General features: G+C 70.1%; 175 protein-coding genes and 3 pseudogenes (2 of these 178 cut by a window edge). 73 read left to right on the top strand and 105 right to left on the bottom strand.

Annotation, left to right across the window (positions count from 1 at the left end):
• Both SLUN_RS31315 and SLUN_RS31310 read right to left on the bottom strand, forming a co-directional pair.
• Positions 1–992: the 5' portion of an urease accessory protein UreH domain-containing protein gene (locus tag SLUN_RS31315; RefSeq protein WP_257153824.1), read on the bottom strand. 295 nt of this gene lie to the left of the window's left edge; 992 of the gene's 1,287 nt are visible here — the first part of the coding sequence; it begins with the start codon at positions 990–992; its stop codon lies beyond the left edge, outside the window.
• Positions 993–1,065: 73 nt separating this feature from the next.
• On the bottom strand, positions 1,066–4,455 hold the full coding sequence (locus tag SLUN_RS31310) for an outer membrane protein assembly factor BamB family protein (RefSeq protein WP_257153823.1): 3,390 nt from the start codon (positions 4,453–4,455) through the stop codon (positions 1,066–1,068).
• 203 nt (positions 4,456–4,658) lie between these two features.
• Between SLUN_RS31310 and SLUN_RS31305 the strand changes: the two genes are divergently transcribed.
• Together SLUN_RS31305 and SLUN_RS31300 are read left to right on the top strand one after the other, a co-directional pair.
• Entirely contained in the window at positions 4,659–5,723 is a 1,065-nt protein-coding gene (locus tag SLUN_RS31305) for a right-handed parallel beta-helix repeat-containing protein (protein ID WP_108153314.1), read from the top strand.
• Between the two features lie 35 nt (positions 5,724–5,758).
• A complete protein-coding gene (locus tag SLUN_RS31300; RefSeq protein WP_108153313.1) occupies positions 5,759–6,817 on the top strand; it encodes a methyltransferase in 1,059 nt (352 codons plus the stop codon).
• 81 nt (positions 6,818–6,898) lie between these two features.
• Here the strand turns inward: SLUN_RS31300 and SLUN_RS31295 are convergent, their stop codons facing one another.
• The 7 genes from SLUN_RS31295 to SLUN_RS31265 all read right to left on the bottom strand — a co-directional run bounded on the left by SLUN_RS31295 (position 6,899) and on the right by SLUN_RS31265 (position 12,159).
• Positions 6,899–7,231: a TcmI family type II polyketide cyclase gene (locus SLUN_RS31295; protein WP_108153312.1), complete on the bottom strand. Its 333-nt coding sequence runs from the start codon at positions 7,229–7,231 to the stop codon at positions 6,899–6,901.
• Between the two features lie 27 nt (positions 7,232–7,258).
• Positions 7,259–7,738, bottom strand: a complete 480-nt coding sequence (locus tag SLUN_RS31290; protein WP_108153311.1) for an SRPBCC family protein — start codon at positions 7,736–7,738, stop codon at positions 7,259–7,261.
• 1 nt (position 7,739) lies between these two features.
• Positions 7,740–7,994, bottom strand: coding sequence for an acyl carrier protein (locus SLUN_RS31285; protein WP_108153310.1), 255 nt, complete (start codon positions 7,992–7,994; stop codon positions 7,740–7,742).
• A 16-nt stretch (positions 7,995–8,010) separates the two neighbouring features.
• Positions 8,011–9,261, bottom strand: a complete 1,251-nt coding sequence (locus tag SLUN_RS31280) for a ketosynthase chain-length factor (protein WP_108153309.1) — start codon at positions 9,259–9,261, stop codon at positions 8,011–8,013.
• Positions 9,261–10,526: a beta-ketoacyl-[acyl-carrier-protein] synthase family protein gene (locus SLUN_RS31275; RefSeq protein ID WP_108153308.1), complete on the bottom strand. Its 1,266-nt coding sequence runs from the start codon at positions 10,524–10,526 to the stop codon at positions 9,261–9,263. Before SLUN_RS31275 ends, SLUN_RS31280 begins: the two co-directional genes overlap by 1 nt.
• The gene (locus SLUN_RS31270; protein WP_108153307.1) at positions 10,523–10,975 is read right to left on the bottom strand and encodes a cupin domain-containing protein; all 453 of its coding nucleotides are present in this window, start codon (positions 10,973–10,975) and stop codon (positions 10,523–10,525) included. Before SLUN_RS31270 ends, SLUN_RS31275 begins: the two co-directional genes overlap by 4 nt.
• Positions 10,976–11,043: 68 nt before the next feature.
• A complete protein-coding gene (locus SLUN_RS31265; RefSeq protein WP_108153306.1) occupies positions 11,044–12,159 on the bottom strand; it encodes a SchA/CurD-like domain-containing protein in 1,116 nt (371 codons plus the stop codon).
• A gap of 260 nt (positions 12,160–12,419) precedes the next feature.
• Between SLUN_RS31265 and SLUN_RS31260 the strand changes: the two genes are divergently transcribed.
• Both SLUN_RS31260 and SLUN_RS31255 read left to right on the top strand, forming a co-directional pair.
• On the top strand, positions 12,420–14,051 hold the full coding sequence (locus SLUN_RS31260; protein WP_108153305.1) for an FAD-dependent oxidoreductase: 1,632 nt from the start codon (positions 12,420–12,422) through the stop codon (positions 14,049–14,051).
• Between the two features lie 119 nt (positions 14,052–14,170).
• Positions 14,171–16,864, top strand: coding sequence for a SpoIIE family protein phosphatase (locus SLUN_RS31255; protein WP_108153304.1), 2,694 nt, complete (start codon positions 14,171–14,173; stop codon positions 16,862–16,864).
• Between the two features lie 48 nt (positions 16,865–16,912).
• On the opposite strand, the gene SLUN_RS31250 is transcribed toward SLUN_RS31255, so the two are convergent.
• The gene (locus tag SLUN_RS31250; protein WP_108153303.1) at positions 16,913–17,518 is read right to left on the bottom strand and encodes a histidine phosphatase family protein; all 606 of its coding nucleotides are present in this window, start codon (positions 17,516–17,518) and stop codon (positions 16,913–16,915) included.
• A 260-nt stretch (positions 17,519–17,778) separates the two neighbouring features.
• Between SLUN_RS31250 and SLUN_RS31245 the strand changes: the two genes are divergently transcribed.
• Positions 17,779–17,994, top strand: a complete 216-nt coding sequence (locus SLUN_RS31245) for a CbtB domain-containing protein (protein ID WP_108153302.1) — start codon at positions 17,779–17,781, stop codon at positions 17,992–17,994.
• Positions 17,995–18,016: 22 nt separating this feature from the next.
• Positions 18,017–18,793 carry a CbtA family protein gene (locus tag SLUN_RS31240; protein ID WP_108153301.1) on the top strand — a complete coding sequence of 259 codons (777 nt, stop codon included), beginning with the start codon at positions 18,017–18,019 and terminating at the stop codon, positions 18,791–18,793.
• Positions 18,794–18,917: 124 nt separating this feature from the next.
• On the opposite strand, the gene SLUN_RS31235 is transcribed toward SLUN_RS31240, so the two are convergent.
• The 3 genes from SLUN_RS31235 to SLUN_RS31225 form a co-directional block, all read right to left on the bottom strand.
• Positions 18,918–20,042 (bottom strand): sensor histidine kinase, encoded by a 1,125-nt coding sequence (locus SLUN_RS31235; protein WP_108153300.1) that lies wholly within the window; start codon positions 20,040–20,042, stop codon positions 18,918–18,920.
• Positions 20,043–20,047: 5 nt separating this feature from the next.
• A complete protein-coding gene (locus tag SLUN_RS31230; protein WP_108153299.1) occupies positions 20,048–20,824 on the bottom strand; it encodes a response regulator transcription factor in 777 nt (258 codons plus the stop codon).
• 301 nt (positions 20,825–21,125) lie between these two features.
• Entirely contained in the window at positions 21,126–22,274 is a 1,149-nt protein-coding gene (locus SLUN_RS31225; protein ID WP_108153298.1) for a YihY/virulence factor BrkB family protein, read from the bottom strand.
• A 17-nt stretch (positions 22,275–22,291) separates the two neighbouring features.
• Here SLUN_RS31225 and SLUN_RS31220 point away from each other — a divergent pair, with 17 nt between their 5' ends.
• From SLUN_RS31220 to SLUN_RS31160, 14 genes are all read left to right on the top strand, one after another.
• Positions 22,292–23,926 carry an acyl-CoA dehydrogenase family protein gene (locus SLUN_RS31220; RefSeq protein WP_108153297.1) on the top strand — a complete coding sequence of 545 codons (1,635 nt, stop codon included), beginning with the start codon at positions 22,292–22,294 and terminating at the stop codon, positions 23,924–23,926.
• Positions 23,927–24,164: 238 nt separating this feature from the next.
• On the top strand, positions 24,165–25,430 hold the full coding sequence (locus SLUN_RS31215) for a GAF domain-containing protein (protein ID WP_217501761.1): 1,266 nt from the start codon (positions 24,165–24,167) through the stop codon (positions 25,428–25,430).
• Positions 25,431–25,492: 62 nt separating this feature from the next.
• Positions 25,493–26,065 carry a GNAT family N-acetyltransferase gene (locus SLUN_RS31210; protein WP_108153295.1) on the top strand — a complete coding sequence of 191 codons (573 nt, stop codon included), beginning with the start codon at positions 25,493–25,495 and terminating at the stop codon, positions 26,063–26,065.
• Between the two features lie 110 nt (positions 26,066–26,175).
• Positions 26,176–26,259 (top strand): putative leader peptide, encoded by an 84-nt coding sequence (locus SLUN_RS42445; protein WP_353590813.1) that lies wholly within the window; start codon positions 26,176–26,178, stop codon positions 26,257–26,259.
• A gap of 116 nt (positions 26,260–26,375) precedes the next feature.
• Positions 26,376–28,073, top strand: a complete 1,698-nt coding sequence (locus SLUN_RS31205) for a nitrite/sulfite reductase (RefSeq protein ID WP_108153294.1) — start codon at positions 26,376–26,378, stop codon at positions 28,071–28,073.
• Positions 28,074–28,103: 30 nt separating this feature from the next.
• Positions 28,104–28,283: a hypothetical protein gene (locus tag SLUN_RS31200; protein ID WP_108153293.1), complete on the top strand. Its 180-nt coding sequence runs from the start codon at positions 28,104–28,106 to the stop codon at positions 28,281–28,283.
• On the top strand, positions 28,280–28,981 hold the full coding sequence (locus SLUN_RS31195) for a phosphoadenylyl-sulfate reductase (RefSeq protein WP_108153292.1): 702 nt from the start codon (positions 28,280–28,282) through the stop codon (positions 28,979–28,981). Before SLUN_RS31200 ends, SLUN_RS31195 begins: the two co-directional genes overlap by 4 nt.
• Positions 28,963–29,547 (top strand): adenylyl-sulfate kinase, encoded by a 585-nt coding sequence (gene cysC, locus SLUN_RS31190; RefSeq protein ID WP_175254798.1) that lies wholly within the window; start codon positions 28,963–28,965, stop codon positions 29,545–29,547. The genes SLUN_RS31195 and cysC overlap by 19 nt, the downstream gene beginning before the upstream one ends.
• Entirely contained in the window at positions 29,544–30,494 is a 951-nt protein-coding gene (gene cysD, locus SLUN_RS31185) for a sulfate adenylyltransferase subunit CysD (protein ID WP_108153291.1), read from the top strand. Before cysC ends, cysD begins: the two co-directional genes overlap by 4 nt.
• A gap of 2 nt (positions 30,495–30,496) precedes the next feature.
• Positions 30,497–31,840, top strand: coding sequence for a sulfate adenylyltransferase subunit 1 (locus SLUN_RS31180; protein WP_108153290.1), 1,344 nt, complete (start codon positions 30,497–30,499; stop codon positions 31,838–31,840).
• A 221-nt stretch (positions 31,841–32,061) separates the two neighbouring features.
• Complete coding sequence (locus SLUN_RS31175; protein WP_108153289.1) at positions 32,062–33,174, top strand: aliphatic sulfonate ABC transporter substrate-binding protein; 1,113 nt, start codon at positions 32,062–32,064, stop codon at positions 33,172–33,174.
• A gap of 36 nt (positions 33,175–33,210) precedes the next feature.
• Positions 33,211–33,999 carry an ABC transporter ATP-binding protein gene (locus SLUN_RS31170; protein WP_108155038.1) on the top strand — a complete coding sequence of 263 codons (789 nt, stop codon included), beginning with the start codon at positions 33,211–33,213 and terminating at the stop codon, positions 33,997–33,999.
• Positions 33,986–34,876, top strand: a complete 891-nt coding sequence (locus SLUN_RS31165) for an ABC transporter permease (RefSeq protein WP_108153288.1) — start codon at positions 33,986–33,988, stop codon at positions 34,874–34,876. Before SLUN_RS31170 ends, SLUN_RS31165 begins: the two co-directional genes overlap by 14 nt.
• Positions 34,877–34,883: 7 nt before the next feature.
• Positions 34,884–35,621: a sirohydrochlorin chelatase gene (locus SLUN_RS31160; protein WP_108153287.1), complete on the top strand. Its 738-nt coding sequence runs from the start codon at positions 34,884–34,886 to the stop codon at positions 35,619–35,621.
• Positions 35,622–35,632: 11 nt separating this feature from the next.
• Here the strand turns inward: SLUN_RS31160 and SLUN_RS31155 are convergent, their stop codons facing one another.
• From SLUN_RS31155 to SLUN_RS31140, 4 genes are all read right to left on the bottom strand, one after another.
• The gene (locus tag SLUN_RS31155) at positions 35,633–36,208 is read right to left on the bottom strand and encodes a TIGR03086 family metal-binding protein (RefSeq protein WP_108153286.1); all 576 of its coding nucleotides are present in this window, start codon (positions 36,206–36,208) and stop codon (positions 35,633–35,635) included.
• Positions 36,209–36,286: 78 nt separating this feature from the next.
• On the bottom strand, positions 36,287–36,673 hold the full coding sequence (locus SLUN_RS31150) for a nuclear transport factor 2 family protein (protein ID WP_108153285.1): 387 nt from the start codon (positions 36,671–36,673) through the stop codon (positions 36,287–36,289).
• On the bottom strand, positions 36,666–37,214 hold the full coding sequence (locus SLUN_RS31145; protein WP_108153284.1) for a DUF1697 domain-containing protein: 549 nt from the start codon (positions 37,212–37,214) through the stop codon (positions 36,666–36,668). Before SLUN_RS31145 ends, SLUN_RS31150 begins: the two co-directional genes overlap by 8 nt.
• 76 nt (positions 37,215–37,290) lie before the next feature.
• Positions 37,291–38,490 (bottom strand): S8 family peptidase, encoded by a 1,200-nt coding sequence (locus tag SLUN_RS31140; protein ID WP_108153283.1) that lies wholly within the window; start codon positions 38,488–38,490, stop codon positions 37,291–37,293.
• Between the two features lie 366 nt (positions 38,491–38,856).
• Between SLUN_RS31140 and SLUN_RS31135 the strand changes: the two genes are divergently transcribed.
• On the top strand, positions 38,857–41,133 hold the full coding sequence (locus SLUN_RS31135) for an MMPL family transporter (protein ID WP_108153282.1): 2,277 nt from the start codon (positions 38,857–38,859) through the stop codon (positions 41,131–41,133).
• Between the two features lie 108 nt (positions 41,134–41,241).
• On the opposite strand, the gene SLUN_RS31130 is transcribed toward SLUN_RS31135, so the two are convergent.
• From SLUN_RS31130 to SLUN_RS31120, 3 genes are read right to left on the bottom strand one after another with little or no spacing between them, the layout of a single operon-like run.
• The gene (locus SLUN_RS31130; RefSeq protein WP_108153281.1) at positions 41,242–42,534 is read right to left on the bottom strand and encodes an ABC transporter substrate-binding protein; all 1,293 of its coding nucleotides are present in this window, start codon (positions 42,532–42,534) and stop codon (positions 41,242–41,244) included.
• Positions 42,534–43,376, bottom strand: coding sequence for a carbohydrate ABC transporter permease (locus SLUN_RS31125; RefSeq protein ID WP_108153280.1), 843 nt, complete (start codon positions 43,374–43,376; stop codon positions 42,534–42,536). The genes SLUN_RS31130 and SLUN_RS31125 overlap by 1 nt, the downstream gene beginning before the upstream one ends.
• Positions 43,373–44,308, bottom strand: coding sequence for a carbohydrate ABC transporter permease (locus SLUN_RS31120; protein WP_108153279.1), 936 nt, complete (start codon positions 44,306–44,308; stop codon positions 43,373–43,375). The genes SLUN_RS31125 and SLUN_RS31120 overlap by 4 nt, the downstream gene beginning before the upstream one ends.
• 117 nt (positions 44,309–44,425) lie before the next feature.
• On the opposite strand from SLUN_RS31120, the gene SLUN_RS31115 reads away from it, so the two are divergent.
• The 3 genes from SLUN_RS31115 to SLUN_RS31105 all read left to right on the top strand — a co-directional run bounded on the left by SLUN_RS31115 (position 44,426) and on the right by SLUN_RS31105 (position 46,366).
• Positions 44,426–45,277 carry a phosphotransferase enzyme family protein gene (locus SLUN_RS31115; RefSeq protein WP_108153278.1) on the top strand — a complete coding sequence of 284 codons (852 nt, stop codon included), beginning with the start codon at positions 44,426–44,428 and terminating at the stop codon, positions 45,275–45,277.
• A gap of 131 nt (positions 45,278–45,408) precedes the next feature.
• Positions 45,409–45,921, top strand: coding sequence for a hypothetical protein (locus SLUN_RS31110; RefSeq protein WP_108153277.1), 513 nt, complete (start codon positions 45,409–45,411; stop codon positions 45,919–45,921).
• Between the two features lie 91 nt (positions 45,922–46,012).
• A complete protein-coding gene (locus SLUN_RS31105) occupies positions 46,013–46,366 on the top strand; it encodes a DUF4333 domain-containing protein (RefSeq protein ID WP_108153276.1) in 354 nt (117 codons plus the stop codon).
• Positions 46,367–46,390: 24 nt separating this feature from the next.
• Here the strand turns inward: SLUN_RS31105 and SLUN_RS31100 are convergent, their stop codons facing one another.
• Both SLUN_RS31100 and SLUN_RS31095 read right to left on the bottom strand, forming a co-directional pair.
• A complete protein-coding gene (locus tag SLUN_RS31100; protein WP_108153275.1) occupies positions 46,391–47,125 on the bottom strand; it encodes a 3'-5' exonuclease in 735 nt (244 codons plus the stop codon).
• Positions 47,126–47,203: 78 nt separating this feature from the next.
• Positions 47,204–48,436, bottom strand: a complete 1,233-nt coding sequence (locus SLUN_RS31095; protein ID WP_108155037.1) for a DUF5919 domain-containing protein — start codon at positions 48,434–48,436, stop codon at positions 47,204–47,206.
• A 299-nt stretch (positions 48,437–48,735) separates the two neighbouring features.
• Here SLUN_RS31095 and glgX point away from each other — a divergent pair, with 299 nt between their 5' ends.
• Both glgX and treY read left to right on the top strand, forming a co-directional pair.
• On the top strand, positions 48,736–50,856 hold the full coding sequence (gene glgX / locus SLUN_RS31090) for a glycogen debranching protein GlgX (protein WP_108153274.1): 2,121 nt from the start codon (positions 48,736–48,738) through the stop codon (positions 50,854–50,856).
• 150 nt (positions 50,857–51,006) lie between these two features.
• Positions 51,007–53,361, top strand: a complete 2,355-nt coding sequence (gene treY, locus SLUN_RS31085) for a malto-oligosyltrehalose synthase (RefSeq protein ID WP_108153273.1) — start codon at positions 51,007–51,009, stop codon at positions 53,359–53,361.
• Between the two features lie 46 nt (positions 53,362–53,407).
• Here treY and SLUN_RS31080 read toward each other — a convergent pair whose 3' ends face one another.
• Positions 53,408–53,956, bottom strand: a complete 549-nt coding sequence (locus SLUN_RS31080) for a DUF1707 and FHA domain-containing protein (RefSeq protein ID WP_108153272.1) — start codon at positions 53,954–53,956, stop codon at positions 53,408–53,410.
• Between the two features lie 313 nt (positions 53,957–54,269).
• Here SLUN_RS31080 and SLUN_RS31075 point away from each other — a divergent pair, with 313 nt between their 5' ends.
• On the top strand, positions 54,270–55,160 hold the full coding sequence (locus SLUN_RS31075; RefSeq protein ID WP_108153271.1) for a GNAT family N-acetyltransferase: 891 nt from the start codon (positions 54,270–54,272) through the stop codon (positions 55,158–55,160).
• A 64-nt stretch (positions 55,161–55,224) separates the two neighbouring features.
• Positions 55,225–56,451 carry an MFS transporter gene (locus SLUN_RS31070; RefSeq protein ID WP_108153270.1) on the top strand — a complete coding sequence of 409 codons (1,227 nt, stop codon included), beginning with the start codon at positions 55,225–55,227 and terminating at the stop codon, positions 56,449–56,451.
• Positions 56,452–56,465: 14 nt separating this feature from the next.
• On the opposite strand, the gene SLUN_RS31065 is transcribed toward SLUN_RS31070, so the two are convergent.
• The gene (locus SLUN_RS31065; protein ID WP_108153269.1) at positions 56,466–57,827 is read right to left on the bottom strand and encodes a GH1 family beta-glucosidase; all 1,362 of its coding nucleotides are present in this window, start codon (positions 57,825–57,827) and stop codon (positions 56,466–56,468) included.
• A gap of 101 nt (positions 57,828–57,928) precedes the next feature.
• Here SLUN_RS31065 and treZ point away from each other — a divergent pair, with 101 nt between their 5' ends.
• Positions 57,929–59,674, top strand: a complete 1,746-nt coding sequence (gene treZ, locus SLUN_RS31060; protein WP_257153822.1) for a malto-oligosyltrehalose trehalohydrolase — start codon at positions 57,929–57,931, stop codon at positions 59,672–59,674.
• A 22-nt stretch (positions 59,675–59,696) separates the two neighbouring features.
• Here treZ and SLUN_RS31055 read toward each other — a convergent pair whose 3' ends face one another.
• The 3 genes from SLUN_RS31055 to SLUN_RS31045 form a co-directional block, all read right to left on the bottom strand.
• Positions 59,697–60,818 carry an aminopeptidase P family protein gene (locus SLUN_RS31055; RefSeq protein WP_108153267.1) on the bottom strand — a complete coding sequence of 374 codons (1,122 nt, stop codon included), beginning with the start codon at positions 60,816–60,818 and terminating at the stop codon, positions 59,697–59,699.
• A gap of 39 nt (positions 60,819–60,857) precedes the next feature.
• On the bottom strand, positions 60,858–61,829 hold the full coding sequence (locus tag SLUN_RS31050) for a DUF1444 domain-containing protein (RefSeq protein ID WP_108155036.1): 972 nt from the start codon (positions 61,827–61,829) through the stop codon (positions 60,858–60,860).
• A 96-nt stretch (positions 61,830–61,925) separates the two neighbouring features.
• Positions 61,926–62,576, bottom strand: coding sequence for a nucleoside/nucleotide kinase family protein (locus tag SLUN_RS31045; RefSeq protein WP_108155035.1), 651 nt, complete (start codon positions 62,574–62,576; stop codon positions 61,926–61,928).
• A gap of 58 nt (positions 62,577–62,634) precedes the next feature.
• Here SLUN_RS31045 and SLUN_RS31040 point away from each other — a divergent pair, with 58 nt between their 5' ends.
• Both SLUN_RS31040 and SLUN_RS31035 read left to right on the top strand, forming a co-directional pair.
• Positions 62,635–63,024, top strand: coding sequence for a VOC family protein (locus SLUN_RS31040; RefSeq protein WP_108153266.1), 390 nt, complete (start codon positions 62,635–62,637; stop codon positions 63,022–63,024).
• 176 nt (positions 63,025–63,200) lie between these two features.
• Positions 63,201–64,460, top strand: a complete 1,260-nt coding sequence (locus tag SLUN_RS31035; RefSeq protein WP_108153265.1) for an ABC transporter substrate-binding protein — start codon at positions 63,201–63,203, stop codon at positions 64,458–64,460.
• Between the two features lie 16 nt (positions 64,461–64,476).
• On the opposite strand, the gene SLUN_RS31030 is transcribed toward SLUN_RS31035, so the two are convergent.
• The 5 genes from SLUN_RS31030 to SLUN_RS31010 all read right to left on the bottom strand — a co-directional run bounded on the left by SLUN_RS31030 (position 64,477) and on the right by SLUN_RS31010 (position 68,648).
• Entirely contained in the window at positions 64,477–65,229 is a 753-nt protein-coding gene (locus SLUN_RS31030; RefSeq protein WP_108153264.1) for an ABC transporter ATP-binding protein, read from the bottom strand.
• A 4-nt stretch (positions 65,230–65,233) separates the two neighbouring features.
• Positions 65,234–66,124 (bottom strand): ABC transporter ATP-binding protein, encoded by an 891-nt coding sequence (locus SLUN_RS31025; protein WP_217501754.1) that lies wholly within the window; start codon positions 66,122–66,124, stop codon positions 65,234–65,236.
• Positions 66,114–67,106 carry a branched-chain amino acid ABC transporter permease gene (locus SLUN_RS31020; protein ID WP_108153263.1) on the bottom strand — a complete coding sequence of 331 codons (993 nt, stop codon included), beginning with the start codon at positions 67,104–67,106 and terminating at the stop codon, positions 66,114–66,116. Before SLUN_RS31020 ends, SLUN_RS31025 begins: the two co-directional genes overlap by 11 nt.
• Positions 67,107–67,119: 13 nt before the next feature.
• Positions 67,120–68,100, bottom strand: coding sequence for a branched-chain amino acid ABC transporter permease (locus SLUN_RS31015; protein WP_217501755.1), 981 nt, complete (start codon positions 68,098–68,100; stop codon positions 67,120–67,122).
• A gap of 107 nt (positions 68,101–68,207) precedes the next feature.
• Positions 68,208–68,648 (bottom strand): ATP-binding protein, encoded by a 441-nt coding sequence (locus tag SLUN_RS31010; protein WP_108153261.1) that lies wholly within the window; start codon positions 68,646–68,648, stop codon positions 68,208–68,210.
• Between the two features lie 158 nt (positions 68,649–68,806).
• Here SLUN_RS31010 and SLUN_RS31005 point away from each other — a divergent pair, with 158 nt between their 5' ends.
• From SLUN_RS31005 to SLUN_RS30995, 3 genes are all read left to right on the top strand, one after another.
• Positions 68,807–69,661, top strand: a complete 855-nt coding sequence (locus tag SLUN_RS31005) for a helix-turn-helix domain-containing protein (RefSeq protein WP_108153260.1) — start codon at positions 68,807–68,809, stop codon at positions 69,659–69,661.
• Positions 69,658–69,909 carry a DUF397 domain-containing protein gene (locus tag SLUN_RS31000; protein ID WP_108153259.1) on the top strand — a complete coding sequence of 84 codons (252 nt, stop codon included), beginning with the start codon at positions 69,658–69,660 and terminating at the stop codon, positions 69,907–69,909. Before SLUN_RS31005 ends, SLUN_RS31000 begins: the two co-directional genes overlap by 4 nt.
• Before the next feature lie 95 nt (positions 69,910–70,004).
• A complete protein-coding gene (locus SLUN_RS30995; RefSeq protein ID WP_108153258.1) occupies positions 70,005–71,210 on the top strand; it encodes an SUKH-4 family immunity protein in 1,206 nt (401 codons plus the stop codon).
• A 9-nt stretch (positions 71,211–71,219) separates the two neighbouring features.
• On the opposite strand, the gene SLUN_RS30990 is transcribed toward SLUN_RS30995, so the two are convergent.
• Both SLUN_RS30990 and SLUN_RS30985 read right to left on the bottom strand, forming a co-directional pair.
• Complete coding sequence (locus SLUN_RS30990; RefSeq protein ID WP_108153257.1) at positions 71,220–73,025, bottom strand: vWA domain-containing protein; 1,806 nt, start codon at positions 73,023–73,025, stop codon at positions 71,220–71,222.
• A gap of 37 nt (positions 73,026–73,062) precedes the next feature.
• Complete coding sequence (locus tag SLUN_RS30985) at positions 73,063–74,124, bottom strand: ATP-binding protein (protein WP_108153256.1); 1,062 nt, start codon at positions 74,122–74,124, stop codon at positions 73,063–73,065.
• A 357-nt stretch (positions 74,125–74,481) separates the two neighbouring features.
• On the opposite strand from SLUN_RS30985, the gene SLUN_RS30980 reads away from it, so the two are divergent.
• From SLUN_RS30980 to SLUN_RS30940, 9 genes are all read left to right on the top strand, one after another.
• Entirely contained in the window at positions 74,482–74,883 is a 402-nt protein-coding gene (locus tag SLUN_RS30980) for a hypothetical protein (RefSeq protein ID WP_108153255.1), read from the top strand.
• A gap of 77 nt (positions 74,884–74,960) precedes the next feature.
• Positions 74,961–77,315 (top strand): hypothetical protein, encoded by a 2,355-nt coding sequence (locus tag SLUN_RS30975; RefSeq protein ID WP_108153254.1) that lies wholly within the window; start codon positions 74,961–74,963, stop codon positions 77,313–77,315.
• A 109-nt stretch (positions 77,316–77,424) separates the two neighbouring features.
• Entirely contained in the window at positions 77,425–78,738 is a 1,314-nt protein-coding gene (locus SLUN_RS30970; protein ID WP_108153253.1) for a hypothetical protein, read from the top strand.
• Between the two features lie 296 nt (positions 78,739–79,034).
• Positions 79,035–80,042, top strand: a complete 1,008-nt coding sequence (locus SLUN_RS30965; RefSeq protein WP_217502925.1) for a serine/threonine protein phosphatase — start codon at positions 79,035–79,037, stop codon at positions 80,040–80,042.
• Positions 80,039–81,238, top strand: a complete 1,200-nt coding sequence (locus tag SLUN_RS30960; protein ID WP_108153252.1) for a protein kinase domain-containing protein — start codon at positions 80,039–80,041, stop codon at positions 81,236–81,238. Before SLUN_RS30965 ends, SLUN_RS30960 begins: the two co-directional genes overlap by 4 nt.
• Positions 81,239–81,296: 58 nt before the next feature.
• A complete protein-coding gene (locus SLUN_RS30955; protein ID WP_108153251.1) occupies positions 81,297–82,007 on the top strand; it encodes a vWA domain-containing protein in 711 nt (236 codons plus the stop codon).
• Positions 82,004–82,426, top strand: coding sequence for a hypothetical protein (locus tag SLUN_RS30950; protein ID WP_108153250.1), 423 nt, complete (start codon positions 82,004–82,006; stop codon positions 82,424–82,426). Before SLUN_RS30955 ends, SLUN_RS30950 begins: the two co-directional genes overlap by 4 nt.
• A 22-nt stretch (positions 82,427–82,448) precedes the next feature.
• On the top strand, positions 82,449–83,582 hold the full coding sequence (locus SLUN_RS30945) for a zinc finger protein (protein WP_108153249.1): 1,134 nt from the start codon (positions 82,449–82,451) through the stop codon (positions 83,580–83,582).
• Between the two features lie 262 nt (positions 83,583–83,844).
• The gene (locus tag SLUN_RS30940; RefSeq protein WP_108153248.1) at positions 83,845–84,612 is read left to right on the top strand and encodes an NPP1 family protein; all 768 of its coding nucleotides are present in this window, start codon (positions 83,845–83,847) and stop codon (positions 84,610–84,612) included.
• 91 nt (positions 84,613–84,703) lie between these two features.
• On the opposite strand, the gene msrB is transcribed toward SLUN_RS30940, so the two are convergent.
• The 4 genes from msrB to SLUN_RS30920 form a co-directional block, all read right to left on the bottom strand.
• The gene (msrB, locus tag SLUN_RS30935) at positions 84,704–85,111 is read right to left on the bottom strand and encodes a peptide-methionine (R)-S-oxide reductase MsrB (protein WP_108153247.1); all 408 of its coding nucleotides are present in this window, start codon (positions 85,109–85,111) and stop codon (positions 84,704–84,706) included.
• A 13-nt stretch (positions 85,112–85,124) separates the two neighbouring features.
• Positions 85,125–86,519 (bottom strand): UDP-N-acetylmuramate--L-alanine ligase, encoded by a 1,395-nt coding sequence (gene murC / locus SLUN_RS30930; protein WP_108153246.1) that lies wholly within the window; start codon positions 86,517–86,519, stop codon positions 85,125–85,127.
• 62 nt (positions 86,520–86,581) lie between these two features.
• Positions 86,582–87,052 (bottom strand): indole-3-glycerol phosphate synthase, encoded by a 471-nt coding sequence (locus tag SLUN_RS30925; RefSeq protein ID WP_108153245.1) that lies wholly within the window; start codon positions 87,050–87,052, stop codon positions 86,582–86,584.
• 105 nt (positions 87,053–87,157) lie between these two features.
• A complete protein-coding gene (locus tag SLUN_RS30920) occupies positions 87,158–87,919 on the bottom strand; it encodes a pyrimidine reductase family protein (protein ID WP_108153244.1) in 762 nt (253 codons plus the stop codon).
• A gap of 37 nt (positions 87,920–87,956) precedes the next feature.
• On the opposite strand from SLUN_RS30920, the gene zapE reads away from it, so the two are divergent.
• Together zapE and SLUN_RS30910 are read left to right on the top strand one after the other, a co-directional pair.
• A complete protein-coding gene (gene zapE / locus SLUN_RS30915; protein ID WP_175313812.1) occupies positions 87,957–89,027 on the top strand; it encodes a cell division protein ZapE in 1,071 nt (356 codons plus the stop codon).
• A gap of 52 nt (positions 89,028–89,079) precedes the next feature.
• Positions 89,080–89,505, top strand: a complete 426-nt coding sequence (locus SLUN_RS30910) for an OsmC family protein (RefSeq protein ID WP_108153243.1) — start codon at positions 89,080–89,082, stop codon at positions 89,503–89,505.
• A gap of 121 nt (positions 89,506–89,626) precedes the next feature.
• On the opposite strand, the gene SLUN_RS30905 is transcribed toward SLUN_RS30910, so the two are convergent.
• Positions 89,627–90,040, bottom strand: coding sequence for an organic hydroperoxide resistance protein (locus SLUN_RS30905; protein WP_108153242.1), 414 nt, complete (start codon positions 90,038–90,040; stop codon positions 89,627–89,629).
• 97 nt (positions 90,041–90,137) lie between these two features.
• Between SLUN_RS30905 and SLUN_RS30900 the strand changes: the two genes are divergently transcribed.
• A complete protein-coding gene (locus SLUN_RS30900; RefSeq protein WP_108153241.1) occupies positions 90,138–90,641 on the top strand; it encodes a MarR family winged helix-turn-helix transcriptional regulator in 504 nt (167 codons plus the stop codon).
• Between the two features lie 69 nt (positions 90,642–90,710).
• Here the strand turns inward: SLUN_RS30900 and SLUN_RS30895 are convergent, their stop codons facing one another.
• Positions 90,711–91,940, bottom strand: coding sequence for a S1 family peptidase (locus SLUN_RS30895; RefSeq protein ID WP_108153240.1), 1,230 nt, complete (start codon positions 91,938–91,940; stop codon positions 90,711–90,713).
• A gap of 194 nt (positions 91,941–92,134) precedes the next feature.
• Between SLUN_RS30895 and SLUN_RS30890 the strand changes: the two genes are divergently transcribed.
• Positions 92,135–93,010 (top strand): polysaccharide deacetylase family protein, encoded by an 876-nt coding sequence (locus SLUN_RS30890; RefSeq protein WP_108153239.1) that lies wholly within the window; start codon positions 92,135–92,137, stop codon positions 93,008–93,010.
• Here SLUN_RS30890 and SLUN_RS40145 read toward each other — a convergent pair.
• Both SLUN_RS40145 and SLUN_RS30885 read right to left on the bottom strand, forming a co-directional pair.
• On the bottom strand, positions 93,007–93,183 hold the full coding sequence (locus SLUN_RS40145) for a hypothetical protein (RefSeq protein ID WP_170146625.1): 177 nt from the start codon (positions 93,181–93,183) through the stop codon (positions 93,007–93,009). The two genes, SLUN_RS30890 and SLUN_RS40145, sit on opposite strands and share 4 nt — an antisense overlap.
• A gap of 69 nt (positions 93,184–93,252) precedes the next feature.
• A complete protein-coding gene (locus SLUN_RS30885) occupies positions 93,253–93,930 on the bottom strand; it encodes an AIM24 family protein (protein WP_108153238.1) in 678 nt (225 codons plus the stop codon).
• Positions 93,931–94,002: 72 nt separating this feature from the next.
• On the opposite strand from SLUN_RS30885, the gene SLUN_RS30880 reads away from it, so the two are divergent.
• The gene (locus SLUN_RS30880) at positions 94,003–94,752 is read left to right on the top strand and encodes an aminoacyl-tRNA hydrolase (RefSeq protein WP_108153237.1); all 750 of its coding nucleotides are present in this window, start codon (positions 94,003–94,005) and stop codon (positions 94,750–94,752) included.
• A gap of 574 nt (positions 94,753–95,326) precedes the next feature.
• Here the strand turns inward: SLUN_RS30880 and SLUN_RS30870 are convergent.
• Genes SLUN_RS30870 through SLUN_RS42440 form a run of 4 tightly spaced genes read right to left on the bottom strand, consistent with a single transcriptional unit; the run spans position 95,327 to position 99,134 of the window.
• A complete protein-coding gene (locus tag SLUN_RS30870; RefSeq protein WP_108153235.1) occupies positions 95,327–96,115 on the bottom strand; it encodes an ABC transporter ATP-binding protein in 789 nt (262 codons plus the stop codon).
• Entirely contained in the window at positions 96,112–97,008 is an 897-nt protein-coding gene (ntrB, locus tag SLUN_RS30865) for a nitrate ABC transporter permease (protein ID WP_217502214.1), read from the bottom strand. The genes SLUN_RS30870 and ntrB overlap by 4 nt, the downstream gene beginning before the upstream one ends.
• Positions 97,005–98,237, bottom strand: coding sequence for a CmpA/NrtA family ABC transporter substrate-binding protein (locus SLUN_RS30860; RefSeq protein WP_108153234.1), 1,233 nt, complete (start codon positions 98,235–98,237; stop codon positions 97,005–97,007). Before SLUN_RS30860 ends, ntrB begins: the two co-directional genes overlap by 4 nt.
• 45 nt (positions 98,238–98,282) lie before the next feature.
• A complete protein-coding gene (locus SLUN_RS42440) occupies positions 98,283–99,134 on the bottom strand; it encodes a transposase (RefSeq protein WP_371413878.1) in 852 nt (283 codons plus the stop codon).
• On the opposite strand from SLUN_RS42440, the gene SLUN_RS30850 reads away from it, so the two are divergent.
• Positions 99,098–99,340, top strand: a complete 243-nt coding sequence (locus tag SLUN_RS30850; RefSeq protein ID WP_306610758.1) for an IS3 family transposase — start codon at positions 99,098–99,100, stop codon at positions 99,338–99,340. The genes SLUN_RS42440 and SLUN_RS30850 overlap by 37 nt on opposite strands.
• A gap of 29 nt (positions 99,341–99,369) precedes the next feature.
• Positions 99,370–99,678: pseudogene (locus tag SLUN_RS30845) on the top strand (sulfurtransferase); the annotation flags it as partial.
• Positions 99,679–99,690: 12 nt separating this feature from the next.
• On the opposite strand, the gene SLUN_RS30840 reads toward SLUN_RS30845, so the two are convergent.
• From SLUN_RS30840 to SLUN_RS30785, 12 genes are all read right to left on the bottom strand, one after another.
• Entirely contained in the window at positions 99,691–100,455 is a 765-nt protein-coding gene (locus tag SLUN_RS30840; RefSeq protein ID WP_257153947.1) for a phosphate ABC transporter ATP-binding protein, read from the bottom strand.
• A 149-nt stretch (positions 100,456–100,604) separates the two neighbouring features.
• Entirely contained in the window at positions 100,605–101,576 is a 972-nt protein-coding gene (locus SLUN_RS30835; RefSeq protein WP_108153230.1) for a sortase, read from the bottom strand.
• Positions 101,573–102,871: an Ig-like domain-containing protein gene (locus SLUN_RS30830; protein WP_108153229.1), complete on the bottom strand. Its 1,299-nt coding sequence runs from the start codon at positions 102,869–102,871 to the stop codon at positions 101,573–101,575. Before SLUN_RS30830 ends, SLUN_RS30835 begins: the two co-directional genes overlap by 4 nt.
• 15 nt (positions 102,872–102,886) lie before the next feature.
• Positions 102,887–103,783, bottom strand: a complete 897-nt coding sequence (locus SLUN_RS30825; protein ID WP_108153228.1) for a hypothetical protein — start codon at positions 103,781–103,783, stop codon at positions 102,887–102,889.
• A gap of 52 nt (positions 103,784–103,835) precedes the next feature.
• Complete coding sequence (locus tag SLUN_RS30820; protein ID WP_108153227.1) at positions 103,836–105,695, bottom strand: WxL protein peptidoglycan domain-containing protein; 1,860 nt, start codon at positions 105,693–105,695, stop codon at positions 103,836–103,838.
• Between the two features lie 141 nt (positions 105,696–105,836).
• Positions 105,837–107,411 (bottom strand): Ig-like domain-containing protein, encoded by a 1,575-nt coding sequence (locus SLUN_RS30815; protein WP_217506107.1) that lies wholly within the window; start codon positions 107,409–107,411, stop codon positions 105,837–105,839.
• A gap of 93 nt (positions 107,412–107,504) precedes the next feature.
• Positions 107,505–108,503, bottom strand: a complete 999-nt coding sequence (locus SLUN_RS30810; RefSeq protein ID WP_217506108.1) for a substrate-binding domain-containing protein — start codon at positions 108,501–108,503, stop codon at positions 107,505–107,507.
• A 98-nt stretch (positions 108,504–108,601) separates the two neighbouring features.
• Entirely contained in the window at positions 108,602–111,130 is a 2,529-nt protein-coding gene (locus tag SLUN_RS30805; protein WP_108153224.1) for a type 2 periplasmic-binding domain-containing protein, read from the bottom strand.
• The gene (gene pstS, locus SLUN_RS30800) at positions 111,127–112,806 is read right to left on the bottom strand and encodes a phosphate ABC transporter substrate-binding protein PstS (protein WP_257153821.1); all 1,680 of its coding nucleotides are present in this window, start codon (positions 112,804–112,806) and stop codon (positions 111,127–111,129) included. Before pstS ends, SLUN_RS30805 begins: the two co-directional genes overlap by 4 nt.
• Positions 112,807–112,939: 133 nt before the next feature.
• The gene (pstA, locus tag SLUN_RS30795) at positions 112,940–114,304 is read right to left on the bottom strand and encodes a phosphate ABC transporter permease PstA (protein ID WP_217505558.1); all 1,365 of its coding nucleotides are present in this window, start codon (positions 114,302–114,304) and stop codon (positions 112,940–112,942) included.
• Position 114,305: 1 nt separating this feature from the next.
• Entirely contained in the window at positions 114,306–115,283 is a 978-nt protein-coding gene (gene pstC / locus SLUN_RS30790) for a phosphate ABC transporter permease subunit PstC (protein ID WP_257153820.1), read from the bottom strand.
• Positions 115,284–115,333: 50 nt separating this feature from the next.
• Positions 115,334–115,798, bottom strand: coding sequence for a hypothetical protein (locus SLUN_RS30785; RefSeq protein WP_159100351.1), 465 nt, complete (start codon positions 115,796–115,798; stop codon positions 115,334–115,336).
• 634 nt (positions 115,799–116,432) lie between these two features.
• Here SLUN_RS30785 and SLUN_RS30780 point away from each other — a divergent pair.
• Complete coding sequence (locus SLUN_RS30780; protein WP_108155029.1) at positions 116,433–117,191, top strand: PIG-L deacetylase family protein; 759 nt, start codon at positions 116,433–116,435, stop codon at positions 117,189–117,191.
• Between the two features lie 326 nt (positions 117,192–117,517).
• On the opposite strand, the gene SLUN_RS30775 is transcribed toward SLUN_RS30780, so the two are convergent.
• Positions 117,518–118,660, bottom strand: a complete 1,143-nt coding sequence (locus SLUN_RS30775) for an FAD-dependent oxidoreductase (protein WP_108153221.1) — start codon at positions 118,658–118,660, stop codon at positions 117,518–117,520.
• Between the two features lie 242 nt (positions 118,661–118,902).
• Here SLUN_RS30775 and SLUN_RS30770 point away from each other — a divergent pair, with 242 nt between their 5' ends.
• The 6 genes from SLUN_RS30770 (at position 118,903) to SLUN_RS30745 (ending at position 125,634) form a co-directional block, all read left to right on the top strand.
• Positions 118,903–119,505: a TetR/AcrR family transcriptional regulator gene (locus SLUN_RS30770; RefSeq protein WP_108153220.1), complete on the top strand. Its 603-nt coding sequence runs from the start codon at positions 118,903–118,905 to the stop codon at positions 119,503–119,505.
• A 259-nt stretch (positions 119,506–119,764) separates the two neighbouring features.
• A complete protein-coding gene (locus SLUN_RS30765) occupies positions 119,765–120,529 on the top strand; it encodes a DUF4142 domain-containing protein (protein WP_175313704.1) in 765 nt (254 codons plus the stop codon).
• A gap of 161 nt (positions 120,530–120,690) precedes the next feature.
• Complete coding sequence (locus SLUN_RS30760; RefSeq protein WP_108153218.1) at positions 120,691–122,007, top strand: MbnB/TglH/ChrH family RiPP precursor modification enzyme; 1,317 nt, start codon at positions 120,691–120,693, stop codon at positions 122,005–122,007.
• Positions 122,008–122,012: 5 nt separating this feature from the next.
• Positions 122,013–122,999, top strand: a complete 987-nt coding sequence (locus tag SLUN_RS30755; protein WP_108153217.1) for a TIGR04222 domain-containing membrane protein — start codon at positions 122,013–122,015, stop codon at positions 122,997–122,999.
• Positions 123,000–123,135: 136 nt separating this feature from the next.
• A complete protein-coding gene (locus SLUN_RS30750) occupies positions 123,136–123,912 on the top strand; it encodes a TIGR04222 domain-containing membrane protein (RefSeq protein WP_108153216.1) in 777 nt (258 codons plus the stop codon).
• A gap of 99 nt (positions 123,913–124,011) precedes the next feature.
• On the top strand, positions 124,012–125,634 hold the full coding sequence (locus SLUN_RS30745) for an alpha/beta hydrolase (protein WP_108155028.1): 1,623 nt from the start codon (positions 124,012–124,014) through the stop codon (positions 125,632–125,634).
• A 56-nt stretch (positions 125,635–125,690) separates the two neighbouring features.
• Here the strand turns inward: SLUN_RS30745 and hemQ are convergent, their stop codons facing one another.
• Together hemQ and hemG are read right to left on the bottom strand one after the other, a co-directional pair.
• Positions 125,691–126,404: a hydrogen peroxide-dependent heme synthase gene (gene hemQ, locus SLUN_RS30740; protein ID WP_108153215.1), complete on the bottom strand. Its 714-nt coding sequence runs from the start codon at positions 126,402–126,404 to the stop codon at positions 125,691–125,693.
• A gap of 4 nt (positions 126,405–126,408) precedes the next feature.
• Positions 126,409–127,866, bottom strand: a complete 1,458-nt coding sequence (gene hemG, locus SLUN_RS30735) for a protoporphyrinogen oxidase (protein WP_108153214.1) — start codon at positions 127,864–127,866, stop codon at positions 126,409–126,411.
• 129 nt (positions 127,867–127,995) lie between these two features.
• Here hemG and SLUN_RS30730 point away from each other — a divergent pair, with 129 nt between their 5' ends.
• Both SLUN_RS30730 and SLUN_RS30725 read left to right on the top strand, forming a co-directional pair.
• Positions 127,996–128,931 carry a DUF4349 domain-containing protein gene (locus SLUN_RS30730; protein ID WP_108153213.1) on the top strand — a complete coding sequence of 312 codons (936 nt, stop codon included), beginning with the start codon at positions 127,996–127,998 and terminating at the stop codon, positions 128,929–128,931.
• Positions 128,932–128,959: 28 nt separating this feature from the next.
• Positions 128,960–130,336 carry an FAD-dependent oxidoreductase gene (locus tag SLUN_RS30725; RefSeq protein ID WP_108153212.1) on the top strand — a complete coding sequence of 459 codons (1,377 nt, stop codon included), beginning with the start codon at positions 128,960–128,962 and terminating at the stop codon, positions 130,334–130,336.
• Between the two features lie 80 nt (positions 130,337–130,416).
• Here SLUN_RS30725 and hemE read toward each other — a convergent pair whose 3' ends face one another.
• Positions 130,417–131,481: a uroporphyrinogen decarboxylase gene (hemE, locus tag SLUN_RS30720; RefSeq protein ID WP_108153211.1), complete on the bottom strand. Its 1,065-nt coding sequence runs from the start codon at positions 131,479–131,481 to the stop codon at positions 130,417–130,419.
• 92 nt (positions 131,482–131,573) lie between these two features.
• Between hemE and SLUN_RS30715 the strand changes: the two genes are divergently transcribed.
• The 6 genes from SLUN_RS30715 to SLUN_RS30690 all read left to right on the top strand — a co-directional run bounded on the left by SLUN_RS30715 (position 131,574) and on the right by SLUN_RS30690 (position 138,584).
• Positions 131,574–132,245: a DUF3000 domain-containing protein gene (locus SLUN_RS30715; protein ID WP_108153210.1), complete on the top strand. Its 672-nt coding sequence runs from the start codon at positions 131,574–131,576 to the stop codon at positions 132,243–132,245.
• 262 nt (positions 132,246–132,507) lie between these two features.
• Entirely contained in the window at positions 132,508–133,170 is a 663-nt protein-coding gene (locus SLUN_RS30710) for a helix-turn-helix transcriptional regulator (protein WP_108153209.1), read from the top strand.
• A gap of 78 nt (positions 133,171–133,248) precedes the next feature.
• The gene (locus tag SLUN_RS30705; protein WP_108153208.1) at positions 133,249–134,523 is read left to right on the top strand and encodes an HRDC domain-containing protein; all 1,275 of its coding nucleotides are present in this window, start codon (positions 133,249–133,251) and stop codon (positions 134,521–134,523) included.
• Positions 134,524–134,762: 239 nt separating this feature from the next.
• Positions 134,763–135,983: a thiolase family protein gene (locus SLUN_RS30700; protein ID WP_108153207.1), complete on the top strand. Its 1,221-nt coding sequence runs from the start codon at positions 134,763–134,765 to the stop codon at positions 135,981–135,983.
• Entirely contained in the window at positions 135,980–138,106 is a 2,127-nt protein-coding gene (locus SLUN_RS30695; RefSeq protein ID WP_108153206.1) for a 3-hydroxyacyl-CoA dehydrogenase NAD-binding domain-containing protein, read from the top strand. Before SLUN_RS30700 ends, SLUN_RS30695 begins: the two co-directional genes overlap by 4 nt.
• Before the next feature lie 91 nt (positions 138,107–138,197).
• The gene (locus SLUN_RS30690; protein ID WP_108153205.1) at positions 138,198–138,584 is read left to right on the top strand and encodes an NYN domain-containing protein; all 387 of its coding nucleotides are present in this window, start codon (positions 138,198–138,200) and stop codon (positions 138,582–138,584) included.
• Positions 138,585–138,780: 196 nt separating this feature from the next.
• Here the strand turns inward: SLUN_RS30690 and SLUN_RS30685 are convergent, their stop codons facing one another.
• From SLUN_RS30685 to ngcE, 9 genes are all read right to left on the bottom strand, one after another.
• Positions 138,781–140,298, bottom strand: a complete 1,518-nt coding sequence (locus tag SLUN_RS30685) for an amino acid permease (RefSeq protein ID WP_108153204.1) — start codon at positions 140,296–140,298, stop codon at positions 138,781–138,783.
• 144 nt (positions 140,299–140,442) lie between these two features.
• Positions 140,443–142,356, bottom strand: a complete 1,914-nt coding sequence (gene dxs / locus SLUN_RS30680; protein ID WP_108153203.1) for a 1-deoxy-D-xylulose-5-phosphate synthase — start codon at positions 142,354–142,356, stop codon at positions 140,443–140,445.
• A gap of 165 nt (positions 142,357–142,521) precedes the next feature.
• Positions 142,522–143,811, bottom strand: coding sequence for a sugar ABC transporter permease (locus SLUN_RS30675; RefSeq protein WP_108153202.1), 1,290 nt, complete (start codon positions 143,809–143,811; stop codon positions 142,522–142,524).
• Positions 143,808–144,596 (bottom strand): ATP-binding cassette domain-containing protein, encoded by a 789-nt coding sequence (locus SLUN_RS30670; protein WP_108153201.1) that lies wholly within the window; start codon positions 144,594–144,596, stop codon positions 143,808–143,810. Before SLUN_RS30670 ends, SLUN_RS30675 begins: the two co-directional genes overlap by 4 nt.
• Positions 144,597–144,778: 182 nt before the next feature.
• Positions 144,779–145,888: a substrate-binding domain-containing protein gene (locus tag SLUN_RS30665; protein WP_170146624.1), complete on the bottom strand. Its 1,110-nt coding sequence runs from the start codon at positions 145,886–145,888 to the stop codon at positions 144,779–144,781.
• Between the two features lie 121 nt (positions 145,889–146,009).
• Positions 146,010–147,209, bottom strand: a complete 1,200-nt coding sequence (locus tag SLUN_RS30660; RefSeq protein WP_108153200.1) for an ROK family transcriptional regulator — start codon at positions 147,207–147,209, stop codon at positions 146,010–146,012.
• A 279-nt stretch (positions 147,210–147,488) separates the two neighbouring features.
• The gene (locus SLUN_RS30655; protein WP_108153199.1) at positions 147,489–148,433 is read right to left on the bottom strand and encodes a carbohydrate ABC transporter permease; all 945 of its coding nucleotides are present in this window, start codon (positions 148,431–148,433) and stop codon (positions 147,489–147,491) included.
• Positions 148,434–148,448: 15 nt separating this feature from the next.
• Positions 148,449–149,381: a carbohydrate ABC transporter permease gene (locus SLUN_RS30650; RefSeq protein WP_108153198.1), complete on the bottom strand. Its 933-nt coding sequence runs from the start codon at positions 149,379–149,381 to the stop codon at positions 148,449–148,451.
• A 31-nt stretch (positions 149,382–149,412) separates the two neighbouring features.
• Positions 149,413–150,852: an N-acetylglucosamine/diacetylchitobiose ABC transporter substrate-binding protein gene (gene ngcE / locus SLUN_RS30645; RefSeq protein ID WP_108153197.1), complete on the bottom strand. Its 1,440-nt coding sequence runs from the start codon at positions 150,850–150,852 to the stop codon at positions 149,413–149,415.
• Between the two features lie 417 nt (positions 150,853–151,269).
• On the opposite strand from ngcE, the gene SLUN_RS30640 reads away from it, so the two are divergent.
• Complete coding sequence (locus SLUN_RS30640; RefSeq protein ID WP_108153196.1) at positions 151,270–155,100, top strand: GH92 family glycosyl hydrolase; 3,831 nt, start codon at positions 151,270–151,272, stop codon at positions 155,098–155,100.
• A gap of 203 nt (positions 155,101–155,303) precedes the next feature.
• Complete coding sequence (locus tag SLUN_RS30635; RefSeq protein WP_108155026.1) at positions 155,304–156,230, top strand: FG-GAP repeat domain-containing protein; 927 nt, start codon at positions 155,304–155,306, stop codon at positions 156,228–156,230.
• An 86-nt stretch (positions 156,231–156,316) separates the two neighbouring features.
• Here SLUN_RS30635 and acnA read toward each other — a convergent pair whose 3' ends face one another.
• The 15 genes and pseudogenes from acnA to SLUN_RS30560 all read right to left on the bottom strand — a co-directional run bounded on the left by acnA (position 156,317) and on the right by SLUN_RS30560 (position 173,272).
• Positions 156,317–159,046, bottom strand: coding sequence for an aconitate hydratase AcnA (gene acnA, locus SLUN_RS30630; RefSeq protein WP_108153195.1), 2,730 nt, complete (start codon positions 159,044–159,046; stop codon positions 156,317–156,319).
• Positions 159,047–159,408: 362 nt separating this feature from the next.
• Positions 159,409–160,038: an ABC transporter permease gene (locus SLUN_RS30625; RefSeq protein WP_108153194.1), complete on the bottom strand. Its 630-nt coding sequence runs from the start codon at positions 160,036–160,038 to the stop codon at positions 159,409–159,411.
• 209 nt (positions 160,039–160,247) lie between these two features.
• Positions 160,248–161,609 (bottom strand): carotenoid oxygenase family protein, encoded by a 1,362-nt coding sequence (locus SLUN_RS30620; RefSeq protein WP_108153193.1) that lies wholly within the window; start codon positions 161,607–161,609, stop codon positions 160,248–160,250.
• A 64-nt stretch (positions 161,610–161,673) separates the two neighbouring features.
• Positions 161,674–162,114, bottom strand: coding sequence for an SRPBCC family protein (locus SLUN_RS30615; RefSeq protein WP_108153192.1), 441 nt, complete (start codon positions 162,112–162,114; stop codon positions 161,674–161,676).
• Positions 162,115–162,168: 54 nt separating this feature from the next.
• A complete protein-coding gene (locus SLUN_RS30610) occupies positions 162,169–163,671 on the bottom strand; it encodes an MFS transporter (protein ID WP_108153191.1) in 1,503 nt (500 codons plus the stop codon).
• Positions 163,672–163,861: 190 nt separating this feature from the next.
• On the bottom strand, positions 163,862–165,901 hold the full coding sequence (locus SLUN_RS30605; protein WP_217505291.1) for an ATP-binding protein: 2,040 nt from the start codon (positions 165,899–165,901) through the stop codon (positions 163,862–163,864).
• A gap of 368 nt (positions 165,902–166,269) precedes the next feature.
• Complete coding sequence (locus tag SLUN_RS30600) at positions 166,270–166,662, bottom strand: nuclear transport factor 2 family protein (protein WP_108153189.1); 393 nt, start codon at positions 166,660–166,662, stop codon at positions 166,270–166,272.
• 111 nt (positions 166,663–166,773) lie between these two features.
• Positions 166,774–168,015 (bottom strand): cytochrome P450, cyclodipeptide synthase-associated, encoded by a 1,242-nt coding sequence (locus SLUN_RS30595; RefSeq protein WP_108153188.1) that lies wholly within the window; start codon positions 168,013–168,015, stop codon positions 166,774–166,776.
• 444 nt (positions 168,016–168,459) lie between these two features.
• Positions 168,460–169,467 (bottom strand): hypothetical protein, encoded by a 1,008-nt coding sequence (locus SLUN_RS30590; protein WP_108153187.1) that lies wholly within the window; start codon positions 169,465–169,467, stop codon positions 168,460–168,462.
• Positions 169,464–169,805 (bottom strand): PadR family transcriptional regulator, encoded by a 342-nt coding sequence (locus tag SLUN_RS30585; protein WP_108153186.1) that lies wholly within the window; start codon positions 169,803–169,805, stop codon positions 169,464–169,466. Before SLUN_RS30585 ends, SLUN_RS30590 begins: the two co-directional genes overlap by 4 nt.
• A 191-nt stretch (positions 169,806–169,996) precedes the next feature.
• Positions 169,997–170,182: pseudogene (locus tag SLUN_RS42125) on the bottom strand (hypothetical protein); the annotation flags it as partial.
• A gap of 322 nt (positions 170,183–170,504) precedes the next feature.
• On the bottom strand, positions 170,505–171,605 hold the full coding sequence (locus tag SLUN_RS30575; protein ID WP_108153185.1) for a winged helix DNA-binding domain-containing protein: 1,101 nt from the start codon (positions 171,603–171,605) through the stop codon (positions 170,505–170,507).
• A gap of 68 nt (positions 171,606–171,673) precedes the next feature.
• A pseudogene (locus SLUN_RS30570) lies at positions 171,674–171,820 on the bottom strand (aldo/keto reductase); the annotation flags it as partial.
• A 296-nt stretch (positions 171,821–172,116) separates the two neighbouring features.
• Positions 172,117–172,530, bottom strand: coding sequence for a DUF1761 domain-containing protein (locus SLUN_RS30565; protein WP_108153184.1), 414 nt, complete (start codon positions 172,528–172,530; stop codon positions 172,117–172,119).
• A gap of 163 nt (positions 172,531–172,693) precedes the next feature.
• Complete coding sequence (locus tag SLUN_RS30560; RefSeq protein ID WP_108155025.1) at positions 172,694–173,272, bottom strand: DinB family protein; 579 nt, start codon at positions 173,270–173,272, stop codon at positions 172,694–172,696.
• A gap of 101 nt (positions 173,273–173,373) precedes the next feature.
• On the opposite strand from SLUN_RS30560, the gene SLUN_RS30555 reads away from it, so the two are divergent.
• The 3 genes from SLUN_RS30555 to SLUN_RS30545 all read left to right on the top strand — a co-directional run bounded on the left by SLUN_RS30555 (position 173,374) and on the right by SLUN_RS30545 (position 176,512).
• A complete protein-coding gene (locus tag SLUN_RS30555) occupies positions 173,374–174,390 on the top strand; it encodes a helix-turn-helix transcriptional regulator (protein ID WP_108153183.1) in 1,017 nt (338 codons plus the stop codon).
• 186 nt (positions 174,391–174,576) lie between these two features.
• Positions 174,577–174,933: a VOC family protein gene (locus tag SLUN_RS30550; RefSeq protein WP_108153182.1), complete on the top strand. Its 357-nt coding sequence runs from the start codon at positions 174,577–174,579 to the stop codon at positions 174,931–174,933.
• A 49-nt stretch (positions 174,934–174,982) separates the two neighbouring features.
• A complete protein-coding gene (locus SLUN_RS30545) occupies positions 174,983–176,512 on the top strand; it encodes a helix-turn-helix domain-containing protein (RefSeq protein WP_108153181.1) in 1,530 nt (509 codons plus the stop codon).
• Between the two features lie 196 nt (positions 176,513–176,708).
• Here the strand turns inward: SLUN_RS30545 and SLUN_RS30540 are convergent, their stop codons facing one another.
• The 9 genes from SLUN_RS30540 to eccD all read right to left on the bottom strand — a co-directional run bounded on the left by SLUN_RS30540 (position 176,709) and on the right by eccD (position 210,037).
• Entirely contained in the window at positions 176,709–200,078 is a 23,370-nt protein-coding gene (locus SLUN_RS30540) for a hypothetical protein (RefSeq protein ID WP_108153180.1), read from the bottom strand.
• Positions 200,079–200,159: 81 nt separating this feature from the next.
• Positions 200,160–200,531, bottom strand: a complete 372-nt coding sequence (locus tag SLUN_RS30535) for a hypothetical protein (protein ID WP_108153179.1) — start codon at positions 200,529–200,531, stop codon at positions 200,160–200,162.
• Positions 200,532–200,533: 2 nt separating this feature from the next.
• Complete coding sequence (locus SLUN_RS30530) at positions 200,534–200,989, bottom strand: YbaB/EbfC family nucleoid-associated protein (protein WP_108153178.1); 456 nt, start codon at positions 200,987–200,989, stop codon at positions 200,534–200,536.
• 142 nt (positions 200,990–201,131) lie between these two features.
• A complete protein-coding gene (locus tag SLUN_RS30525; RefSeq protein ID WP_108153177.1) occupies positions 201,132–204,818 on the bottom strand; it encodes an AAWKG family protein in 3,687 nt (1,228 codons plus the stop codon).
• 128 nt (positions 204,819–204,946) lie between these two features.
• Positions 204,947–205,414 (bottom strand): type VII secretion system-associated protein, encoded by a 468-nt coding sequence (locus SLUN_RS30520; RefSeq protein ID WP_108153176.1) that lies wholly within the window; start codon positions 205,412–205,414, stop codon positions 204,947–204,949.
• 339 nt (positions 205,415–205,753) lie between these two features.
• Positions 205,754–206,062 (bottom strand): WXG100 family type VII secretion target, encoded by a 309-nt coding sequence (locus SLUN_RS30515; RefSeq protein ID WP_108153175.1) that lies wholly within the window; start codon positions 206,060–206,062, stop codon positions 205,754–205,756.
• A gap of 85 nt (positions 206,063–206,147) precedes the next feature.
• Positions 206,148–206,483, bottom strand: a complete 336-nt coding sequence (locus SLUN_RS30510; protein WP_108153174.1) for a hypothetical protein — start codon at positions 206,481–206,483, stop codon at positions 206,148–206,150.
• 512 nt (positions 206,484–206,995) lie between these two features.
• On the bottom strand, positions 206,996–208,585 hold the full coding sequence (eccB, locus tag SLUN_RS30505) for a type VII secretion protein EccB (RefSeq protein WP_108153173.1): 1,590 nt from the start codon (positions 208,583–208,585) through the stop codon (positions 206,996–206,998).
• Between the two features lie 45 nt (positions 208,586–208,630).
• Positions 208,631–210,037, bottom strand: coding sequence for a type VII secretion integral membrane protein EccD (eccD, locus tag SLUN_RS30500; protein ID WP_108153172.1), 1,407 nt, complete (start codon positions 210,035–210,037; stop codon positions 208,631–208,633).
• A 454-nt stretch (positions 210,038–210,491) separates the two neighbouring features.
• On the opposite strand from eccD, the gene eccCa reads away from it, so the two are divergent.
• Complete coding sequence (gene eccCa / locus SLUN_RS30495; protein WP_108153171.1) at positions 210,492–214,529, top strand: type VII secretion protein EccCa; 4,038 nt, start codon at positions 210,492–210,494, stop codon at positions 214,527–214,529.
• A gap of 256 nt (positions 214,530–214,785) precedes the next feature.
• Here the strand turns inward: eccCa and SLUN_RS30490 are convergent, their stop codons facing one another.
• The 4 genes from SLUN_RS30490 to SLUN_RS30475 form a co-directional block, all read right to left on the bottom strand.
• Positions 214,786–216,030, bottom strand: a complete 1,245-nt coding sequence (locus SLUN_RS30490) for a S8 family serine peptidase (RefSeq protein WP_108153170.1) — start codon at positions 216,028–216,030, stop codon at positions 214,786–214,788.
• Entirely contained in the window at positions 216,027–219,338 is a 3,312-nt protein-coding gene (locus SLUN_RS30485) for a right-handed parallel beta-helix repeat-containing protein (protein ID WP_108153169.1), read from the bottom strand. The genes SLUN_RS30490 and SLUN_RS30485 overlap by 4 nt, the downstream gene beginning before the upstream one ends.
• A gap of 144 nt (positions 219,339–219,482) precedes the next feature.
• On the bottom strand, positions 219,483–220,691 hold the full coding sequence (locus tag SLUN_RS30480; protein ID WP_175313798.1) for a ricin-type beta-trefoil lectin domain protein: 1,209 nt from the start codon (positions 220,689–220,691) through the stop codon (positions 219,483–219,485).
• Complete coding sequence (locus tag SLUN_RS30475; RefSeq protein WP_108153168.1) at positions 220,688–221,512, bottom strand: type VII secretion system-associated protein; 825 nt, start codon at positions 221,510–221,512, stop codon at positions 220,688–220,690. Before SLUN_RS30475 ends, SLUN_RS30480 begins: the two co-directional genes overlap by 4 nt.
• 571 nt (positions 221,513–222,083) lie before the next feature.
• Between SLUN_RS30475 and SLUN_RS30470 the strand changes: the two genes are divergently transcribed.
• Positions 222,084–223,037 carry a mannose-binding protein gene (locus tag SLUN_RS30470; RefSeq protein ID WP_108155023.1) on the top strand — a complete coding sequence of 318 codons (954 nt, stop codon included), beginning with the start codon at positions 222,084–222,086 and terminating at the stop codon, positions 223,035–223,037.
• A gap of 544 nt (positions 223,038–223,581) precedes the next feature.
• Positions 223,582–225,519 (top strand): collagenase, encoded by a 1,938-nt coding sequence (locus tag SLUN_RS30465; protein WP_108153167.1) that lies wholly within the window; start codon positions 223,582–223,584, stop codon positions 225,517–225,519.
• Positions 225,520–225,674: 155 nt separating this feature from the next.
• On the opposite strand, the gene SLUN_RS30460 is transcribed toward SLUN_RS30465, so the two are convergent.
• From SLUN_RS30460 to SLUN_RS30435, 6 genes are all read right to left on the bottom strand, one after another.
• A complete protein-coding gene (locus tag SLUN_RS30460; protein WP_108153166.1) occupies positions 225,675–226,904 on the bottom strand; it encodes a cytochrome P450 in 1,230 nt (409 codons plus the stop codon).
• Between the two features lie 142 nt (positions 226,905–227,046).
• Positions 227,047–228,438 (bottom strand): NAD(P)/FAD-dependent oxidoreductase, encoded by a 1,392-nt coding sequence (locus SLUN_RS30455; RefSeq protein WP_108153165.1) that lies wholly within the window; start codon positions 228,436–228,438, stop codon positions 227,047–227,049.
• On the bottom strand, positions 228,428–228,673 hold the full coding sequence (locus SLUN_RS30450; RefSeq protein ID WP_108153164.1) for a ferredoxin: 246 nt from the start codon (positions 228,671–228,673) through the stop codon (positions 228,428–228,430). The genes SLUN_RS30455 and SLUN_RS30450 overlap by 11 nt, the downstream gene beginning before the upstream one ends.
• 112 nt (positions 228,674–228,785) lie before the next feature.
• Positions 228,786–229,454, bottom strand: coding sequence for a hypothetical protein (locus tag SLUN_RS30445; protein WP_108153163.1), 669 nt, complete (start codon positions 229,452–229,454; stop codon positions 228,786–228,788).
• Between the two features lie 290 nt (positions 229,455–229,744).
• Entirely contained in the window at positions 229,745–230,431 is a 687-nt protein-coding gene (locus SLUN_RS30440) for a GntR family transcriptional regulator (RefSeq protein WP_108153162.1), read from the bottom strand.
• A gap of 47 nt (positions 230,432–230,478) precedes the next feature.
• A protein-coding gene (locus tag SLUN_RS30435) for an aldehyde dehydrogenase family protein (RefSeq protein ID WP_108153161.1) crosses the window boundary here: on the bottom strand, positions 230,479–230,686 show its 3' portion. The gene runs 1,175 nt beyond the window's last position; only the last 208 of its 1,383 coding nucleotides appear in the window; the start codon falls outside the window, past its right edge — the gene reads right to left on this strand; the stop codon is at positions 230,479–230,481.

Raw genomic sequence — 230,686 nt, 5'->3', positions numbered from 1 at the left:
GATGTGCCGAGGAGCACGATGCCGCGCCAGGTGAGCAGGGACGTGGTCGTCGGGATGTGGTGGCTGTGCCCGTGGTGACCGTCGTGGTCATGGTCGTTGTGGTGATGATGACCGTGGCTGCGGTTGCGCAGATGGCGCCGTAGCAGGCCCACCCCCACCGCCACCACGACCATCGCCGCGATCAGCTGCAGCCAGCCCGTCAGCGCGGCGATGTCCGGCGCGCTCTCCGCGGCGAGCCACCAGCCCACCGCGAGCGTCGCCACCGAGAACGTGTGCATCACGGCGACGACGGCGCCGAGCCACACCGCGTCCCGTGCCCGGCCCTCGCCGCCGACGAGGTATCCGGCCGCGAGCGACTTCCCGTGGCCGGGCGCCAGCGCGTGGAAGGCGCCGACGGCCGCGCAGACCAGCAGAGCCAGGGGCAGTACGACACGGTGCTCCAGCAGCGCCGCGAGGTCCGAGGTCCACACGCTGTCCGGCGCCGTGGAGGCGCTCGCGGCGGGGCTGCCGCCCGCGGCGAGGGCGAGGGTGCGCGTCGGCTCGGCCGCCGTGTGCAGGCCGCCTGCGCCCGACTCCGTGACCGAGATCGTCCGGTAGGCCCGGTCGACGTCGGTCAGCGCGGTGACGGTCAGGGCGATGTCGTCCACCGGCTCGGGGCACAGGTAGCGCAACACCGCGCCTTTGCGGGCGAGTTGGCTGGTGTCGGCGCCGTCCAGGCGGCACGCGTGCCCGCTCTGGCCCACACTGATGTGCGAACCGAGGTACGCCGCCTCGTCCCCGGCGGCCTGCTTGCCCAGGACAGCGATGTCGTCCTTCTGGGCGGACCAGGTGACGTCGACCTCCCGGCCCTCGGACGTGACCTTGGCCACCGGTGGCGTGCCGAACGGATGCGCCTGAGCGGCGGCGGCCGTACCGAGCAGCGTCAGCACGGCGATCAGGCCGACGAGGATCAGACGTGCCGCCCTGGAGCGTGCCGAGTTGAGCGATCGCACAGTGGTGCTTCCTGTCAGGAGTGGAAAGGCGGGCTGCCGCCCCCCGTGGGAGGAAGGCAGCCCGCCGGGTGGCTCAGCCGCCGTGACCGCGCAGACGGCGCGCGGCCAGCGCGTGGACCGAGCCGTCGTCGGTGAGGGCGAACACCCGGTCACCGCTGACGGACAGCGCCGAGGTCACGCCGCCGCCGAGGTTGTACTCGCTCAGCCGTGCGCCGGTGGCACGGTCCAGGACGACCAGGCGCCCGTCCCATGTCCCCGCGTAGAGAAGCGACTTGGTGGCCAGCGCGTGCATCGCGGGAGATCCGGCCCCTTCGGCGCAGCCCATCGCCACGCGCCACGTGTCGTCCAGCGGGCTCTCGCCCGGCAGATAGCCGACCTTGGTCTCCCAGAGCGGCTTGGACGGCTCTGCCGCCCCGGTGTCGTAGGCGCGTACGACACCGTCACGGCCGGCGATGTAGGCGATGCCGCCCCACACCGCGGGACTGGTCAGCGGAGCCCGGCCGGGCTCGCAGGTGCTGTTGCCGCCCGTCGCGGACTGCCACTGCACGGCACCCGTCGCGGGGTCGTGCACGCGAGCTCCGCTCGCCGTCATCGTCACCAGCTTCTGCGCGCCCGCGTCGGGGTCGGTGAGCGCCGGGGAGGAGTGGCTGTCGATGCCGCCGGAAGTACTCTGCACCCACAACTGGCTGCAGCGCGCGAGATCCATCGCGACCAGTGTGCTGCTCGAATCGGTGTGCAGATAGGCGGTGTTGGAGCCGGTCCCGCGCACCGTCGTGCTGTGGAACTGGCCCCAGTTGGTCGCTCCGCCGAAGCCGCCCAGCAGGTCGCCGGTTCCGGCGTCCCGGCACTCGATCCTGTTCCAGTTCTGGTAGACGGCCACCGTGCGCTGCTCGCCCGCGATGTCGAAGACGCTGACCGGGCCGCCTGCCCGGCCGTAGCGGCGAACGGTGCTGCCGTGCCGCTGCTCGTTCTCCACGGCCTGCCAGGCGATGTGTCCGTCCTTGGCGTCGAGCGCGTAGATGCGGCCGACAGCCGTGGTCAGGTAGACGTTCCCGCCATGGAAGGTGGGCGCCGACTCGGCGTCACCGTCCAGGTAGGTGCGCCAGATCTCGCGGCCGGACCGGATGTCGTAGGCGAGCATCATGCTGTACGGGGAGTCGAAGGCCCGGGACGAGACGATCACCTTGTCGCCGGCGACCACCGAGCCGTTGAGGTTGAACTGCTCACCGGTGTTGCGCGCCCACTTCAGGTCGAGCGCGGCGCCGGGGTTGTCGCCGCTCGCGGAGCGTCCTGCCTCGTCGCCGCCCTGGCGCAGCCAGTCCTGACCGGTCCGCGGGGTTGTCAGTTCGCGGTCGGGCACCACCGTGAAGGTGTTCTTGATGGCGGGCCACTTCGTGCCCCTGGTGTCGTACGCGGTCATCTCGGCCGTGTAGCTGCCGGGCCGCAGGCCGTGCAGCCGGTCGCTGACCCGGGTCCAGGAGATCCGGGCGTCCGGGCAGGGCTCCGGTTTGCCGCCCGGCGGCGTGTAGCAGTTCTCGATGCCGGGCCCGGACACCTCCGTACCGAATCTCAGGTGACTCTCGCGCCGGACGGTGCGGCCGCGGGCGTCGCGGACGGTCAGCGAGGCCGTGGCCGGCGTGCGGCCGTCGTCCTCGGCGTACAGCTCCACCGGGACGCCGGCTCCGGCGCCGTGCACGCTGCCCGCCGCGGGACTCACCAGCGCGGCGTCGTCGTCGACGTCGAACTGCCGGTGGGTGCCCTTGACGTAGCCGCTGTCCTCGTTGCGCGAGGTACGGGGGTTGTCGGTGATCTCCTTGAAGTCGAGGATCTTGTAGTCCGGGTGGGCGCCGTCGATGCCGTAGGTGCCCTGGTTGTTGACCTCCACCGAACGGTCGAAGGCGCCGCGGCGGAACTCGGCCTGCTGGTTGTGGCCGGCCGCGAACATCCGTACGTCGTACTTGGACAGCTCGTCGACGGTCGGCTGCATGCCCGTGCCGGGGCCCCACTGGGTGAACAGGGAGCGATGGGCGAAGACGAGCACCTGCTTGCCGGCGGCGTGGCGCTCGAGGTCCTCGCGCAACCACTCCAGCTGCGGCTTCAGCCCGGCGGCGTCGTAGTTGTCCTCCAGGACGACGATGTGCCGGCCGTTGCGGTCGAAGCTGTACCACTCGGGGCCGAGGTTGCGGCGGTAGTACTCCAGGCTGCCGCCGTACCCCTTCGAGGTGGCGGTGCCTCCCATGTCGTGGTTGCCGACCACCGGGTAGAAGGGGTGGCCCAGCTTCCCGTCGGTCAGGCCCTTGCTGAAGAGGTCGTACGCCCCCTGCCGGCGGGGCTCCTCCGCGTAGTCGGTGACTGTCAGGTCGCCGGTCGCGATCTGCATGGTCGCGCCGTCGGCCTCGGACATCGCCTGAACCTGGCCGGTCCACTGAGGCAGGACGGAGCGGGCCTCGGCGTCCGTGCGGTTTCCGACCTCGGGGTCGGAATTCATGATCCACTTCTCGGTGGGGTTCGCCGCGTTCCGGTCCCGTACGAGCGCGAAGTCGATACCCGCACCGCCGGCCTCGGAGACCTTCTTGAAGTACTGCGGAATGTAGTCCGCGCGCAGTACGGGCGTGTATCCGTCGGGCGAGACGATGCTGATCAGGTCGGTCTCGCGCCGGGCCGGGTCGATGCCAAGGGTGTACGAGCCGTCGGCGCCGGTGGTCGTCCAGACCGCGCCGTCCGTGACGTCGACGCCCGGCATCGGACGCTCACCCTTGTCCCGCTTGCCGTTGCGGTTGGCGTCCTGGAAGACGGTGCCCGTGACGGCGACCGTCGCCGCGGTCTCCTCGGCGATCGCCGTCTGCGGCGCCAGGAAGGACAGCGCCACGACGCCGACGGCGGCGAGCTTCAGCGGGCGGCGGCGCGAACGCGGCGCCTGGGCCGACCGGGGCGGCCGGAGGCGGCCGGTGCGGATCCGCCACAGGGCGGTGAGCAGGACGGCGGCGAGTACGAGGCCCAGGACCAGGGCGGTCCACGGGAAGCCGGGGGCCGCGTGGGCGCCGGTCGCGTCGACGACCGGCCGGGCCGCGTCGGCGTTGACCGTGGTGCCGTCGAACTCGACGACCACCTGGGTGAGTCCCGCCTGCCGCAGCATCCCGCTCAGGTCGAGCCGGTCGACGTGGCAGCTCCAGGCGAGCTCGACCACGACACCGCCGGGGACGCCGCCGCTGTCGCCGGCGACACCCGAGCCGTTGGCGGCGCAGCCCGCCGTCAGCAGCCGGGACGCCCAGGCGCCCGCGTTCTGCGGCGACACCACGTCGTGGTGAACGATCAGCCGACCGCTGGTGACGTCGTCATGGGTGGCGACGACAAGCTCGGCGTGCTGCGGCGACACATGCGCCGACGCGGGCTGCACGCCGTATCCGAACGCGAAGAACAGCAGCACAAGGCCGAGCCCGGCTGCTCTTTGTATGTGTTTCACGGACGGCGAGACTAGCCGCGCCCAGCAACTGTTCGAATCGAAATCGGGATGCTTCACCGAGCGGACCGCAAGAGTTCAGAGAGTGTCACCGAGAACGGCGCGCCCGGAACGTGTGACGGCGAAAAGAACCCGGTCGCGCACAGGATGTATCCATACGCTCACCCCATGTGGCGAGTGGCGATGATCGCCCATAGCTTCGGCTCATGACGAAACGACAGATCACGTGCCTCGCATGCATCGCAGTCGTCATGGTCTCCGGACTTGGCGCGGCTGCGCCATCCGCCGGCGCGGCCAGACACGCGGTGAATCCGGGCGATTCGATCCAGGAAGCGGTGGATGCCGCCAAGCCGGGGGACAGCATTGTCATCTCACCCGGCACCTACCGAGAGAGCGTCCTTGTCACCAAACCGGGCCTGACCCTGCGCGGGTGGGGTCCGAGGACGGTGATCGTGCCGGCGCCGGCGGCCACGCGGGCGGCGAACGCCTGCGCGGCGGCCGGCAACGGCATCTGTGTGCTGGGGACGGCCACCACGGACGTCGCCGGCGTCAGCATCCGTTCGCTGACCCTCTCGGGCTTCAAGAAGAACGCCATCTGGGCCTCCCGTACCGACCGGCTCAGCGTCCAGCAGGTGACGGCCGAGAAGAACGGCACCTGGGGCATCGCCCAGGAGCGATCCACCCGTGGGGTGTTCCGTAACAACACCGCCCGGGACAACGGCGATGCCGGCATCTTCATCGCGAACACGGTCGACCGGGAAGGCGGAGCGACCGACACCCGGGGGGCTGTGATCGCGGGCAACCGGCTGTCGGGGAACCGGATCGGAGTCACGCTCAGGCGGGTCAGAAACCTCACCGTCCGCGGCAACGACATGACGGCGAACTGTGCCGGCGTGTTCGTCGTGGGCGACGAGTCGAAGCCCGCGGCCGGGGCGATGACCATCCGCAACAACGACATCTACAAGAACAACAAGTTCTGCCCGGGCAACCCCCGTCTCCCGTTCCTCCAGGGCTCCGGCATCGTCCTCACCGGTTCCGAGGCCACCGTCGTCCGCTCCAACAGGATCGCGGACAACGTCGGCGCCTCGCCGCTGTCGGGCGGAATCGTGCTCTTCCAGAGCTTCGTGGGCGCCTCCAACACCGACAACGTCGTCAGGGACAACCGCGTACAGGGCAACAAGCCGGCCGACCTGGCCAACCGGGGCAGCGGAACGGGCAACACATTCCTCCGCAACAGGTGCCTGGCTTCCGAACCCGCAGGGATGTGCTGACCGGTGGTCCCCTTCACCAGGAGAATCGAGGCGGTATGGCGACCGTAAGTCCCACCTCCACCGTCGCGTCCGCCCCTGCGGCCACTCCGCAGCCGGCCATGCGTCTGCGGGAGCTCGTCTTCGGGGCGGCCTGCGCGGCTGCGGTACGTGCGGCGGCCCGGCTGGGCGTGGCCGACGCGCTCGGTGACACGCCGGCCACTGCCGAGGAGCTCGCAGCCGCGGTGAACTCCGAGCCGCAGCCGCTGCGCCGGCTGCTGCGCGCCCTGTCCTGCTACGGCATCTTCGTCGAGACCGAGAACGGGACGTTCGCCCACACGGACATGTCCCGGATGCTGCGCGAGGACGATCCGAACAGCCTGCGGTACATCGCCCTGTGGTGCACGGAGCCGTGGACCTGGGACGCCTGGCCGCGCCTCGACGAGGCGGTGCGGTCCGGCGCGAGCGTCTTCCACGAGATGTACGGCAAGGGGTTCTTCGACTACCTGCACCAGGACGCGCACGAGTCGGCCCATGTCTTCAACCGGGCCATGACCACATCCAGCATGCAGTCGGCGCTGGATGTCGCCGGGCTCCTCGACCTCACCGGGGTCTCGGTGGTCGCGGACATCGGCGGCGGCCAGGGGCATGTGCTGGCTAGTCTGCTGGAGAAGCACCCGGCCGTGCGGGGCACCCTGCTCGATCTGCCCGACGTGGTGGCGAAGGCGGACCCCCGGCTGCGTACCGGAGGCGCGCTGGCCCAGAGGGTGCGCATCGTGCCCGGGGACTGCCGCGAGGACATCCCGGTCGACGCCGATCTCTACATCATCAAGAACATCCTGGAGTGGGACGACGAGAGCACCCGCAGGACTCTGCGGAACATCGTCGCGGCCGCGCGGCCGGGGGCCAGGGTCGTGGTCATCGAGAACCTCGTCGACGACACCGCTTCGATGAAGTTCACCACGGCCATGGATCTGCTGCTGCTGCTCAACGTCGGTGGCGCGAAGCACTCCAAGGCGAGCCTCGTGGAGAGAATCACGCAGTCGGGTCTGGTCCTCGGTGACATCCGGCCGGTCAACCCGTATCTCCACGCTTTCGAATGCGCCGTGCCCGGGTGAGTCGGACCGGATACGACAACATCGCCCCGGGTCCGGCTCAGAGCCGGACCCGGGGCGATGGTCTGTCGCCACGGGGTTCTCTCAGGAGGTGCCGTCGCGGTCCCACCGGTAGAACTCGCGGGCCATCGCGTCCTTCGGGCTCCGCCAGGTCTCCGGGTCGTACGGGCTGACGAAGGCCGAGAGCCGGTCGCTGATGTCCCGGAAGGCCGGATGCTCCGTCACCTTCGCGATCTCGGGTCCCGGCGGCTTCTCGGACTCGATCAGATGCAGATACACATCGCCGAACTGGAAGAGTCTGCGCCGGGTGACGCCGACCAGGTGCGGCAGTTCGCCGGTGTCGGAGGCGGCGAACAGCTCGGCGATGTCCGCGGCCGACTCCGGCGCCATCCGGGCGACGATCAGGGCTTGGTGCATCGGTGTGCTCCCTTTCCTTGCCCGGACTCAGTTGGACGGGACCGCGGCGCTGCGGCCGTCGCGGTCACGCTGCTCGATCTTGTCCCGGATGAGTCCCAGCTGGACCCGGGAGTTGCGGTTGATGTTGTCGGTCATCCAGGCGTCGTCGACCGGGGCGTCGGGCTTCATCGCGAAGTCCTGCGTCCAGTGCATCCGGGTGCCACCGGGGACCTTGGAGTACTCCCAGCGGATGTCCATGCGCTGGAAGGGGCCGGTCTCGACGCGACGGGCCTGCACCGTGAGGCCCTTGCGGTCGGTCGTGCGCTCCGAGACCCAGCTCCAGACCTTGCCGTTCTCGTCGGGGTGCATGGTCAGACGGAACGTCGTCGTGTCGCCCTCCCGGGAGAGGACTTCGACCGACGCGTACTCGCTGAACAGCTGAGGCCAGCTCTCGAGGTCGTTGGTCATGTCCCAGACGAGGTCCAGCGGGGCGTTGACGGTGATCTCGTTCTCGGTGTGTCCGGACACTTCAGGCTCCAGTCATGAGGGTGTTGTTGACGAGGTCGAGGAACTCCTGCGGGGTCTTGCACCGGTCCGCGTCGGCGGGCAGGGGACGGCCGTGCCGGTTCTCCAGCTCGCCTACGATGCCGAGCAGGCCGAGCGAGTCGAGGCCGAACTCGTCGAAGCCGGCGTCGGGCCGGCTCGCCATGTCGGCGGGATCGACGGTGAGGCCCGCGCCCTTCTTCATCAGCGCGGCCAGTTCTTCGAAGGTCAGAGCGGACATGAGTGGGTTCTCCTTCTCACGAGGGGGTTTCGGTGGCGCTCCGCAGCACCAGCGCCGCGTTCGAGCCCATGAGTCCGCGGCTCAGCACCAGTGCCGTACGGAGCTCGGCGGGGCGGGCACGCCCGGTCACGACGTTGAGGTCGTGGCACACGTCGAAGACGTTCGGGGTGGGCGGTACGAGGCCGTGTTCCATGGCCAGCACCGCGGCCGCCGTGTCGAGCACGGGCCCCCCGCAGTACGCCCTGCCGGTACCGGTCTTGGGTGCGGTCACCGGCACCCGCCGGCCGTGTTCGCCGAGCACGTCGGCGATCGCCAGCGCCTCGGCGCGGTCGGCCGCCGGTACGCCGAGCGCGTCCGCGAAGACCACGTCGATCTCCTCGGGCGCGCAGTGGGCCTCCTCCAGTGCGCCTCGGATCGCCTGGGCCAGTCCCTCGCGGGACTGCTCCCACCGGGAGGGCCCGGTGAAGGTCGCGGCATGGCCGGACACGAAGGCCCGGATGTTGGCGCCGCGCCGCCGGGCCGCCGTCTCCTCCTCGACCACGAGCATCGCGCCGCCCTCGGCGGGGACGAAGCCGCAGGCGTCGGCGGTGAAGGGCCGGTAGGCTCGGTCGGGTTCCTCGCCGGTGCTGAGATCCTCGTAGCCGAGCTGGCAGACGACGGAGTAGGGCGCCAGGGGTGCTTCCGCCGAGCCGACCACGACCGCGTCGGTGCCGCGGCGGATGACGCTTGCGGCGTGCGCGAGCGCGTCAAGTCCGCCTGCTTCGTCGCTGGCCACGACGCCGCACGGTCCCTTGAAGCCGCCCCGGATGGAGATCTGGCCGGTGCTCGCCGCGTAGAACCAGGCGATCGACTGGTACGGGCCGACGAAGCGGGAGCCCTGTCCCCACAGCCGCTGCAGTTCGCGCTGTCCGAACTCGCCGCCGCCGGAACCGGCGGCGGTCACCACACCCACGGCGAAGGGCGAGCCCTCGTAGTCGGCGTGTCCGAGCCGGGCGTCCTCCATGGCGAGGTCCGCCGCCGCCATGGCGAAATGCGTGAACCGGTCGGTCTGGACGAGATAGCGCTCCTCGATCAGCGAGGTCGGGTCGAAGTCGCGCACCTCGCCGGCGACCCGGAGCGGCAGATGCTCACACCCTTCGCGGGTGACCCGGTCGAGGACGCTGATGCCCTCCTGTGTCGACTTCCAGAAGGCTTCGGTGCCGGCCCCGTTGGGGGCGATGACGCCTATGCCTGTGACGACGGTCTGCCGATCGTGCCGGGAGCTCATCATGTCCTCCCACTTGGTCGGGTCATGACGACCGCGGACTGGAATCCGCCGAACCCGCTGCCGACCGAGAGCACACTGCTGAGCTTCCGGGGGCGGGCGGTGCGCGGCACATAGTCCAGGTCGCACTCGGGGTCGGGGGTCTCGTAGTTCGCCGTCGGGGGCACCACCTGGTGGGCCATGGCCAGTACGCAGGCCACGAGTTCGATGGCGCCGATAGCACCCAGCGAGTGGCCCACCATGGATTTGATGGAGCTCATGGGCGTCCTGTAGGCGTGGTCGCCCAGCGAGCGCTTCACCGCGGCCGTCTCGTGCCGGTCGTTCTGTTTGGTGCCCGAGCCGTGCGCGTTGACGTAGTCGATCTGCGAGCTGTGGACACGGGCGTGGTCGAGGGCCGTGTCGATGGCTCGGGCCATCTCCAGGCCATCGGGGGTCAGCCCGGTCATGTGGTAGGCGTTGCCGAAGGTGGCGTAGCCCCCGATCTCGCAGTACACCCGCGCGCCGCGGGCCCGGGCGTGTTCCAGTTCCTCCAGGACGAGGACGGCGCCGCCCTCGCCCATGACGAACCCGTCCCGGTTGGCGTCGAACGGGCGGGAGGCGTGGGCCGGGTCGTCGTTGTTCGGCGACGTCGCCTTGATCGCGTCGAAGCAGGCCACCGTGATGGGTGAGATGGGCGAGTCCGACGCGCCGGCTATGCACACGTCGACCCGGCCCTCCTCGATGGAGTGGAAGGCGTATCCGATGGCGTCGAGTCCCGAGGTGCAGCCCGTCGAGACGGTCTGCACCGGGCCGTGGGCACCGACCTGTTCGGCGACCGCGGAGGCCAGCGAACTCGGCGAGAACGCACGGTGCAGATGCGGTTCGGCCGGGTGGTGGTCCACGTCCCAGTACGAGCCCTTGTCGCTGACGGCGACGTAGTCGTGCTCGAGACGCGTGGTGCCGCCGACCGCGGTGCCCAGCGAAACGCCCATGCGCCAGGGGTCCTGCTTCTCCGGGTCGAGACCGGAGTCGCGCATCGCCTCCCGCGCTGCCACCAGCGCGAACTGGATGTACCGGTCCGAGCGCGCGACCTGGTCCCGGTCGAGACCGTGCTCGGCAGGGTCGAAGTCGATCTCGGCGGCGATGCGCGAGCGGAAGCCCGTCGGGTCGAAGAGCGTGATGCCCCGCGTCGCCGTACGGCCGTTCGCGAGCAGGTCCCAGAACGCCGTGGCGCCCACTCCGCCGGGGGCGACGATACCGACCCCGGTGACCGCCACCCGCCGGTTCACGAAACCGCCCCAGTCCGTTCCGGGGGCATGCCCTGCTTGGCGCTCGCGGAGTGCTCGGCCGATTCGGTCTCCTCGGTGTCGACATGCCCGAGCTCCGGGCGCGGGGCGAGCGGGCCGAGGTGGAAGACCATGCGAGCCTCCACTTTTCCGACGTTACGGAACCGGTGGCGCATGTTCAGCGGGATCAGGAGCCCCTGGTCGGGCCGCATCGCGTGCGTCTCACCGTCCAGATCGACCTCGAGGAGGCCGCTCACGACGTACACGAACTCCTCGGAGTACGGGTGGTAGTGCTCACCGATGCGTTCGCCGGGCTGGACGATCGCCAGGCCCATGAAACCGCTGGTGGCACCCACCGCGGTCGGGGTGAGCAGGGCGCGCAGGTCGCCTCCGCGCCTGCGGTTGGGCTGGGTCTCGCTGAGATCCACGATGCGTGGGCGGTGCGTGGTCATGAGTGGTTCCTCCAGGTGCGATGCCCCCGAGGGCTTGGCCGTGCGGCCGCGAGGGGCCGGACGCTCGGTCAGGATTCCGGCGCCGCGGAGCGGTCGGTGATGAGGTGCATGTCGGAGCGGGCGAGGACGCCGGAGATCTCCTCGTCGCTGACCGGCACGCCGTCCTTGCCGTCGGCGAGCAGCCGGGTGAGCGTGGCCGCCTTGTGGGGGCCTTCGACACCGAACGACAGGGCAGGTCGCGCGTCGAGCGGGCCGGTCAGATCGATGAGCCGGACGACGATGTCGTCGCGCTGGAAGATCGTGCTGCTCACGATGGGGCTGCTGGGGCTGTCGGCCGCCGCCTCGTCCTGACCTGCGAGCAGCCGGGCGAGGGCCATCCCGCAGCCGTCCTTGGCCTGGTAGAAGAGCGCGTGCCGGTTGACATCGGCGGGGTTCTGCCCGTCGGCCGCCACGTGGTGCACCGCGGGGAGTGCGGCCCGGGTGAAGAAAACCCGCGCGGAGTTGGGGTCGTTGAGGTCCCGGTCCTGCTCCAGGTACGGGTTGATGGCTTCCTCGACGGCCCTGACCTCGGGCTGCTGGGACACGTGCCGCAGGGCCGCGAGCAGGTCGCCATGCACCTCGATGGCCCGTACGACGCGGTTGCCGTGCATGAAGAGCGAGGTGCGGCGCAGCCGGGTGTGCTCGTCGACGTGGGCCGCCGGGGAGGTGTACCCGGCCAGGATCTTCGCGACCTTCTTCTCACTGCCCGGCTTGACCGTGAAGGTGAGGGCGTGGCGTACCACTCCGTCCCCGACCCGGGGCGCCGCCTGGAGACCCTTGTGCGGCTCGGGTGCGACGGCGGGCTGTCCGGTCTCCCGCAGGACGCTGAACCGCAGCGACCGCGTGTCGCGTACGCAGCTGTGCAGCGGCTGGACGGTCTCGACGTGCTCCTCGCTGTTCACCCAGGCCAGGAAGGGCGGTGCGCTCTCCCATTCGCTGGTGATGAGCCACTGCGAGGGGTTCTCTATCGACTGGCACAGCTGGTCGCTGATGTGACCCGGCACCGATGCCACTTGGTTGCGGAGGTGCTCGTACGCCTCGAGGAACTGCTTCTGGGCGCCGTCGTGGAGGTCCAGCAGCAGCACGACTCGAAGCCTGGAGCCGTCGAAGGCGGACTGCGATATGCGTTCCGACAGGGTGGTCATCTCTCACACTCCTTCACGACAGCGCGACTGCCACTTCGCGTGGCCCTCGTCAGTCGTCGGTGGAATCCGCCCGGGTCAGCCACCCTGCGGATCGGACGGTCGGCCACTCAAGTCACGGGTGGCGCTCCCGGAACCGATCGTGGTCCGGTACCACGAGTGGCGCGAGAGGTGAGAACCATGCGGGTGAATGCGCGAGCGAACGGCTCCCCCACAGGGCATGGAAGTTCCATCCCCTAGGGCGGCAGGAGCTGGAGCACCTCATGGACGAGAAGGTCGACGAACGCGTACCGGTCCTCATCGTGGGCGGGTCCCTGGTGGGACTCTCCACATCACTGTTCCTGGGCCGCCACGGCGTCAGGCATCTGCTGGTCGAAAAGCACGCGGGCACCTCGAAGCACCCGCGCGGGCGCGGGAACAACGTACGGACGATGGAGCTGTTGCGGTCGGCGGGCATTGAGCCGGAGGTCCGGGAGGCCGCATCGGTCCTCGCGGAGAACCACGGAATCCTCCAGGCGCGGTCGCTGACCGGCGACGACCAGGAGTGGCTGTTCAAGGAGATCGACCCCGGTGGCGCGCTCGCGCGCTTCAGCCCGACCGGCTGGTGCCTGTGCAGTCAGAACGACCTCGAGCCCGTGCTGCTGTCCTGCGCCCGCGACCAGGGCGGCGACCTCCGGTTCTCCACGGAGCTGCTCTCCTTCGACCAGGACGCGACAGGAGTCACCGCGGTCGTGAAGAACCGGGACACCGGGGAGCACAGCACCGTACGGGCGGACTATCTCGTCGCGGCCGACGGGCCTCGCAGCCCTGTCAGGGAACAGCTGCACATCGGCCAGAGCGGCAACGGCGACCTGTTCCACAACGTGAGCATCACCTTCCGCTCCCGGCAGCTCGCCGATGTGCTGGGAGAGAGGCGCTTCATCGTCTGCTATCTGACCAACCCCGAGGCGGACGGAGCCCTGTTGCCGGTGGACAACGAGGAGCAGTGGGTCTTCCACGCGCCCTGGCACCCCGACCGGGGCGAGACGCTCGAGGACTTCACGGACGAGCGCTGCGCCGAGCACATCCGCACGGCAATCGGCGCGCCCGGCCTGGATGTTGAGATCACCGGCAAGGCGCCCTGGCACGCCGCGGAACGGGTCGCGGAGCGGTACTCCCAGGGCCGGGTCTTCCTCGCCGGGGACTCGGCCCACGAGATGTCCCCCACCGGGGCGTTCGGCTCCAACACCGGTATCCAGGACGCCCACAACCTCGCCTGGAAGCTCGCGGCGGTGCTGGAGGGCGCGGCGGGTCCCGGGCTGCTGGAGAGTTACGAATCGGAGCGGCAGCCGGTGGCGCGGGCGACGAGCGAGCGAGCCTCGTCCCGCTCGGCGGAGCACAGCCACCCCGGCTACTCGCCGGCCGTTACCCCGGGCGGGGGCCGACAGGGCGGGATGCTCACGGTGGCCATGGGCTACAGCTATCCCCGCGGCGCCGTCCTGGGTGCCGACCCGGAGCGTCCCGTCGTGCCCGAGCGGATGCAACTGGGCGGCGACCCGGGCACCCGGGCCCCGCACATGTGGCTCGTCGAATCCGGTGAGCGCCTGTCCACGCTGGATCTGTACGAGCGGTCCTTCGTCCTGCTCAGCGCCTCGGGCACACCGTGGCGCGCAGCGGGCCAGAAGGTCGCCGAGCTGCTGGCCGTACGGCTGGACGCGTACGCGATCGGTGAGGGCCCGGACGCCGATCTGGCTCCCGAGAAGGACGGCGACTGGGCCGAGCTGCACGGCACCACGGCCGACGGCGCGCTGCTGGTGCGGCCGGACGGCTTCGTCGCCTGGCGGTCGCCGGGCGCGGTTCCCGATCCGGTGGCGGCGCTCCACGAGGTCATGACGCAGGTGCTGAGCCGGGCCTGAGAACCCCGCTGAATCCCCTTCTTCGCACGGGCGAAGAAGGGGATTCAGTCGCGTCTGTGACGCCGAGGACCTAAGGTATGCAGATCGCCCGGCGCATGCGGGAGGTGTAGAAATAGCACATGGCCGGACGCTACGGCCGCCCGCGTTCGGTTCTGCGCATGCGAACTGTCGCTGGTCAGGTCTTTCTCCTGCAGGTGGCGATCGTGGTGCTGCTGGTCGCCATCGCCGTGGTGGCGCTCGTGCTGCAGTCACGCGCCGACAGTGAGCGTGAAGCCCTCAACCGGTCCATCGCCGTGGCCGAGACGTTCGCCGCTTCGCCGGGCATCGAGGCAGCCCTCAAGAGTCCCAACCCCACCGTGGTGCTCCAGCCGCTGGCCGAGAAGGCCCGTGTGCGGTCCGGCGTCGACTTCATCGTCGTACTGAACACGGACGGAATCCGCTACACGCACCCCCTGCCCGACCGGATCGGCAAGCAGTTCGTCGGCAATCTGAAACCCGCGCTGGCCGGCGGCATCGTCACCGAGAAGATCATCGGGACCATCGGGCCCCTGGTGCAGGCAACCGTGCCCGTCACGGACAGTAAGGGCAAGGTCGTCGGGCTGGTCTCCGCGGGGATCACCATCGAGCACGTCAGCGGTGTGGTCGAGGACCAGTTCCCGCTCCTGTTCGGCGCCTCCGCCGCGGTGCTGCTGCTCACCACGGGCGGTACGGCGCTGGTGACCCGACGGCTGCGCCGCCAGACGCACGGCCTGGGCCCCGGCGAGATGACACGCATGTACGAGCACCACGACGCGGTGCTGCACGCCGTACGCGAAGGGGTGATCATCGTCGGCGGCGAGGGCCGGCTGCTGCTCGCCAACGACGAGGCGCGCCGGCTGCTCGATCTGCCCCCCGACGTGGAAGGGGTCCCGGTCACCGAGCTCGGCCTGGATCCGGTGACCGCCCGGCTGCTGGACTCGGGGCGGATAGCCAACGACGAGGTGTACCTGGTCGGGGAACGGCTGCTGGCCGTCAACCAGCGGCCGACGGACCAGGACGGCGGGCCGCCCGGCAGTGTGGCGACGCTGCGCGACACCACCGAGCTGCAGGCGCTCACCGGCAGGGCCGATGTGGCGCGGGGGCGCCTGAAGCTGCTGTACGACGCCGGTACGGAGATCGGCACCACCCTCGACGTGGTCCGCACCTGCGAGGAGCTGACGCAGTTCGCAGTGGCCCGCTTCGCCGACTACGCCACCGTCGACCTGGTGGAGGCCGTGCTGCGCGGCGAGGAGCCGAGCGTGACGGGCGCGGGCACGGAGATGCGCCGTACGGCCTTCAGCGGTCTGCGCCAGGACACCGCGCTCTATCCGCTCGGCGAGCTGATCCACTTCGTTCCGTCCACACCGCTGGGTAACGGCCTGGGCTCGGGAGAGGCGGTCCTGGAGTCGGATCTGGCCGACTTCTCGGGGTGGCAGGAGCAGCATCCGGAGCGGGCCGGGAAGCTCGTCGACGAGTACGGACTCCACTCGATGATCGCGGTTCCGCTGCGCGCCCGCGGCGTGATTCTCGGCGTGGCGATGTTCTGGCGCTCGGAGAAGCCAGAGCCGTTCGAGGAAGAGGACCTGTCCGTCGCCGAGGAGCTGGTCGCCCGCGCGGCCGTGAGCGTCGACAACGCACGGCGCTACACCCGCGAGCACACCATGGCGGTGACCCTGCAGCGCAGCCTGCTGCCGCGCGGCCTGCCCGAGCAGAACGCCATCGACGCCGCCTACCGGTATCTGCCCGCGCAGGCGGGCCTCGGCGGGCTCGGCGGTGTCGGCGGCGACTGGTTCGACATCATCCCGCTGCCCGGCTCCCGGGTGGCGCTCGTGGTGGGCGATGTCGTCGGTCACGGACTGCATGCCGCGGCCACCATGGGCAGGCTCCGCACGGCGGTCCACAACTTCTCCGCGCTGGACCTGCCGCCGGACGAGCTGCTGTGGCATCTGGACGAGCTGGTCGCCCGTATCGACCAGGACGAGGCCGTCGACGAAGCCGAAGCGGGCGTCACCGGAGCCACCTGCCTGTACGCCATCTACGATCCGGTCTCGGGCCACTGCACGATGGCGCGGGCGGGCCATCTGCAGCCCCTGCTGCTGCGGCCGGACGGCAGCGCGGAATTCGCCGATGTGCCGGGCGGCCCGCCGCTCGGGCTCGGCGGCCTGCCCTTCGAGACGCTGGACATCGTGCTGCCGAAGGACACCCGGCTGGTGCTGTACACCGACGGGCTCGTGGAGGACCGGCACCGGGACATCGACGAGGGCCTCGCGCTGCTGCGCAGCACCCTGGCCGACCACCCCGCCAGGACACCGGAGGAGACCTGCGAGGCGGCACTGCGGGCACTGCTGCCCCAGAACCCCGCCGACGACATCGCGCTGCTCGTGGGGCGTACGCGCGTACTGGACAGCGCCCGGGTGGCCGACTGGGAGGTCCCGTCGGAGCCCTCGGCGGTGTCGCGCGTACGGGCCACGGTGACCGGCAAGCTGAACGAGTGGGGCCTGGCCGAGGAAGCCTTCACCACCGAGCTGATCCTCAGCGAGCTGGTCACCAATGCGATCCGGTACGCCGGCGGCCCGATCCGGGTACGGCTGATCCGTGACCGCAGCCTGATCTGCGAGGTCTCCGACCACAGCAGCACCTCGCCCCATCTGAGACAGGCGGCGATCACGGACGAGGGGGGCCGGGGACTGTTCCTCGTCGCCCAGTTCGCGGAGCGCTGGGGCACCCGCTACACCGCGGACGGCAAGGTCATCTGGACGGAGCAGCCGCTGCCGGGCGGCCAACAAGAAGCCTGACCTGCTGCCCGCCCGTATTCAATCGCCTTCCATCGCCTTGAATCGCCTTCAATCGCCGGACGGGCTCGGGGTGAGCCCTTCGGGCGACGGAGTCAACGGGCGTCCGCAGCGCAGGTTCCAGCGACCCGCCCGGCCGCTGAGTTCGGTCAGGGTCAGCGGCGCGATGTCGAGGCGCCAGAACGCCTCCGCCGGCAGCGCCAGCGCATGCACGATCGCCGCACGTGCCACCGCCGGTTCGGTCACCGCGAGCACCCGCCCGCTGTCGCCCGGCAGGGATGCGAGCCACCCGCCGATCCGGGCGCACAGCGCCAGCAGGGACTCGCCGCCGTGCGGGGCGGCCGACGGATCCGTCAGCCAGGCCGACACCGCCTCGGGCTCGCTGACGCTCACCTCCTCCAGGGTGCGCCCGCGCCAGACGCCCATGTCCCAGTCGCCGGGCGCCGGTTCGTCCTCCACCCGCAGTTCCAGCGCCTCGGCCGTCTCTCGGCAGCGGGCCGACGGGCCGCTCAGCCGCCGGTCGGCGGGCGGCAGCGCACCGGCCGCCGCCCGGGCGCTGCGGGCTCCGGCAGCGTCCAGCGGTCCGTCGCTCCCGAAGCGCGCCTCGCGCAGCGCGGCACTCATCGCAGGTGAGACCAAGATCACCCGTACAGTCATTCCGTGCGCTCCTCTCGCTCGGCGGCCCACGCGCCAAGCAGATCACGGGCGTTGGGGCGCCCCCCGTGCGCCCGTGCGCCATAGCGTCGCAGGCCACCAAGCGGTACGGTCTCGTGGACATGACGACGGTGTGACGGAAGCCCGGTGAGAATCCGGCACGGTCGCGCCACTGTGAACCCGTTCCTGTGCGGGAAGTCAGACCCAGCACCTTCGTCTCAGGCACCACGATCGGGACGCGTGTTCCCCCAGGAGGTTCTGCCATGGCACAGTCTGCTGCGCCCGCCACCGCCGCGCCGGCCATCACCCCCATCTCGCTGAAGGCGATCGCCCCGTGGGCGCTCTTCTTCGGCGTACTGATGCTCGTCCTGCTCTACTTCGTCGGCGCCGAGCAGGGCGCCACCTCGCTCATCTCCGGTGAGAACGTGCACGAATGGGTCCACGACGGACGCCATCTGCTCGGTTTCCCCTGCCACTGAGAACCCAGGGGACACCTCACTCATGAACTCCATCTCTGTCAGAGCCCTGCTCGTTCGCGGCATGCTCGCCGGTCTGGCGGCGGGCGTCTTCGCCCTCGTCGTCGCCTACCTGCTCGGCGAGTCCCCGGTGGACTCCGCCATCGCGTTCGAAGAGGCACACAGCCACAGCCATGACCACGGCGGCGAAGAACTCGTCAGCCGCACCATGCAGTCGACGTCCGGCCTCGCCACCGGTGTGCTGGTCTTCGGCGTCGCGATCGGCGGCATCGCCGCCCTCGCCTTCGCTGTGGCGCTCGGCCGCATCGGCAGCTTCGGCCCGCGCGCCACGGCCGCGCTGGTCTCCCTCGGCGCGCTGCTGACCGTGTACGTCGTGCCGTTCCTCAAGTACCCGCCGAACCCGCCGGCCGTGGGTGACCCCGACACGATCGGCCAACGCACAGCGCTCTACTTCCTGATGATCGTGCTCAGCGTCCTGCTCACGATCGCCGCGGTGATCCTCGGCAGGCGGCTGGCTCCCCGGCTGGGCAACTGGAACGCGACGGTCGCCGCCTCGGCCGCCTTCGTCGTGGCGGTCGGGCTCGCCTTCGCCTTCCTGCCCTCGTTCAACGAGGTACCCAAGGGGTTCCCGGCCACGGTGGTCTGGGACTTCCGGCTGGCCACGCTCGCCATCCACGTCACTCTCTGGACCTTCTTCGGGCTGATCTTCGGTCATCTCGCGGAGCGGCTCCTGGTGCCGAGCGCGGACCGGGCGGCCGCGGGAAGCAGCACGGCCTCGCGGGCAGTCTCCGCCGCGAACTGACGTACCGCGTCCGCATCACCAGAACCCGCCGGGCCTGCTGCCCGGCGGGTTCTGGCATGCCTCATACGGTCCGATACGAACGCTCAGCCGGAAGTCCGGTCGACCGACTCCGACCGGCGCGGTATCAACTGCCGGGAGCGGGAGCCGCCGCGGGCAGTGTCACCTCGAAGCGGCAGCCACCCGTCACATTGCGCACGCCCGCATGGCCCGCGTGGGCCTCGACGATGCCGCGGACGATCGCGAGGCCAAGGCCGGCGCCCGCCGGGGGCGTACGGGCAGGGGTGCCGCGCCAGCCGGTGTCGAAGACACGCGGAAGGTCTTCCTCCGGGATGCCGCCGCAGCCGTCGGTGACGGACAGGACCACCCACTCCTCGCGCCGTTCCGCGGCGACGGCGACCGTGCCGTCGGCGGGAGTCCGGCGGATCGCGTTGACCAGGAGGTTCGCCAGGACACGGGTCATCTCCTTGCCGTCCACCTCGACCGGGACCGCCTCGACACCGTCGCCGACCAGGCGTACGCCCTGCTCGCGGGCGAGCGGGTCGGCCCCGGCGAGCGCCTCGCCGACCAGGTCGTACACCGACATCCGGGTGGGGGTGAGCGCCAGCGCGCCGGCGTGGATACGGGAGAGCTCGAAGAGGTCGCCGACCATGGAGTTGAGGCGGTCGACCTCGGTACGGATCAGCCGGAAGTAGCGCTCCGGGTCCTGGACGACGCCGTCCTCCAGGGCTTCGGACATCGCGCGCAGCCCGGCCAGCGGGGTGCGCAGATCGTGGGAGATCCAGGCGACGAGCTCGCGGCGGGAGGTCTCCAGGGCGCGTTCACGCTCCCGCGACGCGGCCAGCCGCTCACTGGTGGCGGCGAGTTCCCGGCTGAGTGCTGCCAGTTCGGCGGTGGATTCACCGTCGGGCGCGGCGAAGGAGCCGCCGTCGCCGAACGAGCGTGCCGCCAGGGCCAGTTCACGGCTGCGGGCGACGACCCAGCGGCCGAGCAGCAGCGCGGTGGCGAGCGAGACGACCGCCGCCATCGCGACGACCGTGGTGACGACGGTCAGGTCGTGCCGGGACAGGAACATCGCCTGGGCGACCGCGAGTGTCCCGGCGAGCATCGCGGTGACGGCGACGGCGGCGACGACCGTCAGGGAGACGGCGACGGACCGATGGCGCAGCAGGCGCAGCGCCACGGCTCCGACGAGACCGGCTGCCGCGGCCCCCAAGAAGGCGAAGAGGGCGATGAGGAGCATGTCACGCACAGCGATCAGACCCCTTCCCGCGGTACGTCCCCGTTGCCCGGTACGTGTTCCTGTTCCCGCTCCTGTTCCCGCTCCTGTTCCCGCTCCTGTTCCTGGGGCACGTCGAAGCGGTAGCCCACGCCCCACACCGTCTGGATCAGCCGCGGCCTCGCCGGATCGTCCTCGATCTTGCCTCGCAGCCGCCGCACATGGACCGTCACGGTGGACAGATCACCGAACTCCCAGCCCCATACGTCCTGCATCAGCCGCTCCCGGCCGATGGCCTCCCCCGGATGCCGCATCAGATGTGCGAGCAGGTCGAACTCCCGTAGGGTCAGACCGAGTTCGCGGCCGTCCTTGGTGGCCCGGCGGGCGGCCGGATCCAGGGCGATGCCCGCAGCCGCGAGCCCGGGACCCGCCCGACGCTCGCCCGCCGCGCCGCCCCGGCGCAGTACGGACTCGACCCGCAGCACCAGCTCGCGCGGGCTGAACGGCTTGGTCACATAGTCGTCCGCGCCTACCTCGAGACCGAGGATGCGGTCGTCCTCGTCGCCGCGCGCGGTCAGCATGATCACGGGTACGGGGGCGAGCGCACCGCCCCGGAGCCTGCGGCACACCTCCAGGCCGTCCATGCCCGGCAGCATCAGATCGAGGACGACCAGATCCGGCCGCCGTCCGGCGGCGAGCCGGAGCGCCTCCGGTCCGTCGGCGGCCCGGTCCACCGTGAAGCCGGCGCGCTCCAGATAGCCGGTGACGACCTCGGCCACGGTCGGATCGTCGTCGACGACCAGGATGTTGTGCATACCTCCAGTGTCCTCGTGCGCAGCACGGAACACCGGGCGGGCCGGCTTACGAAACTGTGACGCCCCGGGCCGCCGGCGACGGTGCCGCCCGCTTCGACGCGGGCCCGGGCGCGAAGCGCACACCATCGAGGCTACGGGCGCTAAGCGGTGTCGGGGAAGTCCGGGTGGGTGAAGGAGCGGGTCGAGGGCCGAGTCTGGCAAGGCGGAGGAAGGAGTCCACGCGGAGCGTCGGCGACTGACGACAACGCAGCCAGGCGACAGCCATCGGCCCGCGACGCCGCCCGGACTTCCCCGGGGCCGCTTAGGGCCTCTCCTTGTCGCGGCTCTCCCGCCCCGTGTGCAGCCGGGACTTCACATCGTCCGGCGGCAGGAAGCGCGACCACCGCTCCGGGAACTCCGAGGGCATGTCCGCGTCGTCGTCCTCCTCGTCCTCGCTCTCGCCCTCCCCGTAGACCCTGGCCGCCTCCGCCCTGGCCAGGAGCTCCGCGGTGTTGACGGCGCGCAGGCGCTCGTTGGCCGCGCGGGCCGCTGCCGTGGCCACCGACGGCCAGACGCGGTCGATCGCGGCATTGACCGCCGCGCCCACCAGGACCGCGAAGGCGGTGAGGCCGATCCACAGCAGGACGGCGATGGGGGCGGCGAGCGAGCCGTAGATCGTCGGGCCCTCCACCGTGCTCGTGAGGTAGATACGGAGCAGGAAGCTGCCCAGCACCCCCATTCCGAGCGCCACCAGCGCGCCGGGCACGTCCTCGATCCACGGGGATCGCACCGGGACGGACACGTGGTAGAGCGTCGTCAGGAAGACGATGGAGAGCAGACTGACCACCGGCCAGTACAGAACACTGACCACTTCCGTGCTCCACGGGATGAACTCCACCACCCGGTCAGGGCCCACCACTGCCAGCGGCAGCACCACCGCGCCGATCAGCAGCGCCACGATGTAGAGCAGGAAGGCGAGCAGCCGGGTGGCGACGATGCCGCGCTGGCCGTCGAGGCCGTACATCACGGTGATCGTGTCGATGAAGACATTGACCGCCCGCGAGCCGGACCAGAGCGCGATGGCGAAGCCGATGGAGATGATGTCCGGCCGGCCACCGTGGGTGACGTCCTCGAGGAGGGGCTTGGCGATCTCGTTGACGCCCCGGTCGGACAGGACGGAGCCGACCGCGCCGAGGATGTTCTCCTCGATCGAGGCGACCGTGGTGGTGTCGGTCCAGTCGTCTATGTAGCCGAGCAGACCGATCAGGCCCAGCATCAGCGGCGGCAGGGACAGCAACGTGAAGAACGCCGCCTCGGCGGCGAGGCCGAGGATGCGGTATTCGATGCACGAGTTGACGGTGTCCTTGAGCAGCAGCCACGTCATCTTCCGCTTGGAAACGTTGCGGTAGAGGACTCTGGCCCGGTGGAGTCGGCCCGCCGGCCGCTCGGGTGTTTCATTTGCTGCCTGCACCTCCTTACCGTAGCGGCATGGCAGCCAACACCCACACAGTGACCAACCAGGCTCCGCCCCTGGTGGGGTACGACGTCTTCACCGCCGACCGGGCCCTCACGGAGGGCGTGGAACGGCATGTCGCGCCGGAACTCCTCGACGGGGCACGCGAGGAGCTCGCGGAGCTGGGCCGCGCCGCGGGTTCCGCCCAGGCCCAGGAGTGGGGCGTGCAGGCCAATGAGAACCCGCCGAAACTGCGCACCCACGACCGGTACGGGAACCGGATCGACGAGGTCGACTTCCATCCGTCCTGGCACCGGCTGCTGGGCAAGGCCGTATCGGCCGGGCTGACCAACGCCTGGGGCCGGCCCGCCGGGCATGTGCGGCGCGCGGCCGGGTTCCTGGTGTGGACGCAGGCGGAGGCCGGGCACGGCTGTCCGGTGTCGATGACGCATGCGACGGTGCCCGCGCTGCGTACGGACCCGGCGCTGGCGGCCGAGTGGGAGCCGCGGCTGACCTCGGAGGTCTACGAGCAGGGGCTGCGGCCCGCCGCGCTGAAGGCCGGGTCCCTGTTCGGGATGGGGATGACCGAGAAGCAGGGCGGCAGCGACGTCCGGGCCAATACGACGAGAGCCGAGCCGCTGGCCGGTGACGGGGAGTATCTGCTCACCGGTCACAAGTGGTTCTGCTCCGCTCCTATGTGTGACGGTTTTCTGGTACTCGCGCAGGCGGCGGGGGGTTTGACCTGTTTCCTGGTGCCCCGGGTGCTGGATGACGGGACCCGGAACGTGTTCCGGATCCAGCGGCTCAAGGACAAGCTGGGCAATAGGTCCAACGCGTCGAGCGAGGTCGAGTTCGAGGGGACGTGGGCGCGCCGGGTCGGTGAGGAGGGGCGCGGGGTGCGCACCATCATCGAGATGGTGGCGGCCACCCGGCTCGACTGTGTCATCGGGTCGGCCGCGCTGATGCGGCAGTCGGTGGCGCAGGCGGTCCACCACTCCGCGTACCGCAGCGCGTTCGGCGGGCTGCTCATCGACAAACCGCTGATGCGCAACGTGCTGGCCGATCTGGCGCTGGAGTCGGAGGCCGCGACGACGCTGGCGCTGCGGCTCGCCGCCGCGTACGACGCAGATACGGACGAGGAGCGGGCATTCCTGCGCCTCGCGGTGCCCGCCGCCAAGTACTGGGTGACCAAGCGCTGTACGCCGACGGTGGCGGAGGCCCTCGAGTGCCTGGGCGGCAATGGCTACGTCGAGGAGTCGGGGCTGCCCCGGCTGCTGCGCGAGTCGCCGCTCAACTCGATCTGGGAGGGCTCGGGCAACGTACAGGCGCTGGATGTACTGCGGGCGCTCCAGCGTGAGCCGCAGGCGCTGAACGCCTTCCTCCAGGAGGTCGGCAAGGCGCGCGGCGCCGATCACCGGCTGGACGGGGCGATCAAGGACCTGCTGACGGAACTGGCAGATCTGAACGGCATCGAGGCGCGGGCCCGCAGGCTCGTCGAGCGCATGGCGCTGGTGCTGCAGGGGTCGCTGCTGGTGCGCTGGGCGCCGCCGGAGGTCGCCGACGCGTTCTGCGCCTCGCGGCTCGGCGGCGACTGGGGTACGGCCTTCGGGACGCTGCCGCACACGCTCGATCTGGCGTCGGTCGTCGAAAGGGCGCGTGCCGTCGTCTGACGCCCGCGCCCGAGGTACCCGGGACAACTGTCGGGGGTGGTGCTGCGCCGACACGGCACCACCCCGCGTACTCACCTTCGTCCATGCGCACGCCCGTTCGCGAGGGTTGCAACGGGTTGCAGTTTTGTGCGCCGTATCGCCGCGCGCGCCGGAAGAGAGGGGGACGATTGAGCCAGCCCCCCGCAATCCGACGCCGGCGTTGCCCAGGAGGCCCCCAGTGCAGAACACATCACTCGACATGGCCAGGCTCGCCGCCATGGACACCGCGGAGGCCAGCCGGTTCCTGAAAGGCGTGCGGGACGCGACGCTCAACGGCCGCCGCTCACGGGTCCGCCCGAGAGCGGACATCCAGGAGTCGTGGCAGCGGATGCTGCGCGGCGGAGTGGATCCCGACCGGGACCACAGGGCCGGGCTGCTGCCGCTGGAGGAGATCGAACGCCGCAGGCTCGCCTCGCCGTTACGTGAGGTACTGCCGGTACTGCGGGACGGTCTGGTCTCGATCGCCGAGGCGGCGCAGCACATCATGGTCGTCGCGGACACCGAGGGCCGGCTGCTGTGGCGCGAGGGCAAGGCGGCGGTACTGCGCATGGGCGACGCGCACGGCTTCGTCCTGGGCGCCGACTGGCACGAGGGGCTCGTCGGCACGAACGGCGTCGGCACTCCCCTGGTCACCGGGCGGCCCCTCCAGGTGCACGCCGCCGAGCACTTCGTCTCCAGCCACGACACCTGGACCTGCGCCGGGGCTCCGGTCACCGACCCGCGCGACGGCCGGCTGATCGGCGTCGTCGACATCAGCGGGCCGCTGTCCACCATGCATCCGGCGACGCTCTCACTGGTCACCTCGGTCACCCGGCTCGCGGAGGCCGAGCTGCGCAACAGCCACTTCGCGGACCTGGACCAGCTGCGCAGTGTGGCGTCCCCGCTGCTCGGGCGGCTGCGGGGCCGGGCGCTGGCCGTCGACCACAACGGCTGGCAGGCCGCCGTGACCGGAATGCCGCCCACCAGGCGGCTGCCGCTGCCGAAGTCCCTCAACGCCGGCCGGCTCTGGCTGCCCTCGCTGGGCATGTGCACCGTCGAGCCGCTGCCCGGCGGCTGGCTGGTGCGGGTGGAGGAGGAGAGCTCCGAGCCGGCGGCGCCGGCGCGGGTGGTGCTGGATCTGAGCAGACCGCGGCGCCCTTCGGTCACGGTCTCGGGGACGGCGGGCAGCTGGGTGAAGGAGCTCAGTCCGCGCCACGCCGAGCTGCTGTACGTGCTGGTGCTGCACCGGAACGGGCGGAGCGCGGCACAGCTGGCGCAGGAGATCTTCCAGGATCCGACGCGGACGGTGACGGTACGGGCGGAGATGTCACGGCTGCGGCGGCATCTCGCGCAGATCCTGGCGCACCGCCCCTACCGCATCGTCGAGGAGATCGAGGTGGAGCTGGTCCGGCCGGACGATCCGGCGGATCTGCTGCCGCATTCGACGGCACCGGCGGTGGTGAGCGCGCGCTCGCGCCAGGAGTGACGCCGGGGCTCCGGGCGGACGCGGCTTGGGCCGGACCCCGGCCTCGTGGTTCCCTGGCGCCCATGAGCATCACTGTGACCACCTGGTCCCTGGAGCAGACCTCGCCCGCCGATCTGCGCCCGGCCGCCGCACCCGGAGGGGATCTGCGGATCGTGCGGGCCGAGGTGCCCTCGCCGGAGTTCAGCCGCTTTCTGTATACGGCCGTCGGCGGTGACATCCGCTGGACCGACCGGCTGGGCATGACGTACGCGCAGTGGGAGGAGATGCTCGCCAGGCCGGGCACCGAGACCTGGGTGGCGTACGAGAAGGGGACACCGGCCGGCTATGTGGAGCTGGAGGCGCAGGGCGAGGGTTCGGTCGAGATCGTCTACTTCGGACTGATCCCCGCCTTCCGGGGACGGCGGATCGGCGGCCATCTCCTCTCTTATGGTGTCGCCAGGGCCTGGGACCTCGCGGAGCGCCGGCCGGGCCTGACGCCGACGAAGCGGGTCTGGCTGCACACCTGCTCCAAGGACGGCCCGCACGCCATGGACAACTACCTGCGGCGCGGCTTCACGCTCTTCGACACCAAGGTGACGGAGGAGCCCGAAGTGGCAGCGCCGGGCCCCTGGCCGGGTGCCGACGCCCGGCCCTGACCGACCGCGCCCGAGTGACCGGTGACACACCGTCTCGCGATGCGGGACAGTGTTGTCCACATGATGGACGATGGTGGACTGCCGTCGGATCGCCGTGACACGCTTCCGTCATGTCTCGAGCTGGAATTGCCTTGGTGAGTCGGCGGCACGTCGACCTCGGCCGCATGTCCAGCGCCATCTGTCCGGTCCGCTGAAAGACCAGCACAGCCGAGCATTCCCCACCTCCTGTCCCGCCCCTGCGCACTGCCGCGCCCTCGCGCGAGTGTGCAGCTCAGAGCCGCCCTCCTGCAGTCTCGAAGGACGTACCGCCATGGCCGCCACCCCCGAAAAGCCCACCCTCGCCACGCCCCGCCGCAAGGCCGGACGCCACCGCGGCGAGGGCCAGTGGGCCGTGGGCCATATGACGCCGCTCAACGCCAATGAGCAGACGAAGCGGGACGACGACGGTCTCAACGTGCGGACACGCATTGAGACGATTTACGCCCACCGCGGCTTCGACTCGATCGACGGCGCCGACCTGCGCGGCCGTATGCGCTGGTGGGGGCTGTACACCCAGCGCAAGCCCGGCATCGACGGCGGCAAGACCGCGATCCTGGAGCCGGAGGAGCTGGACGACAAGTACTTCATGCTGCGCGTCCGTATCGACGGCGGCCGGCTGACCACCCAGCAGCTGCGGGTGATCGGCGAGATCTCGCAGGAGTTCGCGCGCGGCACCGCCGACCTCACCGACCGGCAGAACGTCCAGTACCACTGGATCCGGATCGAGGACGTCCCGGAGATCTGGCGCCGGCTGGAAGAGGTCGGCCTGTCGACGACCGAGGCCTGCGGTGACACTCCCCGCGTGATCCTCGGCTCACCCGTGGCGGGCATCGCCGAGAACGAGATCATCGACGGCTCCTGGGCCATCGACGAGATCCAGCGCCGCTTCATCGGCAACCCCGACTTCTCCAACCTGCCGCGCAAGTTCAAGTCCGCGGTCTCCGGCTCTCCGCAGCTCGATGTCGCGCACGAGATCAACGACATCGCCTTTGTGGGCGTGAACCACCCCGAGCACGGCCCCGGCTTCGACCTCTGGGTCGGCGGCGGGCTCTCCACCAACCCCAAGCTCGGTGTGCGGCTGGGCGCCTGGGTGCCGCTCGACGAGGTGCCGGACGTGTACGGCGGCGTCATCGGCATCTTCCGCGACTACGGCTACCGCCGGCTGCGCACCCGCGCCCGGCTGAAGTTCCTGGTCGCCGACTGGGGCGCGGAGAAGTTCCGGCAGATCCTCGAGGACGAGTACCTCGAGCGGAAGCTGATAGACGGCCCCGCCCCCAAGCAGCCGACCGGGATCTGGCGCGACCACCTCGGTGTGCACAGGCAGAAGGACGGCCGTTTCTACGTCGGCTTCGCCCCGCGCGTCGGCCGCGTGGACGGCACGACCCTGACGAAGATCGCCGAGGTCGCGGACGCGCACGGCTCGGGCCGGCTGCGTACCACCGCCGAGCAGAAGATGATCGTGCTCGACGTCGAGGAATCGCAGGTCGAGTCCCTCGTCGCCGGCCTCGAAGGGCTGGATCTGCGAGTCAACGCCTCGCCGTTCCGGCGCGGCACCATGGCCTGCACCGGTATCGAGTTCTGCAAGCTGGCCATCGTCGAGACCAAGGCGCGCGGCGCCTCACTCATCGACGAACTCGAGCGCCGCATCCCCGAGTTCGACGACCCGATCACCATCAACATCAACGGCTGCCCCAACGCCTGCGCCCGTATCCAGGTGGCGGACATCGGTCTCAAGGGCCAGCTGATGCTCGACGACAACGGCAACCAGGTCGAGGGCTTCCAGGTACACCTGGGCGGCGCGCTGGGCCTGGAGGCGGGCTTCGGCCGCAAGGTCCGTGGCCTGAAGGTCACTTCGGCCGAGCTGCCGGACTACGTGGAGCGGGTGCTCAAGCGTTTCCAGGCGGAGCGCGAGGACGGCGAGCGCTTCGCGACCTGGGCGACCCGCGCGCCCGAGGAGGCACTGTCGTGAGCGTGAGCGAGCGGCAGCGAAGGAGGGGCCATGAGTGAGCGTGCCGCGCCCTTCTACTGCCCCTACTGCGGCGACGAGGACCTGCGTCCCAACGAGCAGGGCCACGGCGCCTGGGAATGCGCAGCCTGCAATCGAGCCTTCCAGTTGAAGTTCCTCGGGCTGCTGTCCCGGGGAGTTCAGCGCCACGACGGTGGAGGGAACGAGATATGACGGTGCTTCAGACCAAGGACGAGCTCAGGTCACTCGCCGAGCAGGCGGGGCGGGACCTCGAAGAGGCCTCGCCCCTGGACATCCTGACGTGGGCGGCCGACACCTTCGGCGCGCGCTTCTGCGTCACCTCCTCCATGGAGGACGCGGTGGTCGCCCATCTCGCCTCCCGTGCCCTCCCCGGCGTCGACGTCGTCTTCCTCGACACCGGCTACCACTTCCCCGAGACCATCGGGACCCGTGACGCGGTCGAGGCCGTGATGGACGTCAACGTCATCACGCTCACGCCGCGCCAGTCGGTGGCCGAGCAGGACGCCGAGTACGGCCCGAAGCTGCACGACCGCGACCCCGACCTGTGCTGCGCGCTGCGCAAGGTCAAGCCCCTCGAGGAGGGCCTGACTTCGTACGACGCATGGGCGACGGGCCTGCGCCGCGACGAGTCCCCGACCCGGGCGAACACCCCGGTCGTCGGCTGGGACGAGAAGCGGCAGAAGGTCAAGGTCTCGCCGATCGCCCGCTGGACGCAGGAGGACGTGGACGCCTACGTCGCCGAGCACGGCGTTCTTACCAACCCGCTGCTGATGGACGGTTACGCCTCCGTGGGCTGCGCGCCCTGCACCCGCCGGGTGCTCGAGGGCGAGGACGCACGCGCCGGCCGCTGGGCAGGCCGGGGCAAGACCGAATGCGGGCTGCACGGCTGATGACGACTCAGGAATTCCAGGGAGACAAGCACGTGACTGGGGCCACCATCTGGCTCACCGGTCTGCCGAGCGCGGGCAAGACCACCATCGCCTACGAGCTGGCGGACCGGCTGCGCGCCGACGGCCACCCGGCCGAGGTGCTCGACGGCGACGAGATCCGCGAGTTCCTCTCCGCGGGCCTCGGCTTCAGCCGCGAGGACCGCCACACCAACGTCCAGCGGATCGGCTTCGTCGCCGAGCTGCTGGCGTCCAACGGCATCAAGGCTCTGGTGCCGGTCATCGCCCCGTACGAGGACAGCCGCGAGGCCGTCCGCAAGCGCCACCAGAGCGAGGGCACCGCGTATCTGGAGGTGCATGTCGCCACTCCGGTGGAGGTGTGCTCCGTACGCGATGTGAAGGGTCTGTACGCCAAGCAGGCGGCCGGCGAGATCAGCGGCCTGACCGGCGTCGACGACCCGTACGAGGAGCCCACGAGTCCCGATTTGCGGATCGAGTCGCACCGGCAGACCGTCCAGGAGTCCGCGGCGGCGCTTCACGCGCTGCTCACCGAGAGGGGTCTGGCATGACGACGGCCGCCACTGTTCACGAGGCTGCGGACAATTCCGAGGGCTCCAGCCCGTATGCCCTGTCGCACCTGGACGCTCTGGAGTCCGAGGCGGTGCACATCTTCCGCGAGGTCGCGGGAGAGTTCGAGCGGCCGGTGATCCTCTTCTCCGGCGGCAAGGACTCGATCGTCATGCTGCATCTGGCGCTCAAGGCGTTCGCGCCCGCGCCGGTGCCGTTCACGCTGTTGCACGTCGACACGGGGCACAACTTCCCCGAGGTCATCGAGTACCGCGACCGCACGGTCGCGGAGCACGGGCTGCGGCTGCATGTCGCCTCCGTGCAGGAGTACATCGACGCCGGGAAGCTGCGCGAGCGCCCCGACGGCACCCGCAATCCGCTGCAGACCGTCCCGCTGACCGAGGCCATCCAGCAGCACCGCTTCGACGCGGTGTTCGGCGGCGGCCGCCGGGACGAGGAGAAGGCGCGCGCCAAGGAGCGGGTGTTCTCGCTGCGGGACGAGTTCTCGCAGTGGGACCCGCGCCGGCAGCGGCCCGAGCTGTGGCAGCTCTACAACGGCCGCCACGCGCCCGGTGAGCACGTCCGGGTCTTCCCGCTGTCCAACTGGACCGAGCTGGACGTCTGGCAGTACATCGACCGCGAGAAGATCGAGCTGCCCGACATCTACTTCGCGCACGAGCGCGAGGTCTTCAAGCGCTCCGGCATGTGGCTGACCGCCGGCGAGTGGGGCGGGCCCAAGGACAGCGAGAGCGTCGAGACGCGTCTCATCCGTTACCGCACCGTCGGCGACATGTCCTGCACCGGTGCCGTCGACTCCGACGCCACCACGCTGGACGCCGTGATCGCCGAGATCGCCGCGTCCCGGCTCACCGAGCGGGGCGCGACCCGCGCCGACGACAAGATGTCCGAGGCCGCGATGGAAGACCGCAAGCGCGAGGGGTACTTCTAACCATGACCACACGTGACACCCAGCTGGCCGAGCAGCTCTCGGCCACCACCCTGCTGCGCTTCGCCACCGCCGGATCCGTCGACGACGGTAAGTCGACCCTGGTCGGGCGGTTGCTGCACGACTCCAAGTCGGTGCTCACCGACCAGCTGGAGGCCGTCGAGGCCGCGTCCCTGAGCCGCGGCCAGGACACCCCTGACCTGGCGCTGCTCACCGACGGTCTGCGGGCCGAGCGTGAGCAGGGCATCACCATCGATGTCGCGTACCGCTACTTCGCCACCGCGCGCAGGCGGTTCATCCTCGCCGACACCCCCGGGCATGTGCAGTACACCCGGAACATGGTGACCGGCGCGTCCACCGCCGAGCTCGCGGTCGTGCTCGTCGACGCCCGCAACGGCGTGGTCGAGCAGACCCGCCGCCATGCCGCGGTCGCCGCGCTGCTGCGCGTCCCGCATGTCGTACTCGCCGTGAACAAGATGGACCTCGTCGACTACGCCGAGCCTGTCTTCGCCGCGATCGCCGAGGAGTTCACCGCGTACGCCGCCTCCCTCGGCGTCCCGGAGATCACCGCCATCCCGATCTCCGCGCTCGCGGGCGACAACGTCGTGGAGCCCAGCGCCAACATGGACTGGTACGGCGGTCCGACCGTCCTGGAGCATCTGGAGACGGTCCCGGTCAGCCACGACCTGACCGGCTGCCACGCCCGGCTGCCGGTGCAGTACGTGATCCGCCCGCAGACGGCCGAGTACCCCGACTACCGGGGCTACGCGGGCCAGATCGCCGCGGGCACCTTCCGGGTCGGCGAGCAGGTGACCGTGCTGCCCTCGGGCCGTACGTCGAAGATCGCCGGGATCGATCTGCTCGGACAGGCCGTGGACATCGCCTGGACCCCGCAGTCCGTCACCCTCCTGCTGGAGGACGACATCGACGTCTCGCGCGGCGATCTGATCGTGCCGAGCGGCGACGCGCCCGCGACCACGCAGGACATCGACGCGACGGTCTGCCATGTCGCGGACCGGCCGCTCACGGTCGGCCAGCGGGTGCTGCTGAAGCACACCACCCGTACGGTCAAGGCGATCGTCAAGGAGATCCCGTCGCGGCTCACCCTCGACGACCTCTCCCAGCACCCGGACCCCGGGCAGCTGGTCGCCAATGACATCGGGCGCGTGAAGGTCCGTACCGCCGAGCCGCTCGCGCTCGACTCGTACGCCGACTCCCGCCGTACCGGCTCGTTCCTGCTGATCGACCCGGCGGACGGCACCACGCTGGCGGCGGGCATGGCGGGCGAGTCCTTCGCCACCGCCGAAGCCGTGCGGCCTGCCGACGACGAGGAGGGGTGGGACTTCTGATGGCCTGCGACTTCTACTCGACCTTCGCGAAGGAGGGCGGCCGCGTCGGCAGCGGCGCCCTCGGCGCGGGAACGGGCGGGGTGGCGCGATGTGCGCGATGACGTACGCGCACCGCCTGCGCGCCCGCACCCCCCGCACCCCGCACCGACGAAGACCTGCCGACACTTCCCGGCCGCGTCCGAAGTGACGTAAGAACCGGGCCTCCGAGAGGACCACCTCCCGTGCCTGCCACCCGTACCACCCTGCGGCGCAGCCTCGCCGCTGCCGCCGCACTCCCGCTGCTCGCCGTGGCGCTCACCGCCTGCGGCTACGGCTCGGAAGCCGCGAAGGACGACAAGGTCGCTCCCGCCGCCAAGGGCGAGAAGGTCGACGGCCTCGACACCGTGAAGCTCGGTTACTTCCCGAACCTCACGCACGCCACCGCCCTGGTCGGCGACCAGGAAGGCATCATCCAGAAGGAGCTGGGCGGCACCAGGCTGTCCGCCTCGACCTTCAACGCCGGCCCCTCCGAGATCGAGGCGCTGAACGCGGGCTCCATCGACATCGGCTTCATCGGCCCCTCCCCCGCCATCAATGGCTACGCCAAGTCCAAGGGCCAGAGCCTGCGGATCATCAGCGGCTCCGCGTCCGGCGGTGTGAAGCTGGTCGTCAACCCGGCGAAGATCAAGACCCTGGACGACCTCAAGGGCAAGAAGATCGCCACGCCGCAGCTCGGCAACACCCAGGACGTCGCCTTCCTCAACTGGATCTCCGAAAAGGGCTGGAAGGTCGACGCCGAGAGCGGCAAGGGCGACGTCTCCGTGGTCCGTACGGAGAACAAGGTCGCTCCCGACGCCTACAAGTCCGGTGCCATCGACGGTGCCTGGGTGCCGGAGCCCACCGCGTCCAAGCTGGTCAGCGAGGGCGCCAAGGTGCTCCTCGACGAGTCGACGCTGTGGCCCGACAAGAAGTTCGTGATCACGAACATCATCGTGTCGCAGAAGTTCCTCAAGGAGCACCCGGACGTCGTCGAGGCGGTGCTGCGCGGTTCGGTGAACACCAACGCGTGGATCAACGCCAACCCGGACAAGGCGAAGGCGTCCGCGAACGCCAAGCTCAAGGAGCTCACCGGCAAGGCGCTGCCGCCCAAGGTGATCGACCCGGCGTGGCCGTCCATCCAGTTCACCAACGACCCGCTGGCCGCGACCCTGCGGGCGCAGGCCGGGCACGCGGTCAAGGCCGGTCTGCTCAAGCAGCCGGATCTGGCAGGCATCTACGACCTGAGGCCGCTGAACAAGGTCCTGAAGGCCGAGAGCGAGCCCGAGGTCGCCGACGCCTCGCTCGGCGTCAAGTAACCCTCGTTCCCCATGAGTTCCCAGGAGGTGACGATCATGGCCACAGCACTCGCCAAGGCCGAAGACCGTGTGGCGGTCGAGTACGCCGCCCGTCTCGAGCATGTCTCGAAGTCCTTCGCCGGACCGTCCGGGCAGCAGCTCGTCCTGGACGACATCACCCTCGATGTCGCTCCGGGTGAGTTCGTCACCCTCCTGGGGGCCTCCGGGTGCGGAAAGTCGACGCTGCTCAATCTGGTCGCGGGGCTCGACCGTCCGTCCGCGGGGTCCATCGCGACCCCCGGCGGGCGGCCCGCCCTGATGTTCCAGGAGCACGCACTCTTCCCGTGGCTGACCGCGGGCAAGAACATCGAACTGGCGCTGCGGCTGCGGGGCGTGCCCAAGGCAGAGCGGCGCCCGGAGGCGGAGCGGCTGCTCGAGCTCGTACGTCTGATGGGTGCGTACGGCAAGCGGGTGCACGAGCTGTCGGGCGGTATGCGGCAGCGCGTCGCGCTGGCGAGGGCGCTGGCACAGGACAGCCAACTGCTGCTGATGGACGAGCCGTTCGCGGCGCTGGACGCCATCACCAGGGACGTACTGCACGACGAGCTGACCCGGATCTGGCGCGAGACGAACGTCTCGGTCCTCTTCGTCACGCACAACGTGCGTGAGGCGGTGCGACTGGCGGAGCGGGTGGTGCTGCTGTCGTCGCGTCCGGGGCGGATCGCGCACCAGTGGACGGTGGAGATCGACCAGCCGCGCCGTATCGAGGACGCCGCTGTGGCGGAGCTGTCCGTCGAGATCACCGAAGAACTGCGTGGGGAGATCCGCCGTCATGGCCAGCACTGAAGCGAAGGCCGTCACGAAGGCCGACGATATCGCCGGACTGGAAGCCGGCCTCGACGCACTCGACGCGGTGCAGGTCAACCGCACCCCCGTGCGCGAGGTGCTGCTGAAGAAGGTCCTGCCGCCGCTGACCGCCGTGGCCCTGGTGATCGTCGTGTGGCAGGTGCTGGTCTGGGCGAAGGTCACCGAGGACTACAAGCTGCCCGCGCCGTCCGCCGTGTGGGACAGCGTGTCCGGCCTCTGGCTCCAGGGCACACTCCTCGAGATCGTCTGGACGAGCGTCTCGCGCGGCCTGCTCGGCTTTCTGCTGGCGCTCGCCATCGGTACCCCGCTGGGACTGCTGGTCGCCCGGGTGAAGTTCGTACGCGCGGCGATCGGGCCGATCCTGTCGGGTCTGCAGTCGCTGCCGTCCGTGGCCTGGGTGCCGCCCGCGGTCATCTGGCTCGGCCTCAACGACTCGATGATGTACGCCGTGATCCTGCTGGGCGCGGTCCCCTCGATCGCGAACGGCCTGGTCTCCGGCGTGGACCAGGTACCGCCGCTGTTCCTGCGGGCCGGCCGTACGCTCGGCGCGACCGGCCTGCGCGGGACCTGGCACATCGTGATGCCGGCCGCGCTGCCCGGCTATCTGGCGGGGCTGAAGCAGGGCTGGGCATTCTCCTGGCGCTCGCTGATGGCCGCGGAGATCATCGCGTCCTCCCCCGATCTCGGCCTGGGCCTCGGCCAGTTGCTGGAGAACGGCCGCAACAACGCCGACATGCCCGGAGTCTTCCTCGCCATCATCCTGATCCTGATCGTCGGTATCGCCATCGACCTGCTGATCTTCAGTCCGCTGGAGCGGTGGGTGCTGCGCAGCCGCGGTCTTCTCGTGAGGAGCTGAGTCCGCCATGCGCAGCCCGGTCCTCCTCGTCATCGCCCACGGCAGCCGCGACCCGCGGCATGCGGCGACCGTGCATGCCCTGGTGGAGCGGGCCAGGTCGGTGCGGCCGGGACTGCGGGTGGAGACCGGCTTCCTGGACTTCAACGCCCCCTCCGTCCCACGGGTACTGGAGCGGCTGGCGGCCGACGGCGTACGGGATGTGGTCGCGCTTCCGCTGCTGCTGACCCGCGCCTTCCATGCGAAGGCCGACATCCCCGCCGTACTGCGCAAGGCCCCGCCGGTGCTCCGCATCCACCAGGCGGAGGTCCTCGGCCCGTCCCCGCTGCTGCTGTCCGCGGTTGAGCGGCGGCTGTACGAGGCCGGGCTCGACCCGTCCCAGAAGAGCTCGACGGGCCTGGTCCTGGCCTCGGCGGGCTCCACAGACCCGGAGGCGATCGCAGTGATCGCTGATACAGCACGGGAGCTGCGGCACACCGGTTGGTGCGCCGTGCGGCCTGCGTTCGCCTCCGCATCCCTTCCGCGCACGCAGGACGCGGTGCGCGAGCTGCGTGCCGAGGGCGTCCGGCGGGTGGCGGTGGCCCCGTACGTCATCGCCCCGGGCCGCCTCCCGGACCGCATCGCGGAAGGCGCCCGGGACGCGGACGTGCTGGCCGATGTCCTGGGCCCGTCACCGGAGTTGGCCCGGCTGCTCCTTGAGCGGTACGACGAGGCGCGGATCGAGGAGCGCGTGGCGGTAGCGGGCTGATCACTGGCGCGTCACGTTACGACGCGGCCGCTCGCCGCCAGGGCGCGCTCGAAAGCGGAGGCGTCGTCCGCGACCGGCCGCGGAGCGGCGAAGCCGTCGTACTGGCGGTAGATCTCGGCGTGCCTCTCGACGACGGCGAGGACGAACTCGCCCGTCCCGTCGGAGATCTTGAACTCCTGCCCGGTGGAGCGGGCCAGGTCCCAGCCGTGGACCGCGAGCTCCTTGACGATGAGCGAGGCGATCTCGGAAGCGGGCATCGTCGTGGAGCCGAGGTCCACCTCGCCCTCCCACGCCGCCGGTTCGGACCAGGCGGCGAGGGCGCGGTCCAGCTGGCCTGCGTACTGGTACGCCCAGTCGGCGTCGGTCGTGAAGTCGCGGGCGGTGAGCTCCTCGGGGAGCTGCTCGCGCAGAGCGCGGTGCTCGAGGCCGTGGGAGGTGTACAGGACCAGATGGTTGACGAGCTCCCGGACCTCCCATTCCTTGCAGGTGGAAGGGGCCGGCAGCTGCTCGGCGGTGACGCCGCGGGCGGTACGGGCCGCCTCGGCGGCGCACTCGGTCAGGTGCGGGTACACGGTGTCCTTGTCCATACCCGCACGCTAGGTACGGGCGCGGGGCCAGGTCTTGAACAAACGCGACGGCATACGTACGAGGTCGCACGGTCCGCATCAGTCGGAGCCTGTACCCCCGCCGTCGCTGAACCGCGTGCCCTGGTGGAAGTAGAGCAGCCACCTGCCGCCGGTCAGCCGCCACAGCGAACTGCGGTGGGCGCAGTGAGTACCCGACTCGGTGTCGAAGGTCAGATGCACCACGTCGGGTGCGAGCTGTACGCCCTGCATCCGTGAGGTCGTGATCGGCCGCGGCGCGGGCGCGTCCCGCGCCGTGAGGACGGCGATGATCGAGTCCCGGTCCCACACCCGGCCCGAGGAGCCGAACTCCTGGTAGTCCGGGTGGAACAGCTCGGCGAGCAGCTCGGGCGAGGAGCGCACGGCCGGGTCGAGGAGGCGGAACTCCGCCTCCATGGCCGCGTTGACCGCCTCGGTGGGATCAGTCACGGGTCAGCTCCACCAGCTTGACGACGGTGTTCCAGTTACGGCTGGTGGCGACGACGCCCTTGAACAGGCTCGGTTTCGCGAGCGCTTCGGCGAGTTTGGAGCGCCCGATGCCGTTCGGCGCGTACAGATACAGCACCCGGTCGCCGAGCCGGCACTCCTCCGGCAGATGAGCCGATACGTCGATCGACGCGAGCCGCTCGGGGTCCACGGGCTCCGAGAAGAACGTGGCGTGCAGCTGCTTGCCCTCCAGGGAAGCGGCGGGGAACGGGCACGCGTCGGCCACCGCGCTCAGATACGCGCCCGAGCGCACCAGGCAGTCCACGCCGAAGCCGAAGCGCTTCTCGATGGCCCGCTCCAGGGCGGCGGCGAGCGCCTTCTCGTCGTCCGAGTCGCCGGTGAAGACTGCGTTGCCGCTCTGCAGATACGTCGCCACGTCCCGGTGGCCCAGCTCTGTGAGCACTTCGCGGAGTTCGGCCATGGGCACCTTCTTGTGCCCGCCCACATTGATCCCGCGCAGCAGGGCCGCATACCTCGTGGTCATGGGCACACCATAAGGCGGCCGCCGCGCCCCGTGGGGGAGGGCACGGCGACCGCCGGTCAGCGATGGAGAGAGTCGATTACTCGACGACCTTCAGCAGCTTGTTGGGCGTGCCCGCGCTGGGGTTACTGATCTTGTCGGGCGTGGCGCCGTCCGTCAGCGCCTTGGCCACGGCATCCGGCGTGGCGTCCTGGTGGGCGCCGAGGTAGACCGCCGCGGCGCCGACCACGTGCGGGGTCGCCATCGAGGTGCCGGAGATGGTCTTCGTACCCTCGTCGCTGTCGTTCCACGACGAGGTGATGTCCGAGCCCGGGGCGTAGATGTCCACGATCTCGCCGAAGTTGGAGAACTCCGACTGCGCGTCCTCCTTGGTGGAGGAGGCGACGGTGATCGCTTCCTTGACGCGGGCCGGGGAGCCCTGGCTCGCGTCGGTGGACTCGTTGCCGGCCGCGACGGCGAAGGTGACGCCGGAGGCGATCGCCTTGCGGACGGCCTCGTCGAGCGCCTCGTCGGCGCCGCCGCCGAGGCTCATGTTGGCGACGGACGGGCCCTGGTGGTTCTTGGTGACCCAGTCGATGCCCGCGACGACCTGCTCCGTCGTACCGGAGCCGTTGTCGTCCAGGACGCGGACGGCGACGATCTTCGCCTTCTTGGCGACACCGTGTGCGGCGCCGGCGATGGTGCCCGCGACGTGGGTGCCGTGGCCGTTGCCGTCGTCGGCGGAGTCGTCGTTGTCCACGGCGTCGAAGCCGTGCGCCGCACGACCCTCGAAGTCCTTGTGGGAGATACGGACTCCGGTGTCGATGACGTACGCGGTCACGCCCTCGCCAGCGCTGTCCGGGTAGGTGTACTTGCTGTCACCGGCGGTGTCGGCCTGGTCGATCCGGTCCAGGCCCCACGACGGCGGGTTGTCCTGGGTCGCGTTGATCGAGAACTTCTTGTTCTGGACGACCTTGTCGACGGCCGGGTCGGCGGCGAGGCGCTTGGCCTCGGTCTCCGAAAGGCCGCTGGCGGAGAAGCCGTTGATGGCGGAGCTGTAGTTGCGCTGCAGCTTGCCGCCGTACTCCTTGGCCAGGTCCTGCTTGTCGGCCTTCTGGTCCAGCATGACGATGTAGCTGCCGTCGATCGCGCCGGCGGCGTTCGCGCCGTAGATGGTGCCCTGTGGGGAGGGCGCCGCTCCGGCGAGTGATGTGTTGAGTACGGTCACTCCTGCGGCGGCTGCCACGGCGGTTATCGCCGCGGCGAGCTTGATCCTGCTCGCGCGCTTGTGAGTTGCCATGAAGAGGGGTCTCCTCGTGAGCATTTGTGGGGGGATTGCCCTTCGGACGGAAAATCTCCGGGGGCTGCTTCGAAACCCTGACCGATTGACGCGCCCAGATCAAGACCTTCATACAGCTGTGACTTAGTCAACAAGGTTTCGTAATAATGAATCGGCCAGGGCCGAACAAGTCGGACTTCACCCCCAACCCCCTTTACATGTAAGGGGCTTCGATCCTTCTTGTAGGGGATGCGACCAGTCCGCAAGGAGGAGAGCGCCACCCCTCGGGGTCACCGGCGAGCAGGAGGAGAAGGCCTGAATCTGCCCCTAGCTTCGAAGAGGACGACGGCGAGGCGCCGACGTCACTTTCGAGGGGGCGGCACCGTCATGGGGAATGCAGGAGGAGGCTCGCGCGGAATCGCCGCGCGAGCCGGCGGCTGGAGCGCGCAGCACCGCTGGGCGGCAGTGGGGATCTGGGTGTTGTTCGTCCTCCTCGCCATGGTGGCCGGCTCGGCCGCGGGACTGGTCGAGCTCAAGGAGAGCGATCAGCTCAAGGGCGAGACCACACAGGCGGCCCGGATCGCGGAGGACGCGGGGATCGAGGAGCCGGCCGGCGAGACCGTGCTGGTGCAGTCGAGGAATGGCACGGAAAAGGCGGCGGACCCCGAATTCCGGACAGCCGTCGCCGCGGTGGTCAAGGCGGTGAACGACACCGGTGAAGTGGCCTCGGTGACCTCTCCGTACGACACCAAGAGCATTTCCAAGGACGGGCACAGCGCACTCGTGCAGTTCGATGTGCGCGGCGACCCCGATACGGCGAGCGACCGGATCGAGCCCGTCCTCAACGCCGTTGCCAAGGTCCAGGACTCCCACAAGGAGCTGCGGATCGAGGAGATCGGCGGCGCCAGCATGAACAAGACCTTCGACGAGGCCTTCGGCGACGACTTCCAGCAGGCGGAGCTCCTGGCGGTGCCGGTCGCGCTCGGCATTCTGCTGATCGCCTTCGGCGCGCTGGTGGCCGCGCTGCTGCCGGTGGCTCTGGCCATCACCGCCATCATGGCGACGATGGGCCTGATGGGCGTCGCCAGCCACTTCCAGCCGATGGGTGACTCGGCGAACTCCGTGATGCTGCTGGTGGGTCTGGCGGTCGGCGTCGACTACTGCCTGTTCTATCTGCGGCGTGAGCGCGAGGAGCGGCAGGCGGGGCGTGACGCGGCCACGGCGATGCAGATCGCCGCGGCGACCAGCGGACGGGCCGTCATCGTCTCGGGTGTGACGGTGTGTGTGGCGATGGCCGGCATGCTCTTCACCGGAATCGGCGAGTTCGAGTCGATGGGCCTGGCCTCGCTGATCGTGGTGGCCGTGGCGATGGTGGGCTCGGTGACGGTGCTGCCGGCGCTGCTGTCGCTGCTCGGCGAGCGGGTGGAGAAGGGCCGGGTGCCCTTCCTGAACCGCAAGAAGCGCGGCGGGCACGGAGCGGGCGGCAGCGGCAGCACGGAGAGCCGGGTGTGGAGCCGGGTACTCGGCGGCGTACTGAAGCGGCCGCTGGTGTCGCTGCTGGTGGCGGCGGGCGCGCTGGTCGCGGTCGCACTTCCCGCAGTCGGCATGAAGACCCAGAACTTCACGCTGGACCAGGAGTTCGGCAACTCCGTGCCGATCGTGGCGACGTACGAGCGGGTCAACGAGGCGTTCCCGGGCGGGGCGGACCCGGCGGAGGTCGTCGTCAAGGCGGACGACATCAACGCGGGGCCGGTACGGCAGGCGATCGCCGACTTCCGTGAACGCGCCGTCAGTTCGGGCGCGTCCGAGGGTCCGGTCACCGTCGTGACGCACGACGCGGAGAACCTCGCGTTCGTATACGTTCCCCTCGTCGGCGGCTCCGACCAGGACAGGGCGGAGAGGAGCCTGGGCCTCCTGCGCGACGAGGTCAGGCCGGCCACGCTCGGCAAGGTCGACGGCGTCCAGGCGCCGATCAGCGGCCAGGTCGCGGGGTCGAAGGACTTCAACGACCAGCTCACCGGGGCGGTGACACCGGTCTTCGCCTTCGTGGTGGTGTTCGCCTTCGTCCTGATGCTGCTGTCGTTCAGGTCGCTGACGATCGCGATCACCTCGATCGTCCTCAACCTGCTGTCGGTGGGCGCGGCGTACGGAATCCTGACGGCCGTCTTCCAGCACGGCTGGGGCGCGTCACTGGTCGGCGCGGAGGGTGTGGGCGCGATCATCGCGTGGCTGCCGCTGTTCCTCTTCGTGATCCTGTTCGGGCTCTCGATGGACTACCACGTGTTCGTGGTGTCGCGGATCCGCGAGGCGAAGATGCAGGGGCGCGGCACGCGGGACGCGATCACGCACGGCGTGGTGACGACGGCGGGCGTGGTGACGAGCGCGGCGGTCATCATGGTGGCGGTGTTCGCGATCTTCGGCACGCTGTCGATGCAGTCGATGAAGCAGATGGGTGTCGGCCTCGCGGCGGCGGTACTGATCGACGCGACGATCATCCGCGGGGTGCTGCTCCCGGCGATCATGGCGCTGCTGGGTGAGAAGAACTGGTACTTCCCGAAGTGGCTGCGCTGGCTCCCGGACCTGACGCACGACGAGCCGGCGCTCCCGCCGAGCCGCCCGTCCGCGGCCCACGACGACGACCACCCGGAGCCGGCCCGGGTGTGACGGGGCCCTGGGGCCGGGCTCGGCTGGGTGACCGTCCTTGTGACGGTCACCCTCCAGGGCGCACGGCGCGAAGCCGGCGCCCTGGGGGTGTGAGGGCGTCAGCCCCGGTCAGCGCTGATAGCGGGCCAGCACCAGGTTCCCGTCCTCCACAAGGCGCTTCTCCAGCTCCGCCGCGTCAATCGCGCCGCTGTAGTACTCCTGCAGCGCCGGCGTCGCCACCTTGTCCTTCCACTCCGGATAGCCCCGCACCGACTGCGCCGGCGCCGAGCGCAGATCCCGCGCGAGCGCGGCGCCCGTGGCCCAGCCGTCCTTCTCCGTGTGCAGGGACGGGTCGGCGAGCGCCTGCGTACCGGTCGGCAGCATCCAGTCGCCCTTCGCCAGCCGCACCATGTTCCCCGGCTGCAGCATGAAGCCGATGAACTGGGCGGCTTCCTTCTTGTACGGGCTGTCCTCGGCGACCGACAGGGTCTGCGGGCTCACGCCCTGGGCCGGGCCCCCGGGTCCCGCCGGGGCGGGCAGTACCGTCCACTCGAAACCCTTCGGCGCCTGCTGCACGATCTGCTGCCGGTAGGAGAAGCCCAGCGGGACCATCGCGTACTTGCCGCCGAAGAGTCCGGGCAGCGTGTCCGAGCCGCCCATGCCGAGGGTGGTGCGCGAGGCGCTCTTGTCGGAGTTGACCTGGGCGTGGACGGTCCCGGGCACCACACCGTCCCCGTCGGTGAACCTGATGGTGACCTTGCCGTCGTCGCCGCGGTGGAAGAGCTGTCCGCCCGCGGAGAGCCCGAGGTTGAGAGTGACGGAGACCGGCTCCTTGAGCGGCCAGGCGACCCCGTACTTCCCGTCCCCCATCTTCTCGGTGAGCGTCTTGGTGATCTGCCGGAACTCCTCCCAGCTCCAGGGCTTCTCAGCGGTGGGAACACGGACCCCGGAGGAGTCGAGGATCTTCTTGTTGGCGATCAGGACACGCGGCTCCTGGAGGAAGGGGACGCCGTAGATCCCCTTGTCGAAGGTCGCCGTCTCCCAGCTCTGCCGCGGGATGTCCGACGTGAGGCGCTCGGGCAGCAGCCCGCTCAGGTCGGCGAGATAGCCGCCGTACGCGAAGTCGGCGAGGTCGTCGGACGCGTCATGGATGATGTCCGGCGCCTCGCCGCCCTCGAAGGAGGTCAGCAGCTGGTCATGGACGCTGTCCCAGCTGCCCTGGACGTACTGGACCTGGATGCCGGGGTGGCTCGCGTTCCACTCCTCGACCAGCTCCTTGTTGGCGTCGACGGACTCCTGCTGCCAGGCCAGGGACTGGAAGCGGAGCTTGACCTTCCCGCCGGGGTCCGTTCCGCCGTCCGAACAGCCGGTCAGCAGCAGGGTGAGCGCGGCGGCCACAGCCGTCAGCATCCGAACGCGCATCAGGCCTTCACCGCCCCGGCCAGCATTCCGCCCGTGATCCGCTTCTGGATGATCGCGAAGATGACGAGCGAGGGAATCGTGGCGAGGAACGCGGCCGCGGCGAGCGGTCCGAGGTCGGCTACGCCCTCCGCGCCCAGGAAGTGTGTGAGGACGACCGGCAAGGTCTGCTTCTCCGGGGTCTTGAGCAGGACGAGGGCGAAGAAGAACTCGTTCCATGCGGTGATGAAGGCGAACAGTGCGGTGGCGACGATGCCGGGGGCGAGCAGCGGGGCGGTGACCGAGACGAGGGTGCGGACCCTGCCCGCGCCGTCGACGGACGCGGCCTCCTCCAACTCGCGTGGTACGGCCCGTACATACCCGACCAGCATCCAGAGCGCGAACGGCAGCGACCAGACGACGTACACCATGATCAGGCCGAACAGACTGTTGATCAGATGCAGGTTCTTCAGGATCAGGAACAGCGGAATGATGACCAGGACGAACGGGAACGCCTGGCTGATCACGACCCAGCCGGTGGCGGCCGTGGAGAGCTTGCCGCGGTTGCGGGCCATGACGTAGGCCATGGGCGTCGCGATCACAACGGCGATCAGCGCGGCGGACAGGGCCGCGATCAGGCTGTTGCCGGCGGCCTGGAGGAGGGGCTGTTCGTCGAAGGCCTGCCGGAAGTTCTCGAGAGTGGGGTCCTTCGGGATCCAGGTGGGGTGGAGGGAGCCGAGTTCGCGCGGCGGTTTGAACGCGGTGGAGATCAGCCACAGGAACGGGAACGCGAGGAAGACGAGATAGCACAGGAGCGCGAGGTACTGGCCGGCGCGGCCGGACCTGCTGGTGCGGAGCGTCGTCACTGCTCATCTCCTCCCTTGAGCCGCCCTACGAGATACAGGGCGAGCATCACCGAGATCACCGCGACCATGACGCAGCCCATCGCGGCGGCGTACCCGAACTGGCCGTAGCGGAAGGCCTCTTCGTAGGCGAAGAGCATGGGGAGGCGGGTGCGGCCGCCGGGTCCGCCGTTGGTGAGCACGTACACCAGGGCGAAGGAGTTGAAGTTCCAGATGAAGTTGAGCGCGGTGATCGCGAGCGCGACGGGTTTGAGTGCGGGCCAGGTGACGGTACGGAACCGGCGCCAGGCGCCCGCGCCGTCGAGCGCGGCGGCCTCGTGGAGCTCGTGCGGGGTGTTCTGCAGTCCGGCGAGCAGCGCGACGGTGGTCTGCGGCATGCCGGCCCAGATGCCGACGACGATCACGGCGGGCAGGGCGGTGGCGAGTCCGGTCAGCCAGTCCCGGCCCTCGCCGAGTCCGAGGTTACGGATGGTCTCGTTCAGGATGCCCGCGTCGGGGTTGTAGACGAGCCGCCACATGATGCCGACGACGACCTCGGGCATGGCCCAGGGAACGATCGCGAGGGCCCGCGCCAGCCAGCGGAAGCGGAGGTTCTGGTTGAGCAGCAGGGCAAGGCCGAGCGCGAGCAGGAACTGCGGGACACTCACGCCGATCGCCCAGAGCAGGCCGATCCTGAACGAGTCCCAGAAGAGGGTGTCGTGCAGCAGGTCCTGGAAGTTGAGCGTGCCGATCCACGCGGTGGGCTCGGTGCGGCCGGCCTGGGAGTCGGTGAAGGCCAGCGAGATGCCGTAGAGCAGCGGACCGACGCTCAGCACCAGAATCGGTATGAGGGCGGGGAGTACGAGGAACCAGGCGCCGTAGTCCGTCTGTTTGCGGTCCGTCCCTTTGGGCTCCGACCGCTTCCTGGACCGTGGCGTTGCCGTCGCCAATGTCACGGATTCGACTCCTTCGGGCGGCTCATCCTCATCCGGCTGCCCCGGCGGCCCCCGTCATCGTGCTGACGGTCCGTCGGTTCGTCAACCCAGCCCGCATGGATGCGAGACTTCGTCCCCATGGACGAGAGACGGGCTCGCGAGGTACTGACGGCCGCGGGGCTCCCCGCCGATGCGGCGCTGCTGGCGCTCGGCGAGAACGCGGTGTTCGGGGCGGGCGATGTGGTCGTCAAGATCGGCCGGGACGTAGAGCTGCTGGCGCGGGCGGAACGCGAACTGGCCGTCGGGGCGTGGCTGTCGGAGGCGGGCGTGCCTGCGGTCCGGCCCGTCGAACCGAAGGCCCGCCTGGTGGACGGCCATCCGGTCACGGTCTGGCACCGGCTGCCGGCTGCGGTGCGTCCGGCTGGGCCCGCGGATCTGGCGCGGCTGCTGCGCCTGGTCCATGCGCTGCCCTCGCCACCGTTCGCGCTGCCGCGGCGGGAGTTGCTCGGCGGCGTCGAACGCTGGCTGCGGCTGGCGGGCGACGCGATCGACCCGGCCGACGCGGCATACTTGCGCGCACGCCGCGACGGTTTCGCCGCGGCGTCGTCCGCGCTCACCCCCCACCTGCCCCCGGGCCCGATCCACGGCGACGCGCTCCCCCGCAACGTCCATGTGGGCCCGGAAGGCCCGGTCCTGGTGGACCTGGAGACGTTCTCCGCGGATCTGCGGGAGCACGACCTGGTGGTACTGGCCCTCTCCCGCGACCGGTACGGCCTGCCCGCCGAGGCGTACGACGCGTTCACGGCGGCGTACGGCTGGGACGTCCGGGAGTGGGACGGCTGTACGGTCCTGCGCGGCGCCCGGGAGACGGCGAGCTGCGCCTGGGTCGCGCAGCACGCCCCGGCCAGCCCGAAGGCGCTCGCGGAGTTCCGCCGGAGGGTCGCGTCGCTGCGCGACAACGACCCCGAGGTCCGCTGGTACCCGTTCTGACCAGCGCTTCCCGACGCGCGGACGCGACTTCGTGCGCACGGTCCGCCCGGACACCGGCGCGGCTTCGTAGGACGTCCCGCCGGAACGGCCCTTCTTGCACCGCCAATCCGACCCCCTCATAGGGTGACCTCATGGGATTCTTCGACATGCTGACCGGAACCAAGCGCCCCGAGGACGGGGTCGCGCCACGCTCGGCCGAGGAATTGCGGACAGCCCTGCTCAGTCTCAACCGGCCGGATGTCCCGTACATCATCAGCGACGGCGCAGCGCATGACGCCGATCTGGTGGCGGAGTGGCGGATCGCCGAGCCCGCCTGGCAGACCTTCTTTATCGGGTCCCAACTCACGCACGCCCTCCGGATCCGGATGCGCCTGGTCGAGGAGGTCCCTCAGGTGCGTGCCGTCGAGGAGCAGTGGGAGGTCACCCGCGTCGGGAATCCTCCGCGGCTCCAGACTTCGGCGGAGTACGCGCGCGGCGCAGGCAGGACCGTCTCCCGCCGGTGGACGCTCCAACGGGGGGAGAACGGCCGCCTCGAAGCGACGGAGACATTCAGCTTCGACAGCGCGCAGCTGACCAACCCCCTGCGGAACGCCGCCCTCGAATCGGGCTGGACCTGGCGCGGAGTGATCTTCGGTAAGCTCTGAGTGGCCCGTCGGCACCCGCCGGCGACGTCTCGGCGCCACGGTGCCGCGTATGCTTCCGGCGACTGTCTTGATCATTTGGGATGGAGCCCCCATGACCATAGCCCGCTTGCCCGTAGCAACGTGGAGCCTCTCGGCTGTGGCCGCCTGCGCGCTGCTCGTCGGCTGCTCGGCCTCGGTCAACGTCGGAAACTCCGAGCCGAAACTGTCTTCGGACAAGCTGGCCACCACGGTCTCCGAAAAGCTCGCCGCCACCACGGGCCAGCCGAAGCCGGACATCACCTGTCCCGAGGACCTCGTCGGCAAGGTCGGCACCACCACCCGGTGCACGCTCACGGCGAAGGACGGCAGCACGCTGGGCGTGTCGGCCACCGTCACCTCGGTCGACGGAAAAAAGATCAACTTCGACATCAAGGCCGACGAGACAGCTTCCCCGGCCGCCAACTGACATCCGGGCCTCCGCGCCGTCGGGTCAGTCTCTCCCGGCTGCGGGCTCCCGCATCCGGGGGATGAGTGGCCATGCCGGTTCGACGACTGCCGCCGGATCCGCGGTGCGCCGCAGATAGGCCTGCAAGGAGAGCGACTGCTCGGCTGCCGCGCGCACCTGCAGACCATGCAGGTCCGCCAACGGCATCACTCCGACGGGCTGGTGCTCCTCCCCCAGACGTCGCACCACTCGGGCAGCGGCCACGGCGTCCGCCCTCGCGTCGTGCGCGTCGTCGAGCGACACCCCGTAGTGGGCACACAGCGCGTAGAGGGCCCGCTTCCCCTTCCGGTACTTGTCGACGTGCTTGTCGATCACCAGCGGATCGATGACGGGCGAAGGTGCGTTGCCCAGTCGCTCGCTGACCGACTCGACCCCGTACCGCCGGCACTCACGGTCGAGCAGGGACAGGTCGTAGCGCGCGTTCATCACCACCAGTGGCGTCCCTGAGCGCAGCCCGTCCGCGACAGCCCGTGTGATCTCCTCGATCGCGGAGGCGGCCGGCACCCCGTGCTCGCGGGCGTGTTCCGTCGAGATGCCGTGGATCGCCGATGCCTGCTCGGGTATGGCCACACCGGGGTTCAGCAGCCAGATCCGCTCCTCCGACACGGATCCGTCCGCCTCCAGCCGGACGACCGCCGCCGTCACGATGCGGTCGGTCTCGACATCCGTCCCCGTGGTCTCCAGATCGAACGCCATCAACGGCCCGCTGACCCAGCTCATCCCGTACCTCCTTTCTGTGGTGCGTTCCCCCAAGTGACGACCACCTTCGCACGCACCACTGACAACGCGGGCGGAGCGTCAGGAGACGGGACGCGAGTCCGCCCACACGGACTCGAACTCCTCGCGATATGTCTGGAACAGCCCGTTCTCGCCGTCGTGGCCCGCGCGCACGACCGCGCGCACGCCGCCCCGCAGCACCAGCACCGGCGCCTCCATCCCCCGCGCGCTGCGCAGATAGGACTGGATGACGGCGAGGCCGTCCGGACCGTCGCCGTCGACGAGGTACGCGGTGAAGCGGGGAGTCTCGTCGAAGACCTGGATCTCGAAGGCGCCCGGGTCGCGGAGGCGGGAGCGCACCCGGCGCATATGGAGGATGTTCATCTCCACCGTCCGGCTCAACTCACCCTTTTTCAGGCCCAGTTCGCGTTCGCGGCGCTTGACCGCGCTGCTCGCCGGGTTCAGGAAGAGGAGCCGGACCCGGCAGCCCTGCTCGGCGAGGCGGACCAGTCGGCGGCCGGAGTAGTTCTGGACGAGGAGGTTCAGGCCTATGCCGATCGCGTCGAGGCGGCGAGCGCCTCCGAAGAGATCTTCGGCGGGCAGCTGGCGCTGCAGCCGGACCCGGTCGGGGTGGACGGAGACCACGTCCGCGTAGCGGTCGCCGACGAGATCCTCGACCGCGTCGACGGGGAGCCGGTCGGCGGAAGGAACGCCCGCGCCGCTGCCGAGTATCTCCAGCAGACGCGCGGCGGCGCGCTCGGCCTGGGCCAGCACCGCCTCGTTCAGCGCGCGGTTGCGCGAGACGACATTGCGGGCGACCTCCAGCTCGTCCAGCGCCAGCTCGACATCGCGCCGGTCGTCGAAGTACGGCTCGAAGCAGGGCCAGTGCTGGACCATCAGCTCACGCAGCTGCGGCAGGGTGAGGAAGGACAGGACATTGTCGTCCGCCGGGTCCAGCAGATAGCCCTTGCGGCGCGAGACCTCCCGGACCGCGACGGCTCGCTGTACCCACTCCTGCCCCGCGGGCCCCGCGGCGGCCACCACCCAGTCGTCTCCGTGCACCGGCTCGTAGATCGGGCGCAGCACGGCCGCGACCACGGCCCGCAGCCGCTGTTCCACCAGGTTCAGCCAGATGTAGGCCCGCCCGGCACGTTGGGCGCGCGTACGCACCTCGCTCCAGGCGTCCGCCCCCCAGTCCAGTTCCGCCCCGATCTCCATCGGCCGTGCGAGGGAGACCGCTCCGGGCGGGACGTCGGCGGAGTCCCCCTCGTGACTCGCGTCACCTGGGGGTAGCTCCAGCCCTCCCGAGCTCACCCGCACACCGCCTTCCCTTCCCCCTTCAACGATCAAGGAAGACTACTCCGCCAGTGGGACGCGGTGCAGCCGGATCGGCAGTGTCCTTTCCCAACTCCCTTTCCATTTCCAGGGGTTCTGCCTGGCGAGATCTGCCGGAGTGAGCGGATTCATAGCGGTTGTGTCCAGGGGCGATATGAGGAACCCGATGTTGACCGCGTCGTCCTCGCCTGTGGGGGCACCTGAGCGGCGATACTTTCGGGGAGGATCTGGGCGAAGCGCCCCCCAGCACCCGGATCAGAAGTGGAAGAGTCATATCTATGCAGGTCTGGCCGGGACAGGCGTATCCGCTCGGTGCCACGTACGACGGCGCCGGCACCAACTTCGCGGTGTACTCAGAAGCCGCCCGACGAATCGAGCTGTGCCTGCTGCACGACGACGGCTCGGAGACGGCGGTGGAGCTGCGCGAGACCGACGCGTTCGTACGGCATGCCTATCTGCCAGGCGTGATGCCGGGTCAGCGGTACGGGTTCCGGGTCCACGGTCCGTACGCGCCGGATCGCGGGCAGCGCTGCAACTCCGCGAAGCTGCTGCTCGACCCGTACGCCCGTGCGATCAGCGGCTCCATCGACTGGAGCGAGAGCGTGTACGGCTACCACTTCGGCAAGCCGGACTCGCGCAACGACCTGGACTCGGCGCCGCACACGATGAGCTCGGTCGTGGTCAACCCGTACTTCGACTGGGGCGACGACCGGCCGCCGCGTACCGACTACCACCGCACGGTGATCTACGAGGCCCATGTGAAGGGCCTCACGATGCTCCATCCGGAGCTGCCGAAGGAGCTGCGCGGTACGTACGCCGGGCTCGCGCATCCCGCCGTCATCTCCCATCTGACCGAACTGGGCGTGACGACGCTCGAGTTGATGCCCGTGCACCAGTTCGTCAACGACCACCGGCTGGTGGACGCCGAGCTGAACAACTACTGGGGCTACAACACCATCGGCTTCTTCGCCCCGCACAACTCCTACGCCTCCTGGGGCGACCGCGGCGAACAGGTGCTGGAGTTCAAGCAGGCGGTGCGGGCGCTGCACAAGGCGGGCATCGAGGTCATCCTCGACGTCGTCTACAACCACACGGCCGAGGGCAGCCACCTGGGGCCCACGCTCTCCTTCCGGGGCCTCGACAACGCCTCGTACTACCGGCTCTCCGACGATCCCCGCTACTACACGGACACGACCGGCACCGGGAACTCCCTGCTCATGCGCAGCCCCCATGTGCTGCAGCTGATCATGGACTCGCTGCGGTACTGGGTGACCGAGATGCATGTCGACGGCTTCCGCTTCGACCTCGCGGCCACGCTGGCCCGGCAGTTCCACGAGGTGGACCGGCTGTCGTCGTTCTTCGACCTGGTGCAGCAGGACCCGGTGGTCAGCCAGGTGAAGCTGATCGCCGAGCCGTGGGACGTGGGCGAGGGCGGCTACCAGGTGGGGAACTTCCCGCCGCTGTGGACCGAGTGGAACGGCAAGTACCGCGACACGGTACGGGATCTGTGGCGGGGCGAGCCGCGGACGCTGGCGGAGTTCGCGTCCCGGCTGACCGGCTCCTCCGATCTCTACCAGGACGACGGCCGGCGCCCGCTCGCCTCCATCAACTTCACCACCTGCCACGACGGCTTCACGCTGCACGATCTGGTCTCGTACAACGACAAGCACAACGAGGCGAACGGCGAGGGCAACCGCGACGGCGAGAGCCACAACCGCTCCTGGAACTGCGGCACGGAGGGCGATACGTCCGACCCCGGGGTGCGCGATCTGCGCGACCGGCAGATGCGGAACTTCATCGCGACGCTGATGCTCTCGCAGGGCGTGCCGATGCTCAGCCACGGCGACGAGTTCGCGCGTACGCAGGGCGGCAACAACAACGCGTACTGCCAGGACAACGAGGTCTCCTGGGTGCGCTGGCCGGAGCCGGGCGCGGACGAGGACGGCACGCTGCTGGCCTTCACCCGGGCGATGGTGTGGCTGCGGCGCGACCATCCGGTCTTCCGGCGGCGGCGCTTCTTCCACGGCAGGCCGGTGGAGGGGACGCACGACGAGCTGTCCGACATCGCGTGGTTCACTCCGGAGGGCGAGGAGATGGTCCAGCGGGACTGGCAGTCGGCGTCCGCGAGGGCGCTGTCGGTGTTCCTGAACGGCCATGCGATCTCGGAGCCGGGGCCGCGCGGGGAGCGGATCGCCGACGACTCCTTCCTGCTGATGTTCAACGCGAGCGCGGACGAACTGGACTTCGCGGTGCCGGTCAACCACGGTCGCCAGTGGCAGGTGGTCGTGGACACCGCACGCAAGGAGGGTGTCCCGCCGGGCGCGGGCCCGAAGGTGGGGGCCGGTGAGCGGGTGCGGCTGGTGGGGCGAAGCCTGACGGTCCTGCGGCGGCCGGCGTGACCGGGGCTCCGCCCCGGACCCCGCCCCTCAAGCGCCGGAGGGGCTGGATTCTCCACTAAGCGGTGTCCCCGGGGCCGCTTAGCCCGAACGGCCGACACCCACACCCGGGCCGATGACACAGAAGTCCTCAAGGTGGGTACGTACGTTCGCATGACGCCCACCGCCACGTACCGGCTCCAGCTCCAGCCGGACTTCCCGTTCGCGGCCGCCGCCGAAGCGGTCCCGTATCTCGCCGAGCTCGGCGTCTCGCATCTGCATCTGTCACCGGTGCTGGAAGCGGTGCCGGGGTCGGCGCACGGCTACGACGTCGTCGACCCGGCCCGGGTGCGGGAGGAGCTGGGCGGCGAGGAGGGCCTGCGGCGGCTGGCCCGTACGGCACGTGAGCACGGACTCGGCCTGGTCCTCGACATCGTCCCGAACCATATGGCCGCCGTGCCGCGCCACAACCGGGCCCTGTGGGAGGTACTGCGCGAGGGGCCGCTGTCCCCGTACGCCCGCTGGTTCGACATCGACTGGGAGGCGGGCGCCGGGAAGGTCCTGCTGCCGGTGCTGGCCGGCCGGATCGGCGACGAGCTGGGCGCGATGCGGGTCGAGGGGGACGTACTGCACTACGGGGAGCAGCGGTTCCCGCTGCGCGAGTCCACCGCGAAGCTGCCCCTGCCGGAGCTGCTCGACGCGCAGTGGTACCGGCTCGGCTGGTGGCGGCTGGCCCGGACCGAGCTCAACTACCGCCGGTTCTTCACGATCTCGGAGCTGATCGGGGTCCGGGTCGAGGACCCGGAGGTCTTCGACGCGACCCACGGCAAGATCCTGGAGCTGGTACGGGACGGAGTCGTGGAGGGCCTGCGGGTGGACCACCCCGACGGTCTCGCCGATCCCGAGGCGTATCTGCGGCGGCTCGACGAGGCGACGGGCGGGACGTGCTGGACGGTCGTCGAGAAGATCCTCACCGGGGACGAGCGGCTGCCCGCGGGCTGGCGCGTCGCCGGCACGACCGGGTACGACGCGCTGCGCCATGTCGACGGCCTGTTCACCGATCCGGCGGGTGAGCCGCGACTCGTCGATCAGTACCGGGAGTTCGCAGGTCCCGCCGGTGACCGCGGCGGCTACTGGGAGGCGACGGTGCGCCGCGCCGCGTACAAGGTTCTCACCCGTGAACTGGCCGCCGAGACCACCGCGCTGACCCGCCTCGCGGAGCGCGTCTGCGCGGCGGATCCGGCACTGCGGGACCACGCTCCCTGGACGTTGCGCGCTGCGGTACGGGAGCTGCTGGTGCGCGTGCCGGTCTACCGTCCGTACCGCATCGGCGGCGAGGAGGCGCTGCGCCGGTCGGCTGCGCTCCGGGCGAAGGCGGCGTTCGCGGTCGCCGAGGAGGCCACGGCCGTCGATGTCGTACGGGACCTGGCGCTCGGGCTGCTTGGCGATGGCCCGAACAAGGAGGCCTTCCGTACGCGCTTCGCCCAGACGGCGTCCGCGCTGCGCGCCAAGTCCGTCGAGGACACAGCCTTTTACCGTTATGTGCCGCTGATCTCGGCGAACGAGGTGGGCGGGGAGCCGGGCAGCCCGGCGGTGAGCCCGGAGCTGTTCCATGCGTACTGCGCCCGTCTCGCGCGCGACTGGCCCGCCACCGGGACCGTGCTGACCACGCACGACACCAAGCGCAGCGCGGATGTACGGGCCAGGATCGCCGTGCTGTCCGAGTGCCCGGACCGCTGGGCCGACTTCCTCGGCCGCGTCACCGCGGAGGCCGGCCGCCTGGCGGGCGGGCGGGCGCCCGATCCGCAGCTGGCGTGGGTGGCCTGGCAGACCGCGGTCGGGTTCGGCTTCCCGTACGCCGACAGGCTGGAGACGGCGCTGCTCAAGGCGGTACGGGAGGCGGGCCTGCACACCAGCTGGACGGAGCCGGACCCGGCGTACGAGCAGGCGGTCACCGCGTTCGTGGCCGCCGGGCCGGCCGGGCCGCCGCTGTACTCGGTGGCGCTCTTCGCCCGCGAGCTGGATCCGTATGTACGCGCCAATGCGCTGGGCGCGACGCTGGTGCAGCTGACGATGCCGGGGGTGCCGGACGTGTACCAGGGCACGGAGCGGGAGTTCCTGGCTCTGGTGGACCCGGACAACAGGCGGCCGTTCCGTCAGGGGGCACCGGACGAGAAGACGGCGCTCACAACGGCGGCGCTGCGGCTGCGCCGGGACCGCCCGGAGGTCTTCGGCGAGTCGGGTGCGTACGCGCCGCTGACCGCGAGCGGCCCGGCCGCCGCGCACTGCCTGGCGTTCTGCCGCACGGGCGAGGTGGTCACCGCTGTCACCCGGCTCTCGCTGCGGCTGGCCGAGGCGGGCGGCTGGGCGGACACCGAGCTGACGCTGCCGGAGGGCCGGTGGGCGGATCTGCTCGCGCCGGAACGGGAGTTCGGGGGCGGTCCTGTGCCCCTGGCCGAGCTGTTCGCGGAACGGCCGGTGGCACTGCTGAGCCGCGGGGCGGTACGGGAGGGGTCGGCGACCGGCTGAGGCCGGGCCGTACCAGCAGCGAAGTGGTATCCGCGGAGCGCCGGGTTCAGCGCGCCGTGAGGCGGAAGCTCATCCGTCCGAAGCCCACCATGTCCCCGTCCTGCACGACGACCGAGCCCGTCACCCGCTGTCCGTTGACGGTGGTGCCGTTGGTGGAGCCGAGGTCGCGCAGGATCCACAGGCTGCCCTTACGGCTCAGTTCGGCGTGCAGCCGCGAGACCGTGTCATGGCTCAGCCGCAGCCCGTTGCCCGGGTCGCGGCCGATCCGCAGGGGGTACGGGCCGGGTTCGGGCAGCAGCAGCGGTGGCAGCTTCTCGGCCTGCCAGGCCCTGCGCAGCCGTACCGAGAAGGCGGACGCCCGGCCCACTGCCGCGTACAGCTGTCGTGACCAGCTGCTCCTGCCGCCGAGGTCGGCGGTGAGCGCCTGGAGCTCCTCCGACCTGCGGGCGGCCAGCGCGAGCTCCATGCGGTGGACGAAGGTCTCGTGCGACAGCTTGCCCTGGGCGGCGCCCTCTCTGAGCACACCGAGCACACGGTCGCGCTCGGCATCCGAGAGCCGAGCGGGATACGTGTGGAACTCGAAGGAGGACGTCACATTCGAGATTGTCGGGCCGAAGGGCCCGGGGTGTCCAGATGAACCGGCGTTCCAGCGTCTTCGGCACTGCTGCTGACCTGCGCGGAAGCCGCCATTCCGCTGGGCCGTCCCCCGGCGGCTCGGGACAGGGCTCCGAAAATCGCTGGACGGCTCCCTACGGCGCCTTCTAGCGTGATCGCGACGCCACGGACCGACGGAAGGAGGCGAGAGCAGTGCAGACCACACGAATCCCGCGCTCCCGCCCCGTCCACCGCGCGTTCGCAGTCTGACCGGGAGCGCACACCGCACTTCATCTTCCCGGAGGACAACTCTCATGACCGATCTGGTCATTCGCGCTCTCGACGAGAGCGACGCACATCTCTTCGACTCCCTGCCCGACCCCCTCGGTGTGGGCCGTGCGCTGGCCCGTGCCACGCACCGCCCCGACTGGAAGCGGGTCGCGCTGCGCGACGGCAAGGTCGTCGCGCGGGCCGCCTGGTGGGGTGGCCCCGACGACGAAAGCCCCGTCAACATCAACTGGTTCGACTTCGCCGACGGCGAGGAGGCGGCGGGCAGCGAGCTGCTGCGCACCTCCCCGTTCCAGGTCGAGTACGAACTGATCCTGCCGGCCGGCTGGCGCGAGGACCCCGCGACCCTGGCGGCCGGCGAGGCCAGGGTCCGTGCCGCGACTGCGGGCGGGATGAGGGTTCTGGTGGAGCGCTTCCAGTACCGGTGGACGCCGGAGTGCGGGCTGCCCGAGCGGCCCGGGCGGCTGGTGTTCGGGCCGGAGGCCGACGACGCCGTGATCCTCGACGTGCTGCGCCGCGTCCACTCGGTCACGCTCGACGCGCACGCGCTGCGCACCATCGCCGAAGGGGGCCTGGACCGGGCGGCGCAGGAGGAGCTCGACTTCTTCCACTGGTGCCCGTCGCCGCGCGAGTGGTGGCAGCTCGCCCACACGCCCGAAGGCGAACTGGCCGGCATCCACATCCCGGCGCACAACCCGTCGGGGCCGTGCGTCGGCTTCATCGGCGTCGTACCGGAGCAGCGCGGCAACGGCTACGCGTACGACCTGCTGACGGAGTGCACCCACTTCCTGGCGGAGCGGGGCGCGGAGTTCATCGCGGGCGCGACCGATCAGGGCAACTTCCCGATGGCCGCGAACTTCGCCAAGGCCGGCCATCCGGTCGTCCAGGAGCGGATCCACTTCCTTCCCGCTTCATAGGTATTGATCACGCTCGGGGGTGTCCGTAGGCTCCGGACTCCCCCGAGCTGATGGCGAGCGGCCGATGAAGACGGACGAACCGGAAGCCGGTCCCCGCACCCGCGTCGGCGGCGCCTGGGTATCGGGTCTCGTACTGGCCAACTTGGGCCTGTACATGGCGTTCCTGACCCCGATTCAGGTGCTGCTCGCCGAGCAGATCGACGAACTCGACCCCTCGGGCAAGGAGGTCGCCCTCGGCTGGGCGACCGGTGTGGGCGCGCTGGTCGCCGTCGTCGCCAATCCGCTGGTGGGCGCCCTCTCGGACCGTACGGGAGGGCGCTTCGGCCGTCGTCGCCCCTGGATCCTGGGCGGGGCGGTGCTCGGCGCCATCGGTCTCGCCGTCACCGCGGCGCAAACGACGGTCATCGGGGTGGCGCTCGGCTGGTGTCTGGCGCAGCTCGGCCTCAACGCCATGCTGGCCGGGACCAATGCCGTCGTGCCGGACCAGGTGCCCGTGCGTCAGCGGGCAGCGGTCTCCGGGTTCATCGGGATCCCGCAGACGCTGGGGCTGGTCGTCGGCGCGCTCCTTGTGACCATGGTGGTGACGGGGATCGCGGCGGGCTATCTGCTGCTGGGGGCGCTGGTGGTGTGCTGCGCGCTGCCCTTCGTACTGCTGACGCGCGACCCTCAAGTGCCGCTCCCCGCACGGGAGCCGGTGCGGCTCAAGGACTTCTGGGTGAGTCCGCGGGCGCATCCGGATTTCGGCTGGGCCTGGCTCACCCGCTTTCTGGTGATGCTCGGGAATGCGATGGGCACGCTCTATCTGCTGTATTTCCTCAAAGACGCGGTGCATTACCCGGACCCGGACGAGGGCGTGCTGATTCTGACGCTTCTCTACACGGCTGGCGTGGTGGTGACGGCGGTGGCCGGCGGGGTGGTCTCGGACCGGCTGGGGCGGCGCAAGGCGCTGGTGGCGGTCGGTTCGGTGGTGATGGCGGTGGCCTCGCTGCTGCTCACCTTCTGGCACACCTGGCCGGTGGCGATGGGCGCGGCAGCGCTGCTGGGCCTCGGCTTCGGGGTCTACATCGCCGTCGACCAGGCGCTGATCACCCAGGTGCTGCCGGAGGCCGGCGACCGGGCCAAGGATCTGGGCGTCATCAACATCGCCAATTCGGCCCCCCAGGTCCTCGGCCCGGGGCTGGCCGCGCCGATCGTGGCGTACGCGGGCGGGTACGCCGGGCTGTATCTGACGGCCACCGTGGTGACGGTCCTCGGCGGGGTGCTGGTGTGGAGGATCCGCTCAGTGGCCTGAGATCAGTGCCCTGATCAATGCCCTGACTTCTGGGCGGCGATGGCGTCCCGGTACCAGGCGTACGACGCCTTCGGCGTGCGCTTCAGCGTCTCGTAGTCGACGTGGACGAGACCGAAGCGCTGGGCAGCGCCCTCGACCCATTCGATGTTGTCGGTGAGCGACCAGGTGAAGTAGCCGCGGACATCGACGCCCGCGTCGATCGCCTCGTGCAGCGAACGCAGATGACCGTCGAGGAAGTCGATACGCCGCTGGTCGTCGAGACCGTCGTACGAGCAGCCGTTCTCGGTGATGTACACCGGCGGGAGCTTGTCGCCGAACCGGTCCTTGAGCAGCACCAGCAGCTCGCGCAGTCCGTCGGGCACGACCGCCCAGCCGAAGTCCGTGCGCTGCTCGCTCTCGGTCTCCCGGATTCCGAAGGGGAGTTCGGCGGGCAGCCCGACGCCTGCGAAGTCGCCGAGGGCGTCCTTCGACGGGGCGCCGACGACCATCGGCTGGTAGTAGTTCACGCCGTACCAGTCGAGCGGTTCGGAGATGACGGCGAGGTCCTCGGCGACCGGTCCCGGCATCAGGGCGGCGAAGTTCTCGTCGGGGTAGCGGCCGGTGAGGATCGGGTCGGCGAACATCCAGTTGGTGATCGTGTCGTAGAGCTCCGCGCCGAACCGGTCCTCCTCGCTCGTCCCCGCGGTCCATACCGGCGAGTGGGAGACGGCGAGGCCGATGTTCGCGGCGCCCGCCGCACGCAGCGCCTGGACGGCGAGTCCATGGGCGAGCAGCTGGTGGTGGGCGGCGGGCAGCGCGTCGAAGAGGAGCCGCTTGCCTGGCGCGTGCTCGCCGAGCGCGTAGCCGAGCAGGGTCACTTCGGCCGGTTCGTTGATGGTGATCCACATCGGTACGCGGTCGGCGAGCCGCTCGGCGACGACGGAGGCGTACTCGGCGAAGCGGGCCGCCGTGTCGCGGTTGAGCCAGCCGCCCGCCTCGTCCAGCGGCAGCGGGGTGTCCCAGTGGTAGAGCGTGGGCGCGGGGGTGATGCCGTGGGTGCACAGCTCGTCGACGAGCCGGTCGTAGAAGTCGAGCCCGGCGGTGTTCGCCGGGCCGCTGCCGCCGGGGACGACGCGCGGCCAGCTCACCGAGAAGCGGAAGGCATCCGCGCCGAGCCCGGCGAGCAGGGCGGCATCCTCGCGGTAGCGGGCGTGGAAGCCGGTGCCGCGCGAGGCGTCGGCACCGTCCTTGATCCGGCCCTGGGCGGCGAAGGCATCCCATCCGGAGGGCCCCTTGCCGTCGGTGTCGGCGGCTCCCTCGGTCTGGAAGGCGGAGGCGGACGCGCCCCAGAGGAAGCCGGGCGGGAAGGCGGGCAGCGGCGGCAGCGTCGTCGACATGGTTCGTGACCTTAATGGCCCAAGGACACGTCTTCCAGACCCCGATCTTGCCAGGATGGGGTCGACATCGACGACGGGCATCGACGACGAGGGGACCGCCAGTGCTGTTCGAGGTGTGGGCACCGCAGGCCGAGGAACGGGTCGCGCTGTGGCTGGAGGGCGAGGAGCTGCCCATGGAGCGCGCCGAGGAGCGTGCGGGCTGGTGGAGCACGGAGGCCGAGGCGGCCGAAGGGGCCCACTACGGCTTCGCGCTGGACGGCGGGCCCGTACTGCCCGATCCGCGCTCACGCCGGCAGCCCTCCGGACCCGACGGAATGAGCGCAGTGGTCGACCCGGGCGCCCATGCCTGGCGGCACGACTGGCCGGGCCGGGGGCTCGGCGGCGCGGTCCTGTACGAGCTGCACGTCGGCACGTACACCCGCGAGGGCACGCTGGACGCGGCGGCCGAACGGCTCGGCGAGCTGGCCGAGTTGGGGATCACGCATATCGAGCTGATGCCGCTGTGCCCCTTCCCCGGGGTGCACGGCTGGGGCTACGAGGGGGTGTCGCTGTGGGCGGTGCACGAGCCGTACGGCGGGCCGGAGGCGCTGCGGCGCTTTGTCGACACGGCCCACGGCCATGGTCTCGGGGTGGTGCTCGACGTGGTCCACAACCACCTCGGCCCGTCCGGGAACCACCTCCCCTCCTTCGGCCCGTACTTCACCGAGACCCACCACACCCCGTGGGGCGCGGCGGTCAACCTGGACGCCCCCGGCTCGGACGAGGTCCGCGCGTATCTGCTGGGCAGCGCGCTCGCCTGGCTGCGCGAACACCGGCTCGACGGGCTGCGCCTCGACGCGGTGCACGCCCTCGCCGACACGCGGGCGCTGCCCTTCCTGGAGGAGCTCTCGGCCGCCGTCGACGCGCTCTCCGCGGAGCTCGGGCGTCCGCTGTTCCTGATCGCCGAGTCGGATCTGGGCGATCCGCGCACGACGACGCCGCGCGAGGCGGGCGGCCTCGGTCTGCAGGCCCAGTGGAACGACGACTTCCACCACGCCCTGCACACCGCGCTGACCGGTGAGGCCCAGGGCTACTACGCCGACTTCGCCACCGCACCGCTTGCGGCGATCGGCAAGACCCTCACCCGCGGTTTCTTCCACGACGGTACGTATTCGAGCTTCCGGGGCCGTACGCACGGCCGCCCCGTCGACGTGACGCGAACCGCCGCACACCGCTTCCTCGGCTATGCCCAGACCCACGACCAGGTCGGCAACCGGGCACTGGGCGACCGGCTCTCGGCCACCCTCTCCCCCGGGCTGCTGGCGTGCGCGGCCGCGCTGGTACTGACCGGTCCCTTCACGCCGATGCTGTTCATGGGCGAGGAGTGGGGCGCCCGCACGCCCTGGCAGTTCTTCACCGACCACACCGACCCGGAGCTCGCCGAGGCCGTACGCACGGGCAGACGGAGGGAGTTCACGGCCCACGGCTGGGCGGCGGAAGAGATTCCCGACCCGCAGGATCCGCTCACCACGGAGCGCTCGTGCCTGGACAGGTCCGAGCGGGAGCGGGAGCCGCACGCCCGGCTGCTGGCCTGGCACCGCGAGCTGATCGCCCTGCGCCGTACGCAGTCGGATCTCACCGATCCGGATCTCGCGGCGGTGAACGTGGCGTACGACGAAGAGGCGCGCTGGCTGGCGTACCGGCGCGGCGACGCGCGGATCGCGGTCAATCTCGCCAAGGAGCCGGCCGTGATCCCGCTGGGCGGCGGGGGCAGGGTGCTGGCGGCCTGGGAGCCGGTCCGGGCGCCCGGCGCGGACGGCCTGTTGCACCTGCCGCCGGAGTCCTGTGCCGTCCTGGCGGACGGCTGAGCACCTTCCCCTGCGGACCCGGCTACTCCACGATCGCCATCTCGCGCGGGGTGTTGTTGAAGCGGAGGCCGCCGTCCTCGGTGACCGTGACGATGTCCTCGATGCGGACACCGAAGCGGCCGGGGAGATAGATCCCGGGCTCGATCGAGAAGCACATGCCGGGAACGAGCGGCTGCTCCTCGCCCTCGATCATGTACGGGGGTTCGTGCGTGGTGACACCGATGCCGTGGCCGGTGCGGTGGATGAAGTTCCTGCCGTACCCGAACTCGGTGATCACCGCGCGCGCCGCCCGGTCCACCTCCTGGCAGGCCACCCCCGGCCGGACGGCCGCGAAGCCGGCCTGCTGCGCCTCCCGTACGACGTCGTGGACTCGCTGCTCGGCGACAGACGGCTCGCCGACATGGACGGTACGGGTGGTGTCGGAGCCGTAGCCGTGCTTCAGGCCGCCGAAGTCGAGGACGACCATGTCGCCGTGGAGGATGGTCCGGTCGCCCGCCTCGTGGTGCGGATTGGCGCCGTTCGGTCCTGAGCCGACGACGGTGAAGTCGACCTGGGAGTGCCCGGACTGCCGGAGCAGCGCGGCGAGATCGGCCGCGACCTCGCTCTCCTCGCGCCCGGCGAAGGGCACCTTGAGGATCTCGCGGTACGTGTCGTCGGCGGCGGCCCCGGCCGCTTCGAGCCTGGCCAGCTCCTGCGCGTCCTTGACCGCGCGCAGCATGGGCAGCGCCTCGGTGAGCGATACGTGCGAGGTGCCGGGCAGCGCCCGCTGGAGTCCGATGAGGTGCATCGCCCAGGCGTTGTCGCTGACGCCGAAGCGCCCCTGCGCGCCAAGGAGCGGCGCGGTGACGGCGTACGGATCCGTGCCGTCGGTCCAGTCGCGCAGGGTGAGCGCGGGCGCGCCGGTTGCCTGTTCGGCGTCCGGCGCCTCCAGGGTGGGGACGACGAGAACCGGGTCCCGGCCGGGGGTGAGCACGAGCAGCGTGAGGCGTTCGGTGGGCACCGGCCGGTAGCCGGTGAGGTGCACCAGATCGGGGCCGGGCGCGACCAGCAGTCCCGCGAGCCCCGCGTCGGCGGCGGCGTCGGCGGCACGGGCCATACGGGCCCGGTAGTCGGCAGCGGTGAAGGGCGCGGGCGTGGTGGGCATGGCTTCATCCTCCCTGTACGAAAGGCTCCGCGCGAGCGCTCAGGCGTCGTCGCCGCGGTCGTTGTTCTCCTGCGCGACGAGCCGCTCGAGCAGCTCCTGGAAGTCGTCGCCGACCACGATCCGCAGACCATCGCCGTCCTCGTCGCGGTCGCTGAGCTGAGTGAGCGTGCCGTCGCGCCACCAGTAGACGTACGGGCTGATGGCACCGGGGGTGTCGGTGTAGCCGGCCGCGGCGAACGAGGCCATGGCGCTGAGCGCGGAGATCATGCCGGTGTCGTGGATGGCGTGGAAGGCGAGCTGGTGCCGGAAGGGCATCGCCACGAGTGCGCCGTCGGCGGTGAGCTCGTCTCCGGTGACCTGCCGCACGACGGCGTCCAGCGCCAGGACGCGGCTGGCGGTGTAGAAGGAGTCGCCGAGTACCACCTCGAAGCGCATGCCCTCGGAGTCCTTGACGGTCTCGTGGCCCTCGACAGGCAGTCCCCTGAGGTTGTAGAGCGCCTGGTCGCGCAGGTACCGGAGGTCGCCGAGCGGTTCCAGGGCCTCGTCCGTGAGCATCATGACGCTCTCCGGGAGGTCGAGCGCGAGGATTTCGTACAGGCCGGGGGCGAGGGAGCGCGCGTAGGCGAAGTTCTCGGGGTTGAGCCCGTCGGCGCCGACGACGCGGGGGTAGAGCTGGGCGCGGATCTGCTCGGTCGGCAGGGTGTCCAGCGCGGAGGGCGCGTCCATGGTGCGCAGCACCATTCCGACGTGCTGCCGCACCACTTCGGGCCAAGCGCGGGGCCCGCGCTCGTCGTTGTGGCAGACGGCGGCGAGATTGGCGAGCCCGAACTGGCGGCCTTCGCTGTCGGACACCACATCGGCGTAGACACTCACCTCGAGGCCCTTCTCGGCGAAGGCCTCCCGCACCTGGGCGCGGAAGCGTGCGCCCTCGGCTTCCGAGAAGAAGGAGAACTCGGGGTCCCGGGGTGCATCGCGTCCGTCGCGCTTCGGCCCTCGCCGGAACAACCCCACGTCTACCGCCTTCCGCATACGCGAATCAGGACCCGATCAGGACCTTGAGCGTACCGACCGGGTCCGAGCGGGCTACAGGGCCTGTGACCACGCGGGCTACAGCGCCTGGGTGACCACGAAGTCGGCGCGGTTGCGGCCGCGTGCGACCAGCCGGGCGTTGCGCTCGTCGGAGTCCTGGACCCAGCGCTCGGCGTACGCCCGCTGCTTGCCGTACCGCACATGCCGGTCGACGAGGCGGCGTACGCGTACGGCGTCGTCGATCTCCAGGTACCAGACCTCGTCGAGGAGGGGGCGGACCTGCGCCCAGGGGCCTCCGTCGTGCAGCAGGTAGTTGCCCTCGGTGACGACGAGGGGGATGCCGGGGTCGACCGGAATGCTGCCGGCCACGGCTTCCTCCAGGGCGCGGTCGAAGGCGGGTGCGTAGACCGTGCCGCCCGGGGCGGGGACGCGCAGCCTGGCTAGCAGGGCGGCGTACCCGGCGGCGTCGAAGGTGTCGGGTGCGCCCTTGCGGCCGGCGCGGCCGAGGCGGGCGAGTTCGGCCTGGGCGAGGTGGAAGCCGTCCATGGGGACGAGGACGGCGAGCCCGTCGAGGGCGTCGACGAGATGGGCGGCGAGGGTCGTCTTCCCGGCGCCGGGGGCTCCTGCGATGCCCAGGATGAGCCGGCGGCCGGGGACGGCGAGCTCGCGGGCGCGGTACAGGAGGTGCGGTGGGTACTGCGGTCGTGGCGGGGGCGGCGGCGCATGCATGGTGCGCATTGTTCCATCGCGTTGCCGCTTGGCGAGTCATACGTATAACGTGGTCCGTATGTCGTACATCGCCCTGGTCACCCTTGTCGTCCGTGACTACGACGAGGCCATCGCCTTCTACACCGACGCCCTCGGCTTCGAGCTGATCGAGGACACCGACCGCGGGGACGGTACGCGCTGGGTGGTGGTCCGCCCGCGCGGTACGGGCCATGGCTCGGCGCTCCTGCTGGCCCGCGCCAAGGACGACGTCCAGCGCGCGAGCGTGGGCGCGCAGGCGGGTGGGCGGGTCGGCTTCTTCCTGCACACCGGGGACTTCGCGGCCGACCACGCGCGAATGACGGCGGCGGGCGTCCGCTTCCTGGAGGAGCCGCGACACGAGCCGTACGGCTCGGTCGCGGTCTTCGAGGACCTGTACGGCAACCGCTGGGACCTGCTGCAGCCCAAGTAACCTACGGACACGACCGCATCCGGCCGGCCGGCCACGAACGTTGACGATTCACCCTTCTCGGCGTCACCGCCTCCTCCGCTCCCCAACGAGGCCTGATCGTTCTACTCTCTTTACATAGGGCGGGCGGAAGGCCGGCCTGTCGACCCACCGCCAGCCTCCACTGCGAGGAGGCCGACATGAAAACGTCGATACGACGGTCCGCGATCTTCACAGGCGCGGCCATACTCCTGCTGACCGCATGCGGCACGAGTGGCAGTGCTCAGTCATCGGCTCCCGGAAAGGACGACGACGGCCAGCTCAAGCTCGGCTACGTCCTGCCGGAGACGGGACAGCTGGCCTTCCTCGGCCCGCCGATGATCCAGTCGACGAATTTCGCGATCAAGACCATCAATGACGCCGGTGGTGTGCTCGGCAAGCCGATTCCGAAAGTGGCCGGTGGTGACGAGGCTGGCCAGGAGGCCGTGGCGGCACAGTCGGCGGACCGGGTACTGAACACGGGTGTCGATGCGATCATCGGTGCCGCGGCTTCCGGGATGTCACTGGCGATCATCGACCGGGTCACCGGTGAAAGTGTCGTCCAGTGCTCCGGGTCCAACACCGCACCCACGTTCACCGACTACGACGACGGCGGGTTCTACTTCCGTACCGCGCCGAGTGACGCCCTCCAGGGGCCGATCCTGGCGAAGACCATCCAGGGCGACGGCCACAAGCGCGTGGCCCTGGTCGCGCGCGCCGACGACTACGGAAAGGGGCTGCTGGACTCCACCAAGAAGGCTCTGGAGGACGGCGGCGCGACCGTGACGGTCGCCGAGACGTACGACCCGAAGGCCACGAACTACGACCAGCTCGTGCAGCAGGTCAAGAACTCGAAGCCGGATGCCGCCGTGGTGATCGCCTTCGAGGAGGGCACACAGATCCTCCAGGGCATGATCGAGGCAGGACTCGGGCCCCAGCAGATCGGTCTGTACGGAACCGACGGGCTGCGGAGTGAGGAACTGCCTGCCCTCGTCGCCCCGGGCAAGCCCGCCACGCTCGCCGGGATGAAGGGGACGGCTCCGGCATCGGCGTCCAACCCGGAGTACGTGAAGGCGCTGAAGGCGTTCGCGCCGACTCTGAAGGAGCTGCAGTTCGCACCGCAGACATTTGACTGCGTGACGACCATCGCGCTCGCCGCGGAGCAGGCCAAGTCGGACGACCCGGGCAAGTTCGTCGACGAGATGATCGCGGTCACCAAGGACGGCGAGAAGTGCAATTCGTTCGCCGCCTGCAAGGAGCTGATCGCCGACGGCAAGGACATCGACTACGACGGTGTGAGCGGTCCGCTCGACTTCACCGACGCCGGTGAGCCCGGCCAGGCGACGATCGAGGTGTACACGTACGACGCGAAGGGCCAGCTGCAGACAGTGAGCACCGAGGTGAGCAAGGGTCAGGAGTGAGGGAGGACACCGGAGTTCAGCGGACGCGGGCGAGCGTGCCGAGGTACAACTCGATCACCTTCGGGTCGTGCAGCAGACCCATACCGGTGCCGGTGTGGGCGTTGCGGCCCTGGTCGAGTACGTAGCCACGGTTGCAGATCTGCAGGCACCTGCGGGCGTTCTGCTCGACCATGAGCACGGCGACGCCCGCGCCGTTGATCTCCTTCACCCGGTCGAACACCTGGTCCTGGAAGATCGGGGACAGTCCCGCCGACGGCTCGTCGAGCAGCAGCACCTGCGGCTCCATCATCAGTGCCCGGGCCATGGCGAGCATCTGCCGCTCACCGCCGGACATCGAACCGGCCTTCTGTTTCCGGCGCTCGGCCAGCAGCGGGAAGATTTCCTCCACCACCGCGGTCCGCCGTACAAAGCCCTTGGGCCGCAGATAGATGCCCATCCGCAGGTTCTCCTCGACGGTCAGTGCGGGGAAGACGTTCTGCAGCTGGGGTACATACCCGACGCCCCGGCGGACCAGCTCGTGCGCGGGCCGGTTGGTGACCTCCTCACCGTGCAGCCGCACGGTCCCGCCGCGCACGCGCAGCAGACCGAAGACCGTCTTGATCAGCGTCGACTTTCCGGCGCCGTTGGGGCCGATCACACCGATCAGCTCACCGGGCCGCACCTCGATGCTGCAGCCGCGCAGCACATCGACGCCCGGCACATATCCGGCGACGATCGCGTCGGCCACCAGCACAGGCCCTTGCTCAGGCCCATTACCGTTCTCGGGCATGGGGTCACGTCTCCTCGCCGGTCGCTTCGGGTTCGTCGTGCCGCTTGCCGAGGTAGGCGTCCACGACGGCGCGGTTCCGGCCGATCGTGTACGGCGGTCCCTCGGCCACGAGGCGGCCGCCTGCCATGACGGCCACCCAGTCGCTGATGCCCATCACCACGTCCATGTCGTGCTCGACGAAGCACACGGTCAGCCCCTCGTCGCGCAGCGCGGTGATGTGACCGAGCAGTGACTGGGTCAGTGCGGGGTTCACCCCGGCCATCGGCTCGTCCAGCAGGAGCATGACGGGGCGGGCCATCAGCGCGCGGGCCAGTTCGAGCAGTTTGCGCTGGCCGCCGGAGAGGGTGCCCGCGTACTCGTCACGCAGCTTGGTGAGCCGGAAGCGGTTCAACAGCTCGTCGGCCCGGACCACGATCTCCCGCTCCTGTCCGCGCCACAACGGCCGCAGCAGCGCGGGCAACAGCCGCTCGCCGCGCTGCGCGGTCGCCGCGAGCAGCATGTTCTCCAGCACGGTGAGCCGGGCGGGGGTCCGGGTGAGCTGGAACGTACGGACCATCCCGTAGCGGGCGATCCGGTGCGGCGGGCGCCCGCTGAGCGGCTGCCCGTCGAACGACCACTCACCGCCGTCGGCCCGGTCGAACCCGCTCACCACATTGAACAGCGTTGTCTTTCCCGCGCCGTTGGGCCCGATGAGCGCGGTGATGGTCCCGCGCTGCACCTCCAGATGCTCGACGTGCACGGCGACGAGACCACCGAAGGTGCGGGTCACGTCGTCCAGGACGAGCAGAGGGTCGGGCTTGCGCACACCGGGCACGGGCTCGAGCTCACGCGCGGGCTCGGGCACCGGCACTGGCTCGGGCTCGGGCGCGGCCGGGGGCTGCGGATCAGCGGCCACTGAGCAACATCTCCTTCCGGCTGCCGAGGATCCCCTGCGGTCTGAACGCCATGAGCAGGATCAGGGCGAGCCCGACCAGGGCGAAGCGGACGGCGCCGATCTCCGACGTGCTGATCAGGTCGGACGAGATGTAGCCGGCGTCGATGGCCTGCCGCAGTGCGCTGTCGATGAAGGTGAGCACGAACCAGAAGAGGATCGAGCCGACGACGGGGCCGAGGATCCGCCCGGCACCGCCCAGCACGAGCAGGGTGTAGAGGAAGAAGGTGACGGCCGGATCGAAGCTGTCCGCGCTCACCGACTGCACCTGGATGGCCTGCAGCATTCCGGCGACCCCGCCGAGCACACCGCCCAGCACGAGGCTCGTCATCTTGTACGCGTACACGTTCTTGCCGAGGCTGCGTACGGCGGTCTCGTCATCGCGGATGGACCGGATGACACGGCCCCACGGGCTGTGGATCAGCAGGGCGAGCAGCACCCCGACGATCACCACCAGGCCCCAGGCGACGATCATCACCCACAGGTCCCGGGCGCTGAACTCGACCGTCCAGAAGCCGTACGTTCCGCGTGGGATGGGGTTCAGGTCGTAGAAGTCATTGGCGAACCGCTGGAGCCCGAACACACCGCCGGTGGTCGGCTCGGCCCAGCTGGACCGGTAGAACAGCCGTAGCGTCTCCCCCGCGGCGATCGTGGTGATCGCGAGATAGTCGGCCCGCAGCCGCAGGGTCGGCAGACCGAGCAGCAGTGCCAGCACGACCGCGGAGGCCAGTCCGACCAGGACGCCGAGCCACATCGAGCCGCCCCACGTCACGACGGTGATCGCCAGCCCGTAACCGCCGACGAGCATGAAGCCGACCTGGCCGAAGTTCAGCAGCCCGGTGTAGCCGAAGTGAAGGTTCAGGCCCATGGCGGCGATCACGTAGATGGCGGCGATAGGGCCGATGCCGGAGCGCAGGGCGTCGGAGAGGATGACATCGAAGTCCATGGCACACCACCCCTCAGCCGATGCGTTCGCGGTGGCCGAGGATGCCCTGCGGCCGGACGAGAAGGACGATGATGAGCGTGAGCAGCGCCCACGCGTACTGCAGGTCGACCGGGAACCACAGCGTGGACATCTGGGCGACGATGCCGATGACGAGGCTGCCCACCATCGCGCCGTACGCGGAGCCGAGACCGCCGAGGATGACTCCGGCGAACATGAGCAGCAGCAGCTTGAAGCCCATGTCCCAGGTGACGATCTCGACCAGTCCGAAGAAGACCCCGCCGAGGGCGGCGAGCGCACCACCGAGCATCCAGACGAACGATACGACCCGCTGCACATCGATGCCCGAGGCCTCTGCGAGGTCGCGGTTTTCGGAGACGGCCCGGATGGCCGTGCCGATCCGGGTCCTCTGGAGCAGCGCGGCGACACCGAGCAGGGTCGCCACCGAGAGCAGGGTGACGGTGAGATCCCGTGGAGTGATGCCCACCGGGCCGAGGTCGTACGCCTTCTGGATGTCGTACTGGGCAAAGGAGCCGGGCCGGGTTCCGTACAGCACGAGCACGATGTGCCGCAGCAGCAGCGACAGGCCGATCGTGACGATGAACATGTTGATCAGACCCGTGCCGCGGGCCCGCAACGGCCGCCAGAGGCCGCGGTCGATGCCCAGGCCCAGCAGGGCGCCGAAGGCCACGGAGACGATCGCGGCGGGGATCAGATGCCAGCCGGGACCGGCCGGCGAGACATTCAGGAAGAACGCGAACGTGGCGCCGATGGTCACGAGCTCGCCGTGCGCGAAGTTGATCAGGTGGATGGTCCCGAAGATCAGCGAGAGTCCGACCGCGCAGATCGCGATGATGACGCCGAACTGAATACCGTCGAGCAGCGCCTGCAGGAAGCGCGCGCCGAACCCCGGGCCGTGCGGGACCTCCTCATCCTGCGCCGACGCGGTGACCGAGGGGAGCATCACCAGGAGCAGGGCGAGTGCCGCTACCAACATCCGCTTGTGTCGCACGGTCCTCCCGGTCTGTCCTGACCAGCCTCTGTTACTCAGTGTAAGCATAGTTCAGGAGATTGGCAGGCGCACGTGCAGCCCGGGGCGCTGCGTCAGCGGAGATCGAGCTCCGCGCGAACGGTCTTCCCGAGCCCTCCGCGCTCCAGGACCTCCCACCGGGAGGCGAGTGCCTCGACGAGGACGAGGCCGCGGCCGGATTCGGCCAGGGCCGGTGGATGCGGTACGTCCCCGGGGCGCGGCGGCCGCTGCTCGGTACGGGTGTCGGAGACCTCGATACGGAGCGTGTCCGGGCTCAGGGTGAGCGTCAGCTCGTAGTCCCGGCCGGGTACGCGCCCGTGGGTCACCGCGTTCGCGGCGAGTTCCGCGACGAGCACCGCGGCGGTGTCGGACGGATCGGAGTCGTACGGGATGCCCCAGGCGTGCAGCTGGTGGAGGGCGAGATGGCGGGCGAGCCGGGCACCGCGTCGGGTGGCACTGAAGCGCTGGGTGAACACACGTACGGTGAGGGGCTGTTGGGGGGTGAGTGCGTGCATGCGACCACGGTGTCGGCCGGGAGCCGCGGTCCCCCAGATCAGGAACCCGTACGCCGAGTCAGCGTACGGGTACCCACAGTGGACAGTGCGGGTAACTGACCGTGACCATGGGTGGGTTGCGAGGTTGCTCAGCGCAAACACGTGGGAGGTGGCCGTAGATGACGGAAACGGCGGGCGCACCGGGCGGTTCGGGCAGTTCGGGCGGGGAGCCGGAGGTCTCGGACAGCCTGAAGGCGTTCGGGGAGGTGGTCAAGGCCTTCCGGAGGCGGGCGAGGCTGACCCAGGAGGAGTTCGCGCCGAGGGTGCGGTACTCGCTCCCGACGGTGGCGTCGATCGAGCAGGGCCGCCGCTTCCCGCCGGCGGATTTCGTCGACCGGGCGGAGGAGGTCCTGGACGCGTTCGGCACGCTGAGGGGCGCGGCACGGCATCTGTCGCGGCGGCCGGGGCTGGCGAGCTGGTTCCGGCAGTGGGCGAGTCTGGAGGCGGAGGCGGTCAGTCTCTACACATACGAATGCCGGTTGATTCCGGGCCTGTTGCAGACGGAGGCGTACGCACGGACGCTGTTCACGAACCAGCTGCCGCCGCTGGGCGACGAGCAGATCGAGGCGCAGTTGGCCGCACGGCTGGAGCGGCAGCGGTTACTGCGGGAGCGGCCGAACACGGCGTACAGCTTCATCCTCGAAGAGCACCTGTTCCTGCGGCGCACGGGCGGACGGCAGGTCACGCGGGATCTGATCGACCACGTCCTCGGCCTGGCTCAACTGCGCAACATCGAGATCCAGATCATGCCGGTGGTACGGGAGGACCACGCGGGGCTGCACGGCCCCATGCGGCTGCTGGAGACCCCGGACAATCGGTGGCTCGGCTACTGCGAAGGGCAGGAGAGCGGCCAGTTCATCTCCGACCCGAAAGTGGTCAGCATGCTCCAGATGCGGTATGCCAGGATGCGGTCACAGGCTCTTACCCTGGAAGACTCCGTGAGCCTGTTGCGGCAGATGCGAGGAGCAGCATGAGCACCACAGAACTGGCCTGGTTCAAGAGCAGCTACAGCAGCGGCTCCGGTGACGACTGCGTCGAAGTCGCTCTCTCCTGGCACAAGTCCAGCTACAGCGGCGGCTCCGGCGACTCCTGCGTCGAGATCGCCACCTGCCCCACCACCGTCCACGTCCGCGACTCCAAGGACACGGAGGGCCCCCAACTCGCCCTCGCCCCCGCCTCCTGGACCAGCTTCGTCACCTACGCCGCCGAAGCCCGGGGCTGACGCGGAGCCTCGCACCCGGCCGAGCGGTGATTGTCAGAGGTCGCTCCTATCGTTGTTGTCGTCGGTAGATCACCGCAGAGAACCACGGGGGAATCATGACTGCGACGACCGTCACCCTGCCCACGCACGCGCTCCATCCTTCGATCACGCACGAGGCGACGCGGCACCGTCTGACCGGGGCCGGGCTGCCCGCCGCACACAGCCTGCTGCGGTTCGGGCCGCTGGCCGAGTCACGGGTGGTGACTGTGCGGCAGTATCTGGTCGACAAGGAGGCAGACCCTGCGAACCTCGACGCGGACATCGCGGATCTACTCGTCGTCGGACACCTCATTGTCGAGAACGGCGACGCGGAGGAGGTCGTACTCGACGGGGGTACGGGGCGCGTGTTCAGCATGTGGCTGTACGAGAAGTCCCCGCACAACGCCGAGCTGTTCCCACTCGCCCCGTCGCTCGACGCCCTGACGCGTTTCCTTGAGGCTGTCGACGAATTCACCGCCCTGCGCGGCCGGTTCGCCGGACTGGCCGAGCGGACCGGCGCCGACGTCGTGGCGGAGGCGTCGGCCCTGCTGATGTCGGTCTTCACCGAAGGGGACTGGGGCCACCACGGGTGGGGCAGCGCGGGCGCCCCGGCCGAGTGGGATCACGCGATCCCCGCCTTCTGGCGCATAGCCGCGCTGATACGGCCGATGGCACTGGTCGCCGGACCCGGGCAGGGCCTGCGCCTGGACCTGCCGAAGGGGCTGCTGGAAGAGGAGTTCGGGGCCGACGGGGTCGTCCGCATCGATCCGTCGGAGCTGCCTGCGGCCCTGATACATGAGCCGACGCGGCGGTTCCTGACGGACATCGGGCTCCCGAAGGAGGAGCTCATGTTCGGCCTGTGGCGCGACGAATACCTGCTGCTTACTCTCGCGGAGGCCGATGCGCGTGAGGACGGCGACGCTTCCCGTGAGACACCGGCCGACGGGGACAGGCTGATCGGTCTCGGCAGTCTGGTCCACGACTTCGAGGTCGTGATCGACGGCCGTACGGGCCTCCTCTCGTACCACGAGTACGGCGCCGGCACGACGACGCCGGTCAACGCGGACATCTCCACACTGGCGTTCACGGTGTGGATGTACAACCGTCAGCAGAACATGGAGAAGGAGCACGACTTCACGCAGGACTTCTACCACCAGCTCGCCGACACCATGGTCGCTGCGCTCGCCTCGGTCGACCCGGTCGCCTGCCTGCCGGCGAAGGACGCCGACGACTACCGCTACTGGCCGGAGGTGTTCCACGACGCGGCGGGCGGCGTGCTCTGACGTCCGTGTTCAGGTCAGCCGGAAGACCGGGCCGCGGGGCGTGAACGGAAGAGAGCCGCCCTGCGGGATCAGGAAGGCGTGCTCCCGCCGTACGCGCAGCACGTCGCACCAGCCGTCGGTGATCACGAGCACCGGGGCGGTGGGCGGGAAGTCACCGGCCCGCTGCAACAGGTCGATCCCGGGCTGCAGCACGGTCCCGCCGCGCCCGCGGACCCGTACCCGTCCGGCGATCTCGGCCGGTGGCAGATACCCGGCGTCGTACGCCGCGGCGTCGCAGAACACGACGCGTGCCGCCGGTACGTCGCGGGCATCGGCGTACGAGGCGATGGCGCCGAGTGCCTTGCCGAGGAGCGCGCTGTTCATCGAGCCGGAGGTGTCGAGGACGACTCCGAAGGTGCAGCGCGGTGTCTCCTCGGAGGGGAAGTACCGGCCGGCGCGGGGAATGTCCGGCGTGGACGCCTGCCGCCTGGCCGGGCGGGCATAGGACCGCACGGGCTCGGGCCGGGGCACGTACTCGTCGAACCAGCGGGCCAGTCGCGCGTCCCACGGCACGGGCGGCTGGGCCAGGGCCCTGATCTCCTGGATCAGCCCCGCGGGCAGCAGACCGCGTCCTCCGTACTGGTGAAGGTCGAAACCCTGGGCCAGGCCGCGGTGGTAGAAGTCGTCCAGGTCGGCGTACGGGCGGGCGGCCGGGTGCGGCAGCGGCCCGCCGAGGATGTCACCGGCGCCCTTGCCGCGCAGGGTCGCAAACCGGCGACGGCGGCGCAGGTCGGTGGCGATGCGGTCGTAGACCTCCTCCACCGACAGGTCCTTGAGGTCCGGGTCGTACAGCAGCCCTTCGGGCATCTCGCCGACACGCATCTCGACGAGCCAGCCGTTCACGACGAAGTCGGCGGCGACGTTGAACAACAACGGGTCGCGGGCGCCGCAGCGTTCACCGTGGCGCAGGGCGGCGTGCAGCATCTCGTGCGCGAGGATGAACCGCCATTCCTCGTCGGTGAAGGTGCGCAGCGGGTTGATGTAGATCTCCCCGGCGGCGGAGCTCACGGCGGCGACGGAGATGTCCTGGACGCGGGCGAGTTCGGCGTCGGCGACGACGGTGAGACCTGCTGCGAGTCCGCCGAGCAGCGGGTACGAGGAGACGAACCAGTTCAGGGCGCGGTCCCAGGGCCGCTGCGCGATGCGCTCTCCGGTGGTCCGGTCGCGACGGCCGCCCGCGACGTCCATGGCGGCGGACACGCTGCGGGTGAGCGCGTGCGCGAAGGCCGTCTCCCAGTCGGGCACGGCGGTGTTCCACTCCCGCCAGCCCTTCAGCACCTGGTCGGGGTGTTCGCCCGCGGTGCCGCAGTGCTCGTAGCCGGCGGGGATGCCGTCGCGGCGCCAGCGGGCTGCGAGCTGGGCCTCGTCGCCGCCGGGATACGTCTCGGGGAGGTGGTCGGGTGCCCGGCCGGCCGGGAAGGTGAGCAGGAAGCGGTTGACCACGGTGCAGCGGGCGGCGCGGTCGAACCGGTCGGGCTGCTCGCGCACGTCGTCCTTGGCGGCCGGTACGTGACCGAAGCCGAGGTGCAGCATGCAGTGGGCGATCGTCCAGGCCCACTCGGCCGGGTCCACACGCTTGGTGGGGTGGACGTGGACGGTGCCGTTGGAGTCGACGGCGGCCAGTCCTCCGGCGGGCGTTCCGGCGCACTTGGCCTGGCGGCAGAAATGCGCGCCGACGGCCGCGAAGGCCGGGTTCCGCTTGACCAGCGCGAGCCCGGCGGCGAACGCCTCGGTGGCGGGGTCGGACCTGCTCTTCTTCCTGGATGCGGCGCTCACCGGGGTGCGTCCCGGTCAGTGGCGTACCACGTGATGTTCATCGCCGGGCCTCGACCAGCCGGGGCATGTCGCGTGCGGCCTCGACGAGGAACCAGGCGGGCAGCACCGGCAGACCGTCGGCGTCGTCCGCGATGACGGTCTGCGCGACCTCGACGGAGATCTCGGCCAGCTGGACGAGCAGCGCCTTGGCCCGGTAGGCGGTCTGCCGCATGGACGGCGAGACATGCTCCTTCTGGCGCGGGAGCTCCTTCACCAGCCGCCCCCGGAACGCCTCCGCGAGGTAGTAGAGCAGATCGCGGTCCTCGAGCCGGGTGGGCCAGGAGGCATCGCCCTTGAGGATCGCCTCGATGCCGAAGGTGTGGCGCACGATTTTCGCGTAGCCGCAGAAGGACACGGCGTGCGCGGGTGTGAGGGTGCCGTGCACGATCACCCGCAGGGTGGTCTCGTCGATGCCGGGACCGAAGGAGTGCAGGGCGTCGGACAGCATGTGCCAGGACCGGGGTGTGGAGAACGGCTCCTCGGTCTTGGGCGGCTGGGACCACAGGTGGTCGGGCCGGTCAGTGAGATAGTCCGTCACCCAGGGGTGGATGCCGTGCTCGCCCGCCCAGACCAGCCAGTCCGCCGCCGATGCCCGCAGATGGACGTGCGTGAGCCGGTTGACGAGCGCGGACGCGATCGGACGCGCGAGGGCGTTGTCCGTGGCACGGTTCCCGGCACCGATGACGATCGAACCGGCGGGCAGCTCGTAGGAGCCGATCCGACGGTCCAGGATCAGCGAGTAGAACGCCTTCTGGACGTCCGGAGAGGCGGCGTTGAGCTCGTCGAGGAAGAGGCAGTACGGCTCGTCCCGCGCGATGGCCTCGGGCGGGCAGAACACGGACCGTCCGTCCCGGATCTGCGGCACCCCGATCAGGTCCTCGGGCGCGAGCTGCGTCCCGAGCAGACTGACGCACTCCAGGCCCAGCGATTCGGCGAACCTCCGCACGAGCGAGGACTTCCCGATCCCGGGCGCCCCCCACAGGAACACGGGCCGCACGGTGGCGAGCCCCAGCAGCAGTTCGGGTATCTGGGCGGGAGTGACGGTGACGGCAGCCTGCACGCGGTGGTGTTCCTTCGGCGAACTCGGAAGAAGAGGATCGGGCCCGCCCAGTGTGGGCGGGCCCGATCCTCTGCCGCAGCCGATTTTTCACCCTGTGGATCCACAGCCGGGAGCGCGAACGTGAGCATCACCGGCCGGGAGCGTGTACCGGCGCGTCATTGGCCGGAAGCAGTGGGTCGCCGAAATCCCGGTCACGCAGCGGTACATGGAGTAGCTGCTGATGTAAGGATTCTGCGGTCCAGCGGCTTTCGGCCAACGTTTCCGCAGGTGCCTCAGCGAGGGCGCAGGTCACCTAAATTTGCTCATCTGACTGCGCAGGAAGCCACGGAACGCGCGGGAAGTTCGGGGGAGCACATCATGGATCCGGTGACAGCCATTGCGGCTGCAGGTGTCGCGCTGGTCGCCAAGGGGGCCTTGGAGTCGGTCGGTCAGGAGGCAGGGCGATCGGGCTGGGGCAGCGCCGGGCGCCTCGTCGATCGGATCCGTGCCCGGTTCCGCGGGGACGCGGAGGCGGAGGGTGCCATGGACCGGGTGGCGCAGTCCCCGGACGACGAGACCGCCCACCAGGACCTCGAGCGGCTGCTCGCCGCCCACATGCTGCGCGACCGTGATTTCGAAACAGAGATGCGGCGGCTGATCGACGAGGCGGTCGCGGCCCAGGGCGGCCGCGGCGGAGCCCAGGTCAACGCCGCGTTGATCAAGAACGCTCAGGTCTTCAACGAGAAGGTCGAGGTGCGGGGGGACTGGAACGTGTCGTGAGGACACTCCGCCCCGCTGTCCTCGCGCCGTGAAGGTCGTAGTGCCGACGGCGCCTCCGCTCCGGAAACCCGAAAGTCATGAGCGAGGAAACCCCAGTAAGCAAGGCCCCCGCCGACAAGGCCGCGCCCGAGCGCGCCGGTGGCGTGCCCGTCGAGGACTCGACTGCTCCCAAAGACCCCAAGGCCTCGAAGGAGACCGGAGAAACACCGGTCGAGCAGCGCCCCGCGGGCGAGGAGCACGACGGCCCGGTCAGCGAGTCGGATGCACTGCGTTCGCTTGCCCAGGGCGCCGGCCGGGACGAGGACGAACGGTCCGAGTCACTGCGCGCGGGCGCCATTGCCGACCTCATCGCCCAGCGTCTGAACGCCGACGCATCGGGCACCCGGATCGGCACACTCGCTCTGTTCAACGACTCGGTCAGTTTCGGCGGCGGGTTCCACACGGACGGCAGGCGAACGACCGGCACGCGGGCGCGCGGCGGCACCTCCGTCCTGGCCGTGGACGCCAACGAACTCACCGAGCACACTGACCTGTTCGTCCAGCCCGAGGGGTACGACGACGCGCTGGACGCCCTCCGCGAGCACCGGATCCTGGTACTGACCGGGGCGCCGGGCAGCGGACGCGAGGCCACCGGAGTGAATCTGCTCGCCGAGGCCATGGCGCTCGGCGGGACCGGCGACGGCGGCTGTCATCGGCTGCTCGCCCCCGCAGTGATCCTGGAGTCCGGCTGGACGCCTCCCGTGAAGAACGGCGGCTATCTTGCCGTTCTGGAGGACGGGCCCGCGGGTGTACGGGAGTTCACCGCGGCGTTCGGCGTCCGGTCGGCGGCGGGAACCCGGCTGCGCAGCACGGCTGCAGCCGACGGCGGGGTGGGGCAGCTCGCCGCCGTGGCCGCCGCCCTGCGGGCATCGGACAGCCATCTCGTCCTGGTCGGGGGGCGCGACCTCGCGAGGGCCGCGGCCGGACCCGGCGGGGACACGGTCGGCCGGCACGAACTCGCACCGGTCGATCCGCAGACGATCGTCGAACGCCGGGTCCTCGGCCACGGCGGTGACCCCGGCACCCGGGCAGAACTGTCGGCGCTGCTGGAATCCACCGGAGCCGTGGGTGCACTGCGCGAACAGCCCGCGGCCCGGCACGCCGCCGACCTGGCCAAGGTGATCCGCGCGGGCGGCGATGTCGCCGCCGCCGTCGCCGCGTTGCGCGATCCGAGCGAGCAGGTGCGCGGCTGGTTCGACCGGTTCCGCGAACCGGAAGCACTCGCGTTCGCCCTGGCGTCGGCCGTGCTGGAGGAGTGCAGCTATCTGACCGTCGCCGACGCGGCGGTGGATCTGTGGCCGGCTCTCACCCCGCCCGACGAGCCCCTGTACGACCTGCGCTTCCGGGACCGGCTCGGTCATGAACAGCAGTGGATCCGGCTGGACTTCGGCGACGGGCCGGCTGCCACGGGGCCCCCGCGCGTCCGCTTCCGCAGCCCGCTCCTCGGCCAGGTGATCCTGGCCTACGCCTGGGGCACGCTCGACAGCCACCGCCGTTCCGTCCTCGCCTGGCTGCGCCGTCTGCTCACCCACGCCGATGTCGAGGTGCGTGCCCGGGCCGCCGTATCCGCCGGAGTGATCGCCTGGGCCGACCACCACTACGCGGTGCACCGCTTCCTCACTTCGTGGGCGAGCAGCACGTCCTGGCCGCTCAGGCAGAGCGCGGCCACCGCACTCGGAGTGGCGGGCAGCCGCCCCGAATCATCGGAGGCGGTCTGGCAGTTGCTGCACGAATGGGCGCGCGGCGGCACCTCGGCCGGCCAGCGGCGACTCGCGGGCACGGCGGCGAACGCCGTCGGCGGGCTCCTCGGCAGGGACGCCCCCGAGCGGGCCGTTGCGGTGCTGCACGACGCGCTGGACCGCGAGGACGACTGGGGCACACTGCCGTCCGTCGCCTGGGGCGGGGTGCACCTCGTCCACCAGGGGCAGGCGGGTGTGCTGCTGAACGCCTACCTGGACTGGTCCGAACCACAGGATCTGTCCCCCATGGTGGTCAAGTCGCTGTCCGCGTTCGTGTTCGCCGTGTCCCAGCCGTACGAGGAGCGGGCCGGCGGCCCGGACGGCGGTGGGCCAGCCGGCGTACCCGGCGCACCGGTGCTGCTGAGCGGGCTGCCGCGACATGCGGAGCCGCTCGCGGAACTGTGGGCGCGGGCCCTGGCCCGGCGGCCGGTCCAGGACACGGCGCTGGAAGCGCTGCGCGCATGGATCGACGACTACGCGGACAAGTGCCCCGGCGCTCTCGATTCCATCGGAGCGCTGCTCGTGGGCATCGCCCACCGGCCCGGCCGGCACCGCGAACGGCTGCTGTGGTGGCTGGCGAAGTGGGCCGGCGACCGTGAGAACCCGTCCGCCAGGGCACAGGAACTGCTCCGTCTCCTGGAGCGCAGGACCTGAGCCCGGACAACACCCGACCCGGCCCTCGGCGGAGGGCGGGGAGTCCCCCTGCGGCTGTCCCCGGACAGCCGCAGGACATGTCCTCCAGCACAGAAAGGAGAGGGGAACCGTGGAGGAGCAGAGCTACGACCCCGTGCTCGGCAGCGAGGAACTCGCCCGGTGGCGGCTGATGAACCCGTTGCGCCCGCCGGCCCCCGGCCGCGCGCTGGTCCTGGTCCGGGACAGCGGGCCCTCGCTGACCATCCACAGCGGCGAGGAGATCCCCTCGTCCCGGTTCGGCGCGTACCTCAAGGTGTTCACCGTCGACACGACCGAGCATCGGCTGATCCTCGACATCCCGCTGCTCAGCCGTGATCCCACGTTCTCCTTCCGCAGCCGCGTCGACCTGGTGTGCCGGGTGGCCGACCCGGCACGAGTGGTCTCGCGCGGCATCCGCGACATGAGCGGGGCGCTCTACGGATTTCTGCGCAAGACCCTGCGCGGTGTCGCGCGCGACTACGACATCGCGGAGTTCCACGAGGCCGAGCAGGCTCTGAACTCGGCGCTGGCCGGCTTCACCGGCGACGACGCCGTGCGGCTGCGCGGCATACAGATCGAACTGCTCGTCGACGAGGACGAAATCACCGCCAGCGGGCGGGAGTTCCGCGACGTCGTGCGCGAGACCAGGCTCGCCGGGATGCGCCGGAAGCGGCACCTGGACATGATCCGCGAAGAGGGCGTCGACGGACTCATCGCCGAGATCATGGAGAAGGAGGGGGCGCGCGCGGCGCTCGCCTGGATCGAGAAGGGCGAGGCGGAGAAGCGGGAGGTCCGCCGCGAGGTCATGCGCATGATCCTGGAACGCGGCGACGCCGACCGCGAGCCCTTCGAACAGGCGGAGCTGGAACGCGCCGTCCTCGACGAAGTCCTCCGTGACGGGGACGGCCTGTTCGACACGGCGACGCGCCGCGGCCGGCTTCGCGGCACGATGCCCCGCGCGCTGGAGGCCGACCGAGGAGACGACGAACCCGCCGCGGGCTCGGACGCGTCCGAGCCGGTCCTGGGCGAGGTGGTCCGCGACCGGTACGACGACGGCGGAAGTCGTGCTGGCGGCGACCGCACATCCCGCATACGCAGAGACGGTGACCGGCGCCCGGACGGGCGGGCCGCGTCGCGCGAGCCCGCGAGTGGTGGTCGCGGCGGTCCGGACTCCCCGCGCGGGCGCGGCCCGGCAGGTACCAGCGGCCCGCCGGCGGACGAACCGCTGCCGCCGGAGCACGGCGAGTCCGGTCCGTCCCGTGCCCCCGGCCCGTCCGGGCCGGGGGGCGCGGACGGGCCGGGGGGCGCGGACGGGCCGGGGGCACGGGTCAGCCGGATCCGCGGAACCGCCAAGCGTCCGCGCGGCGGAACGTCCGGCACCGGTCGCGACGAGGAGGGGCGATGAACCACGACGACATGCGACACCACCGGACCCCGGGCGTTCCGCCGGGTGCGCCCCGCTCCCCCGCGTACCCGCCCGGTGCGCACACGGGCTCGCCCGCTCCCGGAGCACCGGTACCGGCTCCGGGTCCCCCTCCCCAGGCGCAGGGTCCGCGCGGGCGCGGCCCCGTGCCGCCGGCTCCGGCCCCCACGGGGGAGCCGCCAACAGATGGGGCACGGCCGCAGCACCCGCCGGTCGCAGGGCAGGCCGAAGGGCGGCACCGACGGGACCCCGGCACGGGCCGAGCCGCGCCTCCCCGGATGATCTGGACCAAGGACAACCCGGGTTACCAGGGATTGTCGGTGTGGACCGAGCGGGTGCCCGGACGCGGTGAGGACGCGGAACCCTTCGTCGCCCACCATATGGAGACCGCGCAGGGGCTGCTCGCCGTGTTCGACGGCTCCGGCGGATCCGGCGCCGCCCCCGTGTGGCAAGCTCCGAACGGAGAGACGCGCACCGGAGCCTGGGTGGGCGCCCGCGTCGCGCGACTTGCCACCGACTGCTGGTTCCGCGAGGTCGCGACCGGCAGTGAACCCTCAGGACCGGAGTCCCTTCACACGTACGTGGAGTACTTCCTCTCCAAGTCACCGCAGCGACGCAGCAAGATCAGCGGCACCATGCGCCGACTGCTGCCCACGACCCTCGCGGCCGTCCACTACCGGATCGTCCGTGACTCGCTCGAACTCCAGCCACTGTGGGCGGGCGACTCACGGGCGTACGTTCTGAGCCCCGCGTCCGGGCTGCAGGTCCTCACGCGCGACCACACCCGGGAGAGCGACGCACTGGCATTGCTGCGCTCGGACCCGCCGATGACGAACCTGGTCTGCGCGGACCGTGACTTCATCATCGACAGCCAGCTGCTGGCGTCCTTCCCGCTGCCGTGCGTCCTCGTGGTGGCGACCGACGGCTGGTTCGGCTATGTCCAGACCCCTTCGGACTTCGAGCGCATCCTGCTGCAGACGCTCGAGGAAGCACACGACGAGCGGGACTGGGCGGATCTGCTGCGCCGGAAAGTGCAGGGCTACACGGCGGACGACGCCTCCCTCGCCATCGTGGCCATCGGCCACTCGGGCTTCGGCGCACTGCGGGGCCGGTTCGCCGCCCGCATGGCCGAGCTGCGGGAACGGTACGACCGCGGGCGGCGCCCGGGCGAAAGCGGTTCCCCGGAGTCGGCGGCCCGCGCACGCGCCTGGCACGAGGACATCTGGCACGCCTACCGCGCCGGTTACGAAAGCTGCCTGCCGCCCGCACCCGAGGAGCGCGCATGAAGAACGGGGCCGTCATCGGTGGCTACCGCATCGTCAGTGAGCCCACGAACGCCAACGGCGGCAAATGCATATGGGCGTTCGCCGAGCGGGACGGGGCACAGTACTTCGTCAAGCAGTTCCTGGAGCCCAAGCGCCCGCGGGACGACGACACCAGGGACACCCCGAGCCTGCGCATCCGGCGTGAGCTGGCGCGGGAGTTCGAGGACCGCCATCGCACGATCATGGAGCGGCTGCGCCCGGACGCCCGCGGCGGCGGCAATCTCGTCCTCGCCACCGACTTCTTCCACGAGGGCAGCACCTACTACAAGGTCACGGAGCGGATCGACACCTCGAGCCTGGAGAAGCCGCAGGCGCTCGAGCCACGCCCGAAGACGGTGCTGCTCAAAACGCTCGGTATGAGTCTGAAGCAGCTGCACGACATCAACATCGTGCACGGCGACCTCAAGCCGCTCAACGTGCTCGTTCAGAAGCGCGACGGCGCTGCCTTCCACACGGCCAAGCTGATCGACTTCGACGACTCGTACGTCGCCGGAAGTCCGCCGGGCCGCACCGACGTTGTGGGCGACACGGCATACGGGGCACCCGAGTGGCGCCGCTACATGCAGGGGGACGAATCGGTCACGGCCGAGCATCTGACGTGTGCGGTGGACGTGTTCGCGCTCGGCCTGATGACTCATGTCTATCTGACGGGCGCGCTCCCGGGGTTCGACGCACGCTTCGGTTCACCGGCCGACGCCGTGAACGCGGGTGAGCACCTGCAGCTGAACACCCGCCTGTCGGACGCGATGCTTGGCCTGCTCCGCGCGATGACCGCACGGGCTCCGGGCAGTCGCCCCAGGATGGCGACCTTCCTGAAGGCGCTGGCCGACCCGGAGGTGTGCGCACTGCAGCATCGCCGTCCGGGCACATCGCTCCCGGAGGAGAAGGCGGCCACGGGAGAGCGCCCGGGTCCCGGCGGCAAGCCGCGCACCAGCCGCATCAAGACCAATCCGGCCTCCAGGGGGCGCCCGGGCGGCGAGAGCTCACCGGCCACGAAGGCCGGCCCGCCCCCGCCGCGCAGTCCCGAGCCCGCGCCGAGGCCCACCGACGAGCCCGCTTCCGGGCCTGCCCGTGAACCGGCGGCCGCCGCCGAGTCCGCGCCGCCGAAGCCGTCCCGTGTACGGATCAATCTCGGGGACCGCGGCCGCCGCCGCTGACTCCGCCGGGCCGCGGCGGCTCCCTGCCACCGCCCCGCTACACCGCGAGGAGAACCACGTGAACGCCAACATCGAGCAGTACCAGGGCAATCTGCAGTACGCCGTCGACATCGTGCTGTGCATCGACGCGACCGCCAGCATGTACCCGGTCCTCGACAGCGTGAAGTCGAGCGCTCTGCAGTTCCACGACCGGCTCAACGACGTCATGGGCAAAAAGGGCAAGTCGATCAGCCAGCTGCGCGTCAAGGTCATCGCCTTCCGGGACTTCGGTGATGACCCGGGAAGCGCCATCGAGCAGACCGGATTCCTTCAACTTCCCAGTCAGTCGGGCGACTTCGAGCGGTTCCTGGGCGGCATCGACGCCGACGGCGGCGGTGACATCCCCGAGTCCGGCCTGGAGGCCCTCGCCCTGGCCATCAACGCGCCCTGGGAGACCGGGCTGGACCGCAGGCGCCATGTGATCGTGATGTTCACCGACGCCCCGGCCCACCCGCTCGGCACCGTCGGCGCATCGGCCCAGGGATACCCGGCGGGCATCCCGCGCACCATCGACGACCTGTTCGAGCAGTGGGGTTACGCGCGCAGCCAGACCGCGGTCATGGAGCAGTCCGCCAAGCGGCTGGTTCTGTTCGCTCCCGAGGAGGCACCGTGGTCGGACCCTATCGCCGAGGAGTGGGATCTCACGCTGCACTTCGCCTCCAAAGCCGGCGAAGGGCTGGAGGAGTTCGAGATGGACGAGATCATCGAGACGATCGCGAACAGCCTGTGAATCTCAGTTGGGACGACTTCCGCCTGACGTACCAGGATCACCGGCTGGAGCTCGTGTGGCCCGGGTTCTCGGTGCTCGAGGCCGAGTTGGACCGCTGTGTCTCCGCCACGTTGAGGCAGCGGGGGCCGGACGGCGGCGCCCAGCTGGTCTTCCAGTTCCGTGACTCGGACCGTCCGGTGCCGGGCCTTCTGGTGATCCGGGTGGACGTCCCGGCCCGGTATGCGGATGGGGCGCATATCTTCACGGAGTGGCTTCAGCATCGGCACGGTGTGCCCGAACACGCGCAGGAAGCAGCCGAGGACACCGTGCTGGAGCAGGTACCGCTGAATTCCGCTGCTTGGATCGCCGCCCCGGCCGGTCCGGCGTCCGACGAGCTGTTCCACCATGTGCTGACACGCATCGCCATGGACACGGACTGAGACAAGCAGAGGGAGTAACGGGGTGGCCACGTCGCCGAACTGGCGCTGCGCGGACTGCGACATCTTCAACGAACCCGTGGACCGGGCGTGCATCGCCTGCGGCGGCACCCGGCGCAGCACCGCGCCCGCGCGCGACTCCGCAGCGCCGGGGGGCACCCCGAAGTCCCCCCCGAAGACCCCGCCGAGCGCCGCGCCGCCGAGGACCGGGCCGAAGCCTCCCCCGAAGTCCGGACCGAAGCGGCCGGCCGCCAAGCCCGCGGCCGACTGGCGCTGTTCCAAATGCGACACCAACAACGCACGCACCGACCTCAGCTGCATCGTGTGCGGCACGGGCTGGAAAGCAGCGACAGCGAAGAAGCCGACGGCCAAGAAGCCCGCGGTGGATACGGCAGCTCCCAAGAAGGCGGCGCCCAGGAAGCCGACGCCCAAGCGCACCACCACCCCGCCCGGCACCGCCCGACCGCGGCCGTCCACCGCCGGGACAACTCCTCGTACAGGCTCATCCGGCACGCGGCGGACCAGCGCCACAGGTTCCCGCGGCACGGCCCGGCCGTCGCCCGGCACTCCCGCCGAGGGCGTCTTCTTCCCGTCGACGCCCACTGCCGGCTACACACCGCCCACAGCCGCGCCGACCCCCGCGCCCTCCCCCGCTCCCGTCTACACGCCTCCGCCTTCCCCGTACACCCCCTACACTCCCGCTCCGGCGAAGGAGTCCAACGGCTGTGCCAAGGGATGCCTGGGGCTGGTCGTCCTGGCGGTCCTGCTCACCCTGTTCTCGGACGGATGCAGGAATGCACTCGATTCCGCCGACGGAGACGGTGACGGCTCCACCCCGGCGGCCACCTCCGATCCGTGCCCGGGGCGGATCGCTGCGGAAATCCCCCAGGGCGACGGGTCTGAGCTGGCCGAGGCGTTCCGTACCGGCAACAAGCAGATCACTCTGTGCCGGACCACCGCGGGAAAGCTGTACTACTTCGGCGAGTTCAGCGACCGGCGCGAGAAGGGCATCGTCATGGGCGCCGAGGAGACGGCCGACGGCTATGAGGCGCGCAACGGTCCGTACCGTTACGTGATCCACAGCGGGGTGGTCACGATCTACGAGTCGGGCAGTCAAATCGGCGAGGAGGACGTGACGCCGGAGCCTTCGCCGTCATGACCTCCCGCTCCGCCTCGGCCCGCGGCGGCCGCCCGACGCTACGTCAACTCGCAGCGCCCGCCCTGACCTTGACCGCTGCGCCCACGCCGCCTGCTCCCCCTGGGGCTCCGTCAGGAACCAGCCCCCGCTCCTCCGTATTGGCCTACCTTTCATCGCTCTGACACGTCTCAACGCTCAACGCGTCAACGAGATTGGGCGAGGCTGAGCCGGGCATGTCAACCGGGCCGTGTGGCCCCACGCCCCGGCCGATCAGGAGGACGCAGTGAAGAAGAGCTCGCGCATCCGCAAGGTCTCGCTCATCCTCGGCAGCGCCATCGCGCTGGTCGTCGCCTTTCCGGGCAGCGCCCTCGCCGATCCTCCCAGCGCCCTGCCCGCCAATGCGGACGGACTGGAGCAGACGTTCCAGCCGGCCTACGACTACGACGTGGACGGCTGCTACCCCACTCCCGCCATCGGCCCCGACGGGACCATCAACCCCGGCCTCAAGACAACCGGGGCCGTCAACGGCAGTTGCCGCGACTCATGGGACCTCGACAACACCAACGGATACGCACGGTCCAAGTGCAACAACGGCTGGTGCGCGATCATGTACGGCCTCTATTTCGAGAAGGACCAGGCCGTGGCGGGCAGCGGACTCGGCGGACACCGCCACGACTGGGAGCACGTCGTGGTGTGGGTGCAGAACAACCAGGCCCAGTACGTCTCCACCTCCGCCCACGGCAGTTTCAACACCTACGGCCGTGACCAGATCCGGTGGGACGGGACGCACCCCAAAACCGTCTACCACAAGGACGGCATAAGCACGCACGCCTTCCGCCCCGCGAACTCCAACGACGAGCCGCCGGAGAACCACTACCACGGGTGGCAGTTCCCCAGGCTGGTCGGCTGGAACGGCTACCCCGCGGGCCTCCGCGACAAGCTGAGCCAGGCCAATTTCGGCAGTGCCGTCTTCGGCCTCAAGGACGGCAACTTCAACTACCACCTCGAGAAGGCCAAGCCCGCCAACATCTCGTTCGACCCCAACGCCTGACGGGGAGGGCGGGGATGGCCGCAGCTGAGGCTGCAGCCATCCCCGCCCGTGCCCGGGAGGGCCATGGGTGTACGGCAGCGGGGCGCCTCGCTCAGCCCTCGTCCGGCGCCAGCGTCAGCGAGATCGAGTTGATGCAGTACCGCTGGTCCGTCGGGGTGGCATACCCCTCGCCCTCGAACACATGCCCAAGATGCGATCCGCACCGCGCGCACCGGACCTCCGTGCGCGCCATCCCGTGCGAGCGGTCCTCGATCAGCTCGACCGCGTCCGTGTCCTTCGGGTCGTAGAAGGACGGCCAGCCGCAGTGCGACTCGAACTTCGTGTCGGAGCGGAACAGCTCGGCGCCGCACGCGCGGCACGCGTACACGCCCGCCGTCCTGGTGTCCGTGTACTCACCGGCGAAGGCGGGCTCGGTCCCGGCCTGGCGCAGTACCTGGTACTCCGCGGGGGACAGCTCCGCGCGCCACTGCTCGTCGGGCTTGTCGACGTCGTACGACATGAAATCGGCTCCCTCAGTTCGACAGACGGGCCAGGATGGCCGGACCGAGGTCCGTCACGTCACCCGCGCCCATAGTCAGAACGAGATCGCCGGGCTTCGCCATTCCCGCGACGACGTCGGGGACGGTGGCCTTGTCGTTGACAGCCGTGACATCCGCGCCCGCCGCCCGGGCCGCTTCGATGATCAGGTCGCTCGTGATGCCCGGGATCGGGTCCTCGCGGGCCGGGTAGATGTCGAGGACGACCGACGCGTCGGCCAGGGCGAGCGCCTGGCCCATCTCCGTACCGAGCTCCTGGGTGCGGGAGAAGAGGTGCGGCTGGAAGACGACGAGGAGCCGAGCGTCGGACGCCGCGCCGCGCATGGCCTCGAGGTCGGCGGTCATCTCGGTGGGGTGGTGCGCGTACGAGTCGATGACCTGGACGCCCGCGGCCTCGCCCTTGAGCTGGAGGCGGCGCTTGACGCCCGTGTACTTGCCGATCGCGGAGGCGAGGTTGTGCGCGGGGATGCCCAGCGCGACGCCCGCGGCGAGGGCGGCCACGGCGTTGTGCGCGTAGTGGCGGCCGGGGACCGAGACCGTGAAGGTGAGGAACTTGCCGTTCAGCAGGACCGTCACCTCGCTGGTGAGGCCGCGCGGGGTGACCTTGTGAACGCGCACATCGGCGGACGAGGACTCGCCGTAGGTGACGACCTTCAGCGTGGACAGGTCGCGTACGCGCGAGGTGAGCTCGATCGCGCCGGGCTGGTCCGCGGAGATCACCAGCGTGCCGCCGGGGACGACCTTGCCGACGAAGGTCTCGAAGGAATCGTAGATCTCGTCCATCGAGGCGTAGTTGGCGTGGTGGTCGAGCTCCACGTTGAGGACGATCGCGACCTCGGGGTCGTACTTCTGGAAGCTTCGGTCGCTCTCGTCGGCCTCGGCGACGAAGATCTCGCCGGCGCCGTGCCGGGCGTTCGTCCCCGGTCCTTCGAGGTCGCCGCCGATCGCGTACGAGGGGTCGAGCCCCAGCTCGGTCAGGGCCACGGCCAGCATGGAGGTGGTGGTGGTCTTGCCGTGCGTACCGGCGACCGCGATCGAGCGCAGGCCGGTCATCAGGGAGGCGAGCGCGTCGGAGCGATGGACGACCGGGACCGACAGCTCGGCGGCGCGCGCCAGCTCCGGGTTGTCGGCGCGGATCGCGCTGGAGACCACGACACAGCTGGCGTCGGAAGCCAGGTGCTCGGCCGCGTGCCCGATGTGGACGGTGGCGCCGAGCTCGCGCAGGGACTCCGCCGTCGCGGACTCCTTCGCGTCACTGCCCGCGACCTTCGCGCCGCGCTGGGCGAGGATCTTCGCGATGCCCGACATTCCGGCGCCGCCGATGCCGATGAAGTGCGGGCGTTCCATGGCGCTAGGGATGGCGGGTGCCATGCGTGTGTCTCCCCAAGATGTACGAGTAGTGCTGAGCCGACTGCTGCGTGCGAGGGCCCAGCCTATTCGCTGTGCGCGAAGAGCTTGAGCACCGGGACACCGACCTTGTGGCGGGCCCTGGACGCCCAGTCGCGGTGGAAGAACTCCTCCACGTAGTGCGGAGCGGTCAGCACGATCACCTCGTCGGCGCCCGACTCCTCCACCACGGACTTCAGCCTGTCCAGCGGATGGTCCTCGACGACCTGGCCCACCGCCTCGCTGCCCGACTCGCGCAGGACCTTGACCGAGTGGGCCAGAGCCAGCTCGGCGGGGCCTTTCGCGTCGCGCCCCTCGGGCTCCTCGCTCTCGCGGGCGGCTTCCTTGAGCTCGCCGAGCGCCACGTCGTCGATGGCGCGCAGCAGCAGATCGGCCTGATCACCCCGGGGCTGCATGAGCACGATGAAGGACATCGTCTCGTCTCCGTGCAGGGTGGTGACGAATTCCACGTCCTCGGAGGTCAGGGGCTTCTCGATCATCAATACGCTCGTGTACACGTCAGGAGCCCTTCTGCGGAAACCATCCTTCCCCGTGCCCACACGGGGTCTGCGAGATAAGTGTGCCCGGCCGGGGCTAACCGGAACGACAAATTCCGCTCATTGTCAGATGCGACGGTAGCGGGTGAAGAGGAACCCCGCCTCCTCCAGCAGCGACGCCAGGGCGAACCTCTCCGGAACGGCCAGGGCCGGTCCGCCCGCGATCCGCTGTGCGTCCCCCGCCGTCAGCGTCGGCGACACGGTCAGACACAGCTCGTCCAGCACCCCGGCCGCCACGAACTGGCCCAGCAGCCGTGGCCCGCCCTCGGTGAGCAGCCGCACCAGGCCACGCTCCGCCAGCGCCCGCACCGCTCTCGCCGGGTCCACGCCGGGGCCGTCCCCGGCGATGATCACCTCCGCGCCCGCCTTCTCCGCCGCACGGATACGGTCCGCGGGCGCCGCGGCCCCCGTCAGTACCAGCGTCGGCACGAGCGGCGCGGCGAACAGCGGGAGGGAGAAGTCCAGCTCGAGCGAGGCGCTGACCACGGCGATCGCGGGCGCGGGGCCCTGGCCGGCGGCGGCCCGCCGCCCGGCGAAGACCTCGCGGGCGCGGGCGGGGCGGTACCCCTCCAGGCGTACCGTTTCCGCGCCCACCAGGACCACATCGGCAAGGCCCCGCAGAGTGCCGAAGATCCGCATGTCCGTGTCGGAGGAGATCGGCTGCGAGCGGCCCTCGTGCTGAGCCGCACCGTCCAGCGAGGAGACCATGTTCGCTCGCAGCCAGGGTCCGCCCCCGTCCGGATACCCATAGGCATCCGCCAGCTCGTCCAGGGACCACTCGCGATCCTCGGCTGCTGTCGGGTCGGTCACAGGGAACAGGCGTCGCATGCTGTGCAGTCTGGCACGGCGCTTAGAGTAAAGAACTGTGTCGACAAGCCCCATAACCCAAGCGGCCCCCCTGTCCCTGTGCGCCCGCGAGCCACGCGTCCCCGCCGAGCGGCTGGTCGCGGAGATGGTGCCGCCGCCGCGCTTCGACGCGGTCCGCTTCGACACGTACGTCCCCGACCCGAACCAGCCCAGCCAGATCGAGGCGGTCAAGGTCCTCGGCTCGTTCGCGGCGGGCCTCGGCGGGGCGCACGCGAGCGGCGCCGGCAGGCGCAAGTGGTTCAGCAAGAAGCCCGCGGCCCCCACCGGACCGCGCGGCGTCTATCTCGACGGCGGCTACGGCGTCGGCAAGACCCACCTGCTGGCCTCCCTCTGGCACGCCACCCCCGCGGAACCCTCCCTCAAGGCCTTCGGCACCTTCGTGGAGCTGACAAATCTGGTGGGCGCCCTCGGCTTCCAGCAGACCGTCCAGACGCTCGGCGGACACCGGCTGCTCTGCATCGACGAGTTCGAACTGGACGACCCGGGCGACACCGTCCTCGTATCGACCCTGCTCGGAAAGCTCGTCGACGCGGGCGTCGCGCTCGCGGCCACCTCCAACACACTGCCCGGCAAGCTCGGCGAGGGCCGGTTCGCCGCGGCCGACTTCCTCCGTGAGATCCAGGGGCTGTCGGCGCGCTTCCGCCCGCTGCGGATCGACGGCGAGGACTACCGCCACCGCGGGCTGCCCGAGGCCCCTCCCCCGTACTCCGACGAGCAGGTCGCCAAGGCCGCGTACGCCACCGACGGCGCGTCCCTCGACGCTTTCCCGCGGCTGCTCGAGCATCTCGCGAAGGTGCACCCGAGCCGGTACGGGGCACTCACCGACGGTCTGCGCGCCGTCTGCCTCACCGATGTCCAGCCCATTCCCGACCAGTCGACGGCGCTGCGGCTGGTCGTACTCGCCGACCGGCTGTACGACCGTGAAGTACCGGTGCTCGCCTCGGGCATGCCCTTCGACCGGCTGTTCAGCGAAGAGATGCTGAACGGCGGCTACCGGAAGAAATACTTCCGGGCGATCTCCCGGCTCACCGCACTGGCTCGGGACGCGAAGGGGCTTGTGGGGCAGTAGGTTTGCGGCTCGGGGGGCTGAAATCCCCCTCAGCCACCAGAAGGGAAACATCATGGCAGCCACGCGTACGGCGCACACGGTCTGGGAAGGCGATCTGCTGAAGGGGTCGGGCACGGTCACCCTCGACTCGTCCGGCATCGGCAGCTACGCCGTCAGCTGGCCGGCCCGCACCGAGCAGGCCAATGGCAAGACCAGCCCGGAGGAGCTCATCGCGGCCGCCCACTCCAGCTGCTTCTCCATGGCCTTTTCGCACGGTCTGGCCGGCGCCGGCACACCGCCCACCCGGCTGGAGACCAAGGCCGATGTGACCTTCCAGCCCGGTGAGGGCATCACGGGTATCCACATCACCGTGGTGGGCGAGGTCCCGGGTCTCGACGAGGACGCGTTCGTCGCGGCCGCCGAGGACGCCAAGAAGAACTGCCCGGTGAGCCAGGCTCTGACGGGTACGACGATCACGCTCACCGCCTCGCTCGCCTAGAGACAAGTGGCCCGCATGGTTTCCGCGTCACCGGTCTGCGTGACGCGTACGTGCGGGCCACAACTCTGTGCCGCGGACGGGGAGTTGCCCTGACCTGCGGGGCCCGCCACGCCCCGACCGACTACTCGATGACGAGCTCGACCGGGATGTTGCCCCGGGTGGCCTTGGAGTACGGGCAGTAGGCGTGGGTCTTCTTGAGGAGGGCGTTGCCCGGCTCGCCCTGGAGGTGGTCCGGGAGCTCGACGCGCATCACCACGGAGAGGCCGAAGCCGCCGTCGGTGTCCTTGCCGATGCTGACCTCGGCGGTCACCGAGACGTCCTTGACGTCGATCTTCTCCTGGCGGCCGATGGCACCCATCGCACTGGCGAAACAGGCGGCGTACCCGGCGGCGAAGAGCTGCTCGGGGTTGGTTCCCTGTCCGTTGCCGCCCATCACCTGGGGGAAGGCGAGCGGCAGGTCGATGTGGCCGTCGGAGCTGACCGCACGGCCTTCGCGGCCGTTGGCGGTGGCGACAGCGGTGTAGAGCGCGTCCATGAGTTGCATCCCTCTTCGTCCGTGGGAACCGATGGCAGAACTATGGCACGCAATTCAGTTGTGCACAACTAGATGATGCGAGGTATACCCTGGTTGCATGGAGAAGACGACGCTGACGACCGTGCCGGACGAGGATTTCCTCCGCCTCGACCACCAGATCTGCTTCTCGCTGCACGCCGCCTCCCGCGCCTTCAACGGCGTCTACCGGACGGCGCTGAAGGACCTGGGCCTCACCTACCCGCAGTACCTGGTGATGCTGGTCCTCTGGGAACACGGCGAGCTGCCGGTCAAGCGGATCGGTGACCATCTGCGGCTGGACTCGGGCACTCTGTCGCCCCTGCTCAAGCGCCTGGAGTCGGCGGGATACGTGGAGCGCAGGCGCAGCCCGCAGGACGAGCGCTCCGTCACCGCCCGGCCCACCGAGGCGGGCGCCGCGCTGCGCGAGCAGGCGCTGGACGTGCCGCGGAAGATCGCGACGGCCACCGGTTTGTCCCTGCAGCAGATCCGCGACCTGCGCGCGGGCCTCGACGCTCTGACCGCGCACCTCGACACGGCCGAGCTCGACAGCTCTGCCGCCGACTGCGCGCAAACGGAGGAGTAACGCGGGCGGAGGAGCGAGGGAGTACGGCCCCGAGCATCCGCCGATGCCCGGGGCCACTTCCCGTGGGTGTCAGCCGGCGTTCTGGCCGCTGCCGTCGTCCGCCGCGCCGTCGCCGTTGCCATCCGCCCCGGCACCCTCACCGGCGTCGCCGTTGCCGGCATCCTGACCGCCGTCGTCCTGTCCGGCGCCGTCGCCGATCTGGGCGCCCACCGCGGCCAGCGCCGTCGTCACGGGCTGGAAGAACGTCTCGCCACCCGCGGTGCAGTCACCGCTGCCGCCCGAGGTGAGGCCGATCGCGCTGCCGTCCTGGGTGAAGAGGGAGCCGCCGCTGTCGCCCGGCTCGGCACACACATCGGTCTGGATGAGACCGCTGACGGTGCCCTCGGGGTAGTTCACGGTGGCGTTGAGCCCGGTGACCTGGCCGTCCTTCAGCCCGGTGGTGCTCCCCATGCGGAACACCTCCTGGCCGACCGCCGCATCGGCGGCCTGCGTGATCGGCACGGTCTGTCCGCCGCCGACGTTGACCTCGCTCGGGGCGTCCGTCGCCGGGTCGTCGTACGTGACGAGCGCGAAGTCGCCGTCGCCCGGGAACGTCGCCGCCTGGACCGTACCGATGGGCGCGCCGTTCTGCTCCGCCGACCACTGCTCGGCGGCGACACCGCAGTGCCCCGCGGTCAGGAAGCCGGACTGGCCGTCCTGGGTGGTCACATTGAAGCCGAGCGAACAGCGCGAGCCGCCGCCGAAGATGGCGTCGCCGCCCGAGACGAAGGGCTTGAACTCACCCGCGGACTTCTGGATCCGGGCCACGCCCGAACCGAGTGACTTCACGGCCGATTCGAGTTTGTCCCACTTCGCACCGGCGACCGTACGGTCCGCCGTGACCAGGATCTGGTTGTTCCTCGGGTCGACGGCCCACGCCGTACCCGGAATGGTGGCCTTCTGGGCCAGCGTGCTCGCGGCGGACTTCAGTTCGGTCGAGCTGTTCTCGACCTCCTTCGCCACCGCTCCGGCCTCGTTGACCTGGCCGATCACGTTGTTGCTGTCGCCGACGACGTTGACGATGACCTGCTGCTTCTCGGCGTCGTAGTACGCGCCGCCGTACGCCTCGCCGAGCTTCGGGCCCAGCTGCGAGACGAGATCCGCCGCCGACGCGGCGCTCATCGTCCTGGGCGCCGACCGCGAATCGGCCCCGGACTGTGAAGCGTTGGCGTGGGGCAGCAGCATGGCCGCCGCGGCGATGCCCACCGCCCCGGCTCCCGCGAGAACGGCCTTCCGCTTGGGTATTCGCCTGTGACTCAACTCGTCGCCTCCTGTTGGGGGTACGGAGTCCGGTTGCCGACGGAAACCGGGGGACGCGTCCGACCCTTGATACGGATGGGGCGGGAGTTGTACTCATCCACGGCGCGGAAGAAGTCTTCTGACTGACCGTGAGGCACCCTGACGCGGGAGCGGTTTGCACGTCTATTGTCCGACTGATCGTATAGTTTCCATCGATGACCACTTTTGTACGGAGATTGACAGCCGTTACCGTCATGGGCGCCGCACTCGTCGGCTGCGGCAGCGACAGCGGCGCGGGCAAGCCCTCCCGCGGCGGCACCGCCCCGCTCGCGCCAGAAGCGCTCGAGCGAGAGGCCCCCACCGTCGCACCCGGGCCCGGCGGGCTGGCACCCGTCTTCGAACGCGGGAGCGGGTCGGCGGCGAAGACCGTCGCGCTCACCTTCGACGCCGATATGACAGCCGATCAGGGACCCAGGGCGGCCCGCGGTGAGCGCTTCGACAACCCCGCCCTGATCGCCTCACTGCGGAAGCTGAACATCCCCTCGACGGTCTTCATGACGGGCCGCTGGGCCGAGGAGTACCCGGACCAGGCGAAGGCCATCGGCAATGACCCCACCTTCGAGATCGCCAATCACTCCTACAGCCACTACGCCTTCAAGTCGCCCTGTTACGGCCTGCCGGTGGTCGGGAAGAGCGCCATGCGCGCCGATGTGGACCGGGCCTTCGCCGCGTTCAAGAAGGCCGGGGCGCGCAATGTGGTGCCGTACTTCCGCTTCCCCGGCGGCTGTTACAACGACGACGCCCTGCGGGCCATCGCCCCGGCGAAGGTGACCGCGGTCCAGTGGGACGTGGTCAGCGGAGATGCCTTCGCCACGGACGCGGACGCCGTCGCCGAGCAGGTGCTCGCGGGCGTGAAGCCCGGGTCCGTGGTGGTGATGCACTGCACGCGCAGCGCCGCCCCGGTCACGGAACAGGCGATCCGGAGGATCGTCCCGGAGCTGCGCCGGCGCGGCTACCGCTTCGTGAAGGTCTCGGACCTCATGCGCGGGCAGGGCACGCGAGCCCGGCAGGATCCGAAAGACACGGCCTAGCCAGAGCAGGCCGTGCGCTGGGCCTCCTGCCACTCGCAGACCGGGCAGAGCGTCGCGCCCTTGACCGACTCCGGGTACTCCGTCGGCTTCCGGCACAGCACACAGTCGGCAAAGGGAGGGCCGCCGGCCGCCATGGGCGCGGGGGCCGGCGTCTCGCAGTACGACTCGTCCATACGTACGACTTTATCTCTCGCCGTACCCACCCCGGTGCGCGCTGACTGCGCAGACCACCGCCGGCGGCGTCAGTTGGCCGATGCCTTGTGCGGGGTGAGCTCGCTGGGCCGTACGATCACGAATCCCTCGCCCTGGAGCATCAGCTGGACGGCCTCGCCGGAACCGCCGCGGATCATCGAGCCGACGGACTGCGAGCGGTGCAGCGAGGTGTTGAGCTGGGCGCTCCAGCCGACGACCGCGTCCGTGTCCACGTACACGGGCTGCTGACCGGTGACGGGAATCACGATGGGGTTGCCCTCGCAGATCACGGCGAGCTTCCCGTAGCCCGTGAAGAGGCTGTTGAAGAGGCCGCCGCCGCTCATGCCGGCGCCCTTCACCGTCTTGATCTCGTAGGAGAGGGTCGCGTCGAAGCAGAGGACATTGCGGCCGTTGACGGTGAGCGCGTCGCCCTGCTCTATGTCGACGATGAAGCAGTTCGCGGCCTCGTGCGCGAACCAGGCCTCGCCCTGGCCACGGACCGCCATCAGCGGCAGGCCCTCTCCGGTGACGGCCCTCTTGAGCATGCCGCCAATGCCCTGGCCCTTGCGCTCGAACTGGAGGTTGCCGCGGAAGGCGATCATCGATCCCTGTCGCGCGTGCATCTCGCCGTTGACGGCGTACTTGATCGACTTGGCGTTCTGGAGGCTCATACCGGGCACGGTGGCCGGCTGGGCCATGTTCTCGGAGGCAAAAAGATCGCTCTTCATGGGGTGCATCGTGGCCCGGAGGTACTCATTCCGCCAACATTCCCGACAAGAGCGGCTGGCAGACTGGGTGGTGTGAGCAGCGACGAAACCCGCCCCGACAGTTCTCCCGGCAGTCCCTTCGAGCACGCGAGCATCTCCCGCGACGAGGCCCCGCAGTTCGTTCTGCCGCTGGTGGTGCGCATCGAGAAGGCCGAACCCCCGGCCCGTACCGACGCGCTGGAGACCGCGGCCCGCGCGGTGCTCGACATCCTGAGCGACGAGCGGTCGCTGGGCGAGGGCGAGTGGGCGCAGGCGATGCGGGACTGGCAGGACGCCCGGATCCGCAAAGTGGTGCGGCGGGCGCGCGGCGCGGAGTGGCGCAAGGCCTCGGCGCTGGCGGGCATCACGGTCAGGGGCGAGGCGGCCGAGGTACGGGTCTTCCCGCCGGTCCCGCTGGACGGCTGGCCCAAGGAGCTGGCCAGGCTCCAGGTGTCGGGCACAGACCTGGACGACCCTGAACCGCCGGCGGCGCCCGGTCCCGGCATGCCCGTGCTGTGGCTGAACCCGGATCTGGCCATGTCGGCGGGCAAGGCGATGGCGCAGGCCGGGCACGGCGCGCAACTGGCGTGGTGGGAGCTGTCGGAGGCGGACCGCAGGGCGTGGCGCGAGTCCGGTTTCCCGCTGGCCGTACGCACCCCGGACCCGGATTACTGGCAACAACTCACGGTCAGCGGCCTGCCGGTGGTGCGCGACGCGGGCTTCACGGAGATCGCCCTCGGGAAAACGCTTGTAGTCGAAGGGGGCAGTCGCTTCTGCCCTCTCCCGCGCGAACGACGGCCGTAGGCGGGCTACTTCTGCATCCCGCCGCGGGAGTGATGGGGGCGTGCATGTGCCTCGACACTCAGCGGACTCGGGTGACTGTCAGAGGTTGGACGAACTGCGCTCGTGCATCGACTACTGCGGGATTCTGGCTGGATTGTGAGGAGCGTCCGAGCCGAATTGTCGTTCACCGCAATCCTGCATGCGCCTCCGGCGGCGGATGTCGGCCGCTCGCCGGTGAAGTAGGCGGTTCTGACGGCGCCTGCCGACCATCGCTCCGCCGCCATAGGACTGATGCCGAGCAACCGTTGCAGCACCGCCGGCCCGACGGTCGGTCCTGCGCCACGGGTCCGCTACACACTGACGTGGTAGAGGGGCGAAGAATGTGGCGGGCTTCTCGCGCCAGCTGATCCCGCACAAGCAGTGCTCCGATCGTCTCGGAAAGTCGCAGCGAGCTGCGCTATGGCGGCCTGAACCGGACAAGTGCGAGGTGACTGCGGGCGGTGGTCTCGGCGTGGAGGGACCGAGACCACCACCCGCAGTCACCTCACCCCAATCGATCGCTCGGCAGACTTGTATCGACCCTGGGACCGCCGGGCTACGCGGCCGCCGCCTGGTCGGCGAGCAGCAGGTCGGCCAACTGCTCCTGGGTACCGGCGTATGCCGGGTGGTTGGTGATCGTCGCGCGGTCCCGAGGACGCGGGATCGGCACCGGGATGATCGTGCGCACCGACGGCTGCGGCGAGTTGGACATGACCACGATCCGGTCGGCGAGCAGAATCGCCTCATCGAGCCCGTGCGTGACCATGAGCACCTTCTCGGTCTCCGACTCGTTGCCCCACAGCTCGACGAGTTGTTGCTGCAATCGCGAGCGGGTGAGCGCGTCCAGCGCACCGAACGGCTCGTCCAGCAGCAGGGTGCGGGGTCCCACTGCGAACGCCCTGGCGACCGCGGCGCGCTGAGCCATGCCGCCCGACACCTGACCTGGGCGCTTGTCGCGGTGCTCCCACAGCCCGACGGCGGTCAGATACCGCTCGACCATGTCGTCGGCCTTTGTCCGGGACCAGTCCGGCCGTGCCGCGCGGACGGCCTCGCGCACATTGGCGAGAAGGCTCAGCCTGGGCAGCAGTGAGTAGTTCTGGAAGACCATCGCCCGTTCCGGACCTGGCCCAGTGACGGCCTGACCGTCCACGACGATCTCACCCGCATCCGGGCGGTCAAGCCCGCCGACCAGATTGAGCAGCGTCGACTTGCCGCAGCCCGAGTGGCCGATGAAGGAGACGAACTCCCCTTCCTCGACGGTCAGGTCGACCCCTCGCAGAACATGCTGAGCGGCTGATCCCCTTCGGCGGAACGACTTGTGCACCCCGCGGATCTCGACGGTCACGACTGAACCTCCTCGATGGCCACCTTGCGCGAGAGCCGTACGAGGATCGCGTCAAGGATCAGACCGACAAGACCGATGAGCACGATCGCGGCGACGACCGAGCTGAGGTTGCCGGCGTTGTACGAGTCCCACACGAAGAACCCGATCCCGGAATTTCCGGAGAGCATCTCGACCGCCACGATGACCATCCAGGCGATGCCCATCGACAGCCGCAGACCGGTGATGATCGACGGCAGGGCGTTCGGTATGAGCACATGCCTCAAGTAGGCGATGTGACCGAAGCGGAAGACCCGCGCGACGTTGCGGTGATCCTGAGGGATCTCCGCCGCGCCGGCCGCGGTGTTGATCAGCGTGGGCCAGAGCGCAGTAATGAAGATCACGAAGATCGAGGCCTGGGAGGCGTCCTTGAACACGGCCAGCCAGATCGGAAACCAGGCCAGCGGCGACACGGGACGCAGCACCTGCACCACCGGGTTGAATGCCAGCCACGCCCGGCGGCTCGCGCCGATGAACAGGCCGGCCAGCACCCCGACCACGGCGGCCAGAGCGAAGCCCGTGAACACCCGCTGCAGCGACGTGGCCAGCTGGAGACCGACCCCCTTGTCGTTCGGGCCGTTGTCGTAGAACGGATCCGCCATCAGTTCGATCAGCGTCCGTGCCCCGTCGAGCGGGGCCGGGACGTCGGTCGAACGGAATGCGGCCAGCTGCCAGAGCAGCACGATGATCGCGGTACCGAGCACGGCCCATCCGATGCCGCGGCCCAGCTCGGCGAGCCGGCTCCCCCAGCCGCCGCTGGTGGGCGACCCAGGGGCGGCGGGGGGGCCGGGCCGCCCCGGCTGGGCGTCCGCCACAGCCGGTTCCGCCTGGTCCGTATGCGTCGGCGAGCTCGTCACAGCCGCTTCGCCTCCTCCGCCGGCTTCTTCGGGTCGAACATCGTGCTGTCGAGCTTCACGTGGAACGGGCTCATGTCGTCTCCCGGGACGTCGATGCCCTCCTTGGCTGCGACCTCCTCGTAAAGGTCGCGAAGGATGATCTCGTCAGCGATCTTGGTGTAGGGCGGCGCCTCCTTGAGGAGCCCGAAGCGCTCGTACTGGCTCAGGAACCAGATCGCGTGCCCGCGGCGCGGCGCGGAGGTCTGGCCGTCGCGGAAGAACATCATCTGGTCGCCGCTGAACTTCTTCGTGCCCAGGTCGGCCCCCAGCTCATAGCTGCCGAGCAGCCGGCCCTCGATGTCCTTGGCCGGTGCCTTGATGTACTTCGCGGCGCCGATCGTCGTCGCTGCCTTTTTCCGGTTGTCCAGGTCGTCGAGCCACTTGGCTGCCTTGAGGACCGCCCCCATCACATCGGCCAGCACGTCCTTCTTCTCTGCGGCGAACTTGGCGCCCGCGACCAGGGCCTTCTCCGGGTGGTGCTGCCAGATGTCCTGGGTGGTGATGTGGGTGAAGCCGATGTCCTGCTGGACGGCGACGGCGTTCCACGGCTCGCCGACGCAGTAGCCGTCCATGTTCCCGACCTTCATGTTGGCGACCATCTGCGGTGGCGGGATCGGAACGATCTTGACATTCGACAGATCGGCCTTGGTGGCCTTGAGCCAGTAGCGCAGCCAAGTGTCGTGCGTGCCGCCGGGGAAGGTCATGGCCAGGGTCGGCGACTTCTTCTCCAGCAGTGCCCGGGCTGCTCCCAGGTCCGCGTAGCCAGCGTCGGCGAAGTCCTTCTTGAGGGTGATGGCCTGGCCGTTGTTGTTCAGCACCATGGCGATCTTGAGGTCGGTGGAACCCTTGCCCGCGATCTTCGATGCAACGGACAGAGGGAGGCTGAAGAGGGCATGTGCGGCATCGATCTGCCCATTGAGCAGGTTGTCCCGGGTGGCGGGCCATGAGGCCTGCTTGATCAATTCAACATTGAGGTCACGCTCGGCGAAGTACCCGAGTTCCTTCGCCATCACCAGGGGCGCACAGTCGGTCAACGCGATGAATCCAAGTCGCACGGTACGGCCGGGCTTGGCTGATGAGGTCTTCTTGTCGGCCGATCCACACGCGGTGAGAGCGCTGCCGAGCGAGGCGGTAAGGGCGGCTGTTCCAGAGAGGCGGAGAAAGCCTCTACGCCCGAGGTTGTTTTCCATGGCCAGAAGGTATGGGTGCCTGGCGACGGCGGAATTGCGCGTATGTCAAGGATGTAAATCACACATCTCGCAGTCCCGTGGGCACGCAGTGTGAGGTGACCGAAACGAACAGCGACTCGGCTGGCGGGTCGTGGACTGTACGGGGAGGAGATGCCCGACGTCGCGATCACGAGGTTTGATGAGGCGCCTGGCCATGAGGCTGATGGCTGCCACATCGATCAAGGCAGCGGATCGATGTGGGGGCGAAGTCTCGAACCAGGCGGCCTCGGTGCATGAGCCAGCCGAGGTGGGTTCTTCGACCCATCGCCAGAGCTGGACGTTGAAGCCGCGGGATGTGAGGTCGCGTTGGACGATCTCGAGGTCGATGCCGCTTGCCGTTCTACGGCTTGGTTTCTTGTAGCCGTTGTGTGCCCACGCTTTGGTGATGGTGGGGTGGCGGTCGGCGATCTGGGCGATGAGATGGAGTCGTGGTCGCTGGCGGCGGTGACCGGGACGGCCAGGACGAGGCCGAGGGTGTCGGTGACGAAAGGCCGCCTGCGCGGTGACCTGGCGGCGTGCGAGACGGATGCTGCGGGTGAAAGAGAGCCGGTCGGTGTCGAGTCGGGCGGCATCCGCGGTGTCGTGCATCAGGCTGCGGATGGCGTAGTGAACCAGCAGATGGCCCCAGATCTCCTGCTCGACGCCGTCGGGTGAGCGGGAGCGAAGGACCTGGGCGGGGCCTCGCTGATGGGTCTTCAGCTCGTCCAGTGCGGTCTCGATCTCCCATCGTTCGTGGTAAAGGGCGGCCAGATCGGTGGCGGGCGCGGCCTCGGCGTCGAGGATCGTGGTGATCAGCCGGTAGGGAGCATCCTGCTCGGGGAATCCGGGGCCTTGCAGGGTGTACTCGACGACCCGCACGGTCGCTGACCGAGAGTTTCTGGCAGGGCCTGAAGAGGGAGACGATGCACACGAAGCTGTTCGCGACGATGAGCCAGGCCAGGCTGGAGATTTTCGCGTGGCTCACCTACAACAACGCCCGACGCCGGCACAGTGCACGTCCTACCTCCCCGATGGAGTTCGAACAGCAGCACCACAGGACAGCTAACCTCTCACTCGCCGCATGAACCCCTGTGTCCACACTCCGGGGGTCACCTCACCCCGTCACCTGCCCCAGGAGCAGGCACAGGTGCCCGGCCACATCCCCGGCGCGGCCAACGTCCCCTGGGCACAGGCGGCCAACGAGGACAAGACCTTCAAATCGGCCGACGAACTGAAGGAACTGTACGCGCGCAAGGGCATCACGCCGGACCGCGAGATCATCGCCTACTGCCGTATCGGAGAGCGCTCCTCGCACACCTGGTTCGCACTCCACGAACTGCTCGGCTATCCGGACGTCAAGAACTACGACGGCTCCTGGACCGAGTACGGCTCGCTGGTACGCGCTCCGGTCGAGATGGGGTGATGGTTGCCGGCCCTACCCGAAGCGGCCCTCCACGTAATCCGACGTCCGCGGGTCCGACGGCGCGGAGAACATCGCCGCAGTGGGGCCGTGTTCGACGATCGCGCCCGGCGTGCCCTGTTCCGCGAGGAAGAAGGCGCACTGGTCGGAGACCCGCGCCGCCTGCTGCATGTTGTGGGTGACGATCACGATCGTCACCTCGTGGACCAGCTCGCGGATCGTTTCCTCGATGCGGCGGGTGGACGTCGGGTCGAGCGCCGAGCACGGTTCGTCCATCAGGAGAACCTTGGGGCGGATGGCCAGTGAACGGGCGATGCACAGACGTTGCTGCTGGCCGCCGGAGAGCGCGCCGCCGGGCTGGCGGAGGCGGGTGCGGACCTCCTTCCAGAGGCCTGCCTTGGTCAGGCACTCCTCGACGAGGTCGTCCTTGGCCCTGCCGCCGGTCCGTACGCCGGTGAGTTTCAGGCCCGCGGTGACGTTGTCGTAGATGGACATCGCCGGGAACGGGTTCGGCTTCTGGAACACCATCCCCACCTGGCGCCGCGCCTCGGTCAGCCGCTGGCCGGTCGCGTAGACGTCCTGGCCGTCGACCAGCACCTCGCCCGCCAGGGAGGCGGACGGGATGAGTTCGTGCATGCGGTTGAGGATGCGCAGGAAGGTCGACTTGCCGCATCCGGAGGGGCCGATGAGGGCCGTGACCAGGCCCGTCGGCATGGTCAGCGACACGCGGTCGAGCACTTTGTGGTCGCCGAACCAGGCCGAGATCCGGCGGGCTTCCAGGGTCGCCCCGCCGGCGCCGGTGGCCCCGGTTGTTGCCCCGGTGGATCCCGCGGCTCCGGTGCTCCCCGCGTACGCCGGGAGCGGGACGGTGGTCTCGGTCTGGGTGGTCTGGTCGGTCACGGCACGTCCTTGTTCGGCGGAGACTGGGTTTACAGCAGGTTGGGGAGCAGCAGCGCCGCCTGGTCGGCGACCGCCAGGCCGAGGGCGCCCAGCAGCGGCACGCCCACCACCCACGTGTGCGGACGGCCCCAGCGGGCGTGCGCCCATGCGATGGCCGCGGCCGCCAGCACCAGCGCCTGGCCCCACAGCACGAGCGGCAGCCAGGCCGTCTGCTGCATGGCCATCGGCTTCTCGTCCTCCGGCAGGGCGCCGGAAGGGAGGGCAGCCGGCGGGGTGGGCTGGGCGTCCGAGACCAAGTCCGCGTCCACCCGCAGAATGCCGCGGGGCATGAACGGGGTGCCGTCGGCCGTGATCAGCGTGACGCGGCCACGGCCGCCGGTGAGCGCCGGCGGCTGGGGATCGCCCTCCCGCCGCGGGCCGATGACCCGGTACGTGTGCTTTCCCTGGCCCGTGGTCACGGTGAACCGGTCCCCCGCGGTCAGGTCCTCCAGGTGCCGGAACGGCCCGCCATAGGTCGCCTGGCGGCCCATGATCACGCTGACTCCGGACTGGCCCGGCAGCGTGGTGTCCCGGCGGTGGCCCGCCCCCCGCGCCAGGTCGTGTGCCGTGGTGCCCTCGCGGACGACTTCGCGCAGCTGGAGCACGGGGATCTCCAGCAGCGCCACCGGCGCGCCGGGCTCCGGCGCCACGCCGCCACCCTCGGAACGGCCGACGGGAGCTACCCCGTTGGCCAGGTCGGCCCGGAAACCGGCGTAGTCGACCTGCCGGTCGCGGGCATGGCGGAGGTCGCCCACGAGACCTACGTCGACGACGAATCCGAGCAGCAGCGCGGCGAGGATGCTCAGCGCCGCGCTGACGACGCGCAGTGCGGGGCCGGCGGCCGGGCGCGCCTGACGCGCCCGGCCGGACTCCGGAGATGACGGGTTGTCGGGCGACCAGCCGCCGGCCGGCGGCTGGTCGCCCTGTGCCACGGCGTCCGCCAGGGCACTCGGCGCTGTCATCCGATCCTCCGTGACACCGAGGTGGCGTAACCCCAGGCGTATCCGGGGCGCTTGGCCGTGATGGTGACGGTGAGCAGGTGGCCGCGGTCGGCCCTGGTCGGGTAGTAGGTCACGCGGGTCGCACCGGTGATCGTCCGCCCGTCGCGCTTCCAGGTGTAGCTGTACGTGGTGGCAGCGGGGGTCCAGGTGCCGGGCCTGGCGGTCTGCCGGTAGCCCACCCTGGCGGTGCCGGTGACCGAGGGCCTCGTCACGTTCTTCAGCGCCGGGCCCGCAGCCACGGTCACGGCCGCGCTGGTCGAGGTGGTACTGCCGGTGCTGTTGGCCGCGATCGCGCGGCAGGCCGTCTTGTGGTTGTAGTCGGCGGCGACGAGGGGGCGGGTGCGCGCGATGGCTCCACTGATCACTGCGCCGTCACGGAGCCAGAGGTACTTGATCGACGTCGCGCCGCCGAAGGCCACGGTGCAGGTGGCCGTGTAGCCGACCTTGAGGGTGCCGGTCACCTTCGCCGGTGTGACGACCGCCGGCGGCTTGATCTTGACCGTGTACGACAGGGCCGCAGAGGCCGAAGAGCCGTACACCGCCGGGTCCGACGGCGTGAACTGGGCCTTCAGTGAGTGGGCGCCGACGGCCAGGGCGGTGGTGGTCAGGGTGGCCGCTCCCGCCGACACGGCGACGGGGGTGCCGAGCTGGGTCGCCCCGTCCAGGAAGCGCACCGAACCGGCCGCCTCGGCCGGGGCCACCGTCGCCGTCAGCTTGACGGCCGTGCCCTGGACGACCGGGCTCACCGGAGCCGTCGCGAGGGTGGTCGTGGTCGCGGCGGCGGGAGCGGTGCTCTGGTAGGCGGTGTTGGAGGTGAACCAGATGGGGGCGGTGAAATCGCCGTACGTCGTCGAACCGAAGGCGGCCCGGCAGGTCAGCGTGAAGTCGTAGCGCCCGTCCAGCGTGGTGAACCCCGCCGTACTGGCGTAGTCACGCATCGTCTGCGTCAGCGGCACCACGGTGCCGCCGGTGCCCGTGGAACCGTACGTCTCGATCGGTGAGTTGCTCACCACGATCTGGCCCTCGGCCGGGAAGCCCGAGCCCTTCACCGCGACGATGAGGTTGGTGGCCTCGGCCGGGCACGGCCCGGCGGTGGTCAGCGTGACCCCGCTGGTGTCCGTACCGGCGGCCGGCGTCACCTCCATCGGGCCGAGGACATCGGCCCTGGCTCCGGTGGTGCCGAGCGCGAGCGCGCCGACGGCGAGGAGCGAGGCCAGCGCGACCGACAGGGGTCGGCGTGCAGTTCTGAACTTCATGGTGTCTCCCCCGCCTCAGACGTTCGGGGTGTCGGTGACGGTGAACTCGTCGCTCCGGCGGTTCCGGCGGACGACGGTGATGCCCGCCGCGACCAGGAGGGCCGACACCGCGCCGACCATGGCCACGTCGGTGCCGGTGGCGGCGAGGGATCCATTGCCGCCGCCCGAGGCACCGCCGTTGACGTCGGTGGAGATGCCCTGGGAGCCGCCGCCCGGGGTCGCGGTGTCCGTCGGCGTCGCGGTGTCGGTCGGCAGCGCCGTGTCGGTGGGCGTCGCCGTGTCGGTGGGCGTCGCGGTGTCGGTGGGCGAGGCGGTGTCGGTCGGAGACGCGGTGTCGGTCGGCGAGGCGGTCCCCGTGGGCGACGGGGGGGCGGTGCTGGTGGGCGCCGACGAGGACGGCGTGGCCGTCGGCCCGGCGGGGTCGGTGTTGCGGTACGCGGTGTTGGAGGTGAACCAGATCGGCGCGGTGAAGTCGCCGAGGCTGGTGCCGTTGAAGGCGGTACGGCAGGTCACCGTGAAGTCGTAACGGCCCTGCAGCGTGGTGAACCCCGCCGTGCTGGCGTAGTCACGCATCGTCTGGGAGAGCGGGATGATGAGCCCGCCGTCCGTTGTCGATCCGTAGGTGCTGAGCGGCGAGTTGCCGACCACGTTCTGGCCCTCGGCCGGGAAGCCCGAGCCCTTCACCGCGACGATGAGGTTCGTGGCCGCGTCCGGGCACGCCTTCGACGTGGTCAGCGAAATCCCGCTGGCGTCCGTGCCGGTGGCCGGGGACACCTCCGCCGAACCGACGACCTCGGCGTGCGCGGCGGTCGCGGTGAGCACCCCGGCCGCGCCGGACGCCGCGATCAGCGATCCGAGCAGGACGGCGGCCGGCCGGGATATCAAGGTGCGGGACTTGGTTGTGATGGACACGGTGTTCTCTCCCTGTGACTGATGGTTCAAGAGGTATGGATGGTGGTGGTGTTCAGTCGCCCGGCTCGGGTTCGGCGGCACGCGCCCTGCGTCCCCGCGCCCAGTGAGCCGCACCCATGAGGAGGGCCGGCAGGGCGGCGGCGAAACCGGCCACCGACCAGGCGACGAGTGAGGTGTTGGAGTCCTGAGCGGCGGCTTCCGTCGCGGCGGGCGCACCCGCGGGTGCGGCGGACCCGTTCGCGGGCGCTGAAGGTGCCACCGCCCCGGCGCCCGCCGCGCTGCCTGTTTCAGCGCCCGTACCGCCCCCCGACACGGTCGGCGGTACGGGCTGCTCTGATTGCCCCGGCGCCTTCGCGTCCGGAGCCTTGACCGCGACTCGCGTACCGTCCCGGTACGCGTCTTTCGCGGTGAACCGCAGGGACCCCGTGAAGTCCCGCAGACTCGTCAGGTCGAATGCGCCCTTGAGGCAGCTGACCGTGAAGGAGTAGGTGCCGCGCAGTGTGGTGAAGCCGGCCGTGCTGGCGTAGTCCCGCATCGTGTACGTGAGCGGGATCGACAGGCCGCCGCCGGGCACCTTCGGATAGGTGGCGAGCGGGGCGTTGCCGACGACGATCTGGCCTCCGCGGGGGAATCCCGCTCCGGTGACGCGGGCGATGACATTGGCGGTCTTCGCGGGGCAGGGCGCGGCGGAACTGAGCGTGATGGGCTGGGCGTCGCTGCCCCGCGCCGGGCTGACCGCGAGCCCTCCGGACTCCACCGCCTCCGCGGACTCCGCCGCCCGGGCGTCGGCCGGTGCGCCCGCGACGACCGCTCCGGCGGTGAGCAGGATCGCCGCGAGGCCGACGGCCTGCTTCGACCTGGCCGCGGCGGGGCGCAGCTCCGGTGCGCTCGTGCCGGCGCCGCGCCGCCGACGCCTGCGTACGAGCAGGAACGTCAGGGCTCCGGCGGCGACCAGCAGCAGGGCCAGCATCGCCCACGGCACGGCCCAGAAGTTCTCGACCCGGGTGACCCGTGGCAGCACGCGATGCTTGATGTCGCCGCGTACGGGCCTCGGGTCGACGGTGACCGTGGTGGTGTCGCGCATGGCCGGGAGGACGCCCGTGGCCGAAGCCGTGATCGTCACGGCGGCGCCGGGCAGCAGCTCGGGGATGTCACGAGGGGCAGCCACCTTCGCAGCGCCGCCGAACAGATCGCGCACGCGCACCGCTTGACGGGCCGCCAGCCGGACGTTTCCGGTGTTGCGCACGGTGTACGTGACGGTCGCGGAGCCGGTGCCGAAGGGGTTGGCCGTGCCGTGGTAGGTCGTGTGCAGGCCCTCGACGGTGAGCCGGGGTCCCAGCTTCCCGGCGACCCGCAGATATATCCGCGCCCCCACGCGCTGGTCGACCGCGACCTTGCTGCCCTTCTTGTCGGTGCGTACCGCCGACAGCGACGCGACGATGCCGCCGGTGTGGTCCCCGGGGGTCACGTTCCGCGGGACGGTCAGGGTGAAGGGCACGATGACGTGGGACCGGGCGGGCACGCTCAGCACGTTCTTGCCGAGCTTCACCCAGGTGCCCACGTCGGTGGACTTGTGGTTCGCCGCGAACAGGTCGAAGCCCCCGTCGGCGGTGGTGAAGGCGTCACCGGCGTACACGCGCAGGGTGAGCGGCTTCTTGCCGTAGTTGTGGACGGCGATGTGGTCGGTGACGGCGGCGCCCGGGGTTGCCCCGTACGAGAAGTGGGGCCGCGCGTCGGGCTTCTTCGCGGCCGACGGCTGGACACCGAAGGTCGTACGCCCCGCTCCGCCGTCTCCCGGCCGTGTGGCCGGAACCGGGGCTGCGGCCGACGCGGCTCCGGCTGCGGCCGGGAGGACGGCGAGGAGGCATGCGGCCAGGACGGCGGCGATGCGGCGGGCTGAGGTCGTGATCATGTCGGGTCGTCCGATCGGGCGCGGGACGGGCGGAGCGGGGTGGGTTGCGTGGGGGTGGGAGGCCGGGACGGGCATCGCTGCCCGTCCCGGCCCGGGACGGCTACCTGGGAGTGGTGCCGCCCCCGTGACCGTCCGACAAGGTCAGATGGCCGTGAGGGTGAGCGTGGCCGTGTAGGTGCCGGCCACGGTCGAGGTCGGCGCGTTGAGGGCCAGGTCCGCCCCGACGTGGGCGGTGCCCAGGCCGGTTCCGTTGGCGAGGGAACGGGAGGACTTGAGTCCGGCCGTGCCCGCGTCCGCGGGGGCGACACCGCCCGCGGCCGCGACGGCAGCACCGGGAGTGACGGTCTGGGACGCGCCCTTGTCGATCAGCTTCGGCGTCCAGCCGAGGTTCTGACCGTTGATCAGGTGCGTGCCGCCGTCGGTGAAGTCGGTCAGCTGGCCGCTGACGGACCAGCCCGGGTTACCGGCGCGGGTGTCGGTGAGCGTGACCGGGTTGATCGCGCCCGTGGTGGACAGCAGGTCACCGTTGGCGTTGAGCACCGGGGAAGGCAGGGTGACATGCGGGTTGTCGACGCTGATGACCAGCGCACCGGCCTCGACGGTGGTGGTGATGTCCTGCGAGGCGGTGACACCGGCGAAGGCGCCGATCACGTACGGAACGGCACCGGAGTTGGAGCCGAGGTACGCGGCCGGGTTCGTCGGGACGAAGACCGCCGAGAAGGAGTGGTCACCCGCGCCCAGGCTGCTCGTGGTGTAGGCGGCCTGACCGGCGGCGACCGGCACCGTGGCCAGCGTGGTGGTGGTGCCGCCCACGGTGTCCTGGAACTTCACGGAACCGGCCGCCGAGGCGGGCGCCACCGTGGCCGACATGCTGACCGGGCTGAACTGGGCCGCGGTACCGGCCGGCGAGACGGCCAGCGCGGTCGTGGTCGCGGTCGCCGGAGCGGTGTTGACCGTGTACGCGACCGCGGCGGACGCGGACGCGTTGTAGGCGGTGCTGCTCGGCGTGAAGGCGGCCGTCAGCGAGTGGCTGCCCGCGCCCAGGCTGCTCGTGGTGAGCGCGGCCTGGCCGCCGGAGACGTTCACCGGGTTGCCCAGCGCAGCGCCGTTGTCGCTGAACTGCACCGTGCCCGCGGCGCCGGCCGGGCCGACGGTCGCGGTCAGCGTCACGGGAGCACCCGCGGTGACCGGGCTTGCCGGGGACACCGCGAGGGAGGTGGTGGTGTCGGTCTTCACGGCCGGGTCGGTGTTCTGGTACGCCGTGTTGGAGGTGAACCAGACCCCGCCCGGGAAGTCACCGAGGCTGGTGCCGTTGAAGGCTGTCCGGCAGGTGACCTGGAAGCTGTACTTGCCGGTCAGGTTGGTGAAACCCGCCGTGTTGGCGTAGTCACGCATCGTCTGGGAGAGCGGGATGATGAGCCCGCCGTCCGCCGTCGATCCGTAGGTGCTGATCGGCGAGTTGCCGACCACGTTCTGGCCGCCGGCCGGGAAGCCCGAACCGGTCACCGAGACAATGACGTTGGTGGCGTTGGCCGGGCAGGGGCCGGACGTCGTCAGCGTCATGCTGGAGACGTCGGAGCCGGTCGCCGGGGTGATCACTGCGATGCCGATGTCGGCGGCGTGCGCCGACGGAGCCAGGATCAGGCCGCCTGCAAGCACGGCGACCAGGCTCGCGAGACCGCCCGCCAGGGTTCGCGAGAGGGTGTTCTTCCACACAGTCGTGCTCTCCTTCTTGGAAGGATTCGAAAGTGACGAAAGCGATGAATCAGGCATGGGGGGTTGAGCAACTACGAAGGTGCTGCGGCTGCGTCAGGGGGTCTGCTTGCTGGTGTCGCCGCAGTTCGCGTTGGTCGCGAAGCCGTAGGTGTTGATCACCGTCGGCTGCTGGCAGACCAGGGCGTTCGAGCCGACGAAGACGGTGCTCCAGGGCGCCGTCCCGATCTTGCTGGTCGGGATGACGTTGTAGACGTCGCGCTTCACACCGAAGTTGCTGTTGAGGGTGTTCGGCGCGAGGTTGTCGATGGTGCCGAGGATCGCGCGGCCGCGGAGGTCGGCGATGGTCTGCGTGGCCTGCGAGTTGTACTGCGCGATGGAGAACGGGACGATCGACTTGTCGTCGAGGACACGGCCGTCGTGCTCCTGGACGGGGGCGCCGGCCTTGGTGTCCTTGATGCAGGGGTAGACGCCGGCGACCACGTCGGCGTCGGTGATCCCCATCGTGGACTCCCAGAAGCTACGGGTACCCGAGCCCGCCTGCGGCAGGTACACCGTGAGGCTGAAGTTGGGAGCGGTGCCCACGTAGTTGGGGTCGCAGTGGTAGATGGCCTTGAGGTCGGCCAGGGAGAGCTTGCGCGGCACCGTGCTGGTGGGCGTGATCGAGTAGCTCACCGCGTCCACGGCGAACGGGACATAGGTCAGTCCGGGGTTCGCGGCGCCCAGGTTCAGGCTGGAGGAGCGCGAGAAGTCCAGACAGCCGTTGGCCGCCTGCAGGGAGTTCAGCAGGGCGGTGCGTCCGGCGCCCGACCCGTTCGGGCGGTTGACGGTGCAGCCCGGGGTGGTGGCGGGGTCCTTGGTGGTTACCTGGGCCGAGCCGGTGGCGTCGTACGAGCCGATGACCTTCTGGCCGCCGATGGTGATCGCGTTGGCCAGGCCGTTCATCACGTCCTGCGTGGTGTCGGAGCCGACACCGGAGAGCTGGCGGTAGGGCGGCGGCCCGGAGGGGTCGGCGACGGCCTGGCTGGCGCAGACGGTGCCGGTGAGGAGACCGGTGATACCGACGGCGGCGACGGCTATCTTTCTCTTGTTCACGTGCGTTACCTCTCGGATAGGCTTTCGCCGGGTGGTGCCCGGCGCGGCGTTGAAGACAGTTCGTTGGCGCGGACCTGTCGATGTTTCGGGTTCGGGCATCACCTCCCTTCGCTGCTTGGCTTCTTGGCCCCTGCGCGCCAGGCCGCGAGGCCTGCCGTGAGCTGCGGCAGCACCCTCGGGAGGACGGGGCCGCCGACCGCGGCGGCGAGCCCGACGATGAGGGCGATCAGGAGGGCGTAGCGCACTGCGCCGACCGCCCAGGCCGGGGTGCGGATGATCGGCTCGTCGGAGGCGGCGGCTGCCGCCGCGGACGGCGAACCAGACGGCTTCGTGGTCGCGTTCGGGGTCGCCTTGGTCCCGGCCGGACTCGGCTGCCCGGCGGCCGGGACGCCACCGCCGCTCGCGTCACCCCCACCACCGCCTGCGGTGCCGCCGCCGGACGAGCCCGCGCCGGCGCCGGCGGTGTCACCTCCGGGGCCGGAAGTCGGCGGCGAGGCGCCGGCCCGGGACGCGATGGCGTCGGCAGCGGCACGCGCCGCCGCGCGCACACTCTGGGGCAGCGGGGCGTACCCCTCGGGGAGGGTGCCGGCCGAGACACCCGGCCGCTGCCCGTTGCCCACCGCGTACTTCAGGAAGGCCGCGTAGTCCTGGCCCTCCTTCTTGGTCAGCTGTTCGGGCACGGTCGCGGCGTGGGTGAGCAGGGTGAGCGGGTAGGCGTTCGGAGCCTTCGTGGCCGGGTTGGGGCTCACGACCCCGACGACGCCGCTGGGCTTCATCGCCGCCTGGCCCGCGAGCAGACCGGCGGTGTCGGGGCCCACGAAACGGCCCGCGGCGTTCTGGAGCTTCGCGGTCACAAGTCCGTAGCGGGCGGCCGTCGCCGTGTCGGTCAGGGCGAGGACGGCGCGCTGGCCGGCGGTCTGCGGCGGGGTCTTCTTGTAGCCGGGCGGCGTACTGGTGTTGTCCCAGCTCGCGCGGGCCAGCGTGTCGCCGCGGGCGGCGGCGCGGGCGGCGGCGTGCATGTCGGAGGCGTACGGGTGCTTGTCCTGGATACACAGCGGCAGCTGGCCCGGGTTGCTCGGGAACTCCTGGCAGAACGGGTCGCTCTTCGGGAACTCCTTCCTCGGCAGCGCGACGTTCCGGTAGCGCGGGTTGACCTTCATCCCGGAGAAGTCCCGACTGCCGTACCGCCCCTGGTTGTCGGCGGTGCCGCTCAGGAACTCCCGTGCGGCCGGGTCCTTGTCCACCCAGCTCCACAGCTCCCACGCCGCGTCGGAGAGCGCCTGGGGTACGAGCACGTCGCCGAGGCTGCCGCGGAATTCGAGGTCCTTGTAGTCCGGGTTGTACTTGATGAACTCCGGGTCGCGGGCCAGGTTGAACGGATTCTCGGCGGTGCTCGGCGCGAGGCGCGAATTGCCGTCCTGGTACGACTCGGTGAGCAGCTTGGCGACCAGTCTCGGGGTGAGATTGAGTCCTGTCAGCCGTGTTCCGTTGCGCGCCTTGACGGCGCCCGGTGCGTTGAAACCGGCCTGGCTCTCGACGAAGAAGCCGATGGTCAGCCCGGACAGCGCCATGGGAGCGTAGACGGGACGCCGGCCGGACGGCACCTGGTCGGCGGTGGCCGGGCGGCCGAGGAAGACCAGTCCGGGCTTGCCGGAGACCAGCTTGGCCCGGGCGGTGTCGTCGGTCACCTGGGCGAAGCCGTAGATCGTCCTGCTCGCCGACTGGCACAGGGCGGGCTGCCAGCGGGCGATGGCCTCGGCGGCGATCTCGTGGCCGAGGGTGCTGCGCTCGTCGGCGCCGATCGGGCAGAAACTGCCCATCGGCTCGAAGCCGAGCGGCACGACGAGCCGGTGCTTCCAGTTGCTCGCGGTGAGCGGCGAGGACTGCAGGAGACCGCTGGGCTGGGAGCGGTACGAGCTGCCGTCCACCTCGCTCTCGCCGCGCGGCACGATGACCAGCCAGCAGGGCCGGCCGGCCGTCGCGTTCGAGGCCCCGGCCGATACCTCGCCGCAGCCCAGACCGGGCGCCTCCAGGGCCGTCTGGGCCTCGAAGTACACCTCGCCCTCGCCGTCGGGGCCGCTGCGGGCGTAAGCGGTCTCGTTCGTGGTGTTCACGTCGTAGAACTCGTTCCAGTTCCCCTTCGTGATCACATCGCCGGTCGCCGACTTGAACGGGACGTACGAGATGCCGGTACTGGTCGGCGGCGGGAGCTGCTGGTCCGGGTCCTTCAGTCCGCCGTAGGTCAGCTGCCGGGTGTTGGTGTACGCGCCGGCGGTGCCGGCCGTGTCCAGCGCGGACGAGCCGCCGAACTGGCACTTGTCGGGGCTGTCCCCCCAGCACTGCATGATCTGGAGGTAGTTGGCCGCGTACGTGGTGTCCGAGACCGTGGGTGCGCCGCCCTTCCAGGAGATCTTCACCACCTGGTTGACCAGGTTCCGGTTCTGGCTGACGGTCACCTTCAGGTTCGTGTACGGACCCCGCCCGGAGACGGTCACCGCGGACCTCTGGTCGGCGGCGTCGGCCGGCCGGGAGGCCATGGTCACGGCGACGGCACAGGTCACCGCGGTGAGCAGGACGAGCGCGACGACGGAGGTCGTCCGCAGGAAGCGGCGGAGCGCGGCGATCACGAGGTGCCCCGCTTCAGGCGGCGGTTCAGCAGCGGAGGTCCGACCGTCACCACGATCAGCAGCACACCGGCCACCACCATCAGCGCGGTCCGCAGACCGCCCCCGATGCTCTGGGAGGTCGTGACGGGCATGGCGAACGCGTCACCGCTGCCGCCGCCCACAGCCCCGCCGTTGTCCCCCACCACCTGCCCGGTGTCCGGGTCGATCGTGGCCCCGGGACCCGCGGACGCACCGCCGGTGGCGGCGCCGGCCGACGCCCCTCCCGTACCCTTTCCGCCCGCGCCCGTGGTCGTACCGCCGGAGCCGGTGCTGCCGCCGCCGCCCGTTGCGCCCTGGGCCGATCCGGACGAACCGCCGGAGCCGGAGCCGTTGCCGTTTCCGTTGACGACGGTCGGAGCCTTGGCGCCGCCCGTGCCGGTCGAGCACTGCGTCGTGCCCTTCTTGTCACAGGCCTGCGGATAAGGGGCGGTCTTGGCCAGGGTGTTGCTGCCGTCGCTGGAGAAGGTCGGGTTGTGGCAGTCCTTGATGTTGATCTTCTCTACGTCGACCCCGGGAATCCTGCGTACCTGCTTGAGACCGGCCTGTACGAGGTTGATCGGCAGTGGCGAGTAGCCGAGATCGTCCACGTGCTGCTGCCCCTGGCAGAGGAAGTAGTACGCGAAGGCGCCGAGCGTCTTGCCCTTCTGGGCGTTGAATTTCGACTCCAGTGCGGTCGGGATGACCATGTAGCTGTAGCTGGAGAGCGGATAGGCGCGCGGGTCACGGTCGTTGTAGACGTCGTCGAGGATCTGCGTCAGATAGCTCGGCGACGAGGTGTTCTCGTTGATCCGCGCCTTGGTGAGGGCGACGGCCACGTTCCTGGCGGTCGGCTCGGAGTAGTAGCCGGACGAGTTGAGCACCTTCGCCACCGGGAAGCCGGTCGTGTACACCGCGTACGAGTACTCGACGTAGGTGATCGTGCCGACGTTGCCCCCCTGGGCGACATAGCCGGACACACCGTTCGAGCCCGACTGCCCGACGAAGCCGCTGCCCGGCACGAGCGGGTAGTTCGACGTCGCACCGCAGGGAGTCTCGCGGCCGGCCCGGCGACAGAAGGCGTCCCACAGCGAGCCGTGCTGCTTGCTCATCCAGGTGGTGAACTGCGCGGTGGTGCCGGAGCCGTCGGAGCGCACCACCGGGACGACCCGGCGGGCGGGCAGCGCCGACGCGAGCGCCGGGTTGTCGGCCTTGATCGCCGGGTCGTTCCAGGTCTTGATCTGCCCGGTGAAGATCTTGGCGATGACCTCTCCGGAGAGCCGGAGGTTGGTCACCCGCTTGTTGCCGATCTTGAGGTTGTACATGAACGAGGTACCGCCGGCCACGATCGGCATGTAGGCGTACTTGCGGGACGGCGGCGGGTCGACGACACCCGAGTCCTTGATGCCGTACGGGATCTCGGAGACGCCGTAGTCCACAGTCCCGTTGCGGAACTGGTTGCGGCCGTCGGAGGAACCGGTGCCGTTGTAGTTCACCGTCATGCCGTACTGCTTGACATTCGCCCCCCACTGGTCGAGGGCGTTCTGGCTCCAGGTTGATCCAGCACCCGAGATCGGGACGTAGGACGCGGCATGGGCGGGCTCGGCGCCCGGCATCGCGGCGCCGAACAGGAGGGCTGCCAAGAGGGCGAAGGCGGTCACGACTCTCAGGCGGAAGTGTGCGGACTTTGCCGGAGGCGATCCGGGCATGGCTGGTGACTCCTGGTCGGTGTCGTCGGTACAGGGCGGTGCGGAATCCGCTGGTGCGGGTGGGAGCCGTGCGGCTCGTCAGGTCTCAGTCGGAGTGGCTGCCGGGGGCACCGGACGCGGCGTCCGGCTCGGTGCCCGGCTCGGGGCGTGACCCGGGGTCCGGCGCGACATCCGGCCCGGCGGCCGGCCCGGTGCCCGGCGCCGGGTACGGCCCCGGGTCCCAGGCCGCGCCCGGTGCGGCGTACGGGGATTCCGCTTGCGGCCGGAGCGCTGCGCGCTTGCTCATGCGCTGGGCGTCGCGGCGCGATGCCTGCACACGCCGGTGCTGCTGGTTGCGGGTCAGCTCGCCGGGACCGCGTCCGCCGACCACCCGGGCCACGATGAAGAGCAGCAGCACGAGAGCCATCAGCAGAGCGGCTGAGCCGAACCCGCGGGCGATCATGTTGGGTTGGGGGGAACTCACCAACTGGAAGGTCGCCAGCGGCAGTGAGACCTGCGGGCCGGTCAGCGGGTTGAGGTTCAGATCCGGCGTGAAGCCGGAGGTGAGCAGTACCGGCGAGGTTTCGCCGATCCCGCGGGCTGTGCCGAGGATCACCGCGGTGGTGAGTCCGGAGCGTGCGGTGGGCAGCACCACGGTCCACACCGTGCGCCACTGGCTCGCGCCCAGCGCGTACGACGCCTCGCGCAGTGAGCCCGGCACCAGCCGGATGACCACGTCGGCTGCGCGGATGATGATGGGCAGCATCATCACGCTGAGCGCCAGGGCTGCCGCGAAGCCGGACTTGTCGAAGCCGAGCATCAGGATCACCGTGGCGTAGATGAACAGACCGGCGACGATCGACGGCAGCGCCGTCATCGCCTCGACGATGGTCCGTACGAACCGGGCGTACCGGCCGGGCACTTCGTTGAGGAACACCGCACAGGCCAGCCCGAGCGGGACGGTGATCGCCAGCGAGATGGCGATCTGCTCCAGCGTGCCGACGATCGCGTGCAGGACGCCACCCTCGGTGAGCGGCTGCAGCGGGCCGGTGCGCGACATGGCCTCGGTGAAGAAGTTGAGGTGCACCAGAGAGGACTTGCCGCGCCACAGGGTGTACACCACCACCATGACCAGGGCCGCGAGCAGCAGCGTGGCGAGGCTCTGCCACAGCACCGCGGCGACCTTGTCGCGTACCGCCACGCTCTTCTCGTCGAAGGAGACCAGCACGGCGTAGATGCCGAGGAAGAACACATAGGTGACGACCACGAAGCCCAGGATCGAGTCGAACGGAGCGATCCAGGTGAAGAGGAGGGCCGTCAGGGCGAGGGACCCCACGGCGGCGCCCGCGAGGGCGAGCAGGTCCGAGCCATGCACCGACGAGGTGTTCCGGTGGACTTCCGGGGACTCGTCCCGGACTTCGGTTGCCGGCCGCACGGTCTGCGCCGGCCGTTCCTTGAGGAGGTCGGTCATCTCAGGCCTCCGTCCCGCTGCCCGAGCGGCTGCGGGCCGCGATCGAGGACGCGATGAAGTTCACGACAAGGGTCATCAGGAACAGCGCGAGTCCCGCGGCCATCAGGGCCGACATGCCGAAGTCGCTCGCGGATCCGTAGCGCAGCGCGATGAGCGCCGACACGGAGTTGGCCCCGTTCTGCAGAATGTGCGGCTGCACGGCGAAGACCGGGGAGATGATCATGTAGACGGCGATCGTCTCGCCCAGGGCCCGGCCCAGACCGAGCATGGTGCCGCCGATCACGCCGCCCCAGCCGAACGGCAGCACGACCGCGCGGATCATTCCCCACCGGGTGGCCCCGAGCGCGAACGCGCCCTCGCGCTCTCCCGGAGGTGCCTGGGAGAACGTCTCCCGCATCACCGAGCACGCGATCGGCGTGACCATGAGCGCCACGACGATGCCGGCGATGAAGGTGGAGGACGTGTAGACGGTCGCCGTCTCCAGCGGGTCGTGCGGGTCGCTCCCGTCGACCTCGAAGAGCGGGATCCAGGAGAAGTACGTCGCTATCCAGCGGGAGAGCCCCACGACATGCCCCTGCAGGAAGAAGGCACCCCACAGCCCGTACACGACACTCGGTACCGCGGCCATGAGGTCCACGAGAGTGACGAATGTCCGCTTCAGACGCCGCGGCGCGTACTCCGAGATGTACAGCGCCGTGCCAACTGCCAGCGGCACCGCGATGCTGATCGCCACCAGGCCGATGAGCACGGTGCCGGTGAGCACCGCGGCGATCCCGAAGCGGTGAGCATCCGGCTCCCAGGCGGACGTGGTGAGGAAGGACCCCTTGGCCACACCGAGCGCCTGAGACGCACGGTAGGTGAGGAAGACACCGACCAGCAGCATGATCACCAGGACGACGGCCCCGCTGCCGCGCGCCGCCCCCCGGAAGAGGCGGTCCCCCAGCTCACCCTTGCCCCGCACGGCACGTGGCGCGTCCACGGGCTGGGGTCCTGCCTCCGACGGGCGTCCCGGCCCGGGTATGGCAACCGTCATCGGGAACCCACCGGGGCCCGGCCGACCTTGCGCAGCAGGGCGTGTCCTTCGTCTTCCCGGTCTGCTCGCGTAGACCGCCCGCCCTCAGGACCGCGCGCGGGCAGACTGCGCGACCTCGGCCGGTTCATCATCCCCACCGCCAGCTGCGCCACCGGGACCGCGGCGAGGAACTGGCTGAGGTTGTACTGGCACTCCCGGTGGCGCAGATAGCGCCGCCCGGCAACAGCGACAGCCCGCCCCTCGATCTCCAGACGCCATGTCCAGTTGCCCGCCGCATCCGGCATGGTCAGAAGCACACGGGCCCCAGCCACCTTCTCCCGGAGCCGGGTCACTGCGGCCTGGCACTCCGCGAGGCCGGCGAACGCTTCGGCGCTGCGGCCGAGTTCGCGGTTGTTCGCCCCGACCAACCGCCACCCGACCGGCTTCTCCTCTCCGTCCGGTCTCTGCTGCGATACGCGCACTACGTACAAAAACCGCGGCCGAACCATCGAAACCACCCCCTGTCACCTTCCGTCCGAGCGCTTCACGCCACAGGCCGAAAGCCCTCCCCCAGCGCACCTGACAGTCGCGGGTTGTGTGGGGCCTGTGAACACAGAAGGGTGAAGGCCGAACGGAGAGGAAATGAATGGGCGGCTCCGGCGAACGCAAGGTAATCGTGATCAAGCCTCTGGTGACCGCACGTTGCCGCGAACCGTGGCTTCGCACCCAAGTTGTGATCGAAGCGGCACCGAGGGGGCGCGCCCCTTCGACCACCAAGTGATCCCGGAAGTCAACCCCGAAGCGCGAGAGCCGCCTTCGCGCGGCTTCGGGTTCGCATCGGGCACAGCAGCCACAGCGCGATGAAACACAGCAGCGCGCCGGTGCCGCCGACGACCGCAAGGACGCTGGCGCGGGCGGCCGCTCGCCGGTGACACAGGTGGCTGTGCACGCGAGTTGCGACGTTGTTTCGACAAGAAATCGGGAGTCGTGCGTTTGTGCGGATACTCGCTGTTCGCGACTTTGGGAGTCACGGGTGCTCCAGCAAGCCGGGGACCAGCAGCACGCCTCCCTGGGCGACGTACGATCAGCTCCTTCGTGCTGGAAGGCGGTCTGGCCATGCCCGTGCCGAGCCTGCTCGCGGTCTTCGCCCACCCGGACGACGAGTCGTTGTCGGCAGGCGGAGTGCTCGCCCGTCACGCAGCTGCGGGCGCGCGTACCGCAGTGGTAACGACGACCTGGGCTGCGGACACCTCACGGGCTGCGGAGTTGGCCGAGGCGCTGCGAATCCTCAGCGCCGGCGAGCCGCGAATGCTCGGTTACGCCGATGCGCGTGTACCGCAGTCGGCCCCGGGCCGCATGCGGTTCTGCGATGCGCCGCTCGACGAGACAGTGCGGCGGTTGGTGGCACACATCCGTGAATTCCGCCCGGACATCATGATCACCCATGACGCCTACGGCGGGCTGACCGGCCACCCGGATCACGTGCACACCCATCGGGTGACCATGCTCGCTGCCCAAGCGGCCGGGCTTGGGCCGCTCTACCCGGACGCCGGTGCCCCGTGGCAGCCGCGTGCCCTCTACCTGGCCACACACCCGCACTCGGCCGTACCCGGACTAAGAGGCGTGATCGGTGCGCGCAAGGCGGTGTACAGCGTTCCGGACGAACAGGTCACCGCAACTGTCGACGTCGGCCCTTGGATAGAGCAGAAGATCGCCGCGGTACTGGCCCATCGCTCCGAGGTGAAGCGGGGAGCTCTACCTGGGGTGATCGCCAGCCTTCCACCGAACGCACGGGAGCGGCTGTTCGCAACCGAGTGGTACATCCGGCACGCCCCCATTACTGCGGCATCGGCCCAGACGGAACTGACCGCCTGACCACGCGGTCCAGTCCGCGAGGCCGCCGGAGTTTCGCCTCGGGGGCCAGGTCTTGTGCGGTGTGATGTTGGTCGGCTGCGGTGCCGGCGGGATTCGAACCCGCGGACTGGGAGGGGCAAGGCCCGCCCGGCTCCCGTCAGTCGACGTGAGAGGGGGCTTCCCTCACGCCGATCGCAATGGGCCGCTCTGCCACGGCTCCGCAACCTACGAGATTGCGCAATCCCGCTCCGGTGAGGGTAAGGACAGCACCCTGTGAGGGCGAGCCCTTTATAGACGGGTGGGGCCCAGAGGGTGGGGGCGTCCGTGGCCTGCTGCAGTTGTGGGCTTCAGCGCTGGGGAGCGTCGTCCCTGAAGTCGGGCACCTCGTTGGCCAGCAGGTGGTCAGCGCCGCCTTCGAGGGCTTGGGCCATCTCGATCGAGCGCGGGAGCATGGTCTTTTCGTAGGCGTGGATGGCGTCGTCGACGGTGGCGGCGTTCGCGAGAGCGAGAGCGAGGTCGCTGGCGTCGAGCATGGCGAGGTTGACGCCGACGCCCAGAGGCGGCATGAGGTGGGCGGCGTCGCCGAGCAGGGTCACCGTCGGGTTGTGCTCCCAGGTGTGCGGGACGGGAAGGGCGAAAATCGGGCGGTCGACGTAAGGGCCGTCGTTGTCGGTGATCATCTGACGCATGCGGGGCGACCAGTGGGCGTAGCGCTCCAGGAGCAGGGCACGGATTCCGTCGGTATCGCCTGGCGTCAGGCCGCTCGCGCTGTTCCAGGCGGCCGGGACGCGCTGAATGATGTAGACGCGAATGTGGTTGCTGCTGTTGCGCTGGGCAAACATGCCGCGCTCGCCGTCGGCGGCGTGGGCGCCGCCCTGGCCGACCAGCTCGGCGATGTCGGGGTGACTGTTCTCGACGTCGGAGAAGCACGCCTCCAGGAAGCTCACCCCGGAGTATTCGGGGACGGCGGGGGACACGGCCGCGCGCACTCGGGAGAAGGCGCCGTCGGCGCCGATGACCAGATCGGTCTCGACGGTGGTGCCGTCGGCGAAGTGCAGCTGCCACGCCCCCTGGGCAGGCTCGCTGATGCGTTCGAGGGCACGGCCCCAGCGCACGGTGCCGGGCTGCAGTGAGTTGAGTAGGAGGTCGCGCAACTGACCGCGGTCGATTTCCGGCTTGAACAGCTCGTCGGGCCCCGGGACCTTGTGGGACGTGATCGCGCCCGTCGGGTCCATCTGGCGCATTTCCTGCCCTTCGGGGCGGGCCAGCTTGAAGAACTCGTCGAGCAGGCCGGCTTCGCTCAGGGCGATCTGGCCGTTGTCGGCGTGCAGGTCCAGGGTGCCGCCTTGGTTGCGCGCGTCAGGGCTGGCGTCGCGGTCGTAGACGGTGACCGCTATGCCGTGCTGCTGGAGGATACGGGCGCAGGTCAGCCCGCCGGGGCCGGCTCCGATGATGCTGATCCGGGCGCGTGCAGGGTTCGGAGAGGTCATGGGTGTTCCTTTCACCAGCGAAGAGAGGGATGTGCGTGAGCCAGGGGAGGTTTTGGGTCGACCTCTGGCGCCTCGAAGGCGACGTGCCGAGGTAGCTGCGCGCAGACGAAAAGCGACAGCTCAGGACACGCCGTCAGGGGCTTGAGGGGCCTCTGTGCTTCCCGCCGCCCGAAAGTAGAATATAGAAAAAAGTGGAACACGACAACTTAACTACAGATGCCACTATCAGGTATGCTCACGCCATGACCGAGCCCCCTGTCAGCCGCCGCGAACGCAAGAAGGCAGCCACCCGGCAAGCGATCGCCGACGCCGCACTCCAGCTCTTCCTGGAGCGCGGCTACGACCACGTGGGCATCCGAGACATCGCCGAAACGGCAGACGTGTCGACCACCACGGTGTTCAAGCACTTCACCGGCAAAGAAGCCCTCGTCTTCGACCAGGAAGAGAGCACGGACGCACACCTGATCGCCGCAGTGCGGCAGCGAGCCGCCGGCCAAAGCGTCCTCGACGCCCTGCGCCAGCACGTGCTCGACACCTGGCTACCGATCGCAGCACACCCGCAGAGGCAGGAGTTCAACCACCTGGTCGACTCCACGCCGGCGCTGCGCGCGTACGCCGAACGCATGTGGGCCCGGCACACCGACACCCTCAGCGCAGCCATCGCCGATGAGTTCGGCGTGGACCACGGCAACCTCGCCTGTGCCGCTCTTGCTCGATTCGCCCTCGAGGTCCCAGTCCTTGCCCAAGGACAGAAAGACCGCCGAGCCGCCGTCGAGGAAGTCTTCGACATCCTCACCAACGGCTGGCAGCCCCCCAGCAGACCGACCGCACCCCCGAGCATGTAAGGCGGCGGGACAAGTAGCCCGTGGGCCCACAGCACTCAGGGTCAACACCAAGTGTGAGCAGCTGAGAGCGCAATGCAACATCCCGCCTCCCGAACGAGATCGCTCCGGGCTCCTGCACGGTGGTCGCGGATCGTCCGTCGCTGCGCGGCTGAACACCGGAGCCCTGCGTTACGTATCTTTCAGTACCGCCAAGTAGATTGAACGACTATTCAGTTGGCGGTTGGTTGCCGTGGAACGCATCGGCTCTGGAGGAACATTGTTGCGGCGCATCAACGGGACAGCACTGATCATCGCGGCACTTGTCGCCACGGTAGGCGCGCTCGCGTTTCCCGTGTGGTCGTACGCGGACCGTTCCGGAACCGGTCAGGACAATCTCAACGCCTCGACCGTGGCCACCCAGTGGGGGCCGCTTTCGGCGACGGACCGCGACTTCCTGATCAAGGTGCGGCTCGCCGGACTCTGGGAGCTGCCCGCAGGACAGCAGGCGATCGAACGCGCGCCGAGCAAGGCGATCAAGGATGCGGGCGACCACCTCATCGTCGGCCACGCCGACCTCGACAAGCGGGCGCGCGATGTGGCGGCGAAGCTCGGCGTGGAGCTGCCGAACCAGCCGACGGAGCTGCAGCAGGGCTGGCTGCAGGAGCTGTCGGCGGCGAGCGGGCAGGAGTACGAGCGGAAGTTCGCGAACCTGCTGCGCAACGCGCACGGGAAGGTCTTCGCGCTGGTCGCCCAGGTCCGGCACACCACCCGGAACGTACTGATCCGGCAGCTCGCTTCCGACGCCAATCAGACGGTCCTGGACCACATCACCATGCTGGAGGCCACCGGATTCGTCGACTTCGACGCCATCGCCAACGAGGCGGCCGGCGGGGCGACGGCCAGCCCGACGGGCCCGCCGCCGCCGAGCGGCAACCTGCCGCCCGCGCCGTCACCCGCGGCGCCGACCGGGGACGACCAGTCCTTCACCTCACGGCCCTCCACCCAGCCGGGGGCACCGACAGCGATCAACACGAACCGCCCGTGATCCGTCGGAGCCGCCAGTGATCCGTCGGTGACTCCGGTTGGCCGGAATCCGACGGAACCTCAAATCAACCTCTGAACGTCCCCTCCTCTGGATTCACCGTCGTCCGGCGGGGCCATAGGTCCTGCACGCACCGTCACACGTCGGCGCAGAGGGGGGGACCCATGGAACTCGGTATCGGTATCGGCTGGCGTCCGGAGATCGCGGACGCGGTGGACGAACTGCCAGGTGTCGACTGGGTCGAGGTCGTCGCGGAGAACATCTGCCCGGGCCATCTGCCCGCCGCACTCACCCGCCTGCGCTCGCGCGGTACGCGGATCATCCCGCACGGCGTCTCACTGGGCCTGGGCGGCGCGGACCGCCCTTGCGAGCAGCGGCTCGCGGACCTGGCGGAGCGGGCCACAGAGCTGGGTGCGCCGCTGGTGAGCGAGCACATCGCGTTCGTGCGGGCCGGGGGCGTGCTCACGGCGTCTCCGCTGCTGGAGGCGGGTCACCTGCTGCCCGTGCCGCGCACGTGGGAGGCGCTGAAGGTGCTCTGCGAGAACGTCCGCATCGCACAGGACTCGCTGCCGGTGCCGCTGGCACTGGAGAACATCGCGGCGCTGATCTCCTGGCCGGACGAGGAGCTCACGGAGGGCCAGTTCCTGGCGGAGCTGGTCGAGCGCACGGGCGTACGCCTGCTGATCGACGTGGCCAACCTCCACACGAACCATGTCAATCGGGGCGAGGACCCGTCGGCGGCGCTCGACGAGCTCCCGGTCGAGGCGATCGCGTACGTCCATGTGGCGGGCGGCATCGAACGCGACGGCGTCTGGCACGACACCCACGCCCACCCAGTGACCCAGCCGGTCCTGGACATCCTGACGGAGCTCCGCTCCCGGGTGTCGCCCCCGGGGGTGCTGCTGGAACGGGACGACGACTTCCCCCCGCAGGCGGAACTGGCGGCGGAGTTGACGACGATCCGCCGGACACTGGCGGCGGCGGGCGCGGGCACGCGCGCCGTGGCGGCCGGCGGCGCCGGCAGTCGCACGGCCACCAGTAGGGAAGGGGCCGCTGTGGGGCACTCCTCCCCCGCCGGACGCGAGCGCGTCGCGCTGGCCCAGGCCGCCCTCCTCTCCGCGCTCGTCGCCGGCACTCCCGCCCCCGAAGGCTTCGACTCCCGGCGGCTGCGCGTCCAGAGCCGCGCCCTCGCCGCCAAGCGGGCCGACGTCGTCGCCAAGGTCGCGCCCGAGCTGCCCGAGATCCTCGGCCGCGGCTACCGGGCCGCGTTCCTCGCGTACGCCAAGTCCCGCCCCATGCGCGACGGTTACCGTCGCGACGCCCTCGACTTCGCCGAGCAGCTGCTCGTCGCCGGGCGCCCCGACGACGACAGCGCCCGCCGTCTGCTGACCCGCTGGTGGGAAGAGCGCGCCGCCGCGCAGCCGCCGCGCCGGGCCACCCGTCTCGTACGCGCGGCCCGCGCCGCGCTCGTCAGGAAGTGAGCGCCATGACGCTCCTCGCCATCCTCGTCTACCTCGCTGTCGGCACCTCTTCGATCGCGCTGATCGTCCGGGTGTCCGCATCCCACCGCCACCACCCCGGCGGGGGTCGTATCCACGACGTCTACGAGGCCGCCTTCCTCAGCGGCGGCCCCGCCCGCGTCGTGGACGCCGCGCTCGCCGCCATGCACGCCGACGGCCGGCTCGCCATCGGCGGCCCGGGCATCGTCGCGCTACGGCATCCCCTCGCCCATGACCTCGTCGAGCGGACGGTGCTCGATGCGCTGGCCGCCGCGCCGACCGGGGCTCTGCACCAGCTGCGGCTCACCGCGATGCGCGGCCCCGCCGTACAGGAGATCGGCGACGGGCTCGCCGCACGCGGGCTGATAGTGCCGCCCGCACAGAACCGGGGCCTCGCCGTGTGGGGCGGCGCCCAGGGCCTGCTGTGCGTGCTGGCCCTTCCCCTCTCCTTCGCGCTGACCATCATCAGCTTCGTCGCCGCCGGACCGGCGGAGTCCGGCACGCCGTTCATCGCGATCGTCCTGCCGGCCCTGATCGCGGGCTTGGTGATCGGTTTCATGATGGCGGGCCGCGCCCGTCGCCGGATCAGTACGCCCGGGCGGAACGCACTCCGCTCCTACCAGGCCGAGTTCGCCGTCGCGCACACACCGGCCCGTCTGGTCGCGATCCACGGCCTGCGCGGCATCCCGGATCCCGCGCTCCGGGCGCAGCTGACCGCCGCGGCCCGGGTCCCGGCGCGCGGCGGCGGCCGCTCGGTCCCGTACAGGTCGGACAGTTCATCCTCGGACTTCGCGGCCGTGTGGTGCGCCGGGGCCGGCCCCGGATCCGGCTGCGGAGGCTCCTCCGGCGGCGGGTCCGGTTGTGGCGGCTCCTCCGGCGGCGGGTCGAGCTGCGGAGGCTCTTCCGGAGGAGGCTCCAGCTGCAGCAGTTCATCCGGCGGCTCCAGCTGCGGAGGCGGCAGCAGCAGTTCCTGACGCGACCGCGAGCCCCACCGGGCCGCCCCCGCCCGCGGCCTCCCGCCCACGCTCCAGCATCACGAACCGATAACGCCCGGTCCATATCAGGAGCAACCCGTGGCGGAGTTGAGGACAACTCGCGTAGAACTCGGCCATGTTCTGGGTTCTCTTTCTGCTGGCGGCATGGACCGCGGCGGGCATCAGCTGCGCGCGGCTCTGTCACGCCGCCGTCCAAGCCGCCCGCCCCGCCCCCGAAGGACAGGGCGGCAAGCGGGAGTTGAGCCTGTACGAGGCCGCCTTCCTGGCCGGCGGCCCGCACCGGGTCATGGAGCTCACACTCGTCTCGATGCACCGCCGCCGCAGGCTGCTGCTCGCGCACACCGGCTGGGCCACCGTCGTCGACCCGGAGGGCGAGGACGACCTGGAGCGCTCGGTCATCGGCGCGATAGGGCCGGCGGGTCAGGCCCGGATAGCCGCGGTACGGACGGCCGCGTCCGCCGCCGACGCGGTACGGGCCCTCGCAGACCGGCTCGTCAGCGCCGGTCTCGCTGTCCCCGACACCGCCAGATCGCATGTCGCGTCCGCCGTGCGCGGCGTCCAGGGCGCCGCCGCGGCCACCGTCGCGCTGGCGGCCACCGCCCTGCTGATGCTCCCTCAGGAGCAGGGCGCGACCGCCCCGGTACTCGCCTGGTTCGCGCTGCCTCTGGTGCTCACCCTGGGCTGCCTCGCCATCGCACGGATCGAGGTGCATCCGTACAGTCGCTGGGCCTCTCCCGACGGTCAGCGCCTGCTCGGCTCACTCTCGCCGGAGAGCGACGGCGACGAGCGCGCGTTCCTCACCGCGGTCGCCGTCCGGGGTGTCGGCGCCGTCGACGATCCGGACCTGCGGGCGGCGCTCACCGGCGGCCGTACGGCGCATCGGAGTCATTGACCCCGACACCGCACATCGGTGCTTTACATCATTATTCATCCCGCCAAGGATCCCTTTCGTCCCGTGGCCGCGGGCCGCCGTCCGCACGAAGGGAACGCGATGAGAGCAGTTGCGAAGTACGGGGCCGTGGCAAGCCTCAGTTCCTTGGTCCTGTCCGCACTCGTTCTCGCCCCCGCGGGCGGTGCCACCGCCACCACCGCGCAGTCCCACGCCACCATCGCCGAGTCACACGGCACGGCCGTCGCCGCCGGGCGCGCCGCCGCGGCGGGCATCTCCTTCGGCCGCTGCCCCACGTCCGAGATGCTGCCCGACTCGATCCAGTGCGGCACGGTGAAGGTCCCGCTCGACTACGCGAGGCCCGCCGGCAAACAGATCGAACTGACCGTCAGCCGGGGCAGGGCCACCGGCAAGCCCGCCGAGCACCAGGGCGCGTTCGTCTACAACCCCGGCGGCCCCGGCGCCTCCAGCATGTACTTCCCGATGGTCTCGAGGCTCCCCGAATGGGAGCGGATCGCCCGCGCGTACGACATCGTCGGCTACTCCCCGCGCGGGGTCGGCCGCTCGGCCCCGCTCTCCTGCCAGAACCCGGCCGACTTCACCAGGGCGCCCACCCTCGCCCCCGTGCATCCCTCGCCCTCGTACAAGCAGGAGCGGATCGCGCGGGCGAAGGCGTACGCACAGGGCTGCGCGCGCAACGCCGGTCCCGCGCTGCGCCATTACACCTCGCTCAACAACGCCCGCGACCTCGATGTGCTGCGGGCGGCGCTCAAACAGAAGCGGCTGACCTTCATGGGTGCCTCGTACGGCACGTACTTCGGCGCGCTGTACGCGACCCTGTTCCCGTCCCACGTACGCCGCATGGTCTTCGACTCGGCGGTCAACCCGGACGCGCGGGGTATCTGGTACCGCAGCAACCTCGCCCAGTCCTACGCCTTCGAGAGCCGCTGGGCGGATTTCCGCGCCTGGGCCGCCAAGCACGACAGGACGTACGACCTGGGCGCCACGCCCGAGGAGGTGTCGCGCAGTTACGAGAAGGCGCGCGCCGCTCTCGCCCACAAGCCGGCGGGCGGCAAGGTCGGTCCGGGCCAGCTGCACGCGGCGTTCCTGGCCACCGGCTACTCCGACGACTTCTGGGTACCGCGTGCCACCGCGCTGTCCGAGTATCTGAAGGGCAATGAGAAGCCGCTGATCGACCAGGCGGCGCCGGACCCGGCGGGGGCGCGGAACGCGGAGAACGGCAACGCCGTCTACACCGCCGTCCTGTGCAATGACGCCCCCTGGCCGACGGAGTGGGAGGTGTGGGACCGCGACAACAGCGAGCTCGCGCTCCTGGCGCCGTTCGAGACCTGGGACAACGCCTTCATGAACCTGCCGTGCGCCTACTGGCCCGCGCCCAGGCAGCAGCCGCTGGAGGTGCGTACGAAGCGCGGTGCGCTGCCCCCGACACTGATCCTGGCCGCCGAGCGGGACGCGGCCACGCCGTACGAGGGGGCGCGCGAGCTGGCGCGGCGGCTGAAGGGTGCCGTGCTGATCACGGAGCGGGACGCCGGTACGCACGGCATCGGCGGCGGCGCCAACGAGTGCGTCAACTCATACCTGGAGGACTATCTGCTGCGCGGCGGGACGCCGGTGCGGCGCGCTGAGTGCGCGCCGCACCCGGAGCCGGACCCGGTGTCGCTGGACCGTCGGGCGGCGAGCCCCAGGCTGCCGCGCGCTGTCTGATCTTCCGGGTCGGGATGGCCGGGTCCGTCTCGGGGCGGGCCCGGCCACCATGCTTTTCAGGCGAGCCCGGCCACCAGCTCGGCCACGGACTTGCGGCGGCCGGTGTAGAACGGCACCTCTTCGCGGACGTGCATCCGCGCCTCGGAGGCACGCAGATGACGCATCAGGTCGACGATGCGGTGCAGCTCGTCCGCCTCGAAGGCCAGCAGCCACTCGTAGTCGCCGAGCGAGAACGAGGCGACCGTGTTGGCACGCACATCGGGGAAGCCGCGGGCCATCTTGCCGTGGTCGGCGAGCATCCGGCGGCGGTCCTCGTCCGGCAGCAGGTACCAGTCGTAGGAGCGCACGAAGGGGTAGACGCTGATGTAGTCGCGCGGCGCCTCGTCGGCCAGGAAGGCCGGGATGTGCGACTTGTTGAACTCGGCGGGGCGGTGCAGGGCCATGTTCGACCAGACCGGCTCCAGCGCGCGGCCGAGCTTGGTGCGCCGGAAGAGGCTGTACGCCTCCTGGAGCTCGTCCGCCGTCTCCGCGTGCCACCAGATCATGACGTCGGCGTCGGCACGCAGCCCGGACAGGTCGTATGTGCCCCGGACGGTGATGTCCTTCGCGGCGAGCTGGTCGAACAGCGCCTGCACCTCGTCGGCGTAACCGGCGCGGTCCTCGGGCAGCAGGTCGCGCAGCTTGAAGACGGACCACAGGGTGTAGCGGACGACCTCGTTGAGGTCCTTCGCCTTCTTCCCCGCGTTGGGAATCTTTTCCGGTGCAGTCATGAGGCTATTCTCCCGCGTCGTCCCCGGTGCCCCGCACCAGGGTGGACGTGGCGATGATCTCGTCGGCCGCGCGCTGCGCGCTCGCGATGCAGGCGGGGATGCCGACACCGTCGTACGCCGCTCCGCAGACCCGCAGTCCGGGCAGCTTGGCGACCTCGTCGCGGATCCTGGCGACGCGCGTCAGATGCCCGACGGGGTACTGCGGGATTCCGCCGATCCAGCGGGTCACCTCGGTGGCCACGGGTGCGGCCGCGAGTCCGGTCGCCTCGCCGAGCTCCCGCAGCGATACGCCGACGAGCTCGGCGTCCTCGCGGTGCAGATGCTCCTCCTCGCCGTAGCGCCCGATGGAGGTGCGCAGCACGAAGAGGCCGTCGGAACCCTTGTCGACCCAGCCCCACTTGCGGGTGGAGAAGGTGGACGCCTTGATGGTGCGGCCGTCCACCGGTGGCACCAGGAAGCCGCTGCCCTCCGGCATACCGGCGAGGTCGGCGCGGCGGAAGGCCATGGTGACCAGGGCCATGGAGGCGTACTCGACCCGGCCGAGCTCCGCCGCGGCGGCCGGTGACTCGGCGGCGAGCAGCGCGGAGGCGGACCAGGCCGGTGTCGCCAGCACCACGCCGTCGGCGGCGATCACGCGCTGGTCGGTGCGGATCTGCCAGCCCCCGGCGGTACGGGTCAGCCCGAGGACGGGCGTCTCGGTGAGGATCTCGCCGCCCTGGGCGCGTACGGCGTCGGCGACTGCGCGCGGCAGCTGCCCCACACCGCCTTCGATGCCCAGGAAGATTGAATTGTTTTTGGCGGGCCCCGCGGCGTGCTGCCGAGCGGCCTGCGCCTGGATCTCCCGTACGCCTTCGAGCAGCGACTCATGGGTCCTCGCCGCCTCGAAGAGCTGGGGGACCGCGGCGCGCATCGAGATGCGGTAGGCGTCACCCGCGTACACCCCGCCGAGCAGCGGCTCCACCAGCCGGTCGACGACCTCGCGGCCTAGCCGTTCGGCGACGTACGCACCGACCGCGACGTCGTCGCCGAGCTCGGTGGGCGGGAGGTCCCTCTCGTGCTCGATGCGGGCGATGCCTTCGGCGGAGAGCAGTCCGGCGAGCGCCGCCGGGTCGCCGGGCACACCCATCACATGGCCCTTGGGCATCGGGCGCAGCGCGTCGCGCGTCCAGACCCAGGCGCTCGTGGTGGCCGGCGGCTGGAGCCGGTCGGCCAGACCGACGGCACGGGCGAGTTCGACCGCCTCGGGCCTGCGGGCGAGCATCGACTCGGCGCCGAGGTCGACGGGGGCGCCCTCGATCTCGCCGGCCTGCAGCTTGCCGCCGAGATGGCCGGTGGCCTCGAGGAGGGTGACGCGCACACCGGAGGCGAGCAGCCGGTGCGCGGCCGCGAGACCTGCGATGCCGCCTCCGATGACGACGACGTGACCCGTAGGTGTGTCCACGTGGTGGAGAGAACGCTGCATACCGTCACTCTCTCAGACCCCTGCCGAGTCCTGACCGTGACCGCTTCGGAATGGGAAAAGGGCAACCCGCACCACGGTCCTGTCCGTCGAACCGGCGACACCTCACCATCTGTCCCAGGGGGGACCGCCATGCGTGCACGGCGTACATTCGCGGCACTGTTTCTCATCGCCTCACTCGGCATCGCCGGGTGCGGCGCGTCCGATACCTCGTCCGGCGCGGGCGCCGCGGACGACAAGGCGCAGAGCGACCCGAAGCGGGCGGCGGAGGGCGCGGGGGGCAGCGCGGCCGACGCGAAGGCGCCGGCGAAGGATCCTGTCTCGGTGCTGCCGACGCACATCATTCGCACCGCCGAGCTCAACGTCGAGGTCAAGGACGCACCGAAGGCTCTCGCCGACGCGCGTGCGGCGGTCCAGAGCGCAGGCGGTCATGTCGCGGGCGAGAGCACCGAGCGGATCGACGACACGCATGTGACCTCGCGGGTCGTGCTGCGCGTCCCGCAGGAGAAGTACGACTCCGTCCTCGCCGAGCTGGCGGGCTCCGGAAAGCTGCTCTCCCGCAAGGCCGAGGCCGAGGACGTCACCGGGCAGGTGGTCGACGTGGAGAGCCGCATCGCCACGCAGCGCGCGAGCGTGGCACGCGTACGGGCGCTGATGGACCGGGCCGCCAAGCTGAGCGATGTGGTCACGCTGGAGGGTCAACTGAGCAGCCGCCAGGCACAGTTGGAGTCGCTGCTGGCGCAGCAGGCCGCCCTCGAGGACCGTACGACGCTGGCGACGATCACCCTGATGCTCTCCGAGCGTGAGAACAAGGACCCGAAGAAGGAGGACGACGACCCGGGCTTCCTGGACGCCCTCGGCGGCGGCTGGGACGCGCTCGTGGCCACGGGACGGTGGATCGCGGTGGCGGTGGGCGCGGTGGCACCGTTCGCCGCGGTGTTCGTGCTGCTGTACGCGGTGTGGCGCTGGGTCGTACGGCCCCGGCTGGCCAAGCACCGGGTCCCGGGGCCGGCTGCCGCGACGGCGCCGCTGACGCCGTACCCGGCGCCCGGCCCCGACCAGGACTGAACGGCCGCTCACCCGTAGCGTGTTCCCCATGGCAACAGAGCGGCTGGTGGTCATCGGGGGCGATGCGGCGGGCATGTCCGCCGCATCGCAGGCACGCAGACTGAAGGGCCCGGACGAACTGGAGATCGTGGCGTTCGAGCGCGGGCACTTCAGCTCGTACTCGGCCTGCGGGATCCCGTACTGGGTCGGCGGTGATGTGCCGGAGCGCGACGACCTGATCGCCCGTACGCCGGCCGAGCACCGCGAGCGCGGGATCGGTCTGCGGACGCGTACGGAGGCGACGGAGATCGACGTCGCCGGACAGCGTGTGCGCAGCCGCGACCTCGAATCGGGCACGGACGCCTGGACGGGCTTCGACAAACTGGTCATCGCGACCGGCGCGCGCCCGGTCCGTCCCGCGCTGCCGGGCATGGACGCCCCGGGGGTCCACGGGGTGCAGACCCTCGACGACGGCCAGGAGCTGCTGGACACCCTCGCCCGTACGAGCGGCAGGCGCGCGGTCATCGTGGGCGCGGGCTATATCGGCGTCGAGATGGCGGAAGCGTTCATCAAGCGCGGCTACGAGGTGACCGTACTCAACCGCGGCGAGCAGCCGATGGCCACGCTCGACCCGGACATGGGCCGGCTGGTCCACAGGGCGATGGACGATATGGGCATCACCACGGTGCGGGGTGCCGCGGTCACCAAGATCCTCACCGGCGGGGACGGCCGGGTCTCGGCGGTCGCCACGGAGTCCGGCTCGTACCCGGCGGATGTCGTGGTCCTTGGCATCGGCGTCGAGCCGGAGACGACGCTCGCCGGCGCGGCGGGTCTGCCGCTCGGTGTGCACGGCGGGCTGCTCACCGACCTCGCGATGCGGGTGCGCGGCCACGGGAACATCTGGGCGGGCGGCGACTGTGTCGAGGTCCTCGACCTGGTCTCGGGCCGCGAGCGCCATATCGCGCTGGGCACACACGCGAACAAGCACGGCCAGATCATCGGCTCCAACGTGGGCGGCGGGTACGCGACGTTCCCGGGCGTCGTCGGCACGGCCGTCAGCAAGGTCTGCGACCTGGAGATCGCCCGTACCGGCCTGCGCGAGAAGGACGCACGCGCGGTGGGTCTGCAGTACGTCACGACCACGATCGAGTCGACGAACAGCGCGGGCTATTACCCGGGCGCGACCATGATGACGGTCAAGATGCTGGCGGAGCGGCGCTCGGGCAGGCTGCTGGGCGTCCAGATCGTCGGCGGCGAGGGCGCGGCGAAGCGCGTGGACATCGCGGCGGTCGCCCTGACGGCGGGCATGACGGTGGAACAGATGACGGCACTGGACCTGGGCTACGCGCCGCCGTTCTCCCCGGTATGGGACCCGATCCTGGTGGCGGCCCGGAAGGCGGTGACGGCGGTACGGGGAGCGGGGTAGGGGCGGACGCGGGTGCGGGCCGAGCCGGACGGGCTCAGATTTCCGCCCTGCGGACGGAGAATCCAGCCTCGCCGGAATCCCTACTTCGCCGTCCGCTCGTGGACGTACTCCACGAGACGGGTCAGCGCATCCGGATCCGTCGTCGGCAGCACCCCGTGCCCCAGGTTGAAGACGTGCCCCTCGAGGCCCGCCGCCGCGTCCAGTACCTCGCGGGTCCTGGTCTCCACCGCCTCCCGCGTGGAGAAGAGCACCGCCGGGTCCAGGTTCCCTTGCAGCGCCTTGCCCGGACCGACCCGGCGGGCGGCCTCGTCCAGCGGGACCCGCCAGTCGACGCCCACCACATCCGCGCCCGCCTCGCCCATGAGGCCGAGCAGCTCGCCCGTGCCGACGCCGAAGTGGATCCGCGGGACGCCGTAGGAGGCCACGGCGTCGAAGACCTTCGTCGAGGCCGGCATCACCGAGCGCCGGTAGTCGGCGGGAGCGAGTGCCCCCACCCATGAGTCGAAGAGCTGCACCGCACTCGCGCCCGCCTCGATCTGCACCTTCAAGAACGCCGAGGTGATCTCCGCGAGCCGGTCCAGCAGATCCGCCCACAGCTGCGGGTCGCCGTACATCAGCGCCTTCGTGTGCTCATGGTTGCGCGAGGGACCCCCCTCGACGAGGTAGCTCGCGAGAGTGAACGGCGCACCGGCGAAACCGATGAGCGGGGTGGACCCGAGCTCCTCGGTGAGCATCCCCATCGCCTCGGTGACGTACCAGACGTCCTCGGGCGTCAGATCGCGCAGCCGCGCCAGGTCCGCACGCGTACGGATCGGCTCGGCGACGACCGGGCCGACGCCCGGCTCGATGTCGAGGTCGATGCCGATCGCCTTGAGCGGCACGACGATGTCGCTGAAGTAGATCGCCGCGTCGACCTTGTGCCGCCGCACGGGCTGCAGCGTGATCTCGGTGACCAGCTCCGGCCGCATGCACGACTCGAGCATCGGAATGCCCTCGCGCACCTTCAGGTACTCCGGCAGTGAGCGCCCCGCCTGCCGCATGAACCAGACCGGTGTGTGCGACACCGGCTCACGCCTGCACGCCTTCAGAAATGCGGAGTCGTACGTCTTCTTCGGCTGGCCCGGGGGGCGGTCATTGGCACTCACGCCCAGAATCTTCGCACGTGCACCTGAAGTGGCCGCCCCGGGCCGGGTGTCCCTCCCTGCGCGAAGCCCCCGTTCCGCCTACTCTTCCCCGCATGGCTGCGGCTCAGGGACATTTTTCCGATCATTCCAACAGCGCTGACGAGACGGACAGCGCGGAGGGGAATGCTGTCCCGCGCGCGTTCCGGCAGGCGGTCGACGGGCTGCGGTCCGCGCGGCTGCGACCCGAGATCGAGGTGGACCCGACGCGCCCTCCGCAGCGCCTCGCCCCCCATGCGTACGCCCTGGAGGCGGCGGTCGTCGACGGCGACGACGATCTGGCGGACGGCCGGCTCGTGCTGCTGCACGATCCGGCGGGTCACGATGCCTGGCAGGGCACCTTCCGGCTGGTGACCCTCGTACGAGCGGAGCTGGAGCCGGAGATGGCGGCCGATCCGCTCCTCCCCGAGGTCTGCTGGTCGTGGCTGACGGGCGCGTTGGAGGCGCGCGGTCTGTCGTACGGGGAGGCGAGCGGCACCGTCACCCGCGCGGGGTCTCACTATTTCGGTGGACTCTCCGACCGGCTCCCGGCGACACAGATCGAGATCCGGGCGTCCTGGTCGCCGCGCGAGGGTCTCGGCGGGGTCCCGGACTCCGCGGCACACCTCGCGGCCTGGTGCGATCTGCTCTGTCAGGTCGCCGGTCTGCCGCCGTCGCCGGCCGGTTCGGCGGACACGGTCACGGGCGTGGTGTCGCTGCCGCAGCGGCGCGGTCCGCAGCAGCCGTAGTCCCGCCCCCGGGGTGAAGCCGGGACACTCGGGTCCGGGCACGGGCTCCCTCGTGCTCCTCGCGGCATTCGCACACAGGACGCGCTCGTTCGAAGGATGATCGATCACGCGTCCGAATTGCCCCAATTGTTACTCACTAAATCGTGATCATTCTCTAAAGGCGGGCAGGTTTGGTGCCGAAGAGGTTCGTGACCCTTCAAGCACGGTTCGCCCCGGCTTCATCCCCTGGCCGGCCCCGTCCCGTACCTTCCCAGGAGGCCTGGTGTCCGTTCTTCTCGAGCAGCCCGCAAGCCTGGTCGCCTACCGCCCGAACAAGCCGACGGCCATGGTCGTCGTGGCCGACCCGCGCGTCCGCTCCACCGTCACCCGCCACTTGTGGGCCCTCGGAGTACGTGACGTGATCGAGGCGTCGTCCATCGCGGAGGCCCGTCCCCGCGTCGGCAACCCGCGAGACATCTGCGTTGCCGACGTCCACCTGCCCGACGGTTCCGGGCTGACCCTGCTGTCCGAGACCCGGGCGGCGGGCTGGCCCAACGGCCTGGCCCTCTCCGCCGCCGACGACATCGGCGCCGTACGCAACGCCCTCGCGGGCGGCGTCAAGGGCTATGTCGTCACCGGTACGCGTACGAACATCGGGCACCCGACCCGTCCCGGCGCCGCCCCCATCGGCGCCGCGGCCGGCCGGATGCACCGCCGCCCCCCGGGTGCCCCGAGCCACCCCGGCGGCTACCGCGAGCTCTCCGGCCGTGAGGTCGAGGTGCTCCGCCTGGTCGCGGAAGGCCAGTCCAACAAGGCGATCGGCGTCTCGATGGGCCTGTCCGCACTGACCGTCAAGAGCCACCTCGCACGCATCGCACGCAAGCTCGGCACGGGCGACCGGGCCGGCATGGTGGCCGTGGCGCTGCGCACCGGCATCATCCACTGACCCCTCTCCATTTCATTCGCGCCCGTCGACGGAACGTTCCGTCGACGGGCGCTGTCCGTTGACGGATACCCTTGACACGTGACCGACGCCCAAGAGACCGCAGCAGAGACAGCACTGCGAACCACCGGGGGCGCTCCCCCGGACGACGTCGAACCGGCGCCGATTCCCTTGCTGGAGCCTCGTGACGGCATTCCGCCGGTGGTAGCCACCGACGATGCCCTCGCCCAAGTGATCGCCGCCTTTGCCTCAGGCACCGGCCCTGTCGCCGTCGACGCCGAGCGCGCGTCCGGCTACCGGTACGGCCAGCGGGCCTATCTCGTGCAGCTGCGCCGCGAAGGCGCGGGCACCGCACTCATCGATCCGGTCGGCTGCCCCGACCTCTCCGGGCTCGGCGAGGCCCTCGCCGGGACGGAGTGGATCCTGCACGCGGCCACCCAGGATCTTCCGTGTCTGCGCGAAATAGGCATGATCCCCACCCGGCTGTTCGACACCGAGCTGGCCGGGCGCCTCGCGGGCTTCCCGCGGGTCGGGCTCGGCGCGATGGTCGAGAGCGTTCTCGGGTACGCGCTGGAGAAGGGCCACTCCGCGGTCGACTGGTCCACCCGCCCGCTCCCCGAGCCCTGGCTGCGCTACGCCGCGCTCGATGTGGAGCTGCTGGTGGACCTGCGCGACGCCCTGGAGAAGGAGCTGGACCGGCAGGGCAAGCTGGACTGGGCCCGCCAGGAGTTCGACGCGATCGCCTCGGCCCCGCCGGCTCCGCCGCGCAAGGACCCCTGGCGGCGTACGTCCGGGATGCACAAGGTGCGCCGCCGCCGGCAGATGGCGGTCGTACGGGAGCTGTGGACGGCCCGCGACAAGGTTGCCCAGCGGCGTGATGTGTCGCCGGGCAAGGTGCTGAGCGACGGCGCGATCGTCGAGGCCGCGCTCGCCGTACCGGCGAATCTCCCGGCGCTGACCGCGCTGCCCGGCTTCGGCCACCGGATGGGGCGGCGTCAGCTGGAGCAGTGGCAGGCCGCGGTGGACCGGGCCAAGGACCTGTCCGACGCCGAGCTCCCGCAGCCGGGCCAGCCGCTCAACGGACCGCCGCCGCCCCGTTCCTGGGCGGACAAGGACCCGGCGGCCGCGGCCCGCCTCTCCGCGGCGCGCGCGGCGGTCTCCGCACTCGCGGAGGAGCTCAACCTGCCGCAGGAGAACTTGATCACTCCGGACACGGTCCGGCGGGTGTGCTGGGAGCCGCCGGCGGAGGCGACGGTGGAGGCGGTGTCGGCGGCGCTGGCGGGACATGGGGCACGCGCCTGGCAGATCGAGCTGGTGGCCCCGCTCCTTACGCGTGCGCTGACGGCGACGGCCTGACGCCTACCGCGGGCTGCGCCCCCAGACCCCCCTGTACGGCCTTCGGCCGTGTCCTCAATCGCCGGACAGGCTGGAAAAATCCAGCCCCGCCGGCGTCCGAGGTGCGGGGGTCCGGGGGCGGAGCCCCCGTGTGATGTTCGCCGCTCCGGCCGGGGGGCCTGTTCCGCTTGGTTACCCGCAAGTAGCATGGGTCCTGCAAGCGCGCCGCAGGCGCACCCGCACCCTGGAGGAGAGCCATCGTGCCTCGTACCGTCAGGGATGTCGTCTTCGTCGACGGCGTCCGCACCCCGTTCGGCAAGGCGGGCCCGAAGGGCATTTACCACGGGACCCGCGCCGACGATCTCGTCGTGAAGGCGATCCGGGAGCTGCTGCGCCGCAACCCGGACCTCGACCCCGCCCGTATCGACGAGGTCGCGATCGCCGCGACCACGCAGATCGGCGACCAGGGCCTCACGCTCGGCCGCACCGCCGGCATCCTCGCGGGTCTGCCGCAGTCCGTCCCCGGCTACTCCATCGACCGCATGTGCGCGGGCGCGATGACCGCCGTGACGGCGACCGCCGGCTCCATCGCCTTCGGCGCGTACGACATCGTCGTCGCCGGCGGTGTCGAGCACATGGGCCGTCACCCCATGGGCGAGGGCGTCGACCCGAACCCGCGGTTCGTGAGCGAGAAGCTCGTCGACGAGTCCGCCCTCTTCATGGGCATGACCGCCGAGAACCTGCACGACCGCTACCCGGCCATCACCAAGCAGCGCGCCGACGAGTACGCCGTGCGCTCGCAGGAGAAGGCCGCCAAGGCGTACGCCAACGGCAAGATCCAGCAGGACCTGGTGCCGGTCTCCGTACGTCGCACCAACGCCGAAGCGGGCGAGACCGGCTGGGGCCTGGCCACGGCCGACGAGCCGATGCGCCCGGGCACCACCCTGGAGTCGCTGGCCGGGCTGAAGACGCCGTTCCGCGCGCACGGCCGGGTCACCGCGGGCAACGCGGCCGGTCTCAACGACGGCGCCACCGCCTCCCTCCTCGCCTCCGAGGACGTCGCGCGCGAGCTGGGCCTGCCGGTCAGGATGCGGCTCGTCTCGTTCGCGTACGCCGGTGTCGAGCCCGAGGTCATGGGCTACGGCCCGATCCCGTCGACCGAGAAGGCGCTGGCCAAGGCGGGCCTGTCGATCGACGACATCGGCCTGTTCGAGATCAACGAGGCCTTCGCCGTCCAGGTGCTGGCCTTCCTCGAGCACTACGGCATCGCGGACGACGACGCGCGCGTCAACCAGTACGGCGGCGCCATCGCCTACGGCCACCCGCTGGCCTCCTCCGGCGTACGCCTGATGACGCAGCTGGCCCGGCAGTTCGAGGAGCAGCCGCACGTCCGCTACGGCCTGACCACCATGTGCGTCGGCTTCGGCATGGGCGCGACGGTCATCTGGGAGAACCCGCACTTCGACGGAGGCAACAAGTGAGTACCGCTGAACTCCTGAAGGGCGCGGCCGAGCTGTTCCCGGACGAGGTCGTCACGCAGGCGCATGTGCGCCACCTCGAACTCCCCGGCGGGGCGGGCACGTTCGCGCTCATCACGCTGGACAACGGCCTGGACCACACCAAGCCGACCACCTTCGGGCCGCAGTCGCTGGCGAACCTCAGCGCCGCCGTCGACCAGGTCGAGAAGGAGGCGGCCGAGGGCGCGATCGTCGGCGTCGGCCTCACCGGCAAGCCGTTCATCTTCGCGGTCGGCGCCGACCTCAAGGGCGTGGAGCTGCTGAAGCGCCACGAGGACGCGCTCGCCATCGGCAAGGGCGGCCACGACGTCTTCAAGCGTCTCTCCGGCCTCGCGGTACCGACGTTCGCGTACTACAACGGCGCGGCGATGGGCGGCGGTGTCGAGGCCGGTCTGCACTGCTCGTACCGCACCGTCTCCCAGGCGATCCCCGCCTTCTCGCTGCCCGAGGTCTTCCTCGGTCTCGTCCCGGGCTGGGGCGGCTGCGCACTGCTGCCGAACCTGATCGGCGCGGACAAGGCCGTCTCGGTCATCATCGAGAACTCGCTCAACCAGAACAAGCAGCTCAAGGGGAAGCAGGTCTTCGAGCTCGGGATCGCCGACGCGATCTTCGAGGGCGCGGACTTCCTGGAGCAGTCGCTGATCTGGACGGCGTCCGTCCTCAAGGGCGACCTCACGGTCGAGCGTCCCGAGGTCGACCGCGGCGAGGCCTGGGACCAGGCCGTCGCGCGCGGCCGGTTCATCGCCGACTCCAAGGTGCACGGCGCGGCCCCGGCCGCGTACCGCGCCCTGGACATCATCGCCGCGGCCAAGAACGGCGACCTGCAGGCCGGCTTCGACGCCGAGGACACCGCGCTGGCGGACCTGATCATGGGCGGCGAGCTGCGCAGCGGCATCTACGCCTTCAACCTGGTCCAGAAGCGCGCCAAGCGCCCGGCCGGCGCCCCGGACAAGTCCCTGGCCCGTCCGGTCACCAAGGTCGGCGTCGTGGGCGCCGGTCTGATGGCCTCTCAGCTGGCGCTGCTCTTCCTGCGCCGCCTCGAGGTGCCGGTCGTGCTGACCGACATCGACCAGGAGCGCGTCGACAAGGGTGTGGGCTACGTCCACGCCGAGATCGAGAAGCTGCTCGGCAAGGGCCGTATCAACCAGGACAAGGCCAACCGTTACAAGGGCCTGGTCACCGGTGTGCTGGACAAGGCCGAGGGCTTCTCCGACGCCGACTTCATCATCGAGGCCGTCTTCGAGGAGATCGGCGTCAAGCAGCAGGTGTTCGCGGAGGTCGAGGCGGTCGCCCCGGCGCACGCGATCCTCGCCACCAACACCTCCTCGCTCTCGGTCACCGAGATGGCGTCGAAGCTGCAACACCCCGAGCGCGTGGTCGGTTTCCACTTCTTCAACCCGGTCGCGATCCTCCCGCTGCTGGAGATCGTGCGCGGCGACAAGACCGACGATGCCTCGCTGGCCACCGCCTTCGGCGTCGCCAAGAAGCTGAAGAAGACCGCGGTGCTGTGCAAGGACGCCCCGGCGTTCGTCGTCAACCGCATCCTCACCCGCTTCATGGGCGAGATCCAGAACGTCATCGACGAGGGCACCCCGGTCGCCGTCGCCGAGAAGGCCATCGAGCCGCTGGGTCTGCCGATGTCGCCGCTGGTCCTGCTCGAGCTGGTGGGTCCGGCGATCGGTCTGCATGTCTCCGAGACCCTCAACCGCGCCTTCCCGGACCGGTTCACGGTCTCCGAGAACCTGGCCGCGGTCGTCAAGGCGGGCAAGCGCGGCTTCTACGTCTATGACTCCGGCAAGCCGGAGCTGGACCCGGAGGTCGCCGCGCTCCTCAAGCAGGGCGATGTCGTCCTGACCGAGGAGCAGACCCGCGACCGTGTCCTGGACGCGGTGGCGCAGGAGATCGGCCTGATGCTTCAGGAGGGTGTCGTTGCCGAGGCGCAGGACATCGACCTCTGCCTCATCACGGGCGCCGGCTGGCCCTTCCACCTGGGCGGCATCACGCCGTACCTGGACCGTGAAGGTGTCTCCGAGCGCGTGAACGGCAAGCCGTTCCTGGCGCAGGGCGTGGCGAGCGTCCCGGCGTAACGCCGGCCGTCGCACGGACGGGCCGTACGGACTTTCCGTACGGCCCGTTCGGCGTTCTGGGCACCGGACACTCCCATGCGAGGCTGTGGGCATGCGCACTCTGATGATCGTCGACGGGGCGAATGTGGTCGGTTCCGTCCCTGACGGCTGGTGGCGCGACCGGCGCGGGGCCGCCGAGCGGCTGCGGGACCGGCTCGTCGGACTCGCCGCGGACGGGATTCCCGGCCGGCCCGGTCCCATCGAGCTCGTGCTCGTCGTGGAGGGCTCTGCCAAGGGTGTGGAGTCCGTTCCCGGCGTGCGGGTGGAGTCGGCGCCCGGCAGCGGCGACGACCGGATCGTGGAGCTGGCGGCCGGCCGCGAGGCGGGCCGGGCATGTGTCGTCGTCACGGCGGACCGGGAGCTCCGACGGCGCCTCGAGGAGTACGGCGCCGAGTGCGTGGGACCCCGCACTGTCCGGTCGCCGGGCGAGCGTACGTAGCGTCCGGGGGTGTGACCCCCGCACAAGAACCCTCTCTCCGGGGCTTGTACGGGCCTCTACGGCGTCGGCGAGCCGTACCTCATGGCCCCCGGGGCCCGGACGGGGCGCGAGCATCCCTCAGGCGAGGAACACAGCCGGACGGTGTGGGTCCGGCCCCGTAGTCCCCGCCGGAGCAGGACATACGGGGCCAGGTGGCTTAGTACTCGGCGTTGGCGCCCATACGGCCGAGGCGGCTGTGGCTGCGCCCGTAGAGGAAGTACACGATGATGCCGACGATCATCCACGCGGCGAAACGGGCCCAGGTCTCGCCCGGCAGGTTCAGCATCAGCCACACGGACGCGGCGATGGAGAGAATCGGGACCACCGGCACCCAGGGAGTGCGGAACGCGCGGTGCAGGTCCGGCCGGGTGCGGCGCAGGACCATCACGCCGATGGCGACGACGACGAACGCGAAGAGCGTGCCGATGTTCACCAGGGTCGCGAGTTCGTTGATGCTGGTGAAGCCCGCGATGATCGCGATGACCACGCCGAGCAGGATGGTCGGGCGGTAGGGGGTCTTGAACTTCGGGTGCGTGATGGAGAAGAACCGCGGCAGCAGCCCGTCACGGCTCATCGCGAAGAACACGCGGGTCTGGCCCAGCAGCAGGATCAGGCACACGGTGGTCAGGCCGACGGCGGCGCCGAAGCTGATGGCGCCGGCGTACCAGGGGTGACCGGTGGCCTTGAAGGCGTCGGCGAGGGGTGCGCTGACGGACAGCTCGGTGTAGTGCTGCATGCCGGTGACCACGAGCGCGACGGCCACGTACAGCACGGTGCAGATCAGGAGCGAGCCCAGGATGCCGCGCGGCATGTCGCGCTGCGGTCGCTTGGTCTCCTCGGCGGCGGTGGCCACCACGTCGAAGCCGATGAAGGCGAAGAAGACGACGGAGGCAGCGGTGAAGATGCCCATGACGCCGAAGTTGGTGGCTTCGTAGCCGAAAATCAGCTGGAGCATAGGGGCGTCTTCCCAGCCCAGCCCGCCCTCCGGGGTCACCGCGTCGGGGATGAACGGCGAGTAGTTGTCGCCCACGATGAAGAACAGTCCCGCGATGATCACGATCATGACCACCGTCACCTTGATGGCCACGACGACCGCGGTGATGTTGGCCGACAGCTTCATGCCGACCACGAGGATCGCGGTCAGCACCAGGACCAGCAGGAAGGCCAGGATGTCGAATGTGCCGCCCGGCACGTCGGGCCCTTCCAGCGCATTCGCGAGATGCCAGTCCGCGTTGTCCATCAGGGAGCGCACATAGCCGGACCATCCAACCGCGACGACGGCCGTGCCCAGCGCGAATTCGAGGACCAGGTCCCAGCCGATGATCCAGGCGGGCAGCTCACCGATGGAGGCGTACGCGAAGGTGTACGCCGACCCGGCCACCGGGACGGTCGAGGCGAACTCGGCGTAGCACAGGGCCGCCAGCGCACAGACGATGCCGGCCGCGACGAAGGCGAGCGCGGTCGCGGGTCCCGCGTTCTCCTTGGCCACCTTCCCGGTGAGGACGAAGATGCCGGTGCCGATGATGACACCGACGCCGAAGACGATCAGATCCCATGCCGAGAGGGATTTCTTGAGGGCATGCTCCGGCTCTTCGGTGTCCCGGATCGACTGTTCGATCGTCTTGGTCCGGAACAGACCGTCTCTGCCTGGCCCCGTGTCCTGCTGCGTACTCACCGGCGTACCTCCACGCACTCGTCGTGAACGCCATGATTCGGACATCGGCGGTCGAAGAGGGCCCCGTACGGGTGCGTTTCACGCGAATGGGCCGGTCGGACCACCCCAACAGGGTGAATCCACCGGCCCATCGGGCACCGGAGGTCAGTCGCGGACGGGCTCGACCGCCTCGCTCTCGAACCGGCCGTCCAGCCTGGAGACCAGGCCGGTGACCTGACGGGCGATGTCCGGGGCGGTCAGACCGATCTCCGCCATGACCTCCTTGCGGGAGGCGTGGTCGAGGAAGCGCGGCGGGATGCCGAAGTCGCGCAGCGGTACGTCGACGCCCGCGTCGCGCAGCGCCTGGGCGATGGCCGAACCGACGCCGCCTGCCCGGCTGTTGTCCTCGACGGTGACGACGACGCGGTGCTGCTCGGCCAGCGGCGCGAGCGCCTCGTCGACCGGCTTGACCCAGCGCGGGTCGACGACGGTGGTGGAGATGCCCTGCGCCTCGAGCAGTTCCGCGATCTCCAGGCACATCGGGGCGAGCGCGCCGACGGACACGAGCAGGACGTCCGGCCGGTCCGTGCCGGCGTTGCGCAGGACGTCCATGCCGCCGACCTTGCCGACGGCCTTCACGGCCGGGCCGACCGCGCCCTTGGAGAAGCGCACCACGGTCGGCGCGTCCTCGACCTGGACGGCCTCGCGCAGCTGGGCGCGGACCTGGTCGGCGTCGCGCGGGGCGGCGATCCGCAGGCTCGGCACGCACTGCAGGATCGACATGTCCCACATGCCGTTGTGCGAGGCGCCGTCGGTGCCGGTGACGCCGGCCCGGTCGAGTACGAACGTCACGCCGCACTTGTGCAGGGCCACGTCCATCAGCACCTGGTCGAAGGCGCGGTTGAGGAAGGTGGCGTAGACGGCGAAGACGGGGTGCAGTCCGCCGGTCGCCAGGCCCGCCGCGGAGACCGCGCCGTGCTGCTCGGCGATGCCGACGTCGTAGACCCGGTCGGGGAAGGCCTTGGCGAACTTGTCGAGACCGACCGGCTGCAGCATCGCCGCGGTGATCGCGACGATGTCCCCCCGCTCCTTGCCGAGCTTGACCATTTCCTCGCCGAAGACCGAGGTCCAGTCGACGCCGGAGGAGGCGATCGGCAGGCCGGTGTCGGGGTGGATCTTGCCGACGGCGTGGAAGCGGTCCGCCTCGTCCTGGAGGGCGGGCTGGTAGCCACGGCCCTTCTCGGTGAGGCAGTGGACGATCACGGGCCCGCCGAAGCGCTTGGCGCGGGCGAGCGCGGACTCCAGGGCCTCGATGTCGTGCCCGTCGATGGGGCCGACGTACTTGAGGCCGAGGTCCTCGAACATGCCCTGCGGGGCGATGAAGTCCTTGAGGCCCTTCTTGGCGCCGTGCAGGGTCTCGTAGAGCGGCCTCCCGACGACGGGGGTGCGCTCCAGGATGTCCTTGCCGCGGGCCAGGAAACGCTCGTAGCCGTCGGTCGTACGCAGGGTGGCGAGGTGGTTGGCGAGGCCGCCGATGGTGGGGGCGTACGAGCGCTCGTTGTCGTTGACGACGATCACCAGCGGGCGGTCCTTGGCGGCCGCGATGTTGTTCAGCGCCTCCCAGGCCATACCGCCGGTGAGGGCTCCGTCACCGATGACCGCGACAACGTGGTCGTCCTTCTTCAGCACCTCGTTGGCCTTGGCGAGGCCGTCGGCCCAGCCCAGCACCGTGGAGGCGTGGGAGTTCTCGATGACGTCGTGTTCGGACTCGGCACGAGCCGGGTAGCCGGACAGGCCGCCCTTCATCTTGAGCCTGGAGAAGTCCTGACGGCCGGTGAGCAGCTTGTGCACGTAGCTCTGGTGGCCGGTGTCGAAGAGGACTCTGTCCTTCGGCGAGTCGAAGACACGGTGCAGAGCGATGGTCAGCTCCACCACGCCCAGGTTGGGACCGAGGTGTCCCCCGGTCTTGGAGACGGCGTCCACGAGGAAGGTCCGGATCTCTGCGGCCAGCTGATCCAGCTGCTCCGGGCTGAGCCGATCCAGATCGCGCGGTCCCGTGATGCGGGTCAGCAGGGCCACCCGTGCCTCCTTGCAGTTGAGCGGTCTAGCGTGCCGGTCTGTCGAGTCTAATGTTCCGCCTGCGGCACCGATCGCCGGGCGGTGCGATCTACATCACGCAATCGGGTGAACACACAGAAGTGCCCGGCACCGCGAGCGGCGCCGGGCACTCCTGCGGAACCGCGGTCAGGCGCGGCCCGCTGTCTTCTGAGTCCGCCGCGTGACGGAGTCGATCACGACGGTGGCCAGCAGTACGCCACCCGTGATCATGTACTGGACCGGTGTGGCGATGCCTTCCAGCGCGAGCCCGTACTGGATCGAGACGATCACCATGACGCCGAGCAGCGCGTTCCAGGTACGGCCGCGTCCACCGAACAGGCTGGTGCCGCCGATGACGGCCGCCGCGATGACGTTCATCAGCAGGTCACCGGCGCCGGCGCTCTGGTTGGCGGCCGCGATCTTGGACGCCCAGAACAGACCGCCGATCGCGGCGAAGGTGCCGGCGAGCGAGAAGACCGTGATCCGGATCGCCGTGACGTTGATACCGGCACGGCGGGAGGCCTCGACGCTGCCGCCGAGCGCGAAGATCTTGCGGCCGTAGGTGGTCCGCCGGAGCACGAAGTCCGTCACGACCAGGACCACCAGGAAGAGGACCAGCGCCAGCGGCAGGCCCTTGTACTGGTTGAACATGATGGCGGCCGCGAAGGCGACCACGGCGAGCAGAACCGTACGCACCACGATGTCGACGAGCGGCCGGGACGGGATACCGGATGCCTCACGGCGGCGCGCGTCGAAGAAGGCCGAGAGGAAGAACCCGGCCACCGCGACCGCGGCAAGGCCATAGGCAGCCGCCACGTCCGAGAAGTAGTACGTGGTCAGCTTGCCGACGACACCTTCGCCGTCCAGGTTGATGGTGCCCTGGTCGCCGAGGAGCTGGAGCATGAAGCCGAGCCAGAAGAGCAGGCCGGCCAGTGTGACGGCGAACGCGGGTGCGCCGATCCGGGCGAAGAAGAAGCCGTGGAGCGCGCCGATGAGCGCGCCGCTGGCGATCGCGACGAGGACGGCGAGCCACTCGTTCATGCCGTGGGTGACGCTCAGTACGGCGACGATCGCACCGGAGACACCGCTGACCGAGCCGACCGACAGGTCGATCTCGCCGAGCAGCAGCACGAAGATGATGCCGACGGCCATCATGCCGGTGGCGACCATCGCGACGGCGATGTTGCTGAGGTTCTGCGCGGAGAGGAAGTTGGAGTTCAGGCTCTGGAAGACGACGGCGATGATGATCAGGCCGATCACCACGGGCATCGAGCCCAGATCGCCGGAGTGCAGCTTGCGCTTGAACTCCGAGATGTAGCCGGCGAAGCCCTGCTCGCGCACCAGCAGCCGGGGGTCGACCGCGGTGACCGCGTCGTGCGCGGCCTCCGGGTTGACGACGGGCGCGTCGCTGTGGGTGGAGGTCTTGTCGATGTTCACTTCTGAACCTCCGTGCTGCGCGCCGCACGACGGGTCACGGCGTTGTCCGTGGCGCCCGTGATGGCGGAGATGATCTCTTCCTGCGAGGTGGTCCTGACCTCGAAGACGCCGTTGTTGCGGCCGAGGCGGAGCACCGCCACCTTGTCGGCGACGGCCTTCACATCGGCCATGTTGTGGCTGATGAGCAGTACCGCGTGACCGCGCTCGCGGAGGCGCTCGACGAGGTCGAGGACCTGGGCGGTCTGCTCGACACCGAGGGCCGCGGTGGGCTCGTCGAGGATGACGAGCTTCGGCTCGCCGAGCATCGAACGGGCGATGGCCACGGTCTGGCGCTGACCGCCGGAGAGCGAGGCGATCGGGATGCGCACGCTGGGGATGCGGATCGACAGCGTGTCGAGGAGCTTGCGGGCGCGGCTCTCCATCTCGACCTCGTTGAGGATGCCGCGCTTCTGGAGCTCACGGCCGAGGTAGAGGTTGCCGACGACGTCGATGTTGTCGCACAGCGCGAGGTCCTGGTAGACGGTCGCGATGCCGAGGTTCTGGGCGTCGTGCGGCTTGTTGATCTGGACGGTGCGGCCGTCCCACTCGATGACGCCTTCATCGATGGGGTGCACGCCGGCGATCGTCTTGACCAGCGTGGACTTTCCGGCACCGTTGTCGCCGACCAGGGCGACCACTTCACCGGCATGGACCTCAAGCTCTACGTCGGTGAGCGCCTGAACGGCACCGAATCGCTTGGAGACCCCGCGCAACGCCAGCACGGGCGTAGCGGACACGTAAACCATCTCCTTCGCCGCCTGACCGGCGGGGATCCCGCGCCTGAGGAACGGCCGCGGAAGTTGAGCAGAAGCGAACAGATAAGGGAGAAGCGTTTCTGTCCGGCGCCCCGCCCCGATAGCGGGGGCTGAAGAGGGGCGGGGCACCGGACAGGCTTCGTGGGGCGTAAGTCCCGTGCGACTGCGGGGACCTACTTCAGACCGATTGCGTCGCAGGCGGCCTTGTACTTCGGGGTGCAGATCTGGGCGACGGTGTAGACGCCGTCCTTGACGACCGTGGCGTTGATGTTGTCCTTGGTCAGCGAGACGACCGGGACGAGCACCGAAGGGACGCCCTTGGTGGTGGGGCTGTCGACCGTCTCCTTGGCGATGGAGTCGACCTTCTCGCCCTTGGCCAGCGCGACGGCCATCTCGGCGGCGGCTGCGGCCTCCGGCGCGTACGGCTTGTAGACGCTCATGTACTGCTCACCCGCGACGATGCGCTGCACACCGGCGAGCTCGGCGTCCTGGCCGGTGACCGGCGGGAGCGTGGTGAAGCCGCCGGCCTTCAGGGCGGTGATGATGCCGCCCGCCATGCCGTCGTTGGCGGAGTAGACGCCGATGATCTTGTCCTTGCCGAGGGACGAGATCGCGGCCTCCATGTTGGCGTTCGCGTTCTCCGGCTTCCACTCCTTGGTGTCGTACTCCTTGCCGATGTTCACCTTGCCGTCGAGCTCGGCGTGCGCGCCGGCCTTGAAGAGGGCTGCGTTCGGGTCGGTGACGGCGCCGTTCATCATCACGATCTGGCCGGCCTTGGCCTTGGCGCCGAGCGCGGTGAGGAGCGCCTTGCCCTGGACGCGGCCGACTTCCTCGTTGTCGAACGAGGTGTAGGCGTCGATCGGGCCCTCGGCCAGACGGTCGAAGGCGACGACCGGGATGCCCGCGTCCTTGGCCTTCTTGACCGAGCCGGCGATGGCCTTGGAGTCCACCGCGTCGACGATGAGCGCGTTCACCTTGTTGGTGATCATCGTGTCGACCTGCTGGTTCTGCAGCGTGGCGTCCTGCTTGGCGTTGGCGTAGATGACCTTCGCCTTGCCGCCCGTCAGCTCGCTGATCTTCTTCTCGATGAGCGGCTTGTCGAACTGCTCGTAGCGCGCGGTCTGGTTCTCCGGCAGCAGGAGACCGATCGTGACGTCGTCGCCCTTGGCGGCGGTCTCCTTGGTGCTGTCGCCGGACTCTGAGGCACTGCCACAGGCGGCGAGCGACACGGCCATCGTGGTTGCGGCCACTGCTACGGCGGCGCGACGCATACGCGTGTTCATTTTCGGAACCTCCCTGACGAGGCCGCGTCCTTGCGGCCGAGGTGGCTGGAAGTCAACTCGGCCCCGCTGTCATCGTCAAGGAGTAAATCCTTAACGAGATGACAACGGTGCCATTCGTTATCTAAGTGAAGGCAGGCGCCCCGACGGGGAGCGAGCTGTCCAGAAGGGTCGAATCGCCCATTTCGCTGAGAACAAGAGCCAGTGCACCCAGCACTTCGGCACGCCCGCCGAGCGCCCCCGGAAGGACGCTCAGCTGGCGCGCCGCGCTGGGAATCGCGTAGCGGGAAACCGATTCCCTGATCGGTCCAAGGACCAATTCTCCCGCTTCCGCAAGATTTCCGCCCAGCACGACGCGACTGGGATTGAGCAGATTGCACAGATTGGCCACACCGCTGCCGATATGGCGCCCTACGTCGGCAATGACCCGGCGGCAGCCCGGGTCGCCCTCCCGGGCCAACTGGACCACTCGCTCCATCGTCAGATCGGCGCCGTGGCTCGACTGGAGCAGCGGGAGTACGTAACGGGCCGCGGCGAAGGTCTCCAGGCAGCCCCGGTTGCCGCAGCGGCAGACGGGGCCCGACTCGTCCAGCGTGATGTGGCCGATCTCGCCGGCGGTGCCGCCCGGGCCCCGGTAGATCTGGCCGTCTATCACCAGACCTGCGCCGACACCGCTGGCGACCTTGATGTACGCAAGATCCTTCACCCCGCGGCCACTGCCCCAGACGAGCTCGCCCAGGGCGCCGAGATTCGCATCGTTGTCGACGTACACGGGCACGCCGAGCCGCCCGGAGAGCTCCTCGCTGGGGTTGATCCCGGTCCAGCCCGGCAGGATCGACGTGGAGCCGAGGGTTCCCGACTCGACATCGATCGGGCCGGGCACGCCGAGACCGACGCCGATCACCTTGTCCAGCCCGATGCCGGTGGCCGTGATCAGTCGGTTGACCAGCTGTTCCGCGCGATCGAAGCCCTCTGCCGACGAGGCGTCCACATCGAGCGGCTCGGACTCCTCCGCGAGCACCTGGTGCGCGAGATTGCCGACGGCGACCCGCAGATGGGTGTGGCCGAAATCGACACCGATGACGATGCCGGCGTCGCCGCTGAGCGAGACGCTCCGGGCCCGGCGGCCGCCTGCCGACGTGGGTGTGACCTCGACGGTCCCGACGTCCTTCAGTTCACGAACGATATTGGAGACGGTGGCCGCGGAGAGGCCGGTGCTCCTCGCGATCTCCGCCTGCGTGAGCGAGCCCGCCATGCGCACGGCACGCACGACCCGCTCGAGGTTGGCCCGGTGCAGAGATGTCTGCGATCCCGGAGTCTCCATCGACTCATCCACTCCTGCCCCCGGTAGGCGGCACGACGACCGCCCCCGGCCGGGATCACCACAAGAGGACCCCGGCGTTTCTCCAACTTGTGAACCCTAAGCACAACCTCCGAGCCTTATCGCGTCAAGACCTTGAGCATGGGCAACCACGGATGAGCGGGCCCGGCGAGCACCTGTCCGGCGGCCCCGACCACCATGGACGGGGGACCCCGTCCATGGCGAAGGCCCCAGCAGAAAATCTGTCGGGGCCTTCGCCGAGCGGGGGTACTGCCGAGCGGGCTACTTGAGCGTGCCGGCGGTCAGGCCGGACTGGACCTGCCGCTGGAAGGTGAGATAGACGACGATCACCGGGAGCATGGCGATCGTCATGCCGGCGAAGATCACCGGCAGATCGCCCTCGTAGCCCTGCTGCTGGTTCAGCAGCACCAGGCCCTGGGTCAGTACGGAGCGGTCCTTGTCGAAGCCGCTCTGCTGCTGCATCAGCGTCATGGGCAGGATGTACTGGTTCCACTGGCCCAGGACATTGAAGATGGCGACGCTGAGCAGGCCCGGCTTGGCCATGGGCACCATGACCTGGAAGAAGATCCGAGTGTGCGAGGCACCGTCGATGACCGCGGCCTCATGGATGGCGGTCGGCAGGGTCCGGAAGAACGCGTGCATGAAGAAGACGGTGAACGGCAGCGAGTAGGCGATGTACACGAGGATCAGGCCCTGGTACGTGTTCAGCATGCCGAGCATGTCGACCAGGAAGTACAGGGGCACCAGGCCCAGGTACACCGGGAACATCGCGCCGGCGACGAAGAAGTAGTAGAAGAAGCGGTTGCCGGGGAACTCGTAGCGGGCCAGTGCGTACGCGGCCATGGCCCCGAGCAGCATGGTCAGCGGGATCGAGAAGGCCAGCACGATCAGGGTGTTGGCGAAGTAGTCCCCGATCCCCTTGTCCCAGGCCCGGGTGAACGCGTCGAAGTTCCAGTTCGACGGCCACGACCAGGCGCTGGCGCCGATCTCCGAGTCGGTCTTGAAGGAGCCGAGGAGGAGCCAGATGAGCGGCAGGACGATCATCACGGCCCACAGCAGGAGGAAGCCGTGGGAGAAGACGTTGAGGACCCTGCCCTCGCCGGCGCCTCCGGCGGCGCCGGAGCGGTCCCCGTCCCCGTCCTTCGACACGCGCGGACCGGGAACAGCTGCCTTCTTTGCTCCGGAATTCAACCGGGTGTATGACATGGCGTGCTTCCCCGCTCAGTATTCGATGCGCTCGCGGCGGCTGACCCGCAGCGTGACGAGGGACAGGAACAGCGTGAGCAGCATGATGACGACACCCATCGCACAGGCGTAGCCGCTCTTCCCGAAGGAAAGGAAGTTGCGCATCAGATAGGTCGCCATGACCTCGCTGTTGTGGTCGGGCCCGCCTCCGAAACTGTTGCCCGGTGTCATCACCGAGATCAGCGCGAAGCAGTCCATGGCCAGAATCGCGAGATAGACCCACGCTGTCTGCACGGTGTCCCACAGCAGCGGAAGGGTCACCTTGAAGAAGGACTGGACGCGGCTCGCGCCGTCGAGCAGCGCGGCCTCGTAGATTTCCCTCGGAACCGACTGCATCGCCGCGGAGAACAGCACGAGATAGAAGCCGACGCCCCACCACAGGAGGACGAAGGCCACGCACCACAGCACCAGATCCGGGTCGTTGAGCCATTCGATCGGATGCGCGGGGTCGGAAAGCCCGAGCTTGATGAAGACGCCGTTGATGAGGCCGGCCACATCGCCGCGGTAGATCGCCCTCCAGAGCACGGCGAGGATGGCGATCGACAGCACATGCGGGACGAAGAAAAGAATCTTGTAGATTCCCGAGCCCCGGACGCCTCGGATTCCTCCGGACCCGCCCCGCCCGCCCACGTTCACCATGAACGCGAAGAACAGGGCGAGCAGGATGGTGGCGATGGGGAGGAAGACCAGGAGCAGGATGTTGTGCCAGAGAGCCTTCAGGAACACGTCGTCGGAGAACAACGCGGTGTAGTTGTCCAGTCCGACGAAACTCATCTCCTGCGACTGGCCCTGCCAGTTGGTGAAGGAGTATCCGAAGGTCTGAACGTACGGCCAGATCATGAAGACCGCGTACAGCATGACCGGAACGATCAGAAATCCGGTGACGAACCGGTACTTTCCCTGTTGCATGGCACCCTGCCCCTGGTTTTCCCGGACTCCGCTACGGACGCTTGTTGTTCTTGCTGGCCGGGTCCTTGGCGGCCTTGTCGACAGCGGCCTGCGCCCGCTTGAGCCACTCGTTCGGGGGGATGCGCTTGGCCATCAGCTCGGCGGATGCCGTACGGATGGTCTCGTCCATCTCGCTGTACCAGGTGGTGTAGAAGTAGTCGAAGCGCTGCTCGACCGGGCAGGCATCCACGGCTGCGACGGCCGACGTGGTGCCGGGGCGCAGCGTGACGCTCTTGTCCACGCCGTCCTGCACGATGGTCAGCGAGTTGGCCTCCTGGGCGAACTTCGTCGACCACTCCTTCGAGACCATCATGCGCAGGAACTCAAGGCCGCCCGTCTTGTTCTTGGCCTTCTCCGGGACGACGAACGGCTCACCCGCGCCGGCCCGGATCGCCTCGAACGGCAGCTTGCTGCCCGGCAGCAGCGGCATCGGCAGGAACTTCATGTCGAAGCCCTCCGGGGTCTGCTTGAGCTGCTCGTTCTCCAGCCAGGAGCCGGAGGGGATGAAGACGGCCTTGCCCTTGTTCCACGCGGTCTGCGACTCGATGTGGTCCAGGGCGTTGGTGCCCGGCATCAGCAGGCCCTTCTCGACGATCTCGTACATCGCCTCGATGGACTGCTTGGCGGCGTCACTGCCGACGAAGGCCTTGGGGTCGAGGTTGTCGATCGCCTTCATGGCGTCCAGACCACCGGTCTTGGCGATCAGGTCCATGATCATGACGTTGACGTAGTACGGGTGCTTGCCCTGGTGGGCCAGGCCACCGATGCCGTCCGCCTTGGCTTCCTTCATGATGGTCAGGAAGGCGTCCCAAGTCTTCGGCACCTCCCAGCCCTTGTCCTTGAAGAGCTTGCCGGAGTACCAGACACCCCAGACGGTGTACACGTACTGGAGGGCGTGCATCTTGCCGCCGATGAAGCCCTTGTCCGCGGTGCCCGGGATCAGGACGTCCTTGACCTTCTTGTTCGGGTCGTCGTACGAGGGGGCTTCGAGCAGCTCAGTGAGGTCGGCGAGCTGGCCGTTCTTGTGCAGCACATCGAGCTTGATCTGCTGGGCGCCGGAGTTGTCGATGACGTCCGGCGGGTTGCCGGCGTTGAAGCGGGGCTGGAGCTTGCCGGTGATCTCCTGTGTGCCCAGGTGGCTGATCTGGGGGCCCCACTTGGCCTTGTACAGCTTCTCCCACTCGATGGCGTACTGGTCGCCGAAGCCGCCCTTGAAAATGACGACGTCCAGCGTGCCGCCCTTGGCCACACCGAAGGGGTTGTCCTTCGTGACCTTGCCCTTCGACTTCTCCTCATCCTTGCCGCTGCTGCTGCTCGCGCAGGCGGACAGGAAGCTCATCGTCGGAACCGCGATCAGGCCGAGTGCGGCCGACCGCTTGATCAGATCGCGACGGCCAAGGCCCTCATTGTTGTGGGCGGAGGTGGATCCCATGCTCAAGTCCTCGCCTTCTCCAGGACTCAGGCGGTGTACCGGTCACCCGTTCGTATTCGCCTAGGCGAAGGGCCCCGCCACCGCGGTCAGTTGCGCTTGGGGTCGTGCGTGGTTGGCAAAGGGACGGTCGGAACACCGGCAGGCAATGCGCAGGCTTCCCCACCATCCCCCGCCCCCCGCGTCCGCCGCCGTGTCTGTGACAAGGCTATGCAGACGCCGACAGGTATAGTCCACTTCCCGCCAGGTGGGCAAGATCGAATGCAGGTTTGAGCGGCAGTCTTTCCCGAGTTGAGACCTCGGGCATATCCGGGATATTCAACACCCTTGACACCACTGCACACTTGCCTCCCTACTGGATCCTGCGGATCGCGCCTGACAACGTTGTCCAACACTTTTCCAACGGAGGAAGAGACAGGGATGCAGCCCAGACCTGGACCTCGGCAGAGAACAGCCCATGCGGCCGCCCTGGTGGCGGCCGCATCACTTCTTGTGGTGACGGCGCAGTCGGCCGCCATCGCCCCGCCCGCCCAAGCCGCCGGACCCGACCGGGAGTTCAGCTCCTCCTTCGAGGCGGACGAAACACGGCCCGACTGGCGCAATACCGTCGAAGTCGGTGCTAACGGACAGAAGCGGGCATCCGGTGTCAACGGCGGCTTCGCCAGCGGAATTCCGGGCAATATCACCGACAAGGTGACAGAGCTGCGCGCCAGCGGCGAGAACGCCGGCGCGGGCGAGACCAAAGAGAATCTGGTCGATCTGCAGCCGGGCACCAAATGGCTGGGCTTCGAGCCCACCGCCTGGATCGAGTTCGACACCGACGAGCCGGTCAAGGTCGTCACCTATGCGCTGACATCGGCGAATGACCACGCCGAACGCGACCCCAGGGACTGGACCCTCAAGGGCTCCGCCGACGGCAAGGAGTGGAAGGTCCTGGACTCCCGCGAGGGCCAGACCTTCGAGAAGCGCTTCGAGACCAGGACGTACGACATCGCCGATCCGGCGAACGTGACGGCGTACGCGCACTACCGCCTGGAGATCACCAAGAACAACGGCGCCTCCGACGCCACCCAGCTCGCCGACGTCCAGTTCTCCAACGGCGACACCAGCACGCCCGTGCCCGACGACATGCGCAGCCAGGTCGACCGCGGCCCCGGCGGCTCCCCCAGCGCCAAGGCGAACGCCGGATTCACCGGCACGCGGGCCCTGAAGTACGCGGGCACCCACAAGCCGGACGGCCGGGCCTACTCGTACAACAAGGTCTTCGACGTCAACACGGCCGTGCGCCGGGACACCGAGCTCTCGTACCGGATCTTCCCCTCCCTGCCGGAGACGGATCTCAACTACCCGGCCACGAATGTGTCGGTGGACCTCGCCTTCACCGACGGCACCTATCTGAGTGATCTGAAGGCCGTCGACTCGCACGGCGGACTGCTGACCCCGCAGGGCCAGGGCGCCGCCAAGCGCCTCTACGTCAATCAGTGGAACCAGGTCGCGTCCGGGATCGGCAGTGTCGCGTCCGGCAGGACCGTCGACCGGATCCTGGTGGCGTACGACTCCCCCAAGGGCCCGGCGAAGTTCCAGGGCTGGATCGACGACATCTCGCTGAAGCCGAAGGCTCCCGAGAAGCGGCTCGCCCATCTGTCGGACTACGCCTCGACCGTCCGCGGCACCAACTCCAGCGGCTCCTTCTCGCGCGGCAACACCTTCCCGGCGACCGCGGTCCCGCATGGCTTCAACTTCTGGACACCGGCGACCAACTCGGCCTCCAAGAGCTGGCTGTACGAGTACGCGCGCGGCAACAACGCGGACAATCTCCCCGCCGTGCAGGCCTTCAGCGCCAGCCATGAGCCGAGTCCGTGGATGGGCGACCGGCAGACCTTCCAGCTGATGCCGTCCGCGGCGGCCGGCACCCCGGACACCGACCGCACCAAGCGTGCCCTCCCCTTCCGCCACGAGAAGGAGACCGCGCGCCCGCACTACTACGGCGTCACCTTCGAGAACGGCCTCAAGGCCGAGATGACCCCGACCGACCACGCGGCGATGATGCGCTTCACCTATCCCGGTGACGACGCGAGCGTCATCTTCGACAACGTCACCAAGGAGGGCGGCCTCACCCTCGATCCGGGCACCGGCTCGTTCACCGGCTTCTCGGACGTCAAGAGCGGACTGTCCACGGGTGCCACACGGCTCTTCGTGTACGGCGTCTTCGACGCGCCGGTCACCGCATCGGCCGCCGACGGCGTCACGGGCCATCTCCGCTTCGACGCGGGCGAGGACCGCACGGTCGGTCTGCGGCTGGCCACGTCGCTGATCAGCGTCGACCAGGCGAAGAAGAACCTCGCCGACGAGATCCCGGCGGGCACCCGCTTCGAGCGGGTGAGGGACCGGGCGCAGGACGCCTGGGACGACCTGCTGGGCAGGGTCGAGGTCGAGGGCGCGAACCACGACCAGCTCACCACGCTCTACTCCAGCCTGTACCGGCTGTACCTCTATCCCAATTCCGGGTTCGAGAACACCGGCACCACGTCCCGCCCCAAGCAGCAGTACGCGAGCCCCTTCTCGCCGATGACGGGACCCGACACCCCCACCCGTACCGGCGCGAAAATCGTCGACGGTGAGGTCTATGTCAACAACGGCTTCTGGGACACCTACCGGACGACCTGGCCCGCGTACTCCTTCCTCACGCCGGAGAAGGCGGGCGAGCTGGTGGACGGATTCGTCCAGCAGTACAAGGACGGCGGCTGGATCTCCCGCTGGTCCTCGCCCGGCTATGCCGACCTGATGACCGGCACCAGCTCGGACGTGGCCTTCGCCGACGCGTACGTCAAGGGCGTGGACTTCGACGCCGAGGCGGCGTACGAGGCGGCGCTGAAGAACGCGACGGTGGTCCCGCCGAGTTCGGGCGTCGGCCGCAAGGGCATGGAGACCTCGCCGTTCCTCGGCTACGCCTCCACCGAGACCCATGAGGGCCTGTCCTGGTCGCTGGAGGGCTACCTCAACGACTACGGACTCTCGGAGATGGGCCAGGCCCTCTACAAGAAGACCAGGAAGGCCCGTTACAAGGAGGAGTCCGAGTACTTCCTCAACCGGGCCCGCAACTACGTCACGCTCTTCGACTCCAAGGCCGGCTTCTTCCAGGGCCGCGACCCGAAGGGCGACTGGCGGGTCCCGTCCGACACGTACGACCCGCGGGTGTGGGGCTACGACTACACCGAGACCAATGGCTACGGCTACGCCTTCACGGCCCCGCAGGACTCCCGCGGTCTGGCCAATCTCTACGGCGGCCGCCCGGGTCTCGGCGAGAAGCTCGACACCTACTTCTCCACCCCGGAGACGGCCTCCCCCGAGTTCGTCGGCTCCTACGGCAGCGTCATCCATGAGATGACCGAGGCCCGTGACGTACGCATGGGCATGTACGGCCACTCCAACCAGGTCGCCCACCACGTCACATACATGTACAACGCCGCCTCGCAGCCCTGGAAGACGCAGGAGAAGGTGCGCGAGGTGCTCTCCCGCCTCTACACCGGCAGCGAGATCGGGCAGGGCTACCACGGCGACGAGGACAACGGCGAGCAGTCGGCCTGGTACCTCTTCTCCGCGCTCGGCTTCTACCCGCTGGTGATGGGCAGTGGCGAGTACACGATCGGCTCGCCGCTCTTCACCAGGGCGACCGTCCATCTGGACAACGGCCGCGACCTGGTGGTCAAGGCCCCGAAGAACAGCGCAAGGAACATCTACGTCCAGGGTCTGAAGGTGAACGGCAAGTCCTGGAACTCCACGGCCCTGCCGCACGACCTGATCGCACGGGGCGGCACGCTGGAGTTCGCGATGGGCCCGAAGCCGTCCTCCTGGGGTACGGGCAAGAGTGCCGCCCCGGTCTCCATCACCCAGGACGACAAGGTGCCCTCGCCGCGCCACGATGTGATCGCGGCAACGGGTCCGCTCTTCGACAACTCCTCGGCGACGCAGACGTCGTTCGAGTCGGCGGAACTGCCGGTGGCGTCGAGGACCCGGGCGGTGCAGTACACGCTCACGTCGGCCACGAAGGACAAGGCTCCGGCGGGCTGGGTGCTGCAGGGCTCGGACGACGGGACAACCTGGAAGGACCTGGACAAGCGGTCCGGCCAGATCTTCGCCTGGGACAAGCAGACTCGCGCCTTCACCATCGGGGCACCTGGGTCGTACACGAAGTACCGGCTGGTGGCGACGGGTTCGGCGACGCTCGCGGAGGTCGAGCTGCTCTCCTGATCGTTTCACGTACGTCACCCATCACGAAGGCCCGCATCCGGTTCCGCCGGGTGCGGGCCCTTTCGTACCGTACGGAAGCCTCTCCCGAATCGCTCGTTCCGCTTCAAACCGGTTGCCCCGTAAGGACATTGTGCAAGGATCATGAAGACCCTGCGATGACCACTCGAGGTAGATCGCGCCTCATCACGCACATGGAGAACTACGTGGCCATACTTTCCGGCCGTAAGGGCGGACGCGTGCTCTCGCGTCTCGCCGTCGCCGCCATATCGGCTGCCCTGGTCGGCACCTCCGCCGGAGCGGCCGTGGCCGACGCCCCGGCTCCTCAGCCGCTGAAGGGCGTCGACGTCGGCCGCCTGCTTGCGGCGCCGTCGAACGCGCCCGCCGCGGCGCAGGCCCCCGCCGCGCCGGTCTACCTGCTCTGGGCGGTGGACAAGAAGTCCGACGCCTACCTCTACGGCCCCAACGGGAAGGGCGGCTTCGCCGCCCGCAGCTACGTCGCGAGCGGCTGGGGCCCGGTCAAGTACGTGACCTCGATGGACATCAACGCGGACGGCGAGCACGACGGCGCCTGGAGCTGGGACACCGCCGGCAACGTCTTCTTCGCCGACGACACGAGCAGCCGCCGGGTGGGCAAGGGCTGGAACATCTACAACCTGGTCCTGTCGCCGGGCAACCTCGGCGGTACCGTGCCGGACGACATCCTCGCCCGGGACAACGCCGGTGTGCTCTGGCTCTACAAGGGCAACAGCAACGGCACGGTCGCCGCGCGCGTGAAGGTCGGTCCCGGCTGGAACGGCTACTCGCACATAACCGGCAAGGCCGACCTGTCCGGCGACGGCCGCACGGACATCCTCGCCAAGGACAAGACCGGCGCCCTGTGGCTCTACAAGGGCACGGGCAACGCCGCCGCGCCCTTCTCGGCCCGCACCAAGGTCAGCGCCGGCTGGAACATCTACAACAAGGTCATCGCCAACGGTGACCTGAACCTGGACGGCCGGGCGGACGTCGTCGTGCGCGACGCCGCGGGTGCGCTGTGGATGTACAAGGGCAGCGGCAAGGCCACCGCCCCGTTCAACACCCCTCGCGTCAAGGTCGGCTCGGGCTTCAACATCTACCCCAAGCTGTTCTGATCCGGCAGCTGCCGGCACCGTAGCCCACGCGGAAGGGCCGCACCCCGTCACCGGGATGCGGCCCTTTCGCTGCCGTACGGCCGTGCTTACTTGCGGATCAGGCTCCGCAGCACGTACTGCATGATGCCGCCGTTGCGGTAGTAGTCCGCCTCACCGGGGGTGTCGATGCGGACGACCGCGTCGAACTCCACACCCGTGTCGGTGGTCACCTTGACCGTGCGCGGGGTGGTGCCGTTGTTCAGCTCGGTCACGCCGGTGAAGGAGAAGGTCTCCTCGCCGGTCAGGCCGAAGGACGCCGCGGAAGCACCCTCCGGGAACTGGAGCGGCAGGACACCCATGCCGATGAGGTTCGAGCGGTGGATGCGCTCGTACGACTCGGCGATGACGGCCTTGACGCCGAGCAGCGCCGTGCCCTTGGCGGCCCAGTCGCGGGACGAGCCGGAGCCGTACTCCTTGCCCGCCAGGATCACCAGCGGGGTGCCGGCGGCCTGGTAGTTCTGCGAGGCGTCGTAGATGAAGGAGACCGGCGCCCCTCCTTCACCTTCGGCGGACTGCGTGAAGTCGCGGGTGTAGCCGCCCTCGGTGCCCGGCGCGATCTGGTTGCGCAGGCGGATGTTGGCGAAGGTGCCGCGGATCATGACCTCGTGGTTGCCTCGGCGCGAGCCGTAGGAGTTGAAGTCACGGCGCTCGACGCCGTGCTCCGTGAGGTACTTGCCGGCCGGGGTGTCGGCCTTGATGGCACCGGCCGGGGAGATGTGGTCGGTGGTGACCGAGTCGCCCAGCTTGGCCAGCACGCGGGCGCCGGAGATGTCCGAGACCGGGGTGGTCTCCATCGTCATGCCCTCGAAGTACGGGGGCTTGCGGACGTAGGTGGACTGCGGGTCCCACTCGAAGGTGTTGCCGGTCGGGATCGGCAGCGCCTGCCACTGCGCGTCGCCCGCGAAGACGTCCTGGTAGGACTTGTTGAACATGTCCTCGCCGATGGAGTTGGCGACGACGTCGTTGACCTCGGCCTCGGTCGGCCAGATGTCCTGCAGGTAGACCGGCTTGCCGTCCTGGTCGATGCCCAGCGCGTCCTTGGTGATGTCCACCTTCATGGAGCCCGCGATGGCATACGCGACGACCAGCGGCGGGGATGCCAGGTAGTTCATCTTGACGTCGGGGTTGATGCGCCCCTCGAAGTTACGGTTGCCCGAGAGGACGGACGTAACAGCCAGGTCGTGCTCATTGACGGCCTTGGAGACCTCCTCCGGCAGCGGGCCGGAGTTGCCGATGCAGGTGGTGCAGCCGTAGCCGACGAGGTTGAAGCCGACCTTGTCGAGGTAGGGGGTGAGCCCCGCCTTGTCGAAGTAGTCGGTGACGACCTTGGAGCCCGGGGCGAGCGTGGTCTTGACCCACGGCTTGCGGGTCAGGCCCTTCTCGACCGCCTTCTTGGCCACCAGCGCGGCGGCGACCATGACGTACGGGTTCGAGGTGTTGGTGCAGGAGGTGATCGCGGCGACGGTGACGGCGCCGTGGTCGATCTCGTACGTCGAGCCGTCGGGAGCGGTGACCAGCGTCGGGCGGGTCGGCACGCCGTTGTGCTCGGCGGGGGCGTCGGAGGCCGGGAAGGACTCCTTGCCCGCCTCGTCGTCGTTGTCGACGTAGTTGCGGACGTCCTGCGCGAACTGCTCCTTGGCGTTGGCCAGGATGATGCGGTCCTGCGGGCGCTTCGGTCCGGCGATCGAGGGGACGACCGTGGAGAGGTCGAGCTCGAGCTTCTCGGAGAAGTCGGGCTCGGCGGCCGGGTCGAGCCACAGGCCCTGCGCCTTGGCGTACGCCTCGACGAGCGCGACCTGCTGCGCGGAGCGGCCGGTCAGGCGCAGGTACTTCAGGGTCTCGTCGTCGATCGGGAAGATCGCGGCGGTGGAGCCGAACTCCGGCGACATGTTGCCGATGGTGGCGCGGTTGGCGAGCGAGGTGGCGGCGACGCCCTCACCGTAGAACTCGACGAACTTGCCGACGACGCCGTGCTTGCGCAGCATCTCGGTGATCGTGAGGACCAGGTCGGTGGCGGTGGTGCCGGGCTTCAGCTCGCCGGTCAGCTTGAAGCCGACGACGCGCGGGATGAGCATGGAGACCGGCTGGCCGAGCATCGCGGCCTCGGCCTCGATGCCGCCGACGCCCCAGCCCAGCACACCGAGGCCGTTGACCATGGTGGTGTGCGAGTCGGTGCCGACGAGGGTGTCGGGGTACGCCTGGCCACCCCGGACCATGACGGTACGGGCCAGGTGCTCGATGTTGACCTGGTGGACGATGCCGGTGCCCGGGGGGACGACCTTGAACTCGTCGAACGCGGTCTGGCCCCAGCGCAGGAACTGGTAGCGCTCCTTGTTGCGGCCGTACTCCAGCTCGACGTTCTGCGCGAAGGCGTCGCTGGTGCCGAACTTGTCGGCGATCACGGAGTGGTCGATGACCAGCTCGGCGGGCGCGAGCGGGTTGATCTTGGCGGGGTCGCCGCCGAGCTCCTTGACGGCCTCACGCATGGTGGCGAGGTCCACGACACAGGGCACACCGGTGAAGTCCTGCATGATCACGCGGGCCGGCGTGAACTGGATTTCCTGGCTCGGCTGCGCCTGGGAGTCCCAGTTGCCGATGGCCCGGATGTGGTCGGCGGTGATGTTCGCGCCGTCCTCGGTGCGGAGCAGGTTCTCCAGCAGCACCTTCAGGCTGTAAGGGAGGCGCGCGGAGCCCTCGACCTTGTCCAGCTTGAAGATCTCGTACGACTCGTCGCCCACGCGCAGCGTGCTGCGGGCGTCGAAGCTGTTCGCCGACACGACAGTCTCCTTCATCAATGTGCGCGTACTACCTCAATGCTGCCGCCACGGCTTTTCGCCGATCCGCTAAGGTAAGGCTTAGTTAGGTCACCCTTACCGGATGGCGGCTGCGGTACGCCTTCGGCAGATATCTCGATGTCGAGATAACTCTAGTACATGACCGCTGCCCGGTCATGCCCGGACCAGGTGACCGGTCTCATCCAATCGAGTCGGTTACTCAACGAACCCAGTCGTTTCGCCCTCTGTCTCAGTGAACCTAGTCGTGCGGGTGATCGCACTGGGGGTGCTGAGTGGCTTTACCGGCCGGGGTGGATCTTGCGGGGCCACTCCGTCCACGACAACAGCTTCTTACTGCTGGGCCGTCAGTGCTGGGGATGCCCTGCGTACTGAATGAGGCGGCGGCGTTCGAGGACCGCGGCGAGGGCGTAGGCACCGCCGCCTGCGATGGCGAGGACCCAGTAGAGGCCGGGGGTGCCGAGGAAGAGCGCCGCGGTGGAGGCCAGAGCCAGCCAGACGCCGAGGCTGTAGTGCAGCAGGTTGCGGCGTGCGGCGCCTTCGGCGAGGTAGAGCAGGCCGACGATGAGGCCAGAGCCGGCGGGCCAGAGGACGGGCTGCAGTTCTGGCATGTCGAGGGCGGACGTCAGGCCGGTGATGGCGAGGAACAGGGCGGTGAAGGCGGCGATCCAGGAGGCGCCGAGCAGTTGGCCGGAAAGGACGTCCGGCCCGGTAGCCCCGCGCTGGGCTCGCAGGGCGGCGACGGTGGCCTGGGTGATGCCGGTTGCCAGCCCGATTCCGAGGAGTGTGGTGGGCAGCCAGCCGGGCAGGCCGAGCAAGGGGCTGTCGCCCCGGGAGACTGCGGCGGCGCCGTGTCCCAGCAGGTAGGCGAGTCCGAAGCTGACGTAGGCCGCGCGGTTGTCGACCTCGTTCACGAGACGACTCGGGGTGGCACTGGCGCTGGCAGCGACCGGAGAGTCAGGGGCTGCGATGGACATGGGGGAATCCTCCAGGGTGGCTTACGGATGTGAGTGAGGGGTTCGGGAACAGCTCCGGCCGGTGTGCAGCAGCCGGGCCGCGGCGGGGTCGGTGACCTGACCCCGACAGTCACCGCCCCCAAGGGGTGGTGGGCGGCTCCGGGAGCGTCAGCCCGGAGCCGCCCACCGGCGGTCGTCCCCGGCTGTGCCGCGCTCCGGGACGGTGTGGGTCAGTCCTCGCCGTTGTCCAGGGCGCTGTCGGGGATCCAGGAGCCGTGGATTCCGGCGGTCACGCGGCGGGGCAGGTGGACGGTGGCGATCCGGTCGAGGCCGGCGGCGTCCAGGACCAGCAGTTGCGAGGCGTCCTGCTTGAGGTCGGAGATGACGGTGAGCAGGTAACCGTCGTCTTCGTTGGTGGCGCCGGCCGCGGGGACGAACACCGCTTCGCTGGGCAGCCGGGCGTCGCCGACCTGGTGGATGCGGCGGGCGCCGGTGGTGCGGTCGTACTTGACGACGCCGTAGCCCCCGAAACCTTCCTGGTCGGGGAAGGACACCGCGTACTGGTAGCGGTGCTCGGCGCCCAAATAGTCCTCGTTGAGGGTCGGAAACTCCACGGCGAGGTCGTCGATGATCTGCTCGTCGACGGTACCGGCCGCAGTGTCGATCACCCAGCGTCGGGTGTAGGAGCGGGTGTTGGGCTCGGTTCCCCGCTCGGGCGCGCCGACCCACCAGTTCCAGGAGAGCTGAAACCCTTCGCGGTCCACGGTGGGGCCTTCCAGAACGATGCGGCCCTGGCCGTCCTCGTAGGCGTTGGCGACGTGCAGCATGTTGCCGGGTTCTATGGAGAACCAGCGGACGTGCCGGGCACCATCGCCTGTGCGGGGCATGACGCCGATGCGGGAGGGCTGCTGGTCGCTCCAGCCGTAGGGGATGCCGGAGTGCTCGGCGGGGTCGAAGGTGACGTTGCCTTCGATGAAGACGACGTGGCGGCGGGTGATGGCGAAGTCGTGCTTGAGTGAGGCGGTCGCCCCCGGGATCTCGGCGCTGTGGACGATCTCGCCCTTGGCGTCTGAGACGTAGTACACGAGATAGGGCGCGAACGGCGAGGAGCCGAAGAAGTGGAGCTCCCCCGTCACCGGGTCCTCCTTGGGATGTGCGGTCATGGCCGTGCGCAGCCTGCCGTTGAAGTCATGGGCGCCGACCGTCTCCAGGTCCGGGGTGAGCTCGAAGGGGAAGTTCGCCTCGCACAGTGCGAGCAGTCGTCCGGCGTGCTCGATGACGTGGGTCCCGGCGGTGCTCACGGTCAGGTCCGGGCCGCGCTCGGTCATGTAGGGGGCGCCGTCCAGGGCGGGGGTGTGCACCCAGCGGTTGCGGTACCACTCGGCGCGGCCCTCGCGGAGCCGGATCCCGTGGACCATGCCGCTGCCCTTGAACCAGTGGGTCGGGGTGACGCCGGGCTTGGGGTTGTGGCTGTTGCGGATCAGGCGGCCGGTCAGTTCGGTGGGCAGGGTGCCCTCGACGGTGAGGCCGGTGGCGGTGATCTCGTCGGCGACGGGGGTGTAATGGCCGGTCAGGTAAGGCTTGCTGCTCATGTTCGGGTCCTCGGACTTCGTCGTCGTTGTCGTACGTGGTGTGTGTTGTTTTGGGGTGTGGGAGTCAGGTCGTCTGCTCGGCGCGGGCCTTGAGGCAGTCGAGCCAGCTCTCCAGGGAGGTCTTCAGGGCCGTGGCGAGTTCGTCGGCCGCGGCGTCGACGGCGTCTCCGCTCCAGGACTCTTCGGTGTGGACGATGACGTGGTCGCCGGACTGCTCGAAGGTCCATACGTGGATGCCGACGATGCCCTCGACGGTCCCGCCCCAGACGATCCGCTGTTCGGGGATCAGTTCGTGGATGGTGGAGGTGATGTTCAGCCCGTGGGTGCGCCAGGTGAAGTCGGTGCCGACCGCCGCCGGTCCGCTGAGCCTGGCCCGGTCGATGTTGGCGTTCCAGACCGGCCAGTTGTCGATGTCGGTGTGCAGCGACCACACGGTGGCGAGCGGGGCGTCGACGGTCGTCGTCAGGCTGACGACGACGGGGGCGGTGGAGTCAATGGTGTGCATGTGATGGCCTCATCGGTGGTGGTGGATTGGGTTGGTTCGGCTTCGGGTGCTGGATCAGGCGGTGGGGGTGCAGTGGGCCGCCCGGTCCTGTTGGGGCGGCGTCGTGGAAGCAGGCGCGGTGGGCGGGAGGATGTCGCGGGTAGTGCGGCTGCGGCGGGTGAGCGGCAGGGCGAGGAGTGCGGCGGCGGCCAGAACCGCGGACGAGACCGTGAAGGCGGCTCGGTAACCGGCGCTGAGCGCCTCCACATGGGGCTGGTGGGTGGATGCCTGGGCGGTGACGGAGCCGGCCAGGGTGGCCAAGGCGGCGAGACCGATCGCGCCGCCGACCTGGCGGGTGGTGTTCACCAGCCCACCGGCCAGACCCGCGTCCTGTGGCGGGACACCGTCCATGGCGAGTGCGGTGAGCTGGACGAAGGCGATGCTCAGGCCGAGTCCGACAAGGATGCTCGGACCGAGGACGTCGACGAGGTAGCTCCCGTCGGCGCTGAGCCGTGACAGCCACAGCAGTCCGGCGGCCTCGGTGAGCAAGGCCGCGGTCACCGTTGCGGTGCCGCCGATACGCCGGGAGATGCGAGGTGCGACGGCGGCGCCGAGCATATTGGCCACGGCGAGCGGGAGTTGGCCCGCTCCGGTGGCCAAGGGGTCCATTCCGAGGACCTGCTGCTGGTAGAGCGGCAGGAAGAAGAACAGGGCGATCCACACGGACCCCAGAAGGGCCATCAGCAGGTTTCCCGCGGCGACGCGGCCGGTGGTGATCAGTCGCGGAGGTATCAGCGCGTTCGGCCGGCGGATCTCGATCACGGCGAAGGCCGCGAGCAGCGTGCCGGCACCGGCGAGGGCGCCGAGCACTTGTACGTCCGTCCAGCCGGTGCCGCGCGCGGTGGTCAGGCCCCAGACCAGGCAGGTCAGGGCGAGTGTGACGGTGGCGGTGCCCAGGAGGTCGAATCGTGCGGACTCCCGAACAGCAGCCCGCGGCACGAGGGCCGCCACGGCGATGAGGACCAGCAACGCCCCGAGCGCAACGGAGTGGAAGATCCAGGGCCAGCCCCATGCCTGGGTGAGCAGGCCGCCCAGAAGGACGCCTCCCGCTCCTCCCGCGCCGGATACTGCGCCCCACACGCCCAAGGCTCTGCCGCGTCCAGGGCCGGACGGGAACAGGCTCATGGCCAGGGCGAGTGCGGCTGGGGCGATCGCGGCGGCGCCGAGTCCCTGAACGGCGCGGGCGGCGATCAGGACGCCCGCGGAGGTGGCCAGTCCTGCTGCCAGCGAGGCCCCAGCGAACAGCGCGAGACCGGCGATCAGCACCCGGCGGCGGCCGAGCAGGTCGGCCGCCCGCCCCCCGGCCAGGAGCAGCGCACCGAACGCCAGGCCGTAGGCGTTGATCACCCAGGTGGTGCCGTCGGCCGACAGGCCAACCCCAGCACGGATCTGCGGCAGCGCCACGTTCACTATCGAGGTGGCGAGCATGACGGTGAACTGCGCTGCGGCGAGCGCCGCGAGCACGGCCCCCGGCCGGCGAGCGGGGGATGCCTGGTCGTTCGTGCGTCCAAGGTTCATGGCGCACAGCCTCGTGTCAGGCGGTGTCCACTTTCCATGCTCGGCAGGGGCGTTGACTGTCCAGTCCTGTCCGCACCTGTCCACGAGGAGCCCTGCCACGGATGTACGCCGGCACACGGCGTAACCGTGCTGAGCCCCCCACGGCTACGGATCCACGCGCGGCATCACGAAAATGTCGCCGGAGCCGGCTTTACGTGTACGTCGGCACCGTGCGCCCGTGGTCGTCGTCGGGGCCGTGCAGTTCCCACTGCCACAGGGCCTCGCAGAGCAGGTCCAGACCCTGGCGGAGGTGGCGACGGTAGGTGCCGTAGGGCAGGCCGAGGCGCCGGGCGGCGGCTTCCTGGGTGGGTGCACCGGAGAAGTACCCCGCGGTCAGGGCTTCGCGTGCGCGCACTCCACGCGGGTCACGGGCGAGATCGTCGACGGCTTGGCGCAGCAGGGCGCGCAACTCTTTGACGGGGTCGTCGAAGTCGGCCGCGAGACGGGCGCGGAGCAGGGCACAGGCGGTGAAGGCGCCTGCATCTCGCCAATGCGCCAGGGCTTCGCGTACGGCTTGGTCGAACGTGGTGCGTGAGATGCCCGAAGGCCCGGACTCGGCGGGCACATCGGTGGCTGATATGAAGCGGCGGAGCCAGGTCTCGACGGGCACCTGGCGCCAGTCGACGCTGAACAGTCCGTAGGTGTGCTCACCGACTCGCGGTCGCGCACCGGTGTCCGCGAGGGTGCCCTTGACCCGCACGGCCCAGGCGTCGGCGTCCTGGTAGACGGCGAAGCCGTATGCGCGTCGGCGGGCACGGGCGGCTTCCGCCTGGGCCCGGGAACTGCTCAGGTCGATGACGCGCGAGGGGACCTGGTACCGCTCGGGGTAGATCGAGAAGCGGCTTATGCCGATGTGCTCGCCGGGGCTCACGGGCGCGGTGGCGTCGGTGTGCTCCCAGGCTGCCGCGACGACGGGATCGGTGGCCAGGTCCTGGGGGTCGGGTGGGGCCGGCAGGACGAGTCGAGCCGTGAACGCCACGATCCGGCCTGTGCTCACGAGACGGTAGACGCTGAATGCCTGCGGTTGGCGCTGCGCCCAGTAGCGGACGAGGTCCGCGGAGGCGGGGCCTTCGGTCTGCTCGGCCATGCGTAGTACGACATCGATGTCACCTGGCTGCAGGGGGCGGTCGTGCACCTCGTCCTCGCGGGACCATGTGCGCAGGCGCGCCAGGGTTTCCACCTCCTTGAAGAGGTAGAAGAGTTCGTCGGTGACGGTCCACACACGCTCCTCGGGTGCCTCGCGCAGTATGCGCAGGTACTCCTCCGCCAATCGCTGGCGCATCGTCACGAAGGCATGGGGTGCTCGCCAGCGCAGGTCGGCGGCCAGCGTCTCGCGTGCGGCGTCGTGCGGGTGGAGCCCTCGGTGCGTGGACTCCATGAAGGGCAGGTCCCTCAGCCAGGAGAAGAGCAGGTGGGCGTCTTCCTCGGGCAGTACCGAGGAAAGCAGTTCCTCGGACGTGGAGTGTGCCTGTGCCGCCACCTCCAGGGCTCGGCGGTGGGCCGCCGTGGGCACCTCTCCGATCAGGCCTGCCAACAGGGTTCGCAGGACGTCGGCCGAGGGAGCCCAGATCTCCTCCTTGTTCCAGCCTGCCGATCCTGCTCCTGCGGCGGCCGCAAGGGACAGGGCCAGCGGGTTGCCTCCGGCGAAGCGGAGCACCCGGTCCCGCAACTCGGGCCGGAGCCGCGCCGCGGCCAGCAGACTCCGGGCCTGTTCATCGACGAACGGCTTCAGTTCGGTGACGTGCAGGACCCCGGACCACGCGGGATCGGCGCTCCACTGCGCCTGCGGCGCGAGGCGGCCGGCCAGAACAGCCAGGGCGCCGTCCGCGGCGCGAGGGAGGAAGTGCTGCCACAGCCAGCTCTCGAGCCATTGGCAGTGCTCGAAGGAGTCGACGAACAGGACCGTGCCGGGAACGTCCAGAAAAGGTGCGGCCGCGCGCTCGAAGTCGGCGGGGTCCCGGCTGACGAAACGGCCGTCGAGTTCAACCGGCAACCGACCTGCCGAACGGACCTGGTCCGCCAGACGCCGCACCAGAGTCGACTTGCCGATGCCGCCCGGCCCGAACGCGTAGAATACGAAGGGCGCCTGTGGATCTCCGGTCAAAGCCTCCCCGAAGCGACCGAGTTCCTCCTCCCGGCCGATGAAAGCCCGCACTCGCGCGCTGCTCAGTCTCTCCCCCACGGACCCCATGACGGCTCCCCCTCCCCGTGTCCGGCACCGGACGGTCATGCCCGGACGTACCACCGAGCCTCGCGGTGGCAGGCACCGGGACGAGGCGCCCGAATGGCGGCAGGTCCGGTCCGGTTCTCCTCTTTTCGCCGCCCTGCTCCAGGCCAACGACGGCCGTTCCTCGCCCGTCATCGACAGTGGTGTCGTATCGGGCACGTCGGAGGGTCGCCATCGATGGAGCCGCTACGCCTTTAGGGATCCTAACAACAGCGTTGCACGTGTCACTGGCCGGTTCTTGACGCCGGGACGACGGTTGCGGTGATTGCCGGCTTCGGACGGCCCCGGGGGCTGGTGCGCAAAGAAGGAGCTCTTTCTGCAGGTTTCCAGCGTCAGTTGATGAGTCCCAGGTTCCGGTCGTCGGGGTGGCCGGTGAGCAGGAGGGTGGTTTCTTCGACGCGATGGAAGCGCCCGTCGGGGGCGTACTGGCCGAAGAGGTACACCTCGGTGCGGGACGTACGGCCGCTGTGCTGGGTGAGGGTGACGGTGTGACGGTCGGCGTAACGCAGTCCGTCGCGGAATTCGTCGTGCACCTCGATGTGGCCGCTGCGGACCAGGGAGCGGAGGCGTGTCATGTGCTGGGCGAAGGCGGCACGGTCGCTCCACACGCCGTCGGTGCGCTGACGGTAGTCCGGGGTGAAATGCCGGTCGAGGGCTTCGGCAAGGCCGAGGCCCGGGTTGAACAGCAGGTCGTTGATGGCTCGGGTGATGTCGGTCGGTGTCACTGAAGTCTCTTTCTGGAGGGGTGGCGGGTCAGGGCTTCCCCGGCTCCCGGGGCCGGGGAAGGTTGATCGCCGGCCGGTCTGCTCGAGGCCGGGGCGGGGGGTGTGCAGGTGTCAGTCGTGGCCTGGGACGCCTTCGTGTACGGGGGTGAAGTCCAGGGACAGGGAGGCGGGGCCGCGGGTGTACAGGCCGGTCTCCCGGTAGCGGAAGTCGGGGCTGTAGTGGACCTGGTCGAGCAGGGGGATGAGCATCGCGGCGACGGTCTCGATCTCGGCGCGGGCGAAGGCTGCGCCCACGCACTGGTGGAGTCCGGTGCCGAAGGCCAGGTGCTGGGCGGCGGCGGTGAAGGAGCGGGCGGTGCCCAGGTCCGGACGGTGGATGTCGAAGGTGTCCGGGGCGGTGAAGGCGTCGGGGTCGCGGTTTGCCGCGCCGATCATGCAGAAGATGGTGGCACCTACCGGGACGGTGGTGCCGGCGAACACGGCGTCCTTCTCCGACTGGCGGGGAATGAGCTGGACCGGCGGGGTGTAGCGCAGGGTCTCGGCGATCGCGGCGGGCAGCAGGGTCGGGTCCTGGCGGACCTGGGCCATCTGCTCAGGGTGGTCGATCAGGTGCTTGATGAGCAGGGCGAGGGTCTTGTCAGCGGGCTCGGTGGCGGCGGCCAGGACGTTGATGATCAGCGCGGTGACGTCGCGATTGCTCATGGCGATGCCGTCGAACTCGGCGGTGCACAGCGTCGATATGAGGTCTTCGCCGGGATGGCGGCGCCGCTGTTCGATGAGGGGGACGAGGTAGGCCTCCAGTTGCTCGGCGCAGTCCAGGCAGTGCCGACGGCGTTCCGGGGTGAGGACGATGCTGGTGATGAACTCGGCGACCCCGCTGTGCCAGGCGGCGACCTGCTGCCAGTCCTTCTTGTCCAGGCCGAGGACGTCGAGCGTCACATAGACGGCGAGGGGCTTGCCGAAGTCGTTGACGAGGTCCACCCGGCCCCGGGGAAGGAAGGGCGCGATGAGCTCGGCGGCGTTGGCGCGGATGGCGCGTATCTGGTCTTGCAGGGCCTGTCCGGTGAAGCCCCGGACGACGATCTTTCGTTTGGCGGTGTGCTCGGCCCCGGTCATCTGGGCGAGGACCGGTCCGCGCATCACCGGCTCGGCGCGTACCTGCAGCGTCTCGGTGCTGAACGCCTGATGGTCGGTCAGCACCCGCTTCACGTCCTGGTAGCGGGACAGGAAGTAGCTGTCGATCGCCGGCTCGTAGTGGACAGGTGCCCGTTCCCTCAGCCCGGCGAAGTACCGGTAGGGGGCGGCGGCGAAGTCGTCGGACAGGACACTGAAGCCGGTCTCGGCTCTGGGCATGGCAGGGAATCTCTCAAGGGAAGGGGCAAGGAGGGGACGGCATCTGCTCGCCGAGTTCTCAGGCGGGGGGTGGGCGTCGGCGTCCTGGACCGCAGGGGTCCGGCAGAAGGAACGGCTGGTCCGGGTGAACCCCGAGGCCCATGTCGGGAGTCGAGTCGGCGGCTGCGTGGGACGCTCCTCGATGAGGCGGGCGAGCTGCGGCGGACCGCGCCGACGGCTTCGGCGCCCTGAGGGGAGCGCACGAGTTCATCGTCTCGGCAGTTGGGGGCCGCACTCGCGCGCTGCTCGGTCTTTCTCCCTCGGACGCCATGACGGCTCCCACCCCGGTGTTCAGCACCGGGCGCCGTTGCCCGGAAGTCCCCGCCGGCCCCTACGGCGGGCTGATGGACAGGGCTCCCGTCAGGGGGCGCCGTCGACAGCAATCCTACGGAGCCGGCGATGCGGTTATCGCTGGGGCGAGCTGTCGCGTTGCCTGCGCACCAGGGGGACGGCAAGGAGCGCCAGGTTCACGGCGAGTGCGCCGGCGGCGAGTGCGGTTTGCCAGAACGGGCCGCCGGAGGCGAGATTGCCCACCAGATAGCCGGTGAGGATCACGGCAAGTATCGCGTTCTGGATGTCGCTGCGCAGCCACCACCGTTCGCGGGGAGACTCCTCTTCGGACAATCGCAGCGCGTACAGTTCTACGGGCCCGAACTCCTCTTCCGGCGCGCGTTCGGTGGCGGCGAGGTGGTCGGCGGCCTCCCTGGTGAGCTCTGCGGCACGTGCGCGGGGTACAGCGTGGCGCTCTTCGAGCAGCTGGGTCAGTTGGCGGAGCCAGTGCTCACGCCCGACCGTGTTCAGAGCGTCCGTCCGAGGTTGCATGGTGACTCCTTCAGGGTCTGCTGTTGGTTTGTTCCGTGTGGCCCACCCGAGCAGCGCGAGGCCCAGTACGCACAGGACAGGGGCGGGTAGGTGGCCGAAGGGCTTGCGGGAGAGGGCGGTGAAAGCCGTCGCGCCGAGCACCGTTGCGGCGGCCAGGAGCACCCACCCCGCGGCGCGCCGTCGGGAGCGCGAGGCGGTGGCCGCGAGGTGGCCGCCCGTCAGGGCTATGGCGATGAACGATGAGCCGACCAACCCGCCAGGGGTCAGGGCCAGCGTGAATCCGTTTGCGACCCACAGACAGGCGCCGGCCACCAGAGCGGCCACACCGATCGGGGCGAGTGCGGCGCAGAATGTCGCCGCAGGTGTCTGGCCGCCCCGGTGACGAAGTCGTTCCTCGGGAGGGATGCGCTCGCCGGCCACAGTGGCGGCGTACGCCTCCGGCGTGCCGAAGGCGTCCTCAGGGCTCTCACCGCTGTCCGCGCAGTGCTGCGCGACCTCGTCCAGCACCGTGTTCGTGAGGGTGCTGTCCACCGATTGTGCAGCCAGTGCCAGTCGAAGCCTTGCGTTCCACCGGATGACCTCATCCGTCATGGCAACTCCTTCGTACCGTGGGCCAGGAGTTGATCCATCGCGTCGGAGAACTGCTTCCAGCCGGTGGTCTCTTCACGCAGCCGGGCTCGCCCCGCGTCGGTGAGCCGGTAGACCTTGCGGCCCGGCCCGCCCTCACCGGGCTCCCATCGCGCCTCCACCACCCCTTCCGTCTCGAGTCGACCGAGCACCGGATACAGCGCGCCGCCACGGACAGTGCCGAATCCACGGGCAGTCAACTCTTGCACCAGCGCATACCCGTGCCGGTCGCCCTCAGCAAGCACGGCGGCGAGCGCCAGTGGCAGCACCCCACGCAACCAGCCGGTCTCCACAGCGGCCATCGATAGTCACCTCCGCTCCCTACTCTGTGAGTTCGACTAGTTCGATCTCATGCTAGTGAATCACGCACCGGTACCACGTCAACAGCCGCCCCATGGAACAAGGTTGTGCCGTATACGGCGAGGACGATGTGTCCCTCGACCATCCCGACCCGACGCAGGCCCGGCCGTGGTCCACTGGTCGATGACCATGGTCATGACCCGCCGTCCCACCCGGTCACGCCCTGCGCGAGCGTGAAGCGGCCCGGCGCGGGCTCGGCCAGCCGGCCGCGGGCCACCAGGCGTTTCGCCTTCGACCGCCGTGCCTCCACCCGCGCCGGCACCACGTCCATGCCGAACACGGCGGCCATCTCCTGGCAGGTCGGCGGCCCTTGATCCCTCGGCGTCCGGCACGGTCCGGTCGGCCGGGCGTGGCCCTGCCCGGTTTCGTCTGCCGGGGCCAGCACCTCGCCGACCCGTGAGCGGGCGATGGCCTACTCCGGCTATTCCTCGCTCTGGCAGGCGGCGAGACGGCGGTGGTCGGCATCGCCACACGGTCGATCACCGTTCCGGTGTTCATCGACGAGGACCTGGAGGCGCGTGGGCGGCGTGGGTCCCCTGTCATCGTGGACAGGGGACAGACCGTGCAGGCCCTTCGACAGCGTGAACCGGAGCGCGCCACCCGATCCCGTACTCAGGGGAAGCACCGCGCGGGTGTGTCGCTCAGCAGGGAGACGCGGCGATCTGGATGCGGTGGCTGTCGTTGTCGGAGAGGAACGACGCCAGCGCCTGCCCCTGTTCGGCGACGGTGGTGCGGTCGGCTCGGGAGAAGCGGCCCAGCGGGGTGACGATCACGGTGCCTGCCTCAACGTTCCAGGTCGCGGCGACCCGGCCGTCGACCAGGACAACGCGAGCGCCGGCGACCGACAGGCCGCGGTGGGCGTCGTCGATGATCCGGCTGCGGTCGTGGTAGCCGAGGATCGCGTTGTCGAACGCCGGCAGGAACCGCACCGGGGCGGGTGTGTCGGGGTCGGGGCGCGGCGCGTCGGGAAGGTCCAGGAGTTCCCGGCCTCGCTCGTCGCGGAAGGTGACCAGCTCCTCGCGTATCGCGGCGACCGCGGCCGGGAGCCCGGCGAGGCCGCACCAGGCGCGCAGGTCGGCCGAGGCGGCGGGGCCGAACGCGGCCAGATAGCGCCGTACCAGCGCCTGGCCAACCGGATCGGAGCCGTCCGGGGACGGTGGGTCGATCTCGCGCCCCAGCCAGGAGGAGAGCAGGACGTTGCGTACTCCTGCCCTGGTGCGCCAGAGCCCGCGCGGCGGCAGCTGCGCCACCGGGAGGAGGGCGGCGATCACCATCTCCCCCAGTGCCCGCGGCCCCGGCGCCGGCCAGCGCTCGACGAGCGCCCGCGCGAGCTCGGTCATCGAGTGCGGCTCGCCGTCGGCCATCACCGCCTGTCCCGCTGCGGCGAGTTCGTCGAGATCCACCCCGTCGAGCTCGCGGCGGTAGACACCGAGCACCCGCTGGCGCAGCATAGCTTCGTGGCGGGCCCGCCAGGCCAGAGCGTCGCCGGCGGTGACGAGGTGGACGGTGCGGCGCATGAGGTGGGTCCGCACCACGCTCCGCCGGATGAGCTGGTCCGAGAGCACCGCCGGGTCGAACGCGCGCAGCCGCGACCAGAGCCCGACGAACGGTTCCTGGGGTTCCTGCGCCTGCAGACCGCCGAGGTGCGCGACGGCGTCGAGGACCGGTACGTCGGCGCGATCGAGCAGCAACTGCCGGGCCAGCGTCGCGCGGTTGAGCGCCCGGGTGTCGAGAACGGTCATCGGGGTCATGCCGCGACGCGCCCGTCGGCCGATCGTCGGCGTAGCGACGCGCGTTTGATGGCCGGCGGCGTGTTGGACAAGTTGATCCCCGAGTCCAGTGCCCGGTGGATGATCCGGACGCCGTCGTCGCGGTCGGTGTTACCGCCCTGTCCGAACATTACGGCGCCCAGGCAGTAGGGGCTGACCTGAATACCTGTCCGCCCCAGATCGCGCATCTTCACGGTGACGCCGTTCCCTTCGATTTCATGCAGGAGCCGAGTGGGTGGTGAATCTCGGGTTCTCGTCGGCTTACTCATGGACGCTGATCTCTAGCCGGATAGCCGGACAGAAGGATGGAAGTGGCGAAGAGCATGATCTGGATTAGGGTCGCGGCCTTTGTTGACGGCGACACCAGCGCGTCAGATGTTGTCATTCAGACGGCAGGGGGGCATGGACTACTGCCTTGCCCGCCTGCCGTGGTGAGCGCACGTCAGCGCAGAGAGCCATTCGGCGCTCTACCGCCGGCAGTGGTCTAGATTGCCACCAGAATCGCGCTGACCAGCACACTTCCGACCAGATTGTATGCTCCGGAGATCAGTGAATAGAACAGGGGTCGCGGGAAATTGGGGTTTATCGCGATGTTGACCGTGTTCGCCACCAAGTATCCGGCTCCGACGATCAGACCGAACAACAGGGCGTCCGGATAGGAGTCGATCCTCAACGCGGCCATCAGAACCGCGCTGGTGATGGTTATCACCAGCGAGGTCAGGGCCGGTCCGGCATAAAAGAGGGCGGATCCCTCTGGCGCCGCTGACGCGTCCCGCCCCAGCGAGATGTTGTAAGCCTTGTTGAACAGGAGCGCGAACCACAGGGCGCCCATCAGGAAAAAAGCGAGGAAGGCGACCAGGACACCGATCCAGTTCACATCGCCCAGAACATTGAACATACTCGTCTCCGTACTGCTGGTTGGTGATAATCGCCCGCCTGGCCCGGCAAAGCCGCGGGACCGGGGCCGGGGCCGGACGGCGAGCAGTCGCCGCCCCGCCCCGGGATCCCCTGGGTAACACCGGTCAGGACGATGGCCCGATCCGGCAGGGCCCCGTCACCGCTCAGGTCGACTTCTGGCCGTCGAGCGTCTCGCGCAGGATGTCCGCGTGCCCGGCGTGCTGGGCGGTCTCGGCGATGACGTGCATCAGCACCCGGCGCACGCTGCGCACCGCTCCCGGCTCGTTCCAGGGCGCCTCCGGCAGCGGGTGCGTCGCCGACAGGTCGGGCACGGAGGCGATGACCTTCTCGCTCCGGGCGGCGACCTGCTCGTAGCGCGCGACGATCCCGTCCAGCGTCTCGCCGGGCAGCATCCGGAAGTCGTTCTGGTGGTCGATCGCCCACTGCGGGAACTCGCGTGCGGTACCGGCCGTGAGGTCGGCCCAGGTGACACCGTCGGGGAGGTCGTAGCGCATCGCCGACGGGCCCTCGGCCACGAAGCGCAGCCATCCTTCCTCGATGGACGCGACATGCTTGATCAGCCCGCCCAGGCACAGCGCGCTGACCGTCGGATGTTCGCCGGCCTGCTCGCCGCTGAGCCCGCGCGCCGTGTTGGTCAGGGCGGATCGCACGGTCGCGAGCTGGGCGAGCAGGTCGGCCCGTTCGGCGTCGACAGTTGAGGGTGGCGTGGTCGTGGCGGTCACGGTGATCGGGCCCTTCCGGTCGTTCTCGTTGTCTGGCACGAGACAACAATCGCAAGAGAAGCGGACAGGGTGTGGCCGCTTCTCAGGGGCACTATGGAGTCATGCCGAAATCCTCAGCGCGACTGCTCTCGCTGCTCTCGCTGCTCCAGGCGCGCAGGGACTGGCCCGGGGCGCTACTGGCCGAGCGGCTGGACATCAGCCCGCGCACCGTGCGCCGTGATGTCGACCGCCTGCGCGAGCTCGGCTATCCCATCGTGGCCTTCAAGGGGCCCGACGGTGGGTACCGGCTCGACGCCGGCACGGAGCTGCCCCCGTTGCTGTTCGACGACGAGCAGGCCGTCGCTCTGGCCATCGCACTCCAGATCGCCACCACCACTGGTGCCGGCATCGAGGAGGCCGCGGCGCGCGCGCTGACCACCGTCCGGCAGGTCATGCCCGCACGGCTGCGCCACCGGATCGACACCCTTCAGGTCACCGCCGTCGAGCGGCCCGCGACCCGACCGGACCCACAGGTCGGCAGCAGCGTGCTCATGACGCTCAGCGCCGCCGTCCACGCCCGCGAAGTGCTGCGCTTCGACTACACCCCCGCATCCCCGCCGGGAGCCGGCGACGACCCCGCCGCAACTCCACCACGCCGGGTGCAGCCCCACCACCTCGTCACCTGGGGCGGGCGCTGGTACCTCGTCGCCTGGGACCTCGACCGCGAGGACTGGCGCACCTTCCGCGCCGACCGGATCACCCCGCGCACCCCTACGGGGCCCCGCTTCACCCCGCGCGAACTGCCCGGAGGTGACGTGGCCGCCTTCGTGGCCAGCAGGTTCCAGGGCTCCGACGGCTCTGGCGACTGGCCCTGCCGCGGCGAGGTGATCCTCGACCTGCCCGCCGCCGCCGTGTCCCGCTACACCCGCGACGGAGTCGTCGAGGAACTCGGCCCGAACCGCTGCCGGCTCGTCCTGGGCTCGTGGTCATGGCCCGGCCTGGCCGCCACCCTCGGCAGGTTCGACGCCGACATCGAGGTCGTCGGCCCGGCCGAGCTCAAGGACGCCTTCGCGCACCTGGCCCGCCGCTACGCAAACGCCGCAACCGACGCACCCGCTACGCCGCCCCCGACCCAATGAGCCAAGCGCACGTCGACCGCCGTTCGGGGCGGATGGGCAGCGCGAAGATCTGAGGCGGTGCGGCCGAAAACCCGATCCGTCCGGCGCAGATCAGGTGCGGGCGGCGCGACACGCCCCAAGCGCCGCCTGCGCCCGGACGGCGGCGGCTCGCTTGCCGGGAACCGGCGCCCGACCCAGTATCGGAGCATGTTCAGCGGTGCGCATGTGATCCTCTACAGCCCCGACGCGGATGCCGATCGGACCTTCGTCAAGGACGTGCTCGGATTCGCGCACGTCGACGCCGGGCGCGGGTGGCTCATCTTCAAACTGCCGCCGGCGGAGATCGCCGTACATCCGACGAGCGCCGAGCCGAAGTCGGAGTTCTATCTGATGTGCGACGACCTGGAGCGGACACTGGCCCGGCTCACCGAGCGTGGTGTGGAGATCTCGCAGCCGCCGAGCGAGCAGGGCTGGGGAGTGCTCGCCTCGGTGCGGATGCCGAGCGGAGCCGAACTGCCCCTCTATGAACCGCATCACCCGGTCGCCCACCGGCTGTCACCCTGATGGCTCACCCAAGTGCGATCTCATCTCATATCTGAGATAGCGTGCGGCCATGGCAGACGACTACCTCGTACGCATCGGCAAGCTCATCCGTGACGCCCGTCAGCATCGGGGCTGGACACAGACGCAGTTGGCCGAAGCACTCGGCACCAGCCAGAGTGCGGTGAATCGCATTGAGCGCGGCAACCAGAACATCAGCCTTGAGATGATCGCGCGCATCGGCGAAGCGCTCGACAGCGAGATCGTTTCGCTCGGCTACGCCGGGCCCATGCACCTCCGGGTCGTCGGCAGACGCAGGCTCTCCGGCGCCATCGACGTCAAGACGAGCAAGAACGCCTGTGTGGCACTGCTCTGCGGCTCGCTGCTCAACAAGGGCCGCACGGTGCTGCGCCGGGTGGCCCGTATCGAAGAGGTCTTCCGGCTGCTCGAGGTGCTCAACTCTATCGGGGTGCGCACCCGTTGGATCAACGAGGGCGTGGACCTCGAGATCGTGCCGCCGGCCGAGCTCGACATGGACGCCATCGACGCGGAGGCCGCGCGCCGGACCCGGTCCATCATCATGTTCCTCGGTCCGCTGCTGCACCGGATGGACACCTTCCGGCTTCCGTACGCCGGAGGCTGCGACCTCGGCACGCGGACCATCGAGCCGCACATGATCGCGCTGCGCCGCTTCGGCCTGGACATCACCGCGACGGAGGGGCTCTACCACGCGGTGGTGGAGGGCACGACGTCGCCCGACCGTCCGATCGTGCTGACCGAGCGCGGCGACACGGTGACCGAGAACGCGCTGCTGGCCGCCGCCCGCCACGACGGTGTGACCGTCATCCGCAACGCCTCCTCCAACTACATGGTCCAGGACCTGTGCTTCTTCCTGGAGGCTCTGGGCGTACGGGTGGACGGTGTCGGCACCACCACACTCACCGTGCACGGCATCCCGAACATCGACGTGGACGTCGACTACTCCCCCTCCGAGGACCCGGTCGAGGCGATGAGCCTGCTCGCCGCCGCGGTCGTCACCGAGTCCGAACTCACCATCCGCCGCGTCCCGATCGAGTTCATGGAGATCGAGCTCGCGGTGCTGGAGGAGATGGGCCTCGACCACGACCGCTCCGCGGAGTACGCGGCGGACAACGGCCGCACCCGGCTGGTGGACCTGACGGTCCGGCCCTCCAAGCTGGAGGCGCCGATCGACAAGATCCACCCGATGCCCTTCCCGGGCCTGAACATCGACAATGTGCCGTTCTTCGCGGCGATCGCGGCCGTGGCCCAGGGCAAGACGCTGATCCACGACTGGGTCTACGACAACCGCGCGATCTATCTGACGGACCTCAACCGTCTGGGCGGCCGCCTCCAGCTGCTCGACCCGCACCGCGTCCTGGTCGAGGGCCCGACGCGCTGGCGGGCCGCGGAGATGATGTGCCCGCCGGCGCTGCGGCCGGCCGTGGTGGTGCTGCTCGCGATGATGGCGGCCGAGGGCACGTCCGTACTGCGCAATGTGTATGTCATCAACCGGGGTTACGAGGAGCTGGCGGAGCGGCTGAACTCGGTGGGCGCGCAGATCGAGATCTTCCGCGACATCTGATCAGCGAATGCCGCCGCACCCTATCCAGCGAGTAGCCGGGAGGGATCTCACCTCCCGGCTCTCTCAGAACCGTGCGTGAACCTCTCGATTCACACGGCTCCCATCACCCGGTCGTTCGAGGCCGGAGGATTTTCCCGATAGAACCGGCCGCCCCGATCGTGCGCCAGGAGGCGCGTGCGTCAGAGACACACGCGCCTCAGGTCGTACCGGCCTGCTGGATGCTGTCACCGCTGTTGCCGATGGCGACGTGGGTGGCGATGCGCCGGAAGTCGTTCATCACGCCGAACATGCTCTTGTTGGACGGCAGGAGGGCCTGAAGGGCCTGGAGCGCAGTGGCTCCCGCCAACTGGGCCTGGAACAAGTCTTTGTAGGCGTTGTAGACCCGCGCCGTGTAGTTCGGCTCCTTCGCCGCGTTCGTCCGGTGGTCGTTGGTGAGGGCGATTGAGGCCAAGTCCATCAGATAGCAGTCGATCAGGTCGGTGACGTCCTGGGCCTTGGCACCCTCCTCGCCGGCCTGCGCGTCCTCCGCCAGGATCTTGGCCATTCCCAGGACGATGTCGCGGTAGATCCGGTGCCTTGTGCTGCTGGGGAAGGCGGCCATGATGTGGTCGGCCTGACCCGCACCCTCGGTGTTCATGGTGCGCGGTGTGCTGAGGTCGGCCAGCCCCGGCACGGTCAGCGGGACTCCCTGGAACATCTCCTCCTCGTCGGGGATGTTCGTGTTGCGGGAGGCGAGCGGGTGCAGGCCGATCTCGTGGGCCAGCATGCCCGTGATGTAGCCGATGTCGTACTTCTCGAAGTAATAGCTGGCGAGGTTGATGTCCACGCCGTCATCGTCACGGTCCCTCACGTCGGCCGGGGGCTCCGTCGTCCGCAGGTGCAGGGTGATGCGGCAGGGGCGGGTGCCGATGTACTCCCTGATGGTGTCGTGCTTCCGCAGCAGATCGATGATGCGGATCGCCTTGTCGCGATACTTCTCGTTCGTGTGCGCCAGGTTCGTGAACTCGAAGTTCCCCGACGAGAACGGCACGTAGGCCCTTGCTGGGGCGGTGGGGGTCGCGTTCGGGTCCTGCGGCATACGGGCCGGGACCTCGGTGCCTTCGGTGACTGCCGCGCCGCTGTCGGACGGTCGGGGCAGGGAGACCGGGTCCACCCAGACGGACTCGCGGAGGACCGGCTCGGTAGCGGTGCGGGCGGCGTCCCAGCTCTGCTCGGTGTGCCGCTCGGTGCCCTGTTCGCTGTCCTGCTTGCTCTGAGGTTGCGGGTCGACGTCACCGATCAGCGCACTGAGCAGCGCCAGGTGCCGACCCCGCAGACCGGCGACGGCGAGCGAAGAGTCCTCGGGGCCCGCGTTCAGGTCGCCGAGGAGACTGCCTGGGATGTGCGGGCGGTGCGGGGAGTCGGCGTCACGGTATTCGTCCCGCAGACCGAGCTGGTGGGTCAACTCATGGACCATCTGCACCGGATCGGCGTCCGCCCACCACGTGCTTTGATCCATCGCGCGGTCCCGGCCCACCAGGTCCACAGTCAGGTGCGGAGAGTCCGAGGGGGCGACGTGCTCGACGGTGACATGGAGGCGGTCGCCGTTCGGCAACCGGTAAGCAGGACTGTTGAGGAAATCCCGTACACCTGCGTCGAGTTGATCGGCCACGAGCGTGGTCTGACCCTCCGGGCCCCGTATCGCGAGCCGGACGGTGAGGTCCGTGACCTGCTCGCCCTGGTAGGAGAAGCGGCGCGCGTCGAAGCCCGACCGCACCACGAAGCGGGGGCGGCTGTCGCGCGGACCCCTCAACTGCGGTGTTGCGGGCGGGGCTTGCTGGATGCTCTCCTCGGTCTGCTGACTGTTGTCGGTTGCTTGCGGGAGTCGGGGGCGGGCGTCGTCCGTCGGCGTGGGCGGCTGGATGCTGTCGCCGCGGTTGTTGGTGGCGACGCTTGCGGCCAGTGAGGTGAAGTCCCGCACCACGCCGAACATCCCCTTGTCGGCGGGCAGCAGAGCACGGATTGGGCTGTCCTCAGCCATACGCGCAGCGAACAGCGCCTTGTAGGCGTTGTAGACCTTCGCGGTGTTACCAGGCTCCTTGGCCGCGTTCACCCGATAGTCACTGGTGATCGCGATAGACGCCAGATCCATCAGATAGCAGTCGATCAGGTCCGTGACGTCCCGGAGCTTGGCTCCGGGCACATGCGCCTGCGCGAAGTCCGCCAGCATCTCCGCCATCTTCAGCACGATGTCGCGGTAGATCCCGTGCCTCGTACTGCTGGGGAATGCCGCCATGATGTGGTCGGCCTGACCCGCGTTGTCGGTGTTCATCGTGCGCGGCGTCTTCAGGTCGGCCAGCCCCGGAACCGGCAGAGGGATGCCCCGGAACATCTCCTCCTCATCGGGGATGTCCCGGTTCCGGGAGGCAAGCGGGTGCAGGCCTATCTCGTGGGCCAGCATCCCCATGATGTAGCCGATGTCGTACTTCTCGAAGTAGTAGCTGGCGAGGTTGATCTGGACCCCGTCTTCGCCCAGGTCACGCACGTCGGCCGGGGTCTCGGTCGTGCGCACATGCAGAGTGATCCGGACAGGGCGGCCGCCCACGTACGCCTTGATCGTCGGGTGATCCCTCAGCACATCGACCATCCGCACCGCCTTCGCGCGGTACCGCTCATTCGAACGCTTCAGATTCGTGAACTCGAAGTTCTCCATCACGAAGGGACCCGAATCGGGCTCCGCAGCGGTAGCAGGCGTCGCGTTCGGACCCTGCGGCATACGGGCCGGGACCCCAGTGACTTCAGTGACTTCAGCGACTTCAGCGCGGTCGGTGGACGGTCGGGGCAGGGAGACCGGATCCACCCAGATCGCCTCGCGAAGGACCGGGTCGGTGCCGGTGCGTACCGCGTCCCAGGTCTGCTCGCTGTCGTCCTCCGCGCTTCCCTCCGGCTGCGGGGTTACGTCCCCGATCAGCGCACCCAGCAGCGCCAGGTGCCGGCCACGCAGTCCGGCGACGGCGGGCGAAGAGTCCTCAGGGTCGGCGTTCAAGTCACCGAGCAGGCTCCCCGGGACGTGCGGACGGTGCGGGGAGTCGGCGTCGCGGTACTCGTCCCGCAGGCCGAGCTGGTGTGTCAGCTCATGCACCATCTGCACCGGATCGGCATCCGCCCACCAGGTGTTCTGGTCCATGGTCTGATCCCGGTTGGCCAGGTCCACGGTCAGGTGCGGCGAGCCCGAAGGCGTAACCAGCTCGACGGACACGTGCAGCAGGTCACCGTTCGGCAGCCGGTAACCGGTAACGTTGAGGAACTCGCTGACACCTGACTTGAGCTGGTCGAACACGCGTGAGGCCTGCCCGTCCGTGCCCCGTATCGCAATGCGGACGGTCAGGTCGGTGACCGGATCACCGTCGTACGTGAACCGCCGCGCGTCAAAGCCCGACCGGACCACGAAGCGGGGGCGGCTGTCACGCGGCCCCCTCGGCTGCGATGTGCCGGGGAGCTGCGTCTGGAGCGCGGTGTCGGTGCTCCCCTGCGGAAGCCGGGGACGGGCTTCGCCTGTGACGCTGTCGGCCTGTGCCGAGGTGCCGGCCTGCACCGGAGAAACGGTCTGGATGCTGTCGCCCTGGTTGTTGAACGCGACGCTGCTGCCCAGGCCCAGGAAGTTGCTCGTGACGTTGTACCAGCTCTTGTCGGCCGGCAGCAGACCCCGCACCGGGCTGTCCTGCGCCAACTGCGCTGCGAACTGCGCCTTGTAGGCGTTGTAGACCTTGGCCGTATAACGCGGTTCCCACGCCGCGTCCCTACGCCGGTCGTTGGTGAGCGCGATCGTGGCCAGGTCCATGAGGTAGGTGTCGATCAGGTCCGTGACGTCCGCGGGCTTGGCGCCCTCTTCGCCGCCCTGCGCGTCCTCTGCCAGGACCTTGGCCATGTCGAGCACGATGTCCCGGTAGATGCGGTGCCTGGTACTGCTGGGGAACGCGGCCATGATGTGGTCGGCCTGACCCGCGCCCTCGGTGTTCATCATCCGCGGTGTCTTCAGGTCGGCCAGCCCCGGAACGGTCAACGGCATCCCTGCGAACATGCCTTCCTCGTCAGGAATGTTCGTGTTGCGGGACGCGAGAGGGTGCAGGCCGATCTCATGGGCCAGCATCCCCATGATGTAACCGATGTCGTACTTCTCGAAGTAGTAGCTCGCGAGGTTGATGTCGACACCGGCATCACCACGGTCCGTCACATCGGCCGGAGTCTCCGTCGTCCGCACGTGCAAGGTGATACGGCAGGGGCGATTGCCGATGTAGTCGCGGATGGTGTCGTGCTTCCGCAGCACATCGATGATCCGGACGGCCTTGTCCCGGTACTTCTCCTCCGTGTGCTTCAGGTTGGTGAACTCGAAGTTCCCCGACTTGAAGGGCGTAAGGGTCGGTTCAGCGGCGGCGTTGGCTGGTGTTGCGTTCGGGTCCTGGGGCATGCGAGCCGGGACCTCGATGACTGCCGTGCCGTCGTCAGCCGACCGCGGCAGAGAAACCGGGTCCACCCACACCGACTTCCGGAGGACCGGATCGGTGGCCGTGCGAGCCGCATCCCAACTCTGCTCGCCGTCCTGTCCGCTTGGCTCAGGCTGCGGGGTCACGTCCCCGATCAGCGCACCCAGCAGGGCCAGATGCCGACCCCGCAGACCTGAGGAAACGAGCGAGAAGTCCTCGGGGTCCGCGTTCAGGTCGCCGAGGAGACTGCCCGGGATGTGCGGACGGTGCGGAGAGTCGGCGTCACGGTACTCGTCCCGTAGACCGAGCTGGTGGGTCAGCTCATGCACCATCTGCACCGGGTCGGCGTCCGCCCACCAGGTGTTCTGGTCCATGGTTCGGTCCCGGCCCGCCAGGTCCACGGTCAGGTGCGGGGAGTCCGAGGGGGCGACGTGCTCGACGGTGACGTGGAGGCGGTCGCCGTTCGGCAACCGGTAAGCAGGACTGTTGAGGAAATCCCGTACACCTGCGTCGAGTTGATCGGCCACGAGCGTGGTCTGACCCTCGGGGCCGCCTATCGCGAGCCGGACGGTGAGGTCGGTGACCGGTTCGCCGTCGTGAGTGAACCGCCGCGCGTCGAAGCCCGACCGCACCACGAAACGAGGTCGGCTGTCGCGCGGACCCCTCAACTGGGGCGTGCCGAGCAGGGCTTGCTGGATACTCTCCTCGGTCCCCTGAACGCTGTCGGTTCCTTGCGGGAGCCGGGGGCGGGCCTCTTCCGTCGACATGGGCTGCTGGATGCTGTCGCCGCGGTTGTTGGTGGCGAGACTGGTGGCGAGTTGGGTGAAGTCCCGCACCACGCCGAACATCCCCTTGTCGGCGGGCAGCAGAGCACGGGCGGGGCTGTCCTCGGCCATACTCGCAGCAAACAGCGCCTTGTACGCGTTGTAGACCTTGCCGGTGTTACCGGGCTCCTTGGCCGCGTTCATCCGGTAGTCGCTGGTGATCGCGATGGACGCGAGGTCCATCAAGTAGCAGTCGATGAGGTCGGTGACGTCCTTGGACTTGGCTCCCTCCACGCCGGCCTGCGCGGCCTCGGCCAGCATGTCGGCCATCTTCAGGACGATGTCGCGGTAGATGCCGTGCCGGATGGTACGGGGGTAGGCGGCCATGACGTGGTCGGCCTGGCCCGCCCCCTCGGTGTTCATGAAGCGCGGCGTCCTCAGGTCCGTCAGTCCCGGCACCGGCAGGGGCATACCCCGGTACGCCTCCTCCTGCTCCGGAATCTCCGTGTTGCGCGAGGCGAGGGGGTGCAGGCCGATCTCGTGGGCGAGCATCCCCATGATGTAACCGATGTCGTACTTCTCGAAGTAGTAACTGGCGAGGTTGATGTCGACACCGGCATCCCCGCGGTCCCTCACGTCCGCCGGAGTCTCCGTCGTCCGCAGGTGCAGGGTGATGCGGCAAGGACGGTTGCCGATGTACTCGTTGATCGTCGGGTGATCCCGCAGCAGTTCGATGATGCGGACGGCCTTGTCCCGGTACCTCTCGTTCGTGTGCTTCAGATTGGTGAACTCGAAGTTCCCCGACTTGAAGGGAACGAGGTTCGGTTCGGCGGCAGCGGTGGAGGTCGCGTTCGGGTCCTGCGGCATACGGACCGGGACCTCGGTGACCGCCGTGCCGTCGGTGGACGGTCGGGGCAGGGAGACCGGGTCGACCCACACGGACTCGCGGAGGACCGGGTCGGTGCCGGTACGCACCGCGTCCCAGGTCTGCTCGGTGTCCTCCTCCGCGCCTCCCTCCGGCTGCGGGGTTACGTCCCCGATCAGCGCACCCAGCAGAGCCAGGTGCCGACCCCTCAGTCCGGCGACGGCGAGTGAGGAGTCCTCGGGGTCCGCGTTGAGGTCACCGAGCAGGCTCCCCGGAATGTGCGGACGGTGCGGGGAGTCGGCGTCACGGTACTCGTCCCGCAGACCGAGCTGGTGCGTCAGCTCATGCACCATCTGCACCGGATCGGCATCCGCCCACCAGGTGTTCTGATCCATGGTCTGATCCCGGCCCGCCAGGTCCACGGTCAGGTGCGGAGCGTCGGCCGGGTCGACGTGCTCGACGGTCACGTGCAGCAGGTCACCGTTCGGCAGCCGGTAACCGGGAACGTTGAGGAACTCGCTGACACCCGCGTTGAGTTGGCCGAACACGCGTGAGACCTGCCCGTCCGTGCCCCGTATCGCGATGCGGACAGTCAGGTCGGTGACCGGATCACCGTCGTACGTGAACCGCCGCGCGTCGAACCCGGAACGCACGACGAACCGGGGCCGGTTGTCACGCGGCCCCCTCGGCCGCGATGTGCCGGACGGCCCGCTCTGAAGCCCGGCGTCGGTGCTGCCCTGGGGAAGCCGCGGGCGGGCCTCGCCCGTGTCGCTGCCGCTCGGCGTCGGCGTGCTGGTCTGGATGCTGTCGCCCTGGTTGTTGAACGCGACGCTGCTGCCCAGGCCCAGGAAGTTGCTCGTGACGTTGTACCAGCTCTTGTCAGCCGGCAGCAGACCCCGCACCCGGCTGTCCTGCGCCAACTGCGCTGCGAACTGCGCCTTGTAGGCGTTGTAGACCTTCGCCGTATAACGCGGTTCCCACGCCGCGTCCTTCCGCCGGTCGTTGGTGAGCGCGATCGTGGCCAGGTCCATGAGGTAGGTGTCGATCAGGTCCGTGACGTCCGAGGGCTTGGCGCCCTCCTCCCCCGTTCGCGCATCCTCCGCCAGGACACCGGCCATTTTCAGCACGATGTCGCGGTAGATCCGGTGCCTGGTGCTGCTGGGGAAGGCGGCCATGATGTGGTCGGCCTGACCGGCACCCTCGGTGTTCATGGTCCGTGGCGTCTTCAGGTCCGTCAGTCCCGGAACCGTCAGCGGAACCCCCGCGAACATACCCTCCTCGTCGGGGATGTTCGTGTCCCGCGAGGCCAAGGGGTGCAGGCCGATCTCATGGGCCAGCATCCCCATGATGTAACCGATGTCGTACTTCTCGAAGTAGTAGCTCGCGAGGTTGATGTCGACACCGGCATCCCCACGGTCCGTCACATCGGCCGGAGTCTCCGTCGTACGGAGGTGCAGGGTGATCCGGACAGGGCGGTCGCCGACGTAGTCACGGATCGTGTCGTGCTTCCGGAGCAGCTCGATGATGCGGACCGCCTTGTCGCGGTACCCCTCGTTCGTGTGCTTCAGGTTGGTGAACTCGAAGTTCCCCGACTTGAAGGGGATGAGGACCGGCTCCGGTGCTGCGGGCGTCGTGTTCGGGTTCTGCGGCATACGGGCCGGGACGCCGGTGGTCGCCGTGCGGTCGGTGCCGGTGTCGGTGTCGGTGTCGGTGTCGGTCTGGGGCAGTCTGGGGCGTGCCTCGCCGGTGTTGCCTCCGGCCTGGTCCGGAGCAACGGGTTGCTGGATGCTGTCGCCGCGGTTGTTGGTTCCGACGCTGGTGGCGAGCTGGGCGAAGTCTCCGAGGACGCCGAACCTTCCCTTGTCGGCGGGCAGCAAGGGGCGGACGGGACTGTCCTGGGCGATGTGCTCGGCCAGCTGGGCTTTGTAGGTGTTGTAGACCCTTGCCGTGTAGTTGGGGTCCCTGATCGCCCTCGCCCGGTGGTCGTTGGTGACCGCGATGGAGGCGAGGTCCATCAGGTAGGTGTCGATCAGGTCGGTGACGTCCTGGGACTTGGCGCCCGTCACGCCGACCCGTGCGTGCTGCGCGAGCACCCCGGCCATTTCCAGGACGATGTCGCGGTAGATGCCGTGCCGGATGGTGTGGGGGAAGGCGGCCATGACGTGGTCTTCCTGGCCGGCGCCTTCGGTGTTCATGAAGCGCGGCGTCTTCAGGGTCTCCAGTCCCGGTACCAGCAGGGGCATGCCCCGGTACAGCTCCTCCTCCTCGGGGATCTTCGTGTTGCGGGAGGCGAGGGGGTGCAGGCCGATCTCGTGGGCGAGCATGCCCATGATGTAGCCGATGTCGTACTTCTCGAAGTAGTAACTGGCGAGGTTGATCTGGACGCCGTCGTCGCCCAGGTCGCGCACGTCGGCCGGGGTCTCGGTCGTGCGCACATGCAAGGTGATCCGGACAGGGCGGCCGCCGACGTAGTTCTTGATGGTGCTGTGCTCGTCGAGCAGCTCGACGATCCGGACCGCCTTGTCGACGTACCTCTCCGTCTGGTTCAGGTTGGTGAACTCGAAGTTCCCCAACTTGAAGGGACGGAGGACCGGCTCCGGTGCGGCGGGGGCCGTGTCCGAGTCCTGCTGCATGTGAGCCGGAACCTCGGTGACTGCCGGGCCGTCGGCGGATCGGGGCAGGGAGACCGGGTCGACCCAGATGGACTCGCGGGTTTCCGCAGCGGCGGCGCTCCGGGCCGCCGCCCAGCTCTGGTCGGCCTGGTCGCCGTTCTGCTGAGGCGCTGGGGTCACGTCGCCGATGAGCGCTCCGAGCAGGGCCATGTGCCGGTCGCGCAGGCCGGCGGGGGCGAGGGAGGCGTCTTCGGTAGCTCCGTCGAGGTCGCCCAGCAGGCTGCCGAGGATGTGCGGGCGGTGCGGGGAGTCGGCGTCACGGTACTCGTCCCGCAGACCGAGCTGGTGCGTCAGCTCATGCACCATCTGCACCGGGGCGGCGTCGGACCACCAGGTGGTCTGGTTCATCGCCTGGTCCCGGCCCGCCAGGTTCACGGTCAGGTGCGGCGCATCGGTGGGATCGACGTGCTCGACGGTCACGTGCAGCCGGTCGCCGTTGGGCAGGCGGTAGTCCGGGTCGTTCAGGAACTCGCTCACGCCCGCGTTGAGCTGGTCGAACACGCGCGTGGCCTGGCCGTCCGTGCCCCGCATCGCAATGCGGACGGTGAGGTCGGTGACCGGCTTGCCCTGGTACGAGAACCGCCGGGCGTCGAAGCCTGAACGCACCACGAACCGGGGTCGGCTGTCGCGCGGGAAGCCGCGCGTCGGCGAGGTGGCGGACGGCGCGGTCTGCGGCGCGGGGCCGGTGCCCGCCTCGGGAAGTCTGGGGCGTACCTCGCCGGTGTTGCCTCCGGCCTGGTCCGGAGCAACGGGCTGTTGGATGCTGTCGCCGCGGTTGTTGGTCGCGATGCTGGTGGCGAGCTGGGTGAAGGACCGTGCGACGCCGAACAGGCTCTTGTTCGACGGCAGGAGGTCCCGAAGAGCGGTGTTCTCCGCCAACTGGGCGCGGAGCATCTCCTTGTAGGCGTTGTAGACCTTTGCCGTGTAGTTGGGCTCCTTGACCGCGTTCATCCGGTAGTCGCTGGTGACCGCGATGGAGGCGAGGTCCATCAGGTAGGTGTCGAAGAGGTCGGTGACGTCCTGGGACTTGGCGCCCGTCACGCCGACCCGCGCGTGCTGCGCGAGCACCTTGGCCATCTCTATGACGATGTCGCGGTAGATGCCGTGCCGGATGGTACGGGGGTAGGCGGCCATGATGTGGTCGGCCTGGCCCGCCCCCTCGGTGTTCATGAAGCGCGGCGTCTTCAGGTCCGTCAGTCCCGGCACCGGCAGGGGCATACCCCGGTACGCCTCCTCCTGCTCCGGAATCTCCGTGTTGCGCGAGGCGAGGGGGTGCAGGCCGATCTCGTGGGCCAGCATCCCCATGATGTAACCGATGTCGTACTTCTCGAAGTAATAACTGGCGAGGTTGATCTGGACGCCGTCGTCGCCCAGGTCGCGCACGTCGGCCGGGGTCTCGGTCGTGCGCACATGCAGGGTGATCCGGACAGGGCGGCCGCCGACGTAGTTCTTGATGGTGCTGTGCTCGTCGAGCAGCTCGACGATCCGGACCGCCTTGTCGACGTACCTCTCCGTCTGGTTCAGGTTGGTGAACTCGAAGTTCCCCAACTTGAAGGGACGGAGGACCGGCTCCGGTGCGGCGGGGGCCGTGTCCGAGTCCGCGGGGGCGTCGGAGCCCGCGTCGGTGCCGGACAGCGTGCTCAGCTCGTACGCCTCCTCCTCCAGGAGACCCGCGAGGTCGCTGCCCGTCGGTGACGGGGGCAGCGGAAGGGTGGCCGCGTCCTGGAGGGCCGCGTTCTGCAGAGCCGGGTCCTGCGAGGCCGGATCCGGCACGGGCGGGACCGGCGTAGCAGTGTCGACGGACGTCGTGACCTGTGCCTCGGGCCCCTTCAGCTCGGGCCCCTTCAGCTCGGAACCCTCCAGCACCGGGGCCTTCTGCTCCGGGCCCTTCGGCTCCGGCGCCTCCAAGCCTTTCGGTTCCGGTGCCTTCGACTCCGTGTCCTTGGGCGCGGGAGCCTTCGGCGTGGGTGCAGGCGTGTGCAGGCTCAAGGGGACGAAGTCCCCGCCCCGGCGGCGGAGCCGAAGGTGCGGACCGCTGTCGCCGGACGGGCCGGGGTAGGTGTGGGCGGTTCCGTTCTCCTCGATCAGGGTGACGGTGGTGCCGGTCGAGGCGGCGGCCCACCGGGCCACCGCACGGTCGGCCCCGGGACCCCACGGGGCCTCGGCGAGGTGGCGGCGCAGATGCCCCTCGCGGGCGTCCTGGCTCGGCGCGGGCTCGCCGGGGTGGGTCCGCAGGGGCGGGGGTGTGAAGAGCGAGTCGCGTTCCGCCGAGTCGGCGGGCAGACCGTTCAGACGCATCAGCTGGGCGGGCGTCGCCCCGGCGCGCATGCGCAGCCGTGCCGCCTCCTGGCGGTCCAGTCCGGGCTGCTCCGCTGCCTGTCGCAAGGCCGTGGAGAGCGCGCCGAAAAAGCCGTTGCCGCGGCCGGCGGGGGCGACCTGGGTGTAGGTGGCGCCGTCGGGTGCGGTGAGGACGCCGTCGCGGTCGAGGCGGTAGCGCGGGCCGCTGCTGTCGGCGGGCGGCAGCCAGGGCGGGGTGGCGTGGCTGCGGTGCGCGGGCGGCTGCGCGGACCGCGGCTCCGACCCGGGGCTCGTCGTGGTGTCGGTACCCGAGGTCCCCACGGCCGATGTCCCGGTGTTCGCACCGGTACCGGTCGCGGTCGTCGCGGTCGTCGCAGTTGCCGCGGTCGTACCGGTCGTCACCGCCGCCGGGGCCGGCAACGGGGTGGCGACCGGCGGCGAGGTCCCGGGCGGAAGCGCGGCGTGGAAGAAGCCGTCGGTGGTGAAGAGGACCGGATCGGTGGCCGGGTCGACGGCGGCCGGATCGGTGCCGTGCGGGAGGAAGAGCTGGTCGCGGCCCTCACCGGTCACCACGGTGAGCGGGGTGCCCAGGACGCGGGCGGCGAGGGCGGGCAGCAGGTCGGCTCCGCCGTGATCCCCGGCGCGGCGCTCGGGCCGGGCCGGTTCGCCGTCCGGGCGCTCCGTGCCGCCGTCCTGCAGCGGCTCGCTCGCGAACGGGCGGGACAGGGCCGCGGTGGCCAGCGCCACCCGCTGCGCGGGGGTCGGCCAGTAGGTCTGCGGGAGTCGGCCGAAGACATCGAACTCGGTCTGCTGCGCCGGGGTCAACTGCACACCCGCAGCGTCGAGTTCGTCCTGCGTGAAGGTGTCCTCGGCGTCCAGGGCGAGGGCGTCGAGCAGGTCCCCGTTGCCGTCCTCGCCCAGCTCCCAGGCGAGGCGGTCGCGGGCGGTGCCGATGGCCTCCGCGGTGACCGCCGGGTCGCCGGAGGCGCCCGTGAACCGGTCGGCGAGGTCGGTGCCGAGCAGGTGGGGCAGGCGGCCTCGCGCCTCGGCGGCAGCGAGCAGCGCGTGGAAGAACGAGGCGCCGTCGTGCGGCATGTCGTGCACCTCGCGCACCGTGGCGCCGTCCGGCGAGGTGAGGGTGCGTGGGGCGGAGTCCGTCCCGTCGGTGATGACGTACGGCTCGGGTGCCTCGGAGCGCCAGCCCGGCTCGGCGTACTCCTGCGGCCGGTCCGGCACCGGGACGGAGGCCGAACCCTGGTGGTGCGCGGTGAGGCGGGAGGCGGCCAGGTGCAGCCGGTGGTGGTCCCGGGCGGCGGCGTCGGTGTGCTGCTCCCACCGGTGGACCTCCTGGCGGGCGGCCTGCCAGGCGACGACGGCTGGGGACCAGACCATGTCCTGCGGCAGATCGGTCGGCGGACCGGAGTTGTCGTCGCCGAGCGCGGCCTGTTCCGCCGGGCTCAGGTCGAGCCACGTCTCCCGGGCCCGCGCCCGTGCGTCGTAGTAACCCTTCTCGGCCGCGGCGAGGTCGCCCGCCGCCTTGGACAGGTCGTCCCAGGCCGCGAGGACCTCGTCGGGGAACGTGGTGTCGTCCAGGAGGCCGTAGTCGCGGGCGATGTCCTCGCGCAGCCAGACCAGGGCGGTGGTCTCGGCCTCGGCGGCGCGCGGCCCGCGCTTGGCCTTGCCGAGCGCGTACAGCGGGCGGCTGTCGGTGATGCGGTGGTCCGCCTCGGCCACGGACAGCCAGCTCACCGGCAGCGCGAAGAGCATGCTCCGGTCGGTGACGACCTTGAGGTGGGTGCCGAGGGTGGTGTCCGCGGTGCCCTTGAGCACGGTGCCGTCGTTCGAGCCACCGATCGGGACCGTGGCGCCCGGGTTGGTCACACCCGCGTTGCTGTTGCCCGCCATCGGCGCGGTGCCCACGGCGCCCTCGACGTTGTCGGTGATGCCGGCCTCCAGCGCGTCGGAGGTCTTCGCCCGTTGCATGGCCTCCATGCGCGGCTTGTTCTCCACAGCGAGCAGGCGGGCGCCACGGCGGTGCATCTTCGCGTAGAGGCGGGAGTCCGCGGTGTGGTACTGCCCGAAGAGGCGCGCGGAGGCCTGGGCGGGCAGCGGTGAGCCGTTCGCGCCGAGCGCCTCGCGGAAACCGGCGGTCAGACCGCCCTGCGCGGTGGCCTCCTGCTGGGCCTGGGCGGCGGCGGTGCCGAGGCCGGTGAGCGGGGTCTGGCGGGCCATGCGCACGCGTGAGCCGAGGACCTTGCCTGTGTGCCGTTTGCCGAGGTCGCTGTCGCCGAGGCCGTCGGCGCGCGCGGTGGCGAGGGTCAGGGCGTCCTGCACGTTGGCGGCGCCGCGGATGTCCACGGCGAGGATGCCGGAGCCGATCCGGTCGTCGAAGGGCAGGATGTCCGGGTCGGCGCCACCGGTGCCGTCCCCGGCGGCGGAGGTGCGCCAGGCGGCGATGCCCTCCGGGCGGGCCTGGGCGGCGGTCAGCATCTTCACCGCGCGTTCGGGTTCCGGCACGTCCTGCTCGGTGAGCGCGCCGTCGGCGCCGTCGCCGTCCGGGGTCAGCAGGTTCGCCGGGAGGATCTCATTGAGGCTTCCGACCGGGGTGTTGACGCCCGGGGTGAGCGGATCACCGGTCGCGTCCGTCATGGTGACGGTCAGGACGTAGCTGGTGACGATCTCGGCGTGCGCCTGGGTGGTGGCGATGTTCGGCATCGCGGTGGTGCCGGCGGTCCGGGTCCGGGTGCTCGACCGCTGCTTGGCCGCGGTGCCCTGGAGCGAGGGGTTGGCGACGAAAATGCCGCTCTCCGCCGCGCGCTGACCGGCGCTGAGCGTCACGTCGGCGCCGCGGTCCTGGGAGGTGCCGTCGGCGTCGTCGCGGGCGATGGTGCGGTAGTCCTCCAGCTCGTAGCCGGTACGCAGCCTGTCCACGGTGGTGGTGACCGGAGTCAGCTTGAATTGGACCTGTCCGGGGCTGCCGCCGACCGGCAGGTGGTGCGGGCTGGACCAGGCGCGGTAGCGGACCGGCAGGTTCATCCCGTCGGTCGTCAGCTCGTGCAGGTGGCCGCGGAGGAAGTCCGGGGAGAGCCGCTGGAGGACCTGCTCCCGGTCGTGCGAGGGCACCCCGATCTTCTCCAGCTGCCCCATCAGCTGCTGTGCCGCAGGGCCGGCGTCGAGTTGGCCGCTGGGGTGGGTGGGGAAGCGGCGGTTGCGCAGGTAGGGGGGCACTCGGTAGCCGCCGCCGAGGTTGTGCGGGGTGGTGATGCCCAGGCCGTCCCGGGCGAGCCCGGCCTCGATGACGTCCTGCATCGGGAGGTGGAACATCACCGCGTCACGGATGCGCTGGAGCGCGGCGGCGGCCCGGCGTGGGGCGAGACTGTCGCCGAGGCGCTCGGAGAACCGGCCGGCCGCGGAGCTGATACGGGCGCCGGCGCGGGTGCCCACCGTGCCCATCGCGGCCGTCCAGCGGTCCCGTACCGCGACGGTCTCGGCGGCGTCGGCGACCACCAGGTACATGCGCCCGGCGAAGGTGAGGGTGGTGTTGCGTCCCCGGGTGAGGGTCTGCGAGACGCTGCGGCCCTTGCCCCAGGCGTACTGCAGGGCGGTCGAGTAGGAGCCGACCACCGCCGACTGGCCCGGGGCCTGCTGCAGCGGCATGTCGGCACCCTGGAGGCCGACGGTGGTACGGGAGACGGTGCTCGTGCTGCCGGCGACGCGGTGCTCGTTGCCGATGGTGGCCTCGAGGCTGGCCGGCTTCGGGTCGCTCTTGACCCGGAAGTTGCCCAGTTCGCCGCGGACCGCCGCCTTGAGGTAATGGGTACGGAACGGTCCGGCGCCGTTGAGTCCGGCGACGCGGGAACCGAACGGGCCCAGATACTGGCCGAGTTGCCCGGCCACGCTGAGGTTGGCCATCGCCCGGCGCAGCGCGGTGCGCACCGGGGCGCCGGGTGCGCTGACGTGCCAGGAGGTGCCCGAGGCACGGTCGGCGGTGTCCTGCATGAGCTGCTGGCGCTGCGGGCCGCCCTCGGCGCTCAGCACCACGTGCGGAACGCTCAGCAGTTTCTTAGTGAGCTGCCGGTCGGGCGAGTCCGTCCTGGGCAGCGGGCGGGTGCCGTCGAGGAGTTGGTCCGCCTCGGTGGAGGAGAGCTGCTGCGGTACGGCCGCGGTCGCCGGTGCCGGCCCGGTGGGCGGCGGGTCGGCGGGGGCGTGGCGGTCGGAGCCGTGCGCGGCGGGCACGGCCAGCTCCACCCGGCCCACGGTCTCGTTGCCCCGGGTGAACAGTGGCCGTTCCTCGACCTTGCTGACGAAGACGCCCGCGCCGAGCAGGCCGACCGAGGCGAGCCGGGCCCAGCCGCGCGGGCGGCGGTGGCCCTCGAAGGAGGCACCCAGCTCCACCTGGTAGCTGTAGAGGTCGGCGCCGGTCTGGAACGTCAGCTGGTCGTGGGCCACCGCGACCGTGTTCCTGGTGGCCTTCTGGTCGGTCTTGGCGTGACGGACCCCGACTGTCACGTTGCCGGCCTGACGGGGCAGCCCGACGCCGGGCACCTTGTTGTGGTCGCGGGGCGAGACGCCCAGCTCGACACCTCCGGAGAGGGTGAGGGACGCCTGCTGCCCCTGGCCCGAGACCTCGGTGCCGATCACCGCGTTGCGCAGCGAGCGCTCGCTCATGGTGGTCTCGAACTGCCGGTCGGTGAGGCGTGCCCGGAGGATGAGCGTGTGGTGGCCGCGGCGCACCTTGCCGTCCTCGGTGAGGGTGACCGGCACCCCGGTGGTGGTCAGGTCGTCCAGGCTCTGCGCCAGGCTGGGCCGGTTCATCGCCTCGCGCACCTGGCGGTCGTTGTGCAGCGCGGTCCGCATCCGCCCGTCGCCGTACCAGAACTTGGCAAGCCGCGGGTGCCGCAGCATCAGCGGCGGGACGAACAGCGACGGGTAGGAGCGGTGCAGCGTGTCCAGGACGGCGTCCGCGAAGGCCCGCATGGGGTCCTGGGGGACGGGCTGCTGAGCCTGCGGCTGCTGCTGACTCTGGCTTTGCCCCTGCGGCTGGCTCTGGGGCTGGGGCTGAGGCTGAGGCTGAGGCTGAGGCTGGGTCTGGGGCTGTACCTGAGATTGGGGCTGGGGCTGGGTCTGAGGCTGGGGCTGGGACTGCGACTGCACCTGGGTCTGCGGGCGGACGGGGCGGAAGCCCTCGGCGCGGACCTGACCGCTCAGGTGGACCGGGTCCTCTCGGGTGAGGTACCACGGCACCGGCGGCTCGGCGTCCGGGTTGGGGCCCGCCTGGCCGGGCGTGCGGCTGTCCCAGCCCGCGAGGCGTCGGGCGTCCTGGGTGGAGATCCAGTCCAGGCTGACCACCCGGACCGGGCGGGCGGCCGACGGCGGTTCGCCGGGCTTGCGCACCATCAGGGTGCGCTCCACCCGGTACAGGGCGATCGGGTGGTTGCGGACCCGGCCGGTGGTCTTCCGGGCCGCGTCGACGCCGAGGTAGTGGCCGCGCCCGGCGCTGAGGTCCGCGCGGACCAACGGGCCGCCCTGGAGGCGCACATCGGTCTCCGCGCCGAGGAGGGTGTAGTTCGGCCCGGCGGTGACCTGGACGCCCAGGCGGGTGTCACGGACGTGGCCGCGCTCGTTCTGGTAAGTGGTCTGGGTGAGGTCGCGCAACTCCGCCTTGACCGACTCGGTGACCAGCGTGGCCCGGTGCGGCACCGAGCGCTCCACGATCAGGTGCCCCAGCGGGTGCTGTCCGCTGCCCCGGGTCAGCTCGGGCCCGGTGACCGGCCCGGAGAACCGGCCGAACAGGGCGAGCAGCCGCCCCGGACGAACGTACGAGACCAGGGTGCGGTGCGCCGAACTCCCTGGCCGCGCCCCGGAGATGGCCAACGCCATGTCCTCCGGCGGATCCGTCAGGTGCAGCCCGGTGGTGTCGGTGATCCGCGGCTCGACCCCGTCCGGGAAAGTGAGCGTCTTCGGTGCCCGCTGCGGTCCCTTGTAGGGCACGGTGAGGTCGTCCGGCAGCCGCCAGCTCAGCCCGTCGCGCATCGCGAACTCCGCGGAGTGCACTTGCGTACGCTGCCAATGGGGTTTCGGCAGCGGCGTGTTGGGCTGGTTGCCCGGGGTACTGCCCCGGCCGGACGAATTGTCGGGGCCGGTGGTCTTCGGTGCCTCGGTGACGCGGTCCACCCGCACCCGGTAGTGGACGTCGTCCAGGTGCAGGTGCGAGCCCTCGTGGGCGCGCCACTCGGACTGGTTGTACGCCTGGGTGCCCTGGGCGTAGTCGGTCCTGCGGGTCCAGCCCAGCGAAACACCGATCTTCAGCAGCCAGTTGAGCGGCGGGCCCATGCTCAGCCCTCCGGCGATCCGGCGCCCGAAGCCGACGCTGCGCCCGCCGCCCGTACCGGCCTGGCCGCGTCGCATGGTGTCCAGCCGGACGGTGCCGCCGTTCACGTCGGAGAAGCGCTCCCAGCGGTGGTACGGGATGGCCTCGACCGTCATCTCGTGGCCGACGCCGGACTTCTCCCGGCCCACGAAGCGCGCGCCGCGCGGGGCGGTGAAGGCGCCGGGCTGCTCGGTCAGCAGGCGCAGCAGCTCCGCCTCGTCGAACTGGGCGCGCAGCTTCTTCGGCAGCTTGCTCAGGATCTCCTCGGCCACCTGCTCGGGCGAGCGCAGGGTCGTCTTGCCGGGGCCGGTGAAGAGTCCGGTGGGGCGACCGCGCGGGGTGCCGTCCGGCCGACCGGCCGGGGTGCCGTCACCCGGGTCGGCGTCCGGATGGATCAGAATCGTGGGCAGCCGGCTGCCGTCCTCGAAGGTGACGGTGGTCGGTACCGGGCCTGGCGGCCGGGCGTCCTGGCCGGTCAGCAGCCGGGCCGGGCGATGCCGTTCGAGCTGGGTCTCCAGCGGTACCGGGTCACCCCGGTCGGGGGCCCCCTCGGTTTCGGGCCCGTCGAGGTCGGTGACCCCGCCCATGCTGCGCAGCCACTCCCCGAAGGGGTCGGAGCCGTCCGGGTCCGGGGTGGCCGGGTCCTGAGTGGTGGCCGGATCCTGTGTGGTGGTCGTGTTCGGGTCCGGGGTGGTGTTCGGGTCCGGTACGGGGGTGAGCGGCGCCGAGGCCGGGACCAGGGCGTCGTAGTGGTCGGTGCCGTTGTAGGCCAGGTGCAGGGCGCCGCCCTGGCCGCCCGGGTTGAGGGTGTTGACGAAGGTGGTCCCCGGCGACCGCGGGTCGGGCTGGACGAGCCGCAGATCGAGGTCGAGGGTGTGTGCCAGTGCTTCCGGGAGCTGGTCGGCGAAGGGAGAAGCCCACAGTGCCGGGAGCTCGGCCGCCGCGCCGACGAGTTCCTTGGCGCCGAGCCGCCACGCGTCGGCGGGGGTGGGCGCCACGTCTGCGAGGTGCGGGTAGTCGCTCTCCCGGAGGATCCGCTGCCATTCGCCGGCGTCGCCGCCGGTGACGACATCCTGCGCGATCCGGTTCCAGAGCTGGGTGATCCGGCTCCGCTCGGCCGGGTCCTGCGCCCCGGCGACGGCGCGCATCCGCAGGTCGTCCACCACGGAGAACACCGGGTCCGGGATCGCCAGGGCCACGGCGTCGCCCAGTTCGGACTCGGTGATCCGGTCGCTCAGCAGACGGCGCAGGCCGGCGACGTTCCGTGCGGCCCACGCGGGTGGTACGGCCTGGCTGCGCGCACTGTCGAGCGCCGCCCGGAAGAGGCAGTTTCCGCCGCCCGGGGTGTCCAGTCGCCGGAAGGACAGGCCGTCCGCGTTCACGGTGTCCGCCGTGCCGGGCGTGGCCTTGCTGAGGAGGGTCATGTCCTCGGCGAGGCTCTCCGGGCGGCTCGACGCGGGCGCCAGGTCGGGCCTGCGGCGGGCGAGTTCGGCGGTGTCCTCGGAGCTCAGGCCCAGTTCGGACAGTGGCAGCGGGGTGCTGGAGAGCGACCAGGTGATCTGCGCAGAGGGCGCGTAGGAGAGACCGCGCGCGTCCTCCGGCGACACGAGGGTGGTGGGCGGGAGCGCGGGCGGCGGCGGGGGCAGCAGGGCGTCGAGCGTGGTGTCGGGCCTTGCGGTGGAACGCAACTCGGCTGCGGCGCGCAGGAATTCGGTGTACTGCTCGACCGTGGGATCGGCGCCCGGATCGGTGGTGGTGCCGCTCTTCGCACCGCCCCGGTCGACGACCATCCGGCGCAGCAGGTCCGGGGTCATCCGGCCGTCGCCGTAGCGGGCCGCGGTGTCCGGGCTGAGCCAGCGCAGATTGTCCACGAAGGCGAGTCCGGCGAGCAACTCCCTGTTCTCCGGCCCCTGTTCGGCATCCGGGCCGAGGGCCTCGCGCAGCGCGCGGATCTGCTGGAGGGTACGGGCCCGGGCGAAGGCGTCGGCCGGTTCGGGGCCCGCGTGCAGGCCGGCGTCGCGCGCCAGATCGTCCAGGTCAACACCGCTGGGCTCAGGGGTGAAGAGCCGCCACCCTCCCGGCCCGTCCGAGCCCTCGGTGAGCACCGCGCGTACGGTGCCGTCCCTGTCCCGGGCGGTGCCCACCTCGGTGGTCGGCGCGTACACCTGCCGCCCGGTCCGGTTCGCCACGTGCTGTGCCACCGGCAGGCCCGCCACCTGCGGCTGCCGCCCGGTCTCGCAGGAGAACAGCACCAGTGGCCGGTCCTGATCGCCGTCCTGCGCCCAGGACTTGAGCACCTCGCCGAGCTGTACGCCGCTGACCTTCACGGTGGGTCGCGCCGCGTTCTCGGTACCGAGAGTGACGGTACGGGAGGTGCCGTGCACCGCGAGGTAGTCGGCGCCGCGCTCGGTGCCCGACCCGGGGAGCGCGGTCGGCGGGCCGGTGAACACGGTACGGCGGGCGGGCGGGTCCGCGACGGTCCCCGGGGCCGGTTGAGCGGAAGTGGTGCGCACGCCGCGGAAGGTGTCCTGGCCCAGCAGCGCGCGACGCCCCGCGCTGTGCGCCTTCCCGTCCTCGGCCGGGCCCTGCGAGATGGTCAACGTCTGTACGGCGCGCCCCGGTTCAGGCTTGGCAGTCGCGTTCGGCACCCAGCGACGCAGCTGCGCGACGGGCACCGTGTGGCCGTCCAGGGTGGTGACGAGCGGCTCGCCCGAGGGCCGTGCAGGACCGTTTCCGTTGTCGGCGGTAGCGCCGCTGTTCGCGGGCCGCACGACGATCCGCCCCGTGGGCGGGGGCGCCACGGGGAGCGCCACAGGGGGTGGCGCCGGGGAGTTGTCCGACCTGGTGGGCGGCGGCGGGGGCGGGGTGCCGCCGTTCCCGGGCCCGCGACCGCCGCCGGGGCGGTGTCCGCCGACTCCGTTGTTGTTGCTGTCGCCGCTGCTGTTGCTGTTGCTGTTGCCCGACTCCAGGTACAGGTCGGTGGCCGTGTCGGTCCAAGGCCGGGACAGGGTGGCCAGCTTGGCCGCGGCGGGCAGGCCGGCGGCCGTGGAGTCCGGGCCGGCTCCATTGCCATCCACGAAAGACGTCGCGCCCGAGACCACCTTCGGGCGCGTAGCCGGGGCGATGACCGGGTCGCTGTCGGTGGTCGCGGTGCTCTGCGTGGCGGGGCCGGAGGTGGTGGCAGGGGCCGGTCCGAGGGCGTCGGCGAGCGGCAGCAGCACGTCCGCGCCGGGGAACGCGGCGTCCGAGGTATCGGGAGTGCCGTCCGGCATCACGGCAGTCGGGGGGCCGGTGAGCGGGCGGACCCGGACCGGGGCACCCGGGCCCTCGCGGGTCAGCTCGACGGCGGCACGTACCGGACGCCCCGCTCCGTCCGGCGTGACCGACGGCCCGAGCACGACCGCCCGGTCGACCCCGGCCCCGTCCAACAGCTCGGCCGCTTCCGGCGTCCCCTCCCCCGGCGGCGGCACCTCCGAGACGACGATCGTCAACGGCGGTGACTGGCTGGGCGAGAGGCCCCCGGCCGGGGCAGGACCGGCCTTGACGTCGCTCAGGCCGCCGACGTCTCGTGCATCGCCGACATCGCGTACGTCGCCCGTGTCGGCGTACGAGCCGGTGGTGCCCACCTTCGGCGGGGCGGTGGTGATGTCGGGGGCCGGGGTGGGGTCGCTTTCGGTGGAGCCCGAAGTGCTGTTGCTCTCGCCCGAGTTGACGGCCTCCGGCGAGGATGTGGTCGCCGGTGGCGTGCTGGTCTCCGGCAGCGGGCTGATCTCCGAAGGAGAGGAGGTTTCCGAAGAAGTACCAGTCTCCGGCGACTGCGAGATCTGCGAGGCGTCGTCGGTCGTGGTCCGGGAGCCGTCCGCCGGGGCCGTGCCGTCCGGGTCACGGGTGCCCTGCGTGCTCTGGGGCTGCGCGGCGGAGGGGGTCTGGGTGCCTCCGGCGGCGGGTACGCCACCCGGTCGGGCGCCCGAGCCTGAGCCGGTGTTCGAGCCCGAGCCTGAGCCGGTGCTCGTGCCCGGCGCGGCGGAGGTGGTGGGGCTGTTGGAGGCGACGGGACCGCCCCCCTGCCCCGGCACCGGAGCCGTACGGTCGTCCTGCGAGACCACCTCGTCCGGAGAGTTCTGGACGGTGCTCTCCGGGGAACCCACGACCGAGTTGTCCGGCGATGCCTCGGACGCGACACCGTCCCGGTCGCCGGTGACGACGGTGTTGTCGGCGCTGTTGGTGTTGTCGACCCGCACGTCCGTGTCGAGGTCCACCGCCGGGTCGGCGTTGTTCCCGGCGGAACCGGGAGCGGAGTTGCCCGTGGAGCCGTTGCCGAACGTGCCCGTGGTGATCGGGGAGTCCACCGTGACCGGCGTGCCGAAGCTGTCGAGGGCGCGGCGGATCTCGTCAGTGTCGACCTGCGCGGCGGGGCTGCTCCCGGCTGGCACGACCCGGACCTCGGGTACCTGTGACAGGTTGCTGTGCAGGCTGTCGCGGACACCGATCTCGGTGCTGCCGGGCGGCTGGGAGCCGCGCAGGGCGGCGAGGTCGCGCAGCGCCTGCTCGCGGACCTCGGCGGGACCGTTGTGGACCTGCTGCCACAGCTCGTTCTCGGCGGCGGTCACGGGCAGCGGGCCCGGGGAGTACGGCGGCGGGTCCAGGGTGGTGTACGGCGGCGGGGCCTCGGTGGAGTAGGGCGGAGGCGACTGGCTGCCGGTGAAGTCCCCCTGGCCGGTGTTCTGTTGCGTGACGCGCGGAGGCGAGTTGCGCGTGGAGCCGGTGCCGCCCGAGGAGTCCGTACGCGGGGGACCGTCGGTACCGCCGGTACGGTCGGAGCCGTCGCCGTCGCGAGAACGCGTGGACCCGTCGGAGTCCCGCGTGTCGGAGTCGCTGTTGCCTCCGGAGACGGTGGGCGGCGGCTGCATGCGCAACTTGTCAATGGCGTGGCGCAGTTCGGCGCCGCTGTTCAGGGCGGTGTCGGTGAGCGTGGCCTCCACTTGGCTGCTGATGCCCGCGCCGACGAAGGTGGACCAGCTGGTGGACCAGTCGCCGTCGAAGGCACCCTTGATCAGGATTTCGGCGAGCGCCTCGCCGGAGCCGGCGGCGAGGAAGTCGGCCGTCCCCTTGAGCCCGTAGTGCCCGGCCAGCGCGCCCGGCCGGTCGGCGTTGTTGCGCAGGATCTGGTTGTTGCGCCACAGGTTGGTGTTGTTCCGGAAGGAGAGCGGGTTGTTCCGGAAGGTGGTCGGCGTGTTGTTCGTGAGGTTGGGGCCGTTCCCGTACGGGCTGGGGTCCGGGCGGTCCTTCGGGGTGTTGTCGCGGGGGTTCGGGGTGGGGTCGGGGTTCGGCTTGGGGTTCGGGCCGTTGTTCTTGAAGTCGAGGTTCGGGGGGTTCTTGAGGTTGGGGTTGTTCTTGAAGTTGAGGTCCGGGCCGTTCTTGAGGAAGTTGTTGTCGTAGCTCTTGACGATGTTCTTCGCGAAGTCGTCGAAAATGCTGGTGAGGAAGCCTGCGGCGGCGCCGAACGCGGCCGACTTGAGGATGTCGTTCCAGTCGAAGCCGTCGGGGCGGCGGCCGTTGGGGGCGAAGTTCATCATCGCCAGCCGCACCGCGAAGGTGGTGAACGCCTCGGCGAACGCCTCGGTCAGCGAGGGCGCGATGTGCAGCCGCTGGAGCAGGTGGCTGAGGGTGGCGAGGATCATGAACCGGCTGCGCAGCTTGGCCATCATGATCTGGCTGGCCGACGCGCCACCGGTGAAGAAGGACATCGCCAGGTAGATGGCGATCTCGATGAGCAGCCGGATGACCTCGGCGATGACCTGCCATTTGGACTCCATGATGTCCATGGAGGTCTTGCGCCGGCCTTCGGCGATCTTGTCGAGTTGCTCGGCGAAATCGCGCAGGTAGTTCTTGCCGCCGTCGTCGATGAGCATGCCCATCGCCTTGGCGTACGACTTGGAGAGGTCGTCGGGCATGACCTCGGCGATGTCGTGGATGGACTTCTCGATCAGCGACGACATCCTGTCGAGCTTGCGGCCCAGACCGGAGTACGGCCGGCGGCTCTCGTAGGCGAGGTCCTCGTCCGCGTCGATGAGCTTCTCCCCGGTGAGGATGAAGATCATCGCGTTGACCTCGGGCGATGCCATCATGCTCATCGAGGGCCGCCCCGCAGGCCGCTCGGGCAGGACGGTGCGGCCGCTCCCGGCATGGTGCGGGAGCGGCCGACGGCGCGGAGGTCAGCGGCGGCCATGCCCGCCCGGGCCGCCGTCGAGCCCATGGGTGTCGATCTCTCTGTTGTTCTGCTCGATGTCCTCGATGTTGGCGTCACGGGTGTTCTTCATCAGCCGGACCTGGCTGACCGTGGCGTCGGTGATCCCCACCAGCGCGTCACGGATGGACATCATGGTGTCCTTGGTGGTCTGCCGCTCCTTCTGCTCCTGCGGCTTGGCCTTCTCGGCGAACTCGCCCTCCGTACCGGGCCATCTGACCGTCGGAGCCAGCTCGTCGAGGAACTCCTCGGTCATACTTCTGGCCAGGGTGCCGATCTCTTCCAGCTGTCCCGCCAGAGCCTCGATGCGCTGCGGGTCGACGTAGTACCGCTGTCCCATCGTCAGTCCTCCCCGTCCTCGCCGAGCGCGTCCCGCCAGGCGGGGGCGGCCTGGCCGCCGCGCTCCTTGTCCTCGTCGTCGTCGCGCAGGACCTCGGGGCCGAAGATCCGCTCCCAGTCCAGCTCGAAGCCCTTCAGCTCCGGCACGTTGCTGCTGGGCTCGGCGAAGGGCGCCATCGCCTTCATCACATGCCGGTTCATCTTCACGCGTGCCGCGTTCGCCGCCTCCAGGACGCTGGCGGCCAGCTCCTGGGGGGACATGTCGCGGTACTTGTTCTCCAGGAACTCGATCCCGGTCAGCTCACCCTGCGGGCCCACGCTGGCGCGGACCGCGCGGTCGGAGGAGAGCACCGCGAACGACGCCTGACGCAGCTCGCGCTCGGTGCGCGCGACCGCCTCCTGGGCCGCCTGGAGTTCGGCCATCGCCTTCTCCAGACGCTTCTCCAGCGGTTCCGTCACGCCCGCTCCGCCCTTCTCCGTCGGTCTCTCCGCAGGTCCGTCAACTTCCCCGCTGATCTTGCCTGGTGAGGGCTCGGTTGGGGAAGCCGGGGCCGGGTGGGATTCGTCTCGCCCCGGTGGTCACGCCGGACCAGCACCCTGGTCACCGTCCGATGACGGCCGGGGTGCCGCCCTCCTCGGTGCCCCACACGTCCTCGTCCTCCTCCAGATAGTCGGCGGAACTGGTGGACCTGCGGCCCGGCTGCGCCTCCTCCTCGGGGGAGTCGCCGCCACCGGTGGTCGTCACCCGGGCGGCCGGGGTCAGGAAGGTGTCACTGTCCTCCTGACGGTTCCACGGACTGCGCCGACGGCGGTTGCGGCGCTCACTCTCCTCCGCCGCGTCGACCAGGACGGCACGCACCCGCTCGCCGTTGCCCTTGTCGCCGCCCGCGCCCATGCCGCCCATGCCGCCGCCCATCGGCATGCCGGGGCTGCCGGGCATTCCGGGGGCGCCAGGGGTGCCGCCCGCGGCGGCCGTGGCGGCGGCCGGACTGAGCGGGGTGGCCGTGCTGTCCGACAGGGGTGCGACTCCCGCCGCGCTGAAACCATCCGAGGACGACAGGGAGTCCGCCCCGGAGAGGGCGTCGCCGGAGGCCCCGGTACTCACGCCGCCGCCGAGGCCCAGTTCGGAAAGGGGCACGTCGCGGGAGGTGGTGCCGTCCCCGCCGCCGATCCCGTTGAGGTCCCCGAGGCCGTCGAGGATGCTCGAACTGTCGTTGCCGCCCGACGAGTTGAGGTCTTGCAGGTCGACCGTCTCGGTGTTGCCCTGCGCGTCGGTGATGGTGGCGATACCGGTGTCCGGGTCGATGACCTGGGTGCTGCCGTCCGGGAAGGTGGTAGTCAACTGGCCGTTGTCCAGGATGGTGCTGGAGCCGTCCGAGTTGGTCACCTTCGCCCCGTGGGTGAGGTCGGTGGTCGTGGTCGTGCCGTCCGCGTCGGTGGTGGTGAGCAACCCGCTGTCCGGGTCGAACGTGGATTTGCTGCCGTCCGCGAACGTGGTGGTGAAGTCGCCGCTGTCGTCGAGCTCGGTGCTCCCGCCGGTTGGGGTCTCCAGGCCGGAACGGTCGCTGTTGAGGTCGCCCAGGTCGCCGATCGTCTCGGTGGTGATGTCGGAGTTGATGTCGCCCAGATCACCCAGACCGTTCAGGTCACCGAGCCTGTTCTGGCCGTTGAGATTGCCCAGGTCGCCGAGGTTCTCGGTGGTGGTGGTGCCGTCCGGATCGGTGGTGATCGCCTGGCCGGTCGAGGGGTCGACGGTCTGGGTGGTGCCGTCCGGGAAGGTCGTGGTCAGCTTGCCGTCGTCACCGAGGGACGTCACCGAGCCGTCCGGGTTCGTCACCTTGAGGCCGTCGCCCAGGTCCTGCGTGGTGACGGTGCCGTCCGGCGAGGTGCTGGTGAGCAGTCCGCTGTCCGGGTCGAAGGAGGTGCTGCTGCCGTCCGGGAAGTCGGTGGTCAGGTCACCCGCGTTGTTCAGCTGGGTGCTGGCACCGGTCGGGCCGTCGAGCACGCCGTCGCCGTTCAGGCTGCCGTTGAGATCGGTGAGGCTGCCCAGGTCGGTCGTCGTGGTGGTGCCGTCCGGGTTGGTGGTGATCGCCTGGCCGGTCGCGGGGTCGACGGTCTGGGTGGTGCCGTCCGGGAAGGTCGTGGTCAGCTTGCCGTCGTCACCGAGGGACGTCACCGAGCCGTCCGGGTTCGTCACCTGAAGGCCGTTGCCCAGGTCCTGCGTGGTGACGGTGCCGTCCGGGGAGGTCGTGGTGAGCAGCCCGCTGTCCGGATCGAAGGACGTGCTGCTGCCGTCCAGGAAGTCGGTGGTGAGCTTGCCGCCGTCGGCCTGGGTGGTCCCGCCGGTCGGGGTCTTGAGCGGGCCGCCGCCCCCGGCGTTCAACCCGCCGAGGTTGCCCAGGGGCGTGGTGATCGGGTTGTCGGTCTGGACCCCCTGGCCGTCACCGAGCCGGCTGTTCACGTCGCCGATGTCGCCCGGGCTCTCGGTGACCGGGTTGTTCTGGTTCAGCAGGTCGTCGAGGCCATCGAGGTTCTGTGTAGTGACCGCGTTGGGATCGTTGAGGCCGCCGAGACTCTCCTGCATGGCCTCGGCCTCGCGCTTGGCCTCCTCCTGCTCGCGCTTCTGCTCCTCGCGGAGTTCGTCCTGGTACTTCTTGTCCTCGTCGCGCTGCTGGTTCTGCTCGTTCCGCAGGTCGTCCTGGAGGCGCTTGGCCTCCTCCTGCTCCTTCTCCTGCTCCGCGCGCAGTTCGTCCTGGTACTTCTTGTCCTCGTCGCGCTGCTGGTTCTGCTCGTTCCGCAGGTCGTCCTGGAGGCGCTTGGCCTCCTCCTGCTCCTTCTTCTGCTCCTCGCGCAACTCGTCCTGGTACTTCTTGTCCTCCTCCCGCTGCCGGTTCTGCTCCTCGCGCAACTCGTCCTGATACTTCTTGTCCTCCTCCCGCTGCCGGTTCTGCTCCTCGCGGAGTTCATCCTGGTACTTGCGGTTCTCCTCGTTCTGCCTGTTGATCTCCTCCTTCTCCTCCTTCAGCTTCTTCTCCTCGTACTCCTCCGAGGCCGTGCTGGTGGACTTCGGCTTGGGTACGTTCTCCGAGAAGTCCTTGCCGAGGTCGATGAAGTGGTTGTTCAGGTCCGACTGCACCTGGGCGGCGGGCTTGCCCAGGTACTCGTCGACACCCTGGCTCCAGATCTTGGCGGCCTTGTCGCCGACCTTCGCCCAGTTGGCGATGTCGGTCAGGTCGCCGTACTCCGGGTGTACCTGCGAGAAGCCGCCCTGCGGGCTGTGCCTGACGGTCGTGGTGTAGCGGTTGGTGGTCGACGTGATGTCCGTCTTGGCGACGTTGTTCGAGTCCACCCACTGGGCGAGGTCGTCCAGAACGTAGCGCAGCACCTGGTGCGGGTCGTAGTACGAGGACTTCGCCCAGGTCAGCCACGCGTCGAGCAGCTTCGTGGCGGAGTCCTCCAGGTACTTGCGGCCCAGCGAGAGGGCTCGTGAGTACACCGTGTTGCCGGTGCCCGTCTCGTCCCCGGTGCCGGCCGAGGAGTCGAAGGTCTCGACGTAGTTGTCGTAGTTCTCGCGGATCTTCTTGATCAGGCTCCGGAAGACCTCCGCCGCTTCGCCCTTCCAGCTCGCGTCGTCCCGGCCGAAACGGTCCTCCCAGTCCTTCAGCACCGTCGCGTGGTCCCTGAAGAACTTGGCGGCGAAGTCGAAGGAGTACCCGGTGGTGTTGAAGGAGTTCAGGTCCACCGAGTCGCCCCCCGCCACGCCCAGGTTGCTGAACCGGGCGTCCTGGCTGCTGCCTTGCAGCAGGGCGAGGAGCGCCGCCCGCGGCCCGTTCATGTACCGGGCGAGCGGGATGGTGCTCATCTTGTCCTTGTTGTAGTCCGTGAACTCGTTGCCCTCACGGACCTGGGCGTCGTGGACGTTGTTGGAACCCGGGCCGGCGAAGATGATCTCCTCGCCGGCCTTCACGCGGCCCTCGAAGACGATCCGGGCCTGCATGATCGACTGCTTCTTGCCGCTGTCGAAGAACCAGATGTCGTAGTCCTCGCCCTTGTTCGTCAGGAAGCCGGAGTCCTTGACGAGCAGGCCGAGGCTGCGCTCCTTGATGTCCATCCGGAAGAGCTTGCCGCCGTGATCGGATCGGAGCTTGTCGAAGACGGTGTTCCTGTCCGGCACCGGGTAGCCGGTGATGTGGGTGACCAGGGTGGCCCAGGTGTCGCTCGACGGGTCGCCGGCGTTGTCGTACTTGTCGAGATTGGCGACGGAGTTGGGATCGTACCGATCGGCCACCGGGCGCCCTTTCTGGTCGGTTGTCGTCCGTGCCGGCGCACCGCGTCTTCGTACGGATGGGCAGGCGTGTGTCTCTCACAGGGGCGCGCCGAGCGGCCGTGGCCTCTGCCGGCGCGCGAGGCTCTGACTCAGTCGTCTTCCGGTTCGCCGGTGGTGCCGGCGGTGAGCGTGTCGACCTCTTCGAAGGTCTGTAGCAGCGTCTGCGCGTCGATCGCCCCGAGGTTCTTGTCCTTGGTCTTGTTCGCCTCCTCGATGGTGTCCGTGAGCGCCTCCTTCAGTTCCTTGAAGAGCTCCATCTGGTCACCGAGCAGCTTGTCGATGGACTCGGCCGCGGCGCGCACGCCCTCGATCAGCTTCGGTCCCGAGACCAGGGGCTCGGTGACCATCTTGCCGATGCGCAGGAGCTGTTTGTCCTGGGCGAGGTTCTCCGCGGTGGTGTGCCCGTCGACGAGCTGGCCGAGCGGGCGGATGGTGGACCCGTCGCCGTCCTCGCGGTGCTTCTTCGCGGCGGTGTAGACCGGCTGTACCTCGTTGTCCCGGAAGTTCTCCATCTGCTTGAGGTCGAAATGCTTGACGTCGGCCTTCTCACCGGCCATGGGACGATCTCCTGCTGCTTGGTTGCCGGACGGGGATACGGGATGACCCGGTGGGCATGTGGCGTACGGACGAGGGACGGATCGGCGGGCCTGCGTGCGGGGTCGGCCCACCGGGTCTCTGTCGGGAAACTCTCGCCTGCTCGGCGGCGTCCGGCACGTTCTTCCCGGAGTCCTGGAGCAGGGGCAGGGGCGCGGCCTGTTGCCTCAACTTGCCGCAACCGTCCGCATGGGGCTGCCATGCGGACGGTTCGGCGCCTTCGACCTCACGCACGCGACGCCGGGTCCCGCCCCTCGGGACGGACGAGGGGAAAGCCCCGGCCGGGCCCGGGGGCCCAGGCCCTAACGGGCCCGCACATTGCCCCAGTTGTCGGCGCTCTTGCGCTCGTCACGGGAGTGGTTGTCGTGGATGGTCCGGATCAGCTCGCCGTTGTCGCCGAGCAGTCGCGCCATGTTCTTGGTGGCGTTGTCCCACTCCGCCTGGACCTCACGGTACTTCTCCTGGTCCGCACCCTCCCAGGAGGTGACGAGCGGCTTCAGCTCGTCCTCCAGGTTGTTGAGGGTCGTGATGATCCCCTGGGTCTGTTCCATCAACTCCTCGATGGCCTGCTGAACCTTGGGGTATTGCACGTCGATGATGCCGTCGGCCATGACGTCTCCTCTCGAAGGCCGGGCGCCGGGCCCGGGAAGCTCACGAAGTCCGGCCCTGTCGAAGAGGGCCGGTACCGCGGGTGGTTCAGCGCAGTGCTTCGAAGACGCCCTGGCTGGTCTTGCTGTTGAGGACCTCGGTCAGGTCCTCGTTCTCCTTCGCCAGGCGGTTGGCGGAGGTCACGTTCTCCTGGAGCGCGTCGATCATCGTGCTGATCTGGACGACGACCTTCTGTGCCTCGGTGTTCCAGCTACGGAAGAGCTTCAGCAGGGCCTGGCCCTCGTCGCCACCGACGCCCGAACGCGCGGCGATCTGGGCAACGTTGTCCTGGATCTTCTCGACCTGGTTCCGGGCCGACTCCAGAGAGGAGACGCCCCCCAAGCCCTTGGCATAATCCGCTTTCCTAGCGGCACTGTCCGCCATGTCACGCTCCCTTCGTTCAGGCGCGTCTCGTCGCACCGTTGCCCGCTGAGGCTAAAGAGAAAACAGGGTTCTGCGCAACGCGTGCAGGGAAGATGTGAGCAACGGCCGGTTCGGAAGAATTCGCCTGTGTGGCAACGGAGTTGTGCGAACGTTGCAGCAGGATGAACAGGTACGCCCGAACGACGGGCACGCAGGACGTGACCGTCCGCAGGTCGACCCCCGAACGGGCGAGAAACGGGCACACAAAGAGACTGAACGGTCATCAGGAAGGACCGCACCGGGCAATGCGCGCGTACCCGCGGAGTTCCCCGGGTACCGCCGGGCTGAGATACTTGAGCTTCTCCTGAGGTTTCGCCTTCGTATGCGGCACCGCGACAACTCGATAACTCCTCCGACTCGGCGACTTCGCGCCATCTGCGCCGAGTTCGGCCTGATGTTTCCCTCCGCGCGTCCTTATTCTTTTCTTTTTCCTCGGCGCCGTATGTGTTCCTTGCCGGAATCGGTGCGTGGTGTCAGCTCCGTGAAGCGGCGCCCGCCGCGTCCGCCTTGTCCGCCTTGTCCGCTTCCTCGGTCTTCCCGGGCTGCTCCGACCGATCGGCGGCGCCGCACTCGGGAGCCGTCACCTTGGGTTCGGTGGCGCCGGCCGCGGCGGTCGCGTCGAGGTCCGCGCCGGTGGGGAAGGCCGCCAGCAGCGGTGCCGGGACCGAGCCGATGTCCGCGGCCTCGTACCCGAGTGCTGCCAGCGATTCCTTGGCGGAGACGCGGTACTTCACGCCGTTCTCCGCCACCAGATAGGTGGTTCCGGCGTGCGCGGCACCGCTCGCGTGCAGGGCCCGGACCAGAGCGCCGTGCCCCGGCCGTACCACCGTGGCGTCCGTCGGGACACAGGCCGGCTTCAGCGGCTGGGCCGTGCCCTCCGACACCGCGACCGGGGCGAGCCGGGTCAGCGGGACCAGCACCGACCTGATCCGCACGCCGCCGTTGTCGCCGTCCACCTGCGCGCAGAGCGCGGTGCCGCGCTCCGCGGACTGCGGGAGCGGCGGCGCTTCCGGCAGCTCCGCGGATCCGGCGGAGCCCGCATCCTTCGCCCGGTGCTCGCGCAGCGCGTCCGCGCCGACCGTGCGCACCTCGGGCGACTGCCCCTGGTAGGCGTCCTTCTGGGTGGCCGGGTCGCCCAGCACCAGGGCGGCGCCGAGCCGGGTCAGCGGCACCAGGCCGTCCTTGCGCAGCAGGTGGTAGGTACTGCCGCCGCCGGGCACGCTGACCTTGAACAGCTGGCCGATCCGGCTGGCCTCACCACCGAGTTCGGGGCCCTCCTCGCCGCGCCCCGCCACCGCGGGCGGCTTCAGGGCGGGGCCGGGTGCCAGCGCGTCGAGGAAGGCCGCCGAGACCCGCATCGGCTGCTGGGAGCCGTAACCGAGGGCGTTGCGGGCGTCGGAGGCACGGTCCAGCGGCAGCCTACTGCCCCGCCACACCAGGTACTCGGTGTCGTCCGGGCCGCGTACCAGCACACCGCGGTCGCGGCCGATGCTGCGGGAGTCCAGGGGCATCCCGGCCGCCACGGTGGTGGCGCCCGGCTTGTCCACCCCGCTGGTCGTCACGAGGCCGGAGGTGTTGGGCAGCGCCCCGTCAGGACCAGTGACGCACATGTGCCAGGCGCCGTCGTCGAGTTGGCCGGCCCGGGGCACGACGTCCGGGGCGCCGGGGATACCGACCGGGGCGCCCACCGGGACGCCCTGCAGCGAGGGCGTACGGACGTCCGCGGTCGCCAGGTCGGAGCCGCCGATCAGCTTCGCCGAGGCGTAGTTGCGCACGGGGTGCAGTACGCCGTCGGTGCCGGTCCACAGATATCGGGCGCCGGTGTCACGGTTGACCACCAGGTGCTTGCCGTCGCGCCAGCCGTCGTTCCCGCCGGGGCGCAGCAGGCCGTAGACGGTGGCGCCCGCGCCGATCAGGACGGTGACCAGTACGCCGAAGACCACGCCCCGGGTGGTGCGCCCGAGCGGGCTCTCCGGGGCGTCCGGGTCGGCCATCAGCAGGCTCGAGCTGAGCCTGCCCATCATGAACGTGTGGGCGTGTACCTGGTCTCGTTTGGACTGCACGGCCTCTCCTCAACTCCTTCTCCATGCCGCGGCGTAGGGGTGTGCTCAGCCGAACAGGCCGCGCAGCCAGCCGAAGAGCCCCGCCGCCCAGAGGGCGAGCGGCAGCAGCGCCACCGCGAAGCCGGTGTGCGCCAGTTCCGCCGCGCGGCCCCAGTACGGCAGCACCCGGCGGCCGGGCACCGTCCAGGCGGCGATCACGAGTGCGGCCGCGGCGGCGAGCAGCACCGCGAAGACCAGTACGCGTCCGTCGCCGTGGTCGTCCACCGCCCAGGAGCGGGCGAGCAGCAGCAGCCCCCAGACGCCGGGTACGGCCAGGGTCAGCCGCTGCCCGATGTGCACCAGGCCGCGGCAGTGCAGGAGCAGCAGCAGGCTCAGCCCGACGGAGGTCAGCACCTCGGGCAGGTTCGGGTGGTCGGTGAGGACGACCAGGGCGGCCGCGGCGATGATGCCGGTGGCGGCGAAGAGCGCGGTGACCCAGCGCCCGGCCAGTTCGGTGCGCTCGGCGACCTCGTCGCCCGCGTAGGGCTCGATGCCCTCCTGGAGCTGGCTTGCTGAGGACGGCAGCGCGGGCAGGCGCATCCCGGCCAGTTTGAAGGCGAACGGTGCCACCGCTCCGGCGGCGAGGGCGACCACGGTCGCCACCAGCGCCACCGAGGCCGCTACGTCCAGGCCGGTGTAGCCCATCAGGGCCCCGGCGATCGCGGTCGCCACCGAGACCAGCGCGGTGGCGAAGAGGGCCTGGGCGCCGACCGCGGTGGCGGCGAGCGCGAGGACCGCGCCGCCCGCTGCGGCCGCGCCTGCCGCGAGGAGCCGTGCGCCCGCGACCTGTGCCGCGTCGGGGCCGGTCAGGTCTCCGCCCGGCAGCAGCCAGCCGGCCAGCGCCAGGCAGGGCGCGACGAGCAGGGCGAGCGCGGTCGCGGAGAGGCGGTCGCCGACCGCGCGGCTGGCCGAGCCCGCGCCCGCGAGCAGCAGCAGCCCGGTCACGGCCGCGAAGGCGACCTGGGTGGATTCGGAGCCGGTCGCCCCGGGCCAGAGCACCAGCGCGAGGGCGGCCGCCACGGTCGCCACCGCGGTGCCCACCAGGAGTCCGCGGGCCGCTTCGGGGTGCCAGGTGTGCAGCTTCCGGCCCGCGGTGTCGGCTATCCCGTCCACCAGGTCGTCGAGCCGGGCCTCGGGCAGCGCCTCGGTGTGCGGGCGCAGGTAGAGCACGGCGCCGTCGGCGAACCCGGCGTGGGCGAGGGTGGTCTCCTCGTCGAGCGGGGCGCCGCCGAGTTGCTGGAGCACCCAGCCGGCATGGTCGAGACCGGCCTCCTCGGCTTCCTCGCCCACATAACGGAGCAGCGTCGGCAGGAGATCGGCGACCGGCACGTCGGCGGGCACGGCCAGATCGACGGAGACGCTCGGCGCACGTACGGTCAGGCGGCACAGCTCGGCCACCGCACTGTCGGTCATCAGCTGAACTCTCGTCTTCCGTGGGGGCTTTGACAGGAGGACTTCCCCGGGAGAGGGGACCTGCGAAGAGTACGGAAGGCCGCGCGGCCAGGAACGGGGCGTACCGGGCTGGGGAATTGTGTCCGCGCGGCCAGCGACCGCCTATCCCACGTGGACAGGTCGCGTTCCGTGAATGCAGACTACTGCCTACGCCCGCCGGATCGTGCTGCGGACCGGACTCATTGTCCGGTATGCAGTTGTCCTTCACGGGAGTTGACCGTCCCCGCTATCCGCTCGAAACATTCACCCTGGCGTTCACCGCGTCATGCGGCACCCGGAGAATCAGCTCGGTGCGGTCTTTCCCGCTACCGGGCGTGCCGGTATTCGGTGCGGGCCACAAAGGCAGTTAAACCGGAGGTTCTGTTCCTTGAGTGTGGTGCTGTTTCGCCGGCCGGCCCGCAGACGCGGACCGGAGATGCCCGAGGGTCAATTGGCCCTTCAGGAGCCACCGGTCCTCGCCGAGACCGTGCCCGACACCTCGGCGATATGGACCTATTTGCCGATGGCGCTGATGTCGGTGTCCATGATGCTGATGTTCCTGCGCCCCGGCGGCGGGAACGGCGTCTTCATGTATCTGGCGATGGGCGTCATGGCGCTCTCCGCCGGTGCCATGCTGCTGGGGCAGCTGATGCGCCGCTCCAGCGAGCGCAAGCAGCGCCTGAAGGGCGAACGCCGTGACTACCTCCGCTATCTGGCGCAGACCCGCAAGCGGGTCCGTGCCACGATTGTGGAGCAGCAGCGTGCGCTCGCCTGGCGCCACCCGGACCCCGCCTCGCTGCGCTCGCTGGCCCGCACCTCGCGGCTGTGGGAGCGCCGTCCGACCGACGAGGACTTCGGCGAGGCCCGACTCGCGATCGGCGAGCAGCAGCTCGCGCTCACCCTGCAACCGGTCTCCACCCGACCGGTGGAGGACCTCGAACCGCTCTGCGCCCACGCCCTGCGCCGCTTCATCCGCGCCTACTCCACCGTCCCGGAACAGCCCCTCGGCCTCTATCTGCGCTCCTCGGCCCGGATCCTGCTGCGCCCCGAGGAGACTCCGGGCCGGGCGACCGCCGAGCCGGTCGTCCCGCCGGCCGGGGAGACCGGCGGGGCCCGGGCCGAGGGCGGCGCCCCGGTGGAGGACCCGACCGACGCCGTACGCGCTCTCGTGCGCGCCGCGCTCGCCCAGCTCGCGGTGTTCCACGCGCCCGAGGAGCTGTGGATCGCGGTCTGTGTCAGTGACGAGCGGCGGCCCGACTGGGAGTGGGTCAAGTGGCTGCCGCACGCGTTGCACCCGCACGAGGAGGACGGCGCGGGTCAGGTCCGCCGGATCACCGCCGACCTCACCGAGCTGGACGACCTGCTCGGCGCCGAGTTCGCCGAGCGTCCCGGCTTCGACGCGGATGCCCGCCCCGGTCGTGACGAGCCCTACACCGTCGTCGTCCTGGACGGCGTCACCGTCCCCGAGGGCCATCGCTGGGAGGGGCACGGCTACCGCAACGCCGTGGTCCTCGACGTCTCCGGGGCGCTGCGCTGGCGGCCCGGCCGCAACACACTGCGGCTGACCGTCGGTCCCGACCGGGTGAGCCTGGTGCGCACCGACCGCAGCCGCAAGGAGCGTTCCGTGCCGCTCGGCCGCCCGGACCGGCTCGGCCCGCTCGCCGCGGAGTCGCTGGCCCGGCTGCTCACCTCCCGCCGGATCAGTCTGGGCACCGACATCGCGCAGCCGCTGGACAGCGACGTCGAACTGACCACCCTGCTCGGCATCCCCGACCTGCACCGGCACGACCCGGCCACGCTCTTCGCCCGGCACACCGGCACCGCGCGGCTGCGGGTTCCGGTCGCGGTCGGTGTGGACGGCCGCCCGGTGGAACTCGACATCAAGGAGTCCGCGCAGGGCGGCATGGGCCCCCACGGCATGCTCATCGGCGCCACCGGTTCCGGCAAGAGCGAGCTCCTGCGCACCCTCGTCCTCGGCCTCGCGCTGACCAACTCCTCCGAGACCCTCAACTTCGTCCTGGTCGACTTCAAGGGCGGCGCCACCTTCCTCGGCCTGGAGGAACTCCCGCACACCTCCGCCGTCATCACCAACCTGGCCGACGAAGTGGCGCTGGTGGAGCGCATGCAGGATGCCCTGCACGGCGAGCTCATGCGCCGCCAGGAGCTGTTGCGCTCGGCCGGCAACTACACCTCCGCCCTGGAGTACGAGCGGGCCCGCGCCGCGGGGGCCGACCTCACCCCGCTGCCGAGCCTGTTCGTGGTGGTCGACGAGTTCAGCGAGCTCCTCTCCACGCACCGGGAGTTCATGGACCTGTTCGTGATGATCGGCCGCCTCGGCCGCTCCCTCGGGGTGCACCTGCTGCTCGCCTCGCAGCGCCTGGACGAGGGCCGCATGCACCAGTTGGAGAGCCACCTGTCGTACCGGGTCGGCCTGCGCACCTTCTCCGCCATGGAGAGCCGCGGCGTGCTCGGTGTGCCGGACGCCTATGAGCTCCCGGCCCAGCCCGGCAGCGGCTATCTGAAGTCCGGTGTGGAGGCACTGACCCGCTTCCGGGCGGCCTACTCCTCCGGCACCTACCGGCGTCGCACCGGCGCGGTGGTGCAGGCACGGGTGGCCAGCCAGGTGGTGCCGTGGACCAGCGGCTGGGTGGTGCCGCGCACGCTGGAGGCGGCGCCCGAACCGGAGCCGGAGACCGAGGAGAGCGAGGAGGACGAGGAGACGCTGCTCGCCGTGGCCCTCGACCGGCTGCGCGACTCGGGCCCCGCCGCCCACCAGGTGTGGCTGCCTCCGCTGGACGAGCCGTCCCCGCTGGACGCCCTGCTGCCCGGCATCGCTCCGGACCCCGAGCGCGGCCTCACCGCTACCGGCTGGTCCGGCACCGGCAAGTTGCGGGTTCCGGTCGGCCTGGTGGACAAGCCCTTCGAGCAGCGCCGCGACCCGCTGATCGTGGACCTGTCCGGGGCAGGCGGCCACGTCGCCATCGCGGGCGGTTCGCAGAGCGGCAAGTCCACAATCACCCGCACCCTGATCGGCGCCCTCGCCCTCACCCACACCCCCGCCGAAATCCAGTTCTACTGCCTGGACTTCGGCGGCGGCGGCCTCTCGCAGCTCGCCGCGCTGCCGCACGTGGGCGGCGTCGCGGCGCGGCTCAACCCGGAGCGGGTGTACCGGGCGGTCGCCGAGGTGATGACGCTGCTCGCCCGGCGCGAGCAGTTCTTCGTGGACCACACCATCGACTCCATGCAGTCCTACCGCCGCCGCAGGGCAGCCGGGGAGTTCCCCGACGAGCCGTTCGGTGATGTGTTCATGGTGGTCGACGGCTGGTCGACGGTCCGCCAGGACTACGACGACCTGATCCCGAAGTTCAACGAACTGGCCGCCCGCGGCCTCAACTACGGTATCCACCTGCTCATCACCACGACCCGCTGGGTGGAGCTGTCCGCGCAGGTGCGCGACCAGTCCGCCACCCGCCTGGAACTGCGGATGGGTGACCCGATGGACTCCGAGATCGACACCCGCAAGGCCCGCTCGGTGCCGCGCAGCGGCGGTCGCGGCATCACCGCCGACAGCAAGATGCACTTCCTCGCCGGCCTGCCCCGGCTGGACGGCAGCGGTTCCCTCGAGGACCTCGGCGAGGGCGTCGCCCACCTGGTCACCGAGGTCGCCCGGCACTGGTCCGGCGCACCGGCCCCGCAGGTGCGGATGCTGCCGCACCGGCTCCCGCTCGCCGAACTCCCCGCGCCCGAGTCCACCGAGGGCGGCGGCATGCGCCTGCCTCTCGGTATCGACCAGGACGCCCTGGAACCGGTCTGGCACGACTTCAGCCGCACCCCGCACCTGATCGTGGTCGGCGACACCGAGAGCGGCAAGACCAACCTGCTGCGCGGCATCACCGCGGGCATCACCGCCCGCTACTCCCCCGCCGAGGCGAAGATCATCGTGGTGGACTATCGCCGCACCCTGGTGGACACCGTCCCCGAGGAGTACCGCATCGGGCACGTGATCTCCCTGGACAACCTCAAGGAGACCATCGAGGGCGCGGCCACGGCGATGAAGACCCGCGTCCCCGGCGCCGACATCGCCCCCAGCCGCATGCGCAAGTGCGACTGGTGGACCGGCCCGCGTCTGTTCATCCTGATCGACGACTACGACATGGTCTCCGGCAGCTCGTTCCAGAGCCCCATGGAGCCGCTCTTCGAGTACCTGACGCTCGGCTTCGAGATGGGCCTGCACCTGGTGGTCGCCCGCAGTGCCATGGGCGCCGGCCGCGGCCTCAGCGACGGACTCATCCGCCGCCTCGACGAGGCCAACAACCCCGCCGTCCTCCTCTCCTGCCCGCCCACGGAGGGCCGTCTGTTCGGCAACGCGAAGCCTCGGAACCTCCCTCCGGGCCGAGGCCTGCACATCGCCCGTCGCCGGGCGAAGCTGATGCAGACGGCACTGGTGGAGGAGCCCCAGGGCCAGGCGGACTGAGGGACCACGAGCGCGAAGGGTACGTACGGAACCCGTAGCGGGGGCCACTTGAGGTGGCCCCCGCTGCCGGTTCCGGGCCGGTTGTACGGCGCTGGTGGACGGCCGCGACCGATGGGTGACCGGCGAGTTCTCGAGCCGGCGTTTCGGCGTCGGCAACTGGTCGGGAACAACGTACGGCCGGCACCTGCGAGTTGCCGGGGCCGGCCGTACGGGCCTGCGGGTGGGGCGCCAAGGGGCACCCCACCCGCAGCTCCGTTCAGTCCTTGTCCGTGCCGCCCGCTCCCGCCGGACGCCAGCCCCGGGCGCGGGCCCTGGGGAGGGCGAAGGCGGCCCACAGGATGGCGAGGACGCCTGCGGTGCCGAGGAGGACGAAAAGCATGGCTCGGTCGGTGGCGCGGTCGGCGGCCGAGGTGTCGCGGACGGCCACGGGGTCCGCGGCGCGCTCGGCGCCGGCAGCCGTACCCGAGTCGCCGAGGACCGTGGTGACGGCGGCGTACGGGTCCAGCTGGGGGATGTCGGCGGGGTAGGCGGTGGCGGTGAGACGGCGCGCGACGGCGTCGGGCGAGTCGTCGGGCCGGACGGCGCGGACTGCCGCGGCGGCCCCTGCGGCGTAGGCGGTGGCCACCGAGGCGCCGGCGCCGAGGTAGTGGCCGTCGCCGCGCGGGCCGCCGGAGACCACCCCGGCGCCGGGGGCGGCCAGGTCGATGCCTCTGGTGGCCAGGGAGTTGTCCGGGCGGACACCGCCGGGAAGCATGTCGGCGACCGAGAGGACCCCGGGTTCACCGGCCGGCCAGTAGGTGCGCGACGGGATTTCGTCGGTGCCGCCCCGGGGCGGGTCCGGGGTGGCCGCGGCGACCACCAGCGCGCCCTCACGGCGGGCGTCGGCGACCGCACGGGTCAGTTCCGCGTCACGACGCGGCAGGGACGCCGCGACGGCGATGACGTCGGCTCCGGCCTCGGTCGCCTCGCGCAGCGCCTGCGTGACGAGGTCGGCGCTCGCCTGACCGCGCTGGTCGGTACCGCGCAGGGCCAGGATCTTCGCGCCCGGGGCGACACCGGTCAGACGCGAACCGCCGTCGCCGGTCCCGGCGATCAGCCCGGCCATGAAGGTTCCGTGGCCGACGCAGTCGTCGCCGGCCGTGCCCTCGGCGGTGACCCTGCCGCTGAGCCCGGCGGCGCCCGGGACGACACCGGTGTCGATCAGGGCGACGGTCACGCCCGCGCCGGTGCTGTACTGGTGCAGCCGGTCCAGGTCGAGGCGCTGGCGCGACCAGTCCTGCTTCTTCGCCTTCTCGCGGGACGCGGGGGTGCAGGTGACCGCATCCGCGTCCGGATCGAGCGCGGAGGGCATGCCGGGCAGTTCCTGGCCCTTCTTCCCGTCGGCCGCCGGCAGGCGCGACAGGGGTGCCGCCTGGGCCGGGACGGCCGTGGGCAGCAGCAGCGCGGCGGCGAGTCCGGTGCCGGACAGCAGGCGGGCCACCCCGCGGGCGGGCATCCTCATCGGGGAGCCGCCTTCGGTGCCTCGGACACGACGTCCTCGGGGAGCAGGATGCGCAGGTCGTCCAGAGTGGGTGTGGCCAGTGAACTGAGCCGCCCCGCCTGGCGGGTGACCATCGACTCGACCACCTGACGGGCCAGGCGGGCGTTGCCGAAGGAGCGGTCCCGGGGCAGCGAGTCGAAGTACTCCTTGAGCAGCGGGCCGGTGCCGGCTCCGCACTCGTAGCCCATGCTCGAGGCCTGGGCCCGCACGATGGTGACCAGTTCCTCGGAGGAGTAGTCCGCGAAGGAGATCCGGCGCGGGAAGCGGGAGGACAGGCCCGGGTTGGAGGCGAGGAAGCGATCCATCTCGTCCGTGTAGCCGGCGACGATGACGACCACCTCGTGGCGGTGGTCCTCCATCAGCTTCAGCAGGGTGTCCACGGCCTCCTGGCCGAAGTCGGCGCCGCCGCCGCGCGGGGTGAGGGTGTACGCCTCGTCGATGAACAGCACGCCGCCGCGGGCTCGTTCGAAGACCTCGCGGGTCAGCTGGGCGGTGTGGCCGATGTAGCGGCCGACCAGGTCGGCGCGGGCCGCCTCGATCAGCTGGCCCCGGTCGAGGATGCCGAGCTGGGTCAGGATCTCCCCGTAGAGGCGGGCGACGGTGGTCTTGCCCGTACCGGGCGGGCCGGTGAAGACCAGGTGGTTGCTGAGGGAGGGCACCGGCAGCCCGGCGGCGGCACGGTGGCGGGCGGTGGTGATGAGGTTGACCAGGTCCGCGACCTCGCGCTTCACCTCGGCCAGGCCGATCATGTCGCCGAGGCGGGTCAGCGGGTCGTCGGCCGGGGCCGCGGTCTCGGCGGCCAACGCGCCGGCGGTGGCGGAGACGTCCTCCGGCAGCAGCAGCCGCAGGTCGTGCTCACCGACCTGCTGCAGGGTGGCGAGCCGGACCGCCTGTCTGTCCACCATCTCCTCGAACACTCCGCGTGCGGCACGGCCGTTGCCGAAGCCGCTGTCCCGAGGCATCGCCTCGAAGTGCGCGGCCAGCGCCGCCGCGGTGCCCTCGCCCAGCTCGTACTGGTGCTGGGCGCACATGTTCTCCATGATCGCGACCAGTTCGGGCACCGAGTAGTTCTCGAACTCGACGGTCCGCGAAAAGCGGGAAGCCAAGCCGGGGTTGGAGCCGAGGAAGGACTCCATCTCGCGGGAGTAGCCGGCCGCGACCACCACCACGTCGTCGCGGTGGTCCTCCATCAGCTTCAGCAGGGTGTCCACCGCCTCACGGCCGAAGTCGGCGCCGCCGTTGCCGCTGTCCGAGGCGAGCGTGTACGCCTCGTCGATGAACAGCACACCGCCGAGCGCCCGTTGGAAGGTCTCGGTGGTCTTGATCGCGGTACCGCCGACGACCTGCGCGACCAGGTCGGCTCGGGAGACCTCCACCAGGTGCCCGCTGCGCAGCGAACCCAGTTCGGCGAGGATCGCCCCGTACAGGCGGGCGACGGTGGTCTTACCGGTGCCGGGCGGACCGGCGAAGATCAGGTGCCGGCCCATCGGCGGGGCCGACATGCCGAGTTGTTCGCGGCGCTGGGCGAGCTGCGTCAGGTTGACCAGGGTGCGCACCTGCTGCTTGACGTTCTCCAGGCCGATCAGCGCGTTCAGGGCACCGAGCGGGCCGTCCGCGCGGTCCGGCAGGGGCCCGTCCGCGGCGCCGGAGCCGGCCGGGTCGGTGTTCTCGGCGCTGCCGCTGCCCCACGCGTCCCGCTTGCCGTTGCCGGTGCTGTTCAGGCCCTCAACGGCCAGCCGGTCGCCGGGCGCGGTCTGCACCAGGCCGCCGCCCAAGTTCTCCCGGGCGAGGCAGTTCACCAGGGACACCGGCGCCGTGGACTCCACCCGGAAGCCGTCCTGGGCGCCGCCGGAGACCTCGCAGCCGCTGAGCGAGGCGAGCGCGCCCTCGCGGAGGAGGAAACCGTGGCCCTTGGGGGCGTGCACCGCGGTGCGGTTGGCGGTCAGCTCGCCGCCTGTGGCGACGACCACACCCTCCTCGCCGGATATCTCGACGCGGAAGTCGCGGACGGTGACGTTGCCGCCGTCCTCCACGACCAGACCGCTGGTGGCCGTGTCGGAGACTCCGCCACCGGCCAGGTAGAGGGTGCTGCCGGAGGCGACGCGTACACCCGCGCCCTTCGGCCGGACGATCTCGCAGTCCTCTACGCGGCCGCGGGCGTCCTTGGCGGTTGAGATGCCGTCACCGGAGGGTTCCACCAGCCGGGCCCGTCGCAGCAGCGGGTTGGCACCGCCGCGCACCGCGATCGCGGGCGAGCCGCCGATCACCTCGAGGCGGTCCAGCTCCGGCGCCGAGTCCTCCTCCAGGAGCAGCCCGGTCTGGTCGCAGTCGCGGACCGTCAGGCCGGTCAGGGCCGGGGAGGCGGCTCCCGCGACCCGCAGCGCCGCGCCCTGCGCGCCGTCCACCCAGCAGTCCTCGAAGGTGCCGCGCGCCCGGTCGGTGACGAGCACGCCGTGGCCGCGCGTACGCGAGACGCGGCAGCGGCGCAGTACCGGGTCGGTGCCCTGGGCCAGTGTGATGCCGTTCCCGGACGCTCCGGTGACGCGGACGTCCTCCAGCGTCGTACGGCCCCCGCTGCTCAGGTGCACGCCGGTGCTGGTGTCGTGCACCACGGTGCGGACCACCGAGAGGGAGCAGTTCTGCTCCAGGGCGATGGAGGGTTTGTCGGTGGAGGAGATGTCGCAGTCCTCGACGGTGCCGCGGGCCTCGCCGTTGGCGAGCAGGCCGTTGCCGCGGGCGTCGCGGACCGTGCAACCGCGGATGCGTGCCTCGCCCTGCTCCGCGATGACCAGGCCGCTGGTGCCCAGGTGTTCGAAGGTGCAGGACTCAACGGTGGTTGGCGTGGTCGAGGTGACCACGATGCCCGCGCCCTGCGGGTTGCTCACCCGGCACTCCCGCAGCGCGAGTGAACCCGTTCCGCCGGCCAGCATCGCGGTCCAGGCGGCGCCGACGACCTCACAGCCGTCGAGGGCGGCCTGCCCGCGCCGCACGTCCACGGCCGGCAGTTCGGCGTCGCCGCCGCGCAGAGTCAGTTCGGAGAGCATCACGGCGTCGGCGCGCAGCGCGATCACGCTGCCCGAGCGCGGGCGGATCTCCACCGTCCCCCGCCCTTCGGCGGCGGTGAGGGTGACCCTGGTGTTGATCACCAGGTTCTCCGCGTATGTCCCGGGCCGGACGCTGATGAGTGCGCCGGTACGGGCGGCCGCGAGTGCCTCACCGATCGTCCGGTAGCGGTCCCCCGGACCGACGGTCAGTACCTGGCGCGACACGCACCAACCTCCTTGCCACGGGGGCGTCTGCAGTGGGCACCCCCTCGTCCGGGGGCGCGTGTCGGCGAGCCGACGGTGCCATCATGCCTCGCCCTGGGGGCGGGCGAGTGCCGAGAGCGGTGTTCTCGGTCTGCGGGCGTCCTGTCAGACGCTCCACTTCTGGTTGTCGGTCCCCGCGCAGCTCCACAGCTGCAGCCGGGCCCCGCTGCCCCGGTTGTTGTCCTTGATGTCGACGCACTTGCCGACAACGGTGTTGACCAGGTCGTGGCTGGCGTTCAGGACGAACTTCTGGGCGGCGTTGCCACTGCACCAGGCGATCTGGATGGGGGTGCCGTCGTTGTAGTTCGCGTTGGCCACGTCCAGGCACTTGCCCTTGATGCGGACGGTGCCGTCGGAGGCGAACTGCCACCTCTGCGCGGGGCCGTTGTTGCAGTCCCACACGATCAGCTGCTTGCCGTCGCTGAAGTCGCCGCCCGGTACGTCGATGCAACGGCCCGAGAGGTGACTGCGCAGGGAGACGGGGGCACTGAGAGTCACGCCCGAACCGGCCTTCGCGGGCTGGTCCTTGCGGCCATCGGACGTCTTCCCGCCGCTCTGTTTCTCCGGCTGGTCCTTCGTACCGGCGTCCTTCGGCCGGCCCTCGCCCTTGTCCCCGCCCTTCACCGGAGCGGACGCGGAAGCCTCTTTCACCGGCTCCTTCTGCTTGCCCTGCTGGTCGGGGTCCTTCTTGCCGTCGCCGGAGGAACCGGTGTCGGGTGTGGTCGTAGCGAACTCGCCCGGTGCGTCCTGCGCGTTCCCGCCGAGCACTGTTCCCGCCGACGCCGGCCCTCTGCGGTCCTTGTCGTCGTTCCCGCCGAGCATCATGAACGGCACCGCCACGAGCAGCGCCCCCGCGACCGCGGCCCCGGCCAGCACCGCCTTACCCGGCCGCCCCACCGGTCCGGCCTGCTGCTGCGGCCGGTCGATCGCGGTCACGGTCATGGTCCGTACGAGCGCCGGCAGCCGGCTCTTGGCGGCCGCGGCGGCACCGGGGTCGCCTTCGGCTTCGGACTGACTGCCGGAGGCCGCCCCGCTCTCGGAGCTGGTGCCGGTCTCGGAGTTGGTGCCGGTCTCGGAGCCGGCGCCGCCTTCGGGCTCTGTGGTGCTGCCCTGTGCGGCCGTCTCCTCGGCCGCGGCAAGTTTCGTACCGGCCTCGGCTCCGCTCTTCGCCTCCGCGGGCTCAGAGTTGGGCTCGGTCTTGGGTGCGGGTGCGGGTGCGGGCTCGGCGACGGCTGCGGTCGCGGCCGTCTCCTCGCCGTCGGAACCGGGCTCGGCACACGGGGAGATGGGGGGTTGTGGGGCCGAACGTGTCACGTGGTCCTCCCTGTGGTGTGGGGCCAGGGTTCAGGAGAGCTGTCGGTCCGGGCCGCGGCCGCAGGGCCGGTGCGGTCCGCCGAGCCGGAGGGGCCGCCGGAGCTCTCCACCGTCACGGCCTCTGCTGCGGGCGCCCCCTCGGCACCCGGCACACGTACGGGATCGAGAAGACTGTCCGCCGGGACAAGCAAGGGGGCCGCGGCTCCGGCGTTCGCCAGCAACCGGGTGCCCGAAGCACTCAGTGAACGGGCCAACTCGCGTGCGGGAAGCGTGTCATGTCGAAGTGCCGCGGACATGAACTCGTGTACCGGCGAGGTGAACAACAGCACCACCGGTGCCCCGTCCAGGCCGGTGGCCGTGAGCGGCCCGCCATCCGGCCCGCGCACCACTGTGATCTCCGCCTCCGCGAGCGCCGCGAGCGCCTCGTCCACCGAGCCGTAACCGGTGGCGGCACGCTGCGCCGCCGCGTCCACCGGGTCGCTGGGCTCCGGCCAGCCGAGCACCCGGGCCGAGGGCCGGTACGCCGGGTTGGCGCGGTAGTCCCCCACGCCCCCGTCCTCGTCCGACTGCCACTCCCCCAGCACCGCCCACTCCGGCGGCGTCCGCTCCTCGGTCCACTCCGGGTCGACCACGCCGATCCAGTGCCCCGGCGCCCGGCGGGCGGCGGCCCGCACGGCCTCGGGTATCTCGGGCGTGTCCGCGAATTCGGTGGTCTCGGTGACGTCGGCAACGACTGGCTCGGAAGCGGCGGTCGGGCCGGAGCCGTCAGGCACCACGGACAAGGCATCATGCCTGCCCTCTTGCCGTTCTCCGGGCCGCATTTTCACCTGAACTCTTCGGTCCGTACGAATTCTTGGGTGCCGCGCGCCATGCGCGCACCTCGACGTTGATCAGATCGGGGAGCCAACAGGATGCCACACGCGCCCCGCCCGTGGGCGACCGGGTCATGTCCGTATCAGGGCCCCCGCGTGCCCGTTTGCTGCCCGGTCGGTGAACTTTTGAGGACCAGTGAGGCGTGGGTGGACAAAGCGGTGGGGCGGTTGGGGCTGGGAGTGCTGCTGTCGCCCCTGTGACGGGCTAAGTTGGGTGTGCCATCGGACCCGTCGACGTACACATGCCTTCCGCCCGGACGTCCAAGCCAGGGCTGTACGGGAGGACTTCGCGGCTCGGAAAGGTTCGCAAAGGTTCGCAGCCCGGAAAGGCTCGGACCGGTCCGCGGCCGCCGCCGCGGAGGGTCACGCGGAACTCGACGACCAGGACCGAGAGCCGAACCGGCTCACTCGACGCGGCACTTGCCCAAAGCCCGCCGCGCCGACGGGCGTTCGTCCGGCCCGGCCGCTGTGCGGGCCCGTGCCCACCACCGACAGCTCCGCCACCGAGGAGGAGTACCGCATGTCCCCCCAGCACCACACCCCCGGCGCGAACGCGGAGGCGGCCGCCGCCCGCGCAGAGGAGGCCGGGTCGCCACCCCCGTCCTCGGCACCGGACGAGCAGGCCCCGAGCCCCGCCGCGGCCCCCAAGGCGGAGTCAGGCACTGCCCCGAGCGGCGAGACCGCTGCCGCGACCGCCACCGCCGCCGCCCCGCCCCCGGCCGCCGCCAAGCCCGCCGAGGAGCCCGAGGAGGGCGTCGCCGTGGCGGCGGCCGTCGGAACGGCGCCGCCTGACGTCAAGGCCGCCACCGGTACCGACACAGGACGCCCCCGCAAGCCGATCCTGGCGGGGGCCGCGATCGCCGGCGCCGTCCTGGTCGCCATACCCCTGCTGCTGGTGGGGAGCGCGAATGACGAGCGACCCGACTCCGCCAAGGGGCTGGCCGCGGACTCCGACACCGTCCTGAACGCGAGCTCCGCCCCCGCCGTGCTCGACGACTACGTGGCCGAGAAGCCCAGTTCGTCCCCGAGCAAGGCGAAGCCGAAGAAGAGCAAGGCTCCGAAGGTCGCCGTCGTCCAGCCTGCTGCGCCCTCGCCGAGCCCCAAGGCGAGCAACTCGCCCGAGAAGAAGGCCAAGGCGACCCCGAAGCCGAACTGGGGCACGAAGACCGTCTACGCGGCCAGTGTCCTGCAGGTCGGACAGGCCTGGTCCACCAACCGCATCCGCATGGTCATGCAGAGCGACGGCAACCTCGTCGTCTACAACGAGAAGGGCAAGCCCATCTGGGCGGCCATGACGTTCGGCGCCAACCACCGGGCAATCTTCCAGCAGGACGGCAACCTCGTCATCCACAACGCCGACGACCGCCCCATCTGGGCCTCCAAGAGCCACGGCCACGAGAACGCCCAGCTGGTCCTGCGGGCGGACGGCAAGGTCGTCATTCTTCACAACGGCGGAGTCATCTGGTCCACCTGACACCGCGGCGGGCCGGAAAGGCCCGCCGACTGTCGGACCTCGCCGCTATGTGACGGGCCGTGATCGCACAACGGCGCCACGGCCCGTCACGCTGCCCATGCCGCCGCTCGCCGCGCGGACCTCAGCCGAGGAACGACAACCGAACCCGCAGCGCGCAGCTGAGCAGTGCATTTCCGGGCCAGGGTCCCGCAAACGCCCCTCCGCATCGTCTGGCGGCTGCTCCCACCGCCGCATGGACTCCTCGATCAAGCTGCCGGCATGGTTCCGTGCTTCTGGAGCGCGAACATCCGCCGCTACTCCCCGGCATCGCCGATGGCGGTCCGGAGGTCCTGCTGATCATGCGGCTACCACCGGCCCCGCAAAGTGGCAATCTCTGATGGTACGTCAGCTTTGATATAGCCTGCGGGACCCTTCCCTTGCCATGTGAACTGTGAAATTGTACCTTCACATTTTCCGTGGGCATGACAGCTCTGGGAATGTCCAACTCCCGCTGTCACCACGGTCCGCGGACCCCACACCGCCGACCGGCCTGGAGGCCACCCTCATGCGCAGTTCCCCCACAACAAGAGCGTTCGCTCGCCTACTGATAGCCGCCCTGATCGCCTGCCTGGGTCTCACCCTGCTCACCCCCACCGGGCAGGCCACCCCAGTCGGGGCCAAGGCCCTCAAGCCGACGTCGGCCCCCGCCCCGCAGCCGGCCACCCCCACCTCGGATGCCACCGCGCTCGCCCCCGACGCCGCGCGGGCGATGAAGCAGACCGCGGACGCGGCCGACCGCCCCCCGCTCCGCAGTACCTTGGATGCCGTTCGGCGCACCAAGGCCGCACCGAGGGCCGCGGCGGACTGCAACGTCAGCGACTTCACCTCGAAGACCGGCAGCGCCCTGATCGCGCAGATCAAGGACTCGGAAACCACCTGTATCAACACGTTCTTCAACGTGACCGGTTCGAACGCCAAGGACCTCTTCCGTGAGGAACAGATGGTCACGGTGGCGGACGCACTGCGCGAAACAGCCGCCAACTACCCTGGCGACAACAGCACTTCGGCCGCCCAGGTCGTGCTGTACCTGCGTGCCGGGTACTACGTGCAGTGGAATCAGCCGGCAACCGTCGGCGACTACGGCCCGGCGCTGAAGAGCGCCATCCAGGGCAGCCTGGATGCCTTCTACGCCTCGCCCCGCGCCTTCGACGTCAACGACGGCAACGGCGCCATCCTGTCCGAGGCGGTCACCCTGGTCGACAGCGCTGGGGAGAACGCCCGCTACCTCAGCGTGGTCAAGCGCCTGCTCACCGACTACGACTCCTCGTACGACGGCTCCTGGTCGATGCTCGCGGCGGTCAACAACACCTACACCATCCTGTTCCGCGGCCACCAGTTTCCGGAGTTCGTGTCCGCCGTGCAGGCCGACCCGAGCATCCTGACCGTACTTCGCGACTTCGCCGTCACCCACGACGACCTGCTCGGCACCGACAAGGCCTACCTGACCAGCAACGCCGGGCGTGAACTGGGACGCTTCCTGCAGCACTCGGTGCTCCAGCCCACCGTCAGCCCGCTGGCCAAGCAACTGCTCGACCGCAGCGAAATCACCGGCCGCACCGCCGCGCTCTGGGTCGGCGTGGCCGAGATGACGGACGAGTTCGACAAGGCCAACTGCTCCTCCTACGGCACCTGCGACCTGCAGAACCGGGTGCGCGACGCCGTGCTGAAGGTCAAGCACACCTGCGGTCCGAGCCTGAAGATCCTCGCCCAGCAGATGACCGACACCGAGTTGTCGGCCAGCTGCGACAGCCTCCTCAAGCAGGACACCTACTTCCACGGCATCGTCAAGGACAGCGGGCCGGTCAAGGACGACAACAACACCACCCTCGAAGTGGTCGCCTTCGACTCCAGCACCGACTACAAGACCTACGCCGGGGTCCTCTACGGCATCTCCACCGACAACGGCGGCATGTACTTGGAAGGCGACCCGGCCCAGGCCGGGAACCTGCCGCGCTTCATCGCCTACGAGGCGGAGTGGCTGCGCCCCGACTTCCAGATCTGGAACCTCAACCACGAGTACACCCACTACCTCGACGGCCGCTTCGACATGTACGGCGACTTCGAAGCGGGGATGACCACCCCGACGGTGATGTGGGTGGAGGGCTTCGCCGAGTACATCTCCTACTCGTACCGCAACGTCACCTACGACAAGGCGATCACCGAGGCGGGCAAGAACACCTACAAGCTCAGCCAGCTCGTCGACACCACCTACGACAACTCCGACACCACCCGGATCTACCAGTGGGGCTACCTGGCCGTCCGCTACCTGATCCAGTCTCACCCCCAGGACGTGACCACCCTGCTCGGCCACTACCGCACCGGCAACTGGAACGCCGCCCGCACCCTGCTCACCAGCACCATCGGCACCAATTACGACGCCGATTTCGCAAGCTGGCTGAGCAAGTGCGCCGCCGGCGACTGCGGCGCCGTCAAGAAACGGTGACAGTCCAGCGGCCCCGGGCAGAGCACGTCTGCCTCAGCCCGCACACCGCCCATGGCTTCGGCCAGGTCTCGGTCACGACCGAGTGCTGACAGGCGATCCCGGTGCCCCATTCGCCACAAGCGGGTGGGGCACCGGTCCGCTCGGCCGGACAGGGCCTACGCGCGCAGGCCGTCGAACTCGATGTTCAGATGGCGGGGTCCCCGCAGGACTGCGTTGTGGCGATACGGCGGAGGATCTTCCACCAGGCGGGGATTGTCGAGCCTGCGGGCGAGTTCGGACAGGGCGATCTGGGCCTCGAGGCGGGCCAGCGGCGCGCCGAAGCAGCTGTGGATACCGCTGCCGAGTCCCAGGTGCTGGATGTCCTTCCGGTCCGGGTCGAAGCGGTCGGGGTCCTCGAAGCGTTGCGGGTCGCGGTTGCCCGACGCCAGAACCAGCCACAACGACGATCCCTTGGGGATGGTGACACCGCGGACCTCGATGTCGGCGATCGGTGTGCGCTGCGGCAGCAACTGCACCGGCGGTTCGTAGCGCAGCAGTTCCTCCACGATCGGCACGGCCAGGCGCGGCTCGTCCCGCAGGCGCTGAAGGACATCGGGGTGGCGCAGCAGGGTGAGCATCCCGTTGGTGATCAGGTTGACCGTCGTCTCATGGCCTGCGATCAGCAGCAGGGCCGCGGTGCTGAGCACCTCCATCGTCGTCATGGCTCCGTCCGGTCCACCACCGTTGACCAGTGCGGAGAGCATGTCGTCACGCGGCGACTTGCGCCGCTCCTCGATCAGCCCGGCCAGGTACATGCCCAGTTGCGTCCTGGCCTCCTTCGCGATGCGGTCCCGCTCGGCGAGGTCCTCGCTCGGGGCGGGATCCAGGCTGGCGGCGAGGGTGTCGGCCCAGGTGTGGAAGCGTGCCTCGTCCTCACGCGGCACACCGAGCAGTCGGCAGATCACCGTGACGGGGAAGGGGTAGGAGAACTGGTCGACCAGGTCGATGCCGCCGTCGTTCGCGAGACCGTCGATGAGACCGGAGACGATCTCACCCAGTTCCGGGCGCATGCCCTCGACGCGCCGGGGGCTGTGCGGCGGCCCGAAGGGGCGGTTGGTCATACGGCGCATCCGGTCGTGCTCCGGGGGGTCGAGCCGCAGGAAGCCGGGCGGCAGGCTCGTCTCCTGCTCCGGCTGCTGCAGCTCGTCGGCCACCGGCGCGGAGAGATTGCGGGCCTCGGAGCTGATCCGCGGATCGTGCAGCAGGCTCTCGATCTCGTGGTAGGTGCTGATGACGTACGGGCCGTCCTCGTCGTGGGCCACCGGCGTCTTTCGGAGCTCCGCGTAGAGGGGGTAGGGGTTGGCGCGGTTGGAATAGTCGGTGATCTGCCGCAGGAGTGACGTCATGACGGGTCCTTGTGGGCGTGGGCGCCGGCCGTGGAGGCGTCGCCGGAGACGGCTCGGGCGGTGGAGTGGTCCGGCCCCGGACGGACCCGGACGGGAGGGGCCGCCGTCGGACGGCCCGCGGTCGTCGGACGGCTCGCGGTCGTCATCGGCTGGGGGTGAAGACCATCCGCCGGTCGGCGGGCGAGTAGCCGCTGACGGTGACGGTCGGGCCGTGGGTGGGCACGGAGGGGTCGGGGAAATCGGCCGGGAGCGAGCGCTGTCCGTCGGAGCGCCTGTCCAGGGTCGGGAACGGCGGCGGGAACGGCGCGGTCGACTCGATCAGCCGCTGGTAGAACGGCAGCCACCGCGAGTTGTCGAAGCTGACGGCGCCGATGACGCGTCCCTGGTATCCGTACACTCCCGTGAACTTGCGCTCCGCCAGCGCACCCTGACTGATGAGGATCTCCTCGCCCATGGACGGCACCCCGACCGATTTGATGTTCACCCCGAACTGGGAGGACCAGAAGGCCGGCACCCACATGTGCGGGCGGCGGTCCGCGCCGGCGCTGACCATGTTGTGCGCGGCGGTCTCGGCCTGCGAGACGGCGTTGCCCCAGTGCTCCAGGGACAGGAACTGGTACCCGAACAGCGGGTGCGGGGACCTCGCCACGTCGCCGGCGACGAAGACGTCGTCGGTCACAAGGCCCTGGATGTCGAAGGCCCGGCATCCCGCGTCGCACGCGATGCCACGGGGGCCCGCACCCAGCCCGGATCCGGCCAGCCATTCCGTGTTGCGGGTCGAGCCGAGCGAGACGACCACGATGTCCGCCTCGACCTCGGCGCCGTCGGACAGGTGGGCGGAGCGCACGCGCCCTGCGGAGTCACCCTCCAGCGAGGTGACCATGACACCGCAGCGCAGGTCCACGCCCTGTTCGCGCTGCATCTGTGCGGCCACATCGCCGATCACACCGCCGAGGGCACCGACCAGCGGCGCGGCGGCGCGTTCCGCGACGGTGACCGCAATTCCCCGCTCCCGGCAGGCGGAGGCGATCTCCGAGCCGGTGAATCCCGCGCCGATCACGAGCACCCGGCGTGGACCCCGTGCGAGCCGGCTGTGCAGCCGGGCCGCGTCGTCGCGGGTGCGCAGGACGAAGACCCCGTCGAGCTCCGCCTCGCTCTCGTTCGGCCACGGACGGGCCCGCACACCGGTCGCGATCAGCAGCCGGTCGTACGCCACCTCGTCGCCGTCGGCGAGTTGCACGTGCCTCGCCGCCAGGTCGAGACCGGTGGCCGCGACCCCGAGGCGCCACTGCGCGTCGAGGTCCCGTCGCCGGGGAAGCGCGGTGCGGTCGGCGGCCGCCTTCCCCAGCAGGACCTGCTTGGACAGGGGCGGCCGGTCGTACGGCTCGTACGGCTCGTCGCCAATCAGCGTGAGCGAACCGGCGAAGCCCTCGTCCCGCAGCGTCTCCGCGGCCCGCAAGCCGGCCAGTGAGGCGCCGACGATCACGATCCGTCCCTCGCGCCTCAACCATTCCAGCTGGCGGTCACCGTCCACGGGATGCCTCCTCACCGGGCGCGGTGGGCACACCGGCCGTTTCGTCCAGGCCCTCCACGAGGATGGCCTGGACGGGGCACGCGGCCACGGCACGCGCCAGGGGCTCACTCTGCTCGGCGTCGGCCTGCGGGTTGTACAGCAGTGCCTCGTCGCCGTGCATGGCGAAGACATCGGGTGCGAGGAACGCGCATTGCGCATATCCCTGGCAGCGGTTCAGATCGACGACAAGCCTCATCAAGGAGCGCCCTTCCAGCGGTTCTATGCCTCAGCCTGCGGGTGTTGTCGTGTTGTCGCGAGCACAGACGGGCCAGAAGCGTCATGGGCCCGCAACGCCAGGGAACAGCGCGTCATGACGAGGAGGCCGATGCGGACGGCCGGCGCAGACCGGCCACAAGGATGTGCAGGCTGACAACCAGGGCCCACAGCGGGAAGACCAGCTCCGACCAGGCGATGCTGTCCGTCACAAAGAGCAGTGTCAGGGCGACGAGATAGCCCAGGAGGGACAGCCATCGGGGAAAGACTCCGAGCTGGTGCCCGATGGAGGAGGTCGACAGGGCGAACACCGCTGCCATGCGCATCGAATAGGTCGTCAGAAGGCCGTAGGTGAAGTGCTGGCCGAAGGACTGCAGTTGCTGCCCGGAGCCGGCCCCCGACACACCCGCCGAGGCCAGCAGGCTTCCCGCTGCCGCCGCAGCACCGAAGAGGGTCGCCACGAAGAGCAGACCGCTGCCCAGGAAGACAGTGGCGACGAACTTGTCCTCCGCATCCCCGATACGTGCGCGTACAGCGCCCATGAACCACAGGAAGAAGATGCCCGCGAACGGGACAAGGCCGAGCGCCGTCTGCACCGTGCGCCGACGCGAGGCGTCGGAGAACCAGTCGCCGCTCACATCACCCGGGTCGCCAGGCAGCGTCAGGCGGACCAGAATGATGCAGGCGCCGAGCAGCAGAGCGAAGATGATGCCCACCAGGCCCGCGGCCCGTGGAGTACGCAGCGCCTGATGTCTTCTCGCCATAGGCGGCCGCTCGCTTTCTCTCCGCGTCCGTGGGTCACCCGATACCGGAACTGACCACTGCAACCAGAGAGACCCCGTATTCGTGGCTGCGCCACTCCGAACGCGCGTGTGGGTGACACGCAATCGGTCGAGGCCGCCTCACGCCCCGCCACCCGATGGATGCGACGGATGGGAGCGAGCCCGCGACGACTGGGCGAAACGCCGGGCCCCGCCGCCTTTGCCACTTGAGCGGGATGCCGCGATCGGGCCCTGGCCGCCGCCTTGGGCTGCGGTCCGCCTCGACCGGGCCGCTACCTGCCGGATTTCGCCGCGGTCCCGCCCTTGGCCCAGAGCGAGCGGACATGCCCGAGGTGCTTGGCCATGCACTTCTCCGCGCCCCTCGCATCGCCCGCAAGCATCAGGTCGAGGAGTTCCAGGTGCTCCTCGGCAGACGGGATCAGCTCGCCTCGCTCGTCCAGGGTTGTGAGCCCGTACAGGCGCGAGCGCTTGCGCAGGTCACCGACGGTTTCGACGAGTCTCTCGTTACCGGAGAGGGCGAGCAGCGAGAGGTGGAACTGCCGGTCCGCCTCCAGGTAGCCGATGAGGTCGTGGTCGCGCGCGGCTCGCACGATCTCCTCGGCGACCGGCCGCAGCGCTTCCAACTCCTCACGGGGGGTGGAGCGGGTGATCCGGCCGATCGTGGGGACCTCGATGAGCGCGCGGATCTCGGTGTACTGGTCGAGGTCGTGCTCTTTGACTTCGGTGACCCGGAAGCCTTTGTTGCGGACGGGCTCGACCAGGCCCTCGCGAGCCAGGTCGAGCATCGCCTCGCGCACCGGCGTGGCGGAGATCCCGAAGTCCTCGGCAAGGACCGGCGCGGAGTACACCTCACCGGGCAGCAGCTCACCGGAGATCAGGGCGGCCCGCAGAGCGTGGGCGACCTGGTCGCGCAGCCGCTCCCGGGTAGCGTTCAGATCGCGATGCTTCAGGTGCCCCATAGCGGTGGTGATCCCTTCATGCCAAAGCGGATCGCCAGCTTACAATGTCACATGGTTCCTGCAGGTGACAGGGTGTATGTACGGCTGGAGGTGTAGAACTCCAGGGCGGCGCGGCCCTGCTCCCGCGGTCCGTGGCTGGATGCCTTGGCGCCGCCGAACGGCAGATGGAAGTCGACGCCGGTGGACGGGGCGTTGACCCTGATCATTCCGGTGTCGAGCTGGTCCAGCCCGTGCAGGACCGCGTCCAGGCCGGCG

Origin of the sequence: Streptomyces lunaelactis, from assembly GCF_003054555.1 — a bacterium.
Lineage (GTDB): Bacteria > Actinomycetota > Actinomycetes > Streptomycetales > Streptomycetaceae > Streptomyces > Streptomyces lunaelactis.
The sequence above is the reverse complement of the archived record's forward strand: the minus strand, read 5'-3'. Positions and strand labels throughout refer to the sequence as shown.

Bases quoted from the DNA above. Each gene is read 5' to 3' on its own strand.
- SLUN_RS30605 (WP_217505291.1), bottom strand. From the start codon at position 165,901: ATGGGGTCCGTGGGGGAGAGACTGAGCAGCGCGCGAGTGCGGGCTTTC.
- SLUN_RS31260 (WP_108153305.1), top strand. From the start codon at position 12,420: ATGGACGAGAAGGTCGACGAACGCGTACCGGTCCTCATCGTGGGCGGG.
- SLUN_RS30890 (WP_108153239.1), top strand. From the start codon at position 92,135: ATGACCACTTTTGTACGGAGATTGACAGCCGTTACCGTCATGGGCGCC.
- SLUN_RS30960 (WP_108153252.1), top strand. From the start codon at position 80,039: ATGAAGAACGGGGCCGTCATCGGTGGCTACCGCATCGTCAGTGAGCCC.
- SLUN_RS31105 (WP_108153276.1), top strand. From the start codon at position 46,013: ATGACCATAGCCCGCTTGCCCGTAGCAACGTGGAGCCTCTCGGCTGTG.
- SLUN_RS30860 (WP_108153234.1), bottom strand. From the start codon at position 98,237: ATGGAAAACAACCTCGGGCGTAGAGGCTTTCTCCGCCTCTCTGGAACA.
- SLUN_RS30650 (WP_108153198.1), bottom strand. From the start codon at position 149,381: ATGCAACAGGGAAAGTACCGGTTCGTCACCGGATTTCTGATCGTTCCG.
- SLUN_RS31210 (WP_108153295.1), top strand. From the start codon at position 25,493: ATGAGCATCACTGTGACCACCTGGTCCCTGGAGCAGACCTCGCCCGCC.
- SLUN_RS30755 (WP_108153217.1), top strand. From the start codon at position 122,013: ATGACGCTCCTCGCCATCCTCGTCTACCTCGCTGTCGGCACCTCTTCG.
- SLUN_RS30725 (WP_108153212.1), top strand. From the start codon at position 128,960: ATGGCAACAGAGCGGCTGGTGGTCATCGGGGGCGATGCGGCGGGCATG.
- SLUN_RS30565 (WP_108153184.1), bottom strand. From the start codon at position 172,530: ATGTTCAATGTTCTGGGCGATGTGAACTGGATCGGTGTCCTGGTCGCC.
- SLUN_RS30760 (WP_108153218.1), top strand. From the start codon at position 120,691: ATGGAACTCGGTATCGGTATCGGCTGGCGTCCGGAGATCGCGGACGCG.
- SLUN_RS30715 (WP_108153210.1), top strand. From the start codon at position 131,574: ATGGCTGCGGCTCAGGGACATTTTTCCGATCATTCCAACAGCGCTGAC.
- cysD (WP_108153291.1), top strand. From the start codon at position 29,544: ATGACGACGGCCGCCACTGTTCACGAGGCTGCGGACAATTCCGAGGGC.
- SLUN_RS30660 (WP_108153200.1), bottom strand. From the start codon at position 147,209: ATGGAGACTCCGGGATCGCAGACATCTCTGCACCGGGCCAACCTCGAG.
- SLUN_RS30620 (WP_108153193.1), bottom strand. From the start codon at position 161,609: ATGAGCAGCAAGCCTTACCTGACCGGCCATTACACCCCCGTCGCCGAC.
- SLUN_RS31065 (WP_108153269.1), bottom strand. From the start codon at position 57,827: ATGTCGACGACGCTGCCGCCGCTGCCCGCCTTCCCGCCCGGCTTCCTC.
- SLUN_RS30625 (WP_108153194.1), bottom strand. From the start codon at position 160,038: ATGTCCATCGCAGCCCCTGACTCTCCGGTCGCTGCCAGCGCCAGTGCC.
- SLUN_RS31170 (WP_108155038.1), top strand. From the start codon at position 33,211: ATGGCCACAGCACTCGCCAAGGCCGAAGACCGTGTGGCGGTCGAGTAC.
- SLUN_RS30780 (WP_108155029.1), top strand. From the start codon at position 116,433: ATGCCCGTGCCGAGCCTGCTCGCGGTCTTCGCCCACCCGGACGACGAG.
- SLUN_RS30690 (WP_108153205.1), top strand. From the start codon at position 138,198: ATGCGCACTCTGATGATCGTCGACGGGGCGAATGTGGTCGGTTCCGTC.
- hemG (WP_108153214.1), bottom strand. From the start codon at position 127,866: ATGCAGCGTTCTCTCCACCACGTGGACACACCTACGGGTCACGTCGTC.
- SLUN_RS30665 (WP_170146624.1), bottom strand. From the start codon at position 145,888: ATGAACACGCGTATGCGTCGCGCCGCCGTAGCAGTGGCCGCAACCACG.
- SLUN_RS31075 (WP_108153271.1), top strand. From the start codon at position 54,270: ATGACCGATCTGGTCATTCGCGCTCTCGACGAGAGCGACGCACATCTC.
- SLUN_RS30610 (WP_108153191.1), bottom strand. From the start codon at position 163,671: ATGAACCTTGGACGCACGAACGACCAGGCATCCCCCGCTCGCCGGCCG.
- SLUN_RS30745 (WP_108155028.1), top strand. From the start codon at position 124,012: ATGAGAGCAGTTGCGAAGTACGGGGCCGTGGCAAGCCTCAGTTCCTTG.
- SLUN_RS31285 (WP_108153310.1), bottom strand. From the start codon at position 7,994: ATGTCCGCTCTGACCTTCGAAGAACTGGCCGCGCTGATGAAGAAGGGC.
- SLUN_RS31215 (WP_217501761.1), top strand. From the start codon at position 24,165: ATGGCCAGGCTCGCCGCCATGGACACCGCGGAGGCCAGCCGGTTCCTG.
- SLUN_RS30910 (WP_108153243.1), top strand. From the start codon at position 89,080: ATGGCAGCCACGCGTACGGCGCACACGGTCTGGGAAGGCGATCTGCTG.
- SLUN_RS30750 (WP_108153216.1), top strand. From the start codon at position 123,136: ATGTTCTGGGTTCTCTTTCTGCTGGCGGCATGGACCGCGGCGGGCATC.
- SLUN_RS30450 (WP_108153164.1), bottom strand. From the start codon at position 228,673: ATGAGGCTTGTCGTCGATCTGAACCGCTGCCAGGGATATGCGCAATGC.
- SLUN_RS30640 (WP_108153196.1), top strand. From the start codon at position 151,270: ATGCAGCCCAGACCTGGACCTCGGCAGAGAACAGCCCATGCGGCCGCC.
- treY (WP_108153273.1), top strand. From the start codon at position 51,007: ATGACGCCCACCGCCACGTACCGGCTCCAGCTCCAGCCGGACTTCCCG.
- SLUN_RS30515 (WP_108153175.1), bottom strand. From the start codon at position 206,062: ATGGCCGACGGCATCATCGACGTGCAATACCCCAAGGTTCAGCAGGCC.
- SLUN_RS30520 (WP_108153176.1), bottom strand. From the start codon at position 205,414: ATGGCCGGTGAGAAGGCCGACGTCAAGCATTTCGACCTCAAGCAGATG.
- SLUN_RS31280 (WP_108153309.1), bottom strand. From the start codon at position 9,261: ATGAGCTCCCGGCACGATCGGCAGACCGTCGTCACAGGCATAGGCGTC.
- SLUN_RS31045 (WP_108155035.1), bottom strand. From the start codon at position 62,576: ATGCATGCGCCGCCGCCCCCGCCACGACCGCAGTACCCACCGCACCTC.
- SLUN_RS31130 (WP_108153281.1), bottom strand. From the start codon at position 42,534: ATGCGCGTTCGGATGCTGACGGCTGTGGCCGCCGCGCTCACCCTGCTG.
- SLUN_RS30545 (WP_108153181.1), top strand. From the start codon at position 174,983: ATGGCAGACGACTACCTCGTACGCATCGGCAAGCTCATCCGTGACGCC.
- SLUN_RS31165 (WP_108153288.1), top strand. From the start codon at position 33,986: ATGGCCAGCACTGAAGCGAAGGCCGTCACGAAGGCCGACGATATCGCC.
- SLUN_RS30550 (WP_108153182.1), top strand. From the start codon at position 174,577: ATGTTCAGCGGTGCGCATGTGATCCTCTACAGCCCCGACGCGGATGCC.
- SLUN_RS31300 (WP_108153313.1), top strand. From the start codon at position 5,759: ATGGCGACCGTAAGTCCCACCTCCACCGTCGCGTCCGCCCCTGCGGCC.
- SLUN_RS30820 (WP_108153227.1), bottom strand. From the start codon at position 105,695: ATGATCACGACCTCAGCCCGCCGCATCGCCGCCGTCCTGGCCGCATGC.
- SLUN_RS31010 (WP_108153261.1), bottom strand. From the start codon at position 68,648: ATGCACGCACTCACCCCCCAACAGCCCCTCACCGTACGTGTGTTCACC.
- SLUN_RS31245 (WP_108153302.1), top strand. From the start codon at position 17,779: ATGGCACAGTCTGCTGCGCCCGCCACCGCCGCGCCGGCCATCACCCCC.
- SLUN_RS31305 (WP_108153314.1), top strand. From the start codon at position 4,659: ATGACGAAACGACAGATCACGTGCCTCGCATGCATCGCAGTCGTCATG.
- SLUN_RS31180 (WP_108153290.1), top strand. From the start codon at position 30,497: ATGACCACACGTGACACCCAGCTGGCCGAGCAGCTCTCGGCCACCACC.
- SLUN_RS30965 (WP_217502925.1), top strand. From the start codon at position 79,035: ATGATCTGGACCAAGGACAACCCGGGTTACCAGGGATTGTCGGTGTGG.
- SLUN_RS31270 (WP_108153307.1), bottom strand. From the start codon at position 10,975: ATGACCACGCACCGCCCACGCATCGTGGATCTCAGCGAGACCCAGCCC.
- SLUN_RS30595 (WP_108153188.1), bottom strand. From the start codon at position 168,015: ATGCCCAGAGCCGAGACCGGCTTCAGTGTCCTGTCCGACGACTTCGCC.
- SLUN_RS30995 (WP_108153258.1), top strand. From the start codon at position 70,005: ATGACTGCGACGACCGTCACCCTGCCCACGCACGCGCTCCATCCTTCG.
- eccD (WP_108153172.1), bottom strand. From the start codon at position 210,037: ATGACCGACAGTGCGGTGGCCGAGCTGTGCCGCCTGACCGTACGTGCG.
- SLUN_RS31100 (WP_108153275.1), bottom strand. From the start codon at position 47,125: ATGAGCTGGGTCAGCGGGCCGTTGATGGCGTTCGATCTGGAGACCACG.
- SLUN_RS30900 (WP_108153241.1), top strand. From the start codon at position 90,138: ATGGAGAAGACGACGCTGACGACCGTGCCGGACGAGGATTTCCTCCGC.
- SLUN_RS31195 (WP_108153292.1), top strand. From the start codon at position 28,280: ATGACGGTGCTTCAGACCAAGGACGAGCTCAGGTCACTCGCCGAGCAG.
- SLUN_RS31035 (WP_108153265.1), top strand. From the start codon at position 63,201: ATGAAAACGTCGATACGACGGTCCGCGATCTTCACAGGCGCGGCCATA.
- SLUN_RS42445 (WP_353590813.1), top strand. From the start codon at position 26,176: ATGTCTCGAGCTGGAATTGCCTTGGTGAGTCGGCGGCACGTCGACCTC.
- SLUN_RS30470 (WP_108155023.1), top strand. From the start codon at position 222,084: ATGTCCCCCCAGCACCACACCCCCGGCGCGAACGCGGAGGCGGCCGCC.
- SLUN_RS30975 (WP_108153254.1), top strand. From the start codon at position 74,961: ATGAGCGAGGAAACCCCAGTAAGCAAGGCCCCCGCCGACAAGGCCGCG.
- SLUN_RS31155 (WP_108153286.1), bottom strand. From the start codon at position 36,208: ATGGACAAGGACACCGTGTACCCGCACCTGACCGAGTGCGCCGCCGAG.
- SLUN_RS30585 (WP_108153186.1), bottom strand. From the start codon at position 169,805: ATGGCCGCTGTGGAGACCGGCTGGTTGCGTGGGGTGCTGCCACTGGCG.
- SLUN_RS31160 (WP_108153287.1), top strand. From the start codon at position 34,884: ATGCGCAGCCCGGTCCTCCTCGTCATCGCCCACGGCAGCCGCGACCCG.
- SLUN_RS30540 (WP_108153180.1), bottom strand. From the start codon at position 200,078: ATGAGCATGATGGCATCGCCCGAGGTCAACGCGATGATCTTCATCCTC.
- SLUN_RS31250 (WP_108153303.1), bottom strand. From the start codon at position 17,518: ATGACTGTACGGGTGATCTTGGTCTCACCTGCGATGAGTGCCGCGCTG.
- SLUN_RS30775 (WP_108153221.1), bottom strand. From the start codon at position 118,660: ATGACCTCTCCGAACCCTGCACGCGCCCGGATCAGCATCATCGGAGCC.
- SLUN_RS40145 (WP_170146625.1), bottom strand. From the start codon at position 93,183: ATGGACGAGTCGTACTGCGAGACGCCGGCCCCCGCGCCCATGGCGGCC.
- SLUN_RS31110 (WP_108153277.1), top strand. From the start codon at position 45,409: ATGGGATTCTTCGACATGCTGACCGGAACCAAGCGCCCCGAGGACGGG.
- SLUN_RS30490 (WP_108153170.1), bottom strand. From the start codon at position 216,030: ATGAGGATGCCCGCCCGCGGGGTGGCCCGCCTGCTGTCCGGCACCGGA.
- SLUN_RS31265 (WP_108153306.1), bottom strand. From the start codon at position 12,159: ATGACCACCCTGTCGGAACGCATATCGCAGTCCGCCTTCGACGGCTCC.
- SLUN_RS30510 (WP_108153174.1), bottom strand. From the start codon at position 206,483: ATGGCGGACAGTGCCGCTAGGAAAGCGGATTATGCCAAGGGCTTGGGG.
- SLUN_RS31055 (WP_108153267.1), bottom strand. From the start codon at position 60,818: ATGCCCACCACGCCCGCGCCCTTCACCGCTGCCGACTACCGGGCCCGT.
- SLUN_RS31145 (WP_108153284.1), bottom strand. From the start codon at position 37,214: ATGACCACGAGGTATGCGGCCCTGCTGCGCGGGATCAATGTGGGCGGG.
- SLUN_RS31030 (WP_108153264.1), bottom strand. From the start codon at position 65,229: ATGCCCGAGAACGGTAATGGGCCTGAGCAAGGGCCTGTGCTGGTGGCC.
- SLUN_RS30905 (WP_108153242.1), bottom strand. From the start codon at position 90,040: ATGGACGCGCTCTACACCGCTGTCGCCACCGCCAACGGCCGCGAAGGC.
- SLUN_RS30615 (WP_108153192.1), bottom strand. From the start codon at position 162,114: ATGCACACCATTGACTCCACCGCCCCCGTCGTCGTCAGCCTGACGACG.
- ngcE (WP_108153197.1), bottom strand. From the start codon at position 150,852: ATGGGATCCACCTCCGCCCACAACAATGAGGGCCTTGGCCGTCGCGAT.
- SLUN_RS30980 (WP_108153255.1), top strand. From the start codon at position 74,482: ATGGATCCGGTGACAGCCATTGCGGCTGCAGGTGTCGCGCTGGTCGCC.
- SLUN_RS31020 (WP_108153263.1), bottom strand. From the start codon at position 67,106: ATGGACTTCGATGTCATCCTCTCCGACGCCCTGCGCTCCGGCATCGGC.
- SLUN_RS31295 (WP_108153312.1), bottom strand. From the start codon at position 7,231: ATGCACCAAGCCCTGATCGTCGCCCGGATGGCGCCGGAGTCGGCCGCG.
- SLUN_RS31255 (WP_108153304.1), top strand. From the start codon at position 14,171: ATGGCCGGACGCTACGGCCGCCCGCGTTCGGTTCTGCGCATGCGAACT.
- SLUN_RS30555 (WP_108153183.1), top strand. From the start codon at position 173,374: ATGCCGAAATCCTCAGCGCGACTGCTCTCGCTGCTCTCGCTGCTCCAG.
- SLUN_RS31115 (WP_108153278.1), top strand. From the start codon at position 44,426: ATGGACGAGAGACGGGCTCGCGAGGTACTGACGGCCGCGGGGCTCCCC.
- SLUN_RS30475 (WP_108153168.1), bottom strand. From the start codon at position 221,512: ATGCGGCCCGGAGAACGGCAAGAGGGCAGGCATGATGCCTTGTCCGTG.
- SLUN_RS30535 (WP_108153179.1), bottom strand. From the start codon at position 200,531: ATGGGACAGCGGTACTACGTCGACCCGCAGCGCATCGAGGCTCTGGCG.
- SLUN_RS30445 (WP_108153163.1), bottom strand. From the start codon at position 229,454: ATGGCGAGAAGACATCAGGCGCTGCGTACTCCACGGGCCGCGGGCCTG.
- SLUN_RS31240 (WP_108153301.1), top strand. From the start codon at position 18,017: ATGAACTCCATCTCTGTCAGAGCCCTGCTCGTTCGCGGCATGCTCGCC.
- hemQ (WP_108153215.1), bottom strand. From the start codon at position 126,404: ATGACTGCACCGGAAAAGATTCCCAACGCGGGGAAGAAGGCGAAGGAC.
- SLUN_RS30770 (WP_108153220.1), top strand. From the start codon at position 118,903: ATGACCGAGCCCCCTGTCAGCCGCCGCGAACGCAAGAAGGCAGCCACC.
- SLUN_RS31205 (WP_108153294.1), top strand. From the start codon at position 26,376: ATGGCCGCCACCCCCGAAAAGCCCACCCTCGCCACGCCCCGCCGCAAG.
- SLUN_RS31230 (WP_108153299.1), bottom strand. From the start codon at position 20,824: ATGCACAACATCCTGGTCGTCGACGACGATCCGACCGTGGCCGAGGTC.
- SLUN_RS30830 (WP_108153229.1), bottom strand. From the start codon at position 102,871: ATGAAGTTCAGAACTGCACGCCGACCCCTGTCGGTCGCGCTGGCCTCG.
- msrB (WP_108153247.1), bottom strand. From the start codon at position 85,111: ATGTCGTACGACGTCGACAAGCCCGACGAGCAGTGGCGCGCGGAGCTG.
- SLUN_RS30575 (WP_108153185.1), bottom strand. From the start codon at position 171,605: ATGACCGTTCTCGACACCCGGGCGCTCAACCGCGCGACGCTGGCCCGG.
- SLUN_RS30835 (WP_108153230.1), bottom strand. From the start codon at position 101,576: ATGACAGCGCCGAGTGCCCTGGCGGACGCCGTGGCACAGGGCGACCAG.
- SLUN_RS30440 (WP_108153162.1), bottom strand. From the start codon at position 230,431: ATGGGGCACCTGAAGCATCGCGATCTGAACGCTACCCGGGAGCGGCTG.
- SLUN_RS30590 (WP_108153187.1), bottom strand. From the start codon at position 169,467: ATGACGGATGAGGTCATCCGGTGGAACGCAAGGCTTCGACTGGCACTG.
- SLUN_RS31000 (WP_108153259.1), top strand. From the start codon at position 69,658: ATGAGCACCACAGAACTGGCCTGGTTCAAGAGCAGCTACAGCAGCGGC.
- murC (WP_108153246.1), bottom strand. From the start codon at position 86,519: ATGGCACCCGCCATCCCTAGCGCCATGGAACGCCCGCACTTCATCGGC.
- SLUN_RS30730 (WP_108153213.1), top strand. From the start codon at position 127,996: ATGCGTGCACGGCGTACATTCGCGGCACTGTTTCTCATCGCCTCACTC.
- SLUN_RS31135 (WP_108153282.1), top strand. From the start codon at position 38,857: ATGGGGAATGCAGGAGGAGGCTCGCGCGGAATCGCCGCGCGAGCCGGC.
- SLUN_RS31015 (WP_217501755.1), bottom strand. From the start codon at position 68,100: ATGTTGGTAGCGGCACTCGCCCTGCTCCTGGTGATGCTCCCCTCGGTC.
- pstA (WP_217505558.1), bottom strand. From the start codon at position 114,304: ATGACCGACCTCCTCAAGGAACGGCCGGCGCAGACCGTGCGGCCGGCA.
- SLUN_RS31200 (WP_108153293.1), top strand. From the start codon at position 28,104: ATGAGTGAGCGTGCCGCGCCCTTCTACTGCCCCTACTGCGGCGACGAG.
- SLUN_RS30460 (WP_108153166.1), bottom strand. From the start codon at position 226,904: ATGACGTCACTCCTGCGGCAGATCACCGACTATTCCAACCGCGCCAAC.
- SLUN_RS30465 (WP_108153167.1), top strand. From the start codon at position 223,582: ATGCGCAGTTCCCCCACAACAAGAGCGTTCGCTCGCCTACTGATAGCC.
- SLUN_RS31005 (WP_108153260.1), top strand. From the start codon at position 68,807: ATGACGGAAACGGCGGGCGCACCGGGCGGTTCGGGCAGTTCGGGCGGG.
- SLUN_RS30670 (WP_108153201.1), bottom strand. From the start codon at position 144,596: ATGGTTTACGTGTCCGCTACGCCCGTGCTGGCGTTGCGCGGGGTCTCC.
- SLUN_RS30920 (WP_108153244.1), bottom strand. From the start codon at position 87,919: ATGCGACGCCTGTTCCCTGTGACCGACCCGACAGCAGCCGAGGATCGC.
- SLUN_RS31070 (WP_108153270.1), top strand. From the start codon at position 55,225: ATGAAGACGGACGAACCGGAAGCCGGTCCCCGCACCCGCGTCGGCGGC.
- SLUN_RS30655 (WP_108153199.1), bottom strand. From the start codon at position 148,433: ATGTCATACACCCGGTTGAATTCCGGAGCAAAGAAGGCAGCTGTTCCC.
- SLUN_RS31040 (WP_108153266.1), top strand. From the start codon at position 62,635: ATGTCGTACATCGCCCTGGTCACCCTTGTCGTCCGTGACTACGACGAG.
- SLUN_RS31140 (WP_108153283.1), bottom strand. From the start codon at position 38,490: ATGGCAACTCACAAGCGCGCGAGCAGGATCAAGCTCGCCGCGGCGATA.
- cysC (WP_175254798.1), top strand. From the start codon at position 28,963: ATGCGGGCTGCACGGCTGATGACGACTCAGGAATTCCAGGGAGACAAG.
- eccCa (WP_108153171.1), top strand. From the start codon at position 210,492: ATGCCCGAGGGTCAATTGGCCCTTCAGGAGCCACCGGTCCTCGCCGAG.
- glgX (WP_108153274.1), top strand. From the start codon at position 48,736: ATGCAGGTCTGGCCGGGACAGGCGTATCCGCTCGGTGCCACGTACGAC.
- SLUN_RS30885 (WP_108153238.1), bottom strand. From the start codon at position 93,930: ATGAAGAGCGATCTTTTTGCCTCCGAGAACATGGCCCAGCCGGCCACC.
- SLUN_RS31220 (WP_108153297.1), top strand. From the start codon at position 22,292: ATGGCAGCCAACACCCACACAGTGACCAACCAGGCTCCGCCCCTGGTG.